At 49.8% G+C, this 223,970-nt stretch carries 195 protein-coding genes and 2 tRNA genes (1 of these 197 only partly in view); 96 read left to right on the top strand and 101 right to left on the bottom strand.

The genetic code is table 11. The features are described 5' to 3' along the window. Window positions 1–3,078: ESPR-type extended signal peptide-containing protein (locus tag OSH01_RS11265; RefSeq protein ID WP_266124197.1), on the bottom strand; the 3,078-nt coding region annotated here is incomplete at its 3' end. Next, window positions 3,062–4,372, bottom strand: a complete 1,311-nt coding sequence (locus OSH01_RS11260) for an EAL domain-containing protein (RefSeq protein ID WP_266124196.1) — start codon at window positions 4,370–4,372, stop codon at window positions 3,062–3,064. The genes OSH01_RS11265 and OSH01_RS11260, both read right to left, overlap by 17 nt. Before the next feature lie 565 nt (window positions 4,373–4,937). Here OSH01_RS11260 and OSH01_RS11255 point away from each other — a divergent pair. From OSH01_RS11255 to OSH01_RS11240, 5 genes are all read left to right on the top strand, one after another. Continuing rightward, window positions 4,938–5,531, top strand: a complete 594-nt coding sequence (locus OSH01_RS11255; protein WP_266124195.1) for a recombinase family protein — start codon at window positions 4,938–4,940, stop codon at window positions 5,529–5,531. Window positions 5,532–6,112: 581 nt separating this feature from the next. Continuing rightward, window positions 6,113–6,898 carry an HpcH/HpaI aldolase family protein gene (locus OSH01_RS11250; protein ID WP_266124194.1) on the top strand — a complete coding sequence of 262 codons (786 nt, stop codon included), beginning with the start codon at window positions 6,113–6,115 and terminating at the stop codon, window positions 6,896–6,898. A gap of 3 nt (window positions 6,899–6,901) precedes the next feature. After that, on the top strand, window positions 6,902–7,912 hold the full coding sequence (locus OSH01_RS11245) for a DctP family TRAP transporter solute-binding subunit (protein ID WP_266124193.1): 1,011 nt from the start codon (window positions 6,902–6,904) through the stop codon (window positions 7,910–7,912). A gap of 40 nt (window positions 7,913–7,952) precedes the next feature. Then, window positions 7,953–8,438 carry a TRAP transporter small permease gene (locus tag OSH01_RS16530; RefSeq protein ID WP_354270631.1) on the top strand — a complete coding sequence of 162 codons (486 nt, stop codon included), beginning with the start codon at window positions 7,953–7,955 and terminating at the stop codon, window positions 8,436–8,438. Further along, entirely contained in the window at window positions 8,435–9,709 is a 1,275-nt protein-coding gene (locus OSH01_RS11240) for a TRAP transporter large permease (protein WP_266124192.1), read from the top strand. The genes OSH01_RS16530 and OSH01_RS11240 overlap by 4 nt, the downstream gene beginning before the upstream one ends. 75 nt (window positions 9,710–9,784) lie before the next feature. Here OSH01_RS11240 and OSH01_RS11235 read toward each other — a convergent pair whose 3' ends face one another. After that, complete coding sequence (locus tag OSH01_RS11235; RefSeq protein ID WP_266124191.1) at window positions 9,785–10,678, bottom strand: LysR substrate-binding domain-containing protein; 894 nt, start codon at window positions 10,676–10,678, stop codon at window positions 9,785–9,787. A gap of 157 nt (window positions 10,679–10,835) precedes the next feature. On the opposite strand from OSH01_RS11235, the gene OSH01_RS11230 reads away from it, so the two are divergent. Both OSH01_RS11230 and OSH01_RS11225 read left to right on the top strand, forming a co-directional pair. Further along, window positions 10,836–12,014 carry a CaiB/BaiF CoA transferase family protein gene (locus tag OSH01_RS11230; RefSeq protein WP_266124190.1) on the top strand — a complete coding sequence of 393 codons (1,179 nt, stop codon included), beginning with the start codon at window positions 10,836–10,838 and terminating at the stop codon, window positions 12,012–12,014. 94 nt (window positions 12,015–12,108) lie between these two features. Further along, entirely contained in the window at window positions 12,109–13,056 is a 948-nt protein-coding gene (locus OSH01_RS11225) for a serine hydrolase domain-containing protein (protein ID WP_266124189.1), read from the top strand. Window positions 13,057–14,025: 969 nt separating this feature from the next. On the opposite strand, the gene OSH01_RS11220 is transcribed toward OSH01_RS11225, so the two are convergent. Then, a complete protein-coding gene (locus tag OSH01_RS11220) occupies window positions 14,026–15,489 on the bottom strand; it encodes an N-acyl-D-amino-acid deacylase family protein (protein WP_266124188.1) in 1,464 nt (487 codons plus the stop codon). Window positions 15,490–15,495: 6 nt separating this feature from the next. After that, a complete protein-coding gene (locus tag OSH01_RS11215) occupies window positions 15,496–16,482 on the bottom strand; it encodes a Bug family tripartite tricarboxylate transporter substrate binding protein (RefSeq protein WP_266124187.1) in 987 nt (328 codons plus the stop codon). 147 nt (window positions 16,483–16,629) lie between these two features. Between OSH01_RS11215 and OSH01_RS11210 the strand changes: the two genes are divergently transcribed. Together OSH01_RS11210 and OSH01_RS11205 are read left to right on the top strand one after the other, a co-directional pair. After that, window positions 16,630–17,577, top strand: coding sequence for a LysR family transcriptional regulator (locus OSH01_RS11210; RefSeq protein ID WP_266124186.1), 948 nt, complete (start codon window positions 16,630–16,632; stop codon window positions 17,575–17,577). A gap of 206 nt (window positions 17,578–17,783) precedes the next feature. Further along, on the top strand, window positions 17,784–18,716 hold the full coding sequence (locus OSH01_RS11205; RefSeq protein WP_266124185.1) for an N-carbamoyl-D-amino-acid hydrolase: 933 nt from the start codon (window positions 17,784–17,786) through the stop codon (window positions 18,714–18,716). A 13-nt stretch (window positions 18,717–18,729) separates the two neighbouring features. Here OSH01_RS11205 and OSH01_RS11200 read toward each other — a convergent pair whose 3' ends face one another. The 3 genes from OSH01_RS11200 to OSH01_RS11190 form a co-directional block, all read right to left on the bottom strand. Beyond that, window positions 18,730–19,647, bottom strand: a complete 918-nt coding sequence (locus OSH01_RS11200; RefSeq protein ID WP_266124184.1) for a LysR substrate-binding domain-containing protein — start codon at window positions 19,645–19,647, stop codon at window positions 18,730–18,732. Between the two features lie 45 nt (window positions 19,648–19,692). Further along, window positions 19,693–20,418, bottom strand: a complete 726-nt coding sequence (gene cuyB, locus OSH01_RS11195) for a cysteate racemase (RefSeq protein WP_266124183.1) — start codon at window positions 20,416–20,418, stop codon at window positions 19,693–19,695. 452 nt (window positions 20,419–20,870) lie between these two features. After that, window positions 20,871–21,797 (bottom strand): YicC/YloC family endoribonuclease, encoded by a 927-nt coding sequence (locus tag OSH01_RS11190; RefSeq protein WP_266124182.1) that lies wholly within the window; start codon window positions 21,795–21,797, stop codon window positions 20,871–20,873. Window positions 21,798–21,904: 107 nt separating this feature from the next. On the opposite strand from OSH01_RS11190, the gene OSH01_RS11185 reads away from it, so the two are divergent. From OSH01_RS11185 to glnA, 6 genes are all read left to right on the top strand, one after another. Further along, window positions 21,905–23,026 (top strand): metallophosphoesterase family protein, encoded by a 1,122-nt coding sequence (locus OSH01_RS11185; RefSeq protein WP_266124181.1) that lies wholly within the window; start codon window positions 21,905–21,907, stop codon window positions 23,024–23,026. Continuing rightward, a complete protein-coding gene (locus tag OSH01_RS11180; RefSeq protein ID WP_266124180.1) occupies window positions 23,026–25,671 on the top strand; it encodes an AAA family ATPase in 2,646 nt (881 codons plus the stop codon). Before OSH01_RS11185 ends, OSH01_RS11180 begins: the two co-directional genes overlap by 1 nt. A 31-nt stretch (window positions 25,672–25,702) precedes the next feature. Then, on the top strand, window positions 25,703–26,446 hold the full coding sequence (gene rph / locus OSH01_RS11175) for a ribonuclease PH (RefSeq protein WP_266124179.1): 744 nt from the start codon (window positions 25,703–25,705) through the stop codon (window positions 26,444–26,446). A 21-nt stretch (window positions 26,447–26,467) separates the two neighbouring features. Further along, window positions 26,468–27,079 carry an RdgB/HAM1 family non-canonical purine NTP pyrophosphatase gene (gene rdgB / locus OSH01_RS11170; RefSeq protein WP_266124178.1) on the top strand — a complete coding sequence of 204 codons (612 nt, stop codon included), beginning with the start codon at window positions 26,468–26,470 and terminating at the stop codon, window positions 27,077–27,079. Window positions 27,080–27,082: 3 nt separating this feature from the next. Continuing rightward, a complete protein-coding gene (gene hemW / locus OSH01_RS11165; RefSeq protein ID WP_266124177.1) occupies window positions 27,083–28,291 on the top strand; it encodes a radical SAM family heme chaperone HemW in 1,209 nt (402 codons plus the stop codon). 167 nt (window positions 28,292–28,458) lie between these two features. Beyond that, on the top strand, window positions 28,459–29,871 hold the full coding sequence (gene glnA / locus OSH01_RS11160; RefSeq protein WP_266124176.1) for a type I glutamate--ammonia ligase: 1,413 nt from the start codon (window positions 28,459–28,461) through the stop codon (window positions 29,869–29,871). Window positions 29,872–29,983: 112 nt separating this feature from the next. Here the strand turns inward: glnA and OSH01_RS11155 are convergent, their stop codons facing one another. From OSH01_RS11155 to OSH01_RS11145, 3 genes are all read right to left on the bottom strand, one after another. Then, window positions 29,984–30,784 carry an ABC transporter ATP-binding protein gene (locus OSH01_RS11155; protein WP_266124175.1) on the bottom strand — a complete coding sequence of 267 codons (801 nt, stop codon included), beginning with the start codon at window positions 30,782–30,784 and terminating at the stop codon, window positions 29,984–29,986. Next, complete coding sequence (locus OSH01_RS11150) at window positions 30,781–32,445, bottom strand: ABC transporter permease (protein WP_266124174.1); 1,665 nt, start codon at window positions 32,443–32,445, stop codon at window positions 30,781–30,783. Before OSH01_RS11150 ends, OSH01_RS11155 begins: the two co-directional genes overlap by 4 nt. Window positions 32,446–32,532: 87 nt before the next feature. Further along, window positions 32,533–33,564 carry a Fe(3+) ABC transporter substrate-binding protein gene (locus tag OSH01_RS11145; RefSeq protein ID WP_266124208.1) on the bottom strand — a complete coding sequence of 344 codons (1,032 nt, stop codon included), beginning with the start codon at window positions 33,562–33,564 and terminating at the stop codon, window positions 32,533–32,535. 358 nt (window positions 33,565–33,922) lie between these two features. Between OSH01_RS11145 and OSH01_RS11140 the strand changes: the two genes are divergently transcribed. From OSH01_RS11140 to OSH01_RS11115, 6 genes are all read left to right on the top strand, one after another. Further along, the gene (locus OSH01_RS11140) at window positions 33,923–34,699 is read left to right on the top strand and encodes a ferredoxin--NADP reductase (RefSeq protein WP_266124173.1); all 777 of its coding nucleotides are present in this window, start codon (window positions 33,923–33,925) and stop codon (window positions 34,697–34,699) included. Between the two features lie 140 nt (window positions 34,700–34,839). Further along, window positions 34,840–35,226: a Rid family detoxifying hydrolase gene (locus OSH01_RS11135; protein WP_266124172.1), complete on the top strand. Its 387-nt coding sequence runs from the start codon at window positions 34,840–34,842 to the stop codon at window positions 35,224–35,226. Window positions 35,227–35,240: 14 nt separating this feature from the next. Beyond that, window positions 35,241–37,310 carry an ATP-dependent DNA helicase RecG gene (recG, locus tag OSH01_RS11130; protein ID WP_266124171.1) on the top strand — a complete coding sequence of 690 codons (2,070 nt, stop codon included), beginning with the start codon at window positions 35,241–35,243 and terminating at the stop codon, window positions 37,308–37,310. A gap of 45 nt (window positions 37,311–37,355) precedes the next feature. Next, window positions 37,356–38,321 (top strand): LysR substrate-binding domain-containing protein, encoded by a 966-nt coding sequence (locus OSH01_RS11125; RefSeq protein WP_266124170.1) that lies wholly within the window; start codon window positions 37,356–37,358, stop codon window positions 38,319–38,321. A 283-nt stretch (window positions 38,322–38,604) separates the two neighbouring features. Continuing rightward, window positions 38,605–39,087, top strand: coding sequence for a Dps family protein (locus OSH01_RS11120; protein ID WP_266124207.1), 483 nt, complete (start codon window positions 38,605–38,607; stop codon window positions 39,085–39,087). Between the two features lie 91 nt (window positions 39,088–39,178). Then, window positions 39,179–40,303, top strand: a complete 1,125-nt coding sequence (locus tag OSH01_RS11115; RefSeq protein WP_266124169.1) for a branched-chain amino acid ABC transporter substrate-binding protein — start codon at window positions 39,179–39,181, stop codon at window positions 40,301–40,303. Between the two features lie 60 nt (window positions 40,304–40,363). On the opposite strand, the gene OSH01_RS11110 is transcribed toward OSH01_RS11115, so the two are convergent. The 4 genes from OSH01_RS11110 to ugpB form a co-directional block, all read right to left on the bottom strand. After that, the gene (locus OSH01_RS11110; protein WP_266124168.1) at window positions 40,364–41,449 is read right to left on the bottom strand and encodes a sn-glycerol-3-phosphate import ATP-binding protein UgpC; all 1,086 of its coding nucleotides are present in this window, start codon (window positions 41,447–41,449) and stop codon (window positions 40,364–40,366) included. A 23-nt stretch (window positions 41,450–41,472) separates the two neighbouring features. Next, on the bottom strand, window positions 41,473–42,315 hold the full coding sequence (gene ugpE / locus OSH01_RS11105) for a sn-glycerol-3-phosphate ABC transporter permease UgpE (RefSeq protein WP_266124167.1): 843 nt from the start codon (window positions 42,313–42,315) through the stop codon (window positions 41,473–41,475). A gap of 18 nt (window positions 42,316–42,333) precedes the next feature. Next, window positions 42,334–43,218 (bottom strand): sn-glycerol-3-phosphate ABC transporter permease UgpA, encoded by an 885-nt coding sequence (gene ugpA, locus OSH01_RS11100; RefSeq protein WP_266124166.1) that lies wholly within the window; start codon window positions 43,216–43,218, stop codon window positions 42,334–42,336. Between the two features lie 136 nt (window positions 43,219–43,354). Continuing rightward, window positions 43,355–44,662: a sn-glycerol-3-phosphate ABC transporter substrate-binding protein UgpB gene (gene ugpB / locus OSH01_RS11095; RefSeq protein ID WP_266124165.1), complete on the bottom strand. Its 1,308-nt coding sequence runs from the start codon at window positions 44,660–44,662 to the stop codon at window positions 43,355–43,357. Between the two features lie 168 nt (window positions 44,663–44,830). Between ugpB and proC the strand changes: the two genes are divergently transcribed. Further along, window positions 44,831–45,670, top strand: a complete 840-nt coding sequence (gene proC / locus OSH01_RS11090; RefSeq protein ID WP_266124164.1) for a pyrroline-5-carboxylate reductase — start codon at window positions 44,831–44,833, stop codon at window positions 45,668–45,670. A 2-nt stretch (window positions 45,671–45,672) separates the two neighbouring features. On the opposite strand, the gene OSH01_RS11085 is transcribed toward proC, so the two are convergent. Next, the gene (locus OSH01_RS11085; RefSeq protein ID WP_266124163.1) at window positions 45,673–46,677 is read right to left on the bottom strand and encodes a GlxA family transcriptional regulator; all 1,005 of its coding nucleotides are present in this window, start codon (window positions 46,675–46,677) and stop codon (window positions 45,673–45,675) included. A 131-nt stretch (window positions 46,678–46,808) separates the two neighbouring features. On the opposite strand from OSH01_RS11085, the gene OSH01_RS11080 reads away from it, so the two are divergent. The 10 genes from OSH01_RS11080 to OSH01_RS11035 all read left to right on the top strand — a co-directional run bounded on the left by OSH01_RS11080 (window position 46,809) and on the right by OSH01_RS11035 (window position 56,877). Continuing rightward, on the top strand, window positions 46,809–47,837 hold the full coding sequence (locus OSH01_RS11080; RefSeq protein ID WP_266124162.1) for an ABC transporter substrate-binding protein: 1,029 nt from the start codon (window positions 46,809–46,811) through the stop codon (window positions 47,835–47,837). Window positions 47,838–47,934: 97 nt separating this feature from the next. Continuing rightward, window positions 47,935–48,966, top strand: coding sequence for an ABC transporter ATP-binding protein (locus tag OSH01_RS11075; RefSeq protein ID WP_266124161.1), 1,032 nt, complete (start codon window positions 47,935–47,937; stop codon window positions 48,964–48,966). A 2-nt stretch (window positions 48,967–48,968) separates the two neighbouring features. Then, window positions 48,969–49,799, top strand: a complete 831-nt coding sequence (locus OSH01_RS11070; protein ID WP_266124160.1) for an ABC transporter permease — start codon at window positions 48,969–48,971, stop codon at window positions 49,797–49,799. Continuing rightward, window positions 49,799–50,587, top strand: coding sequence for an ABC transporter permease (locus OSH01_RS11065; protein WP_266124159.1), 789 nt, complete (start codon window positions 49,799–49,801; stop codon window positions 50,585–50,587). Before OSH01_RS11070 ends, OSH01_RS11065 begins: the two co-directional genes overlap by 1 nt. A 26-nt stretch (window positions 50,588–50,613) precedes the next feature. Continuing rightward, on the top strand, window positions 50,614–51,627 hold the full coding sequence (locus OSH01_RS11060) for a proline racemase family protein (RefSeq protein WP_266124158.1): 1,014 nt from the start codon (window positions 50,614–50,616) through the stop codon (window positions 51,625–51,627). A 386-nt stretch (window positions 51,628–52,013) separates the two neighbouring features. After that, window positions 52,014–53,138: a high-affinity branched-chain amino acid ABC transporter substrate-binding protein gene (locus OSH01_RS11055; RefSeq protein WP_266124157.1), complete on the top strand. Its 1,125-nt coding sequence runs from the start codon at window positions 52,014–52,016 to the stop codon at window positions 53,136–53,138. A 100-nt stretch (window positions 53,139–53,238) separates the two neighbouring features. After that, complete coding sequence (livH, locus tag OSH01_RS11050; protein WP_266124156.1) at window positions 53,239–54,165, top strand: high-affinity branched-chain amino acid ABC transporter permease LivH; 927 nt, start codon at window positions 53,239–53,241, stop codon at window positions 54,163–54,165. Next, window positions 54,165–55,394, top strand: coding sequence for a high-affinity branched-chain amino acid ABC transporter permease LivM (livM, locus tag OSH01_RS11045; RefSeq protein ID WP_266124155.1), 1,230 nt, complete (start codon window positions 54,165–54,167; stop codon window positions 55,392–55,394). The genes livH and livM overlap by 1 nt, the downstream gene beginning before the upstream one ends. Further along, the gene (gene livG / locus OSH01_RS11040) at window positions 55,391–56,176 is read left to right on the top strand and encodes a high-affinity branched-chain amino acid ABC transporter ATP-binding protein LivG (protein ID WP_266124154.1); all 786 of its coding nucleotides are present in this window, start codon (window positions 55,391–55,393) and stop codon (window positions 56,174–56,176) included. Before livM ends, livG begins: the two co-directional genes overlap by 4 nt. After that, window positions 56,176–56,877, top strand: a complete 702-nt coding sequence (locus OSH01_RS11035; protein WP_266124153.1) for an ABC transporter ATP-binding protein — start codon at window positions 56,176–56,178, stop codon at window positions 56,875–56,877. The genes livG and OSH01_RS11035 overlap by 1 nt, the downstream gene beginning before the upstream one ends. 55 nt (window positions 56,878–56,932) lie before the next feature. Here OSH01_RS11035 and OSH01_RS11030 read toward each other — a convergent pair whose 3' ends face one another. The 4 genes from OSH01_RS11030 to OSH01_RS11015 all read right to left on the bottom strand — a co-directional run bounded on the left by OSH01_RS11030 (window position 56,933) and on the right by OSH01_RS11015 (window position 61,305). After that, window positions 56,933–57,808, bottom strand: coding sequence for a c-type cytochrome (locus OSH01_RS11030; RefSeq protein WP_266124206.1), 876 nt, complete (start codon window positions 57,806–57,808; stop codon window positions 56,933–56,935). A gap of 56 nt (window positions 57,809–57,864) precedes the next feature. Next, complete coding sequence (locus OSH01_RS11025) at window positions 57,865–58,575, bottom strand: c-type cytochrome (RefSeq protein WP_266124152.1); 711 nt, start codon at window positions 58,573–58,575, stop codon at window positions 57,865–57,867. Between the two features lie 188 nt (window positions 58,576–58,763). Further along, window positions 58,764–59,372, bottom strand: coding sequence for a glutathione S-transferase family protein (locus OSH01_RS11020; RefSeq protein ID WP_266124151.1), 609 nt, complete (start codon window positions 59,370–59,372; stop codon window positions 58,764–58,766). Between the two features lie 64 nt (window positions 59,373–59,436). Then, on the bottom strand, window positions 59,437–61,305 hold the full coding sequence (locus OSH01_RS11015; RefSeq protein WP_266124205.1) for a S9 family peptidase: 1,869 nt from the start codon (window positions 61,303–61,305) through the stop codon (window positions 59,437–59,439). Between the two features lie 221 nt (window positions 61,306–61,526). Between OSH01_RS11015 and OSH01_RS11010 the strand changes: the two genes are divergently transcribed. The 7 genes from OSH01_RS11010 to OSH01_RS10980 are packed head-to-tail and all read left to right on the top strand — an operon-like array spanning window position 61,527 to window position 68,314. Further along, window positions 61,527–62,501 carry a D-2-hydroxyacid dehydrogenase gene (locus OSH01_RS11010; RefSeq protein ID WP_266124150.1) on the top strand — a complete coding sequence of 325 codons (975 nt, stop codon included), beginning with the start codon at window positions 61,527–61,529 and terminating at the stop codon, window positions 62,499–62,501. Next, complete coding sequence (locus OSH01_RS11005) at window positions 62,498–63,292, top strand: SDR family oxidoreductase (protein ID WP_266124149.1); 795 nt, start codon at window positions 62,498–62,500, stop codon at window positions 63,290–63,292. The genes OSH01_RS11010 and OSH01_RS11005 overlap by 4 nt, the downstream gene beginning before the upstream one ends. An 11-nt stretch (window positions 63,293–63,303) precedes the next feature. Further along, window positions 63,304–64,338, top strand: a complete 1,035-nt coding sequence (locus tag OSH01_RS11000; RefSeq protein WP_266124148.1) for a type I glyceraldehyde-3-phosphate dehydrogenase — start codon at window positions 63,304–63,306, stop codon at window positions 64,336–64,338. Window positions 64,339–64,386: 48 nt separating this feature from the next. Next, window positions 64,387–65,790, top strand: a complete 1,404-nt coding sequence (gene fumC, locus OSH01_RS10995; RefSeq protein ID WP_266124147.1) for a class II fumarate hydratase — start codon at window positions 64,387–64,389, stop codon at window positions 65,788–65,790. A 45-nt stretch (window positions 65,791–65,835) separates the two neighbouring features. Next, window positions 65,836–66,285 (top strand): NfeD family protein, encoded by a 450-nt coding sequence (locus OSH01_RS10990; RefSeq protein WP_266124146.1) that lies wholly within the window; start codon window positions 65,836–65,838, stop codon window positions 66,283–66,285. Between the two features lie 22 nt (window positions 66,286–66,307). After that, the gene (locus tag OSH01_RS10985) at window positions 66,308–67,135 is read left to right on the top strand and encodes a slipin family protein (protein ID WP_266124145.1); all 828 of its coding nucleotides are present in this window, start codon (window positions 66,308–66,310) and stop codon (window positions 67,133–67,135) included. Between the two features lie 12 nt (window positions 67,136–67,147). Then, entirely contained in the window at window positions 67,148–68,314 is a 1,167-nt protein-coding gene (locus OSH01_RS10980) for a PQQ-dependent sugar dehydrogenase (protein ID WP_266124144.1), read from the top strand. A gap of 66 nt (window positions 68,315–68,380) precedes the next feature. On the opposite strand, the gene OSH01_RS10975 is transcribed toward OSH01_RS10980, so the two are convergent. Continuing rightward, the gene (locus OSH01_RS10975) at window positions 68,381–68,806 is read right to left on the bottom strand and encodes a universal stress protein (RefSeq protein ID WP_266124143.1); all 426 of its coding nucleotides are present in this window, start codon (window positions 68,804–68,806) and stop codon (window positions 68,381–68,383) included. Between the two features lie 235 nt (window positions 68,807–69,041). Between OSH01_RS10975 and OSH01_RS10970 the strand changes: the two genes are divergently transcribed. Further along, entirely contained in the window at window positions 69,042–69,377 is a 336-nt protein-coding gene (locus OSH01_RS10970; RefSeq protein ID WP_266124142.1) for a c-type cytochrome, read from the top strand. A gap of 234 nt (window positions 69,378–69,611) precedes the next feature. Then, complete coding sequence (locus OSH01_RS10965) at window positions 69,612–71,066, top strand: sensor domain-containing diguanylate cyclase (protein WP_266124141.1); 1,455 nt, start codon at window positions 69,612–69,614, stop codon at window positions 71,064–71,066. Window positions 71,067–71,087: 21 nt separating this feature from the next. On the opposite strand, the gene OSH01_RS10960 is transcribed toward OSH01_RS10965, so the two are convergent. The 3 genes from OSH01_RS10960 to OSH01_RS10950 form a co-directional block, all read right to left on the bottom strand. Beyond that, entirely contained in the window at window positions 71,088–72,311 is a 1,224-nt protein-coding gene (locus OSH01_RS10960; protein ID WP_266124140.1) for an MFS transporter, read from the bottom strand. A gap of 11 nt (window positions 72,312–72,322) precedes the next feature. Continuing rightward, a complete protein-coding gene (locus tag OSH01_RS10955; protein ID WP_266124139.1) occupies window positions 72,323–72,949 on the bottom strand; it encodes an ankyrin repeat domain-containing protein in 627 nt (208 codons plus the stop codon). 173 nt (window positions 72,950–73,122) lie between these two features. After that, window positions 73,123–74,076 carry a LysR family transcriptional regulator gene (locus tag OSH01_RS10950; RefSeq protein WP_266124138.1) on the bottom strand — a complete coding sequence of 318 codons (954 nt, stop codon included), beginning with the start codon at window positions 74,074–74,076 and terminating at the stop codon, window positions 73,123–73,125. Window positions 74,077–74,525: 449 nt separating this feature from the next. Between OSH01_RS10950 and OSH01_RS10945 the strand changes: the two genes are divergently transcribed. The 3 genes from OSH01_RS10945 (at window position 74,526) to OSH01_RS10935 (ending at window position 77,914) form a co-directional block, all read left to right on the top strand. Beyond that, a complete protein-coding gene (locus OSH01_RS10945; protein ID WP_266124137.1) occupies window positions 74,526–74,825 on the top strand; it encodes a hypothetical protein in 300 nt (99 codons plus the stop codon). 154 nt (window positions 74,826–74,979) lie between these two features. Next, window positions 74,980–77,439 carry a heavy metal translocating P-type ATPase gene (locus OSH01_RS10940; RefSeq protein ID WP_266124136.1) on the top strand — a complete coding sequence of 820 codons (2,460 nt, stop codon included), beginning with the start codon at window positions 74,980–74,982 and terminating at the stop codon, window positions 77,437–77,439. A gap of 166 nt (window positions 77,440–77,605) precedes the next feature. Next, window positions 77,606–77,914 carry a helix-turn-helix domain-containing transcriptional regulator gene (locus OSH01_RS10935; protein WP_266124135.1) on the top strand — a complete coding sequence of 103 codons (309 nt, stop codon included), beginning with the start codon at window positions 77,606–77,608 and terminating at the stop codon, window positions 77,912–77,914. 10 nt (window positions 77,915–77,924) lie between these two features. Here OSH01_RS10935 and OSH01_RS10930 read toward each other — a convergent pair whose 3' ends face one another. Both OSH01_RS10930 and OSH01_RS10925 read right to left on the bottom strand, forming a co-directional pair. Then, window positions 77,925–78,125 carry a YtoQ family protein gene (locus OSH01_RS10930; RefSeq protein ID WP_266124134.1) on the bottom strand — a complete coding sequence of 67 codons (201 nt, stop codon included), beginning with the start codon at window positions 78,123–78,125 and terminating at the stop codon, window positions 77,925–77,927. 12 nt (window positions 78,126–78,137) lie between these two features. After that, complete coding sequence (locus tag OSH01_RS10925; RefSeq protein ID WP_266124133.1) at window positions 78,138–79,313, bottom strand: tyrosine-type recombinase/integrase; 1,176 nt, start codon at window positions 79,311–79,313, stop codon at window positions 78,138–78,140. A 149-nt stretch (window positions 79,314–79,462) separates the two neighbouring features. On the opposite strand from OSH01_RS10925, the gene OSH01_RS10920 reads away from it, so the two are divergent. The 5 genes from OSH01_RS10920 (at window position 79,463) to OSH01_RS10900 (ending at window position 95,760) form a co-directional block, all read left to right on the top strand. Next, window positions 79,463–80,503: a DNA-binding protein gene (locus tag OSH01_RS10920; protein WP_266124132.1), complete on the top strand. Its 1,041-nt coding sequence runs from the start codon at window positions 79,463–79,465 to the stop codon at window positions 80,501–80,503. An 88-nt stretch (window positions 80,504–80,591) separates the two neighbouring features. After that, window positions 80,592–81,257: an STN domain-containing protein gene (locus tag OSH01_RS10915; RefSeq protein WP_266124131.1), complete on the top strand. Its 666-nt coding sequence runs from the start codon at window positions 80,592–80,594 to the stop codon at window positions 81,255–81,257. Beyond that, window positions 81,254–81,802 carry an RNA polymerase sigma factor gene (locus OSH01_RS10910; protein ID WP_266124130.1) on the top strand — a complete coding sequence of 183 codons (549 nt, stop codon included), beginning with the start codon at window positions 81,254–81,256 and terminating at the stop codon, window positions 81,800–81,802. Before OSH01_RS10915 ends, OSH01_RS10910 begins: the two co-directional genes overlap by 4 nt. A gap of 69 nt (window positions 81,803–81,871) precedes the next feature. Beyond that, a complete protein-coding gene (locus tag OSH01_RS10905; RefSeq protein WP_266124129.1) occupies window positions 81,872–82,834 on the top strand; it encodes a FecR family protein in 963 nt (320 codons plus the stop codon). A gap of 128 nt (window positions 82,835–82,962) precedes the next feature. Beyond that, entirely contained in the window at window positions 82,963–95,760 is a 12,798-nt protein-coding gene (locus OSH01_RS10900) for a filamentous haemagglutinin family protein (RefSeq protein ID WP_266124128.1), read from the top strand. Window positions 95,761–95,806: 46 nt separating this feature from the next. Here the strand turns inward: OSH01_RS10900 and OSH01_RS10895 are convergent, their stop codons facing one another. The 9 genes from OSH01_RS10895 to OSH01_RS10855 form a co-directional block, all read right to left on the bottom strand. Next, on the bottom strand, window positions 95,807–96,997 hold the full coding sequence (locus OSH01_RS10895; RefSeq protein ID WP_266124127.1) for a thiolase family protein: 1,191 nt from the start codon (window positions 96,995–96,997) through the stop codon (window positions 95,807–95,809). 10 nt (window positions 96,998–97,007) lie between these two features. Next, the gene (locus tag OSH01_RS10890) at window positions 97,008–98,138 is read right to left on the bottom strand and encodes an acyl-CoA dehydrogenase family protein (RefSeq protein WP_266124126.1); all 1,131 of its coding nucleotides are present in this window, start codon (window positions 98,136–98,138) and stop codon (window positions 97,008–97,010) included. Window positions 98,139–98,233: 95 nt separating this feature from the next. After that, window positions 98,234–99,031: an enoyl-CoA hydratase/isomerase family protein gene (locus tag OSH01_RS10885; RefSeq protein WP_266124125.1), complete on the bottom strand. Its 798-nt coding sequence runs from the start codon at window positions 99,029–99,031 to the stop codon at window positions 98,234–98,236. Between the two features lie 47 nt (window positions 99,032–99,078). Further along, entirely contained in the window at window positions 99,079–100,890 is a 1,812-nt protein-coding gene (locus tag OSH01_RS10880; protein WP_266124204.1) for an AMP-dependent synthetase/ligase, read from the bottom strand. An 8-nt stretch (window positions 100,891–100,898) separates the two neighbouring features. Continuing rightward, complete coding sequence (locus OSH01_RS10875; protein ID WP_266124124.1) at window positions 100,899–101,711, bottom strand: ABC transporter ATP-binding protein; 813 nt, start codon at window positions 101,709–101,711, stop codon at window positions 100,899–100,901. Window positions 101,712–101,714: 3 nt separating this feature from the next. Further along, entirely contained in the window at window positions 101,715–102,887 is a 1,173-nt protein-coding gene (locus tag OSH01_RS10870) for an ABC transporter substrate-binding protein (RefSeq protein WP_266124123.1), read from the bottom strand. Window positions 102,888–102,912: 25 nt separating this feature from the next. Then, on the bottom strand, window positions 102,913–103,953 hold the full coding sequence (locus tag OSH01_RS10865; protein ID WP_266124122.1) for a branched-chain amino acid ABC transporter permease: 1,041 nt from the start codon (window positions 103,951–103,953) through the stop codon (window positions 102,913–102,915). Between the two features lie 4 nt (window positions 103,954–103,957). Then, window positions 103,958–104,836, bottom strand: coding sequence for a branched-chain amino acid ABC transporter permease (locus OSH01_RS10860; RefSeq protein WP_266124121.1), 879 nt, complete (start codon window positions 104,834–104,836; stop codon window positions 103,958–103,960). After that, on the bottom strand, window positions 104,836–105,630 hold the full coding sequence (locus OSH01_RS10855; protein WP_266124203.1) for an ABC transporter ATP-binding protein: 795 nt from the start codon (window positions 105,628–105,630) through the stop codon (window positions 104,836–104,838). Before OSH01_RS10855 ends, OSH01_RS10860 begins: the two co-directional genes overlap by 1 nt. Window positions 105,631–105,912: 282 nt before the next feature. On the opposite strand from OSH01_RS10855, the gene OSH01_RS10850 reads away from it, so the two are divergent. Together OSH01_RS10850 and purT are read left to right on the top strand one after the other, a co-directional pair. Further along, window positions 105,913–106,923, top strand: a complete 1,011-nt coding sequence (locus OSH01_RS10850; protein WP_266124120.1) for an AraC family transcriptional regulator — start codon at window positions 105,913–105,915, stop codon at window positions 106,921–106,923. Window positions 106,924–106,986: 63 nt separating this feature from the next. Continuing rightward, window positions 106,987–108,192, top strand: coding sequence for a formate-dependent phosphoribosylglycinamide formyltransferase (purT, locus tag OSH01_RS10845; RefSeq protein WP_266124119.1), 1,206 nt, complete (start codon window positions 106,987–106,989; stop codon window positions 108,190–108,192). A 132-nt stretch (window positions 108,193–108,324) separates the two neighbouring features. Here purT and OSH01_RS10840 read toward each other — a convergent pair whose 3' ends face one another. The 4 genes from OSH01_RS10840 to OSH01_RS10825 form a co-directional block, all read right to left on the bottom strand. Further along, window positions 108,325–109,671 (bottom strand): alanine/glycine:cation symporter family protein, encoded by a 1,347-nt coding sequence (locus tag OSH01_RS10840; RefSeq protein ID WP_323177992.1) that lies wholly within the window; start codon window positions 109,669–109,671, stop codon window positions 108,325–108,327. A 250-nt stretch (window positions 109,672–109,921) separates the two neighbouring features. Then, window positions 109,922–111,349, bottom strand: coding sequence for an amidase (locus OSH01_RS10835; RefSeq protein WP_266124118.1), 1,428 nt, complete (start codon window positions 111,347–111,349; stop codon window positions 109,922–109,924). After that, a complete protein-coding gene (locus tag OSH01_RS10830) occupies window positions 111,346–111,576 on the bottom strand; it encodes a hypothetical protein (protein WP_266124117.1) in 231 nt (76 codons plus the stop codon). Before OSH01_RS10830 ends, OSH01_RS10835 begins: the two co-directional genes overlap by 4 nt. Window positions 111,577–111,580: 4 nt before the next feature. Next, window positions 111,581–112,549, bottom strand: coding sequence for a Bug family tripartite tricarboxylate transporter substrate binding protein (locus tag OSH01_RS10825; protein ID WP_266124116.1), 969 nt, complete (start codon window positions 112,547–112,549; stop codon window positions 111,581–111,583). Between the two features lie 105 nt (window positions 112,550–112,654). On the opposite strand from OSH01_RS10825, the gene OSH01_RS10820 reads away from it, so the two are divergent. Continuing rightward, complete coding sequence (locus OSH01_RS10820) at window positions 112,655–113,563, top strand: LysR substrate-binding domain-containing protein (RefSeq protein WP_266124115.1); 909 nt, start codon at window positions 112,655–112,657, stop codon at window positions 113,561–113,563. Here the strand turns inward: OSH01_RS10820 and OSH01_RS10815 are convergent. After that, on the bottom strand, window positions 113,560–114,312 hold the full coding sequence (locus tag OSH01_RS10815; protein ID WP_266124114.1) for a GntR family transcriptional regulator: 753 nt from the start codon (window positions 114,310–114,312) through the stop codon (window positions 113,560–113,562). The two genes, OSH01_RS10820 and OSH01_RS10815, sit on opposite strands and share 4 nt — an antisense overlap. Window positions 114,313–114,552: 240 nt before the next feature. Between OSH01_RS10815 and OSH01_RS10810 the strand changes: the two genes are divergently transcribed. From OSH01_RS10810 to OSH01_RS10780, 7 genes are read left to right on the top strand one after another with little or no spacing between them, the layout of a single operon-like run. Further along, window positions 114,553–115,521, top strand: a complete 969-nt coding sequence (locus OSH01_RS10810; RefSeq protein WP_266124113.1) for a tripartite tricarboxylate transporter substrate binding protein — start codon at window positions 114,553–114,555, stop codon at window positions 115,519–115,521. Next, window positions 115,518–116,681 (top strand): acyl-CoA dehydrogenase family protein, encoded by a 1,164-nt coding sequence (locus OSH01_RS10805; protein ID WP_266124112.1) that lies wholly within the window; start codon window positions 115,518–115,520, stop codon window positions 116,679–116,681. Before OSH01_RS10810 ends, OSH01_RS10805 begins: the two co-directional genes overlap by 4 nt. Continuing rightward, window positions 116,678–117,898: an acyl-CoA dehydrogenase family protein gene (locus tag OSH01_RS10800; protein ID WP_266124111.1), complete on the top strand. Its 1,221-nt coding sequence runs from the start codon at window positions 116,678–116,680 to the stop codon at window positions 117,896–117,898. The genes OSH01_RS10805 and OSH01_RS10800 overlap by 4 nt, the downstream gene beginning before the upstream one ends. Beyond that, the gene (locus OSH01_RS10795) at window positions 117,895–119,010 is read left to right on the top strand and encodes an acyl-CoA dehydrogenase family protein (RefSeq protein ID WP_266124110.1); all 1,116 of its coding nucleotides are present in this window, start codon (window positions 117,895–117,897) and stop codon (window positions 119,008–119,010) included. Before OSH01_RS10800 ends, OSH01_RS10795 begins: the two co-directional genes overlap by 4 nt. Next, window positions 119,007–119,798, top strand: a complete 792-nt coding sequence (locus OSH01_RS10790) for an enoyl-CoA hydratase/isomerase family protein (protein ID WP_266124109.1) — start codon at window positions 119,007–119,009, stop codon at window positions 119,796–119,798. Before OSH01_RS10795 ends, OSH01_RS10790 begins: the two co-directional genes overlap by 4 nt. Next, a complete protein-coding gene (locus tag OSH01_RS10785; RefSeq protein WP_266124108.1) occupies window positions 119,795–120,964 on the top strand; it encodes a CaiB/BaiF CoA transferase family protein in 1,170 nt (389 codons plus the stop codon). Before OSH01_RS10790 ends, OSH01_RS10785 begins: the two co-directional genes overlap by 4 nt. A gap of 4 nt (window positions 120,965–120,968) precedes the next feature. Continuing rightward, window positions 120,969–121,946: an NAD(P)H-dependent flavin oxidoreductase gene (locus OSH01_RS10780; protein WP_266124107.1), complete on the top strand. Its 978-nt coding sequence runs from the start codon at window positions 120,969–120,971 to the stop codon at window positions 121,944–121,946. Between the two features lie 109 nt (window positions 121,947–122,055). Here OSH01_RS10780 and pap read toward each other — a convergent pair whose 3' ends face one another. The 6 genes from pap to OSH01_RS10750 all read right to left on the bottom strand — a co-directional run bounded on the left by pap (window position 122,056) and on the right by OSH01_RS10750 (window position 128,074). Beyond that, window positions 122,056–123,606 (bottom strand): polyphosphate:AMP phosphotransferase, encoded by a 1,551-nt coding sequence (gene pap, locus OSH01_RS10775; protein WP_266124106.1) that lies wholly within the window; start codon window positions 123,604–123,606, stop codon window positions 122,056–122,058. An 82-nt stretch (window positions 123,607–123,688) separates the two neighbouring features. After that, window positions 123,689–124,708 carry a zinc-binding alcohol dehydrogenase family protein gene (locus OSH01_RS10770; protein ID WP_266124105.1) on the bottom strand — a complete coding sequence of 340 codons (1,020 nt, stop codon included), beginning with the start codon at window positions 124,706–124,708 and terminating at the stop codon, window positions 123,689–123,691. Between the two features lie 270 nt (window positions 124,709–124,978). After that, the gene (locus tag OSH01_RS10765; protein ID WP_266124104.1) at window positions 124,979–125,893 is read right to left on the bottom strand and encodes a c-type cytochrome; all 915 of its coding nucleotides are present in this window, start codon (window positions 125,891–125,893) and stop codon (window positions 124,979–124,981) included. Beyond that, window positions 125,893–127,242, bottom strand: coding sequence for a cytochrome c (locus OSH01_RS10760; RefSeq protein WP_266124103.1), 1,350 nt, complete (start codon window positions 127,240–127,242; stop codon window positions 125,893–125,895). Before OSH01_RS10760 ends, OSH01_RS10765 begins: the two co-directional genes overlap by 1 nt. A 290-nt stretch (window positions 127,243–127,532) precedes the next feature. Then, the gene (locus OSH01_RS10755; RefSeq protein ID WP_266124102.1) at window positions 127,533–127,859 is read right to left on the bottom strand and encodes a type II toxin-antitoxin system PemK/MazF family toxin; all 327 of its coding nucleotides are present in this window, start codon (window positions 127,857–127,859) and stop codon (window positions 127,533–127,535) included. Continuing rightward, entirely contained in the window at window positions 127,856–128,074 is a 219-nt protein-coding gene (locus OSH01_RS10750; RefSeq protein ID WP_266124101.1) for an antitoxin MazE family protein, read from the bottom strand. The genes OSH01_RS10755 and OSH01_RS10750 overlap by 4 nt, the downstream gene beginning before the upstream one ends. Before the next feature lie 252 nt (window positions 128,075–128,326). Here OSH01_RS10750 and OSH01_RS10745 point away from each other — a divergent pair, with 252 nt between their 5' ends. The 5 genes from OSH01_RS10745 to OSH01_RS10725 all read left to right on the top strand — a co-directional run bounded on the left by OSH01_RS10745 (window position 128,327) and on the right by OSH01_RS10725 (window position 134,352). Then, window positions 128,327–128,647 carry a hypothetical protein gene (locus tag OSH01_RS10745; protein WP_266124100.1) on the top strand — a complete coding sequence of 107 codons (321 nt, stop codon included), beginning with the start codon at window positions 128,327–128,329 and terminating at the stop codon, window positions 128,645–128,647. Between the two features lie 121 nt (window positions 128,648–128,768). Beyond that, complete coding sequence (locus OSH01_RS10740; protein WP_266124099.1) at window positions 128,769–130,709, top strand: TonB-dependent receptor plug domain-containing protein; 1,941 nt, start codon at window positions 128,769–128,771, stop codon at window positions 130,707–130,709. Then, on the top strand, window positions 130,699–131,610 hold the full coding sequence (locus OSH01_RS10735) for a ChuX/HutX family heme-like substrate-binding protein (RefSeq protein WP_266124098.1): 912 nt from the start codon (window positions 130,699–130,701) through the stop codon (window positions 131,608–131,610). Before OSH01_RS10740 ends, OSH01_RS10735 begins: the two co-directional genes overlap by 11 nt. Further along, window positions 131,597–132,466 (top strand): heme/hemin ABC transporter substrate-binding protein, encoded by an 870-nt coding sequence (locus OSH01_RS10730; RefSeq protein ID WP_266124097.1) that lies wholly within the window; start codon window positions 131,597–131,599, stop codon window positions 132,464–132,466. The genes OSH01_RS10735 and OSH01_RS10730 overlap by 14 nt, the downstream gene beginning before the upstream one ends. Continuing rightward, window positions 132,463–134,352, top strand: coding sequence for an iron chelate uptake ABC transporter family permease subunit (locus OSH01_RS10725; protein WP_266124096.1), 1,890 nt, complete (start codon window positions 132,463–132,465; stop codon window positions 134,350–134,352). The genes OSH01_RS10730 and OSH01_RS10725 overlap by 4 nt, the downstream gene beginning before the upstream one ends. 29 nt (window positions 134,353–134,381) lie before the next feature. Here the strand turns inward: OSH01_RS10725 and OSH01_RS10720 are convergent, their stop codons facing one another. After that, window positions 134,382–135,428 (bottom strand): tyrosine-type recombinase/integrase, encoded by a 1,047-nt coding sequence (locus tag OSH01_RS10720; protein ID WP_266124095.1) that lies wholly within the window; start codon window positions 135,426–135,428, stop codon window positions 134,382–134,384. 138 nt (window positions 135,429–135,566) lie between these two features. After that, window positions 135,567–136,190, bottom strand: coding sequence for a hypothetical protein (locus OSH01_RS10715; RefSeq protein ID WP_266124094.1), 624 nt, complete (start codon window positions 136,188–136,190; stop codon window positions 135,567–135,569). A 242-nt stretch (window positions 136,191–136,432) separates the two neighbouring features. Here OSH01_RS10715 and OSH01_RS10710 point away from each other — a divergent pair, with 242 nt between their 5' ends. From OSH01_RS10710 to OSH01_RS10700, 3 genes are read left to right on the top strand one after another with little or no spacing between them, the layout of a single operon-like run. Next, on the top strand, window positions 136,433–136,993 hold the full coding sequence (locus OSH01_RS10710; protein WP_266124093.1) for a cytochrome b: 561 nt from the start codon (window positions 136,433–136,435) through the stop codon (window positions 136,991–136,993). Next, complete coding sequence (locus OSH01_RS10705) at window positions 136,990–137,547, top strand: YceI family protein (protein WP_266124092.1); 558 nt, start codon at window positions 136,990–136,992, stop codon at window positions 137,545–137,547. The genes OSH01_RS10710 and OSH01_RS10705 overlap by 4 nt, the downstream gene beginning before the upstream one ends. Before the next feature lie 25 nt (window positions 137,548–137,572). After that, window positions 137,573–138,142: a YceI family protein gene (locus OSH01_RS10700; protein WP_266124091.1), complete on the top strand. Its 570-nt coding sequence runs from the start codon at window positions 137,573–137,575 to the stop codon at window positions 138,140–138,142. Window positions 138,143–138,172: 30 nt separating this feature from the next. Here OSH01_RS10700 and arsC (OSH01_RS10695) read toward each other — a convergent pair whose 3' ends face one another. Further along, a complete protein-coding gene (arsC, locus tag OSH01_RS10695; RefSeq protein ID WP_266124090.1) occupies window positions 138,173–138,517 on the bottom strand; it encodes an arsenate reductase (glutaredoxin) in 345 nt (114 codons plus the stop codon). Window positions 138,518–138,630: 113 nt separating this feature from the next. On the opposite strand from arsC (OSH01_RS10695), the gene OSH01_RS10690 reads away from it, so the two are divergent. Continuing rightward, on the top strand, window positions 138,631–139,329 hold the full coding sequence (locus OSH01_RS10690; RefSeq protein ID WP_266124089.1) for a glutathione S-transferase N-terminal domain-containing protein: 699 nt from the start codon (window positions 138,631–138,633) through the stop codon (window positions 139,327–139,329). 9 nt (window positions 139,330–139,338) lie between these two features. Beyond that, window positions 139,339–140,148, top strand: coding sequence for an RsiV family protein (locus OSH01_RS10685; protein WP_266124088.1), 810 nt, complete (start codon window positions 139,339–139,341; stop codon window positions 140,146–140,148). A 50-nt stretch (window positions 140,149–140,198) separates the two neighbouring features. Here the strand turns inward: OSH01_RS10685 and OSH01_RS10680 are convergent, their stop codons facing one another. The 3 genes from OSH01_RS10680 to holB form a co-directional block, all read right to left on the bottom strand. After that, a complete protein-coding gene (locus OSH01_RS10680) occupies window positions 140,199–140,999 on the bottom strand; it encodes an ankyrin repeat domain-containing protein (RefSeq protein ID WP_266124087.1) in 801 nt (266 codons plus the stop codon). Window positions 141,000–141,109: 110 nt separating this feature from the next. Further along, window positions 141,110–141,892: a TatD family hydrolase gene (locus tag OSH01_RS10675; protein WP_266124086.1), complete on the bottom strand. Its 783-nt coding sequence runs from the start codon at window positions 141,890–141,892 to the stop codon at window positions 141,110–141,112. Between the two features lie 10 nt (window positions 141,893–141,902). Beyond that, window positions 141,903–142,943 (bottom strand): DNA polymerase III subunit delta', encoded by a 1,041-nt coding sequence (gene holB, locus OSH01_RS10670; protein WP_266124085.1) that lies wholly within the window; start codon window positions 142,941–142,943, stop codon window positions 141,903–141,905. Between the two features lie 113 nt (window positions 142,944–143,056). Here holB and OSH01_RS10665 point away from each other — a divergent pair, with 113 nt between their 5' ends. Continuing rightward, a complete protein-coding gene (locus OSH01_RS10665) occupies window positions 143,057–143,824 on the top strand; it encodes a deoxynucleotide monophosphate kinase family protein (RefSeq protein WP_266124084.1) in 768 nt (255 codons plus the stop codon). Here the strand turns inward: OSH01_RS10665 and mltG are convergent. Next, a complete protein-coding gene (gene mltG, locus OSH01_RS10660) occupies window positions 143,821–144,828 on the bottom strand; it encodes an endolytic transglycosylase MltG (RefSeq protein ID WP_266124083.1) in 1,008 nt (335 codons plus the stop codon). The genes OSH01_RS10665 and mltG overlap by 4 nt on opposite strands. Before the next feature lie 151 nt (window positions 144,829–144,979). Between mltG and ygfZ the strand changes: the two genes are divergently transcribed. Next, window positions 144,980–145,909 (top strand): CAF17-like 4Fe-4S cluster assembly/insertion protein YgfZ, encoded by a 930-nt coding sequence (ygfZ, locus tag OSH01_RS10655; protein ID WP_266124082.1) that lies wholly within the window; start codon window positions 144,980–144,982, stop codon window positions 145,907–145,909. Window positions 145,910–145,913: 4 nt separating this feature from the next. Here the strand turns inward: ygfZ and mmsB are convergent, their stop codons facing one another. The 6 genes from mmsB to OSH01_RS10625 form a co-directional block, all read right to left on the bottom strand. Continuing rightward, window positions 145,914–146,804: a 3-hydroxyisobutyrate dehydrogenase gene (mmsB, locus tag OSH01_RS10650; protein ID WP_266124081.1), complete on the bottom strand. Its 891-nt coding sequence runs from the start codon at window positions 146,802–146,804 to the stop codon at window positions 145,914–145,916. Between the two features lie 55 nt (window positions 146,805–146,859). Then, window positions 146,860–147,990 carry an enoyl-CoA hydratase/isomerase family protein gene (locus OSH01_RS10645; protein WP_266124080.1) on the bottom strand — a complete coding sequence of 377 codons (1,131 nt, stop codon included), beginning with the start codon at window positions 147,988–147,990 and terminating at the stop codon, window positions 146,860–146,862. Next, window positions 147,987–149,135 (bottom strand): acyl-CoA dehydrogenase family protein, encoded by a 1,149-nt coding sequence (locus OSH01_RS10640; protein WP_266124079.1) that lies wholly within the window; start codon window positions 149,133–149,135, stop codon window positions 147,987–147,989. Before OSH01_RS10640 ends, OSH01_RS10645 begins: the two co-directional genes overlap by 4 nt. Window positions 149,136–149,241: 106 nt before the next feature. Next, complete coding sequence (locus tag OSH01_RS10635; RefSeq protein WP_266124078.1) at window positions 149,242–150,093, bottom strand: methylated-DNA--[protein]-cysteine S-methyltransferase; 852 nt, start codon at window positions 150,091–150,093, stop codon at window positions 149,242–149,244. 70 nt (window positions 150,094–150,163) lie between these two features. Next, window positions 150,164–150,517: an RnfH family protein gene (locus tag OSH01_RS10630; protein WP_266124077.1), complete on the bottom strand. Its 354-nt coding sequence runs from the start codon at window positions 150,515–150,517 to the stop codon at window positions 150,164–150,166. Beyond that, on the bottom strand, window positions 150,510–150,944 hold the full coding sequence (locus tag OSH01_RS10625; protein ID WP_266124076.1) for a type II toxin-antitoxin system RatA family toxin: 435 nt from the start codon (window positions 150,942–150,944) through the stop codon (window positions 150,510–150,512). Before OSH01_RS10625 ends, OSH01_RS10630 begins: the two co-directional genes overlap by 8 nt. 60 nt (window positions 150,945–151,004) lie before the next feature. Between OSH01_RS10625 and smpB the strand changes: the two genes are divergently transcribed. Then, window positions 151,005–151,463 carry an SsrA-binding protein SmpB gene (smpB, locus tag OSH01_RS10620; protein WP_266124075.1) on the top strand — a complete coding sequence of 153 codons (459 nt, stop codon included), beginning with the start codon at window positions 151,005–151,007 and terminating at the stop codon, window positions 151,461–151,463. A 32-nt stretch (window positions 151,464–151,495) separates the two neighbouring features. On the opposite strand, the gene OSH01_RS10615 is transcribed toward smpB, so the two are convergent. After that, window positions 151,496–152,398, bottom strand: coding sequence for a LysR family transcriptional regulator (locus OSH01_RS10615; RefSeq protein WP_266124074.1), 903 nt, complete (start codon window positions 152,396–152,398; stop codon window positions 151,496–151,498). 101 nt (window positions 152,399–152,499) lie between these two features. Here OSH01_RS10615 and OSH01_RS10610 point away from each other — a divergent pair, with 101 nt between their 5' ends. The 3 genes from OSH01_RS10610 to OSH01_RS10600 are packed head-to-tail and all read left to right on the top strand — an operon-like array spanning window position 152,500 to window position 155,217. After that, window positions 152,500–153,114, top strand: coding sequence for a Bug family tripartite tricarboxylate transporter substrate binding protein (locus OSH01_RS10610; protein ID WP_266124073.1), 615 nt, complete (start codon window positions 152,500–152,502; stop codon window positions 153,112–153,114). Between the two features lie 45 nt (window positions 153,115–153,159). Beyond that, window positions 153,160–154,332, top strand: a complete 1,173-nt coding sequence (locus OSH01_RS10605; RefSeq protein ID WP_266124072.1) for a CaiB/BaiF CoA transferase family protein — start codon at window positions 153,160–153,162, stop codon at window positions 154,330–154,332. Window positions 154,333–154,335: 3 nt separating this feature from the next. Then, on the top strand, window positions 154,336–155,217 hold the full coding sequence (locus tag OSH01_RS10600) for an HpcH/HpaI aldolase/citrate lyase family protein (RefSeq protein ID WP_266124071.1): 882 nt from the start codon (window positions 154,336–154,338) through the stop codon (window positions 155,215–155,217). Window positions 155,218–155,262: 45 nt separating this feature from the next. Here the strand turns inward: OSH01_RS10600 and OSH01_RS10595 are convergent, their stop codons facing one another. Then, a complete protein-coding gene (locus OSH01_RS10595; protein ID WP_266124070.1) occupies window positions 155,263–156,579 on the bottom strand; it encodes an NAD(P)/FAD-dependent oxidoreductase in 1,317 nt (438 codons plus the stop codon). Window positions 156,580–156,775: 196 nt separating this feature from the next. On the opposite strand from OSH01_RS10595, the gene OSH01_RS10590 reads away from it, so the two are divergent. Beyond that, complete coding sequence (locus OSH01_RS10590) at window positions 156,776–157,423, top strand: TetR/AcrR family transcriptional regulator (protein WP_266124069.1); 648 nt, start codon at window positions 156,776–156,778, stop codon at window positions 157,421–157,423. A gap of 97 nt (window positions 157,424–157,520) precedes the next feature. Here OSH01_RS10590 and ppsA read toward each other — a convergent pair whose 3' ends face one another. Then, on the bottom strand, window positions 157,521–159,890 hold the full coding sequence (gene ppsA / locus OSH01_RS10585) for a phosphoenolpyruvate synthase (RefSeq protein ID WP_266124068.1): 2,370 nt from the start codon (window positions 159,888–159,890) through the stop codon (window positions 157,521–157,523). Between the two features lie 164 nt (window positions 159,891–160,054). Here ppsA and ppsR point away from each other — a divergent pair, with 164 nt between their 5' ends. Then, window positions 160,055–160,891 carry a posphoenolpyruvate synthetase regulatory kinase/phosphorylase PpsR gene (gene ppsR / locus OSH01_RS10580; protein WP_266124067.1) on the top strand — a complete coding sequence of 279 codons (837 nt, stop codon included), beginning with the start codon at window positions 160,055–160,057 and terminating at the stop codon, window positions 160,889–160,891. A gap of 29 nt (window positions 160,892–160,920) precedes the next feature. On the opposite strand, the gene OSH01_RS10575 is transcribed toward ppsR, so the two are convergent. The 16 genes from OSH01_RS10575 to rpsB form a co-directional block, all read right to left on the bottom strand. Next, window positions 160,921–161,709 carry a TrmH family RNA methyltransferase gene (locus OSH01_RS10575; protein WP_266124066.1) on the bottom strand — a complete coding sequence of 263 codons (789 nt, stop codon included), beginning with the start codon at window positions 161,707–161,709 and terminating at the stop codon, window positions 160,921–160,923. Continuing rightward, on the bottom strand, window positions 161,706–162,311 hold the full coding sequence (gene rnhB / locus OSH01_RS10570) for a ribonuclease HII (protein WP_266124065.1): 606 nt from the start codon (window positions 162,309–162,311) through the stop codon (window positions 161,706–161,708). The genes OSH01_RS10575 and rnhB overlap by 4 nt, the downstream gene beginning before the upstream one ends. Further along, complete coding sequence (lpxB, locus tag OSH01_RS10565) at window positions 162,301–163,509, bottom strand: lipid-A-disaccharide synthase (protein WP_266124064.1); 1,209 nt, start codon at window positions 163,507–163,509, stop codon at window positions 162,301–162,303. Before lpxB ends, rnhB begins: the two co-directional genes overlap by 11 nt. After that, on the bottom strand, window positions 163,506–164,294 hold the full coding sequence (gene lpxA, locus OSH01_RS10560) for an acyl-ACP--UDP-N-acetylglucosamine O-acyltransferase (RefSeq protein WP_266124063.1): 789 nt from the start codon (window positions 164,292–164,294) through the stop codon (window positions 163,506–163,508). The genes lpxB and lpxA overlap by 4 nt, the downstream gene beginning before the upstream one ends. 4 nt (window positions 164,295–164,298) lie before the next feature. Continuing rightward, on the bottom strand, window positions 164,299–164,754 hold the full coding sequence (gene fabZ, locus OSH01_RS10555; protein WP_266124062.1) for a 3-hydroxyacyl-ACP dehydratase FabZ: 456 nt from the start codon (window positions 164,752–164,754) through the stop codon (window positions 164,299–164,301). A gap of 36 nt (window positions 164,755–164,790) precedes the next feature. Continuing rightward, complete coding sequence (lpxD, locus tag OSH01_RS10550) at window positions 164,791–165,888, bottom strand: UDP-3-O-(3-hydroxymyristoyl)glucosamine N-acyltransferase (protein WP_266124061.1); 1,098 nt, start codon at window positions 165,886–165,888, stop codon at window positions 164,791–164,793. 6 nt (window positions 165,889–165,894) lie between these two features. Then, window positions 165,895–166,452 carry an OmpH family outer membrane protein gene (locus tag OSH01_RS10545; RefSeq protein WP_266124060.1) on the bottom strand — a complete coding sequence of 186 codons (558 nt, stop codon included), beginning with the start codon at window positions 166,450–166,452 and terminating at the stop codon, window positions 165,895–165,897. 61 nt (window positions 166,453–166,513) lie between these two features. Then, on the bottom strand, window positions 166,514–168,853 hold the full coding sequence (gene bamA / locus OSH01_RS10540) for an outer membrane protein assembly factor BamA (protein WP_266124059.1): 2,340 nt from the start codon (window positions 168,851–168,853) through the stop codon (window positions 166,514–166,516). A 52-nt stretch (window positions 168,854–168,905) separates the two neighbouring features. Then, entirely contained in the window at window positions 168,906–170,180 is a 1,275-nt protein-coding gene (rseP, locus tag OSH01_RS10535; protein WP_266124201.1) for an RIP metalloprotease RseP, read from the bottom strand. A gap of 81 nt (window positions 170,181–170,261) precedes the next feature. After that, window positions 170,262–171,461, bottom strand: coding sequence for a 1-deoxy-D-xylulose-5-phosphate reductoisomerase (locus OSH01_RS10530; RefSeq protein ID WP_266124058.1), 1,200 nt, complete (start codon window positions 171,459–171,461; stop codon window positions 170,262–170,264). A gap of 33 nt (window positions 171,462–171,494) precedes the next feature. After that, window positions 171,495–172,358: a phosphatidate cytidylyltransferase gene (locus OSH01_RS10525; protein ID WP_266124057.1), complete on the bottom strand. Its 864-nt coding sequence runs from the start codon at window positions 172,356–172,358 to the stop codon at window positions 171,495–171,497. 18 nt (window positions 172,359–172,376) lie between these two features. Continuing rightward, window positions 172,377–173,132 (bottom strand): polyprenyl diphosphate synthase, encoded by a 756-nt coding sequence (uppS, locus tag OSH01_RS10520; RefSeq protein WP_266124056.1) that lies wholly within the window; start codon window positions 173,130–173,132, stop codon window positions 172,377–172,379. Window positions 173,133–173,160: 28 nt separating this feature from the next. Further along, window positions 173,161–173,721, bottom strand: coding sequence for a ribosome recycling factor (frr, locus tag OSH01_RS10515; protein WP_266124055.1), 561 nt, complete (start codon window positions 173,719–173,721; stop codon window positions 173,161–173,163). Window positions 173,722–173,739: 18 nt separating this feature from the next. Continuing rightward, window positions 173,740–174,456 carry a UMP kinase gene (gene pyrH, locus OSH01_RS10510; RefSeq protein ID WP_266124054.1) on the bottom strand — a complete coding sequence of 239 codons (717 nt, stop codon included), beginning with the start codon at window positions 174,454–174,456 and terminating at the stop codon, window positions 173,740–173,742. Window positions 174,457–174,551: 95 nt separating this feature from the next. Continuing rightward, window positions 174,552–175,430, bottom strand: a complete 879-nt coding sequence (gene tsf / locus OSH01_RS10505; protein WP_266124053.1) for a translation elongation factor Ts — start codon at window positions 175,428–175,430, stop codon at window positions 174,552–174,554. Window positions 175,431–175,531: 101 nt separating this feature from the next. Continuing rightward, window positions 175,532–176,281 (bottom strand): 30S ribosomal protein S2, encoded by a 750-nt coding sequence (rpsB, locus tag OSH01_RS10500; protein WP_266124052.1) that lies wholly within the window; start codon window positions 176,279–176,281, stop codon window positions 175,532–175,534. 555 nt (window positions 176,282–176,836) lie between these two features. Between rpsB and map the strand changes: the two genes are divergently transcribed. The 4 genes from map to OSH01_RS10480 are packed head-to-tail and all read left to right on the top strand — an operon-like array spanning window position 176,837 to window position 181,438. Next, window positions 176,837–177,646 carry a type I methionyl aminopeptidase gene (map, locus tag OSH01_RS10495; RefSeq protein ID WP_266124051.1) on the top strand — a complete coding sequence of 270 codons (810 nt, stop codon included), beginning with the start codon at window positions 176,837–176,839 and terminating at the stop codon, window positions 177,644–177,646. Next, entirely contained in the window at window positions 177,646–180,231 is a 2,586-nt protein-coding gene (locus tag OSH01_RS10490; protein WP_266124050.1) for a [protein-PII] uridylyltransferase, read from the top strand. Before map ends, OSH01_RS10490 begins: the two co-directional genes overlap by 1 nt. 18 nt (window positions 180,232–180,249) lie before the next feature. Beyond that, a complete protein-coding gene (locus OSH01_RS10485) occupies window positions 180,250–180,942 on the top strand; it encodes a MarC family protein (protein ID WP_266124049.1) in 693 nt (230 codons plus the stop codon). Window positions 180,943–180,946: 4 nt separating this feature from the next. After that, window positions 180,947–181,438, top strand: a complete 492-nt coding sequence (locus OSH01_RS10480) for a disulfide bond formation protein B (RefSeq protein WP_266124048.1) — start codon at window positions 180,947–180,949, stop codon at window positions 181,436–181,438. Between the two features lie 115 nt (window positions 181,439–181,553). On the opposite strand, the gene purF is transcribed toward OSH01_RS10480, so the two are convergent. The 7 genes from purF to aceE all read right to left on the bottom strand — a co-directional run bounded on the left by purF (window position 181,554) and on the right by aceE (window position 192,037). Then, complete coding sequence (gene purF / locus OSH01_RS10475) at window positions 181,554–183,008, bottom strand: amidophosphoribosyltransferase (RefSeq protein ID WP_266124047.1); 1,455 nt, start codon at window positions 183,006–183,008, stop codon at window positions 181,554–181,556. A gap of 21 nt (window positions 183,009–183,029) precedes the next feature. Beyond that, a complete protein-coding gene (locus OSH01_RS10470) occupies window positions 183,030–183,518 on the bottom strand; it encodes a CvpA family protein (protein WP_266124046.1) in 489 nt (162 codons plus the stop codon). Continuing rightward, window positions 183,515–184,327, bottom strand: a complete 813-nt coding sequence (locus OSH01_RS10465) for an SPOR domain-containing protein (protein WP_266124045.1) — start codon at window positions 184,325–184,327, stop codon at window positions 183,515–183,517. Before OSH01_RS10465 ends, OSH01_RS10470 begins: the two co-directional genes overlap by 4 nt. A gap of 42 nt (window positions 184,328–184,369) precedes the next feature. Continuing rightward, window positions 184,370–185,752 carry a bifunctional tetrahydrofolate synthase/dihydrofolate synthase gene (folC, locus tag OSH01_RS10460; protein ID WP_266124044.1) on the bottom strand — a complete coding sequence of 461 codons (1,383 nt, stop codon included), beginning with the start codon at window positions 185,750–185,752 and terminating at the stop codon, window positions 184,370–184,372. Between the two features lie 89 nt (window positions 185,753–185,841). After that, window positions 185,842–187,605: a dihydrolipoyl dehydrogenase gene (gene lpdA / locus OSH01_RS10455; protein ID WP_266124043.1), complete on the bottom strand. Its 1,764-nt coding sequence runs from the start codon at window positions 187,603–187,605 to the stop codon at window positions 185,842–185,844. A gap of 9 nt (window positions 187,606–187,614) precedes the next feature. Further along, complete coding sequence (aceF, locus tag OSH01_RS10450; protein ID WP_266124042.1) at window positions 187,615–189,318, bottom strand: dihydrolipoyllysine-residue acetyltransferase; 1,704 nt, start codon at window positions 189,316–189,318, stop codon at window positions 187,615–187,617. A gap of 10 nt (window positions 189,319–189,328) precedes the next feature. Beyond that, the gene (gene aceE / locus OSH01_RS10445; protein WP_266124041.1) at window positions 189,329–192,037 is read right to left on the bottom strand and encodes a pyruvate dehydrogenase (acetyl-transferring), homodimeric type; all 2,709 of its coding nucleotides are present in this window, start codon (window positions 192,035–192,037) and stop codon (window positions 189,329–189,331) included. 253 nt (window positions 192,038–192,290) lie between these two features. Between aceE and OSH01_RS10440 the strand changes: the two genes are divergently transcribed. The 5 genes from OSH01_RS10440 to OSH01_RS10420 are packed head-to-tail and all read left to right on the top strand — an operon-like array spanning window position 192,291 to window position 198,222. Next, complete coding sequence (locus OSH01_RS10440) at window positions 192,291–194,045, top strand: PAS domain-containing sensor histidine kinase (RefSeq protein WP_266124040.1); 1,755 nt, start codon at window positions 192,291–192,293, stop codon at window positions 194,043–194,045. After that, window positions 194,046–194,669: a response regulator transcription factor gene (locus OSH01_RS10435; RefSeq protein ID WP_266124039.1), complete on the top strand. Its 624-nt coding sequence runs from the start codon at window positions 194,046–194,048 to the stop codon at window positions 194,667–194,669. Then, window positions 194,670–195,527: a bifunctional methylenetetrahydrofolate dehydrogenase/methenyltetrahydrofolate cyclohydrolase FolD gene (folD, locus tag OSH01_RS10430; protein ID WP_266124038.1), complete on the top strand. Its 858-nt coding sequence runs from the start codon at window positions 194,670–194,672 to the stop codon at window positions 195,525–195,527. It begins immediately after the preceding gene. Window positions 195,528–195,540: 13 nt separating this feature from the next. Next, window positions 195,541–197,619 carry a M3 family metallopeptidase gene (locus OSH01_RS10425; protein WP_266124037.1) on the top strand — a complete coding sequence of 693 codons (2,079 nt, stop codon included), beginning with the start codon at window positions 195,541–195,543 and terminating at the stop codon, window positions 197,617–197,619. Window positions 197,620–197,634: 15 nt separating this feature from the next. Next, window positions 197,635–198,222 (top strand): SCO family protein, encoded by a 588-nt coding sequence (locus tag OSH01_RS10420; RefSeq protein WP_266124036.1) that lies wholly within the window; start codon window positions 197,635–197,637, stop codon window positions 198,220–198,222. Between the two features lie 59 nt (window positions 198,223–198,281). Here the strand turns inward: OSH01_RS10420 and OSH01_RS10415 are convergent, their stop codons facing one another. Further along, entirely contained in the window at window positions 198,282–199,673 is a 1,392-nt protein-coding gene (locus OSH01_RS10415) for a dihydrolipoyl dehydrogenase (RefSeq protein ID WP_266124035.1), read from the bottom strand. Between the two features lie 53 nt (window positions 199,674–199,726). Further along, window positions 199,727–199,927, bottom strand: a complete 201-nt coding sequence (locus OSH01_RS10410) for a heavy-metal-associated domain-containing protein (protein WP_266124034.1) — start codon at window positions 199,925–199,927, stop codon at window positions 199,727–199,729. A gap of 87 nt (window positions 199,928–200,014) precedes the next feature. Between OSH01_RS10410 and OSH01_RS10405 the strand changes: the two genes are divergently transcribed. Continuing rightward, on the top strand, window positions 200,015–200,407 hold the full coding sequence (locus tag OSH01_RS10405; protein WP_266124033.1) for a MerR family transcriptional regulator: 393 nt from the start codon (window positions 200,015–200,017) through the stop codon (window positions 200,405–200,407). A 139-nt stretch (window positions 200,408–200,546) separates the two neighbouring features. Further along, window positions 200,547–200,620: transfer RNA gene (locus OSH01_RS10400), tRNA-Gly, on the top strand. A 23-nt stretch (window positions 200,621–200,643) separates the two neighbouring features. Here OSH01_RS10400 and OSH01_RS10395 read toward each other — a convergent pair. Continuing rightward, entirely contained in the window at window positions 200,644–201,096 is a 453-nt protein-coding gene (locus OSH01_RS10395) for a DUF7832 domain-containing protein (protein WP_266124032.1), read from the bottom strand. A gap of 330 nt (window positions 201,097–201,426) precedes the next feature. Between OSH01_RS10395 and OSH01_RS10390 the strand changes: the two genes are divergently transcribed. Continuing rightward, window positions 201,427–203,409 carry an FUSC family protein gene (locus tag OSH01_RS10390; RefSeq protein ID WP_266124031.1) on the top strand — a complete coding sequence of 661 codons (1,983 nt, stop codon included), beginning with the start codon at window positions 201,427–201,429 and terminating at the stop codon, window positions 203,407–203,409. Between the two features lie 73 nt (window positions 203,410–203,482). Here the strand turns inward: OSH01_RS10390 and OSH01_RS10385 are convergent, their stop codons facing one another. The 10 genes from OSH01_RS10385 to OSH01_RS10340 form a co-directional block, all read right to left on the bottom strand. Next, window positions 203,483–204,052, bottom strand: coding sequence for a nitroreductase family protein (locus tag OSH01_RS10385; RefSeq protein WP_266124030.1), 570 nt, complete (start codon window positions 204,050–204,052; stop codon window positions 203,483–203,485). Window positions 204,053–204,135: 83 nt separating this feature from the next. Next, a complete protein-coding gene (gene pdxJ / locus OSH01_RS10380) occupies window positions 204,136–204,870 on the bottom strand; it encodes a pyridoxine 5'-phosphate synthase (RefSeq protein ID WP_266124029.1) in 735 nt (244 codons plus the stop codon). A gap of 76 nt (window positions 204,871–204,946) precedes the next feature. Next, window positions 204,947–206,386, bottom strand: coding sequence for an efflux transporter outer membrane subunit (locus OSH01_RS10375; protein ID WP_266124028.1), 1,440 nt, complete (start codon window positions 206,384–206,386; stop codon window positions 204,947–204,949). After that, window positions 206,386–209,577 carry an efflux RND transporter permease subunit gene (locus OSH01_RS10370; protein WP_266124027.1) on the bottom strand — a complete coding sequence of 1,064 codons (3,192 nt, stop codon included), beginning with the start codon at window positions 209,575–209,577 and terminating at the stop codon, window positions 206,386–206,388. Before OSH01_RS10370 ends, OSH01_RS10375 begins: the two co-directional genes overlap by 1 nt. A gap of 5 nt (window positions 209,578–209,582) precedes the next feature. Then, window positions 209,583–210,815 (bottom strand): efflux RND transporter periplasmic adaptor subunit, encoded by a 1,233-nt coding sequence (locus tag OSH01_RS10365; protein ID WP_266124026.1) that lies wholly within the window; start codon window positions 210,813–210,815, stop codon window positions 209,583–209,585. A 385-nt stretch (window positions 210,816–211,200) separates the two neighbouring features. Next, window positions 211,201–211,995, bottom strand: coding sequence for an ABC transporter ATP-binding protein (locus OSH01_RS10360; RefSeq protein WP_266124025.1), 795 nt, complete (start codon window positions 211,993–211,995; stop codon window positions 211,201–211,203). Continuing rightward, window positions 211,995–212,891 (bottom strand): ABC transporter permease, encoded by an 897-nt coding sequence (locus OSH01_RS10355; RefSeq protein ID WP_266124024.1) that lies wholly within the window; start codon window positions 212,889–212,891, stop codon window positions 211,995–211,997. Before OSH01_RS10355 ends, OSH01_RS10360 begins: the two co-directional genes overlap by 1 nt. Before the next feature lie 72 nt (window positions 212,892–212,963). Next, window positions 212,964–213,935, bottom strand: a complete 972-nt coding sequence (locus tag OSH01_RS10350) for an ABC transporter substrate-binding protein (protein ID WP_376918141.1) — start codon at window positions 213,933–213,935, stop codon at window positions 212,964–212,966. A 95-nt stretch (window positions 213,936–214,030) separates the two neighbouring features. Then, complete coding sequence (locus tag OSH01_RS10345) at window positions 214,031–214,795, bottom strand: class I SAM-dependent methyltransferase (RefSeq protein WP_266124023.1); 765 nt, start codon at window positions 214,793–214,795, stop codon at window positions 214,031–214,033. 92 nt (window positions 214,796–214,887) lie between these two features. After that, window positions 214,888–216,069 (bottom strand): acetyl-CoA C-acyltransferase family protein, encoded by a 1,182-nt coding sequence (locus tag OSH01_RS10340; RefSeq protein WP_266124022.1) that lies wholly within the window; start codon window positions 216,067–216,069, stop codon window positions 214,888–214,890. 365 nt (window positions 216,070–216,434) lie between these two features. On the opposite strand from OSH01_RS10340, the gene OSH01_RS10335 reads away from it, so the two are divergent. Then, window positions 216,435–216,511: transfer RNA gene (locus tag OSH01_RS10335), tRNA-Ile, on the top strand. Between the two features lie 244 nt (window positions 216,512–216,755). Here the strand turns inward: OSH01_RS10335 and OSH01_RS10330 are convergent. Continuing rightward, a complete protein-coding gene (locus OSH01_RS10330) occupies window positions 216,756–217,043 on the bottom strand; it encodes a hypothetical protein (protein ID WP_266124021.1) in 288 nt (95 codons plus the stop codon). Between the two features lie 569 nt (window positions 217,044–217,612). On the opposite strand from OSH01_RS10330, the gene OSH01_RS10325 reads away from it, so the two are divergent. From OSH01_RS10325 to OSH01_RS10315, 3 genes are all read left to right on the top strand, one after another. Beyond that, the gene (locus OSH01_RS10325; protein WP_266124020.1) at window positions 217,613–217,765 is read left to right on the top strand and encodes a hypothetical protein; all 153 of its coding nucleotides are present in this window, start codon (window positions 217,613–217,615) and stop codon (window positions 217,763–217,765) included. A 491-nt stretch (window positions 217,766–218,256) separates the two neighbouring features. Beyond that, window positions 218,257–218,496 (top strand): hypothetical protein, encoded by a 240-nt coding sequence (locus tag OSH01_RS10320; protein ID WP_266124019.1) that lies wholly within the window; start codon window positions 218,257–218,259, stop codon window positions 218,494–218,496. A 45-nt stretch (window positions 218,497–218,541) separates the two neighbouring features. Continuing rightward, window positions 218,542–218,670 carry a hypothetical protein gene (locus OSH01_RS10315; RefSeq protein ID WP_266124018.1) on the top strand — a complete coding sequence of 43 codons (129 nt, stop codon included), beginning with the start codon at window positions 218,542–218,544 and terminating at the stop codon, window positions 218,668–218,670. Window positions 218,671–219,545: 875 nt separating this feature from the next. Here OSH01_RS10315 and OSH01_RS10310 read toward each other — a convergent pair. Then, entirely contained in the window at window positions 219,546–219,755 is a 210-nt protein-coding gene (locus OSH01_RS10310) for a cold-shock protein (protein WP_266124017.1), read from the bottom strand. A gap of 313 nt (window positions 219,756–220,068) precedes the next feature. On the opposite strand from OSH01_RS10310, the gene OSH01_RS10305 reads away from it, so the two are divergent. Genes OSH01_RS10305 through arsC (OSH01_RS10295) form a run of 3 tightly spaced genes read left to right on the top strand, consistent with a single transcriptional unit; the run spans window position 220,069 to window position 222,143 of the window. After that, the gene (locus OSH01_RS10305; RefSeq protein ID WP_266124016.1) at window positions 220,069–220,392 is read left to right on the top strand and encodes an ArsR/SmtB family transcription factor; all 324 of its coding nucleotides are present in this window, start codon (window positions 220,069–220,071) and stop codon (window positions 220,390–220,392) included. Window positions 220,393–220,409: 17 nt separating this feature from the next. After that, window positions 220,410–221,693, top strand: a complete 1,284-nt coding sequence (locus OSH01_RS10300; protein ID WP_266124015.1) for an arsenic transporter — start codon at window positions 220,410–220,412, stop codon at window positions 221,691–221,693. Beyond that, complete coding sequence (arsC, locus tag OSH01_RS10295; protein WP_266124014.1) at window positions 221,694–222,143, top strand: arsenate reductase (glutaredoxin); 450 nt, start codon at window positions 221,694–221,696, stop codon at window positions 222,141–222,143. A 111-nt stretch (window positions 222,144–222,254) separates the two neighbouring features. On the opposite strand, the gene OSH01_RS10290 is transcribed toward arsC (OSH01_RS10295), so the two are convergent. Next, window positions 222,255–223,970: the 3' portion of a choice-of-anchor I family protein gene (locus OSH01_RS10290; RefSeq protein ID WP_266124013.1), read on the bottom strand. 246 nt of this gene lie beyond the right edge of the window; only the last 1,716 of its 1,962 coding nucleotides appear in the window; its start codon lies off the right edge, out of view; the stop codon is at window positions 222,255–222,257.

Genomic DNA, 223,970 nt, shown 5'->3' with positions numbered 1-223,970 from the left:
CGCTAGATTGAAGGCCAAATCGGTGCCATCTTGAGTGATGGTAATGTTGCCATCGTCATTACTGAAGTCTACTGAACCACCCGGCTTTACGTTCTCGGTAGGGTCACCATTGGCGCTAATGTGCCAACCTTGAGCAGCGTATTTAATCGCATCGTGCACCGTGTTTTCTCCGGTATCACCAATATTGCTCATGCTTAGATTGCCGTCAGAGGCTAGGTTAGCATTCCCCCCCAAGATATTTTTCGTGGTGTTGGCGACGTTACCTAGTACCGAATTGGTGGCATACAACTGGCTGCCGTTGATCGCATCCGTGCTGCTCGCGCTTATCCGGCCCGCGGCCACATTGGTCAGCGTACGTTTTTCCTGCTCTGTGCCCACGCTGACCGTCCCGATCGGATTACTCCCGGCAAAGTTGCCGTATTGCAGGTTATTCAAAGAGGCGCTCGAGGTGCCAACCTCAGTTGCTGTCGCAGCACCATCACCCAACGCTACCGAGCGAGCGTTGACCGCACGTGCGCCTTGACCAATAGCGACAGCGCGATTAGCCGTGCTGCGGGAACCATCACCCAGAGCGATCGCCTGTCGGTCAAGAGCCCAAGCGTCACGGCCTTGTGCAATTGAAGCTTCGCCAAATGCGTGAGCGCCCTTGCCCTGAGCTAGGGCGTAGTCAGCCGTTGCTTGAGCTTCCCGGCCCATAGCGATACTGCTATTGAGCTCTGCTACCGATTCTGTGCCTAGTGCAATAGAGTCGCGGTTCTTATCACGATTTTCGACATCAGGATTTGCTTGTCCAGAGCGTGCATTATTGCCCATTGCTATACCACGCGCAGCAAAGGCTTTCGCGTCGGTGCCGCTCGCTTGCGAGTTGCCAGCCGTGGCTCTAGATCTTGTACCGAGGGCAATGGCATCATTGGCTGTTGCCTCTGCATTACTACCCTGAGCGATACCGCGATCGGCATTTACTACCGATTTTTTCCCGATCACAATCCCTTCTACGGCTGTGGAGCTGGATTCGGTACCAATTACAATGGAGTTTTCGACAGAGGGGCCGTTAGCTTGGCGGTCCGTATAGGAATCTCGACCAATAACGATGGAGTTCTTGTCACGGCTAATGACGTGCGTACCAATCGCTACGCCGCTTTCGTCGCGTGCTTCGGATTGTGAGTTACCAATAGTAGTTGAGTTGAGCCCTAGCCCTTTGATGTTGTGCCCTAACACAACGGCGGAGGCTCCTTCTGCTCCAGCCATATGCCCAATGGCAATCGAATCTTTCTCTTTAGCAGTAGCTTCCGGTCCGATTGCGATGGAGTCGATAGCTGTGGCAGCGGCACCATTATTATTCTTGTTGCCCTTGCCTACGCCACCATCATTGATGCTAAGGTACTGTGGTTTGTTGTCAGCAATCTGCTGACCCCAGTCGTCACCGATCTTTTCAGCTAGTTTATCGTACTCTATTGTAGCTCCCAGCGTCACTTGATCCACTGCTGATTGCAACTGACGTACGTTGACTGCATCGGTATCATTGGCGCCATCTTCCACGTTAACGATGCGACGCGTAAATTCACTACCTGCTTGGCTGCTACCAACAGAAACTGCGCTTCCTGTGAAAGTTCTATTAGTGAAACGGCCCAATCCGGAAACATCGTTCTGAGCGGCGTGAGAACTCAATCCCAAGGCGACGAAATCGCTGTCAGCATGAGCATTGGGGCCAATAGCAGTACCCGTCCCCACAGCCGTCGTTTGTCGACCTACTGCAACCCCAGTATTCCCGGCAATCGCTTTATATCCAATCGCTACGCCTTCTGTTTCAGCGCCGGAGTCCTCACCTATACCGATCGCACGGTTTGATGACCGCCCTCGATTCGAGTTTTTGCCCAAACTGACATTGCTATCGCCAATGACATTCTGGCCAGCATCTCGGCCAAGCGCCACGTTCTCGTTGCCATCCACGTCATTGCCAGTGCCATCCCCCAACGCTACGTTGAACTGACCTTTAACGTTTTGACCACTAGCCTGACCGATCGCAATGTTGTGCGAACGGTCGCCTGGTAGATGATTACCAGTCGCTTTGCCGGCATCATTACCAATAGAGATATTATTTTCAGCATCCGCCTGAGCATCCAGTCCCAACGCGATACCGTTGGCGCCACTGGCTTGTGCTTGTGTGCCCAGAGCGAGTGCATTATTTCCACCCGCCGCAGCTTCGCGGCCTACTGCAATACTGGCCAAACCGCTGCTTAAACTGTTCTGGCCAATGGCAATAGCCGCGTTGGGTTTGGACATAGCTGGTCCAGACATAGCACGGGCTCCGTCGCCCAGTGCAATGGCACTCTCGGCATCCGCTATGGCCCCTTGGCCTGCAGAGATGCTGCGCTCGCCCTCAGCTTGGGACTTTAGTCCGATAGCAATTGACTCGTTGCCATTTGCTTTGGAATCGGGACCAATAGCCATAGAGTCTGTGCCATTAGCCTGAGAGTCAGGCAACTGAGAATTGGCGCGAAAATACTGCACACCGGGAGTGTCCTCGTCGACGCCCAAGGCGGCGAGACGATCGCTGATCGTACTTAATTCTGTTTCCGCCGTGCCAATTCTGTTACCGTGGGCCGTGATGGTGGTTTCGTTGTTCCCAATCCGACTAGCATGGTCTGCAATATCAGATTCGTTGATTCCTACCCGATTGTCGAGTGCGTCAATTTTGTCCGTGTTTGTCTGCACTTCACTCCGGGTCGCTAAGATTTCGCCTCCCATCGTAATCTGTTCGGCACTCAAGGCACCGTCTATGGTTAGGCCACTTAGGCCCACAATGCTGCCACCACCCGAAAAATTAATGCTGCCACCAGAACTGGTGAAATTGATGACATTGTCGCCAACGGGGATTTCGACTGTCGCCCAAGCACTTCCCAGCATCATTGTATTGGCTGCCAAGGCAAAGGCCCATTTCATGCGAGAACTAAAGGACGGACGCTTGGTTCCGTTTACGCAAGAGGAACTGCGCTTGCCTTTCGCTGTTTTGTTTTCTGAAACGGCAACAAATGTCCCTGTGTGCTCATTCCATATGGCTTTATAGATGTGATTCATATGCTTCTTCCTTTGTGAGGAGTCCTTTAAAAAGTTGCGTAGGTGTTAGTGGGGGGGGGGCAAAACGGTCCTGAATATAGAAAGGCGTAGCGTCTGACCATGGAGGCAGGAGGGAAGGAGGGCGTATGATGTGACCTTGTGCGGCATTGGCGCCTGCTTCGATGCTTACCTGGAGGTCTTCATCTGTCTCAACTCCGACAGCGATGAGGTGTTGGCTTAGGTTGTGCGAAACCTTAGATACATATTCGGAAATGCTGTTAACGCCGTGGTTCCGAGTTTTATGTAATACGTTTTTGTTGATTTTGATGATCTTAGGATTGCATTCTTGGGCTAGCCGAAGAGAGTTGAGTCCAGCTTTACCCATTGCTATCGCCACGGTGCAACCTAGTTGCCGTAAAGAGTTGAGCACCCGCACTGCGGCCTGTAGATCAAAAGTGGAAGTGGTTTCAGTAATCTCTAAAGTCAGGCGGGCCGCCAGCGTAGGGGCATTTTTTAAAGCGGAGATGATCGGTCGCCACCAAGCCTCGTCATGCAGTGATAACGGAGAAATATTGCAAGCTAATTGAATGTCCGAGTGTTGATGCAGCATGTGCAGAACAGACCATAGGACACTGGCATCCAATCTTTCCGTGTGATGCAGTCTTTCTAACGCTTGGACAATGGGCTCACAGGAGGTTGGAGAGCTGAGAGAACTCTCAGAGATACTTCTACGTAGTAAAACCTCGTAATACAGTATCCTTTGGCCATCCGTGGTGCAGACGACAGGTTGAAAGGCCAGCGAAATTTTGCCGCTTTGCATCTCCGTGTAAAAGAGGGTCGCTGCAAGCATATCTTCACGAGTGGTCTCGCACTCACGCGGCTCTATATTTGAAAATGCAATCGCATTTGCTAATGAGCGTAAGGAAGGGGAGGGTGTGGCTTCGCGAGTAGATAATTCTAATGGGGATACAAATACATTAATTTGAATTTGTGTAAACCCACATTTGATGGGCTCGTAGCAAAGTGCTGCCTTGATATGTTCTAGGTATGATTCTTTTCCATCTGCTGAAGAAAGATGAGAATTATTGCAGCCGACTAACAGCAGCAAGTCATTCACTACAGCAACGTCATTAGTTGAAACGCCAAAGGGGCGCAGACGCTCTTGTACTGCAGTTAAAAAAGCGTGTTGAAAATAATGTAAGCCATACGCGTTACAGAGTGCTTTGCCATTGGCTACACCAATCAGGAAGCAGTTCTGATTCTCGGCAGCCACACGTAACGAGTTGGGTAAGTACTGTATTAAAGGGGCATTCATACGTAGCCCCATTTTTGTTGTTGGTTGTAATAATAAAGAGACTCTGCAAAGAACGGGCTTTTAAACTTAAAACGAAGAAATAAGTTTCCCTTAGTTCCTTGTAAGTAACGCATTGGAATTACCCTTTTTATCAAACAGTTTGAATAAAAAATCATCTTTTTATTACAAACGTGATATTGACATAAAGGGTCCTTATTGTCCAACTTTTGGACCGATGATAAGTCGTTTTTGACTATTGTTGACAGTCTGTGCCTGTTAGGGAAGAAGTATTCAGACAGTCTTAGTGGCTACCCGCTCGAAGGTATTGATTGATACATGTGTGACAATTATTAATATTAAAATGCCAAATGTATTGACTGGTATCACATTAGTGGCATAAGGTTGTTGCCATTGTCTGTTGTGGTGTGAGCTATCGTCAGTATTTAGGCGAATCCTAGCGTTTTATATCTACTTGTAAATCCTGATGTGGTGGTGCCGCAAATTCGTTATAAGTTAAATTTATTAGTGTCAATCACCCCAAAAATGGGCGGAGGTAGAGCTGCATGTTGCGCAAGAAAGGTGTGTGATGGGTAAAAAATATGGGTACGCAAGGGTATCGACGCAAGATCAAAATGCAGATATACAAATTGCTGCCTTAAAAAAAGCAAAATGTGATCATATTTACACCGATACCGGAATATCAGGGGCTAAGGCGACATGGCCCAGCCTAAGTTCACTGAAGGGGGAACTACAACCCGGTGATACTCTTGTCGTTTGGCGTTTGGATCGCCTAGGGCACTCTTTACGTTACTTGGTAGAAACAATAGATAAGTTAGGCCAAGAGGGGATTCATTTTATTTCACTGACGGAAAATGTAGATACCACCACTTCAGGGGGTAGGCTGTTATTTCAGATGATGACTGCTCTCGCCGATTTTGAGAGATCTCTGACAAGTGAACAAACAAGGGCAGGCATGGCAGTTGCACGAGCCAACGGAAGGCAACTTGGTAGACGACCTGCTTTATCTCCTGCCCAACAGGAGGAGGTGATGTTGGCGTTGTCTAATAACGTACCCTTAGAGATTGTGGCGCAACAATACTCGGTGCATCCTAGAACGATACGTCGAATCAAAGCTATGATGTATGACGACACCCGCACGCAGGGAACAAACTTAACATAGTTTCTGAGTCTTCATTACCAAGGGTGTACCGTTACTTGACCGACGCATTGAATTGTATTGGGCGCAGTACGATGAATAAAAAAATTACCACATCCTATCGTTTTTCAACAAAGACATTTGAACCTCGGTAGGGGGTTATTACGCGCCTAGCTGAAGTCTAATCGCCATGATTAAAGAGGACTGGTGTAGTGCAATAAGATTGAAGCGTCTAGATTTCCATTATTGGCTTACGTGGGCGATGTTTTTTTGCTCGAAATTATTTAACGCGCAAATTGCGCTATCGGCTGCATATAGCAATTATTGTACAAAAAGAACCTGAGTGAACGCTATGGCGTACGCTAGATGGGCAGAATCTTGTTGCACTGATATTCAGCACTAGTTGGTCTACTAGATGCGCCTGAAGGTGCACTTCGGGTCAACCGAAGCATCCCTTAGAAAAATAGCGATTGTCTGTGGCTCAAATTTACACGACACTTTCTGATTGGTTTCGCGTCTGCCGGTCAAAGTGAGGTATTGCTTTTTCCCACGATTATAAAAGCACGTGAAACTAAGGTCTTTTTTGACCCTATATGGAGGAAGGCATGCCTAAACAAACGTTCAAAGAAAAGCTTGATTCTGGCCAGTTTCTCTTAGGAACTTGGTCCCAAAGTGCAAGTCCGGAAAACCTGGAAATTATCGGGTATGCGGGTTTCGACTATACAATCATCGATACCGAACACGGTTATTTTGGCTTGGAGACTGCTGAAAACCTGGTTCGTGCAGCAGAGGCGGCGAACATTTCACCGCTAGTGCGTGTGGAGCTAAACGCCGCGAATTTGGTTTTGAAAGCTTTAGATATTGGAGCTGAAGGGGTTGTAGTACCTCAAATAACCAACGAGCAGGAGGCTGCACAAGCCATCTCTTATGCTCGTTATTACCCCGATGGTAGCCGGGGAGCTTGCCCCTGCATCAGAGCTGGTAAGCATTATGTTCAAGATTGGAGTCACTACGCTACGAAAGCCAATAGAGAGGCGATCATTGTTTTGCTGATTGAGGGTCGGGAAGGTATCGCTAATATAGAACCTATCCTTAACACGCCTGGCGTCAATGCCATCATGATTGGACCATTTGATTTATCCGTGTCACTCGGGGTGGGTGGACAGCTGGATCATCCGCTAGTCATCGATTTCATGCGCGACACGATTGCCTTATGCAAAAGTCGCAATATTCATATATTTGTTCCTAATTTTGATTTGGACTTAGAGCAAGCTCGCGCAGCGATCGACGCCTGGGCAGATTTAGGAGCGACACTATTTACCGTGGGCACAGACAAACTGTTTTTTGCACACCATATGCAACACATCAAACAAAGCATTCGAGGAGATTAATTCGTGGTCAATTTTTTTTCAAAACTTCTTCCTTTAGTCCTACTGGCGTTCGCTGCTGGTTGTACGGACGGAGGCAAGCCCGAGATCGAAGCTAATAAAGCGGTAAGTACAACTAAACCGGTAAAACTTACTGTTGCTCACGTTTTAGCTGACACTCACTCAGAGCACGTAGGTTTAGTAGGCTTAGCGGATGAGCTAAAAGAAAAAACCAATGGCTCAGTTACGTTGAGCATTATTTCTGGAGGTGCATTAGGCAGCGAAAACGAGCAAGTTAATCAAGTCCAGACAGGTGCGTTAGATATGTCTTTGATTCAAGCAATCTCGTTATTTCAAGGCTTAGATAGCCGCCTTGCTGTTGAGGAGGTCCCCTTTCTGTTTGACTCCCGTGAGGCTGCTTATAAAGCAGTAGACGGCCCCTTTGGCGATAAAGTATCTGAGATTTTGGGCGAAAAGGGGCTTCACGTCATTGCCTATTGGGAAAATGGCTATCGTCACTTCACGAATAATAAGCGTGCTATTGTCAACCCTGAGGATATGGAAGGCATTAAGTTTCGTAGCGCAGCGTCAGAGATCCGTTTACAGATGTTTAATGAATTAGGCGCTAGTGCAATCCCCATGGCATTTACCGAGTTATTTACAGCCCTTCAACAAGGAACGGTGGATGGACAAGAAAACCCTTTGTCTATCATCTCAAGTTCAAAGTTTAACGAGGTGCAAAAACACTTGTCGCTGTCTGGGCATATTTGGAACGCTTCAGTTCTTATCATTAATCCCAAAGTGTGGAACAAGCTTGATAGCGAACAACAGGAGGTTCTGCAAGAGCTGGCGTTTAAGTATCGTGACTCCGTTCGCTTACAAATTGCTGACGATGACAGCAAAATTATAGAAGAGCTTAAAGCGAAAGGTATGCAAGTCAATGAGGTTGATACGGCAGCTTTCCAAGAGGCAGTTAAAAACGTGAGGCAGCTCTACATTGATAAAAATGGTGATGAGCTTTTAACGCTTATAGATTAAGATCTGCTGTTTTTTGTAACAGCATGGCAAAGGGCATAACATGGTCTCGGTACTAAATAGATTACTCTCCAAACTCGTAGAATTTCTGATTTTCGTGATTTTTCTTATCATGGTTCTTATGGTGTTTGGTCAAGTTCTACTACGCTACCTTTTCGGTATATCCATATCATGGAGCGCAGAAGTTTCCCAATTCGGTATGGTTTGGTTGTGCTTCCTGGGCGCCGCTCTTGCTGTGAAAGAGCGCGACCACATGCGAGTCGATTACTTTATCAATCTTCTACCCGCAACGTTCTTGCCCTTTGTTCACATAATATTGAATATTATTCTTTTTATATTCGTAGCTTATCTATCTTACAGTAGCATCCCAATTACTCTGGCATTTATGCAGGATATCACTCCTGGATTGGGAGTTCCGTATGGGCTAGTAAGTCTAGCTATGCCAGTTGGCGGAATTTTGATGCTGTTTTATTTAATCACTGATTCCATTAATTGGTTTGTAAGCGACAAAAAAGAGATAACGCTATGAATGCTTTGTTTTTTGCTATCTTAGGTGTCACCATCATCATGGGTCTACCTATTGGCTTTGCTATCATCATTACCTCATTTGTTTTTTTGATGATGAACGACTTTCCAACCTTAGGTATCGTCGCTCAGCGCATGGTTGGTGGTGTGGACTCTTTTCCTTTATTGGCCTTACCGTTCTTTATTTTGGCTGGCGATTTAATGGCATATGGCACAACGCCTCGTTTGATGGCCGTTGCTAACACTTTTTTTGGTCATATCCGTGGCGGAATGGCGGTCTCCGGTGTGACAGCCTCAGCATTTTTCGGAGCGATCTCGGGGTCAGGCGTAGCTACAACAGCTGCAGTGGGCTCCTTGATGGAGCCGGAAATGGTAAAAAAAGGTTATAGCAAGGGGTTTACTGCCTCTATTTTTGCCGGAGCTGGAGCTCTTGGGGTGGTGATACCACCGAGTTTAGCGATGGTCGTCTATGGGGTAGCTGCTAATGCATCTATTGGGGATTTGTTTTTAGCCGGTATTGTGCCCGGAATATTTGCAGCCGTCGCTCTTATGGTGTATTCCATTTGGGCTTCTCATCAATACGGTTATCCTAAAAATGAGAACAAAAGCACCTGGTTTGAAAAGGGGCGAGCAATCAAAGTCGGTATTCTACCTTTGGTAATGCCGGTCATTATTTTGGGTGGCGTCATCTCGGGAGTTTTTACTCCTACAGAGTCCGGTGTCGTCGCGGTTGTCTACGCTTTTATTTTAGCGACCTTCGTTTATAAAGAGCTGCCTCTTAAGCAACTGCCCGCTGTGATGGTACGTTCAGCGAAAAACAGTGCTGTGATTCTATTTGTCATTGCAGCGGCCACGCCTTTTGGCTGGGTTATGGCCACACAACAGATTCCTCAAGAAGTCGCCTCTTGGATGCTCTCTTTAACCTCCAGTTTTGTACTTCTGAGTTTAATGTTGCTGTTGCTGTTGTTGATTTTAGGCACATTCATGGAAACTATCGCTATTATTGTAATTGCGACACCTATCCTGATGCCTGTTGTTCACCAAATAGGGCTTAATCCTATTCACTTTGGTGTAGTCATGATGTTGGCTCTGGCTATTGGCGGGGCAACGCCACCATTAGCTGTGAATCTATTTGTCTCGACAAAAATTATCGATATACGTATGGAAGATACCTTTCCCCATATTTTGCAAGTCGTAGGGGTATTAGTTGCTGCTTCTGTTATCGTACTTCTTGTGCCCTCTATGTCGCTATGGATACCATCCCTAGGAAAGTGAGCTCAAACTCCAATTAAAACGACGCCCCATGAGTGGGGCGAGGTATTATTGAATGCTTTATAGGTTATCAAACACTCAATAGCTGGGTAGACCACAAATACAATCCATTAAATCATGCATATATTTAGGCACAATAGTGTCTTTTTGATAGATAATGCTGCGCTCACGTACAGCCCAAGGGTCTCCTAAAGCAACGAGCTCAATTCGCATTGATTTTTGATATCTTTCAGCTGCAGATTTAGGGAGTATGCCAATTCCAATCTCGGATTCAATCATTCTGCACATTGCTTCAAAACTACGTACTTGTATACGCAAATTTAGCTTCTGGCCACTTTCCTCGACAATACGATCAAGAAAGTGTTGTAAAGTGCTGCCCTCATGCAAACCAATATGTTCGTATTGAAGCGTGTCAGAAAACATGACAGTTTTTTGATTTGCTAATGGATGATCTGCAGAAGTAGCTAAAGTTAGCTGATCAGTAGAAAAGTTAATCATTTCTAAACCCTGCGCCTGCACTGTGCCTGCGACAATACCTATGTCTGCGGCACCATCTTGAATACCCCTAACTATATCGTAGTTAAGTCTTTCTTCTAAAGAGACATTAACATTAGGATGACTACGCAAAAAAGTAGCTAAGGCCGCGGGCATAAATTCGGTGACAGCGGTAGTGTTCGCAAAAATCCGTATGTGACCTTTAATTTCATCACTATACTGCTGCATATCACTTTTTAGTAAACTGAACTGTTGCATCATGGTTAACGCATGATGCAGCAACGTTTCCCCAGCTGGGGTTAATTTTACGCCTTTTGCTTCACGGTATAGCAAACGCATTCCAAAACGTGCCTCTAGCCCTTTAATGCGGCTACTTGTCGCCGCTAAAGATAAATGCATTCGTTCCGCACTGCGAGTTAAGCTTTTGAGCTCTGCTACATATATAAACAAGCGTAAATCATTTAAGTCAAACAGCATCAGCACAGCCTTAAATTAGTAAGTCATCGCTATTTCAGCAACAGCTTAGTAGAGATCATATAAAACAAGAGGGGCCCTTAGAAATTTCGCGATTGTAGGTCATTGAAGCACTACCTACACTTGTAGTCATTATAAATTACTATGTGGAAATAGGCAGATGCGTCCTTTAGATGGCATTACCATTGTTACGCTCGAACATGCAATCGCCGCACCTTTTTGCACTAGGCAGCTAGCAGAGCTAGGGGCACGTGTTATTAAAGTTGAACGGCCAAGTTCTGGAGACTTTGCACGTTCTTATGATGAACGCGTACGTGGTTTGGCTTCGCATTTTGTTTGGGCTAATCGCTCCAAAGAAAGTATAACTTTAGATTTAAAGCACCCAAAAGCTCAGGATGTTTTGTCAGCTCTCATAAAAGAAGCGGATGTTTTTATCCAAAACTTAGCGCCCGGCTCAGCGGGAAGGTTGGGGCTATCTTACGAGGCTCTTAAAGAGGAGCACCCTAGCCTGATAGTATGCGATATTTCCGGTTACGGCTCTGATGGCCCCTACCGAGATAAAAAAGCTTATGATTTACTGATTCAAAGTGAATCTGGTTTTCTTTCCATTACAGGAACTCCAGAGCAACCAGCCAAGGCGGGCTGTTCTATCGTTGATATTGCGGCAGGCATGTACGCCTACAGTAGTATCCTTGCAGCTCTCATCCAAAGGGGTAAGACGGGTAAAGGAAGTCATATCGATGTGTCGATGTTAGAAAGTATGGTTGAATGGATGGGCTTCCCACTTTACTATGCCTTTGATAATGCAGCAGCCCCTGAGCGATGTGGTGCTTCTCATGCTTCTATTGCACCTTATGGCCCTTTCGTAACTGGGGATGGCTCTACGGTGATGCTTGGTATTCAAAATGAGCGGGAATGGGCTCTGTTTTGCGAGCACATCTTAGTACTGCCGGAGTTGCGTGATGACAGTCGCTTTTCGTCTGTCTCGGCTCGCAGCCAAAATAGGGAAGAACTTGAGCGCATCATCGTTAAAGCGTTACGCCAATATACTAGTGAGCAGGTCATAGATCGATTGGATGAGGCGCGTATAGCTAGTGCTCGTGTCAATGACATGCATCAAGTCTGGCAGCATGCCCAACTACAGGCACGCAATCGTTGGACAGAGGTGGGTAGCCCCGTAGGCAAAATTCCGGCTTTGCTACCGCCAGCTACGTCGAACGCTTTTGCTGCTCGCATGGATCCTATTCCCGCATTAGGTGAGCATACGGAAAAAATTTTGAACTCGTTAGGCTATGACGATGCCACTATCTCCACGTTGCGTACTGAGGGCGTTATTTAATACGCCTCAGAATTACCCCATTTGAATCTGTACTTATAATCTATCAGTAACGTAGGCACTTATTGAGCCTCCAATTGTAAACAGGACTTCCATCATGCAAAAACAATTTGACCGTTTCATGAACAGCATGAAAGAGGGCGGATATTATCTACTGGGCGTTCAAATCAGACGTGATGGAGAAGTGGTTCATGACTGGTCACGTTTTGCCGCAAAACCTCGGTTTGAGTCTTATTCGAGCTCCAAAACTTTCGCTGCGGTAGGGGTGGGTATTGCTATTGATGAAGGATTAATCCATTTGGACGAATGTATCAGTGATAGTTTTCGCGAAGAGACTTACGACGTCGTTAATCCGAATGCCCTGAGTATGACAGTACGGGACTTGCTGACAATGAGCTCAGGAATGAGTCAAGCGATGTTTTTTCGTGACGGTTACGAAAGAGCTCATACAAGAGATTGGGTGCGCCATATCTATAAAGAAGGCCAGTTTGAACATACGCCTGGTACGCAATTTCTTTACAACAATGTTAATACCTATTTGCTCAGCTGTTTGGTCGAAAAAAAATCTGGGAAGAATCTCTGTGAGTATCTGCGTTATCGCCTGTTCGAACCCTTAGAAATTCATAATCCCGACTGGACTATTTGCCCACTTGGGCACACAGTAGCCGCCAATGGCATGGCCATTAATACAGATGAAATGGGCCGGTTTGGACAACTGCTTTTAAATGGTGGGGTTTTTAAGGGGAAAAGATTAGTTTCAGAGAAATTTGTCCAAGATATGATGTCTCACCACATGACAAGTACTGACTTTATCCCAGGCGACGTGCCAACCCCTGCTGGTTACGGCTATCAAATTTGGATAGACCAACAGAACGACTGCGCCTATTTGTGGGGTGTTTTTGGGCAATACTGTATCATCCTGCCCAATAGAAATACGGTTATCACCATTACAGCTTTACAAGAAGATGATGGTGGGTCCAATGGCTTGTATAACCCCTCACCTTTACGCGCCAAGATATGGGAGGAGCTGGTTATTCAGCGCTAAGTTTACCCGCTAGGTAATCATGTAGTGAGCTGTGCGTTTTTCTGGCTTCATATATTGATATGGCCATCTGGAGCATTAATAAAGACTATATTAGCAAAGTCTGCTTGTAGAGTAGGGCGTCGTTTGCTGTAGCGGATCACTTGCTTTCGGCTATATTTTGCAGTGTCTATCTTATGTCTCGCTCAATGACTGTTGCCGGTTGCTTTTCGCAGATCACAGGGAAGATATCTTGGGTGTAAGGACGGAAGGTGATGTAACGGTGTTTTAGTCGTTTTATGTTGCCTTCACGCCAGTCGGCAAGAAACTCATCGATTGTATCCATTGATCCGTATATGTTCTCTTTTCACTATCAGCGGAACCAAGCGATTATGCTTCAGCTTCATCTTTCGAGCAGCCTCTGTTCGGGCTTCGGCAAGTGATAGTTTATTCACTCTGCTTAGCGGCATCTGGATTTGCTTAAGCGTGAGGACATTGAGGCAGTGCCATGGTGCGGCGGTGGTGGAAGAAAACGCCTAATTTCTGGACTTAACGCTATGCAGTGAAAAGCCGATTATTGTTATAGGTGCTCAGCGCATTAGGTCTGATTACGATACGAACTCCATGCATAATCTGTAAAATCCTTGTTGTTGGTTGAGTCCTCAGATACGCGTCGAAAGGAGGTTCTGCTTCCCCTGAATATAGACATTACTACGTCGCGCTCAATTAGCAAGTGTCTTACGGCCTATGGGGATATTTTCAGTCCGAGGAGTAGGGCTATCTGGGTAGTATCAATTAGTACTACGGAGCGTTTCTGTCTGTTCCTGTTGCGTTGTTTGGATGTTCCGTTCAAGCTGGGACGGGCTTTGCAAAATAATTAAGGATATAGCGTAAACAGCTTCTTTGATTGAGGGCAGGTAGGGGAAACAATTAAGGGCAAGATTTTCTTGCCCTTAATTTGTGCGTCAGCGCTGCTTGTACCCGCGGGCCTGCTTAGCTTGCGCGCAGATGTGCGGGAGTCAGTACCTGACCTGGTCGCTTACCGGTGACCTGCTGGCCGTCCCAGACTTGTTCACCAGCTACCCACACGCTTTGTATGCCACGGCTGCTTTGCACAGGTTTTTCAAAGGTTGCTTGGTCCGTCACCGTATCAGGATTGAAAATCACGAGGTCAGCGTGGTAGTTCTCCTGAATGAGTCCTCGTTCGTGTAAGCGGTATTGGCGGGCGGGCAAGCCTGTCATTTTATGTATGGCCTGTTGCCAGTTCAGTAAGGACTGTTCCCGTACCATGGTGCGCAGTACGCGGGTAAAAGTCCCCCATTGGCGTGGGTGTGGATGCGGGTCAAAGGGCAGTCCGTCCGATCCGACCATGGTCAGTGGGTAGGCGAATATGCGTTTGATATCCTGTTCATGCATGAGGAAATAAATGGCTCCTGCCGGAGACAGGTAAGCTAGTAACTCCTCATCCCCCATGCCTAGCTCTTTCTCCAGTGTGGCAAAGTCTTTGCCTGCATACTGCGGATGGGCAGTAGACCAGGTGACAATCGTACGGCTGGCAAGTCGTACTCTATCTAGGCGCAACATGGTAGATGTTGCCGGATAGGGATGACAGTCTAAACACACATTCTGTAATGCTGATGCTTGGTCTATACGTGCCAGCGTTTGCCGGGAGCGGCCGTGATTGTGCTCGCCTGCCAGTTTATGATGCGAGAAAACGATGGTGCTGCGTGCGGCTGCACCGATCTCTAAGGCTTCATCAATAGCCGGCAGGATAAAGTCAGCTTCATCCCTAAGGTGCGTTGCGTAAATAGTGGTACCTAACGCCGCCATGGGCTGCACCACCTCAAGCAATTCAGTGGTGGTAGCCGCCGCCGCAGGTGGGTAGAACAGGCCAGATGACAGGCCAAACGCTCCACTGGCCAAGGCCTCGTCTACACCGCGTTGCATCGCGGTAATTTCCTGCGCATTGGCAGTGCGCTGTAAGTCTTGCATAAAGGCGACGCGTAGGCTGGTGTGCCCTAACAGTGGTATGACATTGACGGCAGCAGGTTGAGCCTTTAGCTCGTTTAGCCAGGCGGAAAAGCTGGAAAATCTAAATAGTTCAGCAGGTCCCAGCAAGTCTAAGGGTTGAGGCGGTGAGCTTGTGATGACGGGCGCTAGACTGATTCCACAGTTGCCGGTAACCACTGTGGTGATGCCCTGAGATACTTTAGGCATCATATCTGGGTGAGTCAGTAAGTAGCCATCATCGTGTGTGTGGGAGTCGATAAAACCGGGTGTAATCATGCACCCCTGACAGTCTATACGCTCATTACTGAGTGCTTGGCTCAGGTCACCGATGGCGCTAATACGTCCTTGGCGTATTCCGACATCAGCGTGGTAGGGAGGGGCACCGGAACCATCCACAATGGTTCCAGCCGTGAAAATAGTATCAAAGGACAGGGTGTGTGCTTTCATGCGAGCTTAGTCCAGCTTTTCAATACCAGCACTGGCGATAATTTCTGCCCATTTATCAGTTTCTACTTGAATAAACTGCTGAAAGTCTGCGGCACTTCCACCCGCTGGCTCAGCGCCTAGCGCAGCCAGTCCTTCAATCACTTTCGGTTTTTTTAGTGTGTTATTAACAGCTTGGTTAAGTGTGTCAATAACGCTGTCAGGAGTTTGTTTCGGGGCGACCATACCACCCCAGGCAATAGTTTCGTAACCGGTAACGCCTGCCTCATCCAGTGACGGTACATCGGGGAGCAGGTCAAGACGTTTTTTACTTGACACGCCCAGTGCACGTAAACGCCCGCTGGCTATCAGAGGTGCTACCTCTGAGCTATTGGAAAACATGAAATCCAGACGGCCTCCAACTAAGTCCTGCAGGGCAGCAGGCCCGCTGTTGTAGGGCACGTACAAGACGTCAATATCCGTCATGTGTTTAAAAAGCTCGCCACCCATATGACCAGTAGTGCCCACGCCCGCAGCCCCATAAGACAGCTGGCCTGGATCTGACTTAGCGGCCTGAATAAGATCTTTAACCGAAGTAATAGGTGATTCGGCCGACACGACTAGCACATTGTAGATATTGAATAAATGTGCAACGGGTCTTAAGTCTTTGTCTACATCGTAGGGCAGAGAATTAAACAGGCTATTATTGACCGCTAAGGTGTTGATATTGCCATATCCCAAGGTATAGCCGTCGGGACGCGCTTTTTTAACTTGTAAAATACCAATGTTGCCGGCGGCACCTGGTCGGTTTTCTACTATAAAAGAAGCGTCCAGGCTTTGTGCCAAATCGTTCATGATTAAGCGTGATAGCACATCGGGTGAGCCGCCAGCGGCAGAAGGTACGATAAAGCTAACGGACTTTTGTGGCCATTTTTCTGTGGCGTGTGTGTTTCCTACCAGAGCGCAGCTGATGATGATCCCCAGAGCACAGGCTCGTTTGAACGGTTGGCTAAGCATATGGTTTATCTCCTAATTATTATTAAACTAAATTAACGTAAGATAAGCAGACTATGAAAAGTCCATACAAGAAGAGTAGCACTGGCCCTGCCAAAACCATGAATCAGGATGTGTGCGTACACCATAATTTGGAGTTATGACTCAGCCATGACGAATGTAGACATGAATGCTGCTTGGGCGAGCAATATTGAGACCCAGACAGATGCTCGCCCTTTAAGTTTGCGACAAATTGAAGTGTTTCACGCCATTATGCAGGCCGGTTCTATTAGTGGTGCTGGCCGTTCTTTACATGTATCCCAGCCAGCTATTAGTCGGGTCTTAGCGCTGGCCGAATATCGTTTAGGTTATCAGTTATTTGAGCGTAGCAAGAATCGTTTACTGCCCACACCAGAGGCCCGTCGTTTATATGCTGAGGTGCAATCACTGTATACGGCGATAGGCCGTTTGAATGCTCTGGCTTTGCAATTGGGCAGTGGTAGCGCCAGTACCTTGAATATTATTTCTAGTGCCAGTTTAAGTCAGCGTTTGATCCCGCAGGGGTTAACGCAGTTACGTCTCAGCTCACCCCGAGCGCGAGTGGACTACCGCACCACCAGTTTCGATGAAATAGTGGCGTATTTCTTGAGCGGGCAGGCAGATGTGGCAGTTTCACTGGCTGATCCTGTCCACCCTCTATTGCAATCGCGAAAATTAGCGGATTCGGAGATTGTGTGTGCAGTGCCCACTACCCATGCTTTAGCCAAGCAGACTGAAGTAAAGGCGGCTGATTTTGCCTCGCACCCCTGGATCAGTTACCCAGAGGACGCGCCCTTGGGTAAGGTGCTATACCAGTTTTTAAGCTCTAGTGCGACTAAACCAACACGTCCCGCCTTAACCGTGCGCTCCCCCTTGGCGGCGTATGCTCTGGCTCAGCAAGGTTTCGGCGCTGCTTTGATGGAGCGTTGGGCTTTGCCGTCTGTATTAGACCCCACCGTGGTGATAAAACCCGTTAGCCCGGCACAATCAATTGGCATCTGGTTGACCGTGTGCGAACTAAATTCTTTATCTCTTGCAGGTAAACGCTTTATCACTAGCCTAGAGCAGTTACTCAGTTAGTCGAGCATTCTCTTATCAAATCTTGTCGGGCTGCCATGCAGAAGAGTTATCGCTCTATGGTGGGTGCTTCATGTAGAGGATTGATTTTGTATGGATTTTTCTTTTTTTTTGGGGTGGCGTTTGTTTTTTTCCCAACTTTACGCTGGCTAAATTCCCATGCATGCTTAGGTTATGACAAGTTTTTACACATTACAGGAGACGAAGGTATGAGTCAGCGACGTTTAGGGGTGGCTGTGGCGCAGGTAGGGGCAGTACATGTGAGCGATAGCCGCCAGCGTACCTTAGATAGATTAATCGCTTTGCTGCAAGAGGCGAAATCTAGGGGGGCTGATTTTGTGGTTTTTCCCGAGTTGACCTTAGCGACCTTTTTTCCTCGTTACTGGATGAGTCAGCAAGAGGCAGAAGAGCGTTATTTCGAGCATTCAATGCCTAATCCTAACGTACAGGCATTGTTTGACGAGGCACGTCGTTTAGAGGTTGGCTTTTATCTTGGGTACGCAGAGCTTTGTCCTAAGGAAGGCCCTTTTAATACCTCTATATTAGTTAATAAAAAAGGACAAATTATTGGCAAATATAGAAAGGTGCACCTACCAGGGCATAGTGACCATAAACTAGATGCGCCATTTCAGCACTTAGAAAAAAAATACTTTCAGGTGGGAAATGATACGTTCAAGGTGTGGGGGGTTGATGAGGTGCAGATGGGAATGTGCCTATGTAACGATAGGCGATGGCCTGAGACTTGGCGTGTGATGGGTTTACAGGGGGCAGAGTTTGTGGCCTTAGGCTATAACACGCCGTCCATTAATATTCATTGGCCTGAGCCGGTTCATTTGCGTATGCACCATCATTTAATTACCTTGCAGGCCAGTGCTTATCAAAATGCCGTTTGGATAGGCGCTGCGGCCAAGTGTGGCGTAGAGGACGGGCACCACATGATAGGTGGATCGGTGATTGTTGCGCCTACCGGAGAAATTGTGGCGCAAGCTAGCACCGAAGAAGATGAATTGATTTATTTCAATGCAGATCTGAATTTAGGACAGCCGTTTCGTGATCACGTATTTAATTTTGCTAAGCATCGTCGTCCTGAACACTATCAATTAATTGTTGAACGTACAGGTGTAGGCGCATCACTGGCTTAACTGTTAGTCGCAGCTAAGCAGGTACCTCGTACAAGCTGCTTAGTCTGCGCCATAAGCGTTGTAAAGCGGGGCTTGGATTGTGTTTATCGCGATATGCCATGACGGCTAAGGACAGCTCCCATGCCGGGTCTGAGCTCACACACATCAAGGCGCCATGGCGTTCAGCACTGTGAGCGACGCAGTCTGGTAACCAGGCCACACCATGACCATTGAGCGCTAGTTCTCGCAATACATCCGCCATATCACTTTCTGCATGCGGTACTAGATAAGGTGGCTTGTTGGCACGCTCCATCATCAGATTAACCATTCGGCCTAAGTAAGCGCCTTGAGAATACGCGAGGTGTGGGATAGGATGCTCGACGGTTCCCGGAAATGACCAGCGTACTTTTTTGTGCAGGCTGGTGGACATATATGGACGCAGCATTTGTACACCCAAAGTTAAGCGTTGGTATTGCTCTGGATCCAAGTGTATGGGTTGCTGAGGGTTATGAAAGCAAACGAGCAGATCCGCGTTGCCGCTAATAAAGGTAGTGACGGCGTCGTGCACATTGGCCGGATTAATAACGCAGTTAAGGGCTGCCAAGCCGCGCACCCATTCTTGCCATCGTCTGGGCAAAAAACCGGTGGCTAGAGCGTGCGGGGCGGCGATGCGAATGCGGCTAAGCCAAGCGGAAGGGCGACCACTAAAGTCAGCGCGTAAATCTGAGACTCGCTGCGAAATATCAAGGGCGTATTCCAGAAAGCGGCTGCCCTCGTCGGTCAGGCGAGTCGGGAATACGCTGCGGTCTATCAATTCTGCCCCTACCCATGCTTCAAGGGCTTGAATGCGGCGGCTAAAGGCAGCTTGCGAGCTATGCCTAATTTGAGCGGCGCGAGTAAAGTTGTTGACTTCAGCAAGTGTCACAAAGTCCAGTAGCCAGGCGGTGTCCATACCTTATCTCTGTTGTGGGCGTAACATATATACGCAGGCTATGTATTAAACCACAGTGCCCGTTTGTTGTTGCAAAGCAAAGTGGACAGCAGACTGGGCGAGCGCTAGGGTGGCATTGATGAAGTAATCGGGGTGCTGAGTAGGTTCCATAGCAAGAGGCAGCTCAGTGCAAGCCAAGACGACGCGTTGTACGCCTTTTTGACGTAGAGTGTTGATCAGTGCTGCACCACTCTGTTGTGCAAGGGAGAGCTTACCCTGTTTGACGAAGTGAATCATGTTATCTACCTGTGCTTGCTCGGCTTCGTTCGGAAGTTGAAAACCGGAGCACATAGCGTTATTAGCTCGTTGGTAGATACCGGCTTGACGTGTGCCTCGAGTGGCTAGGAGCATGCATGCTGCAGGTGTTATCTGTTGTTGCGCTAGTGCATGGGTAACCGCATCCACAATATGTAAAATAGGCAGGTGTGTGGCCTGACTTAGGCGTTCATGCCAGAAGTGCGCCGTATTGCAGGGAATGAGCACAGCCTCCACGCCACAACGCTCCAATTGTCGTAATCCCTCCAGCATAGGTAAAAATGGGGCATCGGTGTTAGCGATGATCGCTGAGCTGCGATCTGGAATTTGGGGCACGCTATGCACAATTAACGGAATATGCTGCTGATCTTCCTCAGCAGGCGTGAGGGCAATAATTTTTTGCATGAAATCGACGGTAGCCAAAGGCCCCATGCCGCCCAATATGCCCAAGGTTCGAAGAGAGTTTGGTGTATTCATCTGCCCATCATAAAAACTCTGGGCGCTAATGAGTAATGCATATATTGCATAATGCAAAGTATGCATTAGGTTTTATGGGGTGATCGGGCGCAGCACTATACAATCCCTAGCCGCTCCTCCGGCTCTGTTTGGCTTGCCTGGTAGACACCAAACCTTTGCTCCCAGATCAATGTCTTCCCACACCGCCTTGGTCCATTTGCCTTTTCAAAAAATAGGAAAAACTCAAAGCGCACAAGTTAAGTGGTCGCTACGTGGGAAGCTTTCTATGCCTCTAGGATCTGCTACATCAAAAGCATAGCTGGATTTGAATGACAAGACATAGGCGATTATGGGCAGAGCATCCCAACAATCTTTGACTATAGACGGCCAATGTCGATGCTGGGGTAGGCCATGTAGTATTCTAGAAATACCCACCATTTACTGCTGAGTAAAATAGTGGGTATTGGTAAGTGTCACTCAATATTCTGCGCCTGTTCGCGGAGTTGTTCGATGAGTAGTTTTAGGCTGATAGAGGCATTGGTAACATCTAGGTTGCTGGCTTTGGAGCCTAGGGTGTTGGCTTCGCGGTTCATTTCTTGGAAGAGGAAGTCGAGGCGTTTGCCGGTGCTGCCTTGGCGGGCGCGTTTGTTGTTGCTGTGGCTGTGGTCGCCTTGTAGGATCAGTTGTAGTTCGCTGATGTGTGAGCGTAGGCGGGCGAGTTCTTCGGCGACGTCGATGCGTAGCGCAAAGAGTGAGGATTCTTGTGCTATGCGGGCGGAAAGTTCTTCGCCGCTGATGTGCGCAAAACCGTCGGGGCTAACGCTTAGTAGGGTGTCACTTAAACGTTTACTGATTTTTGCTTGTTGTTCGACGAGCAGGGCAGGGAGGTTGTTTTCTAGCTCTTGGACGAGCTGGCTCATGTCTTGACTGACGGCTAGCATCATGTCGGCCAGTCGTTGGCCTTCGCGCAAACGTGTAGATTGTAGGTCGGAAAGGGCAAGATCTAAGGCTTCTAAGCACAAGGGCAGCCAAACGTCAGCATCTAATCCATGATTGGCGTTGGCTTGTTGTACTAGCTCAGTCAAGCCTGGTGGAGGCATATCAGGGATAAGGTGGCGAGCTTGTTGCAGAAGATGAGCCCAGTGGCTAATGACTTCAGGCGGAAGCGTTTTTTGCTGTTGCTCTTGTTGCAACTGATAACTTAGGCGTATATCTAGTTTGCCGCGCTGTAATTGTTGCGCTAGACGTTCTCGTATAGGGCCTTCGGCATAACGTAGGTCATCGGGCAGGCGCAGGTTGATATCCAGAAAGCGATTGTTGACGCTACGCATTTCTACGCTAAGTGTGCCTTGCGGGGATTCAGCCTTGGCATTGCCATAAGCAGTCATGCTACGGATCATAAGAGAATATCGAGTAAGGAAATAATCTTCTATTGTAGCCTTGGCACACGCCTATGCGGGAGCTTGTATCCGCTACACTTAGGTCTATCTCTTTAGGCGGGGACATTATGCTCACGTTTTTACACACGGCTGACTGGCAAATTGGACGTCAATATGGCCGCTTTTTACCCGAGGATGCGGCGTTGCTTTTTGAGGCTCGCTTCGATGCAGTGAAGGCGATTGCTGCGTTGGCCATTGAAAAGAAAGTGGATTTCGTGGTGGTAGCGGGGGATGTGTTTGACAGTCAAACCTTAAGCGATAGACAGATTTTGCGCTGCTTCATGGCGCTGCGTACCTACACAGGGCCTTGGTTATTATTACCAGGGAATCACGACGCAGCGTTAAGTGAAAGTGTTTGGACGCGAGCGCAACGCTTGGGGGCGATTCCAGATCATGTGCATGTGCTGCTGCGACCGGAACCATTGGTGCTGCCCGAGCTAAATTTGACGGTATTGCCGGGGGTGTTAACGCAGCGTCAAAGCTACCAAGATTTAAGCGCTTGGTTTGATCACGTGCCGGTAGAGCAGGGCATGTTTCGTATAGGGGTGGCACATGGTAGCGTGCAAGGCATTCTGGCTGAACATATTGACTCTCATAATCCCTTGGCGGCGGATCGTGCCGAGCGAGCCCAGCTGGACTATTTAGCCTTGGGCGATTGGCACGGTATGCGTCAAATTAATGCTCGTACATGGTATAGCGGCACGCCCGAACCAGATCGTTTTAAGGATAATCAGCCGGGTCATGTACTGCATGTCAGTGTGTCTGCTCCAAGGGCCTTGCCAGAGGTTACAGCCATGCCTATTGCCCGTTATCAATGGCATAGTGTGGCGGTGGAGTTCACCCACGATGAGCAGGTGCAGGATTTTGAGCAAAGTACACTGCAATACGATTTATACAGTGTGATTGAGCTTGAGTTGACCGGTCACTTAAGTTTAGCCGCCACGCAAGCGTTAGATGCGGTTCTGCTAAGGCTTGAGTCGCGTGTGCGCAGTGTGGATGTGCAGCGTGAGGCATTGCTATTGAGCGCTACCGAGGAGGATATACAAGCCCTACAGGTGGATGGTTATGTGCAAGCCGCGCTCGTAGCGCTACAGGCACAACAGAAAGCGGGTGGCGAGGCAGCACAAACGGCGGGTGACGCCTTGTTGCTTATGGCACAAATTCTTAATCAGGCAAGGCAGCAACTCTAATGCAGATACTGTCACTGACACTACAACAGTTTCGTCGTTTTGAGCAGGCGGTAGAACTGCGTGATTTGCATGCCGGACTCAATATTATTGCCGGGCCTAATGAGGCCGGTAAAAGCACCTTGGCGCAAGCGATTCGCGTGGCGTTTTTTGAGCGTCACAGCACGGGTAGTGGCCCGTTAAAAAGCTTATTGCCTTGGGGAGACAGCACGGCAGCCCCCGAAGTAACAGTGCGGTTTTGCATTGCGGATAAACAATACACGCTGCAGAAACGCTTTTTCAAAGCGCGCCGTTGTTTTCTGGATTTTGCAGGACAACGCTTGGAAGGTGAGCAGGCAGAACAGCACTTAGCCGAACTGTTGGGCTATGAATACGCTAATCGCGGGGCAAGCGATAAAAAAAACTGGGGCGTGCCCGGCTTACTATGGATTGAACAAGGTCAAGGGCAAGATCTGCGCGAGGCCGTATTGGCTGCCGGTGCCACCTTGCAGCAGGCCTTGGGTCAACATGTGGCCGAATTAGGCAGTAGTGATGGCGAGGAACTGATTGAACGGGTCAAACGTGAGCTGTTTAGTCTGCGTACCGAGGTGCAAGGCAGTCCTAAAGGTGACTGGTTGGCGAGCTTGCGTCAGCAAGAAGAACTGCAAACCCAACTGAAAGAGTGGCGCGCCCAGCTACAGCAGTATCAGCAAGGGGTAGATGAACTGAGTCGTCTGAAGACGCTATTGCAACGCCATGAAAAAGAGCAGCCTTGGCAGGCGATGTTGCAGCAACAGCAAGCGGCTGAAGCAAAGCTGGCGCAAGCGCAGGCTTTTGTGAAGCAAGAGGAAAGCTTATGCCAGCAGCTAGAGTTATTAAGGCTAAATCTGGGGCGTTTGCAGGATGGTTTGTTGGCCCAACAAGAAAAACAGGTGGCTTTTAACGCCAAACAAGAGCAGTTACATAGCCTGTTGCAAAGCTTGCCAGGAATAGAGCAACAACGCGACCATTTACACTCACGTTTCCAGCAGGCCTGCCAAGATCGAGATCAATACGAAACCTATCGAGAGCAAGCGCGTCAGTGGCAGCTATGGCAGGCCCAAAAAGCCAGCCACCAAGCAGCCATGCAAGAGCACGAACGTTTAGGTCGACGCTTGCTTGAGGCTACGAAGCTGGACCAGCAAATCGCCACATTAAGTGCTTTAATTCACCAAGAGCCGGTACAAGCGGACGCCATTAAACAGGCGAAGGCGTTGCAAACACAACTACAGCGTTGGCAGTTGCAGCTAGAGGCGCAAGCGCCTGAGCTATGGTTTGATTTACAGGCGCAAGCTGAACTCCAGTTGGGGCAAGAGCGTTTGCAAGGGCAGGGCAAGCGCTTATTAAGTCAGACAGCAATTATTGATTTAGGCGCTGCGGGCACGGTGCGTATTGTTCCCGCCGCCGCTTCCAACACCGAGGCCTTGCATAGCGATATACAGCACTGTCGCCAACAATTAAACAGTTTGCTGGAAAGCCTTGCTGCGCAAAGCATCGAGGAGTTGGAGCGCCGCTGGGAAATCAAACAAGAGCGCGTACGCGACTTACAGCATGATCAAAACACGTTGATGCGGCATGCTCCGCATGGGGTATCGGCTTTGCAACAGCAAGCCCAGGCGTTGATTTTACAACTGACTGAGGCTCCTAGGCAGCCGGAAATCACGGTGCCTGATGGTATAGAGCTCTCTCAAGCCGATATGCTGGAGCAGGAGTTTCAAGCGCGTAAAAATAGGGCGCAGGCGTTGGAGGAGGAGTGGCGCCCCTTACGTGAACAGGTGCAGCAGCATGTCTTGCGCATACAGGCATTAGAGTCGGACATCGCTGCGCAGAAAGAATTGCTAAGTGACCCCAGCTATTTGTTGCAGCAGCAAGACCGGCGCATGCAAGCTCAGGCCTTACAAGAGCAAGAGCGTGTGTTGATTGAGCAAATTGCTCAGGCTAAACAGCACTATAACGATGCCGGAGCAGACCTATTACGGCAAGACATTACGCGTTATGCGCGCAGCGCTATACAGTTCAAGCAAGATTATGAACAAGCTAGGGAAGACCTATTAGTACTGCAAACCAAGCTGGAAAGCCAAGGAGTGCAGGGTTTGGATGAAAAAATTGCTGATCACCAAGGGCAACTTGAGTTAGTCCAAAAACGTAACGCAAATTATGCGCGCCGAGCGGCGGCGTTGCAATTGCTATTGGATACCTTGCAAAGTAAGCGACGAGACTTAACCGAACGCTTATTGCAGCCGTTGCAATCACGTATGTTGCATTATCTACGCTTTTTACCGCAAGCCAAGGCAGTGATACTCGATCAACACTTTGCGCCCACAGGTTTACAACGGGACGCTGGGGTCGGGTTAGCGGATGTGGTGGAGGATCTAAGCTTTGGCACACGCGAGCAACTGGGTTTGATGGCCCGTTTAGCGTATGCCGATTTATTACAAGAGGCTGGTCATCCCACGTTCCTGATGCTGGATGACGTTCTGGTGCACAGCGATGAGCAGCGCCTAGAACAAATGAAGCGCATGCTGACGGATGCGGCTCTGCGACACCAAATCGTGCTATTCACATGCCAAGAAGAAAAATGGCAGGATATGGGGGTACGCATACAACGTTTGCCACAAGCCTTACAATAAGACTTTTCCCTTGTTTACGCGGAGTACCGTTTTGTCAGATTCCCAAGCACAAATTACCCGTCACGCCGGACGTCTCGCCGATCAATTGCGTGATGTGCGCATAGAAACCGCGTATACCCGTCATGCGGAAGGGTCCGTGTTGATTCGTATGGGCGATACCCATGTGCTGTGTAATGCCAGTGTGCTCGAGCGCGTGCCTCCGTTCTTGAAAGGTAAAGAGCAAGGTTGGGTCACCGCAGAATATGGCATGTTGCCGCGCTCTACCCATACCCGTTCCGATCGTGAAGCCGCGCGTGGCAAGCAAAGTGGTCGTACGCAGGAGATTCAGCGTTTGATTGGACGCAGCTTGCGTGCTGTGTTTGATTTGTCCGCTTTGGGCGAACGCACCCTGCATATAGACTGTGATGTCTTGCAAGCCGATGGCGGCACTCGGTGTGCCAGTATTACGGGGGCGTGGATAGCGGCCGCCTTAGCTGTGAAGCATTTACAGAAAAACGGTACCTTAACGACGCAGCCTTTAGTCCAGTCGTTGGCGGCGGTGTCAGTAGGGCTGGTACAGGGCTCTCCAGTGCTGGACTTGGACTATATCGAGGACTCCGGCTGTGGCGCTGACATGAATATTGTGATGACGGGAGCCGGACAGTTCGTTGAAGTGCAGGGCACGGCAGAAGGGCAAACCTTCGATCGCGCTACCTTTAATCAGCTATTGGATTTGGCCGACAAAGGAATACGCGAACTGATGGTGTTGCAACAGCAAGCCGTAGACTGCGCCTAATTGATGAGTTTTTGGTGATTTATGACACGAACACGTGTAGTGCTGGCTTCGAATAATGCCGGTAAATTAAAAGAGTTCAATGCTATTTTGTCCGCGGCAGGCATCCACATGGTGCCGCAGGCTGAGCTCGGGATTTCTGAAGCCGATGAGCCGTTTGGCACTTTTGTTGAAAATGCTTTGCAAAAGGCACGCCACGCCAGTCGCCAAAGTGGCTTACCTGCGTTGGCGGATGACTCGGGCCTGTGTGTAGACGCCCTAGATGGGGCGCCTGGGGTTTACTCGGCCCGGTATGCTCAGCGGGAAACGGGGGCTGAAAAGTCCGACGCGGCGAATAACCAGTTACTGGTTGCGCGTTTACAAGGTCAGGCAAAGCGTGACGCTAGCTACATTGCTTTATTGGTGTATGTGCGCAGCGCGGACGATCCTCGACCCATTATTGTGGAAGGTAACTGGCGCGGCCAAATTGTTGATCAACCGGCGGGTGAACATGGCTTCGGTTATGACCCACATTTTTATATTCCCGAACACCAACAAACTGCTGCCCAAATGAGTCCAGAGCTGAAAAATAGCATTAGTCACCGTGGCATGGCGTTGCAAGCCTTGCTGGCGCGCTTACAGGCGGAGCAAAGTTAGTTCATGTTGGACACTCCACGCGTTCGTATTAGCCCAGGTTCCCAATCACGTAACCTGCTAAGCAGTTTGCCCCCCTTATCGGTATATGTACATGTGCCCTGGTGCATACGCAAGTGCCCCTATTGCGACTTCAACTCGCATAAAGCACCCGCGGAGCTGCCCGAGCAAGCGTACCTCGCTGCACTCCAAGCTGACTTAGAACAAAACCTACCCTTAATTTGGGGTAGGCAAGTGATTTCTGTATTTATTGGTGGGGGAACGCCCAGTCTGCTTTCTGCTGCCGCCATCGAGCAAATGCTGACTATGCTGCGCTCTCATTTGAATTTACTGCCCGATGCCGAGATTACGCTTGAAGCCAATCCTGGTACTGTCGAGGCACAACGCTTTAAGGCATACGCGGCCAGCGGTATCAATCGCGTGTCGTTAGGGGTACAAAGCTTTGACGATCAGGCCCTACTGGCTTTAGGGCGAGTGCATAATGCGGTGCAAGCAAAGGCGGCGATTGACGTGGCGCAGTCCTGTTTTCCGCGTGTGAATCTAGATATTATGTATGCCTTGCCCGGCCAAACCTTACAGCAGGCAGAGCACGATATACGTACGGCTTTATCCTTTGGCACTGAGCATTTGTCGTTGTATCACTTAACACTGGAGCCCAATACCGTCTTTGCTAAGTATCCGCCTGTGTTGCCCGACGATGATTTGAGTGCAATGATGCAGGATCAGTTGATCGAACTGAGCCAAGCGGCGGGGTTAGCACAATATGAGATCTCAGCCTATGCCAAACCTGGCGCCCATAGTCGGCATAATTTGAATTACTGGGAGTTTGGCGATTACGTGGGGATAGGGCCGGGCGCGCACGGTAAGTTGTCTTTTCATGATCGTATCCTACGCACGGCCACGGTGCGTAGCCCGCAAAGCTGGATGGAGCAAGCAGTATTGCGTGATGGGAGTCATTATGCGCATCATGCTCGCGTGCAAGAGGCCGATTTACCCTTTGAGTTCATGCTGAATGTACTGCGTTTACGTGACGGTGTACCGGCTGCTTATTTTCAAGAACGCACCGGGCAGTCTTTGGCGCAAGTACTGCCGACGATACGTGAACTGATTGATAAAAAGTTGCTCGCGCCTGATCCGGTTAGAATTAAAACCACGGATATGGGCTGGCGTTTCTTAAATGATGTGCAGTCCGCCTTCCTGAACGATACAGAATGAGGCAATAAGACGGTTTCACTACATTTTTTTGCCATCTGCGCAGGCACAATGCACTACAATTTATCTTGTGTCACATTGCTGTGCATTAACATTTATGTGGTGCGAATCACCTCTTAAGCAGCACGACTGTTTATGTGTTTTTTTCTATTCTCTATGCCGGAGTCATCATGTCTAGCCCCGAAGACGTCCTAACACTGTTAAGTGAGCGTGAAATCGCTTTTGTGGATTTCCGTTTTACCGACACCCTGGGTCGCGAGCACCATTTAACCGTGCCTGCCCATACTGTGGATGAGGACCGTCTGGAATCTGGTTTACCTTTCGACGGTTCCTCTTTGCCTGGTTGGAAAGGTATCGAAGCCTCGGATATGTTGCTGGTGCCCGACACGAGCAGCATGCGCATGGACCCTTTCCGTGAAGAGTCTACCTTGGTGTTGAGCTGCGATGTCGTCGACCCCGCCGATTTAAAAGGGTATGACCGCGACCCCCGCTCCATCGCCAAGCGTGCAGAGGCCTACCTTCGTGCTACCGGCTTAGGTGATACGGCTTACTTTGGCCCCGAGCCCGAGTTTTTTGTGTTTGATGGCATTAGCTGGAATGACGAAATGTCTGGCAGCTTTGTCAAAATTCAGTCCGAATCGGCCCCTTGGTCACGTGGCGCCGATTTAAACGGACGCAACTTGGGGCATCGCCCGGCAGTTAAGGGCGGCTATGTCCCCGTGCCTCCGGTTGATGCTTATGCCGACTTGCGTGCTGAGATGTGCTTATTGCTGGAACAGCAAGGCGTACCGGTCGAGATTCATCACCACGAAGTGGGTGGCGCAGGGCAATTAGAAATTGGTACTCGTTTCTCGACGTTAGTACAGCGGGCCGACTGGAACCAAATTATGAAGTACACCGTGCATAATGTTGCCCATGTGTACGGAAAAACAGCCACTTTTATGCCTAAGCCTATTGTGGGCGATAACGGCTCGGGTATGCACGTGCATCAGTCCATTTGGAAAGATGGTCAAAATATGTTTGCGGGCAATGAGTACGCTGGTTTGTCTGAAATGGCCTTGTTCTTTATTGGTGGCATCATCAAGCACGCACGCGCACTAAATGCCATTACGAATCCGTCCACGAACTCGTACAAGCGTTTGGTGCCGCATTACGAAGCACCAGTGAAACTGGCTTATTCGGCCCGGAACCGCTCAGCCTCCATTCGTATTCCTTACGTCAGCAATCCCAAAGCGCGTCGTGTCGAGTCACGCTTCCCAGATCCTATGGCCAATCCTTACTTGGCGTTCTCGGCTTTGCTAATGGCCGGCTTAGACGGGGTACAAAATCGCATTCATCCTGGTGATCCTGCAGATAAAAATCTGTACGATTTGCCACCTGAAGAAGATGCAAAAATCCCCACCGTTTGCTCATCGCTCGAGCAGGCGTTAGATGCGCTAGAGCAAGATCGCGAGTTCTTGACTCGTGGCGGTGTGTTTAGTAACGATATGCTGGATGCCTACATCGAACTCAAACGTCAAGAAGTTACGCGCTTGCGCATGACGCCTCATCCGGTAGAATTCGATATGTACTACAGCCTATAAATAGGTCTGTATAGCAGGGCAATAAAAAGCCGAGTAGTGCCACGCTACTCGGCTTTTACGTTCTTTACGCCTGCATTGTTATTCTTTATCGTGGTTTGCAGGTGAGGACGTACTACGCCACCGCCTCGGCTTGCTGTTCACCGCGTAAATAGGCCTGGGCACGTTGTGCCATAATGGCTTCTTTGCGGATAAAGTCAGCGACAAAGTCGTTCACCGGCTGATGGTGCAAGCCATAGGGGGTATCCCATTGCAAGATTTTCCCTGTTTGCATGACGCCGATGCGGTCGGCGATGGCAAAGGCTTCGGCTTGGTTGTGGGTAACTAAAATAGCGGTGGTGCAGGTGGCTTTTAAAATGTCCCGTACTTCAAACGCTAGGCGCTCACGCGAGTCCACATCTAAATTGGAAAACGGTTCATCCAGTAATAACAGGGCAGGGCGTGGGGCTAGGGCTCGCACCAATGCTACACGCTGTTGTTGGCCACCAGACAGTTCGTGCGGATAGCGATTGCACAGGTTGTGTAAATCAACCAGTTTTAGCATTTCGTCGACGCGAGCCTCACGGTCGGCTTTGTCCCAGCGACGTAAACCAAAGGCTACATTTTTTGCCACGGTTAAATGGGGAAACAAGGCATAGTCTTGAAACATCATGCCTACATTGCGCTGTTCGGGGGCGAGCTGTTGGTTCGGTAAAGATAAGATTTGTTCGCCTAGACTGATACGTCCGCTGCGCAACGGCTCAAAGCCTGCGATCGATCGTAATACTGTCGTCTTACCACAGCCTGAAGCGCCTAACAGGCAACCAATTTCTCCTTTGCGCAACGACAGGCTGAGCCCTTGCACCACTGGCTTAAGGCCCTTGGAGGTCTCGTAGGAAAGGGTAATATCTTGCAGGCTTAAAAAGGCGGAATTCATGATGATTTTCCTGTGTTCATTAGCTGTGTGCGAGCTAATAAAATAACGGGTACCAAACCGACGGCGACGATCGCTAGAGCCGCTACGGCCCCTTCTTCGTAGGTGCCCCGTGCAGCTTCGGCATAGAGCCAGGTCGCCAAGGTTTCGAAGTTGCTGGGACGCAATAAAAGGGTGGCCGGCAGCTCTTTCATGGCATCCACAAATACTAATAATGCTGCTGCACCGATGGCAGGTCTAAGCAAGGGTAGATGCACTCGATACAAAGTACTGGCGGGCGTCTCTCCGAGTAAGCGCGATGCCTGCTCTAACGAGGGGGGGATTCGTTGCAAGCCCGCTTCGGTACCACCCACTGAAATGGCTAAAAAGCGCATCGTATACGCTAAGACTAAGGCGGCACTGGAGCCCATTAGCAATAAGCCGCTGCTGGGTATGCCTAACCATGATGCGATGCGATTATAAAAATCATCAAAAAGCACAAGTGGCGTTAATAAACCTAGAGCAAGCACGGTGCCGGGAATGGCGTAGCCCAAAGAGCTAATACGCGCCATCGTCAAACCATAAACAGGACGGTCGGCATTACGAATACGTCTACCCGCCCAGGCCACCACCAGGCCACAAACGACGGTGAGCAGGGTGGCAAACAGGGCGATGCTGACGGTGTTAATGGCGCTAGCGACTAACTGTGCGGATAAGGCTCCGGCGCGATCTAGGTATTTATGAGTTTCTTGAATTAAATATAGGGCGGGAATAAAAAAGCCCAGGGTAATAGGCGCCCATCCCAAGCCTATGGCAAGTAACATTGGGGCACCGCGTAAGCGCTGCGCTTGAATAGGACGCGAGCGAATTTGGCTGGTATAAGCTTGTTTACGACGGCCATAGCGCTCGAGCGTAATCAAACTTGCCACAATCACTAGCATGGCGATAGCTATTTGCGCTGCACCCGCCATGTTAGAGCGCGTGACCCACGTCGTGTAGATGGATACCGTTAGCGTTTGCACACCCAGAAATTCCGAGGCGCCAATATCGTTCAGGGTTTCTAATAGCGCTAGGCTAATGCCTACGGCAATGGCGGGTCTGGCCAGTGGCAGAGCAACACGGAAAAATACGCTACGACCAGACTCTCCCATTACGCGTGCTGCTTCAAGCAAATTGGCCGACTGAGTGGCGAACATGGCGCGCGTACTCAGGTACACGTACGGATACAGCACAAAGCCCAGTAAAAATATAGCGCCGCCTAATGAGCGCAAATCGGGCAGTCTAAATTCGCGTGGGCTGCTGTAGCCCATTACGTCACGGATGAGCCCTTGCACCGGGCCAATGGGGTGCAAGATATCAAGGTAGGCAAAGGCCACAATATAGGTGGGTACGGCTAAGGGCAGCAGTAATGCCCACGATAAAGCTTTACGGCTGGGGAAGTCGTAAGCGGTGACTAACCAAGCAGCACCTACACCCAGTAGGGTCACCACAATCCCCACGCCCAATAAAAGAATGAGGGTGTTTTTCATGGCGTTAGGCAAGACGAACTGGGCTAAGTGCGCCCAGTGTCCTACGTCTCCGCCAAAAGCATAAAAAACCAAGGTGATAATAGGGGCCGCTACGCATAACGCGATGAGACTGGCAATGCCTTGCCACCAAGGTAAACGACGAAAAAACTGAGTCATGCGTAGAAAAAAAGCGGTGCTGCTGATGTGCGAAAACCGCAGTCCCCAATAAGGGGCACTGCGGTTTCTTGGTTAGCCTGGGAATTACTAATTATCAAAACCAACTTTGTCGACCAATTCGCTGGCTTGTTTACGATGCTTGGCGATCTCGGTTAATGGCAGGGGATCAATAATGAGCTCGCCAAAACTTGCCACAACTGGGTCAAGCTCTACGCCTTTTTTAACGGGATACTCGTAATTAGCTTTTGCGTACATACTTTGTGCCTTATCGGACACCAAGTATTCTAGCAATTGAATAGCTTGTTCCTTGTTAGGGGAGTGAGCAGCTAAGGCGGCGCCAGAAATATTCACGTGAGTGCCTTTGCTATTCTCGCTACTGAATGTAGGGCGTAAGACTTTGATGCCTTCCCCCCATTTGTAGGCATCTGAACCGGGTTCCGCGTTTTTCATGCGGCCTACATAGTAGGCGTTGGCAATACCAACATCACAAATGGCACCCAAGATGTCACGGGCAACATCGCGGTCACCGCCGGCAGCTTTACGTCCCAGGTTTGCCTTAACGCCTTGTAGCCAAGCTTCCGTCGCTTCGACACCATCGTGAGCAATTTTGGCGGCAATCAGCGCGGTGTTGTAAGGATGCTGACCAGAGCGAATACATACTTTGCCTTTGTATTTAGGGTCGGCAAAGTCTTCGTAGGTAATTGATGTGATGTCTAAGTCTTTATCTACATAGGCAACGCGATCACGTAAGGAAAGCGAAAACCAGTCGCCATCGGTGCCACGCAGGTTAGCGGGAATGGCAGTTTCTAGGGCTTCGGACTTAACTGGTTGAGTCACCCCTGCCTCGACTAAGTCGAGCAAATTACCAATATCAACGGTCATTAACACGTCGGCGGGCGATTTATCGCCTTCCGTTTTTACGCGCTCAATCAAACCGTCTTTCACAAAAACAGTATTAACCTTAACGCCTGTGTCTTGTTGGAACGCTTCCAGCAGTGGGGTAATCAAGCCTGGTTCACGGGTAGTGTACAAATTAACTTCATTTGCTGCTTGAGCGGCGCTAATGCTTGCTAATCCGGCTAAGCCTGCAAAGCAAAGTTGTTGGAATAGCTTTGTCATGGTTATGTTGACATGCATGGATGGTGCTCCTTACCCGCAATAAATAAGATAATAGGAATGATTATCAAAGAGATCAGCAAAGGTAACAGCAAATTTGGGTCTGCACAAGTGTTTTAGATCAAAAATACGGGAGTGAATTGCTGTGTATCAACAATGATTGCGATTTCCATTTAAACCCTCTTAAAGCAGTTAAATTGCGCTAAACACTGATTGTGATCAATAGGTTTGGCAGGGTTATCCCTGCTTAATTGGCCGCAGGCAGGGTAGAATACATGCTGTAGTGTGCTAAAAGTTCTTCGTCTCAGCCCTTTTAGCCCTCTTTTTCACTAACTTCTTTCGGTCCTAACTCCTACTCGCAATGGCAGCTTTTAACTCCGAACGTGTGCTTAGCGTTCATCACTGGAACGACACTTTATTCTCCTTTACTACCACGCGTGACAAAGCCTTACGTTTTCACAATGGCCACTTTGTTATGTTGGGATTAGAGGTAGACGGCAAGCCTTTGATGCGTGCTTACAGCATTGCTAGCGCTAACTACGAAGAAAATTTGGAGTTTCTCAGCATCAAAGTGCCAGACGGCCCCTTGACTTCACGTTTGCAACACCTGAAAGAGGGCGACACCGTGTTGGTGAGCCGCAAGCCGGTGGGAACCTTGGTGATTGACGACCTGAAGGCCGGGCGAAATTTATTCTTGCTAGGTACCGGTACTGGTCTCGCTCCCTTCATGAGCATTATTAAAGACCCCGAGACCTACGAGCGTTTCGAAAAAGTGGTACTGGTACACGGAGTGCGCTTTGTGAGTGAGCTCGCGTATGCGGATTTCATCCAGAATGAACTGCCCAATAACGAGTTCTTCGGTGAATTAGTACGTGAAAAGTTGCTGTATTACCCCACAGTCACGCGTGAGCCGTTCCGTAACGAAGGCCGTATTACTCAAGCGCTGGAAAGTGGTAAGCTATGCCAAGACTTAGGGTTGCCCGCTATAGATCCTGCCCAGGATCGCGCCATGCTATGTGGTAGCCCTTCCATGTTGGCTGATTTAAGCGCCATGCTCGATAGTTTTGGCTTTGTCGTCTCTGCAGGTGTGGGCCAGCCAGGCGACTACGTCATTGAACGGGCTTTTGTCGAAAAATAAGCATAATAGGGCACGAGGCGTGTCTATTTGCTCAGTCCCTATCAAGGTTACTCAGGAAAATGTGCATTTTTCTTGTTAAATTTTCCTATAGAAGTTTAAACTCTGATAGACCTTCTTTTATTCACTTTTGATGGTTTTTTATGGCTAAGCAAATTATTTTTACAGACAGCGCTCCTGCTGCAGTAGGCCCTTATTCTCAGGCTGTGGTTGCTCCTAGCGGCAAGACCGTCTATTTATCTGGCCAAATTGGTCTAGAGCCAAGTACTGGCGAATTAGTATCAGAAAATTTTGAAGCTCAAGTCAGGCAGTCTTTCGCCAATCTGGAAGCGGTGATTAAGGCGGCAGGCGGCGAAATGAGCAACATAGTACGGTTAGGTTTATTCCTAACTGATTTAAGTAAATTCGCTAGTGCTAACGCCATTATGGCCGAGCTAGTGCCTCAACCTTTCCCTGCTCGCTCCACCATAGGTGTTAGTAGTTTGCCGAAAGGGGCACAGTTCGAGGTCGAGGCGATCATCGTTATTTAAGTTCTGTTTGGGAAATGGCCACCCAGCCAACTGCTGCACCTAGCAAAAAAAAGACTAGCACGATGGCCCAGCGCTTAGAGCGCTTGGGCCTGGTTGCGCCAGCCGATTTCGTCGTGCATTTGCCTATACGCTACGAAGATGAAACTCATGTGCAAGCTATTGCCGAGGTTCACCCTGGTTTATCGGTCCAAGTGGAAGGTACGATTTTAAGCGTTGACGTGCAGCAGCGCCCAAGAAGGCAGTTACACGCGGTCATTGAAGACGAGTCGGGCCGCTTGTCTTTGCGTTGGATACATTTTTATCCCAGCCAAATTAAAGCCTTAGCTGTTGGACGTCAGATTCGCGTCCGGGGCGAGATTCGACAAGGCTTTAATGGCTTAGAAATGGTGCATCCTAAGTTAAGCAATGCGGGGGCTGCGCTAGCCCGCGCTTTAACGCCCGTATACCCCACCACTGATGGCCTCACTCAGCCTAGTTTACGTAAGTGTATTGCGCAGGCGCTTGAACAGGCGGATCTTCGCGATACGCTACCAACGGCATTACGCGATGAGCTACAGCTCATGCCTTTCCAAGAGGCCATCCGTCTGTTGCATTACCCCCCCCCAGACTTAAGTTACGAGCGCTTATTCCACGAGGGCCATCCGGCTTGGAATCGGATTAAATTTGATGAGTTGTTAGCGCAGCAGTTATCACTGGCAGCAGCGAGACAAGCACGTCGTGCGCAGAAGGCGCAGCCGCTAGCAGCACGGCACTCCGCTCTTGAACAGCAGTTACGCGCCAGTTTACCGTTTCAATTAACCTCCGCTCAAGAACGCGTGGTGAATGAAATTGCGCATGATATGGCACGTGACTTTCCCATGCACAGGCTGCTACAAGGCGATGTGGGTAGTGGTAAGACAATTGTGGCTACGTTAGCCGCCACGCAGGCGATTGCTAGCGGATATCAGGTTGCTATCATGGCGCCCACCGAAATCTTGGCGGAGCAGCACTATGTGAAAATTAAAGCTTGGTTAGACCCGTTAGGAGTGCCTCTGGTTTGGCTGACGGGAAGTTTGAGCGCCAAGAAAAAACATGAAGCGTATGAGGCTTTACGGACCGGAGCGGCCACACTCGCCGTTGGTACACAAGCTCTTATCCAAGAGCACGTTCAATTCCAGCGCTTAGGCTTAGTGATTTTGGATGAGCAACATAGGTTTGGAGTGGGCCAACGGCTTGAGTTGAGCCGTAAAGGTGATAAGGCCAATCGCAGCGGCAACACCTTGATTCCACACCAATTAAATATGAGTGCTACACCTATACCACGCACTTTAGCCATGAGTTACTTTGCGGATCTTGATGTATCGGCTATCGATGAGCTTCCCCCTGGCCGTAGCCCCGTTATCACCAAGTTAGCATCGGATGCCCGCCGGCCAGAAATCATGGACCGTGTCAGGGCAGAGGTCGCCCAGGGACGGCAAGCGTATTGGGTCTGCCCCTTAGTGGAAGAAAGTGAGGCACTACAGTTGCAAACCGCCATTGATACCCATTTGGTGCTTACCCAAGCTTTGCCAGAGGTGCGTATAGGCCTGATTCATGGGCGCCAGTCTGCCACCGAGAAGGCGCAAATAATGGACGCTTTTCGGGCCCATGAGTTAGACGTGTTAGTAGCGACGACAGTCATTGAGGTTGGGGTCGATGTGGCCAATGCGTCACTCATGATTATTGAACATGCGGAGCGCTTTGGCTTAGCACAACTGCATCAACTGCGTGGTCGAGTAGGGCGGGGCCATATACAGTCTGTATGTGTTTTACTGTACCAAACGCCTTTATCGCATATTGCTCGCGCACGTCTGCAAGCCATGTATGAAACTACCGATGGTTTTGAAATTGCTCGACGCGATTTAGCACAGCGAGGGCCCGGTGAGTTCATGGGCATGCGTCAATCGGGCCAAGCAGTATTGCGTTTTGCCAGTTTAGATACGGATGCCGCTTTAATTGAACAGGCGCAAGAAGTAGCGGTTGTGTTGCGCGATCAATACCCTAATGCGGCAGCGGCGCATATGCAGCGCTGGATGAAAGGACGTGAAGAGCTACTGAGAAGTTAGTACTTAGCGCTGGACAAAAACGTCTTCCACTACGAGAATTTACTTATGACTTTGACCGAACTTAAATACATAGTGGCCGTCGCTCGCGAGCGTCACTTTGGACGCGCAGCAGAAGCGTGCTTTGTCAGTCAGCCCACTTTATCGGTAGCGGTTAAGAAGCTGGAGGACGAGTTGGGAGTCACTATTTTTGAGCGTGGAGGCTCAGAGATAGGTATCACTCCTATAGGCCTGCGCTTGATTACACAAGCCCAAAAAGTGTTAGAAGAAGGGGCTAATATGCGCGAGATCGCGCGCCAAGGGCAAGACCCATTAAGCGGCTCCTTGCGAGTGGGGGTGATTTATACGATAGCCCCCTACTTATTGCCTAAGTTAGTACCTAAGCAAATTGAGCTGATGCCGCAGATGCCTTTGCTGTTGCAAGAAAACTTTACCGTACGGTTAGTAGAGTTGCTTCGTCAAGGCGAGATAGACTGCGCGATCGTCGCCTTGCCTTTACCCGAGAGCGGTTTTGCGGTGCGGGAATTATATGATGAGCCGTTTATGGTCGCGGTGCCGCATGAGCATCCTTGGGCGCAACGCACAGAAGTGTGCCCAGACGAGCTGAAAGAGCAAACCATGTTGCTGCTTGGGGCGGGTCATTGCTTCCGCGATCAGGTATTGGGCGTGTGCCCTGAGTTATCCCGTTTTTCTGCCTCCAGTGAAGGAATACAGCGTACCTTTGAGGGCTCCTCGCTGGAAACTATACGTCATATGGTCGCCGCGGGGATTGGGGTCACGGTGCTGCCTGCAAGCTCGATCAGCGCCTTGGGCCAGTTTAATGACTTATTAACTTATATCCCCTTTACCGACCCTGTGCCCGACAGACGTGTAGCACTGATTTGGCGTAAAAGCTTTCCGCGTCAAGCAGCCATTGATGCCTTAACTCAAGCAGTCATGGAGTGCGGCGTCGAGGGAATCCATTATTTACCTGTGGAATACGGTAATAATCAACAATTTCATGAATTGGTCTGATTGTAGGCCTTTGTTTGCGTGGTATGCTGCGCAAAAGCACTTTTAGTCCTTTGATTTTCAGGAGCTTATTATGGCAAAAGCAGTCAAGGCAGTTAAAAAAGCAGTTAACACCCCGACCAGTAATGTGGCAAGTGGTAGCCCCGAAGCAAAAGCGGCGGTTAAAACTGCTAGCCCAGCAACACCTGCAGCGCCCGCTAAGAAAGCTGCGGTAAAAAAAGTAGCAAAAACCAAAACAGTGGCTGCTAAGGCTCCCGCAAAAAGTCAGCCAGAAGGTACACCTGTCGTGTCTCCTAGTGCTTTGAATATCGATATTGGTATCAGCGCGACGGATCGCAGCGCGGTGGCTCTAGAACTATCCAGGGTACTGGCTGATTCTTATACTTTGTATTTGATGACGCATAACTTTCATTGGAACGTTACGGGTCCCATGTTTAAGACCTTGCATGAACTGTTCATGACCCAATACACAGAAATGTGGCAGGCGTTAGATGATATTGCCGAGCGTATTCGTGCACTAGGCTATTATGCCCCGGGCACGTATGCCGAGTTCGAAAAGCTGGCTACGATTAAACAGCCCAGCAAAGTGCCTAATGCTACTGAAATGGTAGAGCTATTGGTAAAAGGCAATGAAGCCTTAGCGCGTGTTGCCCGTACAGCCTTTGACCGAGCCGACAAAGCGGATGATCAGCCTACAGCCGATTTGCTGACACAACGCCTAGACATACACGAGAAAAATGCTTGGATGTTGCGCAGTTTGTTGGCATAAGCTAATAGATTACCCTTAAATTTACTTGCAAACTGAAGCATTCACTGTACAGACAGTGTATGCTTCTTGCACCAATCTGGAGGTGTATTCTATGAAGATTCGTTTCACTCCGCTCGCAGCGGCATTGACCTTTTCTAGCGGTTTGTTGTTTGCCGGCGCTGCCATGGCTGATGATATCCGTATTGCTATTGCAGGCCCGTTCACCGGCCCTGTTACCCAGTATGGCGATATGGTTAAACAAGGCGTGGACACCGCCGTTGAGCAGATCAACGCGGCCGGCGGCGTGTTAGGTAAAAACCTAGTAGTCGTTACGATGGATGACGCTTGTGAGCCTAAACAAGGGCCTGTAGTAGCCAATCGCATTGTTAACGAAAAGATTAATTATGTTGTCGGGCATGTATGCTCTGGTGCTACGGTAGCCGCCACTGACATCTACGATAATGAAGGCGTCGTTATGGTGACTCCTTCGGCGACTGCGCCTATCGTCACTGATGGCAAAGGCTATGAAACTATCTTTCGAACCATAGGCCGAGATGATCAGCAAGGCCCTGCCGCGGCGAAATTTATTGTTGAACAAATTAAGCCTGCTAAGGTAGCAGTCTTGCACGATAAGCAGTCTTATGGTCAAGGTATTGCCTCTGCTGTGCGTGATGATTTGCAAAAAGCAGGCATAGAAGTAGCCTTTTTTGAAGGCATCAATGCAGGCGATAGCGATTACTCTGCTGTGATTACTCGTTTACGCAGCTCGGGTGCCGACTTCGTTTACTTTGGTGGTTATCATCCGGAAATGGGTTTGTTGCTGCGTCAGGCCGCTGAGCAAGGCGTAAACGCAGGTTTTATGGGCCCTGAGGGCGTGGGTAATCCCGATATTAACGCCATCGCGGGTAAGGCTGTAGAAGGCATGCTGCTAACTCTACCTGCCGATTTTACCCAAAACCCAGATAACGTAGCCGTAGTAGAGGCCTTTAAGGCCAAGGGCCGCGATGCTGGTGGCGCGTTTCAAATGACTGCCTATGCAGCCACTAAGGCGATTGCTGATGCGATTCAGGCTGTGGGTGCTGATGATCCGGCAAAAGTGGCCGAGTACTTGCACGCAAACAGTGTGAATACACCAATTGGTGAGATCAACTGGAACAAGCAAGGTGACTTGAACGAGTTTAAGTTCGATGTGTTCTCGTGGCACGAAGATGGCAGCAAAACCGTGTACGGTAAATAAACCAGCGGTTTAACGACTATTGCTTACCCCCAGTTGCTGTATAGCACTGGGGGTTTTTTGTTAGGCATCTATACGTAAGCCGGTAGCGCGGTCGAACCAGTGCAGGGCGTAGTCAGGGTCACGCCCGACTTGTATCGTTTCGCCTACTTGTATGGGGTAGTTCGCTGTGGCTTTCATAGGGCAGCGCACCACTAGACCGTGATCTTTATGCACCCCATGAATAAGCTGTTCAGAACCTAAAATTTCAATCATTTCCACTTGTAGTGAAATACCGCTGGCATGCAATTTACTATGTTCAGGACGAAGCCCTAAGTAAAGTTCACGTCCGTGGGTATAGGAAGGTACATCAATGGCTTGAAAGTGCAACGCTTGCCCCATGGTGTCCCATACAACGCCATGCCGGTCCACCGAGACGGGGAGTAAATTCATGGGCGGGGAGCCTATGAAACTGGCCACGAAGGTGCTGGCAGGGCGTTCAAAAACGTCGCTAGGGGTGCCTATTTGCTCGGCAATGCCTTTATTCATCACAACCATGCGTGTGGCTAGCGTCATGGCTTCGACCTGGTCATGCGTGACGTACAGGCTGGTCGTGCGTAAACGTTGATGTAATCGTTGAATCTCCAAACGCATTTGAACCCGCAGCTTGGCATCTAAGTTAGATAGGGGCTCATCAAATAGGAAAACTTTGGGCTCACGCACGATGGCACGGCCCATCGCGACACGTTGGCGCTGACCGCCTGATAATTGCGAGGGGCGGCGATCAAGTAGGCCGGTGAGTTCAAGGATGCCTGCGGCACGCTCAACCAATGTACGAATTTCTGCTTTGGGTACACGACGTATTTTTAGACCATAGGCCATGTTGTCGTAGACAGTCATGTGCGGATATAGCGCATAGTTTTGAAAAACCATCGCAATATCCCGCTCTGCGGGTTCTAGGTTATTAACGATTCGACCATCAATGGAGATCTCGCCTTCGGTAATGCTTTCTAGGCCAGCCACCATACGCATTAAGGTAGATTTCCCACAGCCGGAGGGGCCCACGATGACCAGAAACTCGCCATCTTGTACATCAATATTGATGCCGTGTATGACTTGGGTGCCGTTGGGGTAAGTTTTCTTAATATTGGAAAATTTTAAGGTGGCCATATAACAATCCAGTCTTGGTATGACTATTTTTCAGAGTCTATCAAGCCCTTCACAAACCAGCGCTGCATTACAAGCACAACGATAGCTGGAGGGGCCATGGCGAGCATGGCCGTGGCCATCACGATGTTCCACTGAGTGACACTGTCACCGCCGGCGATGAGCCTGCGTATGCCCACCACGATAGGATACATATTTTCGCTAGTAGTGCTAATTAACGGCCATAGATATTGATTCCAGCCATAAATAAACTGGATAACAAAAAGAGCGGCTATAGTGGTTTTGGAAAGGGGCAGTAAGATATCCCAGAAAAATCGCATGGGACTGGCCCCATCGATACGGGCCGCTTCCATTAACTCGTCGGGTACGGTTAAAAAAAACTGGCGAAATAGGAAGGTAGCGGTGGCCGAGGCAATCAGGGGCAAAATTAAACCGGTATAACTATTTAGCATTCCTAGTTCTGCGACGACTTGATAGGTAGGCATAATACGTACTTCGACGGGCAGCATCAGAGTGATGAAAATCATCCAAAAAAACAGCAGTCGAAAACGAAAACGAAAATACACGACGGCAAATGCTGACAGCATAGAAATCGCAATTTTTCCTATGGCGATGCCTAACGCCATCACCGTACTTACCCATAACATTTGAATAACGGGCGGATCATTGCGCTTGGTACCGAATAGGGCGGCGCTGTAGTTATCCCAAAAGTGTGCACCCGGTAGTAGGGACATGGGTGCACGAGCCACTTCTACGGCGCTTTGAGTGGAGGCGACAAAGGTTACGTAAAGTGGAAAGGCGATGGTCAGCACCCCAAGAAGTAAAATGAGGTGGCTGAATAAATCAAGCAAGGGGCGGCGTTCAATCATAGTGGGATTAACAGTATCTTATTGATAACTGACTTTACGATCTATGTAACGAAATTGAATCACGGTCAGGATCCCCACTAGCAGCATTAAAATAACGGATTGTGCAGCGGACGAGCCTAAGTCAAGGTTTACAAAACCGGTGGTGAATACACGGTAGACCAATATAGCAGTGCTTTCTCCCGGCCCGCCGCGTGTGACCGTGTCGATAATAGCGAAGGTGTCGAAGAAGGCATAAATGATATTAACTACGAATAAAAAGAACGTAGTAGGAGAGAGCAGAGGAAATACGATAGACCAGAAGCGACGTAAGGGGCTGGCTCCATCAATAGCAGCGGCTTCAATCAAAGAGCGTGGAATCGCTTGTAAGCCGGCCAGGAAAAATAAAAAATTGTAGGAAATTTGCTTCCAGACTGAGGCTAGCACCACCAGAAACATGGCGTCGTTGCTATTAAGACGGGGATTCCATGCGATTCCCCACTTAAACAGATAAACGGCAATAATGCCCACCGAGGGGGAGAATAAAAATAGCCACAAAACCCCCGCTACGGCAGTGGCCACGGCATACGGCCAAATAAGCAGGCCACGGTAAAGCAGGGCGCCACGTACTACGCGATTGGCCATGACAGCTAACAACAAGGCAACACTTAACCCTGATACAGCAACCAAGACAGAAAATAGGGCGGTGGTTTTGAATGATTCCAGGTAGCTACTTTGCGCAAATAGCTCACGGAAATTGTCTAAGCCTACAAACTGACTGGAGAGCCCAAAGGGGTCCTCTAGATGGAAAGCCTGCCAAATTCCTTGGGCAGCGGGCCAAAAAAAGAACACCAAAGTAACCAAAAGCTGAGGGGCTAGGAGCAAGTAGGGCAGCAGCTTATGGTTGAATACGGCACGTTTTTCCATAGGTACGAAGAAAACCGAAGGCTAGACTTGAAAACTAATGGGCGATGGACGAAAAAATAGGGCTATGCGTAGTAACACAACAGGCTCGTATGAGCCTGTTGTGTTTAAATTGTAATGCAGCTTAGCGAATCAAGCCCTACTTCTGGCTTTTCTCAAAACGCTGCAATAGCTCATCACCACGAGTTTGCATCGCTTTCAGACCTTCCTCTACACTGACCTTGCCTGCAAAGATCTGCTCCATCAAGCCTTCCTCGATATCACGAATTTGAGGCAAGAAGCCCAGGCGTATACCGCGGGAGTTTTCGGTGGTGTCTGCGGACAATTGCTGAATGGCAACATCAGTGCCAGGGTTTTTGTCGTAGTAGCCAGACTCTTTCGTTTTCTCGTAGCCCCCTTTCGTCACGGGGACGTAACCGGTTTCTTGGTGCCAGACCGCGGCTTGTTCGGGACTCACTAGAAAATTGAAGAACTCAACAATCCCTTTTTCGACTTCCGCTGGGCGTTTTGCAAACACCCATAATGATGCCCCACCAATAATTGAGTTCTGTGGTGCGCCTTTCACGTCGTCGTAATAAGGTAGGGATGACATTCCTAGATCGAATTCGCCGGTAGCCACAATGTTGGCACGACTGGCGCTTGAGCCCGTAAACATTCCACATTTTCCAGTGGTGAATAAGGAGTTGGCTGTATCGCCACGGCCGCCGTAGGTAAAGGTGCCATCTTTAGCCATGTCAGTTAAGAAGCCTACGTGCTTGGTAAAGAGGGGGTCGTCCAGTTTTAAGCGCGCTTGAGGGCCGCCAAAACCGTTGTCATCACTAGCGTAGGGGATGTTGTGCCAAGCAGCAAAGTTCTCTAATAAGATCCAGCTAGGCCAAGAAGTGGTATAGCCGCACTCGTAGCCGGCTTCACGCAATTTCGCCCCCGCAGCCGCCACTTCAGCCCATGTTTTTGGTGGATTGTTGACATCTAAACCCGCTTTTTTGAATGCATCTTTGTTGTAATAAAAAATAGCGGTGGAACTGTTAAAGGGCATGGAGATAAGCTGGCCGTCGGTAGACGAGTAGTAACCTGCCACAGCCCCTAGAAAATCACTGGCTTTAATAGGCTTGCCGACTTTCTCAGACAAGGCTTCAATGGGTTCTATCGCACCCTTAGCGCCCATCATGGTGGCGGTGCCTACTTCAAAAACTTGTAAGATATCAGGTGCATTGCCAGAGCGGAAAGCGGCGATACCCGCATTCATCGATTCGCCATAGGTACCTTTGTAAGAGGGCACCACCACATAATCTGACTGGGTTTGGTTAAAGTTTTCGACCAGGTCATTGACTCGATCGCCTAAAGCACCTTCCATAGAGTGCCAGAATTGAATTTCTGTGGCAGCATGGGCGGTACCCAGTGTGGCCATTAAAGCAGTGAGTGTTAAAGCAAGTTTATGTTTACGCACGAAAGCTCTCCGGTTAAGTGCTGCCAATCGGAAGGCAGCTTTAAGCCTTACCAGTTTATGACTGGTTTGTGTCTAATGTATGACCAACAAGCTGATTGATTTACTTTACACTTAAAGCCCTGGATTTTGTTAGCCTCAAGTTCAACTATTAAAACATACACTATTACTATGATTAACACTCAACAGACCCCTTTTAAGCTGGCTTTTATAGGCGCGGGTAATATGGCGTGGGCCTTAGCGTCGGGCCTACTTGGTAAACGATTCGGAGGCTCTGACGTGCTTGCCATCGATCCTTATCCAGCCTCGCTAGAGAATTGGAAAGAGCATGGTGTGCGCACTCAAGCCGAGGTCGGACCAGAGTTAAGTCAGCAAAGAGTGTGGGTACTGGCGGTAAAACCGCAAGTGATGCAAGAGGTCGTTACAGCCTGTGCGCCCTATTTGCGCGAGGATACCTTGGTCATCAGTGTGGCGGCTGGTATTCCAGCGGAAACAATCGCCTCTTGGCTAAGTGTGGATAAGCCTTTTAATCGCGTGATACGCTGTATGCCCAATACTCCAGCCTTTATAGGTTGTGGCATTACCGGGCTGATGGCTTTACCGGGTGTCGACGAGGCCGATCGCGAGATTGCACGGCAATTGCTCAAGTCTGTGGGTGAAGTGGTTTGGGTGGAAAACGATGCCGCTATTGATGCCGTGACGAGTCTGTCGGGTAGCGGGCCTGCCTATGTGTTTTTGTTCCTAGAGGCGTTAATTAAAGGTGGCATCGAACAAGGCTTAAGCCCCGAGCAAGCGCGCCAACTTGCCTTGGCAACCTTAAATGGCGCCACACAGTTAGCCACCTTGTCTCCCGAGGAGCCTTCCGTACTGCGTGAGCGAGTGACTTCTAAAGGTGGAACGACCGCCGCCGCCCTAGACGTACTCAACCAGGCCGGTTTCGTCACAACCGTGACCCAAGCGATGGCCGCTGCACGTCAGCGTGCGGCGGACATGGCGCGTGAGTTTTCTTGAATTCAGGGAACGTGTAAGGGTGATGTTTGGCTGTTATTGAGCTGGTGTTCTTGGCGTACTTGGTTGGGGCTTTGGGCAAAATAACGTTTAAATTCACGCGAAAAATGAGGTGTGTCAGCAAAGCCGCAATTCATGGCTATTTGGGTAATGCTGTCAGAGGTGTTTGTAAGCCACCACTTACCGTACTCTAAGCGCAGCTCGCGAAAAAAGCGGGTAGGGCTAGTGGCTAGCTCACTTTTAAATAAACGCTCGAGTTGACGCACGCTCATCCCTACATACTGTGCTATATCTTGGGCTCGTAACTTATCATCAATGCGCTGTTCAATATAGGCAACGGCCTTATGGACTCGTTCATCTTGCACGTGTTCAAGGCTAGCTATAAAGTGTGCCTGCGGTAAGCGCGCCGGGCGAATGTTGTGCAACATCATATGTCGTAAAACCTGTTGCGCCTTTTCGCGGCCGAAGTGGCGTTTCAGTATGTGTAAGGCTAAGTCTATGGCTGCCGTAGAGCCTGCACAGGTGATAATTTTCCCTGTATCGATGAATAGGCTGTCTACCCTAGCGTGGACGTCAGGATAGCGACGTATAAACTCATCGAGCACATTCCAATGAACGCATACCGGTTGCGCACCAAGAAGCTGTGCTTGTGCTAAGGCAAAGGTACCCGTGCAAATACCTAAAAGGTTTATTTTCTTTTCCCAGGCCGCTTGCAACCAGTCAATCAAAGGAGTGGACGGATTGCGTTCGATATAACTATTTCCGCCACAAATGGCAATGTAATCAAATTGCTTAGGATCTAGTAACGGTTGTAGCTCGGTCATTAAGGTGCCTGCACTGGAACGCCTGTCTTTGCCATCCATACTCATGACTGTCCACTTAATGTGTATTTGCCTGCTTTGTCCGCCATAATCGGCCCCCAATCTAAGCACATCTAAAAAGCCGGCGAAGGCAGTTAGGGTGAATTGATCGAGAATCACGATGCCAACACGCAATGGAACAGGAGTCATATGTTTTTTAAAAAGATTAACCTATCTAAGTTTGTCGTAATAATACATTTTATTGGCTAAATTATTCAATGTTAATTTTGTGTTTCGTTTCATGATAGAGACTCAAAACTCTAACGACAGCAGGAGACAAGATGAAGACCAAATTGTTTGGAGTATTAGCGGCCAGTATGCTCTGGAGCTCTATAGCTCAAGCCGACGAGGTACGCGTTGCGTGGTATGGAGGAAATTGGGGAGATGCTTTTGACGTCTGCATTGCCCAGCCTTTTACCCAGGCAAGCGGCATCAAGGTAATCCCCGAAATTGGTACCTCAACAACCAGTCTTGCAAAATTACGTCAACAAGCCACCAAGCCTGTGATCGATGTGGTGTTTTTGGACGGGGGTATCAGTGAGTTAGCTTATGCGGAGGGCTTAATACAACCCTTAGACTTGGCTAAGTTAAGCAATAGTGAGCTCATGCTAGCACAAGGCATTTACCGTATGGGCGACGTCCCCTTTGCAGTAAGCGTCGGGTACTACTCTTTAGGCATCGCCTACGACACTCGTGAAGTAAAAACCCCACCCAGCAGCTGGAACGCCTTGTGGGATAAGGCTTATGAGGGGGCTGTAGTGATTCCTGCGCCAGCAAACTCGGCAGGTATTCCTTTTCTGTTTTACCTTAATCAGGTTTTTGGTGGCAATAACGAAAACTTAACACCTGTTTGGGATAAGTTGAAAACCTTAGATGTCGCCGCCTATTACGATAGTTCCGGCGCGGCGAGCAATGCGTTTCAAGCAGGTGAAGCGGTTATCGGAGCTCACTTTAACGTAGGTGCGTGGGATTTAGCAGATAAAGGCTTGCCTATTGCCTTCGCTGTGCCGAAAGAGGGCGTATGGGCTACGGATGCCCGTGTGCATCAAGTGAAAAATGGTCCTAATGCGACTGCAGCAGAGCAATTCATCAACGCAGCAATGACCAAGGAAAGCGCTGCGTGCCTAACTGAAAAGCTTTATTTGGGTCCAGCAGTTAAGCAGGTAGAACTAACGCCAGAGGTTCAAAAGAAGATGCCCTGGGGAGTAGGTGGTTCAGTGGAGCAGTTAACTCTCTCTAACTGGGAACTAGTCAACGCTGAGCGAGCCTCTGTAACGGATACTTGGAATCGCGAGTTAGGCCGCCGTTAATCCAGTAAAACATGTAGAACGAAGATAGTAAGCCTGAGCTCTCGTTGAGCTTAGGCCGCGGATTGCTGCGCACAAAATATGTAGTAAGGAACCTAAGATGACGCCTCTTTTATCAATCCAGGGTATAGATAAGACCTTTAAGAATCAATACAGGGCACTACAAAATATTGAGCTGGACGTGATGCCGGGCGAGTTTCTGGCCCTGCTGGGCCCGAGCGGCTGCGGCAAAACCACATTACTCACCACCATCGCTGGATTTTTACAACCTGATAAAGGGCGCTTGATCTATGACGGTGCCGACATCACGGAAAAACCGGCTCACCAGCGAAAACTGAATACCGTGTTTCAAAGCTATGCGTTGTTTCCTCACATGAGCATTCTTAAAAATGTGATGTATGGACCTGAACGGGCAGGAGTCAAAGTAGGCATAGCGCGCGAACAGGCTCTAGAAGCACTTGCTCTTGTAGGTTTAGAGGGTTTTGATTCCCGTATGCCCTCCGAACTATCGGGAGGCCAAAGACAACGCGTTGCTTTAGCGCGAGCTATTGTTAATAAACCGAAGTTACTGCTACTCGATGAGCCCCTGTCAGCACTGGATTTAAAACTTCGTAAACGGATGCAAATTGAGTTGAAAGCCTTACAGGAAAAGTTGGCTATTTCTTTTATTTTCGTCACGCATGATCAAGAAGAAGCCCTAGCAATGGCTGATCGCATAGTAGTGATGAATCAAGGCAGGATAGAGCAAATAGGGACTGGCCATGAGATATATAGCCACCCACAAAGTCGGTTTGTAGGCGAATTTATCGGCGATGCCAATTTATTGGAAATTTCCCGTGCAGGTAGCGGCTCCAGCCTAGCGTTAACGGGGCAAATAGTTGATGTGGCCAACGATGCAGAGGTGATGTTGGTCCGACCTGAAAACGTCCAACTGAGTCAATCCAGTGCCCATGGCTTGGCGGGTCACGTGTTAGACGTGATTAACCTAGGCGGGCAAACTACCATTTACGTACAAATTGGCCAGTCTGTTTTACAAGCCAATCAGCAAGGTGGCAACATCATGGCCTTGCGGCGCGGCGATGCCGTATACGTAACCCTGGACCTTAGTAAAGCCAGTGCCTTAGGAGCCTAACCATGAGGCTCAGTGTTATAGCCAAAGTGCTTGCCTTACCCGTCGTTTTTTTCGTGTGTTTTTTCTTAGTGCCTCTAAGCGTGGTGTTGATGTCTAGCTTATGGGTTCAGAATCAGCTCTCGTTTGAGCACTATCTCACGATACTACTAGACCAGTACCACTGGAGCGTCATTTGGGTGACCATCAAGCTAGGCATTTATTCCACCTTGATTTGTGCCTTATTAGGTTACCCCTTGGCATGGTTCATGATTCGCATCGTGAGTACGCCACTGTGGCGCAGACTACTGGTGATTTTGCTTATCGTGCCCTTATTTACCAGCAATATTGTGCGCTCGTTTGGATGGATGGTGCTATTGGGCCGCACTGGTTTTATCAACGAAACGCTCCAGAACATGGGACTGATCGAACGACCCATCCGATTTTTGGGGACTGAGCTAGGCATACTCATCGGCTTAGTTTATATCTTGCTGCCTTTTATGGTGATCTCTGTGGGGGCCTCCATTAGTCGCATTGATCGTTCACTAGAATATGCATCGCGCGACTTGGGGGCAGGTCATTGGGAAACCTTCCGCTACATTAGTTTGCCGCTGACCTTACCTGGTTTGGCCGCTGGTTCCATTATGGTATTCGCTTTGTCAGTCAGTGCTTATGTGACGCCGGCCTTATTGTCGGGTGGACGTGTCACCGTTTTGCCTATGCTGATCTACCAGCAATACAGCACTGTTTTTAACTTTAGTTACGGTGGGGCACTCAGTATTGTGCTGTTGTTGGCCACCTTGTTTTTAGTCGCGTTTGCTAATCGGCTAGGTTCCACAAAAGGAGGTGACAAATAATGGGCCGCTTCATTATTGCCTGCATCGCCTATGTGGTGATCCTGTTCTTGGTACTGCCATTAGTTGTCATTATTGGTTCTTCATTGACAAGCAGCAGCTACCTAAGCTTCCCGCCTGAAGGGCTTAGCCTGAAGTGGTACGCCTTGGTATTCGAAGACAAAACGTATACCCATGCTTTTCTGATCAGTACGGGGCTGGCCTTATCAGCCACGTTAGTCGCTATTGTGCTGGCTATTCCTGTGGCCTTGGTCACTGCACAACAACGCTTCCCCGGCAGGGAGCTACTGTCAACCCTTTTTAACGCGCCGTTAATTGTGCCCTACCTAGTGATTGGCTCCGCGCTTTTGCAGTTCACCGCTCAGCTAGGTTTTGCGCAGACATTCTGGTCATTGCTGTTAGGGCATATACTGATTATTACGCCCTTTGTCATTCGCTCTGTCTACGCCTTGTTGGATAGTGATCACGAATTGTTGGAACGCGCTTCGGCAGACTTGGGTGCCTCAGCTTGGGAAACTTTCCGCCATATCACCTTGCCACTTATTCGTCCTGGCATTGTGTCAGGAGCTTTCTTTGCTTTTATTACGTCGTGGATCAACGTAGAGCTATCGATGTTTCATACCAATGCGGTGCTCAACACCACCCCCGTACAACTGTTTAATTATGTTCAATATTCGGTTGATCCGATGATTTCGGCGGTCTCTGCAATAACAATTTTTATATCGTTGCTTGTTATTGTTATTTTGGATTTAACGATAGGTTTAGATGTGTTTGCGAGTGATAAAAAATGAATATGCGTGCTCCTGAAATAATTGGAATGCAAACAAAAAATGTATTCGATGTTATTTATACCCATACAGAAGGCGAGCCTTTGTGTATCATACACAGCGGCATTCCTTACCCCGTTAACTCGACTGTGCTGGAAAAGCGGCAGTTTTTGACTGAGCACTACGATTGGGTGAGAATGGCCCTGATGCGTGAGCCGCGCGGCCATAATGATATGTTTGGTGTCTTCTTAACACCACCTTCCAGCCCAGAATATGATGCTGGTCTCATTTACATTGATGGTAAAACCTATTCTCACATGTGCGGGCATGGCACTATTGCCGTAGCGATGGCAATGGTAGCTTATGGTTTAGTGGCGCGAGATCCGAGCGGCACCACTACCATACGTTTTGAGACAACAGCAGGGCTGGTAGTGGCCGAGGTTAGCAGCGACGGCGAACAGGTTTTACATACAAAGTTTGAAAACGTGCCCGCTTACGTAGAAGCACAAGACATAGAAATTGAACTGCCTAAGTACGGTAAGCTGAAAGCAGATATAGTTTGGGGAGGAAACTACTTTGGAATTATTGATTTGTGCGAAAGCGAATTACGCATTTCGCCAGAAAATGGTCGTGAGTTGATTGAAATGGGCTTATTGGCGCGTGATCAAATCAATGCCCAATACAAGATTCAGCACCCCACTCAGGCACACATTACTGACCTGAACTTTATCACTTTTTGGCATCAGCCCAGCATTGAAGGGGCTATGTATAAAAATGTGCACGTATTTAGTGCCGGACAGCTAGATCGCTCGCCTGGCGGGACCGGTACTAGTGCCATGATGGCAATGTTCGAAGCTCGCGGGAAAATGGGCTTACACCAGCCCATTCGCTCAGAGGGGCTATTAGGCAGCGGAACCTTTGAGGGATGCTTGCTGGGCGAAGTGGATTTGAACGGTAAGCGCGGTGTTCGTCCTACCGTGAAAGGCACGGCTAGCGTTCTAGGCACAGCACGTTGGGAAATTAATCGGGATGATCCCGTAGGCGCAGGTTTTATCGTACGTTAAGGTAATGTGGAGCGGTAGGGCGCGTGCTAACCGCTCCGCAAAGTCTTATAGGTAAATAATTTGGAATTTGTGTAACGTTATAAAAAACTCGTCAACTTTACTCAAACAACGGCATGTCTGTCTACGTGCCAGCAAGTTAGATATTGCGAAACGTTGAGGCCAACGTTTTTTAGCGATAATAAAATAAATAAGAATATTTAATCATTATTTTTTAATTGCAAGTGTAATGTGCAGCTACTCCTAAAGTTTGCGCTAGGGCTTATCCGTAGTGACAGGTTGCCACAGCGAAGACAGAATAAACAGACCTTCAGACATGAAGCTCAAAACAACAATATTTTTCTTTATCCTGGCGACCCCAGGTATGGAATTTTTGGGAGATAGCTGTAATGAATATTAAACAATGCTTCACCCCGGTGGCTGCTGCTCTTTTGGCCGCGGCCTGCTTTAGCGGCAATGTTCTGGCCGCGGAAACGATCAAAATAGGTATTCCACAGCCCATGACGGGCCCAGCAACCCAATATGGTGATCAAATACAGGCAGGAGCATTAACGGCCATTGACGCCATCAATGCTGCAGGAGGGATAAAAGGCAAGCAACTAGAGGCGGTATTGATTGATGATGCGTGCGAACCTAAACAGGCCGTGCCGTCCGCTAACCGCGTAGTCAACTCTGGGGCCAAATTTGCGGTGGCTCATGCCTGCTCCGGCACGACAGTACCAGCAGTGAACGTGTACGAGCAAGAGGCCATTGTTGCCATTACCCCCGGAGCGACCGCTCCGGCCGTGACGGATACGATTAAGCCGCATTACTTTTTCCGCACCATAGGCAGGGACGATCAGCAGGGGCCTTTTGCTGCCGACTATATTGTGGATGTGCTGAAGCCAAAAACTATCGCTATCTTGCACGACAAACAAACTTACGGCTCTGGAGTGGCCTCGCAAGTTCGTACGGCACTGAAAGATAAAGACGTCAATATCGTCATGGATGAGGGTATTAACGTTGGCGATAGCGATTATTCAGCCGTGATTACCAAATTACGTAGTTTGAATCCAGACTTAGTTTACTTTGGAGGCTACCATGCTGAATTGGGCCTATTGCTACGCCAAGCACGTGAGCAAGGCTTAAATAATACGTTCATGGGTCCAGAGGGTGTGGCCAACAATGACTTGTTCGCCATTGCAGGCCCAGCCGTAGAAGGTTTGTTAGTGACGCTGCCCACCGACTTCACCAAAATGCCTAGCAACGCAGAGGTGATGGAAAACTTTAAAAAGTATAAGCGTAATCCTAACGGGGCCTTTACCTTCCCCGCCTATGCGGCAATACAGGTAATTAGCGATAGTATCAATGCCGTAGGCGAAGATTCGACTAAGGTGGCGGACTATATGCACGACAACACTTTCGATACTGCCATTGGTAAAGTAGAATACGACTCCAAGGGCGATCTCAAGCAGTTTGAGTTCGCTGTATTCAAGTGGAATAAAGACGGAACCTTTGATCTGATCACTGACTAAAGTCGCACATCAGGCCTCCGCTCATTGATCTGGGCGGGGGCATTGTTATTTAATGCGATGATCAAAAATTAAAGGGTTAGTTAACCCAATGGAATTAAGTATGTCAGAACTATTACCCCAAATAGTGCAGCAGCTTTTCAATGGTCTTTCATTAGGCGCCATTTATGCACTGATCGCTATAGGCTACACCATGGTCTACGGCATTATAGGAATGATTAATTTCGCGCACGGCGAAATTTATATGATAGGCGCCTATGTGGGCCTAGTCACCTTAACGGCCATAGGGGTGGGCAGCGGCCTGCCTATCTGGCTGATTATCTTGATTATGCTGTTGATTGCCATGGCGGTAACTGCCGTATATGGCTATGCAGTAGAAAAGGTCGCTTATGCTCCGCTACGGGGCAGTCCACGCCTAGTACCTTTAATCTCAGCTATCGGGATGTCAATTTTCCTGCAGAACTGGGTGGCTTTGGGGCAGGGCGCACGCGATATGGCCGTGCCCACTTTGGTCACTGGTTCTTTGCAGTTTACGATGGGTTCTGATTTTGTCGTGACGGCTCCGTACTCACGGATTATGATTATTTTAGTCACGATCGTGCTTATGATCATGCTCAGTATTTACATTAAATACTCGCGCTTAGGTCGCGCCTCAAGGGCTTGCTCGCAAGACTTGCGCATGGCTAACCTATTGGGCATTGATACGAATAAAATTATTTCTTTCACTTTCATCATTGGTGCCATGCTGGCAGCAGTGGGAGGGGTGTTGATTGCTCTGGCTATTGGGAAACTGAACCCATTTATTGGCTTTGTGGCCGGGATTAAAGCGTTTACCGCCGCTGTGCTGGGAGGGATAGGTAGCATACCCGGAGCCATGCTGGGTGGGGTGTTATTAGGTTTGGCAGAAACATTTGCCGCCGCTTTTATCTCTTCTCAGTACAAAGACATTGTGGCCTTTAGTTTGTTGGTATTGATTTTGCTGTTCCGTCCAACAGGGCTATTGGGTAAACCGGAAGTGGAAAAAGTCTAATGGCAAATCGTCTCACTCACGCATTAATTGCCGCCTTCATGGCGGGGGTAATCGTCGCACCCATCTTTGGTTTTCAAATTTTACGTGTAGGGGTTAAAACAGAGTTGCAACCCGATTGGCCCATGATCTTCACCGGCATGGCGCTCGTTTTTATTGTTCAGTTACTCAAGCCTTTATTGCATCGCACTCGCCAGTTGAGTGCCGGCAGTAGCTTTACCTTGCCCAAGCCATCTGCTCGAGTGCGGCAGTTGTTAATGCTGCTAGTCGTACTGGTAGCACTAATTTGGCCATTTACCACTGGGCGAGCTCAGGTGGATATTGCCACTTTGGTGCTGATTTACGTCATGCTGGGTTTGGGGCTTAATATTGTAGTGGGCTTTGCTGGCTTGCTGGATCTAGGCTTTGTGGGTTTTTATGCTGTAGGGGCCTACACCTATGCTTTGCTGTACCAGTACTTAGGATGGGGATTCTGGGAGGCTTTACCCGCGGCTGGCGCCATGGCGGCGCTGTTTGGCTACTTACTAGGCTTTCCTGTGCTGCGTTTGCGTGGCGATTATCTCGCAATCGTTACTTTAGGCTTTGGTGAAATCATACGGTTATTGCTTATTAACTTATACGATTTTACCGGCGGCCCAGATGGAATTTCCGGTATTCCTAAGCCCACTTTTTTTGGTTATGTGATGGCGCGTCGTGCTCCTGAAGGCGAGGTAACCTTTCATGACATGATGGGCTGGTCTTTCAGTAACCAAGACGTGGTCATTTATCTGTATTTGATGGCGTTGGTGCTTGCCTTAGTCACCTTGTACGTATCGAATCGATTGATACGCATGCCTATAGGGCGCGCTTGGGAAGCGTTACGGGAAGATGAAATTGCCTGCCGCTCATTGGGTATGAACCCCACTAATATCAAACTCTCCGCCTTTACTATTGGCGCCATGTTCGCTGGTTTCGGTGGAGCTTTCTTTGCTGCACGTCAAGGCTTGGTGAATCCTGAATCCTTTACCTTTATTGAATCAGCGTTGATCTTAGCGATTGTCGTGTTGGGTGGAATGGGCTCTCAGCTAGGGGTGATCTTAGCGGCGGTGGTATTGACGGTCGTGCCCGAGTTGGCACGCGAATTTCAAGAGTATCGCATGCTGATATTCGGTTTGGTGATGGTATTTATGATGGCATGGCGCCCACAAGGCCTCCTTCCGGTTAGCCGTCCTCACGTGGAGTTGCGTACATGAGTCAACGTCAAAATCAGGCTAAGCCTTTATTACAGGTGAGCGACTTGTGCATGCGTTTTGGCGGATTATTAGCCGTCGATAACGTGAAATTCGAGCTGGGTAGCGATGAAGTGTTCGCTATCATTGGGCCGAACGGAGCGGGGAAAACCACCGTCTTCAATTGTATTAGTGGTTTTTATCGGCCTACAGAAGGCAGCATCACCTTAGACGGTAAGTCCATACATGGCTTAAGTAGCCACCAAGTGGCTCAGTTGGGTTTGGTGCGCACGTTTCAAAACGTACGTTTATTTAAGAAACTGACCGTCCTAGAAAACCTGCTTGTCGCTCAGCACAGTTTGATAAAAAGTGGCTTATTGTCCGGGTTGCTAAAAACTAGTGCATACCGCCGATCGGAGGAAGAGGCACTTGATCGTGCCGCCCAATGGTTGGACTTCATGGATATCCGTGAGTACGCTAACCGTGAGGCTGGTAACTTAGCGTACGGGCATCAGCGACGCTTAGAGATCGCTCGCTGCATGATTACCAACCCGCGCTTATTATTGCTCGACGAGCCCGCTGCTGGGTTGAATCCACAAGAAAAACGTGACTTACAAGGGCTGATTGATCATTTACGGCGCGAATTTAACGTGGCGGTGCTGCTGATTGAACATGATATGAGTCTGGTTATGGGGGTTTCTGATCGTATCTTGGTGATGGAGTACGGTAAACCTATTGCCATGGGACTGCCTGAAGAGGTGCGTAATGATCCTCGCGTTATTAAAGCTTACCTGGGAGAAGAGTAGTGTTAAAACTTGAACAGGTATCGACTTATTACGGTGCCATACAGGCGTTGAATCAGGTTAGCGTAGAGGTAAATCAAGGCGAAATCGTTACCTTAATTGGCGCTAATGGTGCGGGTAAAACGACACTGCTAATGACAGTTTGTGGCTCGCCGCGGGCCTCATCTGGCACTATAACGTTCCAGGGCACGGATATTACCCATATGGATACGCACCGCATTATGCGTCAAGGTATCGCGATTTCTCCCGAAGGACGGCGCGTGTTTCCTGACCTTACCGTATCGGAAAATCTCAAGATGGGCGGTTTTTTCATGAGTCGTCACGAGATCGATGAGGGGGAAGATCATGTCTATACGCTTTTCCCACGCCTAAAAGAGCGAGCCACGCAACGGGCAGGAACCATGTCGGGTGGTGAGCAGCAAATGTTGGCTATAGGTAGGGCATTAATGTCTAAACCTAGCTTGCTGTTATTGGACGAGCCTACTTTGGGTTTGGCACCGTTGATTATTGCGCAAATTTTTGACATTATCCGTACTATTCGAGACGAAGGTGTGACGGTATTTTTAGTGGAGCAAAATGCAAACAAAGCCTTGCAGGTTGCTGACCGTGGCTATGTGCTAGAAACCGGTAAGCTAGTGATGCAAGACACAGGCGCGAATTTACTGGCCAATCCAGATATTCGGAAAGCGTATTTAGGTAGTTAATGGAGTGAAAAAAAGGGTGTTCTTAGTGAACACCCTTTTTCATTACACAAAGGCCTTAACTGGCATCTTTACGTAGACGACCACCATGTGGTACAGAGTCGGCACCTAGCACTTTGCCATTAATCTTTTGTCCATAAAGATCGGTTTTGGCATCGTGATATTTTTTCTGTGTTTCTTCAACGGATCCATTAAAACGTGGATCTTGCGGCCTATCGTGCCCATTCATGTAATAGGCCACATCCCAAGCATCTTGATCAGACAGCGTGTTGCCATGACCTAACGGCATATTGGCTTTGATAAAAGCGGCGGCGGTAGGAATGCTTTGCATCCCAGCCCCCCAGTTATAGGATTGATCGCCCCACAAGGCTGGGAACACCATGTGTCCATTCACGCTTTGTCCTTGCCCGTCTGCGCCGTGGCACAGCACACAATTTTGCGCATAGACTTTCTCACCACGTACGTAGTCCGGTTTTTGTGCTGGTTCTGGTAAGCGCTTGAATCCTTGCCCTTCCAGTACGACGCCCGTGGGGGCCCCGCGAGCGAGCCAATACATATAGCTTTCCAGGTCGACAATGACTTGATCTTCAGCAGGAGGCTTTTGACCATTCATGCTATAGGTAAAGCAGCCTTGTAAGCGTTCTGCTAGGGTGTTCACGTGCTCGTTTTTAGCACGGTAAGCGGGGTACAGTACATAAGCGGCCCATAGAGGCGAGGCGTCTTTACGACGTCCTGCGTCCATGTGACAGCTCACACAATTCATGTTGTTACCAACGAAATTTGGGGCGTTCTGAGGCGTTTTAAGAAAAATAGCTTGGCCCCGTTTCACCGCCTCGCCAAACGGAGTGTCTGGAATGCTGTGGGCATCAGGCGGATCAAATTTTGGTCGATACTCGCCTAAGTCGACCCCTTGGGCGCTGACCACACTACTCATTGCCAATAAACAGGCGCCACTGAATAAAGAAATATGTTGTGTCCACAATGGTTTCATTATTTGGCTCCCTGAGTTGCTGCTTTACTTAGCTCTGTGGGCAGAGCTGCAAAGTAGTCTGCTGTCGCTTGAATCTGCTGTTCATTCATGCGCTTAGCAATATCGCCCATAATAGATTGCGGTCCGGGGTCACGACTGTTGGTTTGCCATGCTTTGAATTGAGCCGTAATGTAGGCGGCCGATAATCCGGCAATGGCGGGGAAAGAGGTGCCTACGCCCACTCCTCCTGGCCCATGACACTGTATACAGGCGGGAATATTGTTATCCCAGTCTCCGCGATTGGCAATCCATGCTCCGAGCTGGGATTGTGCAGGGTAGAGATCCTGAACGTTGCTGAGTTTTTGCTTATCCCATGGTGGGCTTAGCTGCGAGTAGTAAGCGGCCACCGCTTTCATTTGATCTGCAGACATCGCCTTTGCAATAGGCTCCATGATGGGGTTTTGGCGCTTCCCGTCGTGAAAGTGGGTGAGCTGCTCGGTCAGGTAGCTAGTACCTTGTCCGGCTAAAAAAGGAAAACCAGCCGCAGCATTACCTTCACCTTGAGCGCCGTGACAGGTGACACAGGCTAACACTGCGCCGCTGCCAGAGGTGGCGATAGTTTTACCCTGGTCAGTGAGTTCATCCGCGGATCCACTGGCGCAGACAAGCAGAGCTGAAAGTAACCACCATTTCTTGCTGGGTGCTGGCCGAGATGAGCTTGGTTTTTGCATGATATATGTTTCCCCATGTCTTAACAGGATTAGTTTAACGCTGTTAGATCAAATGGGCATATAAAAACTACTTATTTGCCTAAACTGTCATTGTTCGCTTGTTAGCGCTGTGCAGATTGAGTTTGCCCCTTGCTGCTGGCTGGTGTAGGGAAGCAGTGCGGCCTATGGTAAGCATAGGCCGCAAGAGGTTACAGTAGACCTTCCGCTTTCAGCGCTGCTTGAACGGCGGGATCCTGTTCAAGCTTTTGGCTTACTCGGGTAAGGTTAGTAAGGCTGGATAGATCTAAACCTAAACGTCCCGCCCAACGTAGCACCACATAGAGATAAGCATCGGCGACGGAGCGCTGGGCGCCTAAGAAATCACGACCATTTAAGTGTTGGTTAATATGAGCAAATTGCTTCAACAGCAACTCACACGTAAGAGATTTGACTTCGGCTTGGGCGGCCTCTGAGTGGGCATAACGTTGCACACCAAAGACCACGCCAAAGTTGCGGTGTATGTCAGCATTCAGAAATGCTAACCAACGACGAACCTCGGCACGCTCCTGAAGTGTTTCACCCAATAAGTTAGCGCTGGGGTACAGTTCAGCCAAGTATTCTAAAATTGCAATGCTTTGTGTTAGAACAAAATCACCATCTTGTAGTACTGGCGCCGCCCCAAGGGGATTTAGAGCCAAGAAAGCAGGCTCTTTCAGGGCCTCACGACTCACTGCTTCCGCCTCGTAAGGTGTACCTATCCATTCCAATGCAATGTGCGTGACTAAGGGACACGCTCCGGCTAAATAATAGAGTTTCATGCCTAGCCCTTATAAGGGTAATAAATTGGTAGGTCGCTGCTCACAACGAGCAGTGGCGAAGTCATCAAGGTCGTAAGTGAGTGTGCAGAAATGCTTCCATGCGCTCATAGAATTCAAATTTATTTTCCTCATTCGCAAAGCCATGTCCTTCGTTCTCTTTCACCATATATTCGACATCGATAGAACGTTTCTTTAATGCCTCAACGATTTGATCGCTTTCCGCTATGTTAACGCGCGGGTCTTGAGCGCCTTGGGCGACAAACAAAGGCGTTATAATTTTATCAGCTTGTAGGGCAGGGGAGTTGGCTTCGAGCTTGGCTTTGTCCTTCACAGGATCGCCCACCATGGCATGCATTTTTGTCAGTAACGGTTTCCAGTATGGGGGAATAGTTCCCATAAAGGTCAGCAGGTTTGACACGCCTACGTAGTCCACTGCTGCGGCATAGAGTTCTGGCGTTTTAGTGATGCCCGACAATACTGCATAGCCGCCATAGCTAGCCCCGTAGATACCGATACGCTTGGGGTCAGCGATGCCTTGGTCGATGAGCCATTGCACACCGTCGGTGATATCGTCTTGCATGCTAAGGCCCCATTGCCCAAAGCTAGCTTCCCAAAACTTACGGCCATAGCCGGTTGAGCCCCTAAAGTTCATTTGCAGCACCGCGTAGCCGCGATTGGCTAAGAATTGTGCTTCCGGATTAAAGCCCCACGAGTCACGTAACCATGGTCCACCATGTGGATTGACGATGACCGGAAGGTTCTTAGGCTCTTTGCCAACGGGTAGGGTCAGGTAGCCATTAATAGTCAGTCCGTCACGGGCTTGATATTGTATTGGCTGTACTGGTGCCATATCTTGCTCGCTTAGAGTCGGATTGATGTCAGCCAGTTTATGCAGGGTGTTAGTCTTGGCATCGTAGATATACCTAACACCGGGAGTACGGTCATTGTAGGCAGCGACAATAAACTTTTGCTCGTCAGGGGTAGAGTCTTGAAGGCTTAACTGATAGTTGGGTAAGTGCTGTTGGAGCTTTTCATAACGGGCTTTATCTTCGGCGTCAAAATAAGTACGTTGAGGCTTATCCGTTTCGTAATAAGCGGCGGTTAGTACCTTTCGTAGACGTGAAAAGCTAGCGGTATCGATGTCGTGACCGTCAACGCTTAGCACGACCTCTTCGACATCGGGTGCAGCAGGATCAATCAGAACTAAGGATGCGGTGTCACGCCCACGATTGCTCAAGGCATAAAAACGTTGATTATCCTCGTGAAAGAATAAAGGGGTGACGGAAGTGCGAAAATCCGTTTTGATCAAAGGGCTAAAATCTTGTTTTTCATCGGCGCGGTACAACAGCTCGCTATCTAAGCCGTCTGAGGTCATGGCAAATCGAACTTTGCCTTCTAGGTCAGTGCTCCAGCCCATGATATTGCCAGGGTTTTCGGCCACTAAGGTGCTTTCACCCGTATTGACATTAATTTTATAGACATCAAAAACTTCAGGGTTACGGCCGTTGTGACTGACTAAAATATGGTCTGGATCATCAGGAAGATCATCCTGCAGCCTTGCTCGTACACCACTTAAGGGAGTCAGGTCGCGGGTTTCTCCGCTGTGAACATTGACCGCAACCACATGGTAGTTTTCATCACCACCTACATCCTTACCGTAAACAATGGTGTCATTACCTTTCCAGAAGAATGTCGCCAGATCACGATCAGTAACCGCGCTCAAGCGCTTGACCTCGCCCACAGGGGTGCTACCGTCTAGGGCTTGAATATGGATGTTATTACGCGCAGGTTGTCCTTCTATGGATACCGGCTCCATAAAGCCAAGCATTTTGCCATTATCAGAAAGACGGAATTGGCTGCGCTGTGGGGTGCGGAAAAAGTCGCGTATATCGTATTGCTTAACCGAGTCCAGAACTGGGGTGGGGGCCACCATGGCTTGTCCGGTAATGGACAAAAGCAAAGATAAAAGCATATAAAACTACCTTATTCCAGTGTTGATTGAGTAGGATGGATCATTCACGACGACATCACTATGTGGTCAGTGGTGTAAAACACCTTTACAGGGTAGTGTGTTACGCCCACGTATGTCACTATAAACAATTATTCAGTATTCTTTTTCTGAGTCACTTATCTTAATCAGGAGTTCCCGTTTCCATGAGTACGAACCCGCAGCACATTGTTTTTCTTGATGGCGACACGATGGCAGAGAGCGTTAGTCTTCCTGCTTTTGGCTTCACACATACCTTAACTGTGTATCCACGCACACGTCCAGAACAACTTGCAGAACGTATTGCCGAAGCGGATATCGTTATCACGAACAAAGTGGCTATAGGCGCCGATGCACTTACTCAGGCTAAACAGCTCAAATTAATCGCAATCGCCGCCACGGGAAGTGACATGATCGATTTGGCCAGTTGCAAAGAACACGGGGTAGCAGTTTGCAACATTCGTAATTATGCGACCAATACGGTGCCCGAGCATGTGTTGGCGTTAATGTTTGCATTGCGCCGCAGCCTAGTGCCGTATCGCCAGTCCGTACAAAATGGGCGTTGGCAAGAAGCCGATCAGTTTTGTTATTTTGATTACCCCATTTACGATTTAGCAGGTAGTACGCTGGGTATTGTCGGCGCGGGCTCCTTAGGGCAGTCGGTGGCAAAACTGGCTCAGGCTTTAGGCATGAAAACCGTATTTGCCGAACAAAAAGGCGTGTCTGCCGACCAAGTACGGTCAGGGCGGGTGCCGTTTGAAGACATGCTTAGGCAAGCCGATGTCATTAGTTTGCATTGCCCTTTAACGCCCCAAACCGAGCATTTGCTTTCCACGGCCGAGTTCAACTTAATGAAACCAGGCCGTACTGTGTTGATCAATACGGCTCGTGGTGGCTTAGTCGATAACGAGGCATTAGAGCAGGCTTTGCGTAGCGGTCAATTGGGCGGAGCCGGCATAGACGTCTGCACCCCCGAGCCTCCTCCCGCGGATCATATTTTGATGCGCTTGCTTGATTTACCCAACTTTATTTTGACACCGCATGTGGCCTGGGCGAGCCAAGAAGCCATGCAAGCGCTGGCAAATCAACTGGTCGATAACATCAATGCTTTTGTCGCAGGCCAAGCACAGAACCTGTTATGAAGGAAACCTGCTCTGATTGCTTCAAGCCCAGCTTTTCATTAGCTGGACGTATTGCCTTAGTGACTGGCTCTGGGGCTGGGCTGGGTCTTGTCGTAGCCAAGGCTTACGCTGCTAGCGGTGCAAGCGTCATACTGAACGGACGTAACCTGCTACGTTTGCAAAGCCTGCAAGCGGAGTTGGCCGAGCAAGGTCTAGCGGTGCAGTACTGGCACCAAGACTTAGCCGCGTTAGATGAGTTGCCCGAGTCATTCCAAGCGCTGCAGGACCGCGTAGGAACGCCTGACATTTTGTTCAATAATGTCGGGCAAAGGCTGCGTAGCCGTTTGCAGGATGCCAACTGGAGCGATATTGAACACTTGTTGCAGGTCGACTTGCTGGCGCCGTTACGGCTATCGCAGCTTGTGGCTCAAGCCATGTTAGCAAAGGCTGACTCAAGCGGCAGGATTATTACGGTGACCTCTATTGCTGGGGAGCTAGCTCGTTATGGCGATGCCATTTATCCCGTTGCCAAACAAGGCTTGAGTGCGATGGTGCGTGCTTTGGCGGTGGAGTTCGGTCCCAAGGGCATTACCAGTAACGGCATAGCGCCGGGCACTTTTGCTACTGAGTCGAATGCGGAACTGGCTAAGGATCCTATAAAAGGTCCCTTGGTAGTGGGGCGTAATCCGTTAGGGCGTTGGGCCCAACCAAATGAAATTGCAGGCGCTGCGGTGTTTCTCGCCTCCCCATCAGCCTCTTATGTGAATGGGCATATACTGGTAGTAGATGGTGGTTTTTCGATAACCTTTTGACGTAAAAACAGATGACAAATCAGCGTGCTTTGAGGGTAGGGATTAATGGTTATGGCCGTATTGGGCGTTGTGTTTTAAGGGCTATTTATGAGCGCTATCCCCAGTTGAACTTCGAGCTAGTGGCGATTAACGAATTGGCGAATATCGAAACCATGGCTTACCTGACCCAGTACGACTCAACGCATGGGGTTTTTCCTGGCGAGGTCAGCTTCGATCAGGAACATCTCATTGTTCGCGGACAAAGCATTAAAGTGTTACATCAAGCCGACCCACGGCTTACCCCGTGGGGGGATTTGCAACTGGATTTACTACTAGAGTGTAGTGGGGCATTTTCCGAGCGCGAGCAACTAAATCGTTTTATTGCTGCTGGTTGTCCCCGTTTATTGGTGTCTCAACCTACTCGTAGTGCCGCGGACGTCGACTATACCGTGGTGGCAAGCATCAACGAAGATGGTCTCCAAGCAGAACATACCGTGGTTTCCAATGCCTCCTGCACAACCAATGCCATCGTCCCTGTTTTGGCGCACTTAGACCGTCATATAGGCATACGGCACGCATTCTTAACCACCTTGCACTCGGTCATGAATGACCAACCTATGCTAGATGGTTATCACGCCCAGGATTTGGCCCGCACGCGTTCTGCCTTGCAGTCCATGATTCCGGTGGCTACCGGGTTGGCACAAGGGGTAGAGCGTTTATTGCCACAGTTAAGCGGTAAGGTACAAGCTAAATCTATACGCGTTCCCATTTTAAATGTCTCGGCGATTGATTTAATGGTCAACCTAGAGCGCGACTCCTCTCCAACTGAAATTAACGCCTTATTTCAGCAGGCCGCTCAGCGCTGGCCAGATGTTTTAGCGTTTAGTCATCGCGCGCACGCCTCGATAGACTTCAATCACAATCCGCACTCAGCCATTATCGATGGAACACAAACGCGTACCAATGGCGATGGTTTACTTAATATGCTGGTGTGGTTTGATAACGAGTGGGGTTTCGCCAACCGTATGTTGGATACTGCCTGTGCTTGGGCTAAGCGCTTTGTGTAAGGCTCAAAACGCTTATCCTTACTATTAGCTTATTTTCAGGAATTGATCATGACCTCTGAAGTACGTATGGAACAAGACTCGATGGGCCCCATAGAGGTGCCCGCCGACCGCTACTGGGGCGCCCAAACTCAACGCTCAATTCAAAACTTTCCCATAGGCGTAGACCGCTTTAAATGGGGCCGTAGCATGATACAAGCCATGGGCTTGCTGAAAAAGTCAGCGGCTTTGGCTAACACAGAGCTAGGACAAATAACTCCCGAGGTAGGGGCGTTAATTGTGCAGGCGGCCAATGAGGTCATTGATGGAAAACTAGATGCTGAGTTTCCCTTGGTCGTTTTTCAGACCGGCTCGGGGACACAAAGTAATATGAACAGCAACGAGGTGATTTCTAATCGGGCCATTGAAATTGCTGGTGGTGTCAAGGGGAGCAAAACTCCCGTTCATCCCAACGATCACGTGAACCGCGGTCAGTCTTCTAATGATACGTTTCCTACAGCCATGTACGTAGCGGTAGCCCTAGAGGTAAAGCGCCGTTTACTGCAAGATGTCGGGCAACTTCGGGACACCCTAGATACAAAAGCGAAGCGCTATGAAGGTATTGTTAAAACGGGCAGAACCCATTTGCAAGATGCTACGCCTGTAACCTTAGGCCAAGAAATCGGCGCCTGGGTAGCCCAAATAGACTTTGCTCTAGCCACCGTAGAGCAAGCCTTAGGTGGTGTGTACCAGTTGGCCATTGGGGGCACGGCGGTGGGTACGGGTTTGAATGCGCACCCCGACTTTGGACGTTTGTGCGCCCGTAAAATCGCTGAGTTGACCGACCTGCCGTTTGAATCGGCCGATAATAAGTTTTTTGCTTTATCTGCCCACGACGCCTTGGCCAATGTATCGGCCGCATTGCGTACGTTAGCCGGTGCCCTCATGAAGATGGCCAATGACGTGCGTTGGTTGGCCAGCGGCCCGCGTTGCGGTATTGGAGAGCTTAGCATTCCTGAGAACGAGCCAGGTTCTTCGATTATGCCTGGTAAGGTTAACCCTACTCAGTGTGAGGCTTTAACCATGGTGGCGGTGCAGGTCTATGGTAACGATGCCGCCGTGGGGTTTGCTGCCAGTCAAGGAAATTTCCAACTTAACGTGTACAAACCAGTAATGGTGCATAATGTACTAGAGAGCATCACTTTGCTGAGTGATGCCTGCTTAGCTTTTGACGAGCATTGCGCACGGGGTATAGAGCCCGTGCTTGAGGTGATACAAGGAAACTTGGATAAAAACCTCATGTTAGTGACAGCCCTAAATCGTCATATCGGCTACGACAACGCCGCTGCCATCGCCAAACATGCACATTATGATGGTTTAACGCTGCGCGAGGCAGCTCTACAATCTGGTCATCTTACCGCCGAGCAGTACGATGAATGGATTGTACCGTTGCATATGACTTATCCTAGTCTGTAACAGCTACGGCCCTACGGCCGTAGGCATCAAATCAAGGAGGCTGCTATGGATTGGCTAACATACTTGGCTTTTTTTCTGGCAGCCTTAGCGCTGGCCGGTGAGTTTATCGTGGGTGCGGGCGGATTACTGCTTCTGCTTAGCGTATTGGCGGGGTTAAGCGGTGCTTCGCTGGTATGGTGGGGCTCTCCTATGCTTCATGCCTGGAGCACGGCCACGATATTAGTCCTGTCAGTCAGCGCTGTAGCAATACTGGGATTGATTATTTATCTTGCCAAACATCTTTATCGTAAACGTAGTGATACGGGTATGGATGCTTTACTGCATGCGAAAGGTCGCGTGTTAAGCACCGAAGATCCTTTCAACAGTTATGCCGAAATTCAGGGCGAGCGGTGGAAAATTGAATCTGACGCTCACCTAGAGGTAGGGCAGATCGTCCAGGTAATAAGCAAGCAGGGTTTAGTGCTGACCGTGCGTCCTGTTACACAGCAAGCCTAGCAACACCCAACGGAGCTACTTTATGTCTTATTTTTACGAAATAAATTTGTTTGTCATTATTTTGCTGTTCGTCGCTCTGGTTATTATTCTTAAGTCGGTCAGAATATTACGTGAGTATGAGCGGGCGGTTATCTTCACTCTAGGACGCTTCACCGGAGTAAGGGGCCCAGGGATAATCCTTGTTATTCCGTTCATTCAACAGATAGTAAAAACCGATTTGCGCGTCATCACTATGGATGTGCCTAGTCAAGATGTGATTTCCCGCGATAACATCTCGGTGAAAGTCAGTGCTGTGTTGTATTTTAAAGTGGTCGCCCCTGAAAAAGCAGTGATTCAAGTAGAACAAGTCTTCAGCGCAACCAGTGAACTGGCTCAGACCACCTTGCGTGCGGTATTAGGGCGGCATGAGTTGGACGAAATGCTATCGGAACGAGACAAACTTAACGTAGACATACAACAAATCTTAGATGAGCAGACAGCAAGCTGGGGCGTCAAAGTTACTAACGTTGAAATTAAGCATATTGATATTGCAGAAAATATGGTGCGGGCTATTGCACGCCAAGCCGAAGCAGAACGAGAACGCAGAGCGAAGGTTATTCTTGCCGAAGGTGAACTACAAGCTGCAGAAGCACTTAGGGAGGCAGCGCATATCCTCGATACACAACCTGCAGCCATGCAACTTCGTTACTTACAAACCTTGACGCAGGTAGCCAGTGATAGATCCTCCACCATTGTGTTTCCTGTACCCGTCGACTTGATGAGTAGCATCATGAAAAACTCCCTTAGCTCTTTAGTAAAAAACGAGCAGACTGATGACGATCCATCACGTAGTAGGCCAGAATCGACTTAATTATTGATACTTATGTTTGTTAAAAAGTTTATTTTTACGGGCTGTTTGGCTGCGTCACTTTTATCCGCTGGATCTTTCTCATGGGCCCAAGAAAAAGCGAATCCAGCGACTACTTTATCAAGCTCAGCGATAGAAGTCAGTGAACTAGCCCAAGGTTTGGAGCACCCTTGGGGCATGGCCTTCCTGCCTAACAACGCCGGCATACTGATCACTGAACGGCCCGGACGATTACGCCTGTGGACACCAGAGCAAGGGCTATCCGCTCCCCTAGCTGGTCTACCCAAAGTGCATGCTGTGGGGCAGGGAGGCTTACTCGATATAGCCTTAGCCCCTGATTTCTTCCGTAGTCGTCGGGTATATATAGCGTATGCTGAAACACGAGGTGGTACACAGTCTGCCACCACCGTGGGTTATGGCGTGTTAAGTAACGATCATCAGCGCATTGAAGCTTTCAGACCTATTTTTCGTCAGGAACCAGCCCTATCCAATGGTTTGCATTATGGGGCACGTTTAGTGTTTGACCCCGCAGGCCGCTACTTGTACATAGCCTTGGGTGAGAACAACGCGAGATCCACCGCACAAGACTTAGATAAGCTACAAGGCAAAGTCGTGCGCATTACCCCCGACGGCCGCATCCCTCGAGATAATCCTTATTATGGCCGCCGCGACGCCCGTACCGAGATCTGGTCTTATGGGCATAGAAACCCTCAAGGGGCTGCATGGAATCCTTGGACTCAAGAGCTTTGGGTTCACGAGCACGGCCCTCAGGGGGGAGACGAGATAAATCGCATTTTCCCTACCAATAATTATGGCTGGCCCTTAGTTAGCTACGGAGTAAATTATGACGGCCAAGCTATTCCGGAAGCGGTGGGCCAAGCGGGACCTCAGTTTACTCAACCCTTGTATTATTGGGAAAAGTCACCCGCTATTAGTGGTATGGCTTTTTATGACCACGAGCGTTTTCCCCAGTGGCAGCACAGCTTATTTATAGGCGCTCTGAAAGACCAAGCCTTGCTACGTTTAGAGTTAGATGGTGAGCGTATATTACGAGAAGAGCGATTGCTGAGTGATTTGGGTAACCGTATACGTGATGTACGAGTCGGGCCTGATGGCTATGTGTATGTGCTAACCGACGAGGCGAACGGCAAGTTGTTACGTATACATCCCGTCGAGCCATGAGCCGTAGCAGCTGCCCTTACAAAAGGACAGCGTCGCAGGGAAGTAACAGTAGTATTGTTATGAGTCTTATTTGATCAAAGTCACAGGCACGTCTACAAGATGTAGTACTTTAGTTGTAACTGAGCCCAATACCAAGCTAGGCAAGGCACTTAAGCCACGCGTACCCATTACGATATGATTGCATTGATGGTCTAGAACATACTGTTTAATCACTTCTGCCGCATTGCCTGGCACAATGGCTTCGTGTACGGTGACACCTGACTCATGTAATACGGCACGGGCAGAGTTTAAGGCATTGTTACCTTCGTCTTGGTAATAGGCATGCAAGACATCTTCTGAGAAAAAACGACGCACATTGCCAGACACGATAGGCGTAGGTGCCGTTAAAATATGTAGTACAGCTTGTGGGTCGTGCTGAGCTAATGAGATGGCAGCTTGTACAGCGCGGGTAGAGGCTTCCGAACCATCAACGGGAACGAGTATATTTAGCATAAATGCTCCATGCATAAAAGTTGGTATAGTTAATGTCGATTACAACACTAGCCTAATGCGTGTACAGTGCCAAGTCTTAAAATGATTTGAGTTACGTCAAGCCGAACTCTAATTTTTAGTGTTATGCCCTGAGTTGGCCCTTACTATCCAGTGTTGGTTGCCACGACGTGCTAATTCTAACCGCTACTGTTCAGCAGTAGCCCCTCACCTTACCGCTCTATCAACGGAGATTTAGATGAAATTAACGCATTTGTTAGCCTGTATTCCCTTAGCCTGCTTGGGCTTTGCAGCGCAAGCTGAAGAAGTAGATTTTGCCAAAGTAAACGAAATTTTGAAGGCCAATGCTTGCTTGGCATGTCATACCGTTGATAATAAAGTGGTAGGTCCCGCCTATAAAGATGTCGCAGCAAAATACAAAGGTGATCCGGCCAATGCAGAGCTGCTTGCCAAACATATCCGTGAAGGTAGCAGTGGCGTTTGGGGTCCTGTACCCATGCCTCCCCAAGCACATCTGTCTGACGAAAACTTGAAAACAGTAGTCAGCTGGATCATGGCTGGTGCGCCAAATTAATCGTCGCCTGCTTATATAGTAAGCAGCTGCAGCGTCCTCATTCCGATCGCTGCAGCTTTTTTTTGTCTGTTTGTTTTTTACATTCTCGGGCACGAAGGGTAAGTGTCGGATAAACAATGAGTTTTATTCATAACTGGCATAAAATATATAGAAATAAATGTTATGTCTTTGTTGCATTTTTATTAGCTTGCGCTGCGCAGCGCTTCTCATTACTGTTTTTTAAAGATGTCTGAAATGTCTGGTGCATTGCCCATTGCTGATCTGTTTGATATTTCGCCTAACTCAATGTGGCTGGAAGACTACAGTTTATTGCAACAATTATTTAATAAGTGGCGTCAGCATGGCGTGGAAGACCTTGGGGAGTTTTTGCGAGAAGACACCCAGCGTATACAGCAATGTGCCGAGTGCATACGTTTAATACAGGTGAATCAAAGCACCCTCAACCTTTTCGCGGCCCAGTCCTTTGAGGATTTATCTAGCCGCTTAACCGAGGTTATACGTGACGATGCCTATCATTTTTATGCGCACGAATTAGAACAGCTTTGGCAAGGCCAGACGCGTTTTGAGAATCAGACGATTAATTACAGTCTGCATGGACAGCGTATGGATATTTTGCTCAAAGGTGTCATTTTGCGAGGCCATGAGCATGACTGGAGTCGTGTGCTAGTGGTCATTGAAGACATTACCGAGCATGAGCAAGCGCGCCTGCAAGCTAAGCAAAGCGCACAGTACGCCCGCAGTTTATTTCAGCACGCGCCTATATCGTTATGGGTGGAAGACTTCAGCGCTATTAAGCTTACGTTAGAAGAATTACGTGGTCACGGCATCACAGACCTACGTACCTTTACCGATGTGCATCCCGAGTTCATTGATCGATGTATGACACAAATACGGGTGCTTGATGTCAATAATTACACCTTAGACCTTTTTCAGGCCCGTACCAAAGCCGACTTATTGGCGGGCTTGCCCAACATTTTTCGCCGTGAAATGCGGGACAGTTTCAGAGAGCAGTTAATTGATCTCTGGGATGGCAAACTGTTTCAACAGCGTGAAGTTAAAAACCACGATTTAGAAGGCAATTTGCTTCACATACATATGCAGTTTTCCGTCTTTACCGGTTACGAAAACGATTGGAGTTTAGTGCTACTGGCCTTGACCGACATTACTGCGCGTAAAAAGGCCGAGTCTTATCTGGAGTATCTTGGACAGCACGATGTGCTGACTAAATTAAAAAACCGAGCTTTTTACACAGACGAATTACATCGATTGAACCGATTGGGTATATTGCCTGTTTCGTTTATGGTGGTGGATTTAAATTGCTTAAAAGAAGTCAACGATACCTTAGGGCACATCAGTGGAGACGCCTTGCTGCAGCGTACGGGGGAAATCTTACTGCAAGTGGTAGAGGAGCCGTATCAAGTTGCCCGTGTAGGAGGCGATGAATTCGTGATTATTATGCCTAAAGCAGCAGAACAGGAGTGCGAAGTACTGCAAGAGAGCCTGAACTCGTTGGTCGAGTTGAATAATCAATTTTACTCTGGGCCAAAACTTGATCTTTCCACCGGCTATGCAACCTGCCGTGAACTGGGCAAACTGGATAAAGCTTTGCGCTTGGCGGATGAGCGTATGTACGAGCATAAACGCGCCTACTATAAGCTGATGGCTGAGAAGGGTCAGCCATCAGCCTAATAGTATCGACTAGCCGTTGCGCTATTCGTACCGCATCACTTTGGCATAATGCTTAGGCTGAAAGCTATACGTTAATAGCGCTATAAATGCGATGAAACACAGGTGCATTAACCACAGACTGTGGAAACTACCTGTGTGTTGATAAATTACCGAACCTATTATGGGCGCAAGCGCTGCGATGGGGAAACCACCGCCTTGCATCAGGGCAGACAACACCCCCGCGCGCTGCGAGTCAGGGTAATGATCCAGTGCGACCACCATGACCATGGCGAAACAGCCACCTAAACCCACACCCAGAATAATCGCCCACAAGTATGGAGCCGTGTCAGGGATATAGCTAACTGCTAAAAACCCTAAAAACTGACAAAACAGCACCAACCATAGCCATGGGCGCCTGTCTTTGTTTTTAGCGGCTAAACTAGGAATAGCCAACGCCGCAGCAGCTTGCGCAATTGATAATACGGCCACTAGGCTTCCACTGGCGGGCGCTGACCAGCCGTGACCTTGATAATAAACCGCTAGCCAAGTAATTAGGGTGGCATAGCCCGCATTAACCAAGCCAAAAGAGGCAATTAAGGCCCACGTTCTTGGTAGTGCCAGGTAACTGCGCAAAGACAGTGATGAGTTGGTTTTTACGGCTTTATTGACGGGTAGAACTCGATAGGCAACCCATACCGCAAGCAGCACAGGCAGCGCCCAAAAGGCTAGGCCCCAACGCCAACTATCGGTCAAGTCGCTGAGCAAAGGGGTAAACTGAGCCCCGAAAGCTCCGCCTCCCATGAGAGTGGCCGAATAGAGCCCCGTTACGGGAGCCACATGCCTAGGGAAGTTTTGCTTGATAATCCCCGGTAAGAACGTTTGTAAAACAGCTACGCCCACCCCGCACAGCACGGCGGTCATGATTAGCTCAATATTACTGTCTACTTTTAAGCGTAATGCAGAGCCTAAAAACAAACACACTAAGGCCATTAAGGTTAAGCGACGCGTGTCTACCCAATTACGTAAACTGGGTAAAGAAAATGCGCCTATCCCCATAATCATCATGGGGATAAATGTTAACCAAGCCATCTGCCCAAGAGGCATCTGCAAACTTTGTGCGATTTCTTGCGCTAATGTACCACTAGCAGTTAGAAAAGGGCGCAGGTTAAGCCCCACAAGTATCACGAAAACAAGCCACAACCGGGTGGTGGCTTGCTGAGTAACGCTATTTACGGGAGTAGACGATGTGGAAATAGTACGGCTCATTAATAAGATGTTTAAGGTTGAGCGCCTGCGGATTCTAAAATATCCGCAGAAGCCTTATGACCACGTTGGCGGGCCAGTGCCAGTGGCTTCACCCCATTGCCGTCAGCTAAGTTGGGGTTCGCACCTGCTGCTAACAGTGCACGAATGATTTCTTGGTGAGTTGGTCCGCCATCCGACAGCACAATAGCTTCATGTAAGGCTGTCCAACCTAAGCGGTTAATGTGATCGGGATCCACCCCCGCTTGGAGCAATATCTTTACCGCTTCTAAATGGCCTTTTTCTGCAGCGGGGATCAGTGCAGTCCCCCCGTAGCGATTCGTGCTTTGCAAGTCTGCCCCGTTGGCTAGAGTCATCATTAGAATTTCATTACGTCCTTGGGCGCCAGCTAGTAGATACGGCGAGTCTTGCTGGTGATCTTTTTGATTCACATCGGCTCCGGCCTCAATCAGCAAGCGCGCAATGTCTACGGAATTGTCCCAGGTGGCTAACAGCAAGGGTGACTGTCCCCGTGCATCAGCTACGTTTAATAGGGCCGTGTTCTGGGGATTATCTAAAAGCTGTTGAACCGAGGCTATGTCTTTAGCTTTAACGGCTTGCAATAAGGCGTTGCTTTGCGCATAACTTACAGAACTAGCCATTATGCAACAGCAGGCTGAATAAAAAAAGCGGCGGCAAAACGACGTCATGTAGCTCATCATAGAATGACCTTTGTTTGTTGAATAGTAGGTGCTGATTAAGCAACTTATATGAATTGTTGTATAACACTTCACATAAGGATAAATATTCGAGACGCGAATTGCTTAGAAGTTCCTTAGTAACCGCTATGGACAGCAGGAATAGGCAACACCTGCCCACTTAACAATTGGCCCAACGCCTCTTGAAGGTAGTCAAGAAAGACGCGCGTTTTTAGCGGGAGCATGCGTGAGGGCATCAGGGCATAAATAGGGTAGGGCTCAAATGCCCAGTCGGGCAGTACTGGCTCTAATGGAATGCCGTGGAACTCAAGCAGGCTTTCTATTTGTGAAGAAATAACTATGCCCGCATGGCAAGCCGCGACCTTATGCATCATTAGTGCATTATTGATGCGTAAGGAGCCGCGCACCTCAACAGTAACGACTTCATTGGTTTTGCTGTTTGATAGCGTCCAGTGGGTATCTTCGGGTTGATTGCTCGCTAAGATACATTGATGTTGAGTCAGTTCACGTGGGTCTTGGGGCCGACCATGCTGATTCAAATACTGTGACGAAGCATACAGGCCCAGTTGCAGGTCGCCCAAACGACGAGCAACCAAATTAGAGCTGTTTTGTGCGCCCAAGCGAATCGTACAATCAAAGTTTTCAGCCAGTAAATCGATAGGTCGGACACTGAGGTCTAAATCAAACTCAATGTCAGGGTATTTTTGTGCAAATCGTGTGAGTATGGTTGGCATGAAAATGACGCTCAGACTACTGGGCATAGACACCCGCAGCACCCCTTTGACTTGTTGAGTCATATCGAGCAGTTGCTCGTGGGCCAAACGCGCCTGATTCACTATTTCTAAGCAACGTTCATAATACAAAGCACCGGCCTCGGTCATATCAACGCTACGCGTACTGCGTTTAAGCAATGCCGTGCCTATTTCTTGTTCTAGCAAGCGTATACGCCTAGAGACCGTCGATACGGGCATGCCTAAGGCCTCGGCCGCTCGCGTGAAATGCCGTTGCTTGGCGACCTCAACATAAATCGCCATATCGTTTAACAAAGGAGTAGCTGGACTAACAGTCATTAGATAATTCCTAGTTCATTATTTCACTAGTAAAAAATAAGCGTTCTATTCTACGGGATTATCGTCAACGTAACACGATCACAACTGTTTGTTCCGACTCAGCAGAGTGTGAACCTGATTGAAGGTTTGAACATGTTTGCTAGTAAGGCTTTAGAGGCTTAAAGCAGTTTTTTAACGAAGATCAGAAAAATCACTCAAAATTTATATTAGCTTAGATGGTTTTTACATAAATGATTGAAATACAAGGAAAAAACAAAATTCGTTTATAAAGCACGGGAGCTTTAAATGTTCCCGAGTGTAAATAAAGTTCCCTTTTTATTATCCCAAAAATGGAATTCTGAATGCCGATTTAAGGGTTTTTCCTCATACGATAGAGACTCATAATCCATGCATTGATGCTTTTAACCCAAAGGCATAACACGCTAACTTTTCTTACTCATTGAGTCACCATGAAAAACGTAACCCTTACTATTGCTACTATTAGTCTACTTGCCGGTTTGTTTGGCGCAGCCAGCGCACAGGCCGCCTCGGTCAATTATGAAATAGACGCACCCGCTGTTAGCACTACCGCTCGCCTTAACGTGGCTCCCTTCCCATCACAACAGCAAATCACCGGTCATGCCGGAGACAGCCAAGGTGAGTATTTATCCTATCCAGCTGTTTCCACTACGTCTAGCCTGAGCAGCGCAGACGTACAAGCACAGCAGCAACAATGGGCTGCTACTCATAACACTTTCGTGCCGTTCTAACTGTCGTCAAACTCTCCCTTAAGCCGTACGTCAGTTGTTTCGCCGCCCTAAGCATTATGCTTAGGGTTTTTTGTTGCCCCGTAGCGCACGCTCTTGACCTTGCCCCCAGGGTAAGCCTTACGCTACAAGTCTATTGATTGACTCAGGAGCCAACATGACAAGCGCTACCAACAATACGAAATCGGTCTTAATTTTGCCCGTAGAGGGGATGAGCTGCGCATCTTGTGTAGGCCGAGTAGAAAAAATCATATTAAAGCAGCCCAATGTGCTGAACGCTCATGCCAATTTGGCCAATGCCACTGTTCATCTTGACATAAATGGGCCTATTGATACAAAGCAGTTAGCGCAAGCTCTGCAAAAGGGGGGGTATCCAGTAGTTAGGCACACGCAAGTGCTTGATATCGATGGTATGAGCTGTGCCTCTTGTGTGGGTAGGGTGGAAAAGCTACTCAATACGATCCCTTTTGTCGAACAGGTACAGGTAAATTTAGCGACTCAGCAGGCTACTTTTACTGCACCCATTAATCAAGACTTAAATCTTATTTACAGTAAGTTAAATAAAGGCGGCTACCAAGCGCGCCTACACGAGGCGCAAGCGCAAGGGCCGACTCCTGCTGAGCGTGATGTGCAACGCTTTTATCCGCGCATGATCTGGGCACTAGTACTAGCAGTACCTGTATTTATTATGGAGATGGGCTCGCACTTAATTCCAGGCTTTCATGCACTTGTTCAGGCGGTGTTGCCAACACCGTACAACATTTATCTGCAGTTTTTGCTTACTACGGCAGTGCTGATAGGGCCCGGACGGTATTTTTACACGCAAGGTTTACCTGCTTTGTGGCGCGGAGCACCCGACATGAACTCCTTGGTAGCCGTAGGTAGCTTAGCGGCTTATTTGTACTCATTGGTGGCTACCTTTACCCCTCAACTACTACCTGAAGGCTCAGTGCATGTTTATTATGAAGCTGCCGCAGTTATTGTTGCGCTAGTTTTGGTGGGGCGATACATGGAGGCGCGCGCTAAAGGGCGCACCTCTGCGGCTATTCAAAATTTGTTAGGGCTACAGCCCAAACACGCGAATGTTTGGCGAGATGGGCAATTTGTAGCGCTAGATTTAGCTCAAATCCAAGTTGGTGACAAAGTTCAGTTAAGACCAGGCGAACGCGTAGCCATGGATGGCGTGGTGACTGAAGGCAACAGTTATGTCGATGAGTCTATGATTAGCGGTGAACCAGTACCGGTAGCTAAACAGATAGGCAGCAAACTGGTAGGTGGTACCGTCAACCAACAAGGAGGGCTGGTGTATGAGGTTCATGCTGTAGGCGGCGACACGGTGTTGGCCCATATTATTCAAATGGTTGAGCAGGCTCAAGCAAGCAAACTGCCAGTGCAAGCGTTGGTCGACCGAGTCACCCTGTGGTTTGTTCCAGCGGTTATGCTAATAGCCGTGCTAACGGGCTTGGCTTGGTGGTATTTTTATCCTGACGCAGGCCTATCCATGGCATTAAGTAATGCCGTGGCAGTTCTTATTATTGCTTGTCCTTGCGCGATGGGGCTAGCCACACCCACTTCGATCATGGTCAGTACAGGTAGGGCGGCTCAAATGGGTATCTTGTTTCGTCAAGGAGATGCCTTGCAAAGCTTGCGCGACGTCAAAGTGGTAGCGGTAGACAAAACGGGGACCTTAACAAAAGGAAAACCTGAACTTACGGACTTGATTGTAAGCGAGGGCTTCGAACGTGAACAACTGCTCGCTTGGGTGGCTGCTATCGAATTGCGTTCGGAGCATCCTATTGCGCAAGCCATTGTTGAGTCGGCAAAAAAACAAGCACTACAGTTGCCTGCATTGGAGAGTTTTCAGTCACTAACGGGTTTGGGGGTTGAGGCCATTATCCATGGTAGGCACGTGTGGGTGGGGGCAGATCGCTTAATGAGCAGAAGGAACATCAATATGGATTCGCTTGCCCTAGCCGCCGAAAAACTTGCTAAAGAAGGTAAAACTCCGCTGTATGTGGCGGTGGATCAAAAATTGGCGGCCTTGATTGCTGTCGCGGACCCTATAAAAGAAAGCAGTCGTGAAGCCATAAAGGCCTTACACAAACGAGACATACCTGTAATAATGTTGACAGGCGATAACCGTCATACTGCTGATGCGGTTTCGCAACAATTGGGAATATTTCAAACTATTGCAGAGCTAATGCCCAGTGATAAAGTAGAGGCTATAAAACGCTTACAAAAACAATATGGAAAGATTGCTTTTGTAGGGGATGGGATCAATGATGCTCCCGCTTTAGCCCACGCAGATGTTGGTATTGCTATAGGAACCGGAACGGATATAGCTGTAGAGTCTGCCGATGTTGTGTTAATGTCGGATGACCTAAAGGCCGTAGTAAGCGCAATAGATTTGTCTATATATTGCTTGAGAAATATCAAACAAAACTTATTTTGGGCATTTTTCTATAATATAGCCCTAATACCCATTGCGGCTGGTTTGTTGTATATTTTCAAAGGGCCGTTGTTATCGCCTATGCTAGCAGCAGCGGCAATGACGTTCTCTAGTACATTCGTATTGGTGAATGCATTACGTTTACGTGTCGTGAAACTCAACCATTAAGGCCCAATGGTTTATTCTCGAACAGGGTGCAATCTTGTTTGAAGCTGATACATTATCTTGCTTTTCAATGATTTACGCGCATTTAAACAGATTTACACTAATAGATAGCTACCTTAGTTCGAGTAATCTATAAGGTTTGTATCCTTATTTGGCCGGAACCCTCATTATGGCAAAAAACATTTACGATAAGTCCAAAATTGAGCTATACAGAACACATCCTGAATTAGCCCATGCAGCCATAAATTCTTATTTAAACGAGAATGATCAAGCAGGTGCTTTGATTACATTACGCTATTTAGCCCAGTCGCAAGGAGGGATGCTGCAGCTGGCTCAAGACGCGAAGTTAAATGCAACGCAAATTTATCGCACTCTGTCAGAAAATGGCAATCCCTCGCTTAGTAATTGGTGCGCTATTTTGCAGGCCTTAGGCCTGCAAATGGCTATCAAAAAGCTTCCGACTAGGGAAGATAGATAAGTAATCGCTTCTACGCTTTCCAGATGTAGCGCAGTATTTCAACCACGTGCTCGGGTGTGGTGGCCCACGCCTGAGCGCTTGCATCGACTTCTTTTAAGGGGTGGATGATGTTCTCTGCGTGCAGACTTATATAGGGCTTGCCCAACGCGGCACAGAAACCAGCGTCGAGCGCAGCATTCCATTGTTTGTGTTGATCACCCAGAAACACCACGACTAGGGCGGTCTAGTTCCAATCCAGCCTGTGATATTGCTCTAGTGCTTGATGGCGTTGCTCTGCCTCGGTATGCAGGTAAATATTGCTGGTGCTGATCGAGGCGTGCCCAAGGGTATCGCGAATAATGCGTATATCGACACCTTGATTCGCCATATGGGATCCTGCGGTATGACGCAGCCAATGAGCGGACATCTGCTCTAGTTGGTGTGCTTGAGCTTCCTGGTTAGGGTCTTGCTGCCGTAATGCGTGGGCGGCTGCCTTGGCCAACTGTTTGATAGACGTGTGTACGGCCGCCCGCGTGATGGGCTTAATGCCTCCGCCTACGGGCATCAGCAAGGGTCTGTTTTCCATTGGTAAGGGCAGTGGAGGAAGCTGATGCGTCAGTCGATAGTGTTGCAGCTCGCTTAATAGCTCTGTACTGACAGGTACCTGACGTAATTTATTCCCTTTACCTGTGACGCGTAGCCACCACTGTGTCTGCCCTTGGCTGTTGATACGGCTATACACATCCGACATTTGGGCTTGGATGAGTTCAGAGACGCGTAAGCCACAGCCATACAAGACAGATAGTAACCACCGAGCCCGGCTTTGTGCTCGCAGCTGGGAGGGCGTTTGGGTAGACATACTTAATACATAACGTTGTAAGTGATGCCATAAGTCAGGGCTGAGGTAGCGTTCGGTTGGCCCGGTTACGCGTAGACGCTTTGGTGCCAAGGCCAGAGGATTAGAGACCAAGTACCCAGCCTGTACTAGCCATGCAAACAATGCATTGACGATCAACATGGCTTGCCGCTGGCTGCTGCTTGATAGGGGGCCAACGAAAGGACGCCACGCAGGGCTGTTGCGTGCGGGGCGCTTGCCTGCCTGGGTTACCCAGCGCTGCGCTGGTTGGGGGTTTGCTAAAAAATGCTGGTAAGCCTGTAAGTCTTCATGTTGCAACGAGGACAGAGGAGTGCGGCGTTCCATGATGGCCCATAACAATAAACGTTCGACCTCTTTGCTATAGCTGGCGTAAGTCCGAGGGCTATGGGTATAGCGATTCAGCCAAGCTTGCACTGCTTGCACATCAGTTTGAGCGCCAATTTGCTTGATGCTGCTGGTGGCGCGATTACGCCCCGTGCTGCCGTCTAGGTTTGGTGATAATTCGAAGGAGGCGTCCCAAGAAGGAAGCAAAGCAGACGACATACGTTTCCCCGTGATTGAATGGTCCATTATATTTGACATTATTACAGTAATGTCAAATATAGCTAAATATAGATAAAATACTCAACATAATATGTTGTATTATTTATTGATAAATAAAAAATATGGGGTTTTAACGGAGTTTTATGGATATGAACCAAGAAAAAGAGCTTTTTAGCCAAGTGGAGAGCCTGCGAGAACAGTTTCCTGCCACGCAAGAGTTATATCGTGAAGTCGCCGCCTTACTGTTTTTTCGGCATGGCATTACCCCTACCGCGAACCGGTTGTATCAATTAGTGCGCAAGGGAAGCATGAGCGCGCCAGCCGATGCTTTGCGCCAATTCTGGGCTGATTTACGCGAAAAAAGTCAGGTACGTATGGATCATGCCGATATACCTGATGGCCTGAAAGAACAGTTAGGTCAATTGGTCAGCACGCTATGGCAAGAGGCACAAAAAGAAGCCAAAAGAAGTTTTCAGGCTTATCAAGATGACTGCGACGCCGCCGTGCAGCAAGCACAAGCTCAGTTATTGCAAGCACAAGAAGAAGTTGCTCAACAGCACGACCACAACAAGGCCTTGGCAAAAGAAAAACTCCATGCTGAACAAACCGTGCAGCAGCAGCTTCAACACCAAGCAGCTTTACAGGCCACGTTGGACAGCCAGCAGAGCAGGGCAGAGGAGTTAGAAAAGCAGAATGGCGAATTGCAAGCTCAACTCAGCGCCCAAGCTGATCGTTTTACGCAAGATTTAGCTCAGTTACGACACAGCATCGAACTCTCAGAGGAACGTAGCCGTCAAAGCGAAAAGCGCGCTCTGTTGGAAATTGATCGGGAACGCCAAGCACAGCAAGAACTTAAAAAACAATTACTGGTGGCACAAAAGAAAGCGGAGCAACACAGTCATGCTGCGCAGCTTCAATTGGATAGCAAAGATCACGATATCGGGCAGTTGCGACAGCAATTGGGGCAACTACAGGGGCAAGAAAAAGCCAACCAAGCCGCTTTAACCATGAGTCAAGCGCTCATGCGAGAAATGCAAACCGAACTGCAACTACTGCGTACTCGCCAAGCCTTAATGGAACAAGAGTCTACGCAACAAAAACAACGCATTCACCAGTTACAGTCCGAGCTTGAACAAGCGCAACAAACCCCTAAGCGAATCCACTTACAACGCAGGTTAATTAGCGACTAAACCCAGTTGTCATCACCTCGTCATGTGCATTTTCTACCATGCGTAAGAGCACTTGTCCTTGATATGAAGACAGTGTCAGGGAGAAAACATGACGTCTTGGTATGGCTCTATGCTTTATGCTTATTGTTGTTTGCAATTGCTCTTAGGGGCCCAACAGGTATGGGCCAGCAAGCTAAACAGTGCCGTCTCTGAAAACGACAATATCCAAGAATACCATCTTGAACGCATGCCCCTAGAGGCCGCGCTAGCACAATTTGTAGAGCAAACAGGCTTATCGCTACTGTACGAAAGCAGCATAGTGAAGCAGCGTTTTTCGCATGCGGTGCATGGGCGCATGCCTGCCATTGTAGCTTTACAGCGTCTGCTTACCGGCACCCCCATACATGTCCATAGCTTGCGTAATCGCTCTTATTTACTAAGCACCGAGGCAGTAATAGCATCTCCATTGCCTGTTCCGCCGCCCAGCCACAGCCCCCAGCATAATCTGCAGGTGCAACAGGCCCTTTTGCAGCAACTTTGCAAGCATGCCGCCGCCTTGTTGCACGAGCACCGCATCGCACTACGAATTGTTATCGACAGGCAAGGACGCATTGCCGCCGCTAAAGTCAGTATGGCGACGCAGGTTGATCAAGAGCCCTATGTGCAAAGCCTGTTGCACGGCTTATATGTAGGCATTGTGCCCTACGGCATAGACCCCAGTACCGTCTGGCTGATTGATCAAAGTCAGTCGCCGCGGGCACCTGTGTGCCCATGAGCTCCTTACAACAACTAAAGCGCTTACTTAGCGAGCGCTACGATACCTTAAAGGCTCAGGTGGCGTACAAACTAGGCGGCGCTTCAGATATGGCTGGGGACGCCTTACATGATGCTTTTGTGCAGCTATCCAGCCACAACAACCTAGATCAAGTACAGCACCCGCACAGTTACTTGCTCACAAGTGCCTTGCATACGGCGATTGATCAACTCCGTAACGACGCACGCTGGGTCAGCACAGCAGAAATTGATGCTCTGTTTGAGTTACCTGATCACCACCCGGGCCCAGAAGAACAGCTTGAGGCCAAGCAGCAATTGCAGCAGCTCATGCAAGCGCTCGAAGCGCTGCCAGCCAGGCAGTGCGCCTTACTGATCGACGCCAGAGTGCATGGCTTATCCAGCGCAGAGTTAGCTCAAAAATGGAATATTTCGGCTAGTATGGTCAGACGAGAAATTCGTCAAGCGCATCAATTTTGTTTACAGGCCTTGCCCCAGGCTGAACAGAAATATGTAGTCAAGAAAAACACCGCATGTCGCTATGAGTAAAAACAGATCTTTCTTGCGAATGCGGCCAAAGCGTATGCGCACTCCGTTTACCATAGGGATTTATACCCTATGACGCCACCGAACAAGGCTGCGCCGCAGGCGCACTTGCTGGAAGAAGCCAGACGATGGGCCTATCAACTCAAGACCACGAAAGTGCGTCGCGGCCAGCTTGAGCAATTTCGTCTTTGGCAAGGTCAAAGCCCCGCCCATGAACAAGCCTGGGAGCAAGCCGTGCGGGAATGGCAGTTGTTGCAACAAGCTAGTGCGCGCAAAGCCCAGCAGGGCGACTTACCAGCGCCGCCCCTGGGCTCGGCTAAGCGTAGGCACTTTTTAAAAGGGCTAGGCGCTGCGGGGTTGAGCGCGGTGGCCGGCGGCGTAGTCTTATATCCTCCTTTTCGTCTATGGCCTAGTTGGAAAGAATGGGGCGCCGATTTCCGTACAAGCACAGGCGAGCAAAAAGAAATTCAACTGCGAGACGACCTGGCGGTGTTACTCAATACGCAAAGTAGTATTGCGGTAACTCAGCACCTTCAAACTACCGATATTCATTTATTGTTAGGCGAAGCGGCGTTCTTTTCGCAGGGGCAAGCTTGCACGGTGTTTGCCTCAAAGAGTGCTATTTTGCTGGAGCACGGCAATATGGATGTGCGTTTGTATGCTAGAGACCAAGCCCGAGTGCGTTGTCTGAGTGGTGAAGTACGAGTCAAGCATGCTCAAGGTGAGTATGTGTTGCGGGCATCAGAGCAATTGAGCCTTACCCCAGACAGCATTGACGCGGTACAGCAATTTGACACTGGCCAAGGAGATTGGCAACAAGGGGTATTGCGTTTTGACAAACAAAGCTTGGAACTGGTATTGGCAGAGATTAATCGCTACAGGCCCGGCAAAGTCATACTGATGAATAGTGACTTAGCCCAACGTCCGTTTAGCGGCGAATTTCGCTTACATGATCTAGACGATGCCTTACTGTTATTGCAGCAATCGTATCAACTGCAAGCGCGTCAGGTAGGGGCACTGCTCATGCTCAGCTAAGTCCTATGACAAGTCATAAAAGCTTCATGTCAATTTGGTTCCGAATTTCAGCGCTCATACGCCTATAAGTAAGCTCAGCCGTGTTACCGCGGCCCATCACTTATTTTTAGTTTCGGATTCCTGCCACCATGAGATCACCGACTGCGCCAGCCCTATTGTTGCCATCTAGCAAGCTTGCACTCAAGCCCTTAGCTTGTGCTATTGCATTATTGGGGCTCAGTCTCTCGCACCCCAGCCACGCGCAACTACGCGGCGCTTGGTTTACACAAAGCAATGCCGCCCAGCAACACCAAAACGCCAACAACAACCATGCTATACGCGCCGCCCAGCAGGCGGCTAACATGCAGCAACAACAGGCCGCGGCCCGCGCGCAACTATCGCATTCGCTGGATAACCTAAACCGCACCGCCAGTGCTATCGCCGCCCAGCAAGCTGCTCAAAACGCTGCACGCTTAGCCGCACAACAACAAGCCAGCAACGTAGCCGAAGGCTTGGCGCAGGGTGGGCTAGAAGTAGCCGTAGGCGATAAAGCACAGTGGCTAGGCGCTGAAGCGCCCGTGCACACCCAACAAAACGGCCAGCACCACGTAGGCATTAAACAAACCGAATCTAAAGCCATCCTGAACTGGAACCGCTTTGATGTAGGCCGTAATACGACAGTCGAGTTCCAACAAAAAAATACCGATGCGGTGTTGAACCGAGTCGTCGGTGATCAAGTCGCCCCTAGCCAAATACAAGGAAGAATCAAAGGCGACGGCACAGTTATGGTGGTGAACCAGAACGGGGTGGTGTTCAGCGGTACTAGTCAGGTGAATGTGCGTAATCTGGTGGCGGCGGCAGTGCCAGGAGACATCGAACTTGAGCAACAGTTTTTGAGTCGCGGTATCTACTCAGATGCTAATAGCCCAGTATTTAAAAAGGCAACCGGCAAGATCACTATTGAGGCAGGCGCACGTCTGCAAACTCACTCCCCTGACAGTGCCACCCGTGGTGGTGGCTATGTGTTGATTGTTGCAAAAGAGGTGGAAAACGCAGGATTAATCAGTAGCCCGAAAGGTCAGGCCCTGTTGGCGGCGGGTGACAGCTTTGTGATACGTCGCGGCCAAGGTACCGAAGGCAATCAACACTCTACAACTAAAGGTAACGAGGTCATCTCCCAAGGTCTTGGGCACGTCGATCAGAAAGGCCTTATCTTGGCGCCTTTAGGCGATATTAGTTTGAGTGGGCAAAAGATTGATCAACGCGGTGTGTTGGCAAGCAGTACTTCTGTGGATAGTCGCGGGACCATACACATGCAAGCGAAGGGACCGCATGCGAACATTACGCTGCATGAAAATGCAGTGACGTCCATATTGCCTGACGAGGACAAAGCGAAAGCGCTAGATGGGCAGCGTGACAGTTTACTAGAACCTATTCTTAGTGCTTCTTCAGCTTGGCAAACGGCTGATTCTTATCGTCGTGATTTGTCTCTCGTTCATATTGACAGCGAAGGCACTATCGATTTTCGGACGCAATCCCTTACTTTAGCTACAGGCGGACAAATTGCAATACGTGCACAACAGCGTAGTTTAGTTCGTGAAGGAGCTAGGTTAGATGTGTCAGGCGCCGTCGGCGTGGCAGTGGCTATGGAGGCCAACAATCTGCAGGTTAACGTGCAAGGTAACGAGTTGCGTGATGCATACGTAAATCGAGATCAGGGAGGACTAAAAAGCAATGATGTTTGGTTGGATATTCGAGAATTAATTTATGTCCCTGCAGGAGTCGGTGGTGCAGACACTGATCGTTGGTATACAGCGGGTGGGCTGCTGGAAGTAGGGGGTTATTTAGGCACGCGAGCATTACCTGTTAGCCATTGGCTAGCTCAAGGCGGGACGGTCACATTTACTGGCAATGAATTAATCAGTGAGGCAGGTTCTTTAATTAATTTATCAGGCGGGACACTTGATGTTCAATCGGGTTATCTGCGGCAGAGCTGGCTGCTTAGCCAAAATGGACGCATATACAATGCGAATCGTGCTCCAAACGATTTGTTTTATTCGGGAATCTTTAAAGGATACGAAGTTGCTTCCAAACGGTGGGGGCACACACGCACCTTCACTAGCCCTTTAATGGCGCCTGCTGTTCGCCACGAGTCAGGATATGTGTTGGGTCGAGATGCAGGAACACTCGTTGTTTCTACACGCAGTGCCGTTCTGGAAGGCGAGGTGGTAGGACACACCTATGAGGGCCTACTACAAACGTTAGCGCCTCTGCACGGACGGGACGGCTACCAGCAATCGCATCGGGCCCAAGCTCGTGGAGCAGCTCTTGTGGTGGGCTCATACAGCGCTTACTTTAGCCATGCCACCAAAACGTTAAAGAACGTGCTAGGTAGTAACGAACAAACCGCAGCACAGGTCGTTATCCAATCGTCTGTAGAGACGATAGCGTCCCAACTGGGCTTGGACGCTCCCTTAGACCCCGAGCGCCTAGGGACGGTATGGCTGGATGCTGAACAGCTAAATAGCTTTGATCTAGGTGCGTTTCGTATTGCAGCACGAGACTCTGTAAGGGTGGAATCTGCCTTATCTACGCGTGCAGGTGGCGAGATTCATATATTCAGTCCACAGACTCATGTCTTAGCTGATCTTCGCAGCGCGGGCGGTCGAATTCAACTTGGTAATGTGCAAAATCAGCCTAATAATGGCCGCTCTGAAGAGGTAGCGTTGGCGCCGCGTAGTGGAAAGACGGCTGAAATATTTGTGGGCGCAAATGTTTCGCTGGACACTCGAGGTACGTGGACTAATTTATCCTTGCATCAAGCATGGCAATCTCAGCTAGCTTATAAGCACGGCGGGGACATTATTTTAGCCAGCACAGGCAATGTGACGCTGGCGACAGGAAGTACAATCGACGTTTCGGCCGGTGCTGTGCTGACAAAAGAAGGTGCTTTAGTTGGAGGCAAGGCCGGGAATGTATCCGTGGCCGCAGACGCAGAAAATGTGAGTTTGCCAGCGCAGCAAGGTTTGCTGCATTGGGGAGCTCAAGTGCGTGCTTACGGAGTGACCGAATCAGGAACTTTGAGTCTCAACCATGGTGGCATTATCAATATCGGTGAGGGGTGTACCGGTAATGTGTTATGCCTAGAACCTAGTCTTTTGCAGTCTGGTTTTTCCCATTATCAGTTAAATGGTCATGCTGGATTAAGGATCCACGAGAACGTCGATGTGGATGTACTTGTGCCGGTCTTGCAGCTTCGCAGTGGAGTGTTAGAGCAAACTCCCTCTTCAACTGGGTTAGATACCCTATTAGAGGTTTGGACGCCCCCTTTATACCAGGGAAATGCTATCACTAGCACTGTGCAACAGCGTCGCGGTGCTAGTGTGTCTTTACTCAGTGATCGTAATAGTGTTGGTGGTGAAATCTATCTTGCCCCATCGTCCCGGTTGCGCGTAGACCCCGGACAGGCCATTCAGGTCAGAGGAGGGGGGCAAGTCACGCTCATGGGGCATATAGCGGCTCCAGGAGGTCGTATTTCCATCGGCGATACACGTGGAGCAAAGGGTTACACTGGGGTCTACAACCCACAAGCCAATGCGCTATCGGTATGGATAGGTGAACACGCTGTTTTAAGCGTGGCGGGTGAGAGCTATACAGCTATTAATCGCCACGGACAGCGTTACGGTGTTATCCGCGCAGGCGGAGAAATTGAAATTGGCGGTCAGTTCAACTGGGAGCGGGGTGAATACCTAGAACTTCACGAGCGTTATATGGACAGGCATTTGATTATCCGTCCTGGCGCGCTTTTAGATGCTTCGGGTACGCAAACCACTTGGGACCTGCCCTCTGGGGGGGCTACCCAGGTGGACAGTCATGGTGGAACTCTTGTTTTAGCCTCTGCCAATAGCCTTTATTTAGATGGTCGGTTACAAGCCATGGCAGGTGGCCATCGCGCTGAAGGTGGAACCTTGGCTATTGCTTTAAACGGAGCCTATTACTATAAGCATGCGGCCAGCGAGGCGGTAGTGACTACGCGCGTGCTTAACGTGATGCAGGAGCAAGCAGCAAGTCCTCTGGCTGATTCGTTGCTGGCAGGGCAAGAGCACACAAGCCTGCAATACGGCAGGGCTTATTTGGGGGTTGACCGTATTCAAGCCGGTGGGTTTGGCTCTTTATCTGTGTTTGCACAAACACAGATGGCTGATGATGTAAGTTTACGCTTACCATTTAGCCTGCGCTTGTCATCCATTCCGGTACTAGGTGAAGCCGTAACGGCAGGTAAAGCTCTACATCTAGAGGCGCCTTATATTTATTTGCATAATAGTCGTTTCCGCCCGTTAGACGGAGGAGACTCATTTGTGCTGCCCTTTACTCAGATAGCTGGGGTCAGTCAGCAATGGCAAGCAAAAGATCATCATTTAAGTCTGAACGCCGACTTGCTGGATGCACAAGGAATAGTGGATTTTCGTTATTTTGATCGCACTGTCTTAGACGTTAAGGGCGATTTTCGGCTACTTCCTAACATCGACAGCTCTTTTGGAGGCACTCAAGTCCTAGCTCCGCATTATTTCGATATTCGAGCGGCTCAAGTTTATTCAGTCACCGGAGCACAGGGAGCAATTATTGCCGGAGATTACCACGCCCAATTTGGAGGCTTGCGTAACCCTGACGCAAAATTAATTCTCCGCCGAGCTACCGCTGATCTGCCTTCTGTGCCGTTGGCGGCGTTCTCCAATCTCAGCCTGAGTGCTCCTTTTATTGAGCAAGGTGGCATAGTAAGGGCCCCTCTGGGTGTGCTCTCTATCCGCACCTCTGACTTCGGCCCTCAAGTTTTGCGTCTTTTGCCGGATAGCATTAGTTCAGTAAGCGCTGATAGTGTAGTACTTCCTTACGGTGGTACCGCTGACGGCATTCATTATTTGTATCAAGGAAAACCGATAACACCTACTCCCATAGGGGGCGCAGGTGGCTTGCCTCTATACGACAGGCGTTTGACCTTATCAGCTGTTGAAGTCGATATTCAGGCGGGAGCGGTTTTGGATTTGCGGGGAGGAGGGGAGATATTCGGAGCTGGGTTTGTGAGTGGTCGTGGTGGCTCAATTGACGTACTGCTTCACCCGTTGGCGGATAGTAATCCTCGTACAGGATTTAGTCGGAGTGGCAACAATGTGTACGCGGTAGTGCCTGGTGTTCAAGCACCATACTCCCCCATAGCAGGATTGGGACAGTCGGGGATAGCTACGGTAGGTCAACAACTCAATATTCGTCACAGTTTGCCAGGCCTAGAAGCCGGCACGTACACTTTACTACCTGCCTCGTTTGCCCTCTTGCCGGGAGCCTTTAGGGTAGAAATAGAAGCTGGTCCACAACGCGCAGTAAGTTCCCCCGTACAGACTCGCACGGGATCTTGGGTCTCAGCAGGACACCTTAGTTCGATACACACAGGTCGAGTAGAAGTATTACCGCATAGAGTGCTCATTACTCCTGCTAATGTGGTGCGTAAACACTCACAGTATAACGAGCAGTCCTACGCGGATTTTTTGTTGGCTGATGCAGCTCGTCGTGGTATTGCGCGTGCGATGTTGCCCCAAGACGCTAGCATGTTGGACATTCGTCTAGGAGCTGGCGCGGGACATAACGGACGTGTGGGCCTGTCTATCAAAGGAGATGCCATGTTTGAAGCCGCCGTAGGCTCTACAGGCTTTGGTGGAGTGTTGGCTATTTCAGGGGCGCCCGAAGGTCTTGAGGTGTTAACGCGAGAACAAAGGCCTGTTTTAACGGCTAAATCGGCTGCTATTTACGACTCCGAATTGAGGGGGTTGCGACCCGGTCGTTTAGTGTTGGGTGGCTTAATTAGTGGTTCTTACGGAGAGGGTTATCAGCAAACGTCGGCGTCAAGTGAACACTTGCTGATTCGATCTGGAGTCACTATTGCGGCGCCTGATATTTTGCTCTTAGGGTCGGGTTCAGGAGCGATAACTGTTGAACAGGGCGCTACACTGAGCACGTTAGGGCAGGGCGCTGCATTGCAAGATATTCATCAGGGGTTTTATATCTCTCCTTTCTCGACAGGCTTGCTGGCGGTAACCAATGGTGAGGTACGAGTTCAAGCGCCCGAGTATGCGAATGCCACGAAAATTACTTTAGGCGCTTGCCTAAGCCTGTGTACTGGGATGACACGCGTAGTTTCAGAAGGGACGATTGCGGTCGCTACTAATGGGGCACTAGAAATCGGTGATGCCGTTGAGTATGGTACACGTCACCTGAGTCTGAGCGTAGCTACTATTAACTTGGGAACTCAGGAAGCCTTGCAGGCGGCTCAAAAGAAAGATTTTCTACCTCCTGGTATGGTATTAAATCAGCATGTTTTAGGTCAGTTGCTGCGAGGTAACACAGCCTTAGGTACGCCAGCTTTAGAGAGTCTAATTTTGACGGCTGGTGAAGCAGTAAATGTGTTCGGTTCAGTGCTTATTGACACGCGCTTTCGACAAGACCAAGCTGCATTACAGCGCTTAGTATTGGGTGCGCCTGCTATTTATGGCTACGGAGCTAGCGATGATGTAGCTACAATTATGGCCAACGAGTTCATATGGGCTGGCTCTACCGCGGCAGACCCAACCACTAAAGTCCCTGGCTATGCTCAGTTTGCACCTCCCGGAGGGGCGATGACCCCGCATCTAGGCGATGGCCAATTCAACGTACATGCCAGCAAGATACGTTTTGAGCCTCTGCCTTACAGCACTGGGTCCTTATTAGTGCCGGCACAGCGCTTGATGCTGGGCTTCAGCCAGTTCAATTTACTAGCCGATGAGTTTATTAGCGCCACGGCTAAAGGTTCTCTACACGTTTATCACCATGTCGGGCAATACCAAACAAATAAAGGATGGGACTATCAGGGCGGCCACGTGATGATTCAAACGCCCGTCGTGGTTGGCGAAGGCGGGGCAGTGTTTGAGTTGCGGGCGGGAGGCACGCTGAAACTGCTGAGTAACGGGCAAGGACATGGTCAGTCGCAAAACCTAGGGGCTAGCTGGTCGATTGAAGCGGATACTATTGAGCTAAATACTGCTTTCTCATTGCCATCTGGCTACCTAAGCTTAAAAGCGGAAGGAGATATCCGCTTGGGTGCACAAGCCCAACTAGATTTAGCGGGACGAGCTCTGAGCTTGCTTGATGTTACCCGCTATAGCTGGGGAGGTGATCTTGAACTATTGAGTCGTAACGGCAATATAGAGCAAATGGCAGGCTCACTGTTTAATGTGTCAGCACAAAACCATCGTGCAGGCACCTTAAGCTTCATTGCGGATAGCTCCCACGCCGGCCAAGTGCACCTAGCTGGCGAATTTTTAGCCGCAGCAACGGGATTCTATGATGCTGGCGGCACCTATGTCCCTTACGAAGCTGGCGCAATCACCATCCGAGCACAGCGTATAGAAAATTTTCAATCGTTAAATCAAGGCTTGAACCGTGCCTCGCTGACTGGTGCCCGTCGTTTTCAAATACTTTCGGGTGACGTGCATGTGGGGGAGGAACTGCAGGCACGCCATATAGAATTGGTTGTTGATGGGGGAAGCTTATGGGTAAACGGTGTTCTAGATGCTAGCGGTGTCCAGGTAGGCAGCATTCATTTGGCGGCACAGCAAGATCTGCATATTAACGCCTTGCTTGACGCGCATAGTTCACATTGGCGTCGCGATAGCTATGGCAAAATCATTGATAGCCCAAACCGCGCCGTCATTGAGTTAACCTCACGGCAGGGTGAAGTGTTTCTTCATGAGCACGCCAGTTTTGATTTGCGTGCTGGTACCTTGGCCCCCCATTTTAACGATGGTTTGGCTCGCGGCACTTTAACGATCAACGTGCGTAGAACGGGCGGGGGTAGTGAACGGGGGGCCTTATTAGGCTCGGGCGATGGTGCGCACGATGTGGCGCTGCAGGTACAGTCCACTCCAATTATACGGGGTGCGAAAACGGTGAACATTACTGCATTCAGACGCTACACCGATGCTCCTTTTGCACAAATTGAGGATGTGAACGGCAACTTGCCGCAAGTGCTATCCCAATCTTACTTTGAGGGCAACAACGGCCTACATGCCGATAATCAGGCTTTTATGCAAGCGGTCTTGTCCAACTCAACGCTAGCCACACGTTTGAAAGGGTTAGGTACCTACCAAATTAGACCGGGTGTGGAAGTGAGTACTGCGACACCGAACGGCGACCTGTTATTACAGGGTGACATAGATTTGTCAGGCTATCGTTACGGGCCTGAGGCTAATCCTGCACGACGCGGTTATGGTATTCCGGGTGTGATATGGCTGCGTGCAGGGGGAAACCTATCGATTTACGGCAGCATTAATGATGGTTTTGCGCCGCCCCCTGATTCGCCCGACGACAACGGCTGGTTATTGCGCGAAGGCTTGTACTCGAAAGGGGTTGGGCAAACGGCTTTTGGGCAAGATCTTCTTGTGCCCATTGAGCAATTGACCTTGGACGCAGGAACCCGCTTTCCAGAGGCTAGCGTGTTGAATTACGATGTGCCCATTCAAGCTGTCACATTGCCGGCTGGCGTGGAAACACCTGTGGCCGTTACATTATCAGCACCTTTGACGTTACCCCAAGGGCTGGTATTAACGGCTGATATTCAATTGGCTGATGGCGGACAGTATGTGGCCGGAACTGTATTAACTAGCGAAGTTATTCTGCCGGTCGGCACGCGTCTAGCGGCCGGTTTCCGCTTACGCACACCGACTGCAGTGCAGTCCATGATATGGCCCAAAGGTGTGCCGCTGGCCGCTGAATTTATCACTTCGGTACCGCTAGTCTTAGCCCGAGGCTCACTAATTCCATCTAATACTTTAGTGCGCTTACCCGACCGTCAGGCCGTCAGCTTGCGTCCGGTTGGGCAGGATGGAAAACAGGGTAAGAACTGGGCTTTGGCACCGATGCTTGGCGAAAAGGCGAGTTCTTGGGATTTGGCTCTCACTGCAGGTTCTCAGCTAGAGTCTAGCCATATACGTAGCACCAACAGCGCCCGGGTGGGAGATTTATTGTTGGCGGATGCGCACCAAGGCTTAGTCGCCAAGGCCAGTCATAGAATAGAGAGAGAAGGCGGGGGAGACTTGGTGTTAAGCGAGGCGGGGGCACTAGATATCATCGGTGATCCCGCCGTGGCTGGAATGACTCAAGCCGAAATCAGCGATTGGCTGTTAGCTAACTGGGGCATGGATTGGGAGGGTGTATACGGGCATCTTACCTTGCAAGAGACTTGCTCATGGAGCTCAACATATTGTGTTAATAAACCCGGTGAACCGCGTCTAACCGAAGACGGTGCCCTAGGGCTTTTTGATGATCTGGCCGTAGTCGGGATGACACAAACCGAAATCGATCAATGGATGCTGAATGTGTGGGGGTTGGGTTGGGAAGGTGTTTTTGGCAACAGCACCTTAGAGCAAGTGTGTAGCTGGAGCAGCAATTATTGCCTCGTAGAAAGTGCTATTGAAGTCGATGTCTTTGAACATGAGTATGTGTACGGTACTCCTTTGTTCAGCGTATTGCGCACGGGTACGGGGGATTTGTCCCTCAGCGCTGCTCGTGATGTAGGAATGAGTTCAGTATATGGCGTCTATACAGCAGGTGCACAGACTAGTCTTGGGCAAGCTGATACCCTGTTTAACCGCCCCAGAGCGCTGCTCAATGAGTTTGGAGAGCTGGGTTTAGCGGGGCGTGATGGAGGGTATGACGCAGCACTACATGCATATCAGGCTTGGTATCCCGACCAAGGTGGCAACGTCTGGGTGCAAGCGGGTCGGGATATTTATGGGGACAACTGGGGGCATGGGGCCCAGAATGGCGGGGAAGATCCCAACGTGACAGCCGAGAAAAGTGGTTTTTCCAGTGCATCGGTGGGAAATTGGCTGTGGCGTCAAGGTATTGTTGACAGTGCTCAGGTTCAAGATATTGTACCAAGCTGGTGGATTAATTTTGGTACTTACGCCAACTCTAAAGAGGGAGCTAGTGGGTCAGGGATGACGGTCGACTCAGGTATGACACGCCTATACGGGTTCTCCGGGTTTGGAACATTAGGCGGTGGCAATTTGAGCTTGCAAGCTGGCCGGCATATGGGGGTCATTCGTGCTCGGGGCGACGCATTAGCGAATAGGAATGAGACATCAGGGAGATCTCAGGGCGTTGTGGCGGTAGTAGCCAGCACAGGAAGAGTCTTAGGAGGGGAATTACTGTTTACGGGTGGAGGTGACCTGACTCTGCGTATGGCAGGTGGTTTCAATCCTAATGTTCGAGCCACCCAACAAGGTGATGGGCTGTATGGTAATAGTGGACGCCATTACAGTTACGGGGGATCTTTAGACAATCTTGACTTAAACGGAGTATTAGTTAATTTACGCGGCGCTGTAAACGTTCAGGCCGCCCACATGGGCGCAATCAGCGTGGCGTATGGTGATGGAGGTGGAATTCGAGCACGCAATCCTTTTGCTATTGAAGGAGGGCTATCTATGGGCGGGCCGCGCTTAGTACTGGGTGACGCTACAGCTTGGTTGGAGACGCGGGGCGATTTAGTACTAGGTAATGTGAATGATCCGACGCGCGTGAGTTTACCGATTACTCACCGCTATGAGCTTATAGAAGATGGACAAACTCAAGTAAAAGGGGGGGACAGTTGGTTTAGTTTATGGAGTTCCGCAACGGCCGTAAACTTAACTTCGGCCGGAGGTAATTTAACGCCTTTAACCGCTAATAACAGTTTTTACATGGGATCAGACACGATACAAGAGCTTACGCATCCAAGCGGCTCTCCAAATACCTCGACCCTGTTTGTTTATCCCTCAGTGCTAAAAGCTTTGGCTCCCAAAGGTAATATTATGTTGGCCTCTTCGGTTGACACCTATATTCAACGTAACGATAGCCTCATGCTAGCACCTTCGTCTGGCTCAGAACTGGAGCTGATAGCAGGGCAGTCTATTTTGGCCGCTCCGAACTCTCACCGCATTTCCGTATCAGGAGCAGATGTACAGTTGCCTAGCCCATGGATGCCTGCTTTTACTGGTAGTACACAAGCAGGCCTGTTTCCCGTGGGCAATATTTCTCCCGAGGGCATACTGAGCGCGAAAGGTGGCCATAGTTTATTTGCCTTTGGTCCCAATATACCTCTAGAGCGGAGCCTTAAAGATCAAGCCAGCGCAGCGCGCTTTTATGCTGTTGGTGGCGATATCGTCGGTTTGAAAACGGGCGGAATCGTTAATATGACCGATAGTGAGTACAATAAGCGCCAGCGTCAACTGGATAGTTGGGTAGAGGCAGCTATGCCGGTTAGGTTATGGGCAGCCCAAGATATTTTGGGGCCGTCAGCGGTACTGGTCCATAACACCGATAACGATATATCGTTACTACGGTCGGGGCGCGACATGATATACAGCCAAGTGCAAATCTACGGCCCGGGTTCACTTATACTGGAAGCAGGTCGCCATTTCCGACAAGATGATAAAGCAAGTATACACAGCTTGGGTGGGCTGGTTCGGGGTGATACACGGCCGGGGGCAGATATTGCACTGATCGCCGGCGCTGCCCACATCGACTATCAGAATCTATTAAAAATCTATCTTGACCCGAAACGCCAGTTGTCGTCAGGGCAGGGATTGGATACGCAGCTTGATAAAGTGGTACAGGCTTATAGTGGGCAGCTGACGCTTGCGGACTGGTTAGCTCAGGAGTTTTCCTACACGGGCAGTGAGGAAGATGCTCCGTTGGCTCTACAGCAAGCATACCTTCGAAGCCGGTCAGAGGCCCCCCAACGCGACTTAGCCCAAGACTATCGTCACGAAAGCGATTTGTATCTAGTAAATTGGTTACAGCGCCATCATGCTTATGATGGGCCGACTGAACTGGCCACAGCAACCTTTCTTGCTTTATCTCCTGAACAACAGGGGATTTATGCGCGCCAACTGTTTTTCGCGGAATTGAAAAAGAGCGGGCGCGAATATAACGATATGAACGGGCCCCGTTATGGTAGTTATCTACGCGGTCGTCGAGCTATCGCTGCCTTAACGCCTCAGTCTTATGTACATGAATCAGGAACAAACGTAACAGGCGAAGTTATTTTATATGGTGGTGCAGGATTGCGCACCCATTTCGGTGGCGATATTCAAATACTTACACCTTTTGGCCAACAAGTACTGGGAATTGAGGGTGAGGCACCGCCAGCCTCTGCAGGTATTGTTACACAAGGAAAAGGACAGATTCAGTTGTATTCCTCGGGGAGCATACTGTTAGGGCAAAGTAGAATTATGAGTACCTTTGGGGGACATATTATGGCTTGGTCCGCGCAAGGTGACATTAACGCGGGCCGAGGCACAAAAACGACCATTGTGTATACTCCGCCCCGACGAGTTTACGATAGTGTAGGAAATGTAAGCTTAGCGCCTACAGTACCCAGCACCGGTGCAGGTATCGCTACGTTAGCACCCATTGCCGAAGTACCTGCAGGTGATGTTGACCTGATCGCTCCGCTTGGTACGATCGACGCAGGCGAAGCGGGTATACGTGTGTCGGGGAACGTTAACTTAGCCGCACTGCATGTGGTGAACGCCGATAATATTCAAGTCCAAGGCGAATCTAAAGGCATGCCGATTGCGGTGTCTGTAAACGTAGGGGCACTGACTAGCGCCAGCAGTGCGGCGTCGTCGGCGGCTACCGCTGCCCAAGAAACCTTAAGTCGTGCCCGCGATGCTGCCCGTAGCAATCAGCCGTCGCAGATTCAGGTGCAGGTGTTAGGGTTTGGGGCGGGCCCGGTGTCACAGGGCCCAGAGGGGCAGGGCAGGCAGCAGGTGGCGCGTCCCGTTTCACAAGCAGTAAGCTTGGTGGGGCGTGGGCCATTGAATCCAACCCAAGCGTCGATGCTTACCCAGGATGAGCGTCGTCAGTTAGGCTTGTAGTTGTCACTCAGGGCGTCGCCGCTAAGCGGCGCCCTGATTTTGATACCTACGGGTTCAGGCGTTCAATAATGGTGGCTGTGGCCATGCCATGACCAATACACATCACTTGCAAGCCAAACTGTCCATTTGTGTCACGCAAGCCGGCTAACATTTTCGCCATTAAACCCGCGCCAGTTGCACCTAGCGGGTGTCCATGCGCAATGGCACCACCCCAGGGGTTAAACTTATCCATATCTGGCGAAAATTCGCGTATAAAACATAAGGCGACACTGGCAAAGGCTTCGTTGACTTCAATCCAGTCCATGTCTTGCAGACTCAGGCCTGCTTTGGCCAACGCCTGTTGGGTAGCAGGAATAATGCCGGTTAACTGCAGGATCGGGTCAGACCCTGTTACCACGCGAGCGCGGAACCGCGCTTGCGGACGCATTCCATAATCTTGGGCAATGGCTCGCTGGCCAATTAACACTGCAGCGGCGCCGTCTGACATTTGGCTGGCATTAGCTGCGGTGATTTGCCCGCCTTGCTCGGGCCGACGAAACACGGGTTGCATCGCGGCCATTCGTTCTGGGTCAATATGGGCGCGTATTCCTTCGTCGTAATCCAGTATGAGAGATTGTCCTTCTTTGTCTAAGCCAGTGCGCGGCACTAATTCGGTATGTTTAGCCGCCACTTTAGCGGCCTGCGCACGCTGATGACTCAACATGGCATAGCTATCAAGATCGTGTCGACTCAAACCCCACTGCTCAGCAATACGCTCTGCGCTTTCCACTTGATGAGGGATGGCAAAGCGCTTTAGCAGTGAGGGATGTAAATTATCAAAGCCTGCAAACTCATGGCGCCCTAAGGTGAGGTCCGTGAACATGGGCACTCGAGTCATGCTTTCGACTCCGCAGGCAATAGCAAACGGCATGTCGCCCGCGGCCACGGCTTGTGCGGCGGCGTGTATGGCGTACTGACTGGAGCCGCACATACGGTTCATACTGACGCCTGGCACCTGTTCAGGTAGGCCAGCCAATAAAGCAGCCTGGCGGGCAATATTCCCCCCTTGTTCCCCCGCTTGGCTCACACAACCCGCCAGCACATCACCCACGCATTCCACCGGGGCTCCTGTGCGTGTTAACAAGGCTTGAAGGGTGTCGGCCAGAAGGGTGTCGGGACGTTGTTCTCGCAACGCCCCTGCACGGCGCCCAAACGGGCTACGCACGGCATCAATAATGACGGCTTCATTTTGCTGCAAGTCTCTCTCCTTAACGCATGGCGCGTGCAATAATGTTTTTTTGAATTTCGGATGTGCCTTCATAAATTTGCAGCACTTTGGCATCGCGAAACAGTTTTTCTGCTGGATATTCAGTGGAGTAGCCCATGCCACCCATGACCTGTATCGTTTCACTGGCCGCCCACATCGCGCTATCAGAGGCATGCAACTTGGCCATGGCGGCCTCTAGGGTGTTGCTTTTGCCTGCGTCTAGTAAGCTCGCCGACTGATAACACAGCAGGCGAGAGCTTTCTAGGCGTACGCGCATTTCCGCGAGCTTATGTGCGATTGCCTGATGTTCTAGGATAGGGCTTCCCATACTGTGGCGCTGACGGGCGTAGCCAAGTGCCTCGTCCAGACAGCGCTGAGTTAAGCCCACACCAAAAGCGGCCACCATGGGTCGAGAGCGATCAAACACTTGCATTGCCAGCTTAAACCCACTGCCTTCTGCCCCGAGTCGTTGGGCATCGGGCACAAACACCTGATCCATAAACACTTCATTCGTTGGGGCTGCTTTTTGTCCTAGTTTGGATAAAGGTAAGCCTATACTCAGACCGGGTGCATTCGCTGGGACGATAAAAGCGGTCATGCCTTTGTGCCCCTGATCGGGGTCAGTCTTGGCAAAAATAATTAAAAACTCGGCTAATGAGGCGTTAGAAATCCAGATTTTGCTACCACTCAAGCTATAGCCACCGCTTACTCGTTGAGCGCGGCTACGAATTCCTGCTACGTCAGAGCCTGCTGCGGGCTCAGTCAGAGCGAAACTGGCCATGGCGCCGTCAGTCAAGCGTCCTAGGTATTTTTTTTGTTGCTCAGGGGTGCCTGCCAACAGCAAGGGCTCACTGGCCAGGGCGTTAATGCATAATGCCGTGCCTATGCCAAGACAGGCATGACAGAGCGCTTCGGTAATCAAGACCAACTCCAATGCTCCTAAGCCTGGGCCGCCAAGATGGCTGGGCAAGCTGGTGTTCAATAAACCCAGCTCCAGAGCCTGACGGTGGATCTGGAGGGGAAACTGAGCGGTGCGATCGGCTTGCACCGCAAGGGGCAGTATTTCATCGCGGGCAAATTCTTGAGCGAGTGCTTGAATCTGACTTTGTTCTGAGGTCAACGCAAAGTGCATAGCATTCCTTGGGCCGCGAAGCGGCAACAGTAAATCCTGCCCGTTGGAGCAGGGCAAAAAATAAACAGAAAAATCAGGGCTTTAGAAAAAGAGTCTTAAAGCTTAAAAAGGGGAGGTCGTTTGCTCAGGAACGCATCCACTCCTTCTTTGAAATCAGACTGTTGTGCCAACTGGAGAAATTGTTGTTTCTCGTTAGTCAACGCTTGCTCAAGCTTCAGTGTGGCGGATTGCCGAAGTAAAGCTTTGCCGGCATTTTGTGCTTGCCGTGAGCCTGACGCTAGTTGTCGTGCCATGGTCTGCCATTGCTGGTCCAATTCGTCTGCTTTGCACACCTGCACCACTAACCCACAGTCAAGTGCCTGCTGAGCCGATAGCGCTTGATTAAACAAGAGCATATGTAGGGCGCGCCCAAATCCAACCCGCTCGGGCAAGGTAAATGAGGCCCCGCCATCGGGTGTGGCGCCCAGTGCGTTATAGGCCATTACAAAGCGGGCATTGTCAGCGGCCACGATCATGTCGCAAGCCAACGCTAATGACAGACCAGCGCCGGCCACCGCGCCTTGGGTAAAAGCGATAACAGGGAAGGGCAGATTCCGCAGCCGTAAACAGACGTTTTCTACGGTGGTAATCAGTGCTTCTAACTCAGCCCAACGCCCCTCGTCGGGCTCAGGTTGTTGGGACAACAGTTGATCAAAAAACTGAATATCGCCCCCCACCATAAAGTGATCCCCTGAGGCGCGTAAAAATAGCCCTTTGAGCGTAGGAATCTGGGGCTCAAGCGCCTCAATGTGATCTAGCAGCGCGGTCGCCATAGCCGGGTTCAGACTATTGCGGCTTTGAGGCCGTTGCAAGGTCAAGATAGCGACCTGATTATGGATAGCAAGATCAATCATGTTAATGACTCCTTGCGGCACTGGCATGGGCAGGGCTGGTTGCGGGCTTAGGCATATAAAGCCTCGATTTCATGTTGATAGGTTTGATAGATGCTGCTGCGTTTCACTTTCATGGTGGCGGTCACTTCGCCGTCATCGTGATCCAGTTCTTTACTCAGTAAATGAAAGCGACGAATATGGGCTACTGGGGCCAATTGGGCATTGCCCTGGTCAATTTCTGCCTGAATCAGTGCTTGCACCTCTACGGTTTCCACTAAAGAGCGGAAGTGTGTGTAAGCAATTGAGCGACTCTCGGCCCATTTCCCCACTGTTTCAAGATCAATTTGAATCAGCGCACCGACAAACCGACGTCCATCCGCTACCACAATACATTCTTTAATGTACGGGCTGCCTTTCATGGTGTTTTCAATTTCTGACGGGGTAATGTTCTTGCCTCCGGCAGTAATCATAATGTCTTTCATACGATCAACGATGTACAACTGGCCGTCTCGGACAGCCACTACGTCGCCGGTATGCAGCCACCCATCACGTATACTTTGTGCGGTGGCGTCGGGGTTTTTATAATATCCCATGAACACCATAGGCCCGCGGAGTAAAAGCTCTTGGGTATCGGCCGCTAATTGGTACTCCGCTTGTAGGATCGCTGTCCCCACCGATGCCGGATGCGGATTCTGCACCGATTGTCCTGTCACCATTCCGGTCGACTCGGTCAAACCGTATACCTCGATCAGCGGAACGCCTATGCTACGAAAAAAGCGCACCACGGCGGGCGGCACGGGCGCAGCACCCGTTAAGGCTGCCTTGCAGCGGCGTAGCCCTATGTAGTTTTGCAAAGCCCGCAAGATAATCCAATACCACCACGCATAGGTCAATTTTTGCGTAAGCGTGCGTTTGGCTGGACTAACATAAGCCAACGGCGCGCAGGCGGCCAAAGCACGATTAAACAGCCAGCGCCGGAAGGGCCCGGTGTCAGCGATTTTGATCATGATGGACGAGTGCAGTTTCTCCCAGATACGCGGTACGCCCAAGAACAAACTTGGGGCCAGTTCACGTAAATCCTCCTGCACAGTGCGGATCGACTCGCCAAAGTTAACCATTGAGCCTAAGTAAATAGGCGTAAAAGTAGTCAGCATTTGCTCTGCCACATGACAAAGCGGCAGATACGACAGGTGGCTAGAGTCGGGGCTTAAGTCCAGCCGGTCGATAATACCCGGGGCAACGCCGTGAATATTACGGTAACTGATCATCGCCCCTTTGGGCTTGCCCGTTGACCCCGAGGTGTAAATCATTAAGGCTAAATCATCTAGCTGCTGCTGTGCCAGCACCTCTTCAATTAGACGCGGATGGCTGCTTTCGTGTTGTTTACCCGCTTGCTCGATAGCTTTGAAGGTATGCGACTTCCCCGCAATGCGAGGATCGGTATTACGAAAGCCATCGGGCTCGATAATGACGACCAATTTTAAATGAGGTAGTTGGTCTATACACTCGGCCACCTTGTCGGCTTGTTCTTGGTCCTCACACACCACTACTTGCACATCGGCATGCTCCAGCACGTAGGCCACTTCGTTTGCTGGGCTGGTGGGGTATACGCCGACGGTAATCAGTCCACTGAGTCCACACCCCATCTGGGCCAACACCCATTCTTGGCGGTTTTCAGAGATGATGCCCACATGAGAACCAGGCTCTATGCCCATCGACAATAAGCCTAATCCAAACCAGCCAGAGCGCTGGTAATACTCTTTCCAGCTTAAGGACTGCCAGATTCCATAGTCTTTTTGATTCAAGGCGACTTTATCGGGGTGTTGACGGGCACGCTCGCGCAGCATTTGCGGCAGGGTCAACAGGGGTAAGGGTTGCATGCTCATCATCAGGATAACCAACGTTTACGACGTTTATAATGTTTAATATGGCGAAAACTCTTGGCTTCTCCGCTTCCGCCTATCCCTAGGTAAAACTCCTGCACATCCGGATCCGAGGATAAAAACTCCGCGCTACCGTCGGTGACGATTTTGCCCATTTCCATGATGTAACCGTAGTGAGCTACCGCCAGAGCAACGGAGGCATTTTGTTCGACGAGCAGCATAGCTACTCCTTGCTCGGCATTGATACGAGCAATAATCTGAAATATATTCTCGACCAATAAGGGGGCTAAACCTAAGGATGGTTCATCCAGCAATATCAACTTGGGGCGAGCAATGAGCGCCCGCCCAATGGCCAGCATTTGCTGCTCACCGCCCGACAAATAGCCCGCTAAGTGATGACGTCTTTCGTGTAAACGCGGAAAATACTCGTACACCAAGTCGAAATCGGGCTTAAGACCTGGCCGGCCATACAGGGCATACGTCGCCGACACCAGATTTTCTTCTACAGTCAGGTCTTCGAAAACCCGACGCCCCTCCATAATATGAAATAGGCCTTGGCGAACCAGTTCATGAGGCTTGAGCGTCTTGATGTCTTGCTCTTGGAAGCGAATCGAACCACTATTTAACTCTCCGTTCTCAAGCGCTAAAAGAGCTGATATCGCTTTCAGGGTGGTGCTTTTTCCGGCCCCATTAGAGCCTAATAAAGCAACTATTTGCCCTTGTTTCACCTGTAACGACAAGCCTCGGAGTACTTGTACGCTTTTATTGTAGAAAACCTCAATATTGTTGAGGGCCAATACGGTATCGGCGAGTGCCATGGCTTACTCCAGAACAATCCAGTCAGACACCGGCACCATTTGCTCTTTGCTGACGTCCGCGCGATAAATACGCCCTACAGGGATAGAGTTGCCACGAATGGTGACGGGCACGCCAATCAAGCCTCCAGTATCAAAGTTTTCTAGTGAGTTAAGGGCTGCTTTGAGGTTATCTGCCGTCATGGGCTTACCCTCTGCCAAGGTGCGTTTGGCGGCCTCGGTGTAAAGCATGGCTGACAAAAACCCTTGTATATAAGGAATGTTTTGATAGTCGGGGCGCATTTCACGAATTTTTTCCAGCATCGGGGCGGGGCTACTCTCGTCGTAGTAGTAGCGGTAGGGCATAACGCCCATAAAGCCATCCGCCACGTCCTTCATTTGCATCACCGTTGAATTGTCCATCGTCCAGAAGGTGCCCATAAACTGGGTGTCCAAGCCCATTTTTCGGGCTTGACCGATAAATTCAGGAATAGGGCCTAGGATATAACCATGAAAAATAGCGAAGTCGGGACGCGCACGGCGCAATTTAGCAATTTCAGTGGATACATCTACGCTAGCGGGCGGCGTCATGAGTTCGGCGCTGACGGTTAGTCCTAGTTCCTCTGCCGTCTTTTTACTGGCTTGAATAGGGTCACGACCAAACTCGGTATCCGAATAGATAAAAGCCACTTTAGCCCCAGGCTTTTCATTGGCAATATGGCGCAACATAATGCCAAACATCTCGGTGTAATCAGGGCCTGGAATAAACTGATAAGGGAATTTGGCTGGGTCGTTTAGCTCTGTGGCAAATGACGCTCCAGACATTAATATAGAGTTACTTCGATTGAGCTCCTCATTGATGGTTTTGCTAAAACCGGTGGAGTCGCCGTAGTAGAAATTAACATCATTTTGGCCCGTGATTTTCTTGAATGCCGCTACCGAAACATCCACCTTGTAGCCGCTGTCTTCCGGCACGTAGCGCAACTTGTAGCCCTCTACGCCACCGGCATCATTGATTATCTTGACGTAATCCTGAATGCCCGCATGAATCCCGATTCCCGCAAAGGCAAAGACACCACTCATGGGAATAGAGCCCCCAATGACAATTTCTTTTTCTGCCGCTTGTACCACGATCGCACTGCCCAGCAAGGCAGCAACTAGCGAGCCTTTGAGCCAGTGTTTTATACGTTTTGTACTCATGGACTTGTCTCCTGATTGTTATGTGTTATGACCGAAATGGCCATAGGTGGAAAAAGCGCTGTATGCGGCGCCATATTTCTTGTAAACCTAAGGGTTCAAAAATAAGAAAGCCGATAATGAGCAGGCCCAGAACAATGGTGCGAACTGGTGAAAGAATCAGCGTGGCATCGGCGCTCAAGGGCAGTATGCTAACGATAATTTTCAGTGCCTCCGGTACCATCGTGATAAAAGCGGCCCCTAAAATACTGCCAAGTAAGGTACCCATTCCGCCGACAATAATTGCCGTTAAGAAAAAGATGGACATGGACAAGGGGAAACTTTCAGGTGTAATGATTCTAAAAAAGTACGCCCACATGCCACCTGCTAAGCCGGCATAAAAGGAAGAGATGGCGAAAGAAAGCAATTTATAACGAAGCAAAGGGATGCCCAGCACCTCGGCCGAAATATCGCGGTCTCGAATCGCAATAAAGGCTCGCCCTATACGCGTTCTAAAAAGATTAGCCGCACCCAGCAACATCAGCACAGTAATAGGCACTACCATCCAATAAAACTTGAATGACGTGTCCAGCTGCACACCTAGGATGCGGGCTGGAGGCACTGTTAGACCTGCTGTTCCTCCGGTTACTGAGGTCCAATTAGAAAAGATGAAATGTAAAATCATCGATGCTGCAATGGTGGCAATGGCCAGGTATAAGCCTTTGACTCGTAAGGAAGGAATACCCACCACTATGCCGCCCAGCATGGCGACTCCTCCTGCCGCGAGCAGGTTAATCATCACGGGCAAGCCAAAGGTTGGCTCCATCAAGGCAACGGTGTAGGCCCCTAAGCCCATGAAGGCTGCTTGGCCCAAGCTGACCAATCCCGTATAGCCAGTCAATATGTTCAAGCCCGTGGCACTAGCTATATTGATAGCAACCAAGCAGGCTAAATAAAGCCAATACTCGTTGGCGAAAAAAGGAAATGCACATAAAGCGCAGGCCAGAATAATCAGCCACGCGTACTGTGTGCGGCTATCAAATAAAGCCTCGTCTTGGCCATAAGTATATTTGGCGGTACCGATACGCATGGTGTTAAAGCCTCTCGATTTCACGTGTACCGAACAACCCGTAGGGGCGTATCATCAGTACGACGATCAGAACCAAAAAAGTAGCGACTATTTTGTATTCGCCACCTAGAAAACCACTGGCCCACGCTTCTAGAAGGCCAATCATGATACCCGCGACCAGGGCGCCCAATACGCTATCTAGGCCACCCACAATCACGACTACCAATACCGACAAGCCAAAGACGCCCATGGCTGGCGAGATTCCGCCTATGGCGCCGACAATCATGCCCGATACAGCGGCAATCATGGCTGCGACCATCCACGATAAAGAAAACACGCGCGGCACATTGATGCCCATGGAGTAGGCAGCGGCTTGGTCGGAGGCCGTCGCCCTTAGGGCAACCCCGCCACGCCAAAAGCGGAATACCACCAACACCAAAGCAATCAGTACGAGGGTCACAAAAAAGCCGTAATACACTTTTGAGGGAACAAAAGCTTCGCCGATGAATACAGGCTCGTCGGGCATAAAAGGAGGCATACGGCGTGGATCAGCGGTCCATACCAGCTCTACTAAGCCAATTAATACGGCGGACAAGCCCACAGTAACCATAAATACCGATATCGGTGATTCACCTAACATAGGGCGAATGGCTAAGCGCTCAATCACTCCGCCGGCTAAACCGCTGCTGAGTATGGCGCCGATAATAGCCAGCCAAATAGGCAAACCTAGGCCGCTCGCCAAGCCGTAACACAAATAGGCACCCAGCATTAGCATTTCACCAATAGCCAGATTAACCACCCCTGTGCTTTTGTAGATAATCACGAAAGCCAGTCCGGTCAGAGCATATAAACCGCCGGTGCCTAAGCCCGCCAGAGTTACTTCTGCAAAAAATAGCCAGTCCATTAATTTGCCTCCCGACGAGCACCGGGTCGTAGGCGTTCACGTAAATCCGCAATATCGCCCGAGCCCAAATAGGCTTTGATTACCTCGGGGTTGCGCTGAACATGTTCAGCCGTACCGTCGGCAATCACTTGCCCGAAATTGAGCACCACAACGTGATCGGATAAATCCATCACCATGCCCATGTCGTGTTCCACCATCAATACGGTGATCCCCCATTCCTGACGCACATCCAGTATGAATCGCGCCATGTCTTCAGTTTCTTCGCGGTTCATGCCGGCAACTGGCTCATCCAGCATCAAGACCTTAGGTTGAATGGCCAACGCACGAGCCATTTCTACCCGTTTTTGTAATCCGTAAGGTAGGGCGGCGACCGGATGATGGCGAATATGGTCAATTTCAAGAAAGTCGATGATGCGCTCTTCAATGTCTCGACGTAGCTCTTGCTCTTCCCGTCGTGCACGACCAAGATAGAACAGAGAATCGAGGATGTTGCTGCGTAAATGGACATGGCGCCCTAGTTTGATATTGTCTAAAACCGTCATGCCACGGAACAGGGCGATGTTTTGAAAACTCCGTGCCAATCCGATCTTGGCTCGCGACGGCGGCGAGCTCTGGGTGATATCTTTGCCCTCAAAAAAGAGGGTGCCGGATTGGGGCTTGTAGAAACCCGAAATAGTGTTGAACAAAGACGTTTTTCCGGCGCCATTGGGGCCGATAACGGTCGTGATGGTGTTGGGCTGCACAGCAAAGCTCACACCAGAAAGGGCGCGTACACCCCCGAACGCCAGCGTCATCTCGCTGAGCGCCAGAATGGGTGTGGAAACCTGAGTATCCACTTTGTCTCCTTGGGGCAATCAATACTTGCCCATTTATATTTTGCCAAGCACGCCATTTTTATGACGTCTGACTTTTTATGTTTTTTGATCGTGTGTTTGCGTACTGCATTGTAAAACACCGATCTGTTTAGTTATTCTATGTCACTAGCGCCCGTACATGAATGACAGAGCAAGACTAAAACTTTGCAATTTCTGCCACTGGTTTGGGGCTTTCTCCCATTGATTTTTTGGTGCATTTCCATGAAATTCGAGACTCAAACTATTTCAGTGCGTTTTGTTCAGGCGCTATTGAGCAATGTGGTGACACGCACCGACTATGACCCATCCTGGTTAAGCAACACTGGATTCGCTCCAGAACTCCTTAATTTGCAGGGCGCTCGTATTACGATGGAAAAATTTGCAGAGCTTTATAGAACCTTAGCAATACATACGGACGACGAAACGCTAGGCATGTTTTCTTTGCCTTTACGCAACGGCACGCTCAAATATTTGTGCCTGTGCATGCTCAGTGCACCAGTACTCAGTGTGGCATTAAACCGATTTTGTAATTTTTACCGCTTAATCAATGTCGACGTGCAATTCGAGGTGAGTCACACGCCTGAAGGTCTGGTGAGAATCGCTCTGCATGAGGTAGGCCACTTGGGTAGCTCGCGTGTCTTGGCGCTAGAGTTGATGTTGATGTTGGTACAAGGGGTATCGTCATGGATGATTGCCAAAAAAATACCTTTCGTTCGCATCTGCTTTCCTTTTCCTAAGCCGGAGCATGCGGCCGAATATAAGCATTTGTACCCGGGGCCCGTCTATTTTAACGAACCGACCACAGCCTTATATATGGACCCTGCTTATATGAACGAGCCCATTCGACAAGACCAAAACTCGTTACGAAAATTCTTGCGTAATGCTCCCATGAACTGGTTCTATTTTTTAGAAACCGAGCGGCCCAACACTTATCGCGTCCGCAGCTATCTTACAGAACGTATGGGCCAACCGCTTGGCTTAGAGCAGGTCGCCAGCGCCTTACATGTTTCCACGCGTACCCTTGCTCGCCGTTTGGCGGATGAAGGCAGCAGCTTTCAACGCATTAAAGATACTCTGCGACGCGACCTTGCGGTGGAATTGCTGAATAAAACACGCATACCGGTCGCTGACATTGCTCATAAGCTGGGTTTTGAGGATGCCACGGCGTTTAACCGAGCCTTTCGTCAATGGACAGGCAGCGCACCAGGAGCCTATCGAAAGCGCTTACAATAAAAGGGCAGGGCAGAGTGCTAAAAAACCCGTCTTGCTTTTACTCTTTTTATCAGGATTATTCTTATGAGTCTGCTGGGTACCCCTTTATTACCAACGTCAAAAAAAATCATGTTTCTAGGTGCCGGCGAACTGGGCAAAGAAGTGCTGATTGCCTTACAACGTTTGGGGGTAGAGACCATAGCGGTCGACCGCTACGATAATGCTCCGGGTCATCAAGTGGCTCATCATGCGCGCACCATTAGCATGAGCGACCCACAACAATTGCGGCAATTGATCGAACAAGAGCAGCCCACTCTTATCGTGCCTGAAATTGAGGCAATTGCCACCCAAGTACTCGAGGAGTTAGAGGCCGAGGGTAAGGTGCAAGTCATTCCTACGGCTCGTGCAGCTCGCCTCACCATGGACAGAGAAGGCATACGTCGTTTAGCAGCCGAAACCCTAGGTGTGGCCACTAGCCCGTATCAGTTTTGTGATAGCTTAGAGCAGCTACAGGCAGCCATTGATGGGGGAATTGGCTATCCGTGTGTGGTCAAGCCCTTAATGAGCAGTTCAGGCAAAGGGCAAAGCAAAATTAGCACACCCGCCGATGTAGAAAAAGCCTGGAATTACGCGATGGAAGGAGGGCGGGTTAGCCAAGCACGAGTCATCGTTGAAGGCTTTATTGATTTTGACTTCGAAATTACCTTGCTAACCGTTAGAGCACGCAACGCGCAAGGCGAGACTCAAACGCACTTTTGCGAAGCGATTGGTCATAAGCAGGTGGACGGAGACTATGTAGAAAGCTGGCAACCGCAAGCCATGAGCAGCAAAGCACTAGAGCAAGCTCAACATATCGCTAAAGTCGTTACCGACAACTTAGGTGGCTTAGGATTATTTGGGGTAGAGCTTTTTGTGAAAGGTGATCAGGTATGGTTTAGCGAAGTAAGCCCGCGTCCACATGACACCGGCATGGTAACGATGATTACGCAATGGCAGTCCGAGTTCGAGCTACATGCCCGCGCCATCTTAGGTTTGCCCGTCGATACACGTCTAAAAAGTCCGGGCGCCAGTGCCGTCATTTATGGTGGTGTGCAGGCTCAGGGCGTAGATTTTTTACAGGTAGAGCAAGCCTTAAGTATCCCCCAAACAGACATCCGACTATTTGGAAAGCCCGAAAGCTTTGAGAAGCGTCGTATGGGGGTAGCCTTAGCTTACGATGCTAACGTGGACAACGCACGCACTACGGCCAAGAAAGCAGCCAACCTTGTGCAGGTGGTCAAGCGCGACTGATAGCGAGTTGTTTAAGGTGGATCAGCGCAGTTCGCGTTAGCGGACTCATTTTTATCATTGGTGTTTTACCGGCGTTTAGCATTTATGCGGTCACTGACCTTAAGTCGTGACCGCATGCGTTTGAATTATGTATTAACGCGGTAACTCGCCGGTATCCAACTTATTGAAGAAGTCTTTGGTTTGGCGAACCACTACACCCGACAGTAGTAATAGGGCTATCAGGTTAGGAACGGCCATTAAACCGTTGAAGGTATCGGAAGCTGCCCATACCAAGTCCAGGCTAGCAACCGTGCCCAGCATAACCGAGGCCACATAGACAATGCGATAGGGAATAATCATTTTGTCGCCTAACAAATAGGCTGCGCATTTTTCACCGTAGTAGCACCATCCCAAAATGGTGGAGTAAGCAAAAAACACTAAGCCAAAGGTGACCAAATACCCCCCCCAGCCGGGGAGCAAGGCATTAAAAGTGTGCGTGGTTAATGCCGCGCCCGTTTGTCCACTGGTGTACATGTTACCCATGACCAGCACCAAACCAGTAATCGAACATACCACGATGGTGTCCAGAAAGGTTCCTGTCATGGAGACTAGCGCCTGACGTCCGGGATGGTCGGTTTTAGCCGCTGCGGCTGCAATCGGTGCGGAACCCATACCGGCCTCATTGGAAAACACCCCGCGCGCGACACCATATCGTATGGCCGCACCGACGGCACCACCAGCAACAGCTTCACCGGTAAAGGCATCAACAAAAATGAGTTTGATTGCCGGACCGAGTAGCTCCAGATTCAAGCCAATAATAATCAAGCCGCCTAGCACGTAGATTACAGCCATGACAGGCACAATAACAGAGGCAACACGAGCAATACTTTTAATACCGCCTAGAATAACCAGGGCCGTTAATACGGTTAGCACGACACCCGTTAGCATAGGTGCTACGCCAAAACTGGCCTCGATCGATTGAGCAACAGAGTTCGACTGTACCGAGCTACCTATACCAAACGATGCCAGTACAGCAAACAGAGCGAACAGTACTGCCAACCATTTCAGCTTTAAGCCTCGCTCGATGTAATACATGGGGCCGCCTGCCATTTCCCCTTTACTATTTACAACGCGATAATGCACCGCCAAAATACCTTCCGCGTACTTGGTGGCCATACCAAAAATAGCGGTTATCCACATCCAGAATACGGCGCCCGGGCCACCTAGCACGACGGCTGTGGCCACACCAGCAATATTGCCGGTACCAATCGTGGCAGAGAGTGCTGTCATAAGCGCAGCAAAGTGAGATACATCCCCGGGTTTGTTATCTTGCCCCGGGGGCTTACCAAAGGCCTGCCGCAGAGCAAATGGCAATTTACTGAACTGTATTCCTCGTAACAAAACAGTCAGCCATACGCCTGTACCGACCAACAAAATAAGCATGGCGGGTCCCCAGACCCAGTTTCCTAAAGTATTGAATAACGCTTGTAAGGTATCCAAGCTCGTCTCCTAGTTATACCCTGTGTGTTGCCTTGAGTTGTATAGGCAAAATCGTAAATATACCCTGATCAAACGGGAGAGTCGAAAGATTCTTAGCGCACCAAGGGGAAGCACTACTAAATGATGATGATTGGCGAGATTAAGTCACTCATTTCCTCAAAAAGGGAACGCTAAATACCAGGTTAAAAAAAATGCCCCCGCGGCCTGAAGGCACGGGGGCAGGGATATTTTTCTTACAACGTCTGTTGTATCAGGGCGAAGCGTGTGCACTCTCTTTCAACTGACGCATTAGTTGGGATGGTTTGAACGACCAGTCAAGCAAGAGGCTTAGATGATGAGCGACGGAAAGCAGACGGGACTCAGCATAGGGGCGTCCAACTAATTGAACTCCCACAGGCATGCCACGACTGTCTAGCCCCATAGGCATAGATACCACCGGTAAGCCTAGGTAGCTGAAAGGACGTGTCAGGCGTGTCAAACGAGGAACCAGATGGTGCACCTGGCCCTGTGCCTCCATATCGATATCCTTTATCAAGGGAGTGCAGATGGGTAGAGTGGGGAGCAATAGTACATCTACTTGTGCAAATGCTTGCTGTACAAAGCGTTGCATCAGTAAAGGACGCAACTGTTGAGTTTCGATATAACGAGTGGCTGGCAATAACAAACCGGGCTCGGTACGCGTAAATACCCCTTTGGAGTACTGCTCAGGCTGGTCAGCCATGCTGGCTGAATGCACTTGCGCGGCCTCGACTTTGGAGAGCACATCGCCTAAAGCATAAAGCTGTTGCCAGTCATCGGAATGGCGATTGACTAACTGCCCCCATTTGCTTGAAGCTAGGCTAAGTAAATGCTCAAAGCAGGTCTGCACATCCTCATCAATATCAGTACCGGTCTGAAAAACACCGAGACGGCTGCCTTCATGAGCCTGCTCCAGTCCAGCTACGTAGTCCGGTTTGGGTATCCCCATAGTGTCTGAGTCATAGGGATCTGGGCCTGCAATCGTATCTAAAACAATGGCGCAGTCTTTAGCGCTGCGCGCCAACGGTCCGAGTACGTCGCTAGATGCTGAACGGGGGAAAGCGCCATAGCGAGATACCCGTCCGAACGTAGGCTTGACACCAAACAGCCCATTTAACGCCGCAGGAATGCGTACTGAACCGCCTGTGTCAGTACCTAAGGCGGCGTAAACGCTTCCTGTTGCGACCGCGACCGCGGAGCCACTGGACGAGCCGCCCGAGATATACGCTGCATTCCACGCGTTGTGGCAATCACCTAAAAACACGTTGTTGCCTGATGGGCCAGCAATCACTTCGCTCAGATGAAGCGTACCAATTTCGATAGCGCCTTGTTCTTGCAAGCGACTGATGGCGGTGGAGTCTATATGTGCCGGCTGACGCTGTAGCGGCGAACCCACCCCCATAGTCTGCCCGGCATGGGCAAGGCAGTCTTTATGGGCCAAGGGGATACCCTGCAAGCGCGTAGTAACAGGCTGGTTTTTTAATGCTTGCGCTCGAGCCATCGCAGGGAAACTATGGATTTGTACGAACGCATTAGTGTAATGGCGTACCTCGTGCGCGCGCTCTAGAGCATGTTCGACCAGCTCCACCGTATTCACTTTTCCCTGCTGTAAGGCCTGATGGGCTTGGTGCAGATGCAGGTCTAAGACGGAATCACTCATGCTTTTTCCTCTTGGTTACTGCTGTCTTGCTCGCTAAGTAAAGCGGCCTGAAAACTGATTAAAGGCTGTATAGGGTTAAGGTGCGTGGCCGCCATGGTTTGTACGGCCTGGTTGATGCGTAGGATCTCTGCTTGTATGTCCTCAGCCTGGGCGCGGCTGGTTATTCCATATAGGCGCTCAAGCTGGTAGGACAAAGACTGCAGATATCCTTCCTGTGTAATGGACATAGTGTTAATGGCTAACATCTGCTTGTTGCACAATGGCAGGCCAACGGGCTACGTCCGTCTCTACTATTGTGCGCAAAGCATCGCGTGAATCAGGTTTAACCATCAAGCCTTGCGCGCCAAGTAATTTAACGATTTCAGGGTCATTCAAGGCATTATTTAAGGCTTGATGCAAGGTTTCAAGTTTTTCGGCATCCACACCGCTGGGGGCGAATAGGCCATACCACACATCAATATTGACATTGGGATAGCCTAGCTCGGCCACGGTAGGCGTATCGGGCAAGGCAGCACTGCGCTGAGCGCCGGTAACGGCTAAGGGGGTCACGTTTTTGGACTGCACCTGCGGCATGGCGGCAGCAATCGAGGCAGCATAGAGCGAAACCCGATTTCCCAGCAGATCAGTCATAGCGGGACCGGCACCTTTGTACGGAATATGCTGCATCTTGGTGCCACTTTCTTGTTCAAGTAGTGCGACTGCCAAGTGTGAAATACTGCCTACACCGGGTGAGGCATAATCAATTTTTTCAGGTTGAGCCTTGGCCGCTGCCAGGGCGTCAGGCAAATTCTGATAGGGGCCCGTAGCATTAGATACGATCAGCAAAGGAGTTGTCGCCATCAAGCCGATGGGCTCAAAGTTTTTAATCGGGTCCCAGGTCACATTAGGATAGATGGCGGGGGCGATGGCTAAGGTATCGAGCTGACCGATAATTAACTCATGACCGCTGGGCGTAGAGCGCGCTACGTGGCTCATCGCAATGGTGCCAGCGGCGCCAGGACGGTTTTCTACAATAATGGTCCACCCCGTTTGCTCGGCCATTTTATTAGCGATGCTGCGAGACAAAAAGTCTGTCCCGCCTCCCGGAGCAAAGGGTACGTTGATACGAATAGGCTCGGACGGAAAACTGCTCGCCCAGCTAGAGCCAAAAGTCATCACGCCGCACAGAGCGGTCGCTAATAGGGTAGGTTTGTTCAACATGTGTCAAGTCTCCAGGGGTTTTATGTCTATAACTTCATTCTAGATAGCATTATTTATAGCGTCCAATATAATATTATTTAGCTATTTATATCCTGTGAGCTAACAATGTTAATTGATCCACGTCTTGCCCACATGTTTTGTGTTCTGGCGGAAGAGTTGCACTTTGGTCGTGCGGCCAAGCGTTTATTTATCAGTCAACCCCCCTTAAGTCAGGCTATACGGCAGCTAGAAGAGGAGTTGGGGGCAGAGCTGTTCATACGTACTACCCGTTCCGTCAGCCTCAGCCGGGCCGGTCAGGCTTTATACCCTGAGCTACGGGATCTAGAGGCAAAAACGATGCAATTAAGGCAGAAAATCCGCGCCTTGGGGGAGGGCAAGCAAGGGGTGGTTAATATGGGTATCACCCCCTCTGGCATGTATTCCAATTTTTCTGGTCTATTGCGCCATTTGCGGCATCATTTTCCGGCAGTCGAATTTAATATTGTTGAGTCCAGCACACACCTGATTCATGAACAAATCAGAAATGGCAGTCTAGATATAGGCTTGATCCGTTTACTCTCGCCTATCCCTGATTTGGCCAGTTGCTTGTTGTACCGAGAGCCTTTATGTATCGCAGTGCCCGCCGATCATCCTTTTGCTCAGCGGCACAGTCTGAGCCCTCATGAACTGAACCAAGCCGATATGATTATGTATGATCCGCGCCTGTCGCCCTATTTTTTTAATTTGGTGAATCGTTGTCTGGCGCAGCATCAGATAAGCGTCAACCCGGTGCAACAAGGCATGTTGCCAACGATTTTATCCTTAGTAGAAGGCGGAATAGGAGTAGCGTTAGTGCCGTCTGTCTTTTCTCGTTATCGCCTGATGCATTTGCATTATCTACCTTTGGAGGGCCCCCAAGAACACTTGGCCGAGCTCAGTATGGCGTGGCGTCAAGATGAAAGCGATCACTTACTCAAACAAGTGATCGCTACGTTAGGCCAGTACCCTTATGCCGATGGCTTGTCGGCTGCCTAGCGACGGATAATAGCTCGATAGGAAAACTGATCGGGCCGAAAATACATTTCTGCAAAAATAAGCGCTTTGCCAGACAAATCATGTGGAACAAAGCGTATGCGTAGTAAGGGGCTACCGCTAGCAATTTCTAGTTGACGAGCGCGCACTTCGCCGGCTGTCACGGCGCTGGCTTCGATATGAGTACTTTCCAAACGAATATGACAATCGGACTCTAGCAGGGTCATCACGTCTTCATTGTCTAGGTCTGCTTGTAGTAATTGTTCGGCTAAGGCACAGGGCGCTACGATCCGCCCTACGGTAACCGGCGTGTCGTTTACTAGCCGTAATGATTGAATCGTAGTCAAGACTGTCCCCGCAGGTACCTTTAAAGCATCGCTGATTAGCTTAGAGGATGGCGCTTTGCGGACGGATAACACTCTACCTTGGGCGACTTTACCTCGGCTACGCATGTAATCGAAAAAGCCGCTTAGCATGCCAAGCCTAGGGGCATTGGCTGGGCGCGTCACGAAACTGCCTTTTCCGTTAATGGTCTCAATCAGTCCATCGCTTTGCAATGCCGATAAAGCCTGACGAACAGTGATCCGGCTAACGCCAAACTGCTGTTGCATTTTCTGCTCTGAAGGTAACTTCTGCCCAGGAGCCAAACGTAGCTTCAAGATATCCTGCCGCAAACATTCTTTAAGCTGCTCAAACAAAGGGATATGAGCAGTAGGGTCTAAGGGTCGAGAGGGAGAAATTGATAAGCGCATAGTTGTTTAGTTTTAAGCACAAGCTTATATGATAGCTCTTTATTCTGTTTTTTAGTTTTATTTTCAAGAAGAAAATTAATTAGCTATATATCAGATGCTTATCAGAAACAAATTAAGTAACAAACAAACCTGTCATAACAGGTATTGACAGTCTTTTTGAGTCAAACCTATCATGACAGCAATGCCACATAATTAAAACTAATGGCAGTTAAATTGACGATAATATTGGGAGACAAGACAATGCTAGGTGCTTTATTTTTCTGGCGCACGGCAGGGTGCGCGTTGGCTTTAGGGGTCAGCGCCGGTTCTGTATTGGCTTCGGGAACTTATCCTAATAAGCCAATACGAGTGATTGTGCCCTACGCAGCAGGAGGGGTAGTAGATGTTCAGACCAGAGCTTTAACAGAAGCCTTACACGAGGTGTTGGGACAAGTAGTGGTGGTTGAGGCTAGGCCAGGAGCCAGTGGCAATATCGCCGCCAGACAAATAGCGGCAGCTGAGCCAGACGGGTATACCTTAATGGTGTCGGCAAGTTTCTTAATCAACAATCCTTTACTGGAAAAAAACTTGCCGTGGAAGCCTGACGATTTTACCCCTATCGCCCGGTTCGCTTTATCAGCGAGTTATTTTGTCGTGCCCGCTAACTCTCCTGCAAATAACGTAAAAGAGTTTGCTGATCTCGCTCGTCAGGCTGTTCCTAGTTGGCAGTATGGCAACGGTGGCACCGGTACCCCTCAGACAATGTCTAATGAGTTGTTTCGGGTCGTAGCAGACATCCCTTTAGAGTCGGTAATGTATAAAGGGGCCCCTCCTATCGTTCCTGATCTGGTTAATGGCTTGGTTTCCATGGCCGTGCTGCCTTCTAGTGTCGCGATTCCCCACGTGCAGTCAGGCACTATTAGGGCTTTAGCCAATGTCAGTAATCACCGCTCAATCCAATTACCGGATGTGCCAACTATCGCCGAAGCGGGCTTTCCTGAGGTCACTACGCTTTCCTGGTATGGCTTACATGCTCCGGCAGGTACTCCCGAGACTATACTGCGAGCCCTGTCTGATGCTGTGAATAAAGCCTGCCAGACTGTTGGGTTTCAGCAGCGCATCGTTAATGCTGGCGGCGAAGCCGCTTGTATGAATACCAATGAATTCCAACAGTTCTTAGATGCCGACGCGAAGCGATGGAGCGAACTAGTCAAGGTGATACAGCCATGACAAAAAGTAGCGCAACTCCTTTTGATACGTTTAAGCAGCAATTGCGTCGTTTTATCGATGAAGTGGTGATTCCGCGTGAAACATGGCGCAGTGAAACTCACGAGCAAGCGCAAACCACAGCTCGATATTTGCAACAGCAGGCTTTAGCTATCGGCCTTGGAGCACCACAGGCCGAAAAAGCGATAGGAGGCCTAGGCCTTAACTGGGAACAAAGCTGCGAAATAATGGAAATCGCTGGGCGTAGCTATTTGGGGCCGGTAGCTTTGCAATGTGCCCCTCCCATACAGCCAGATAGTTTTGTATTAGAAAAACTAGTTAATTCAGGGCAACGACGTCTATATCTTCAGCCTTTATTGGAAGGTAAACGCCTGTCTTGTTTTGCGATGACAGAGCCGGCACCAGGGGCAGGATCTGACCCTCAAATGTTAGCCAGCCGTGCCAGACGTGCTGGCAATGAATGGGTATTGGACGGACACAAATGGTTCATCACCGGTGCTGGGCAAGCCGACTTTGCTATCGTCGTCGCCCGAACAGAGGAAGGCGTCTCTTGGTTCTTAGTCGATACGGATAATCCAGGCTTCAAATTGATTCGGGATATTCCGACTATGGAGCCCTTTGATATGGGCGGGCATGGCGAAATTATATTGGAAAACTGTCATGTGCCAGCTCAGGCACTGCTGGGTGAACCAGGGAAAGGGCTAGATTATGCGCAGTGGCGATTGGAAGGTGCGCGCTTATTCCATTGCATGCGTTTTATCGGGCTAGCGTCTCGAGCGATGGATTTGGCCCAACATTATGTCATGCACCGTGAAGCGCAGGGGCGTCTACTCGGAGAACATCAACTCGTACAGGGCATAATTGCCGATGCGCATATTAAGTTATATGCCGCCCGTATGATGACCCGTGACGTATCCAAGCGCTTGGATCAGGGCCTCTCCATACGTCATCATTCCTCTATGGCAAAGGTCTACGTGGCCGAGGCTGTTTATCAGGTGGCTGACTCTGCTGTTCAACTTTGCGGAGCCTTAGGGGTGTCTGAAGACCTTCCGCTATCCAGTATTTTACGTATGTTGCGGCCATTTAGGATTTATGACGGCGCTTCCGAGGTGCATCGTGCGGCGATTGGTCGTCGTGTTTTACATAAAGGCTTATCGGCATGAACAAGATGTTTTTTTCAGGTGATGTCTTTCAGGCAAGCGACAATCTGGACGCCTTTCGACAATCCGTGCGTCGTTTTGTACAACAGGCTCTGCCTGATGATATACGTGTTAGCAGCGAAAACGGCCAACAACTAACTGTAGAACAAAGTCGTCGCTGGAACCGTATTTTAGCCGAACAGGGATTACTGGTACCTCATTGGCCTGAGCGCTGGGGCGGGCGAGCTTGGAGTGTCGCGCAGCAAATGGTGTTTGATGAGGAAATGTCCCTTGCCGACGCTCCAGAACTGAATAGCGTTACCTTTGATATGATTGGCCCTATCCTTATTCAACAAGGAACACCCGAACAACAGGCGCGTTTTCTACCCGCCATTGCTAGCGGAGAACAATGGTGGTGTCAGGGTTATTCTGAACCCAATTCGGGCTCAGACTTAGCTTCCATAGGAACTCGTGCGATACGTGATAAGCAAGAATACGTTGTGACGGGTTCAAAAATCTGGACCTCTTATGCGCAGTATGCGGACTGGATGTTTTGCCTTGTACGTAGTCGCTTAGATGGAAAACCCCAAGAAGGTATTACATTTTTGCTGATCGATATGCAAAGCTCGGGCATAGAAGTGCGTCCTATCGAAGGAATTCACGGATGGGTGGTATTTAATGAGGTTTTCCTAGATCAAGTTCGGGTTCCCGTCCAGTTACGCGTCGGACCGGAGCATCAAGGGTGGGCTATCGCTAAGTCTTTATTGCAATTCGAGCGCCTGAAATTAGCTCGTGTAGGCGAGAACAAACGGCGTATGGCAAGAGCCCGCCTTGCCGGCTCAACACGCAAGCAAGGGGGCCAGGCAGTGTCACAACAGCCATGGTTCCGCCATCGTTATGCTGAACTGGTCGCGAGATTGATGGCTTTAGAGGCCAATGCCGCACGTTTTATTGCCCGCCAGCAAGCGGGTGAGCAGCTAGGCGAAGAGGTTTCGATGCTGAAAATGCGAGGCAGTCAACTCATCCAGTCTTGGGAAGAACTGATTGTGGAATCACTGGGCATAGAGGGGCAATTAAAGGACTCGGCGTGGATACAAGCACAGGCGCCCGCCAGCCTACCTATCGATGCCCTATCAGGCACCGCTTCAGCGCGTCGTTTCCTCGCTCGGGGATACACCATGGCGGGCGGATCTTCGGAAATTCTCCATAACATTCTGGCAAAAAAGGTATTGCAGCTATGAGTCACTTGGATGTGGATGTCCAGCAGATGCTGGCAGATAGCGTGACGCGTTGGGCCGAAGGCGTGTACACCAATGAACGTAGAGGTTTAGCCACTGCGCACGCTCATGGTTGCCCTCCAGCTGGTTGGCAGGAGCTAGGAGAAATGGGGTGGTTAGGTCTAGCTTTGAGCGAGGATTGGGGTGGCGTGGGGGGCAGCACGGAAGAAATGGGCCTGCTCGCTGAAGGCTTCGGCCGAGTACTCTTGCAGGAGCCCTACGTTTCTTGTGGGGTCATGGCATTGAGCTTGCTGAACAAGCTTGGCACAAAGGCCCTAGCTTACGTAGATAAGGAGCAAATACTAACGGGTCAATTACGCCTCTGCTTACCTATCTGGGATCCGGGTTTAGTCGGCACCGTAGGCTTGCCTCAGATGCAGGCCCACCTACAAGAAGGACAGCACTACGTACTGTATGGCAGTAAAGAGTGGATGATAGGTGTGGGGGGGGCCGATTATTATCTGCTGGTGGCCCATATAGCGAACAATTCCGATCTAGGAATTTTTTTAGTAGCCCAGAATGCTGAGGGCTTACGGTGTGAACAGGCTATTTTCTACGATGATAGGCACGCAGGACGTCTGTCGCTAGACGGCTCACCTGCTGTCTTGCTATTGCAAGATAATCCAGCCGTTGTCCTAGAGCTTTTAAACCAGGCATTACACTCAGGCATAGTCGCGTATTGCGCTGAATTAGCCGGGGTTGCCTACACAGCCTTTGAACTGACTCGGGAGTATGTGTGCGAACGTCGCCAGTTTGGACGTGCTATCGGGAGTAATCAAGTAATTCAGCATCGGTTGGTGGATTTATACGTGCTGATTGAAGAAGTACGAGCATTCTGGCGTGCTGTAGCCGGTCAACCAGATGAACGACAAGTCACTGCCTTGTTGGTTCAAACGCAGAAAATGGCTGATAAGCTTTGGCAAGAAGCATTGCAATTGCACGGGGCTATTGGTATGACCGAGGAGTATAAATTGGGGGCTTACCTGCGCCGCTTGGCGGTCGCTAGCACTTTGTTTGGTAATCGGGCGCAGCACTTAGATAGGCTAGCAGCCCTAGAACTAGAGGTGGTGGCATGAATGAGCAAGTTGTATTAACTGAGCGCCGTAATCAGGTTTTGCTCATTACCTTAAATGCGCCGCAAAAACGCAACTCCTTGCAAGCCCCTGGCTTGGTCCAAAGCCTGTTGGCGGCTCTAGAGCAATTAGAACATGATGATAGCCTAGGGGCTGCGGTCTTGACCGGGGCCGGTGGAGCCTTTTGTTCAGGGGGCGATTTACAGCAATTGTCTGCTAATACTGAACAGCAAACCCGAAAGGCTATGCAGCAGAATGCTGCTGTATACCGGCGTCTTGCCTTGAGCGATAAGTTGATCGTGGCTGCTGTGGATGGACCAGCCTATGGAGCTGGCCTAGGGCTGGCTTTAGCGTGCGACTGGGTAGTCGCGGGGAAGAAAAGTGTGTTTTGCAGCGCATTTACCCGCGTGGGAGCCATGCCAGATGCTGCATTATTCTGGTCGTTACCGGCGAGGGTGGGTATTGCCCAGGCCCGCCGCATGATGTTAGGTGCAACAGAGTTAACTGCCAAACAAGCAGGCCAATGCGGTTTAGCTGATGAGTGGAGCGACGAACGCAGCGGTTTGGAGTTAGCACTGCCTGCTGCTGCACGTTTTGCCGCAGGCCCCCGACGTGCTTTAGGTCGGATAAAAACCGGCTTGAGACGGGCACCCATGTCGATCGAACAGGCCTTAGACTTTCAATTGGATAATGCCCCTGCTTTATTTGCTGGACCTGAGTTTCAAGAGGGAGCTAAAGCATTTTTGGAAAAACGCACCCCGGTATTTAATAATGGGCAAAACAAATCATGAATCATCACGCCACTCTTGAACGAGAACAGCTCCCTTTGCATGGAAAGCGGGTAATTGAATTCGGGCAGTATATTGCTGCTCCTGCTGCCGGACAGACCTTGGCAGATCTTGGAGCTGATGTTATCAAGATAGAGCCACCAGGTGGGGATACCGCTCGGCGTCTCGGATGGGAAAAAGATGATTTTGGCCCGATGTTCTCAGCCTATAACCGTGGTAAAAGATCCGTGGTGCTCGATTTACGACAGAAACAAGATCTGCAACAGGCTTTAACCCTCATCGCTCAAAGTGACGTGTTATTACAAAATGCGCGACCAGGAACAATGGAAAAATTTGCTTTAGACAGCGTCACCGTAAGAAAAACCTTTCCTGCTTTAATTTATGGCCAAGTCAGCGCCTTTGGGCAAAATGGTGAGTACAGCCAACGCCCTGGTTTCGATATTGCCGCGCAAGCGGAAAGCGGCATGATGAGCCTGAATGGTTTCGCCGATCGTGATCCGGTACGAATCGGCTTTACTGTCGTTGACTTGTTAGCTTCTCAAGCCTTGGTCACAGGTGTTTTGGCCGCTTTGTTACGACGCTACGAACACGCCAAAGGAGCATTGGTTGATGTGTCTTTAATTGACGTTGCTGTATCAGCCTTAGCCAATGCCTGGGCCGAATATGGTCTGAATCAACGAATGCCCTTGCGGCGAGGAAATGGTCAGGCTACCGTGGCCCCAGCGGCGGAAGTATTGCAAGCCCAAGACGGCCTAATCGTGCTATCAGCCTATACAGATGCTCATTTTTCCGTGTTGTGTCGTACCATTGAGCGCATGGACTTATTGCAAGACAATCGTTTTGCCAATAACCAAGCCAGAGTCGCTAATCGCTCTGAACTTAATGCAACGCTAAGCGATAGTTTTGGCTCCATGTCCGTCGACGCTTTGGCTGCATTACTCAATAAAGCAGGCTTGGTATTTGGGGTTATACGCACTATGGATCAGGTTAAAGCAGGGCAGGGGGGAGTGTCGAACGATCTGTTCGTATCGATCACTTCTAGTCAAGGCACAAATCTAAGTTTACCAGGTCTGCCTTTTAGCTTGGATGGACAAGCGCGTAACGCCGCTCACCTCCCAGCGTTAGGTGAACACACTGATGAAGTATTAGCCCAGCTAGCCAAAGGATAAAGCAATGAGAACTCGAATTACAGAATTGTTTGATATACAGTACCCCATTATTCAGGGTGGCATGCATCACGTAGGTCTGGCTCCTTTGGTGGCAGCAGTGGCCAATGCGGGTGGATTGGGCATGATTACTGCGTTAACCCAACCCAACCCCGATGCATTAGCTAAAGAAATTGAGCGCTGCAAGAGCCTGACCAAGCGCAATTTTGGCGTAAATTTGACTTTTTTGCCTGCCCGTACCCCTCCCGATTATCCCGGCTACATAGACGTAATAATCCAGTCTGGTATTAAGGTGGTTGAAACGGCGGGAAATAATCCCGAGCCTTGGATGGAGCGTCTACAAAATGCAAACATTAAAGTTATTCATAAGTGCACCTCTGTGCGTCATGCACTAAAGGCCCAAAAAATCGGCTGTGATGCCGTTAGTGTTGATGGCTTTGAGTGCGCAGGTCATCCTGGCGAAGACGATGTGCCTAATTTCATCCTATTACCGCGAGCGGCAGATGAGTTGAAAATTCCTTTCGTGGCTTCGGGGGGGATGGCAGATGGTCGCTCTCTGGTGGCTGCCTTAGCTTTGGGAGCTGATGGGATCAATATGGGGACCCGTTTTTTAATGACTCAGGAAGCCCCTGTGCACGAGAATGTTAAACAAGCTATTTTGGCCGCCAGTGAACTGGACACTCGTCTGGTCATGCGGCCTTTGCGAAATACCGAGCGTGTGCTAAACAATGACAGTGCTAAGCGCTTGTTAGCCAAGGAGAAAGCGTTAGGAGAGCAGCTACGGTTCGAGGATATTATTCCTGAGGTAGCTGGTGTTTATCCTAAAGTGATGCAGCAGGGGCAAATGGATGCTGGTGTCTGGTCTTGCGGTATGGTGGCAGGGCTGATCAATGATGTCCCTACCGTACAAGAATTGATGGATCGCATTATGCAGCAGGCGCACCACCTCCTCCAGCAACGTTTGGCGGCGATGCTTGTAAAATAGCCCCCACTCAGGATTGCGGGAGTGTCGAAACACTTTACGTGTAATTAATCCATTTACCACCATCCCAAAATGTCGCTCGGCTAGTTGCATTTACCGGGCGACATAGCCCTTAGACCTGCTCATTAATCAATTGCGTGGGCTCGGGTTCGGTAAGTCGTAGGTAGGTGTCGCTGTGTGCATGCTGTAAAGATTCCAGCACCTCACAAACTTGTTTCAGTATTTGTATTCTTGCGGTTCGTTTATCGTTGCTGGCCACGAGATGCCAAGGCGCATAGCCGGTGTGGGTGTGATCCAACATGTCTTGGGCGGCTGTACGGTAAGCGTTCCATTTGCCGCGGTTGCGCCAATCCTCTTCGGTAATTTTATATGTCTTTAGGGGGGAGGTCTCGCGCTCCTGAAAGCGGCGCAGTTGTTCGTCTTTGCTGACGGACAACCAAAACTTAAGGACCAAGGTCGAGTTCGCCACCAATTGAGCTTCAAAGTTATTGATTTCCGCATAGGAGCGTTTCCAAGCAGCAACGGGAGCGAGTTTTTCCACACGCTCTACCAGCACTCGTCCGTACCAAGAGCGATCGAATATCGCTATTTTTTTATGTCGCGGCAGACGTGTCCAAAAGCGCCATAAGTACGGTCTCGCTAACTCGTAGGCGGCAGGAGCTGCAATCGGGTGAACATCATAGTCACGTACATCCAGCGCAGCAGTTAAACGTTTAATAGCACCGCCTTTACCCGCGGCATCCTCGCCCTCAAACAGAATAATCAAAGAATGACTCTGAAACGCTTTGCCGCGTACTGCTTTGGAGATCCGAGCCTGCCAATGTAGAAGCTCTTTTTCATAGTGCTCCTTAGACATAGGCGATTTTACTTGTTTCAAAGCACGTAGTTCCAAAGGCGGCTTTGCGAGTGGCCAGTCCAGATACTCCGGTGCCTCCACTTCTTGCGATTGCACGGGTTTCTGCATGGCGTTCAGAACGGCTTGTGCCACGGTTAGGTCGCGCGTGAAGGGATCAGCGCTAGGCACCATTACCCAAGGCGCATGAGAAGTGTGCGTCAGCGTGATGGTTTCCATCGCTGCGCGGCGTATTTGCTTGAATTTTTTCTGTACTTTTAAGTCTTTTTTGGTCACTCGCCAAGCAGTATCAGGATTAGCGAGCAAATCTTGGCAACGTTGGGCTTGTGCTTGTTGGGACGAGTGGAACCAAAGCTTAAGTATTTTTACGCCTTGGTACGCCAGCTCTGCCTCGAATTGCTTGATGACGCGCACGTAGCGATCTAGTTTAATTGGGTCGCCGTGCTTACTTTGCAACTCATTCATGAGTGCGCCATACCAAGAACCAAAAACAAGGCCTGTCTGCCCCTTGGCGGGTAGACTATTCCAGTAACGCCACATAGCAGGGCGCATGATTTCTTCTTCGGTAGGCTCGGAAAAAGCCAAGGTATGTACATGGCGAGGATCAAGCCATGTGTTCAAGGTATTAACGGCGGAACCTTTACCCACACCGTCCATCCCCGCTACGACGATCAGTAAGGCCTGATCAGCCTTTTCTAATCGTTCTTGCTGCCAATGCAATAGCAGAGGGCGCAGCTCGTTGAGCTTTTCTTGCGCCCATGCATGATCGGTGTGTGGATCTTGCTCCGCCAGTTCAAATGATCGCTTCATAATGCTGCCCGTCGTATTAAAATATGCTTACTATAACGGGCAACTGCAGAATCGAGGCAGAAAAACTAAACGGCGCAGGCGCTTACTCTCGCCAGCCTTCCAGCACCAGCTTGCCCTGAGTAGTGCCGCTTTCTAATAATGTATGGGCATGACGCAGATTGTTGGCATTAATGCTACCCAAATGTTGGCCCAAAGTGGTCTTTAGCACGCCTTTATCCACCAGCTCAGCCAACTCTGTTAGCAGTTCGTGTTGCGCCTGCATGTCGGCGGTTTGATACATGGAACGGGTGTACATAAACTCCCAGTGAATCGACACTGATTTGCTTTTAAATAGCTTAATGTCGAATGTGGTGGGGTCGTCAATTAAAGCTAGTTTTCCTTGTGGGGCGATACTAACCGCCAGTTCGCTTACGTGCTGATCGGTTTGAGTCAGGCTGGCGACCAAGTCTACACTCGGATAGCCTAGAGCTTTGAGCTCTTGTGATAAAGGCTTGCTGTGATCAATAACATGATGCGCACCTAATTGTTTTACCCACGCTTGTGTTTCAGGGCGTGATGCTGTGGCAATGACCGTTAACGAGGTTAATTTAGCGGCTAATTGCACGAGAATTGACCCTACACCACCTGCGGCTCCCACAATTAATAAGGTTTTGGCGGGCGCATCGGCAGATCGGCTCACTTGCAAACGATCAAATAACAGTTCCCACGCGGTAATTCCGGTCAAGGGCAGGGCAGCGGCTTGGGGATCACTGAGGCTGGTAGGCGCTAATGCAACGATACGTTCATCAACCGCATGCCATTGGCTATTCGCACCAGGGCGATCGATAGCGCCTGCATACCAAACCCTATCACCTGGCTTAAATAAGCTCACCGCGGGGCCAATTTCCTGCACGATGCCACAAACGTCCCATCCCAGCACCTGATATTCACCGGCGGTTACCGGCCTATTGCGACGTATTTTTGTGTCAACTGGATTAACGGATATGGCCTGCACCTGAACTAATAGATCTCGATCACGCAAGACAGGCCGTGGTAAATCCAAATCAAGTAAAGACAGGGGGTCAGAAATGGGAAGATTTTGAGTAAAACCTACGGCTTTCATCGGCAACTCCATACACAGGCCCTTTGAGCCTAAGATAAACAAGATATGCCCTGAGTGTACAGGACAGCCATGGCAGCAGAAATGCCCGATCTACTGTAGCGCTTGTAAGGTGCTATGTAAAATAGGGGGGGAGTGCTACTTGTTTATGCTTTATACGATACAGAGCAGCCTTGGATAAATGGCCGTTTAACGCTAGGCTGGCGCGGGAAAGAGCGGGGGAGTCTATACTGGCCGCTTTGCAAAGCGGCCAGTGATCAGGCGACAGCTAAACTAGTAGCGCGCATCCTTGGGTTTTTTCCCGTTAGGCCAGTCGTTAACTTTGGCTGGGAAGTCTGGTCTGGGCATGTGGGTGAAGAACTCGGCAATATCTACCGCGTCTTGGTCGTTCAGTACGCCGCCCTGGCCCCACGCACCGTGCGTGCTGACGCTCATGGGCATATTGTATTTGATGAAAGCGGCTGCTTTATAGGTTCGGGCCATTCCTGCGCCGATATTAAAGGACTCATCGCCCCAAAGCGGTGGGAAAACGATATGACCGCGCTCGTCCTTGATACCTTCACCCTCAGTGCCGTGACAAGTGGCACACTGCGCTGCATACAGTCGTTTACCGCGCTCAGGATTGGGTACTAGGCTCTCGTCTATGTCTCCCGCAATGGGAATGTCCACATATTGCCCCGCCTCAACTCCGGTGGCTAACCATTTCATATACGCCAGCATAGCCGTCATTTCTGCCGAATCCACAGGTAATGGTTTCCCATTCATTGAGCGCTGGAAACAGCCGTTGATACGTCCAGCCAGATTGATTTCTTTGCCTGCTCGAGGCATAACTTTAGGATAGCTGTAATAACTATTGATATAGTGCGCCCCAAACTCGGCTTTACCTTGTGAGACATGACAACTATTACAGTTCATCATGGAGCCCACATTATTAGGCAATAAACGCCTTGTTTCATTGAGCAAGCGCTTACCATACAGAATTTGCTCGGCATTCGCTTCATTCGAAATATCCGTGTCCCGCGGGATTTGGTAGTGACCCACGACAGCCTTGCTCGCCTTGTCGATAATTGGATAACTTTTCAAGTTTTCCCCTGTTCGAGCGGGTTTAGACACGACGGCATAGGCGACTACTGCGGTTAAGGCTAGCACCAAGGCCGAAATACCCAGAACTTTTATAGACTTAGGCATTATTGGGCTCCTGCGGGTAGAATATTAGGTGCTTTCTGATTCACGAATTGGCGGATATGTGCCACCTCAGACGCATCGACAGCGGGCGCTTGGTTAGTCCAATTGCTGCGTATATACGTCACCAGTTCGGCGATATCCTCATCACTAAGATGACGGAAAGCGGGCATAGTAAAAGCCATCGCATCCGCTTCATTGTGAGGCATTTTCCCACCTTCCAACGTAACCTGAATGACGGACTGGGGATTATTAGCGAACACGGCTGAGTTACCTGCTAGCGCAGGGAATATACGAGCAACGCCTTTACCATCAGCACGGTGGCAACTTACGCAATGCTCCATATACAACCAAGCACCGCGCGATACATACTGCCCGTCGAGCAGGGCTGCAGTCGTTTTGTCTTCTTGTTTAGGGATAACAGGATCACGCCCTTGCACCGGTGGCAACGATTTCAGGTAGGCGGCCATAGCGTGTTGGTCGGCGGAAGTCATGTGCTGCGTGCTGTGCTCGACTACATCAGACATGGCGCCAAAGGCAGCTACTTTGTCGGTGCGGCCGGTAGCGAAGAAATCGACTAACTCGGCCTCGCTCCAACTGGCCAGGCCACGGCCTTCACCGCGTAAGCTTTTAGCACGCCAGCCATCAATAACAGCACCGGATAAATAATCGTCACCCTGACGCAAACTTAGCGCCAACTCTTGATAACCTACGCCTCGGGGAGTATGGCAGGCGCCACAATGCCCAGGGCCTTCCACTAAGTATGCGCCGCGGTTTAACACAGCATCTTTATCATCATAATTAACAAACTGCTGATGAGTGGGGGCAAACAAGAACTGCCAAAAAGCCACGGTCCATCGCATTTGGAAGGGCTTAGGCAAAGTAGGTGGGCTATTTTCCTGCTTAACTGGCTCGACACCTTTCATGAAGTAGGCGTACAAAGCTTCCATCTCAGCGTCAGTCATGATTGCATAAGACGGGTAGGGCATGGCCGGATAGAGTGGAGCGCCGTCAGGGCGTACTCCGTGTTGCACTGCCGTTTTAAAGTCACGCAGAGTGTATTTTCCGATACCGGTCTCGGTGTCGGGCGTGATATTAGTGGAATAAATAGCTCCCAACGGGGTTTGCATTGCCAAACCGCCTGCATAGGGTTTGCCGCCAGGCGTCGTATGACAGGCTACACAATCAGCCGTTCTGGAAACATAGGCTCCTTGGCTGATTAAGGTTTGGTCATTCAGATCAGTGGCATCGGCTGTTTGGTCAGCCTGTCGTGCCGACACTATCCACTGCGAACCACCATAGGCAACCCCCAGTGCCGCACAGGCAAAAACAAGGGCTTTAGGCCAGAATTTCATAGCAAAGTTCTCATCGCTAAAACATCGGGAACAGAAAAAACGCTTACGCCTCATGATAAAGAACTCCATGACTTAGAAGCTTTATGTCTTTGAAGTAGGTTTGATATACCTCAAGCGTTATATAGATAAGTATATAGCTGAATTATTCTGTAGATCTATAACCGATGGAGGAGACGCATATTACTCAGTCATTATTCGACTTTACATAATATACATTATGCGATTTTTCGCAGCCGTCCTCGAGGGAGGAAAACGAGCCTGTTCAGCAGTCTTGTGCATGACTGTCCGTATTACTTAGCGATTCCCAAGAAAACAGCGAGGCACCGTTCAATTTCCACCAACGTATCAGCGTTAACAGATCCAAAGGCTTGGCCAAGCTTATCCCGTTTAACCGTCAATGCCTTATCGATCATGACTTGTGATGGTTTTTGTAAACCATTCTCGGAGTCTGGCTGAATGCTAATACGCAATAAGGGTGCGTTCACCATTGTGCTGCTCACGGGAAGTACCGTCACTGACGAATGCGCAGCGAATAAATCCGCTTGAATAACTAACGCAGGCCGAGGCTTTCCAAAATCCCCTTGCATCGCAACAGTAACTAGATCTCCACGCCTCATTCTGTCCAGCCATCAAGGTCAGCCAGAGTCTCATCCATCAAAAGCTCTGTATCCACGTCAGTTTTATCTGCCTTTGCTACCCGCAGCGCCTGACGGCGGCATTCCGCCGCAAAATCCGGCCGACGTGTGTCAGGTACCCAAAGCTGTACCGGGCGCAACCCTGCCTGCCGAAGCGAATCCCTGTGTTTCTGAACTCTTGCGTTTACGTTTGCCATCCGTACCTCCGTCACTATGCACTTATAGTACGACCATCATCCGTTACATGCAACGTGCAGCTTGGCATATACTTGTGCAGTGGAATTAAGGTATCCTAAGCGCTTTTCGTTTAGCCTACTAGTACTCTTTCAAACGCAGGCATGAATCGTTTCCTTCTCGTTACGGCACGCAAATCAGATAGACTTTGGCAGCTATTATTCTGCTTCAGTCTGCTGGCTTTTTGTTTGCGGGCGCTGATACCGAACGGCTACATGCCTACTCAAAGCGCGCAGTCTGAAACGAGCCCGTTATCGCTGAGCTTTTGCCTTCCTGCTGGAACACAATCCGTCGCTTTCGAGCAGTTTTTGCAGTCTTTGCAAGACGACACCTCGCACTCTACTGAGCAGGCCGGAAGTATACATACCTGCCCTTTTCAGCTAGCGAATGTGGACGCTATTCTGGCTGTCCCCATCGAGCTTAGCGATCTACGCTTGCCCGATGTACGCTTCGTCTTACCTGAATCACAAGCCCCACCCGTTGATACCTTACATGCAGGCCCCCCTCTAGGCCCTCGTGCCCCTCCCCTCGTGTAGTTCACACACCCCTTCCCTATTCTATATTTAATTGCGCACGCGCCTGCTAAGGCATTGTCGCGTCTACTCGCGTGTTTTGGATACGCCTAGACCGCATGCGCACTAGTGAACTTACGAGCGAATGAAAACAGTTAATTTCTTTACGTGGCGGGTACACCTGTATCTCGCCATGGGTACTCTATGCGTTGCGCCGAACGGTGCGCAGGCAAGCAGTGATACCTTACCTACCATTGTCGTGAATGCCAGAGGTTCGTCAGCTAAGGTTCAAGACGTTATCGCGTCGACTCAAGTGTTGACGCAAGAGCAAATACAGTCTTTTAGTGGTACAGGCTTGCCACAAATTCTGACTCAAGCAAGCGGAGTTGATGCCCGTGCCCAAGGGTCTAATAATAGTGTGGTGATACGCGGGTTTAGTGTGCGGCCAGGGGCTTTGCTGATTAATGGCTTAAGGCGCCCAGGCAAGTACGCTGGCATTAACCCTGGTTTGTTAGAACTCAACAATATTCGCCAAGTAGACATTGTAAGAGGCCCGATGTCAGCCCTTTACGGCGCTGACGCAACCGGCGGCGCCATCAACATTTGGACCCGCTCAGCACTCGACTATCAAGACCAAGGCGGACATGTCGAGGCCTTATATGGAGCGCTGCCCGCCGATGGCCAGCGAGGCACGTTTATTGGTCGAGCTGGGCTACATTTTGGCTCGGAGCGTGTACGTCATCAACTAAGCTTGGAAAGTAAAAATCGACGCCGTTTTTCGTACGAAAAAGATGCTGTACCCGCTGATCTTGGTGACCTTAAACAGCAGTTTTTTACGTATGACGGTGGGGTGCATGTGGATGATACCCAAGCTTTGCTATGGACCCTTGAGTACATGGATCAGCACGACCGTTACCCTAGTCGTACTGCGGCCGCAAACCCAAGAAGTTCACCACAGTCTTTCAAGGCTTATGAAAAAGAAACGCGCTGGTTTACGAATCTGGCGTGGGAAAAACGACTACAAACGACTGAGTTACGAGCGGATATCGCTTATGGACATAGCAAAGGCTCTACCACACGCAGTTTTCCGTTGATTGAGGATACCTTGTATCACCAATGGCAAGCCCAGCTACGGGGTATAAGCGATATTGACCAACATCAATTAGCGTACGGCGCCGGGTGGATTAACGACAAGATTGATATCACCACCATTACACGTCAGGCGACACGCGATAACTTTTATCTTTACGCTCAAGACGAGTGGCATTGGCACCGAAACTGGACCTTACTCACTGGTTTGCGTTATGACCAGTTTACCGATTTTGGTCAGCAAGTGACACCCCGCACCGCCCTGCAATTTCAACAAGGCTCTTATCTGGTACGGCTGGGTTACGGTCAGGCGTACCGAGCACCGACCGTGCTAGAGCAATACTCTACCTTTACCCGCGGACCTAGCCTGATTGTGGGCAATCCGAACCTCAAGGCAGAGAAAAACCGTGCTTGGGAGTTGTCGTTTCAGTATGAGCATGCGTGGGGTGAGGTTGGATTGAGCGTGTTCGATAACCGTGTCAATGATCTGGTCGCCACCGTAGCTGGCCCTCCTCTATCAGGCGACGCGCCTAGCGTCCGCAGCCGCCATGTTTACACCAATATAGACAAGGCCGTCTTGCGTGGAGGCGAGCTACGCACCGAGTGGCGGTTAGGCGAGCATTGGAACATTCAAGCAGGCTGGGACTATCTCGATGCACGGGATGCAGAAACGAAAGAACGCTTAAGCGGCTTAGCAAGGCAAATTGCCCGCCTTAGTGTGCAATATCAATATGGCCCCTGGACAGCCAATCTTCATCATAGGCATTATTTTGACTTCTATGCTGCGGACCCCAGCTTACGCAATGCCACCCCCTTCAATAGCCGCTACGGTAGCACGGACCTGAAACTACGTTATCAGTTGACACGACAGTGGCAACTTTATATGGGCATCGACAATCTATTTAACCAACGTCAGCCCATCAACTTTGGGGCCCGTGGCGTCACTATGGACCCACCAGCACGCTTTGCCTACGCGGGAGTACGTTATGAATTTTAAATTATGCTCAACGTTGAGCGATCCACTTGAGCTCTGGGCGGCGTTCCAAACTTTGCTGCAACAGCAGCCACATTTGCATCACACTCAGGCAGCACAGTTATTGGGTGTGCCTGAGGCGGCTCTTTATTATGCTATGCATCAAGCGCAGCCAGAGAACTGTTTGATCCCCCATCCCTCCATGCAGATGCTTCTGCAACCCATACATGATTGGCGCCGTTTATTCGCCGTACAGAGAAATATACTTGGCGTTAGCATTCATGTGATGCATGCACAAAGCATGATAGAAACAGACTACATTCGACTATTTGATGAATCTCAAACCGTCAGCTATCACACGGATCGTTGCAGTTACGTCTTTGCAGCAAGAGAAACCACGCACCGCGGCCATTCGGTTAGCATTAATTTCTTCGATAACGAGGGCAAGGTTTTAGCGAAGCTATTTTTACGCTCAAAAAAAGGACAGGAACTCGCTTGGCCTTATTGGCAAAAGCAACAAATCGTCTTGCCTACAGAGCAACTGAATAAACTGATCACCCAGCGTCCCTGCAAACCCAAGCCCTACTACAACGGCCCAGCACAACGTGCACTTGCGCTGGGGATCGCCGGCCTTACAGGCTTGTCAGCCTGCTCTCTACACCTGGCGGGCGCGGCCGGACAAGGCGATTTTCACGGCGAAATACGTCATTGCAAGACCGATGAGCACTGGTGCCACATCTCAGAGCCCCAGTTTCGCGCTCACTTTGCGACACGATACATTGCCAAAGTCACACTGGAAGCCTCTAGTACGACAAGTCTCACTGCGTGGGATGGTCTAGGCGGTCGGTTACGTATACAGGTGGGTGGTGCTGGTGCCGATCAGTGGCACGACCAGATCGCTGAGGTGCTGAATGCAAAAACTTAAATTTTATTATGCGCTGTTATGCTGTGTGGCTTGCTTTATTGCACCCGCCAGCGCCTTGGCATCCTTGCGATTGATCGTATTGGATAGCACCACAGCGGAAATTATTATTGCCTTAGGCGCGCAAGATCAAATTATTGCTACCAGTAGCAGTGCTGACTTTCTGCCAGAGCTTACTCATAGCGTTAAATTACCGGGCTTTAAACAAGGGTCTAGCGAGACCCTCTTTGCCTTAAAGCCTACACATATTGTGCAAACCTCAGAACGTCTTCAACCCCAAACTCGTGCACAACTAGTACGTTTAGGCATCAACATTATTGATCTTAATGACGAGTCTACGCTAAGTGGTGCGGTAAAACGCATTCACTTAGTAGGAGAGCTTTTGGGGCGCACTGCTGAAGCGACGGAATTAGCGGCACGCTTCTCCCAGCAAATGGCTGAACTAAAACAAGAGGTGCAAGCAGAACCATTAAACGTTAAAGGAGTATTCATTTTAGCGGGCGGCGGGCGCCCAACGGTAGCCGGCGGACGGGATACTCACGCTGCTGCGTTATTAGGGTTCGCAGGAGTGGAAAACATCGCTGATGTTATGCAAGGCTATAAAATCATGAGCCAAGAGGCATTAGTCGCTGCTTCGCCTGACTTTATTCTCACCAATCAAGAAGGGCTTCATACAGATCAGCATGGCTTGGCTGCTGTGCTTAAAGCACCCGGCGTCCAGCATACTACTGCCTATACAAAGCACGCGTTGTTCAGTTTACCGGGCCGTTACTTGCAAGGAGTCGGGCTTTCCACACCTACTGGAGTTCGTCTTTTACGCACACAGATTAAGCAAGTGCTTCAGGAGCACACGCCATGAGGTGGATAGCTTTATCTGCACGTGCTTACGGTGTTATGGCCATCATGGCGTTACTGTTCATCGGCGTCTTATCACTTAGCCAAGGTGCTGTGGCCATAGAGCCTCAACAAATTTGGAGATTGCTATTCTGGGATAGTAGCGAGCCAAACCAACAAACGGCCGCGATCATTCTACAACAGGTGCGCTTGCCTAGAGTGGTGCTAGGTATCGCTGTTGGCGCGGGTTTGGCGGGAGCAGGCACATTAATGCAAGCATTATTTAAGAACCCTCTGGCTGATCCCGGCCTAATCGGATTGTCCGCCGGAGGCGCTTTAGGCGCCGTTGGTGCGATCGTTTTGGGGGGATTCTGGATCACCCAAAGTGCTTTGCTCAGTGTATGGCTGACGCCTTTAGCAGCATTTTTCGGTGCTGCCATCAGCGCGGCCTTGATCTTTATGCTGTCAATGAAAAATGGACAAATTCAAGCACAAACTTTGCTCTTATGCGGTATAGCTATGAATGCCATTGCGGGGGCGTGCGTAGGATTGTTAAGTTATGTCGCTACTGACGATCAACTGCGCAATCTTACTTTCTGGAGTCTAGGGAGCTTAGGCAGTGCCACCTGGACTTCTGCTGGGTTGATGGCCGTCATTAGTACCATTGTATTTTTCTTTGCTTATCATCAACGGCACGCTTTAGATGCGCTATTGCTGGGTGACAACAACGCCAAACAATTAGGGGTGCCTGTAGAGCAACTCAAACGACATATAGTAATGAGCACGGCGGCTTGTGCCGGTGTAGCGGTAGCTTTTACGGGAATGATAGGCTTTATTGGCTTAGTAGCCCCACATCTGGCTCGTTTAGTATCCGGCCCTAAACATCAGCGTGTGGTTCCCCTGTCCATGTTAATTGGCGCGTGTTTGCTATGCAGTGCCGACTTGTTAGCACGCGTATTGATTCCGCCTAGCGAGCTTCCTATCGGAGTCTTAACTGCTTTGCTAGGCGCTCCTTTTTTCCTCTATTTACTCAGACGTCCATGGTCAGTGAGCAGCGGTGCGAAAAAAACAAGTAGTGAGCATGTGACACGGCAAGCAGCACCGTTTTTAGCACCTAAGGCATGTACAGATCTTGAACAATCCGTGCTCGATGTCAGTGATCTCCATCTGACACTCCAAGGCACGCTCATACTAAGAGACATTCATGCTGAGATAAAAATGGGTCAACGTATTGCCCTAGTGGGGCCAAACGGCAGCGGCAAGTCCTCCCTATTACGCTGTCTGGTAGCAGAGCACGCGTATACCGGTCAGATACACCTTAATAAAGCCAATATACGCCACTCCAATATTCGAGAGTTAGCCAAACAGCTGGCTTACATGCCACAAAGCACACATCTACCTTTTTCCTTCACGGTGGAAGAGTTTATTTTACTCGGGCGTCTGCCGCATCAAGAGGATACGAGTTTGCACAGAATGAACTGCTTAGAGCAGGTTCTAACGTTGCTAGAGCTGAGAACATTGCGCCATGATGATTATTTACGTTTATCGGGTGGTCAACAACAGCGAGTGCAATTTGCGCGGGCATTAATTCAAATCGTGGACCGCCCCTGTGGCGCCTTGTTACTGCTGGATGAGCCTACTTCCGCCCTAGATCTTGCACAACAAAACTTGATTAGCACTGTGCTAGAAAAAATGAGTCTTCAAGGCTTAACAGTCGTTGCTGTTATTCATGACTTACACTTTGCCCAGCGCTACGCGACTCATCTATGGCTAATGCACGACAGCACTTTGTTTGCCCAAGGCCCCGCAGCACAAATGCTAGATCCTGATTTATTAGGAATGGCGTTTGGGATAGAGTTTACTGTTTTACAGCATGAAAAGACGCGGCAACGCTTCTTAATTCCCCGATAAAGCGTGGTGTAGCAATAATAAGTTGCGTTCTATTTAATCTTTGCGGGTGCTGGGTCATTTTCACGCTGGCACCATTGCAACCATGCGGCTTGTAACCGCCATGCACTGGCTGCACCAGGGGCGTAGCCCATAAGGGCCTCTACCTCGGCTAGACTGCTATCCTGTGCAAATAGTTGCGCCCCATATACATTTCTTAATCGTTGCGGGGTAAGCATCATGTCCGCATATTTATTACCCCACTTAGTGACGATACGAGCCAACGTAGCTGGATTCATGCTGACCGCAGGACGCGCGGCACTGAGTTGACGGCTACTAGGAAACATAAGCTCATGCGCATCGAGCGTAGCGCGCCGGTCCCATAACTGTAATAGAGGCTCCAACCATTTGGGCACAGGTATGTGTCGTTGAGCCTCGCCGGTAATGTGAATGAAAGAAGCATGCTCCCCCTTATCTGCTGCGCTATGCCACTGATATCGTTGTAACTGAGTGAGTTCTTGTGGGCGTAAGCCGCAGCCCAATAAAAGCCCAACAATAGCCAAGTCTCTGGTATTGCGCCATAAACCCGCTTGGGTATAGTCGCTTGATCGCTGCAGGGCCAGCAACTGAACATTTAAGCGAAGTTTTAGCGCTTGCGTTTGAGGCTCAGTTAAAAATTGCGTCGCGTCGTTGTCAGGCGCTTGCCGCCAATTCTCATGGTAAGGATCATTGATAGCGGTAGAGACGGCGGGATTAGGGTGTAGGGGATCATGGCGCAACATTTCTGTATAGGCGCGAGCTATTACTTGCTGATAACGCTCTCGTTGAGGTCGTTTCACTCCCTCTAAGGTCGCTAAAAAACCTTGTATATCGGTAGAGTCAATTTGATGCAGGTCTTTTTGCCGGATCTTCATATCCTCGATAAACCGTCGCCATAACGTACGATAAACATTCTGTGTACTCAGCAAAAAACGAGGTTGCTGGCGATTTAACCACGTGTCAAATAGCGCCATGGCATCTATGGAACGGGCGTTTTGCCCCAGTAAGGGCAATTCTTGCTGCTCCCTGCCCTCTGTTGCTTGCTGAACTGATCTTTTCATGTTTGGATTATCTTTTCCGTTAATTGCATTTTTAGAGTAACGTAAAATGGTTTTATGGGTACATTGGCTTACCGACGATCTGCATTATCTAAACAAAAACTGGCATGCCAACACGTAATGGGTCGCTCATAACGGTGTTTATGGCTTCAATAAACGCTCATGTACCCAGCCTTTATTGGTTAATACCAGCACAGCCCGACCCTCTATTAAGGTATCGATCTGTTCAACGGATTCAGGAAACTCGCGCTGCACTGCTTCGTTGTGCAGCCATTTATGCGCGTCTTTTAACTTGTAGGTATAGGCAACACGAGAAATTTTCAGCCCCATGGCATCCGCCGGTTCGGTAAACGACTCAATGTCTTGCACGATGTAATCTCCCGTACAAAACGCATCGTGGTTGCCTAGCCCACCAGCCCCTGCCTTCACTAAGTGTTTTTGCCCTAAGCTGCTAAGGCTATATTCTAAAGCCGGTGTTTGGGCTTGGCTAAACCTAGATTTTATTTGGATATCACTGCTGTTCAATAAACCTGCGCTCACAAAGGCATCCGCGCGACGCTTATTACTTTCTACAAAAACCTCTTCGGTGGCTAAAGTAAAGGGATAGTGATTGGCAGGAATGCCCGCACAAAATCCGGTTTGACTGGCGAGATAATCCTGTATGGCTTGCGAAAAATTATCCTGGTTAGCGTCTTTCGCGCTACCGCATGCCGCTAAGGCAAGCAAGGCTATCAGTACTGTCACTTTTCTATGCATATAACGCATAAAGCATTCCTTTACAATGCAATTTTTCTAGGCATGGGGATGACCTCATGGTAACCAAAAATCAGCATCACCATAAACAAGAATTAAGCCCTACTTGTACCCTTTGACTATTTAATGGGCCTTCAAGTGAACCTTTCCTGATTATGCACATCTACGCAATAGTCTCTTGCACTGCAGCATCTGTATCCAAACTGACATTCAGGTTAAAGTAGAACCAATGTTAAATGAAAGGCATTATCAATATGAGCACTCCCCCACCCACGCGTTATCCCTTATTTAGCCGTTTTTTACATTGGCTGATGGCGATATTACTACTGGGCATGGTGATACTGGGCTATTACATGAAGTCTTTGCCTATGTCGCCCGTCAAGTTCCAATTGTATTCATGGCACAAATGGACGGGGATATCTGTGTTAACACTGGTGGTGGTGCGCCTGCTATGGCGCTACACGCATCGCTTGCCTTCGTTACCTCACAGTATGAGTGTTATCAGCATATGGGCAGCAAAAATAGGGCATCTATTTTTATACGGCCTAATGCTGGCTATTCCTATCACTGGCTGGTTAATGAGTTCGGCCAAAGGGATTCCTACCGTTATGTTTGGTCTGTATCCCTTACCTGACTTGATCAGCAAAAACAAAGAGCTCGGTAATACCTTAGTCACTGTGCATATCTGGCTTAACTACGCCTTGATAACTATGGTGATTGCGCATGTGATGGCTGCCCTGAAGCATCAGTTTATTGATCGTGACCGTATTTTCAGCCGTATTACCTTACGCTTTACCCCGGAGAAAAAAACATGAAACTGCGCCTTAGCGTCGCCGCCTTAGTCTTAGCACCCTTAGCCGCACATGCCACTGTTTACCAACAAATTTTGCCCGAACAAAGCCGCATACGCTTCAACTACCAACAAATGGGGGTTGATATGGACGGTGCGTTTACGTCGTTCAACGGTGATTTCTATTTCGATACGGATGCCCCCGAGCAAAGCAAGGTTGAGCTCCAACTGGCGCTTAGTAGTGTAGACACTGGGCTGGCTGAAGCCGATGCAGAGCTAGAGAAAAGTGAATGGTTTAATAGTGCTGCCTATCCGCAAGCCATTTTCCGCGCAGAAACCATCACTTCTAACGGGCCAAGTCGCTATCAGGTGCAAGGACAGCTGGAAATTAAAGGTCAGCAACAAGCTGTTAATTTTGACGCCGTTCTTAATACAGACGGGGAACACGCTACGTTAGTCGGCCAGCTTCCGATAAAACGTGGTGATTTCCATATTGGAGAAGGCCCTTGGGCTAACTTTGATGTGGTCGCTAACGAGGTCACCATAGACTTTTCTATCGCCGTTGCCCCGGCCAACTAAACCTATTATTCAGAAAGGAAATTTAATGTTTAAACCGTTATTAGCCCTAAGTATTGCCGCCTTATTTACCGCGTCTGTAAGCGCCGCACCGATCACCTACAAAATTGAGCCTACGCATACCTACGTGCAAGCACGCTATCAACACCTAGGCTTTAGCACCCAATCAATTCGTTTTGATCATATTGAAGGCACAATTACTTTGGATCTTGAAGCCAAGACTGGTGCCATTGATGTCAGTGTTGACAGTGCGTCGTTAAGTTCAGGTTTAGCCACCTTTGATGGACATTTAAACGGTAAAGACCACTTAGACACCACCGCTTTCCCCAAAGCAAGCTTTGTGTCAAATAAAATTAAATTCGAGGGCGATACCCCCGTATCCGCCGAAGGGGAGCTCACGATTAAAGGTATCAGCAAGCCTGTAACCTTAGAAATAACCCACTTTAAAGCCCAGCCTCACCCCATGTTAGGCAAGCAGGCTATTGGGGCTGACGGCCTCATTCGCATTCATCGGAGCGAATTTAACGCTGGCAAAAACGCCCCAGCGGTGAGTGATGCCACGGACATCTCGATCGCTCTAGAGGCCATCGCGCAATAAGTATTCACATGCCTGTTTAGCTTGCGTGTACTAGAGTATGTCGTTTAAGGCTTCTAGTGGCCGAGCTAAACGGGTACCTTTATCTGTCACGACAAAAGGCCGATTCAATAAAATGGGATGCTCTGCGATAGCTTGTAATAGCTGCGCATCCTGTAAACCAGGGTCGTCTAGACCTAGCTCGGCGTAAACGTTTTCTTTACTTCGCATAGCCTCGCGTACGCTTAACCCAGCGGCCTGAATCAAGACCTGCAATTGTTCTACCGTTAACGGTGTTTTCAAGTACTCGATAATCTCCGGCGTGTATGCATGCTCTACCAGCAAAGCCAAGGCCTTACGAGAGGTCCTACAGCGCGGGTTATGGTAAATTTTGGACATGAACAAATTTCTCGCAATCAAATAACGACAACAACACAAATATAGTCGCCTGGAACAAATGCCTCAAGTGCTGAGCATTAGCCAGGCTTACTCTTCTAGCAACGAGGCCCTATATGTTAGACCTGTATTACTGGACCACCCCCAACGGACATAAGATCACCCTATTTCTTGAGGAGACCGGCCTACCCTATTCAATACATCCTATCAATATAGGCAACGGCGAACAGTTTTCGCCAGAGTTTCTGGCTATAGCACCCAATAACCGTATCCCGGCTTTGGTCGACCATGCCCCAACTGATGGCGGAGCGCCGATTTCCATTTTTGAATCAGGCGCCATCTTGCAGTACTTAGCCGAAAAAACAGGTCAGTTTTTGGCGCATGATCTTCGTCAACGAACAGAGACCTTGCAGTGGTTGTACTGGCAAATGGGTGGCTTAGGGCCCATGGCTGGCCAAAACCACCACTTTTCAGTCTATGCGCCACAAAAAATCGACTACGCGATAGACCGCTACGTACGCGAAACGGGTCGATTGTATAGTGTATTAAACAAACAGTTACAAGATCGTGACTACATCGCTGGCGATTACTCTATTGCCGACATGGCTTGCTACCCCTGGATCGTTCCGCATGAGCGTCAACAGCAAGACTTAGCCCAATTTCCTCATTTACAGCGATGGTTCGAACGCATACGCGCCCGTACGGCTACCACACGCGCATATGCCTTAGCAGAGCGTTACAATACTCAAGCTGGTACACATAGTGAAGAGGCCAAAAAAATACTTTTTGGCCAAGACGCCAGCACCGTCAAATAAGGACGTTACATGCGTACACTCTTAACTGAACAGCGTCGCGGCCTACCTATGGTGGCAGCTTGGGCCATCCTGTCGTTAGGGCTAAGCGCTTGTAGCACTACCCCTAGCCCTGAAAGCTCACTGATTCCTGCCCAAACTGATCAAATCAGCAGTCGGGATGGGGCCTTTACTCAGGCGCAAAAATATTTACGTAGTAAACCCGGATGCCATGGAACCTGCCCTCGTTTAGGTATGGACGCCTTAGTATTTCCAGGCAAACAGGCTTTAACAAACACTGTGCAAGCACTGCTTATTAAACAAGCCAGCGCCGACTTGGATCTACATGGTATACAAAGCTTGGAACAGTTAGAGCAAGCCTATTGGCAAAAAGCCGGTAGCCGTGATGAACTCATTCTGGCCGCGCGTACCCCTTACCGTAACGCAGCCATTACCGTGGTCGAGCTCAGTTCCTACTATTATCCCACTAGTGCGGCACATGGAATGACCCACGTACAGTATCTAAACTGGGACAACCAAGCAAACCGCCGTATTACCCTAGCAGACATGCTGGCCCCCAATCAACAGGCCAACTTCGAGGCCTTGCTGCGTCAAGCCCATCAGCAATGGTTAAAGTCGAACCAAGACGCCATTGACGATCCCGCTAATTACTTACGCATGTGGCCATTTCAAGCCACTGACAATGTGGGCTTGAGCGACCAAGGCTTGGTAATTAAATACAACTCGTATGATATTGCACCGTATTCCGCGGGCCAACCCAGCTTGCTTATACCGTACAGTCAATTACGAACCGTTTTACGTCCCGCTTACTTACCCTCCTGAGGCCCTAGGAACGCTGCCGTTTGAGTAAAAGTCAAACGGCAGCCTCCAAATTAGGGGGTACTCGGCTCATCAAAGCGGTCTAAATCAAAATAACGGGCACTACCTTGGCTAGCGTCAGGCTTCACGGCTGAGCGCTTATTTTGCGACTGAGCAGGCGCGGGTTTATTGGCTGATGAGTTGACAGAAGAGCTAGGAGTTTGACGGCCTTGCTCCACCTCTTCGAGATAGCTGGCCAACTGCTCATGCCCAGCCGAGCGTGCCCAATCGCTGGCTTTTAGATGCTCGGCATTTTGCATGCGGCTATCGGCCCCCGCCGCTAATAAAGCATCGACCACATCACGTTTACCCGAAAAAGCCGCCATCATGAGTGGACTGGTGCCATTCGGTGCCGGAGCATTCACTATCGCCTTTTGAGTTAATAAATAACGCACGGTATCCAGATGGCCTTTAGAGGCCGCATAATGTAATGGCGTCCAACCTAAGCGATTCACCTGCCCACCACGTTGCTGCAAGGCTTGTAAACGCTTCGTTTCACCCAGCAAAGCCAGATACATCATAGGGGTTTCTTGACGACCATTGGCCAGTTCTATGTCGGTGTTTCGATTCGCCAATAACACATCGTAAGCCCCCCACGACTGGTTTCTAATAGCCACCATTAACGCTGGATTAAGTTCTGAATCACGGCTATTAGGATCCATGCCTTGCGCTAGTTCACGCATCACCTCCTGAGACCTGTCTTGCTCAATGGCTACACGCCAAGCACTATCATCGGCCCAAGCATGGCTAAAAAAAGCGCTAGCACATAGAGCAACAAAAAAAACAGAAAAAGAAAAAAGTCGTTTTATAACCATTACTTAGCGCACTTATCTGATGTTAGTCATCAACTATAAACCCATCTAGAAATGGCTTTATATATTTGACATAAGCTATTGATTTTAAATAAATTTAATAAAAAAGAAAGTTAAAGCATTAGATCCGATTTATTCTTTATCTTATTGAAAAGATTGAAAAAATTCCGAGTACTTACATCAGCGACTTGTTGAGCCGTCATGCCTCGCAGTTCTGCAATTTTCTCAGCCACATGCACAACATAAGACGGCTGATTGAGTTTGCCTCGATAAGGCACCGGCGCCAAAAAGGGGGAGTCAGTTTCAATTAAGAGCCTATCCAAAGGTACTTTTTTAGCTACTTCTTGTAAATCCTGGGCGCTCTTAAAAGTGACTATGCCAGAAAAAGAAATATAAAAGTTCAAATCCAGTGCAGCCTGAGCGACCTCCCAGCTTTCCGTAAAGCAATGCATCACGCCTTGCTCGGCGCGCTCTTCCTGCATAATACGGATGGTGTCTGCACTTGCGTTTCTTGTATGGATAATCAAGGGCAGATTACTCGCTTTACTGGCCCGAATATGAACCCGAAAACGTTCTCGCTGCCAATCCAAGGGCTCAGGTTTACGAAAATAATCTAAGCCTGTTTCGCCTATCGCAATGACCTTTTCATCTTGAGTACGTGACAACAAATCTTCGACGCTAGGTTCGGTAATTTTCTCATAATCAGGATGCACACCCACCGAAGCATATAACTGCGGATGAGGCTGCACCAACTTCATCAGGCCTGGCCAATCGTCTAAGTCGACGCTGACCACTAAGGCACAGCCCACACGATTTTGCTTCATCTGAAGCAGGATTTCATCCAGATTTTCGGCCAATTGTGGAAAATCTAAATGGCAATGAGAGTCTACATACATAAATATTGACTTAATAAGATGGGACGTTAGCACTACAGGCTAGAGCTAAGCGATCTAAGCTATGGTGCACAAACACTTTATTATTTAGTGGGTGACGCGCAATATGGTATTGCTCATTCAACCAACGCAAGGCTTCAGCCAAAGCTTGAGGACGACTTTGACGCGCTACGCGCCCACTGCGCTCGGCTAAACTGGGATAGTAACGTGGCCCTTGCCCGAAAGCTTGCAATTGCAGATCGGTGAACAAGCGTTGAAACGCAGGTATCCAGTCTACGGGGCTGACATTTTCCAGACTCGCATACAAATCATCCGCACCGCCCTCCCCTAAGCGTTGCTCTAACCAGCTCAATAACCACTGAGGATAGGCCTGAGTATGCGCTCGACTGTTTTCTAATGCTATTACGGGCGCCCCACCACAGGCTGCCAACCAGTCGTCTGCCTGAGCTACACCTTGTTGCATCAACCATTGCTTGGCCACCGCGGGGGCAGGCACAGCCAAAGGTAGACGACGGCAACGTGACACCAAGGTCGGTAATAAACGATCGGGCGCATCCGCCACCATTAAAAACACCGTATGTGCCGGAGGCTCTTCCAGCACTTTCAATAAGGCATTCGCCGCGACGTGCCCCATTGACTCGGCCGGGTAAAGTACGGCGACGCGCCACCCCCCGCGATGAGTCGCGGTGTTAAACCACGTATGCAACTGGCGCAACTGCTCAATTCGTATTTCTTTGGAGGGCGCTTTTTTCACCGACTCGCTGAGACTTTCTGTCTGTGGGTCTTCCGCAACGGTGATGGCGTCTGGGCGTAAAAACCGTAAATCAGGGTGGGTTCCACTGCGTATCCATTGACACGAGGTGCATTGCCCACACGCCATATGTTGTTCTGCTTGCTCGCACAGCAAGCAAGCGGCGGCGGCCTTAGCAAACTCGCGCTTACCTATACCAGGCAAGCCGTGAAGCAACCAAGCATGGGCGAAACGTTCTTGCTGCCCCAACCACTGCTGAGCACTATTAAGGTGCCAAGGTAAAAATGTGGGAAAATCCGACACCGATGTCATCCTGTAATGAACCACCAATCCACCATTGTAATACTAGCGTCGTCTGCTACAACTGCAAGGTATAAGCACGGTAAACTATCCCCTTGTTTTTTGAGGACGATGCTGTGTTTCATCTTATCGGCTTGGCAGCCCGAGCACGCTCAGGCAAAGATACCGTTGCCAACTACTTACTCCAACACGCTGACATTAGCTCGTATGCTTTGGCTGATCCGGTCAAAATGGCCTGCCAAGCTTTGTTTGGGCTAAACGACGAAGAAACTTGGACTGATCACTATAAAGAGCAGCTTATTCCCTTGTGGAACACTTCTCCACGGCAGTTTTTTCAGTTAGTGGGCACAGAATGGATGCGTCAAGAACGCCCGGACCACTGGATACGGAGAGCAGAGCAACTACTCAACACCCCTGCGCCCTGCGCATCACCACAGCTTCCCGCACTGAACATGGCCATGTTGGCCATTTACGGCATGTTACCCGAGCAAGCGGAAAGCCAATTTTGGCAAATCAGCTATGCGCAGGCCTACACACGTTTGGAACAGCTGTGCCTAGCACGTTTTCCCGACTACGCATGGCGACGTGCTCAACGCCCCGTGTGGCCCAACACCTATGTGTATCCCGATGCTAGGCAAGCAGACTGTGTAGTGATTCGCGATATTCGCTACGAAAATGAAGCCGATTTTATCCGTAAGTCCGGTGGGCAAGTTTGGCATATTCAACGTGAGCAACGCCAAGTCGTCAACCCGCATTCATCGGAGTGGGGAGTTGCTATACACGCCGATGATGCGGTGATTAACAACAACGGCACATTGGCTGAGCTACAAGCACGCGTAGAGCAACAGTGGCAGGCTTATCGCCTGCTTCACCCTAAAGCTTAACGGCCCCGTATGTACTTGTTGACCGCATTGTTATGAGCGCGCAAGTCTTTGGAAAACTCGCTCGTACCATCGCCTCTGGAAACAAAATAATAATACTCGTGCTTTTCTGGATGCAAGGTGGCTAATAAAGCGGCTTTACCAGGACTTGCTATGGGTGTAGGTGGCAAACCCGGACGCGTATAAGTATTCCACGGAGTATCGGTGTTCAAATCCACCTTGCGAATACGCCCTGTGTAGTTCTCTCCCATGCCGTAAATAACGGTGGGGTCTGTTTGCAACAGCATATTGGCACGTAAGCGATTAATAAACACGCCAGCCACACGAGCGCGGTCTTGGCTATGGCCTGTTTCCCGCTCTACGATAGACGCTAAGATTAACGCTTCATAGGGTGTTTTTAAGGGTAGATCAGGGTCACGATCCTCCCATAGTTGTTGGAGCAATTGCGACTGTGCTTCAAACGCTCGTCGTAACAGGTTTACATCTGTAGTACCCGGTACAAATACATAGGTATCTGGGGCAAACCACCCTTCGGGATGCCCTGTCTCTACACCCACGGAGGCTAAAAGTGCGGCTTCGGTCACTGGTGTGAGGGTATTGCGTACTGCTGGATCCGTGTGCAAGACATCACGAATGCGTTGATAGGTCCAGCCTTCGGGCACAGTTAACCGAGTTTGCAACATATTGCCGCTGGACATACGTATCAACAAATCCCAAAGGGTGTCGCCTTGCGTCGCCTCGTAGGCACCTGCTTGCAATAAGGTGTCTTGCTCGCTTAAGCGCGCGAGCCAGGCAAATTGACGCTCATCGAGCTCAATCCCTGCATCACGCATCACGCGCGCGATGGCACGTGGCCCGGATCCACTTTCAACCACGTAGTCAATACGCTCGGCTTGCATGGGCACGGCTCGTTGAGTCACCCAATACCAAGCGCCAGCCGTCAAGGCCGCACCGACCACTACCACGGCTAGAAGCAGCCAAAGAATATTTCTATAGATTTTTTTCATGCGCTTTGCATTGTAATGGCGTTTTTATCCATAAGACACGTCTGACCTTAACTAATTCCCACAGCATGCAAGCCTACTACTACCAATATGCACCAAGGGCGCTATTATAAAGAGATATACCACTTCAACTTGCTGTTAACTGTGCTTGCTTATGTCTTCTTCCGCTGCCCTTTTTACGCTGTCTGATTTAGCCGTCCTTGAGTTCCAAGGAGCTGACGCGATTAGTTTTTTACATGCTCAACTTACCCAAGACGTACAGCATTTAGCTCCTCATCAGGCTAAGCTGGGCGCCTACTGCAATGCCAAAGGGCGAGTGCAGGCTACCTTGGTGTTCTGGCGTACTCCTGATGACACTGGCATTCAAGCTTTGGTCAAAGCGGATATCGCAGACGCCTTAATGAATCGTCTACGTATGTTTGTGCTGCGTAGTAAAGTTAGCATTGAGCGCCTACCCGTTCATGTGTATGGCTACACTGGCCCCTCCTCGCTAAATGGCTTGACGCCACCGCAGGACACGCCCCCCTACACGTTGAGCCGTATGCCCAGCCAACACCTGACATGGATAAGCGCCCCACAAGTCGCCCAAGAAAAGCGTTGGTGGCTGATTAGCCCGACGCAAATCGATGGTGCCCAAGAAGACAGTGCCCCGTGGCAAATTGCCGACATGCAAGCCGGTCTACCTTGGGTCGATCAGTCCGCCTACGAAGGCTACATTCCGCAAACTTTAAACCTTGATTTGATTGATGGGATCAACTTCCAGAAAGGTTGCTACCCAGGTCAGGAAGTTGTGGCGCGTAGCCATTATCGTGGCACCATTAAGCGTCGCATGGCCTACGCCTGTACAAAGGCTCAGTACGATCTAGGTTTGGCCTCAGCGTGGGCGGGTCAAGATATTGTGCAGGCGGCTGATCCTGACGCCCCTTGTGGCCGCATCATCAATGCAGCCATTCATGAAGGGCTATTACACGTATTGCTAGAGGTGCAGTTAGTCGATCTGGAGAGCGCTGAGTTTTATGCTCGTGATGCTCAGGGGCCGCGCCTGTATATACAGGCGCTACCCTATCGATTAACAAAAGAATAATCGCTTACTGGGCTTGCTGGTAAAGCTTCAAAATACTGGAGAAGTCTTCGCCGCCATGCCCTTTTCCACTATGCAGTGCGTATAAGTTGCGTGCTAGCTCACCTAGTGGGGTGGCTGCTTTTACAGAGACTGCACTTTCTGTTGCCAAGCCTAAGTCTTTCAGCATTAGGTCCACCCCAAAGCCTCCCGCATAATTGTTGGAGGCTGGCGCGTGCTCCATCACACCAGGCCACGGATTGTATAACTCAGTGGCCCAATTGCGTCCCGAGCTTTGCGCAATAATTCCTGACAAAACGCTTGGGTCTAGCCCCTGCGACACGCCTAAAGCCAAGGCCTCGGCCGTACCAGCCATTAAAATTCCCAACAGCATGTTATTACACGCTTTAGCAACCTGCCCTGCACCCGCGTCACCAGCATGGAATATCGCTTTACCCATTTTTTCTAGGTAAGGACGTGCTTGCTCTAGTCCTTCGGCAGAACCTCCGACAATAAATGTTAAGGTACCTGCTTTGGCCCCACCGGTGCCCCCTGACACAGGCGCATCCACCATAACCAAGCCACGTGCCTGAGCTTGTGCACTTAATTGGCGCGATGTCGCCGCATCAATGGTGCTGCAATCAATCAGTAACGCGCTTTGATCAACCTGCGTGATAATGCCATTAGGCCCCGTATAGACCTTATTCACGTGCTTGCCTGCGGGCAACATAGTAATCACGACTGAGGCGCCTTGAATCGCTTCTAAAACGCTTTCACACGCTACTGCTCCACCTGCTGCTAACTCGTCCATGGCTGCTTGTTGCAGGTCATAGACTCGTAAGGCATGCCCTGCTTTTTGCAAGTTTAACGCCATGGGTTTACCCATATGCCCTAAACCAATGAATGCGATTGTTTTCATCTTGTCTCCGGTTTAAAGGCTTGGAGTCAGTTCCAAGCCCTTTGTATTGTGCCGTTTAGGCATCTATGTCTGCTAAAGGATGCTCTGTATCGGCGGGCCATGCGGCCACAAAAAAACGTTTCACCCATTCGTCGGTGGCGTCGCTCAACGTGGCGGGTTGCCACTTGGGCTGCTTATCTTTATCAATCAACAAAGCCCGAATACCCTCTTGGAAATCACCTTGAACACCACATTGCAAAGAAACAATGTATTCAAGCCTGAATACCTCGGCCAAGGATAAATACCGCGCTTGGCGTAAAAGGCTGTAGCTTAAACGTGCGGAGCCGGGAGCACCCGCCTGAAAAGTCTTGGCCGCACGTGCTAGCCAAGCATCATCGGATTGTGCCCAAGCTGTAATTTGTGCGCACATGCGGTCGAAATTCAAGCCTGCAAAGGCCGCGCTAATAGCTTGATAGTGTTGTTGCAACGGGCCGGTTGGCAAAGACTGCGGAGTAAACTGGGCCAAGAGCGCATCCAGTAAAGCCGCGTTATCTTGCGCGCATGCCGTCCAATTCTGCTGCAGCAAAGCGGCTTGTAGTTGCGCATACTGTTGCTGTTCAACGTAGTAATTCGCCAAGCCTAAATGCAAACAATCGCTGGCGCCTAACTGGGCACCAGTCAGGGCCAGAAAATACCCCATTCCAGCGGGCAAATGCGAAAGCATCCAGGTTCCCCCCACATCAGGGAACAAACCAATGGATATTTCTGGCATGGCCCAACGAGTCGTATCGCTACATACACGGTGGCTACAAGCCATGAAAAGACCTACCCCTCCGCCCATAACGATGCCGCTACCCCAGCCCAGCACAGGCTTAGCATAGCGATGCAACAAGTAATCCAGCCGATACTCAACATCGAAAAACTCACGCGCATAGTGGTTATCCCAAGCTTGACCACTCGTGTTCGCTTGCATCCCTGCATACAGACCGTGCAAGTCGCCCCCGGCACAAAATGCCCGCTCGCCGCTCGCTTCCAACAGCACCATGGCAATGCTGTCATCATCTTGCCACTGCAGCAACTGCTGGTACAGCGCCGAGCACATCTCTAAATTAAGACTATTTAGGCTATCGGGGCGATTCAAGCGCGCTACCCCAAGGTTGAGTCCGCCCGCGGTGGGACGCACTTCAAATACAACAGATTCACTCATCGGATGTCAGCTCCCTGATCGATAATTTGACGAGCTATGATAACGCGCATAATCTCATTAGTGCCCTCTAAAATTTGATGCACTCGGGTATCGCGCACCAAGCGCTCAACCGGGTAATCCTTCAAATAGCCATAGCCACCAAATAACTGTTGCGCATCTAGGCACACTTGGAAACCAAGATCGGTCGCCAAACGTTTAGCCATAGCGCAATAAGTGCTGGCCTGAGGATCTCCGTGATCTAACTTATGCGCGGCCAAGCGTACCATTTGCCGCGAGGCAACAATATGGGTGAGCATATCCGCCAGTTTGAATTGCAGTGCCTGAAACTGGTCTAGTTTCTGACCGAATTGATTGCGATCAGACATATGTAAACGTGCTGCGTCGTAAGCGCCTTGCGCCGCCCCCACTGAACACGTAGCAATGTTAATGCGACCACCATCCAAACCTTTCATCGCAAAGCGAAAACCTTGTCCTTCTTCGCCCAACAACATCCACGGCTCTAGCTCAACATTATCAAAATTGATCGGACGCGTAGACTGACTATTCCAGCCCATTTTTTGCTCTTTGCGCCCGTACACAATGCCGGGCAAATCGGCAGGGATTGCGAATGCGGAAATACCGCGCGCTGAGTCATCCCCTGTTCTGGCCATAACAATCAGCACGTCCGTGTCGCCAGCACCTGAGATAAACGCCTTACTGCCGTTTAAGACGTACTTGTCGCCTTGACGCTGAGCACGCGTGCGTAGTGATGCGGCATCTGAGCCTGAGCCAGGCTCGGTAAGGCAATACGAACCCAGTAACTGTCCTTGACTTAAGGCCTCGCCCCAACGTTCTTGAGCGGTAGGCGTACCCCACTCGCCTAACATCCAGGTCACCATGTTGTGGATCGTCAAAAAAGCCGTTGTGGAGGGGTCAGCAGCTGCCATTTCCTCAAATACTAACGCGGCATCTAAACGGCCCAAGCCCAATCCGCCTATCGCCGGATTCGCGTATAAACCACAAAAGCCTAAATCGCCCGCTTGACGAAAGACCTCTTTGGGAAAAATTTCTTCGGCATCCCATTGGGCCGCCTGTGGTGCCAATTCATTTTGTGCAAATTCACGCGCGGCTTGCGCAAAAGCCAGTTGTTCTTCAGTTAGTTGCATGCTTGTCTCCTTTTTTAAAGTACCTTAATACTCGCTTAGGAATGAGGCTGTCATTTCTACGACAATTCAACCCTCAAGCATAAGCCAAGCTAGGCTGTCTTGCCGCTTAGGTTAGGGAATTCTCTACGTCTAATAAATACTGCTTGCGCGCTAAACCCCACGCGTATCCCCCTAAACCACCATCTTGGCGAACCACACGGTGACAGGGCACAATAACGGCCAGATGATTGGCTGCACACGCGCTGGCAACGGCTCGCACAGCGGCAGGTCGCCCTATACGTTGCGCCAGCTCGCTATACGTGAGCACAGTACCAACGGGAATCCGCTGCAAAGCCTGCCAAACTTGGCACTGAAACACGGTACCGCGCAAATCGAGTGGAAAGGCTGGGATCTGATCAGGCTGATCCAAGAAACTTAATACCTGAGAGGCTAATTGATCGTAGCTGGGGTGCCCACCCTGCCAGTGCGCATGCGGAAAACGTGCTTGGGCTAACTCCAAAAGAGTTTGAGCATCTTCCCCTAGCAACAAGGCCACCAGCCCCTTCTCACTACTGGCAATGAGCACCTCGCCCAAACTGCAAGAGCCTAAAGCAAAATACAAGACTTCTTTATGTCCGCCCTGACGATACTGTTTAACACTCATCCCTAAGGCTTTTTCGCTGTGTGCATAAAATCGACTGCTAGAACCATAACCAGCAGCGTACATCGCGTCTGTCACGCTATCAGCCTCAATCAATCCCGAGCGTAACGACTTTGCGCGACACGCATCGGCATAAGCCTTAGGGCTCATCCCTACATGTTGGCAAAATACACGGTGCAAATGCGCGGGACTGATCTGTACCCGGTGCGCCAATTGAGTCAACGTGGGCGCTGGTTCTTCCTGTGCTAATAAGCGGCAGGCTTGCAGCACAAAATTTGGCACGGCTAGAGGTTGATTATTTGGATGTGTGGCAGTCATTGCTAGGCCCTCAACACGGATGACACAAAAATAGTAACCTAGACTTTGCTACCCCACACTCCGTTTCTTATCATAGACTGACTGTCGCGCGCGGCTGCCGTCGGGGCCGCGGGGGTTTTTGGCTACGCTTATGTGCATAACGACGACGGCGCGATTCCATCGGATCAAACGTTAAGGGTCGATAAACCTCGACCCTATCCTTATCTTGCAAAATAAGCTCAGGCGTGCTGATCTGGCCCCATACACCAACTTGTAACTCGTCCAGTGCACCTTCGTCTGCAAGTTCAGTGCGTAATGCCGTATACAGCCCTGATTGCTCTAAGGCCTGCCCTAAAGTAACGCCCTGAGGTAAGCTGTACCATTGGTCCCAGGAAGTGTGCGAGCTTATATACACCACTCGTATTCGCAGTAAAGGATCAGTCACCGTAAATATCATCCGCTCGTCGGGTAAAGGAATCAATAAAGCTATTGGCCACTCGATTAAAAATAGGTCCTACGACCATTTCCAAGGCGCGACTAGAAAATTGATAATCCATGACAAACACGATTTTGCATCCATCTTCACCTAATGCGGTAAACTGCCAGTCCCCTTTGAGTTGCGAGAAAGGGCCGTCTACTAGGCGTAAAATGATTTGCTTAGGATAGTCATGTTCGTTACTGGTAGTAAAAGTTTGGCGTACACCGGCAATACTAATCGTGACTGATGCCTCCATGCCTTTATCGGTGTGTTCGTTTACCTTGGCGCCACCGCACCAAGGCATGAATTCAGGGTATTTTTCCACGTCTGCCACTAAGTCGAACATTTGCTCGCAGCTATAGGGAACAAGAACGGAACGTTTTACTGTATGCATCGGCTCTACTTACTAGATAGAATGTATTGATTTTACAACTTTAAGACAATTGATGAATTCATGAGCATTGTTGACAACCGCAAAGCAAGACACGAGTACTTTATCGAAGATCGATTCGAGGCGGGTCTGGTGCTGGAAGGCTGGGAAGTCAAAGCTATTCGGGCTGGTCATGTACAGCTACAGGAAAGTTATATTATCGTGCGAGATAGCGAAATTTTCGTCATTGGCATGCATATTAGCGCTTTACCTACTGCCTCTACCCACATACGCCCTGACGCTACCCGCACTCGCAAGCTATTATTACGCGCCGAAGAAATTCGTAAACTCATCGGTAAAGTTGAACAGCGTGGCTACACCTTAGTACCGTTAAACCTGCATTATAAGAAAGGTAGGATAAAAATGGACTTTGGTTTGGGCCGTGGTAAAAAACTACACGATAAACGCGACAGCTCCAAAGACAAAGACTGGAAACGTGAACAAGAGCGCTTACTCAAACACGACACGCGCAAACGAGACTAGTATACTGCGCCAGAGGAGCCTGTATGGCTCTTCTACCCTGCCGCTATTTGCTGCCAAACCTCCTGCACCACGCCCCGCACAGCACGTACGACGACTTCGGCCGCTTGATCCTTACGGCTAACCACGTTAATCGAGCGTTGAAACAAACCAGAAGCAAAGGGTATTATCTGCAGCTCTTTACGCATCAACTCGTCTTGAAGGCTGTGTTTGGATAAAATACTATATCCCTTAGAGGCTATAACGAGTTTTTTGATCGCATACGTAGAATCAACATCTTGGACATCGCTCGGGATTTGACCTAATTGGCTTTGGAAAGTTTGCTCTATCATGACGCGCAAAGTCTGCGGGAAAGCAGGCAAGATCAAGGGTAAGCCAAGCACTTGTTCTAAATCCAGCGGCATCGTTAACTGCTTAAGCTGTTGTGCAGATGTTACCAAATACAAACACTCACTTCCCAGCCGTATTACCTCCAGCCCAGCCTCAACGGGCACATCGTACACCACCGCCACATCTACACGCCCCTCTTGAACCCACTCCAATAATGTTCCGCTCATACTCTCGCTTAGACTGAGCTCCACATTGGGGTATAGCGCTGCACAACGCTCTATTAACGGCACACATAAACGCGTGTTGACCGCCGTGGATAAACCAACTCGCACCCGTCCAAAAGGGTTGTCCTGAGAAGAACGAAACGTTTGCCCTAGGGTGTCCACTCGTTGCACGATTTCCTGCGCTTGCCCATACAAGTACTCACCTGCTTGAGTTAGCGCCACCCCACGAGAGTGGCGCACAAATAAAGATTCACCCAACTCGTCTTCCAATTGTTTAAGCCGTTGCGATAAGGCAGGTTGGGCCACATGAATATGCTGTGCGGCCGCAGAGATGCTTCCATAGCGCACAGCAGCTAAAAAATAACGTAATTGGGTCAAAGTCATATGTTTTTATATATAGCTTTCATTGTTCAATAGTATTTTACATATAGCGGTGCGACGGCAACAATAAAAAAACACTTATAAATTGCCGGAGACAACCCATCATGTTCAAACGTCAATGCGCACTCATAGTCTTTAGTTTGGGACTTACCTTGGCTCACAGCGCTTACGCCTCTACCTCTTATCCACAACAAACCGTCAACGTTATCGTTCCCCAAGCCCCAGGGGGTACCAACGACATCGTGGCACGCATCATGTCAGAGGAATTCAGCAAAGACTTTAAACAAAGCTTTATCGTGCTTAACAAGGCTGGTGCGGGCGGCAATATTGGCACCGCTATTGCCTCTCGCGAAGCGGCAGACGGCCATACCATTTTATTTACCATCAGTAGTTCACAAGCCATCAACCCCGCCTTGTACAGTAACCCAGGCTTTGACCCTATTGCTGACTTCGAGCCAGTAGCGGCAGTGGGCGCTGTTCCTAATGTGCTTTGCGTCAATGCAGACTTCCCTGCGCAGGACTTGGAAGAGTTTATTGCGCTCATTAAGGATCAGCCCGATCACTACCAATATGCTTCGGCCGGCAATGGCTCATTGAACCATTTACTGGGGAGCATGCTAGACCAAAAGGGCGGCCTAAAAATGCAGCATATTCCTTACCGTGGAGTATCTGCTGGGATGACTGATGTAATGGGAGGCTTGGTGCCGGCCATTTTCTAGAGGCCTCTGGCGCCCAAGTCAATTAACTTCTCTAAGGATACTTTTATGCAGCAGTTCAATCCAGAGCTCAATGGTCCGTTAGCCGACGTGCGCGTGATCGATATGTCTCGTTTGGTTGCTGGCAATATGCTCAGTGTGTACCTAGCCGACTTTGGCGCGGATGTTATCAAGGTTGAGCGGCCTGGGCACGGAGATGATCTGCGCCATTGGCGTGAAGGCGGCCACGATGTGTACTGGAAAGTATATGGACGTAATAAGCGCTCTATTGCCTTGGATTTAAAAACGCCAGAAGGCAAAGAGCATCTGCACACGCTCATTAGTCGTAGCCAAGTACTGATTGAAAACTTTGTTCCCGGTGGTTTAGAAAAGATGGGGTTGAGTCCTGAAAGGCTACATCAGATCAACCCAGCCCTAGTCATCGCTCGCGTATCTGGGTGGGGCCAAGATGGTCCCTATCAACACAAGCCCGGCTTTGGCACCTTAGTAGAAGCCATGTCAGGCTACGCTCACTTGAACGGTTTTGCCGATAAGCCTCCTGCCCTCCCCCCATTGGCGATGGCTGATATGGTAGCAGGCATGTACGGCGCTGCTGGCGTGCTGACCGCCTTACGGCACGCCGAAAAAACTGGGCAGGGACAAGTGGTGGACCTTTCTTTGTTTGAACCTATTTTGTCATTGATTTCATCGGAGGCAGCCAAGGTAAAGGCGACCGGCCTCACCACCATGCGCTCTGGAAACCAATCGGCGCATACCGCGCCGCGCAACTTATACCTATGCTCCGATGGCCGTTATATCGCCGTGTCCGGCTCTATGCAATCGATGGCGGAGCGAATTTTTGACACAATAGGAAGGCCGGAACTGAAAACTCATCCTCGTTTCGTAGATAATGATGCTCGGGTAGAAAACAAGGACGAATTAGATACTATTTTGCAGGCCTTTATTGGGCAGCGAGACCAAGCGAGTAACCTCGCCTTATTTGAGCAAGCCGCCGTCACTGCTGGACCTGTTTGCAGCATGGACGAGCTTCTAGACCATCCCTATGTACTAGGACGTCAAGCCTTGGTGGAGCTACCCGATGAACAATTGGGCCAAGTCCCCATGCATAATATTACCCCTAGACTATCGGCCAGTCCGGGTGGCTTTCGTCGCCCTGCCCCACGTTTAGGCGAACATACTGAACAAATACTGGCCGAACTGGCCACCCTTAAGCAGGAGTAATTCATGGCTACACCCGTTTTCCCTTGGCGCTCCATGTTATTTGTGCCAGTCACTAACCCACGCTTTGTGCATAGCGCAAAAAAACCAAACCAAGCCGATGCGATACAGCTGGATTTAGAAGACAGCGTGGCGCTGAGCGATAAACAACTGGCCCGAGAACAAGTGTGTACGCTGGCAGAAGATTTTCAATCCTTAGGCAAAGACGTCATTGTGCGCATCAATCGCCCTTGGCGCCATCTCGTACGTGACCTAGAGGCTTGCTGCTGGCCTAGCATAAAAGCCTTAACCCTTCCTAAAGTACCCAATGCAGGCTTTGTTCAAGCCGTCGCCGAGGTGCTTGATGAGCTAGAGCTAGAACGAAACATGCCGGCTGGACATATGCGTCTTATTCTTATGATTGAAGATGCGCAAGCTCTGCTCGACATCGAAGCTATTGCCAAGTCTCATCCTAGGGTCATAGGCCTGATCGTAGGGGCAGAAGACTTAGCCGTTTCCATGCAAATGCAGGTCACCAGCGACAGCTTGTACCTGCCCAATATGTTGGCTTTAGCCGCCTGTCGCGCGGCAGGTATTGCCCCCATTGGATTTATTGGCTCGGTAGCCGATTACGCTGACCAAGAGGCTTATAAGCAAACCGTAGAACGCGCCGCAGCGTTAGGGTTTGCTGGAGCATTTTGTATACACCCCAGTCAAATTGAGCCCGCTAACCAAGCCTACTCACCTGCTCCCGCAGCGCTTGCTCGCGCTCGCGCCTTACTGGAACAGGACCAACAAGCGCGTGCTCAAGGTTTAATGACATTTAGCTTTGAAGGCCGGATGGTTGACGCGCCCGTGGTGAGCCAAGCCCAGCAGTTGGTCCAACGCGCCCAGCATTGGGGCTTATAAACCTAACTTATTGACGCTGGGCGCAGACCGCTACAGACGCCCATCTTAATGCAGCTTAACCCTAGGTGCGGCGCGCTTGCTCAGCAAACGCCCTAGGGCCAAGGTAAACGTGCGTACCCAGCCCAATACGGCCATATGATGCATTAAATGCAGGCTCATATACATGCCTCGGGCCAACACGCCCTTAACGAACCAGCTCCGCCCCACTAGCACTCCCATTAAGCTGCCTACGCCACGGCTTTGTCCTACAGAGACCAGCGAGCCATAATCTTTAAATTGAAAAGGGTGTTGCTGCGGTGGGCGCCCTCGCAATTCTTGACTAAAGCGTCGATATAAATAACTTGCCTGTTGATGCGCTACTTGCGCTCGCGCCGGTAAATACGTACCGCTATCGCCCCACGGCGCTTGCGCGCAGTCTCCTATCGCCCAGATATTAGGATCTTCTGTACGCAGGTAAGCGTCCACTATGAGTTGATTGAGGCGGTTAACAGGTAACCCTACATGACATAAAAACGCTGGCGCTTTGATACCCGCTGCCCACACACATAGGTCACTAGGATACTCCTTACCTTCGGCATCGATAATCACGTGCTTGCCAATTTCCGCCACACGAACCCCCGTTTGTACACGCACACCACGTTGTACTAACAAAGCATGGGCGGAGGCGGATACTTTCTCGGGTAATGCCGATAGAATACGATCGGCCCCTTCCATTAAGGTAATACGCACAGCGCGCTGTTGAGTATGGCCGGGCGTGTTAACCCCATAAAAATGCAAATCAGCACTTGCCTCTAATAGTTCTGCAGCCAATTCTACGCCTGTAGCGCCCCCGCCTACGATACTGATACACAAGTCATCGTCCAGCCCCTTTTGCGCACGTTTATGCGTGCTGATGAGTTCATTGAGCAGCTTAAGCCTAAAGCGCTCAGCCTGCGCAGTAGAGTCTAAGGCCACGGCATACTCGTCCGCCCCTTTGGTACCGAAAAAGTTAGTTTGACTACCTACACAGAGCACAAGGTAGTCGTACTCCACGCTGCGCGCCGGAAACACTTCCTCGTGATCAGGGCCGACTACCGGCGCCAAGGAGATTTCTCGCTTATCACGATCCAAGGCCAACATCTCACCTGGCAAAAAGGTAAAATGACAGTCGCGCGCAAGCATAAAGTAAGACAAGCCTTCACGGTGAATGTCTAAGGTACCTGCTGCTACTTCATGCAAAGACGGCTTCCAAATATGATCGTGCTCCTTGTCGATCAAAAATACAGTCTCACGTCCAAAGCGCCTTCCTAACTTTGCGGCAAGCTCTAGCCCCCCCGCCCCTCCACCAACAATAATAATTTTTTTTGATAGTGTGTTGGCCATACCGAACTCCATCTTTTATAAGTATTTACAGTAGCAGAAAGTACACGATATAACTTGTACAAAAAACAAATAAACTCTATACAAAAGTACCAATCCGAACGATGAGGCTAAAATAGCCTTGAATACGGCGATAATACACAGTAGCACCGCTTACAAAATCCTCTTTTAATTTATAGCTTGTCCTATCAGTACAACAATGCAACACGACGTCCCCAGAAAATCTGCTCGCTACACCCGCAAAGGACGAGAGCGCCGCACTAAAATACTTGAAGTTGCTGCTGCCACATTTAGGGAGCATGGCTTTGAGGCGGCTTCTATGTCCCAAATTGCTGCCTTGGCGGGCGGCTCTAAAGGTACGCTCTATAACTACTTTCCCTCCAAAGAGGATCTGTTGCTAGCTACTATGCTAGCAGGTGCGCAAGACTATACGGATAAGTTACTCATAGCGCTGGATCCCGAAGGCGATACACGTGAGCAATTGGCCTTATTTCTGGCCCCCCTGCTCACCACTTTATATTCCCACAAGACCGCTCAGTTACTACGCGTGGCCATTTCTGTAGGGGGTAAAACTGATATCGGTCGGCGGTTTTTTGATGTTTTGGACGATGATATCTGGTCTAACGTGGCGCAGTTCTTTAAAGCTCAAGGAGAACGCGGCCGTCTATGTCAACAAGACCCTCAATTGATGTGTCTACACCTACGCTGCCTATGCGAAAGTGAACTCATTCCCTTGCTGATGGGGGCAGTAGATCCTTGGGACAGCGCTCGGGTCGATCAAGAAGTAAAACATATCAGCGACATTTTCATGCTTGCCTACGGTCGGACACCGCCAAAGCAAAGCTAGTTAGCCTTCTCTCATGACCTATCACTGCACGTAAAAAAGGCTGAACCCTGGTAGGGACTCAGCCTTTTAGCTCAACGCTTCGAGACAGCCTTAATGCTTAACCTTGATCGGCTAGGCGCTGCCAAGTGTCTACCACCGTATCAGGGTTCAGGGACAAGGACAGGATACCCTCATCACGCAGCCATAATGCCAAATCCAGATGGTCGCTAGGCCCTTGTCCACAAATACCGACGTATTTGTTTTGTGCCAAACATGCCTTGATTGCACGGCTCAGCATAAACTTCACCGCTTCATCGCGTTCGTCAAAATCAGCCGCTAGCAACTCCATACCGGAATCACGATCCAGACCTAACGTAAGTTGCGTCATGTCGTTCGAGCCGATTGAAAAACCATCGAAGTGCTGTAAGAACTCATCCGCTAAAATAGCGTTGGAGGGCACTTCACACATCATGATTAAACGCAGGCCGTTTTCACCTCGTGCCAGACCATGCTTGGCCAGTAGCGCCACCACGCGCTCAGCTTGTGACACGGTACGTACAAACGGGACCATGATCTCGACGTTGGTCAGACCCATCTCATCACGCACTTTTTTCAGCGCTTCACACTCCATCTTGAAGCACTCTTCAAAGTCTTCAGATAAATAACGTACGGCACCACGGAAGCCCAGCATTGGGTTTTCTTCCTCGGGCTCGTAGCGTGAACCGCCCACCAATTTACGGTATTCGTTAGATTTAAAATCAGACAAACGTACGATGACTGGTTTGGGATAAAACGCAGCCGCCAATGTCGCCACCCCTTCGGCCAACTTCTCGACAAAGAACGCACGTGGGCTTGCATAGCCCCGCGCCGCAGATTCAACCGCTTTTTTCAGTTCACCATCCACATTGGGGTAATCCAATACTGCTTTGGGGTGCACCGCAATATTGTTATTAATAATGAACTCAAGACGAGCTAAACCGATTCCCGCGTTAGGAATTTGTGAAAAATCATAGGCTAGTTGAGGATTACCTACGTTCATCATCACTTTAAGACCAATTTCTGGCATTTGGCCCCAGCGCACTTCCTCAATTTCAGTTTCAAGTAAACCGTCGTAAATGCGGCCCTCGTCACCTTCAGCACACGATACGGTTACTTCTTGATCCGCTTTCAATACGTCGGTGGCATCATGGCAACCCACTACCGCCGGAATTCCAAGCTCACGCGCGATAATCGCGGCGTGGCAAGTGCGGCCGCCACGGTTGGTCACAATAGCAGAGGCCAGCTTCATGATAGGCTCCCAGTTGGGGTCTGTCATGTCGGTAACCAAAATGTCACCGGCTTTTACTTTGTCCATTTCTGAGGCATCAGCAACGATACGCACTTTGCCCGAACCAATTTTTTGACCAATGGCGCGACCAGTTACCAAGACTTCGCCCGTTGCTTTGAGACGATAGCGCTCTTGCACATCGCTAGCAGACTGTTGCGACTTCACGGTTTCGGGACGAGCTTGCAAAATGTATAGTTTGCCATCGATACCATCACGACCCCACTCAATGTCCATAGGACGCTGGTAGTGTTCTTCGATAATGGTGGCGTAACGAGCCAACTCGATGATTTCATCGTCAGTTAAGGAATAACGATTACGTTCTGAAACGGGTACGTCTACGGTGCGCACCGCGTGGCTCGTGTTACCGCTATCGTCGAATTCCATTTTTATTAGCTTGGAGCCAATACGACGGCTAACGATAGGATAGTGTCCGGATGCCAAAGTGGGTTTAAATACATAAAACTCATCTGGATTCACGGAACCTTGTACCACTGTCTCGCCCAAACCGTAAGACGACGTGATAAACACCACATCTTTAAAGCCAGACTCGGTATCCAGGGTAAACATTACTCCAGCACTGCCTTTGTCGGAGCGTACCATGCGCTGCACGCCCGCCGACAAGGCCACTTCAGCATGTGCGTAGCCTTTGTGCACACGATAAGAGATAGCGCGATCGTTGTACAAGGAGGCAAAGACGTGGTGCATTTTTTCTAGCACTTCGTCAATTCCCACAACGTTCAGGTAAGTTTCCTGCTGTCCGGCAAACGAGGCGTCGGGTAAGTCTTCAGCGGTAGCTGATGAACGCACCGCAAACGAGCCTTTACCATCAGCGTCCAGTTCCGCGAACTCAGCACGTACTGCTTGCTCAAGCTCAGCAGGAAATGGGGTGTCGATGATCCACTGACGAATTTCAGCGCCGGCTTGGGCCAACTCACGCACATCATCAGCATCTAGGGTCGAGAGGCGATCAGCAATGCGCTGATCTAAGCTGTCGTGACGCAAAAAGATGCGGAATGCTTCGGCGGTCGTCGCAAAGCCACCTGGCACACGTACCCCCGCATCAGCCAATTGGCTGATCATTTCACCCAGAGAGGCATTTTTGCCTCCGACCGTATCGACATCCGTCATGCGGAGCTGGTCGAACTTCACTACATAAGACATAACGTCACCTTAATAGAAAAAAAAGCGTGTTTGCTTAAGACATAAAACGCATGAAACCGCGCTTTTAGGCTTATGCGTTAAGCAAACCTGCCTTGCCTGCCTTTAACGTGACTGTTAACCTTGCAAATTGTACCGTTTCCCTAGCAATCTGCACCACTTATTCCATGTCCCTATCGCCAATTGAACGTACTGTGTTCGTCGTATCTGACAGCACCGGCATTACCGCCGAAACATTCAGTCACTCTGTGCTGTCTCAGTTTGCACAGTTTGAATTTGAAGCCATACGCATTCCTTTTATCGACACGATCGAAAAAGCGGAGTCGGTCGCCGCCCGCATTAACCGCTGCGCCCAAGAGCAAGGTCAACCACCGTTGGTCTTTAGCACCTTGGTAGACCCCAAGATGGCGCACATTATAGGCAAAGCCAACTGCACCTTCCTAGATTTATTCGGTGCTTTTGTACGTCATATTGAACGCGCACTGGGCGTCAAATCAAGTCGTTCTGTAGGCCGCTCGCATTCAGCAGGCACCTCGAACAAACGCTATAACAACAGAATTGAAGCTATTAATTTCAGTTTGGCACACGATGATGGTCAATATGTAAACGGTTTAGAACAGGCCGATGTCATCTTAGTGGGTGTCTCTCGTTGTGGTAAAACCCCAACGAGTTTGTACCTAGCGATGCAATATGCGGTCAAAGCAGCGAATTATCCGCTGACCCCAGACGACTTCGAACGCGATACCTTACCGGCTACTTTACTGCCCTATCGTAAAAAGCTTTTTGGTTTGTCTATACAGCCAGAACGTTTGGCTGAGGTGCGTAATGAACGCCGCCCTAATAGTCGCTACGCCTCGTTAAGCCAGTGTTTAAACGAAGTAGCGGACGCAGAGCGCCTAATGCGAATGGAGAACATTCCTTGGCTGTCGACTACAACGAAGTCTATCGAAGAAATTTCCACCAAAATACTCGACGAAATCGGCTTAGACAGGCGCTTGTACTAAGCTCTACCCATCAAACAGGCTTAAACCCGCTAGCTAGCCCGATGCTGGCGGTATTGCTCATACAAACACAATGCCGCAGCAATAGATACATTTAACGACTCCACGCCGGCTGCTTGCGGTATAAACAAACGTAGAGCTGCTGCCTGTTGCAGCTCTACACTGACTCCTTGGCCCTCATTGCCGACCACCCACAACGCTTGCTTAGGAAGCGGTGAAGCGTACAGGTCTTGAGCATCGGGGGCCAAACTAGTTACCAACAACGGCACCTGACAAGCCTGTATGACTTCCTCTACCTTTAGTTGCTCGTAAAGCCGCAAAGAAAAATGCGCGCCTTGGGCACTACGCAGTACTTTTTGTGACCATACTGACGCGCATCCCTTACTTAAGTAGACCGCTTGAATGCCACACGCGGCCGCCGTTCTAAGTAAGGTGCCTACATTGCCTGGATCTTGCACTTGGTCTAACAACAATGCATTGGCCTGAATGGTTACCGGTGCAAGGCTAGGTTCGACACGCACCACAAACCCCACCCCCTGCCCCTTACCCACCACTTGACGCAGAGTGCTCATTAACTGCGCGCTAAAGTGCACACAAAGCCGATCTGGAATATAGCGCAATAGCTCGACTAACTCATCGCCCACACGTTCGTGCTCGAACACCGCCAGTTCAGGAAGGCCTTTATGCTCTAGCCACATTTGGCATAAATGAATGCCTTCTAACCAAATATACTGGGCCGTATCGACCTGTTCACGCTTATCACGTACTAATTTGAGTACACGTTTATACATCGCATTATCGCGCGACTCTATAAGCTTCATACGTTCTCCAGCATTTTGCGTATCGGCGCAAAACTACGCCTGTGTTCCACGCAGGGTCCATGCTCTCGTAACCGCTCTTGGTGCAAAGCCGTACCATACCCTTTGTGTTGATCAAAACCATACATGGGATAGGCCTCGTGCATTTGCTGACAGAGTGCATCTCTCGCTGTTTTAGCTAAAATAGATGCTGCTGATATAGCCGGCACTTGCGCATCCCCTTTTACCAGGGTGCGCGCCTGGCAATGTAACCCTGCAGGCAAGCGATTGCCGTCAATCAACGCTAGCTGTGCCGCAGGCTGCAAAGCATTGCAGGCACGCTGCATGGCTAGCATAGTGGCTTGCAGAATATTAATGTGATCAATCTCTGCTACGCTAGCGCTAGCAATATGCCAAGCGAGCGCGCGTTCTTTAATCGCCATAGCTAACTGATCGCGCTTTTTTGCGCTTAGTTTCTTTGAGTCCCCCAAGCCCTCGATGGGTTTAGTAGGGTCGAGGATAACGGCTGCAGCAAACACTGGGCCTGCCCAAGGGCCTCTGCCAGCCTCATCAACACCGGCCAGTAATAGAGGCCACTGCGCTTGGTTCAATACATCAAATTGCATGCTGTCGTGCTAATTTCAAAATAACGTCTGCCGCCAAGGCTGGAGTATCTCGATGTAAGCTTTGGTGCAACGCGAGAAAAGTGTTTTTTACCTTGGCAATATGCGCTGGATCACGCAGAGCTTGCCAACAGGCTTGAGCAAGCTTTTCGGGCTGTGCATCGTCTTGCAATAACTCAGGCACAACAAAATCACGAGCTAAAACATTAGGCAGCCCCACCCACGGCAAGTAAGGACGAGCCTGGCCTGACTTCCAGCGCATGATACGCTCCATGGCAGGGCTCAGAACATACGAAATGACCATAGGCTTTTTGAATAAAGCTGCCTCTAGGGTGGCCGTACCGCTGGCCAATAACACCGCATCCGCCGCTTGCAAAGCCGTCCAGCTTGCTGGACGCACTATTCCTTGCTCATCCACATAAATCGCACCGGGGGTCTGCGCATCCAATATATGCAAATTTTTAATTGGGTACTGCGCCAAAATAGCTTCGAACTCTGCTCGTCTGCTTGCGTTCACCATAGGCACCAAAACATGTAAGTCCAGAGCTTCTCGCTGCAATATCTGTACTGCTTGCAAAAAACGCGGCGATAACAACTTCACTTCCGAGGAACGGCTGCCTGGCAGTAGGCTGAGTACCTGAGCCCCCGCGGGCAATTCCATGCCTAAGCGCTCTCTAGCCTCGTTAGTGTCGGGCTTAAAAGCAATATTCTGCGCTAAGGGATGACCTACATAGGTAACCGGCACCCCCTCTTTTTCGTAAATTTCGGTTTCGAAGGGAAACAGCACCAACATGTGCGATACCGCGGCGCGGATTTTATGGATACGCTCGTAACGCCACGCCCAGATAGAAGGGCCCACAAACTGCACTGTAGGTACGCCAGCCTGCCGCAGTTGATGCTCCATACGCAGATTAAAATCGGGAGCGTCGATGCCTACATAGACGCTGGGGGGCTGGCGCAAATAATACTTTTTCATGCCTAGGTAGGTGCGAAGCAACACTGGGATTTGCTTTAGTGCCTCTACGTACCCAAACACTGTTAAGGCATCCATAGGGTAGTGGCTATGAAAGCCCCGTGCCAGCATTTCGGGACCGCCTATCCCTTCTATCAACGCTTGCTGTTGGCTTTGTATGCCCTGAATAATGCGCGCTGCTAGTAGATCGCCAGAGGGTTCCCCGGCTACCATGCCTATACGCATCATGGTCGCACGATACCGCGCGTGGACGTTTGTAAAAACTCGAGCATCAGCCCTACTGCCTTTGCGGACTCAGGATGCTGCTCTTGCAAGTGCTGCATCTGCGTAAGTGCTTGCTCTACACTTAGGTTACGACGATACAACAGCTTATAGGCCTCTTTAACTTGCGCGATTTGTTCAGGAGAAAAACCACGCCGCCCTAACCCCTCGGAGTTAATGCCCACTGGCCGAAACGGATCGCCTGCGCCGATCACATAAGGCGGAATATCTTGGCGAATGGAGCTCGTGCCGCCTATCATGCTATGGGCGCCGATACGCACAAACTGGTGCACTGCCGACAGCCCGCCGATTATAGCCCAATCACCAATATGAATATGCCCGGCTAACTGAACGCTATTGGCCATAATGATGTGACTGCCCAACTGACAATCATGAGCGATATGTACATACGCCATGATCCAGTTATCGTTACCCAAGCGGGTGACGCCAATATCTTGCACGGTACCGGTATTTATCGTCACGTACTCACGTATGGTGTTACAGTCGCCAATTTCAAGCTTAGTGGGCTCACCCGCATATTTTTTATCTTGGGGTACCCCACCTATAGAGCAAAAACGATAAAAATTATTGTTTTTACCAATACGGGTATGGCCGTCTATCACGCAATGCGGTCCAACAACCGTACCGCTATCTATACTGACATTAGCCCCAATAATACTGTAGGGGCCCACTTGCACATCACTGGCCAATTGCGCGTCGGGATGGACAATCGCCGTCTGGTGAATACCCATGAATTTACTCTTCTAGTTGACGAATGGCACACATTAGCTTTGCTTCGGCGACCACTTGCCCATCTACCAAAGCACGTGCTGTATATTTACACAAAGCACGGCTGATACGATCGGCACTGACTTCCATCCGTAATTGATCGCCTGGCACTACAGGTTTACGGAAACGAGCACCATCAACACCCACCAAATAATACGCTAACTTACTATCCACTTTAGCGTAAGGGTCGTCGGGATCAGCAAATGAGAAGATCGCGGCGGCTTGCGCCATAGCTTCGATAATTAGCACACCAGGCATAACTGGATGATGTGGGAAATGCCCTGTAAAGAACGGTTCGTTCATAGAGACATTTTTCAGTGCCACGATGCTTTTCCCCGGGACCATTTCCAGAACACGATCAACTAATAGCATCGGGTAACGATGCGGTAAGCGATCCATGATTTGTCGTATATCCAGTTCCATTAGGTATCCTGCTTTTGTATTTTTATAAGTTAAAAACTATTTTTCGTCTCGTTGCTGACGCTCTAGGCTACGCAAACGACGTCTAAGAGGGCTCAATTGTGACAGTACAGCGGCATTTTTTTGCCAATCAGTATGCGCCGCGAAAGGATAGACCCCCGTATAACGGCCCGCTTGGTTAATGCTAGAAGTAATCGCCGTACCGCCAGAAACATGTACATCGTCAACTAGTTCCAAATGCCCTGCCAACATAGCGGCACCAGCTATCGTGCAGCGTTTCCCTATCCGAGTAGAACCTGCTATCCCTACACAAGCGGCCATCGCCGTATGATCACCCACCTGTACGTTATGACCAATCATGATTTGGTTATCGAGCTTTACCCCATTACCGATGATCGTGTTGTCTAAGGCTCCACGATCAATTGTAGTGTTAGCGCCGATTTCTACATCGTCGCCTATCTGAACCTGACCAATCTGAGCAATCTTAGCCCAGGCTCCTTGGTGCTTGGGGTCGGGGGCAAAACCAAAACCATCAGCACCGAGAACCACGCCGCTATGCAAGATGGCTCGCGCACCGATATGCACACCGTGATAGAGGGTTACCCGAGCATGAAGCAAACAATCAGCCCCTAGGCTGCTGTTAGCACCGACGACGCAATGAGCACCTAAGCGAGAACCGCGAGCGATCTGCACACCCGGTTCAATAACACAAAATGCGCCAATACTCACCCCTTCAGCAATCACTGCGCTAGGGTCGATCACGGCCGTAGGGTGTATGCCTTGAGGCAATTGATCCATGCGTACTTGATCAAAACGTTGCGCTAACAACGCATACATCAAGTAAGGCTGCGAACACAGCACCGGTACAAAATTTGGTTGAAAATCAAGCTGCTCGAAGACCTCGGGGGTCAGAATAACCGCTGCTGCTTGAGTACTGGCCAAACTAGCTTGTAAGCGTGGGTTGGATAAAAAGCTGATTTCCTCGGGGCCTGCAGAAAGCAAGGAGCCTAGGCCCCGCAAACGGGGCATAGGCTCAGAGGTATTATTGATCAGCTTACAGTCCAGACCGGCTTTGTTGATCTGTAGGACGAGATCAGACAGAGAAAACGCCTGATCCGGTGTCAGCAATACCGGCATAATACATTAACCGCCCAAGGCTTTTAGCACTTCTTCGGTGATATCTACACGAGGACTGACCGTCACAGCATCTTGAATGATGATGTCGTAGCCTTGTGACTCAGCAATCTGCTTAATCACCGCGTCAGCTTTTTCAACTAGGGCAGCAAACTCTTCGTTACGGCGACGATTGAAATCTTCTTGAAATTCGCGACGTTTACGCTGCAAATCGGAGTCGAGGTCGGCCAGTTGACGCTGACGCTTAATACGATCTGTTTCAGACAAAACAGGGGCATCTTTGTCGAACTTTTGCACTTGACTGCGCAACGTATCGTCAAGGTTGCTCAACTCTTGGTCGCGACGTTTGAATTCCGACTCAATTTTTGCCTGCGCGGCCTGAGCAGGTTTAGAGTCGCGCAGTATACGTTCGGTGCTCACAAAGCCAATTTTAGTTGATTGCGCTTGAACCACTGGAGACGCTGCCATGGCGCTCACTCCAAGTGCAGCAGCCAAAACCAAAGCTCTATTGCCACGGTTCAAACCACGAACAATCGCGTTAAGTTGTGAGGTGATGTTTAACTTCATGAAAAATATACCTTGCAAATTAGGCTGCATAATAAATCAATTGTGCCATTAAACCATGACATCAGAAAGCGGTACCAATTTGAAATTGGAAGGCTTGCTTATCATCTCCCTCTTTGGCGTTCATGGCTCGACCATAAGAGAGTTGTAGTGGTCCTAATGGGGAATCCCACGATAGCCCCACACCGGCTGAATACTTCCAACCGCATGGATCCGTGACCCGATTGTTACGGCCTTGTGCGCAGGTGCCATTGCTGTTGTCTACCTTACCCGCATCTGAGAACAAGAACCAGCGTAAAGTGCGGTCGCGCGATGCACCCGGGAAAGGCAAGTATAACTGCGCGTTAGCAATCATGCGTCGGGAGCCACCTAAGTAGTCACCGGTAAGTGTATCGCGAGGCCCAAGCGAAGCCCCTTCGAAGCCCCTTACCGACCCAATACCCCCTGCGTAAACGTTTTTAATGACTGGAAAGTTTTTACTGCCATACGTTTTACCCCAATCGACCGCACCGTTCACCGCGAAAGTAATTGAGCGTGTGACGGGGAAATAATGCTGGTGGCTCGCATGCAACATATAGTAGCGCAAATCCATGGTCGATAAGTCACCTGACAAGTTTGTCATGTAACCACGATTTGGAGCAATGGCGCTGTCTCGAGTATCTTTAGACCAGCCTAAATTAAAAATGACGGAATTGGTCGTTTTACCGTATTCAGCAACATAGTCTTGGTAGGCTTTCGGAGTATACAAGGTGCTTAACTTAGAGAGTTCGTTACGCTCTACGTTAACGCCCATGAAAACACGGTCATACTCAGAAATTGGCACACCAAAATTAAAGCCCCCACCAATTGCAGTATTACGATAGTCACCGTAAGTATCTTCCCCTTCGTAGGGTGTAGTGCGGCGATAATATATTGAGGTGGTTTTGCTAATGCCGTCTTGAGTCCAGAACGGATTAGTGTGACTTAATACTGCGGTACGATTAATTTTACTGGTGTTAAGTTGCAAAGATAGGCTATTACCACTACCAAAAATATTATCTTGGCTTAAGCCCGCCGACAAAATAAGCTTATCGGTAGAACCATAACCCACACCTAGGTTAATCATACCCGTAGGTTTTTCAGAGACATTAACGTTCACGTCTACCTGATCCGGAGACCCTGGGACGGGAGAGGTGCTGACGTCAACCTCGTTAAAGTAGCCTAAGCGATCAATGCGGTCACGCGACATGCGGATATTATCGGCATCGTACCAAGCAGCTTCTTGCTGGCGCATTTCGCGACGTACGACTTCATCACGCGTGCGCACGTTACCACCCACTTCAATGCGGCGCACATACACACGTCGACCTGGATCGACATAAAAAGTTAAGTCAGCAGTGTGATTTTCACGATCCAGCACTGGGTTAGGATTCACGTTGGCAAAGGCATAGCCTAAGGTACCCAGATACTCGGTAATAGCTTTTACTGTCTCAGTGGTCGCATCCGAGGAAAACGTTTCGCCTGCCTTTTGTTTTAACAAAGGCTCTATTTGCTCGTTCAAGCCCAACAAGTCACCGGCTAACTTAACACCACTTAAGGTATAGGGCTCGCCCTCGTGTATGGTCATGGTGATAAATATATCTTTCCGATCGGGCGAAATCGATACTTGAGGCGCTTCAGAGGAAAACTCTAAATAACCACGATTAAGGTAAAACGAGCGAATACGCTCCATATCACCTTCTAGTTTTTCTCGTGAGTATTTATTTGTACCGGTATACCAAGTCATGAAACCAGAAGTCGTTAGCTCCATTTCATCTTGGAGACGGCCCTCTGAGAAACTTTCATTCCCAATAATTCGAATTTCTTTAATCTTCGCTAAGTCACCTTCGAAGATGTCGAAGCTTACCCCTACGCGGTTCCGCGGCAAGGGCGTAATGACCGAGGTAATCTCGACCCCATACTTACCTTTAGATAGGTATTGCTGTTTGAGTTCGAACTCGGCACGCTCTAGCATGGCACGATCAAACACCCGCCCCTCGCCAAAGCCCACTTGCGACAGCGAGTTAATAATGGCCTTCGAGTCAAACTCGCGCATACCATTAAAACTAACCGATGCGATAGTAGGACGCTCGACCACATTCACCACCAAAACATTATCAGCGGTGTCGATTTGAACGTCGCTAAAAAAACCGGTGGAATATAAACGCTGAATTGCGGCGGCTGCCTGTTCTTCGGAGAATTCTTCGCCCACCTTAACGGGTAAGGAGGTGAATACGGCACCGGGGTCTACCCGCTGTATCCCGTTTACTTGGATGTCGCGCACAACAAAAGGCGAAAAAGCACTTGCTAAGGCAGGCGCTAACAGACTTGCCAGCAAAAAAGGCAAGGTACGCAATGCAAACTTGGGTTTCCGGCTTAACGACATCCTGGAGAATCCTTGGTCGGTCAAAAGTTTGTAGATTTTACGGCACTCGCTCTTAACTGAAAAGGCGTGTGACATCATTAAATAGAGCAAATACGGTTAAAGCAGCTAGTATAACGAATCCTAGCCGGCGTGTAGCCATCTGCCACGCTAGGGAAAGTGGTCGACCACGCACTGCTTCGATGGCATAGTACAGCAGATGACCGCCATCTAACATAGGTATAGGTAATAAATTCAATATACCCATACTAACGTTAATCATAGCAATAAAACTTAAATAGGCGACCAAACCAATTTTTGCTGTTTGGCCAGCTTGGTCCGCTATACCGATGGGGCCCGACAAATTTTTTGTTGAAACATCGCCGCTCACCAAGTAGAACATCATTTTAGCTAAAAGCTTGACTGTTTCGTAGGTGCGTTGTATTCCATATTTTACGCTACCTACTAAACCGTAATTGACTTGTCGCAACTCATAGTCGGGCCGCACCACCACGGCAATCTTTCCCATTGCCTGCGATTGATCATTAAGGACTGCATCAGGCTGAATCTGCAAAGATAATATTTGCCCCCCTCTTAATACCTGAAGCATAAATGGCTGATCGGCAGATTGTTGCACTAATTGAATAAAACTATTAGCGCTGGGATGATGCAACTCGCCAGCCTGAACAATCACATCTCCGGCCTGCAAGCCTGCTCGCTCACCGGCTCCGCTCAATACCTTTTCAACCACTGTTTTAGGCTGCGCCAGTGTTAGGCCTGTACTCTCTAGAGGGTCAGTAGTATGGTCAGGGTTCAGTGCATTAGGAGGCAAATACAAGTTGCGCTCGACTCGATCACCTTGTGCGGTCTCTATCTGTAACGATATATCTCCACCTTTGGGCAACACCTCGAGCAACTGCCAGCGTACATCGCCCCAACTATCTATTCCCTTACCGTCGATAGCCAAGAGACGGTCGCCCTGCTGCACACCCGCCAGCGCGGCAGGGCTTTGGGCGTCGGGGGTACCCAGTAGCGCTGCGGGCATGGTAATACCCAGCATACCTATCCAGGCGAAAAAGAAAACAGCCAGTAAGAAATTAGCTAGAGGACCGGCAAAAACGATAAAAGCGCGTTGTAGCAACGATTTATTCTCAAAGCAGCTGGCTTGCTCTGCTTGAGAAGCCCCCGGCCAAGCCGTGTCGCGCATGCGTACATAGCCGCCTAAGGGAATGGCAGAAATCGCCCATTCAGTGCCTCGCTTATCATAGCGTCGCAATAAAGATTGCCCAAAACCAAAGGAGAATTTCTCCACGTGCACTCCGCAAGCGCGAGCGGCGAGGTAATGCCCCAATTCATGCAGGGTGACAACGACCCCAATAGCTACTATGAAAGCGAGCAAGCTGATGAGCATTTATAGGTAATATCCAAAAAACTAGCGGCAGAAATCCGCGGCCACACGACGCGCGTCTTGATCGAGAGCTAAAATAGCGTCGAGGCTATTTAATGCCGCGTCGCTGCACCGTTGTAGCCTGTCGAGGGTATGTTCTATGATTTGCGGTATTTGAGTATAGCTAACCTGACGATTTAGGAAACGCTCTACAGCAATTTCATTGGCGGCATTTAAGCTAACACAAGCTGCCTGCCCTGATCGCAACGCATCAAAGGCCAAGCGCAAACACGGAAAACGTTGTAAATCGGGAGCCTCGAAATCTAAGCGTCCCATACTAGCCAAATCCAACAGCCCCACACCGCTGTCTATACGCTCGGGAAAACCTAATCCGTAAGCGATAGCAGTGCGCATGTCTGGCTGTCCCAATTGCGCCATCACGGAGCCGTCTATGTATTCCACCATAGAATGAATAACGCTTTGAGGGTGTACCACTACGTCTATTTTTTCTATAGGCACCGAGAAAAGCCAGTACGCTTCGATGACCTCTAAGCCCTTATTCAACATCGTGGCTGAATCAACAGAAATTTTACGGCCCATGGACCAGTTAGGATGAGCACAAGCTTGCTCAGGACTGACCTGCGGCAATTCAAGCAACGGTGTTTGGCGAAAAGGGCCACCGGAAGCGGTAATTATCAAACGGCGTACATCGTTGGCTAACGGATTACCTGGCACGGATTTATGATGCTGGTCTAAGCACTGAAAAATAGCACTATGCTCGGAGTCGATGGGTAGTAGTTCCGCCCCACCCTGTTTGGCCACCTCAATAAATAAGCTACCCGCTGCCACCAGAGCCTCTTTATTGGCCAACAAAATACGCTTGCCTGCCCGCGCCGCAGCGAGTGCTGCGGGCATACCGGCGGCACCAATAATGGCGGCCATCACCGTAGTCACTTGGGCGTCGGCAACGGTTTCCTCTAGGGCTTTTGCCCCCACACGCACTTCAGGCATGGCACACGGCGCACTGGATGACCAAGCTTGGACAAAACGCTCACGTGCAGCGGAATCTGGCACCACCACCACTTTAGGCGCACAAGCCATGGCCTGTTCAGCAAGCTTTTGCATACGACTGTATGCCGACAGTGCGTAAACGGCCATACGGTCTGGGTGCCGAGCAATGACATCCAGAGTGCTTACCCCTATGGAGCCGGTAGAACCTAGCACGCAAACTTGTTGAAAACTCATTTCTGACACCCTAAGCAATAGACCCAGCCCACACTACAAGCCAACTTGACCACCCAGCAACATGGCTAAGGGAGCGACCGGCAATAAAGCGTCAATGCGATCATAGACACCACCGTGCCCAGGCAATAACTGACTTGAGTCTTTGACTCCAGCACGGCGTTTTAATAAGGACTCAAACAGGTCACCCATGATAGACAAAGCGGCTAATACCGCAGCAATTAGCACCATTCCTACCGCAGACCATTGTTGATATAGAACAGTTCCTAGGGTGTTAGGCCAGATAGTACTCAGAGCCACCCACAAACACGCTCCCAGCACCCCGCCCAATGCCCCCGCCCACGTTTTACCCGGACTAACACGAGGGGCCAACTTAGCTTTGCCAAAAGCGCGCCCAACAAAATAGGCGGTGATATCAGCCACCCAAATAAGTACCAACACGCTTAACACATATAACAAGCCGCGACTTAGCCACATCTGCACTAATGCCGCCCAGGTAACTAAGGGAGCCAGTATGCCCATGGCACTTAGGACAACACTTTGCTGAATTTGTTGAACTTGCGCTTGGCGAATCAGATGTGGAACGTAGAGCAACCAAAAAAGAATAACCAGCGGACTGATATAAACATATATCAGTTGCAAGATAGCTTGCGACTCAGAGGACGGTGTAGCACTAAAACTTGCGTAACTGAGCCAGAGCAACAGCGCCGCTAACACAACCGCTAGATAGGGCGCCAAAGCACGTTGGCTTGCTGGTAATGTTAAGCGCAGCCACTCCCAACTGGCCAAGCTACTGGCTAACAGTAATATCAGCAACAAGGGCCAACTTGAGGGGGCTAGCATGGCTGCACCCAGAACCAACAACAGCACGACAGCAGTAATAATGCGCTGTTTTAGCATAACAACCCCCTAACAGATTCAAGCCTGTTTAAGTTGCGCACTGGTGCGCCCGAATCGACGTTCACGGCCCTTGTACCACTCAAAAGCTTGCTCCAACGCCGCAGAGTCGAAGTCTGGCCAATACGTATCAGTAAAATACAATTCGGTATACGCCATTTGCCAGATTAAAAAATTGGAAATGCGTTGCTCTCCGCCTGTACGAATAAACAAATCTGGCTCGGGCGCATACGCCATGGCTAAATAAGGAGCTAAACTAGCTTCGTTAATAAGATCAGGCTGCGCCGATAACTCTGGATGCGCCGCAAGCATGCGGCGAGTCGCCTGCAAAATATCCCAGCGCCCGCCATAATTGGCCGCAATGGTAAGCGTCAAGACTTTATTTCCAGCCGTATGCGCCTCTGCTTCAGCTATTAGTTCTTGCAGCTCCGCATTAAACGCCGTCAGTTCACCCACTACGCGCAAACATACTCCGCGTTCGCTTAGGTTTTTCATCTCTTTGCGCAACGACTTCATAAACAGTCGCATCAACATCGAGACTTCGTCTGCTGGTCTGCGCCAATTTTCCGAGCTAAATGCAAACAAAGTCAGGTAAGAAACCCCTAGCTCAGCGCAGGCCTCGATAATACGGCGCACAGACTGTACGCCGCGCAAATGGCCCGCTGTACGCGGCAAATGACGTTTGGTGGCCCATCTGCCATTGCCGTCCATTACGATGGCCAGGTGAGTAGGTACTGAACCCGATGTTGGAATTATTTGTGTCGAACTGCTTTGCATTACCTGCCCACCTGTGTATGCCAAGTGATCAAACCGTCATGACCTCGGCTTCTTTCTGTGCAACCAGCTTATCGATCTCGGCGACATATTTATCGGTTAGCTTTTGCACTTCATCTTGACTACGGCGATCATCGTCTTCGGAGATTTCCTTGTCTTTCAAGAGCCGCTTCGCGGTGTCGTTCGCGTCTCGACGCAAGTTCCGAATGGCCACCTTAGCGTCTTCACCCTCTACGCGCACTACTTTCGTAAGGTCGCGACGACGCTCTTCGGTTAACGCAGGCATCGGTACGCGAATGCTTTCACCCATCGCAATAGGGTTCAAGCCTAAGTCACTATCACGAATTGCTTTCTCTACCGTACTAGCTAAGTTTTTTTCCCACACTTGTACGTTTAATGTACGGGCATCTAGAACGGATATATTGGCTACCTGAGCAATAGGAACTGGTGAACCGTAGTACTCCACCTGTATATGATCAAGCAAGCCCGCGTTCGCGCGTCCCGTACGGATTTTCGACAGGTTTAGTTTCAATGCCTCAATCGTTTTCTGCATACGAGTGTCAGTCGATTGTTTTATTTCAGACAAACTCATGATACTAGATTCCTTTTATCAAACGTGGACTAAGGTGCCTTCGTCTTCGCCGGTAATTGCACGTGCTAAAGCACCGGGCTTATTGATAGAGAACACTTTAATCGGTAATTTTTGATCACGGCACAAGGCAAACGCTGTGGCATCCATCACTTCTAGACGACGCACGATGGCTTCATCAAAGCTAATGCGCGAGTAACGCGTTGCACCAGGATCTTTATTCGGATCGGCACTGTAAATGCCGTCGACTTTAGTTGCTTTTAAGACAATTTCCGCGCCCACTTCAGCACCACGTAAAGCAGCGGCTGTATCGGTGGTAAAGAAAGGGTTGCCCGTACCAGCAGCAAATATCACCACTTTACTCTCTTCCAAGTAGCGCAGGGCTTTAGGACGAATATAGGGCTCAACAACTTGTTCTATGTTCAAGGCTGACTGTACACGCGCATCTAAGCCACGATGCTTAAGAGCATCTTGTAGCGCCAAGGCGTTCATTACCGTCGCCATCATACCCATGTAGTCGGCCGTAGCGCGATCCATCCCTTGTGCACCAGGTGCAATGCCACGAAATATATTGCCGCCCCCGATCACTATGGCTAACTGGACACCCAATTCAGCGACTTGGGCAATTTCTTCGGTCATACGCAAGATTGTATTGCGATTAATACCGAACGAGTCTTCGCCCATCAGCGCCTCGCCGGATAGTTTGAGCAAAACACGCTTATATAAAGGGGTGGTCATGGCAGAATAATTCCGAGAACTGATACAGAATGAGAGTGTAAAGCAGCAGGGCAGGTACCGCTAGTACGGCACCTGCCCTGTTTATAAAAAAGCGATTATGCCTGACCGGAAACGGCGGCGGCAACTTCAGCAGCGAAGTCGTCAGTGCGTTTCTCGATACCTTCACCTACCACAAACAAGGTGAAAGCTGTGATATCAGCTTTATTTTCTGTCAACATTTGCTGTACCGTTTGCTTATCGTTTTTAACGAAAGGCTGAGACAGCAAGGTTACTTCTTTCAAAAATTTGCTTACTGCACCTTCAACCATTTTGGTGACGATATCAGCAGGCTTACCCGACTCAGCGGCTTTCTGTGCAGCAACGGAGCGCTCGGTTTCGATATCCGCGGCATCCACGCCATCAGCATCCAGTGCCTTAGGACGAGTTGCAGCAATGTGCATAGCCAAATCCTTACCCACTTCGTCGGCACCGTTAAAGTCAACGATGACACCCATTTTGCCGCCGTGTACGTAGCTGGCCAGGTTATTGTCTGTGCTGTAACGTTGAAAACGACGTACGGTGATGTTTTCACCAATTTTACCTACCAACGCAGTGCGTACTGACTCAACCGTGCCGTCAGCCAACGGCAAGTCAGCCAAAGCCGCCACATCCGCAGGATTGTGCTCGGTAATCAGCCTAGCAACGTCGTTCAAGAAACCAATGAAGTCTTCGTTTTTTGCAACGAAGTCAGTTTCGCAGTTCACTTCAACAACCGTACCGGTTTTAGCATCTTCGCTGATGTAAACAGTAACTAGGCCCTCAGCGGTTACACGACTAGCGGCCTTGCTGGCTTTACTACCCAGCTTGACGCGTAACAGCTCTTCTGCACGAGCCATATCGCCGTCAGCTTCTGTCAATGCTTTTTTGCATTCCATCATGGGCGCGTCAGTTTTCTCGCGCAGTTCCTTAACCATAGATGCGGTGATTTGAGCCACGGTTTTCTCCAAATCTGTAGAATTTACCCCGGCGCAAACCGGGGCTTTCAAAATACCAGTATAGAGTCTACGTATGACATACATACGTAGACGCGCCGAACTTACTCTTGTACTTCAGCGTTTACTTCGATGAACTCTTCATCAGCAGCGATTTCTTCCACCAAACCGTTCAAGTTCTGCTCACGTCCAGCCAATACTGCATCCGCGACGCCGCGGGCGTACAGTGCGATAGCCTTAGCCGAGTCATCGTTACCAGGAATAACGTAGTCCAAACCTTCTGGAGAGTGGTTAGTATCCACCACTGCCACCACTGGGATACCCAGCGTACGTGCTTCGGCCACAGCAATTTTGTGGTAACCCACGTCAATAATGAACAATGCGTCAGGCAAATTGTTCATATCCTTGATACCGCCGATGGATTTATTCAGTTTCTCCAGCTCACGTTCGAACATCAAAGCTTCTTTTTTAGTCATGGTCTCGGTGCGGCCTTCGGCTGCTTGAGCTTCCATTTCTTTCAAACGCTTGATGGAGCTTTTGACTGTTTTGAAGTTGGTCATCATACCGCCCAACCAACGGCTGTCGACGTAAGGCATACCGCAACGCTCGGCTTCAGCAGCCACTAGTTCGCGAGCAGCGCGCTTAGTACCAACGAATAAAATCTTGCCACCACGAGCCGCCAATTGACGTACGAACTTCATGGACTCTTCGTACTGAACAACTGTTTTTTCGAGGTTGATAATATGAATATTGTTACGCTGACCAAAAATGAAAGGAGCCATTTTTGGATTCCAGTAACGAGTCTGGTGACCGAAGTGCACACCAGCTTCCAGCATTTCACGCATTAAAGACATAAGATTCTCCAAGGGTTTGGTCTTGCATTCACCCAGTATCCGGCAAGGACGCAAACTAAAATTGCTTTCCAGACACCCCGAGACGGGCAAATACGCGATTTACTACCTACTAAATTAAGGTTCAGCCACATGGCTTACCCACTTCATGCACAACCAAGCTTTATTTGCGAGGCCATTGCATTAGCAAAACGACTCATATCAATCGGCTTACTAATTCAATCCACGCAACGTCGGCATTCCACCCATACTAAAAAGCGACGACAAACGTCAATATTGACCGCCCTATTTCACCACTGTTTTCAAAGCACTAAAACCCTGCTACTGGCTCTAGCCTACAAGTAGGTTTAAAATAGCCTTAAAACAAGCTTCGCTAAGCGGCTATTATCCAGTAACTAGCACCACTTTGGGGCCCTCTAAATACACGGGCCGCAATCATTTCCAAAAGCTTTTCTTTCTAGACGCCTACTTTACATAGATGCCTTACAGGCTCTTTAAAAGCAAAAATCAAGAAAGCCTATTATTCTACTATTTTTTTACCCAACACATCAAGTAACTATGAGTATTCTTGTCACAGACCCCAGCGATCTCGCCAAAATGCGTGCTGCCTGCCAAGCAGCGGCCTCCGTTCTCGATTACCTGACGCCTTTTGTAAAAGCGGGGGTCACCACGGGCGAGCTCGATAAACTGTGCCTAGACTACATCACCGATGTACTACAGGTAAAATCGGCCACCGTTGGCTATGCCCCCCCAGGTTACCCACCCTTCCCCGGGTCCATCTGCACCTCGGTTAACCACGTTATTTGCCACGGCATTCCAGGCCCCAAAGTTTTAAAAAATGGCGATATTCTTAATATTGATGTCACCGTTATCAAAGATGGCTGGTTTGGCGACACCAGTCGGATGTATTTTGTTGGCGAACCCAGTATTTTGGGACGTCGCTTATGCGAGACCACCTATGACTGCATGTGGCTGGGCATACAACAAGTCAAACCCGGGGCAACGCTTGGAGACATTGGGCACGCGATTCAAAAATACGCAGAAGGCCGCGGCTACTCAGTGGTGCGTGAATACTGCGGTCATGGTATTGGGCAGCAGTTTCACCAAGACCCTCAAATCTTGCATTACGGCCGTCCCGGCACCGGGCAGCGTTTAGAGCCCGGCATGATTTTCACTATAGAGCCCATGATTAACGCTGGACGACGCGACCTTCGCACCCTGCCCGACCAATGGACAGTAGTCACCCGTGACCGTAGCCTATCTGCCCAGTGGGAACACACGGTACTGGTCACTGACAGCGGTTACGAAGTGCTTACGGTTTCGCCCGAAATGCCGGCACCGCCCTCTTTTATAGGTACATCTGCTTAATGGCTTCCGGCACACTGCCTACGCTTAAACGCTTACTGCACAAGCGTAGACAGGCCGCCGTAGCCGCTTACCGGCAAAACCTACAAAGCGACGCATTACTCAAGGCTTTACGCCGCATCTGCGATCAGGTGGTGCGTAAACTCTTGCTGCTCTACCCCCTTCCGGAAGGCGCTAGCTTAGCCGCACTAGGCGGGTATGGACGAGGTGAGCTCTACCCACACTCTGATCTTGACCTACTCGTGCTTTTACCCGATGCGCCAGATCAAGAGGCTAGGCAGCGTATCGAGCAGTTGTTGGCCGCCATGTGGGATATTGGGCTAGCACCTAGCCATCACGTAGCACAAACTCATCAATGCTTAGAGCAGGTTAAACACGACAGCAGCCTGCAAACATCTTTGCTCGAATCACGCTACTTGCACGGCTCTCGTCCCTTGCTCAAGCAACTACAAAAGCAGCTCAAACAGCAATTAAATCCCCGCTCCTTTTTCCTTGCTAAGCGTGCCGAACAACAAGCACGGCATGCTCATTACCAAGACACCCCCTACGCCTTAGAACCTAACTGCAAAGAGTCACCCGGTGCTCTGCGTGACTTACAGATGCTGTTGTGGTTAGCCAAAGCCGCTGGCCTAGGTAATTCATGGCGTGATATCGCCCACTCGGGCGAACTAACGTTTGCTGAACAACGCGCTATTGTCCGTGTTGACCAAGCCTTCAAGCGTTTGCGCATTGAATTGCACTTACTGAGCGGACGCGCGGAAGACCGTGTGCTATTTGATTTGCAACCCGCCTTAGCCGACATTTATGGCTTTAAAGCCAGCCACAATCGTCGTCCAAGCGAAATACTCATGCAACGTTACTACTGGGCAGCTCGAGTGGTGAGTCAGCTCAATATGATACTGATGCAAAGCATAGAGGAACGCTTGTTTCCGTGTCATGAGGCGCCCCGCATACTGAGCCCGCATTTCCAAAGCCGCCAAGCATTGTTGGAGTTACGCCCCGAGCAAGATTTTGCACGCTCACCGGAACTGATTTTCGCCGCTTTCCTAACCTTACAACAAAACCCTTCACTGCATGGCATGTCAGCCCATACTTTGCGGTCTCTTTGGCATGCAAGGCGTTTGGTAGATGAGGGTTTTCGTCTAGATCGCCAAAACCGCTTACAGTTCATCCAAATTTTTCAGCAGCAACGCGGCATTGTGCGTGCGTTACGCTTGATGAATCTGATGAATATTTTGCCTCGCTACCTGCCTGTGTTTCGACGCATTGTAGGGCAAATGCAGCATGATCTATTTCATGCCTATACGGTCGATGAGCACACCTTAAAAGTAGTGCGTAATCTGCGTCGCTTTACGATGCCAGAGCATAGCCATGAGTTTTCCCTTGCACACCAAGTAATTAACCATTACCCCCGCCATTGGTTGCTTTATATCGCCGCTATTTTTCATGATATTGCCAAAGGACGAGGCGGTAATCATTCAGACTTGGGCGCCCAGGATGCGCAACAGTTTTGTTTTGATCATGAGCTTGAGGCCGAGGACGCTGAACTAGTGGTGTTTTTAGTGCGTGAACACCTTAGCATGTCAATGTATGCTCAAAAGCACGACTTAAGCGACCCTAAGGTCATTTTCGACTTTGTCCGCATTGTGGGCACCGAGCGCCGTCTTAATGCCTTGTATCTTTTAACCATTGCCGATATTTGTGCTACCAACCCCACCATTTGGAACTCGTGGAAAGCTAAATTACTGGAAGACCTATACCAGCTAAGCCTGTCAGTGCTGCAACACCAGCACACCGACAGCCTGTCCGTACTAGAGCAACGCCGATTAGACGCTAGCAGCGAAATTCGCCTTCTTGGCCTGTTGGACGAGGCACGTGAAAAATTTTGGCAGTTGCTAGATGAGGATTACTTTCTACGCCATGAAGCCCATGACATTGCCTGGCATACTCAACAACTCTATTTTCAAGCCAACGCCAGTGAACCCATTGTAAAAATTCGCGCTGCCGGACATAGCGATGCTATCCAGGTCTTGGTGTACACCCCCGACACTCAGGGGCTGTTTTTACGCATATGCCGCTACTTTGATGCACAGGGTTTGAGCATTCAAGATGCTCGCATTTACACAACGCGTCATGGGTGGGCCTTAGACAGCTTTATCGTTTTGTTGCCCAACTATGAGCATATGCTTGCCCTAGATCCGCACTTAATCGAACATGAGTTAAGCAAAAATCTACGTAAAGGGCACAACACTCTTGGAGCCCAATCCCGTCAGTACCGCTCCGCTCACTCTCGACGCGCGCAGGTGTTCCCTGTTCCATCAAGCGTAGAACTGACGCCGCTAGCCGACAACGAAAATACGTGGGAGCTGTCTCTTACCACCACCGACAAGCCCGGTTTACTGTATAGTCTGGCACAAGTTTTTGAGCGTCACAAAATTAGTCTACAATCGGCCAAAGTGCTCACCTTAGGCGATCGAGTAGAAGACGTTTTTCGTTTATTGAGCCCAAGCCTACATCGACAAACAGCGCAACAACAATTCTTAAAAGATATTTTACACGCCATTGCCCCGGCCACACCTCACCTCTAAACCATGAACTCAGTTCCCATGCTTTCGCTGCTCATGCACAGCTTTTTGTTTACGCTGGCCACCTTATTGCCTATGCTCAATCCGCCAGCGGCAGCGCCTATTTACTTAACCTTAACAGACGGTGCTTCCGCAGAAGACCGTACTCGGCTGGCTAAAACCGTTTCCATTAATATTTTTATTATGCTGTCGGTGGCGATGATAGCCGGCAATATAGTATTGAATTTATTTGGTATCTCCTTGCCTATCGTGCGCTTAGGCGGAGGACTGCTGGTTATTTCAGCAGCTTGGCGCTTAGTCAATGCTACGGATAGCGACACAGCTCAAGCGCAAAAAATGGCAAGTACATATACCTGGGAGCAAGTCAGATCAAAAGCTTTCTATCCGCTAACTTTTCCTATGCTATGCGGGCCGGGCTCTATCTCTGCCGCCCTGACTGTAGGCGCTACCTTACACGTACCACGTATCGTAGACACCGGTACTAATTTGCTAGGTTCCTTGGCTGGCATGGCCTGCGCGTCATTAGTAGTCTATTTCTGTTTGCGCTTTGCTTCACAGTTTTTATATAAAATTGGCGCCAACGGCACAGCAGTACTGATGCGTTTATCTGCCTTCATTTTGCTTTGCCTAGGCGTACAAATTGTCTGGGCTGGTTTTCAGGAACTATTTCTCAGCTTATTACACCAAGCTTCTTTACAAACCGCCACACACTAACGCTATGCTTCACTCGACCCTGCCCGCACGCCTTCTATTCCTAGTCAGTGTTTTTTGCGTGGCTGCGCTAGCCATAGCCCTATACTCACAGCATTACTTGGGCATGCGACCGTGCGCATGGTGTGTGTTTCAACGGCTCATTTTACTGCTGCTCGCCCTTAGTGCAGGTATAGGCGGGCTAATACTACTGACAAGCCCGCAACACCTTCTGGGCCGTTTATTAGCAGCGTTAAGCGCCATATTGAGCCTTGGCGGCATATTGTCAGCCTGGTATCAATACAGCGTTGCGGCGCAGCAATTTTCGTGCGACATGACCTTCGCCGATCAAGTCATGACACAAAGCGGCCTAGAGTCGGCGGTGCCTTGGTTATTCGGTATTTATGCTACTTGCATGGACGCCCGCGTAGAGCTACTTGGCCTAGAATATGCCTTATGGGGAATGGGTTTGTTTACCATAACGCTTGCGCTATCTGCCTATGCAGCTTTACGCAAATAAGTAGTGCTCTAGTGAATTAACCAAAAGCTGAACAAAGCATTGCCATCATAAAAAATAGGGCCAACCGCTAAACGTGGTTGGCCCTGCTTGTACCTGCGCAGCCTGCTTTAGGCTATTACGCTCGAGAGGCGGCAAGCTTAGCCAAGTAAGCCTGATCCACGTCACCCGTTACATACTGACCGTTAAAACACGAGGCCTCAAAGCCGTTAATGGCAGGGTTAAGATCTAACAAAGAGCGCTCCATGTCTTCAAGGCTTTGGAATACCAAGCCGTCGGCACCGATTTCGTGGGCAATCTGATCCACATCGCGCCCCGTAGCAATCAACTCTGATTGAGTAGGCATATCGATCCCATACACATTCGGGAAGCGTACAGGAGGTGCAGCAGAAGCAAAAAAGACCTTATTTGCCCCCGCCGCACGTGCCATCTCAACGATTTGTCGACTGGTAGTGCCGCGCACGATAGAGTCATCCACCAAAAGTACGTTTTTCCCACGGAACTCCATGGGTATCGCACTTAACTTTTGACGCACGGATTTTTTACGCACCTCTTGGCCGGGCATAATAAAGGTTCGACCAATATAGCGATTTTTAATAAAGCCTTCTCGATAGGTCAAGTTCAAACGAGCCGCCAATTGCATCGCAGAGGGACGCGCTGAATCAGGAATAGGCATCACCACGTCAATTTCCGCTAAACGCAAGCTCTTGGCAACGTTATCGGCCAGATACTCACCCATGTGCAGGCGTGCATCATAAATTGAAATGCCATCTAAGGTAGAGTCGGGTCGAGCAAAATACACATACTCGAAAACACATGGATTCAAACGCGCAAGCTCAGCACACTGACGGCTGTGTAAATTTCCGTCTAAGTCAATAATGATGGCCTCGCCAGGCTCTACGTCGCGCACAAGTTCAAACCCGCAACCTGTTAACGCTACGGACTCAGACGCTAACATCCATTCCGTGCCTAATTCGCTGTCGTTTCTTCCCAAGCATAGGGGGCGAATACCATTGGGATCACGAAAGGCGACCATACCGAAATTAGCAATTTGGGAAATGACTGCATATGCTCCCCGCGCACGACGGTGCACATTACTTACGGCCGTAAACACCTCATCAAGGCTTAGCTCCGCGCCCGTGGCAGCTTCTTGTAACTCATGCGCATACACATTCAACAGTACCTCAGAGTCAGAGTTAGTGTTGATATGACGACGATCGACCGTAAAAAGCTCTGCTCGAAGCTCTTGCCAATTGGTTAAATTACCATTGTGGACAAAGCTTATACCAAAAGGCGCGTTGGCATAAAAAGGCTGGGCCTCGTCAGGATTATCACTCGCTCCTGCCGTTGGATATCTTACGTGCCCAATACCGCTATTGCCCTGTAAGGTACGCATATTACGAGTACGAAACACGTCCCTTACTAAGCCTGGCCCTTTGTACATGCTAAAAAACTGATCATGCCAGGTGGCCAAACCCGCAGCATCTTGACCTCGATGCTGCAACAATAAAAGACTATCGTAAATCAACTGATTTACAGGGCCGCGCGCAACGACCCCTACAACTCCACACATGATATGTTCCTGTCAGTGTACTCAGTAAGGCAACCACTCTGCCACGGGATGAGGCAAATTGGTTTTAAGGGTTTGAATAACTCGTATTGCAGGAGCGGCAAACTGGGCCTGCTCAAACCAGGGCTCGGCGGTTAGCTCGGTATAACCCGCCAAGGTCACTAGCGCTAACACAAAAACCAAACCGCGAATAATACCGAACACAGCCCCCAAGCCGTGATCAGCCGGAGTCAATCCGGTGCGTGCTATTAAACTGCTCAACAACATATTAAACAGCCCTATGCTCAATAGCACAACAAAAAAAACAGTCGCATACGCAGCACCTGCACGCAGCATATCGTTCTCTAGCCAGCCAGCGATCCAGCCAGAAACCTTGGGCCCCCACCAGATAGCGGCTAGAAAAGCCAAAAGAAAGGCTAACAAAGAAAGCACTTCCTTGATCAGGCCGCGAATCAGACCAAGCAGGCCTGATCCGCCTACTATGGCCATCACAAGATAATCAAAGTTGCTCACTGGGCGGAGATAAAGCTATCCTGATAACCTAAGGAGCGCAGTCGTGTCTGCGCCGCCACCGCTGCTTCACGGGAGGAAAACGGCCCTACCCGTAGACGAAAGGTGGAACGTCCACCCGCACTCGCTGATTCCACATAGGCATTAGTCACCCCAGACGAAATGAGTTGTTGGCGTCTACCTTGGGCATCTTTCTCAGAGGAGTAGGCGGCGGCTTGCAAAATAAAATTACCACGCTGCGGCGCGGCTGCAGGTTTGGAGGCTGCACTGCCGGCGGGAATACGCCCCTCGAGCATGGCTAATGCTACCGAGCCATCATCCGTGCGATTATTGTCTGGCTTGGTAGGAGCAGGCTTAGGCTTAGGTTCGGGCTTTTTCTCAACAGCGGGTTTAGGCTGGGGTTTGGGCGCTTCAAGAGGCACCTGCACCACCGTTTCCTCGGTACTTGGTGGAGTCACTGGCGGCTGGTCTATGGTGGTTGTAACACCCTGCGCATCTAGGTCTGGCTGAATTAAGACGGGGGGCTGAACCACGACCTCCTCCACTTGCAAGCTAGGCGCTTGAGGAGGCTGAGAGATAGAACCCGGTACCACTAAGGGAGCATTACCTAATGCTAAGGTGGGCTCGGGGTCGGACTCTACACCGTTGTCGATCAATAAAGGCACCACCACGATTACCGCCAGCACGAGCACGACTGCTCCGATCAAGCGTCGTCTAGCACGACTGCGCATCTCGGCTATCTGAGCGTCACTAGAGCCTGCACCTGCTCGACGAGCAGTTGAGGATGAATCATTACGTGAGAAAAATCCCATCTAGAGTAACCCGTGTATAAAAATCGGTAAAACAATGCCAGACTAGTTTTGCACCTGCTTCAAAACAGGGGCAACCGTAGCAAATGAGCCAAATATGACAATTCTATCATTGTCCCCTACCTCTGCACGTGCCGCGTGATACGCCTCTGTGGGGCAATTGTAACTAGATACTAACACTGGCCCATGACTGACAGCTCGGCTCATTGGACGCACGGCTGGTCGTAAGCGCGTTCCCTCGGGATGATACTGCTCGGGTTCGACCTCGGGCACTCCTAAATCAGGGTCATCAAGCACCGCTCGGACTTGCGTTGCCAGCTCTTGGCCGCTTAACCCCCGAGGCTCATCTAAGGAGGCACAAAACCAATGATCTACGCGCCCCACCAACTTGCGCAGGACCCCGGCTACATCCTTGTCTTTATACATACCCACCACTGCGACTGTTTTGGGGTAAGAAGGCATGCTGTCTAAATTTTGTGCTAATACTCCAGCAGCATGCGGATTATGGGCCACATCAAAAATAACACAGGGCATACCTGGCATAATCTGGAAACGCCCTGGTAAGGTAGCACGCGCCAAACCTAAGCGTAGAGCCTGAGCCGGTACCGGTAAACGTAAGCGCAATGATTCCAAAGCAGCCATGGCGGCGGACGCATTTAATAGCTGATTCGCCCCTCGTAAGGCAGGGTAAGCCAAGCCCGGACGACGCTGTTCTCGCCCTCCGTAGGCCCATTGCTGTTGATCACCCGAATAGTTAAAGTCTTGACCAAACTGCCATAAATCGGCTCCTATTTCTTGGGCATAACGGGCAATACTGGGCGGGGGGACGGGATCCGCACAAATGGCAGGACGACCCGCACGGAAAATATGTGCCTTCTCCCAGCCTATATGTTCTCTGTCTGAACCCAGATACTCAGCATGATCGATGTCCACACTGGTAATAATGGCACAGTCCGGATCTATCATATTCACCGCATCTAAACGCCCACCCAGCCCGACCTCCAGCACAGCAACATCCACTTGTTGATCTTGAAACAAGAGCAGACCAGCCAGAGTCGCAAACTCAAAATAGGTCAAGGAGATGTCTGCTCGAGCACGGTCAATCCGATCAAATTGCGCCACAATTTGCACATCGCTAGCCAGCTCGCCATTTAAACGGATGCGCTCGTTGTAAGTCTGCAAATGGGGGGACGAATACACACCCACTTTATAACCTGCAGCAATCAACATGGCCTCAAGCATGGCACAGGTTGAACCTTTGCCATTTGTGCCAGCAACAGTAATGATGACGCTATCCAGCTTTAGCTGCAATCGCTCAGCAACCGCTTGGATACGTTGCAGCCCCATATCTATTCCGACTGGATGGAGTTTTTCCAGATAGGATAACCATTGTTCAAGATCAGATTGGGCAGTTAATGTGGTAGACATAAAACGATGAAAAAAATAAAACGGCAGGCGCTGATGATAGCACCTGCCGCTGTTTCTGAGCGTAGACTCAGCTAAATAGACGCGTCAGCTTAGCGTTTGCGTGCCGCAGGCAAGTCGGTACATGTGCCTTCTGCCACGGCTGCTGCCTTACCTACCGATTCGCATAAAGTGGGATGTGGATGAATGGTTTTTGCCATATCAACCGCATCAGCACCCATTTCTATAGCAAGGCACAATTCGCCGATTAACTCACCGGCGTTCGTGCCTACTATACCCCCACCCACAATCCGTTTAGTATCAGCATCGAACAATACCTTACTGAAACCTTCATCACGATTGTTAGCGATCGCTCGTCCGGAAGCAGCCCAAGGGAAGACCCCTTTCTCTACCTTGATACCGTCTTTCTTGGCTTGGTCCTCGGTCAGACCCACCCAAGCAATTTCCGGATCAGTGTAAGCCACTGAAGGAATCACGCGAGCGTCGAAATAAGCCTTTTCGCCAGCGATGACCTCGGCTGCCACATGTGCCTCATGCTCGGCCTTGTGTGCCAGCATAGGCTGGCCCACAATGTCGCCAATGGCATAAATATGCGGCACATTGGTACGTTGCTGAGCATCAACGTCGATAAAGCCGCGCTCGGTCACCTGCACACCGGCATTTTCAGCGCCTAGCTTCTTGCCGTTAGGTGAGCGCCCTACGGCCTGCAAGACCAAGTCATAACACTGTGGTTCGGCTGGCGCATTTTTCCCTTCAAAAGTCACCCAAATACCATCTTCCCGCGCCTCCGCGCCCACAGTACGGGTATCAAGCATCATGTGGTCAAACCGATGCTTGTTCTGTTTTTCCCATACTTTGACCAAGTCGCGGTCGGCACCGGGCATCAGACCCGATTGCATTTCAACCACGTCTAGCCGGGCACCCAGAGCAGAGTACACCGTGCCCATTTCTAGGCCGATAATACCGCCGCCCACAATCAACATACGCTTAGGCACTGATTTCAATTCGAGTGCGCCGGTGGAGTCAACCACACGGGGATCTTCGGGTAGAAAAGGAAGTTTTACCGATTGGCTACCGGCTGCAATAATGGCTGAGCCAAACTTTACCACCTGCTTTTTACCCTCGGCAGCGGTCACTTCCAGATGGTTAGGATCAAGAAAATAACCATTTCCTTGAATAACCGTCACTTTACGACCTTTAGCCATACCCGCCAAGCCGCCCGTAAGTTTGCCAATCACCTTGTCCTTATAGGCACGCAAAGCATCTATATCAAGTTCAGGTTCTGCAAACTTAATGCCATGAGTGGCCAGACTTTTGGCTTCTTCCAACACAGCCACGGTGTGCAGCAAGGCTTTGGATGGGATACACCCAACGTTCAAACACACGCCGCCCAATGTACTGTAACGCTCGACCAGGGCTACCTTCAAACCTAAGTCTGCAGCACGGAAAGCTGCGTTATAGCCGCCTGGGCCAGCGCCTAACACCACCACATCATAACTGTCGTCGGCGGCACCGCTGTGTGTCGCAGCAACAGGCGCCGGCGCGGCGGCGGGTGCAGCGACAGGCGCAGCAGCTGCGACCGGTGCAGCCGCCTTCTTGGTTGCAGGAGCTGCCGAGGCGGCTTCCTCTAGTTTAAGGATGGGTGTGCCTTGGGAAACTTTGTCGCCCAGTTTAACCAACAGCTCTTTGACCACACCCGCTTTTTCGGCGGGGATTTCCATGGAAGCTTTATCGGACTCTACGGTAATCAGGCTTTGCTCGGCAGAGATGGTATCGCCCACCTGCACCAGCACCTCGATGACCTCTACGTCAGTGATATCACCAATATCAGGTACGCTCAGTTCTATCAAACTCATCTTGCCCCCTTACAGTATGATGCGACGGAAGTCAGCGAGCGTCGACGCCAAGAAAGCATTGAAGCGAGCGGCGGCTGCACCATCAATGACACGATGGTCATACGATAACGACAAGGGCAACATCAAGCGAGGCTCGAACTCTTTGCCGTCCCATACAGGCTGAATAGAAGAGCGAGACACACCTAGGATAGCTACCTCAGGCGCATTGATGATAGGGGTAAAGTCGGTACCACCAATACCACCTAAGGACGAGATGGTAAAACACCCACCTTGCATCTGCGCCGCAGACAATTTGCCATCTCGTGCTGCGGCCGCCAGTTCACCTGTTTCGCGTGCAATTTCCAACACACCTTTTTTGTCTGCGTCACGGATGACCGGGACCACCAGACCATTAGGTGTATCCGCAGCAAAACCTACGTTGTAGTATTGCTTCAAGACTAAGTTATCGCCATCCAAAGAGGCGTTGAACTCAGGAAACTTCTTCAACGCAGCAACTACCGCTTTAATCAAGAAGGCCAGCATCGTCATGCGCACGCCCTCTTTTTTTCCCTCTTCGTTAATTTGCTTGCGGAAAGCCTCTAGAGAAGTGATGTCAGCCAGATCGTTATTGGTAACATGAGGGATCATGACCCAATTGCGATGTAAGTTAGCCCCAGATATCTTCTTGATGCGTGACAAGGCTTGAGTTTCAACAGGCCCAAACTTACTAAAGTCTACTTTAGGCCAAGCCAATACATCTAGGCCACCCACTTGCGCGGCTGTACCTGCAGCCGTTATGGGCGCCGCACCACCTGCTAGAGCTTGCTTAACAAAGCCACGCACGTCATCCGCGGTAATACGTCCTTTGTTGCCCGACCCATGGACTTTTTCTAGATCCACACCTAATTCGCGCGCGAACTTACGCACACTGGGAGAGGCATGCGGCAGGTTACGCAAAGCTACTTCGCTGTCAGCATAGGCTGCCGTAGGCGAAACGCGATTCGCCACGCCGGGCACCGTTGCCGGAGCAGACTCTGCGCGCGCAGTTGGGGCTGGAGCCGGAGCGGCTGCTGGCTGACTGGCTGCTGGCTGACTGACTGCAGGCTGCTGATTGGCGGCAGCTGGAGCTGCCGCCGTGCGCACTTCTAGTATGGCTGAGCCTTGGCTTACTTTATCGCCAACTTTCACGTTAATGGCGGTTACTACCCCAGCATGTGAGGAAGGCACTTCCATCGACGCTTTGTCTGTTTCCAAGGTAATGAGGCTTTGGTCGACATCGATCGTGTCGCCAACCGCCACCATCACTTCAATCACATCTACATCCGCTGCATCGCCGATATCCGGTACATGAACGGTTTGCACGGACTCAGAGACCGGCGTTTGAGGCGCTGCCGCTGGAGGTTGTGCTTCGCCCTTAGCGTCGTCTTTAGATGCCGCCACGGGCTCATCGGCCGTAGTCTCGGCCTTAGGTTGAGCGGCGGGGGCAGCTTGCTCGGCGGCCTCCAACTCTAGAACCAGAGAGCCTTCTTTGACCTTATCGCCCAACTTAACCTTGATACTTTTTACAACGCCTGCATGCGATGAAGGGATTTCCATAGAGGCCTTATCGGACTCTACGGTGATGAGACTTTGCTCAACCTCAATGGTATCGCCTTCACTGACCAGAATTTCAATTACGTCGACCTCGTCGTCCGCGCCGATATCTGGAATATTGACTTCAATAATATTACTCATGATCAGTCCCTTACGCGTACTGCGGGTTAGCTTTATTCGGGTTGATACCGTACTTGGCGATTGCCTCAGACACTTTACTCATGGGCAGCTTGCCTTCCTCAGCCAGACCGCGCAACGCAGCCAAGACGACGAAATGACGATTCACCTCAAAGTGCTCACGCAGCTTGGAACGGAAGTCAGAACGGCCAAAGCCATCTGTGCCTAACACTTTTAATGTACGGCCTGCGGGTACAAACGGACGAATTTGGTCACCGAAGGACTTCACGTAGTCAGTGGAGACGACGATTGGGCCCTGTGTGCCGTTGAGTTTTTCAGTAACGTATGCCACGGGCGCATCGCTAGCTTCTGGGTTCAACAGCGCAAAACGCTCACAATCCAAGCCGTTACGACGTAATTCGGTAAAGCTGGTGACGCTCCACACATCAGAGCCGATGTTCCAGTCTTTTTCCAGCAGTTCCTGTGCCGCAATCACTTCACGCAAAATGGTTCCAGAGCCCATCAGTTGAACGCGCAAGTCATTGCCTTCGCCCACTGATTTGAACTTATACATCCCACGTAAGATACCCTCTTGATCACCATCCACCAAACCAGGCTGAGCATAGTTTTCGTTCATCAGTGTGACGTAGAAATATACATCTTCCTGATTTTCCACCATGCGTTTCAAGCCGCTTTGCAAAATCACCGCCACTTCATGAGCAAAAGTAGGATCATATGAAATGCAATTAGGAATTAAGGAGGATTGAATATGACTATGACCATCCTCGTGCTGCAAACCTTCACCGTTTAAGGTTGTACGGCCAGCCGTACCACCCAACACGAATCCACGTGCCTTCATATCACCCGCTGCCCACGCCAAGTCGCCAAAGCGCTGGAAGCCAAACATAGAGTAATAAATAAAGAATGGAATCATGATGCGGTTGCTATTGGAGTATGACGTAGCAGCAGCAATCCAAGAGCTAAATGCGCCTTGCTCGTTAATACCTTCTTGCAACAATTGACCATCGGCGGTTTCGCGGTAATACATGACCTGGTCTTTATCAACCGGCGTGTATTTTTGGCCTTCAGGTGCGTAGATACCAATCTGACGGAACAAGCCTTCCATACCAAAAGTGCGGGACTCATCAGCCAAAATAGGCACGACACGTGGGCCTACTTGCTTATCACGCAACAATTGATTCAAGAAACGTACGAACGCCTGAGTAGTAGATATTTCACGACCTTCGGCGGTAGGCTCTAGGATAGCTTTAAAAGCCTCTAGGCTAGGCACCACCAACTGCTCATCAGCACGCTGTCTGCGCTTAGGCAGGTAACCGCCCAATGCCTTACGACGCTCGTGTAGGTACTTCATGACCGGCGAGTCTTCTGCCGGCACATAGTAAGGCAACTCTTCCAGCTTATCATCCGCCACGGGGATGTTAAAACGATCACGGAATTCTCGCACTGCATCCAAGTCTAGGCTTTTTTGCTGATGCGACGGGTTTTTCGCTTGGCCTACATGGCCCATGCCGTACCCTTTAATCGTTTTTGCCAGAATAACGGTAGGCTGACCCTCGTGCTTGCTCGCAGCATCAAAGGCAGCAAATACTTTATTGGGATCGTGGCCACCACGATTCAAACGCCAGATATCGTCATCGCTCATGCGGCTGACCATTTCCAGCAGTTTCGGGTGCTTGCCAAAGAAGTGTTCGCGCACATAAGCACCATCGTTCGCTTTATAAGCTTGGTACTCACCGTCGATGGTTTCTTCCATCACGCGGCGCAAGATACCTTCTTTATCGCGGGCCAACAACGGATCCCAGTATCCGCCCCAAATCAATTTTAGAACGTTCCAGCCCGCACCACGGAAGGTGCCTTCCAGTTCTTGAATAATTTTGCCGTTACCCCGTACTGGGCCATCCAGACGTTGTAAGTTGCAGTTAACAATAAAAATCAGATTATCGAGTTTCTCTCGAGCCGCTAAACCAATCGCCCCTAAAGACTCAGGTTCGTCCATTTCACCGTCGCCCAGGAATACCCAGACTTTACGGCCGGAGGTGTCGGCAATACCACGAGCATGCAAGTATTTTAGAAAACGCGCCTGATAAATAGCCATCAGCGGCCCCAGTCCCATGGATACCGTCGGGAACTGCCAGAACTCGGGCATCAACTTAGGATGCGGGTAGGAAGGTAAACCGTGACCATCGACTTCCTGACGGAAGTTATCCATTTGATCTTCAGTTAAACGACCTTCCATGAAAGCACGAGCGTACACACCAGGAGATGAGTGACCTTGGAAAAACACCATGTCACCACCGTGATCCTCGGTTTCTGCGTGCCAGAAATGGTTCTGCCCGCAACCTATCATGGTTGCCAAGGAAGCAAATGAGGCGATGTGCCCACCCAAACCGCCCCCATCAGGAGGCGTCTCACGGTTAGCACGAACAACCATCGCCATGGCATTCCAGCGAATGAAGGAACGAATACGTTCTTCGATTTCGAGATTGCCAGGATGGGGGGGTTCTAGGCCGGGAGGAATGGTGTTGACATAAGCCGTATTCGGCGAGAAAGGGATATGAGCGCCTGAGCGACGAGCTAGATCCACTAACTTTTCGAGAATCTCATGGGCGCGATCTGGACCTTCGCGATCAACAACGGCCTCTAGGGCCTCTAGCCATTCTTGTGTTTCTAAGGCTTGGTCTTGATCGACTTGGGCCGAACTACTGTCTTGTTGTGAGGACATATAGTGTCTCCGTGTATAGGAAATGAGTCCGGACTTCTCTGCTCGGCAACCTTGTTTTATAAGGCTATCCTTGGAAGCTCCTAACTACGAACCGAGTACGTGCTGGGCGGGTTATGCCTGCTACAGCCCCATTCTAGGTAAGAACGGCAAAACGCTCAAGTAAAATTTCATTTTATGGTAAAGCTTTTTATAATGTGGAATTTCGCACCCCAAAATAACGCTTACAATGCCAACTCTATACGAGTTTGCAGCTATGGCTAACCATTCTAAAAAGTCCCTGATTCCTACTACCTTTTACGAACAAGCAACACATAATAAACGTGGCTTGTATTGGCTCACCCCAGTGCTGGTACTGTTTTTGTACCTCTGCGTGATGGGCGTGTTTATCTGGTTGCAACGGTTGCAAAACGACAGCGTCATGTTTGTAACGATCGACCAAGAAACACGTCAACAACGCCTGATGATGGTGATCATCGCATTATCGTTAGTCATTGTGGTCAGTTTGCTGGCCTTATGGCGCTACACACGCTTTCGCACCCGTGCTGAAGCGGCCCTGATCGCCGAGACAGGTTTTAGACGTGCCATGGAAAACTCCATGTCTACCGGCATGCGTGTTTTTGATATGCATGGTCGGATTGCCTATGTGAACCCGGCCTTCTGCCGCATGATAGGCTGGAACGAGGCCGATCTTGTTGGTCGGACGGCGCCCTTTCCTTATTGGCTGCCGGGACGCCATCAACAACATCAAGACACTCTAGATCTGCTGCTATCGGGCCGCACACCCAGTAGCGGGCTTGAAGTAGAAGCGCAACGACGCGATGGATCGCGCTTTACTTCACGTATGTATGTCTCCCCCCTGCGTGACCCCAACGGGGTTCAAATTGGCTGGATGACCTCAATGACGGACATTACTGAGCCTAAGCGCATTCGTGAAGCCTTAACGGCCGCACACGAGCGCTTCATGACCGTCCTTGAGGGGCTAGACGATGCCATTTCTGTCGTCGCCGATACCAGTGACGGGCTTGAGCTACTGTTTGCCAATCGCACGTACAGACGATTTTTCGGGGCTCAATCGAATGGCCACGAAGAACTACAGGGAGGGCGCTTAGGGCGTTTTACGGACGAAACGGTAGAGATTTTCGCCGAATCCGCGCAGCGTTGGTTTGAAGTCCATCATCGCATGCTGGCCTGGACCGATGGTCGCCGAGTTCGTTTGCAAGTGGCACGCGACATTACAGAACGTCGCAAACATGAAGAACTGTCTCGTGTACAACAGGAAAAAGTTCAACTGACTAGCCGTTTAACCACCATGGGTGAGATGGCGTCTTCTCTGGCGCACGAACTAAACCAACCCCTAACAGCTATTAGCAACTACAGCATGGGCGCCGTTGCCATGCTTAAGTCAGGGCGCTATAACCCAGAATCCCTTTTATCCGCCCTTGAGAAAGCCTCTCAACAGGCCGAGCGAGCAGGAAAAATCATCAGTCGCATCCGTGAATTCGTCAAACGCAGCGAACCCCGACGCCAGCAAGTCAAGATGATGGGCATCATAGAGAACGCCGTCAGCTTTGCCGATATCGATGCCCGCAAACGCCAAATTGACATTGATCTTGTACTGCCTGATCCACTACCGGACGTAATTGCTGACCCGATACTCATAGAGCAGGTATTATTGAACCTGCTTAAAAATGGGGTAGAAGCCATGGAGGCAAGCCAGTATCATGTATTACATGTAGTAGTCACTCGGCAAGACAACCTGCTCGAACTGGCTGTCATCGACCGCGGTCACGGTTTACAAAACCCTGAACGCTTATTTGAACCGTTTTATAGTACGAAGTCAGAAGGTTTAGGCATGGGTCTGAACATCTGTCGCACCATTATAGAGTCCCATCATGGGAGACTCTGGGCCACTGAAAACCCCGAAGGTGGAACGATTTTCCGCTTTACTCTACCCTGTGCAGTAAGTGAAAACTCAGAGACACCCGATAACAATCTGGAGATGCTTTAAATGACCAGCCAACAATTGCCGTGCATTATTTATGTTGTAGACGACGATGAAGCAGTACGCGACTCACTGCGCTGGCTACTTGAGGCCAATGGCTACCGAGTACGCTGTTTTGCATCGGGCGAAGAGTTCTTAGGTGTCTATGACCCCACCCAATTAGCAGTACTGATTGTCGATGTACGTATGCCTGGCATGAGCGGCCTAGAGCTGCAAGAGGCACTCATTGCCCGTAAAGCCCCTATTCCTATTGTCTTCATAACTGGTCATGGTGATGTGCCAATGGCAGTTACCACGATGAAAAAAGGGGCTATCGATTTCCTCGAAAAGCCGTTTAACGAAGCGGACCTGCGTACGATTGTGGCACGCATGATGGAACATGCCCAAGAACGCGCCAGCCATGCTCAGGCACAAAAAGATCAACAAGAAATCCTCGCCCGCCTCACCGCACGAGAACAACAAGTCCTAGAGCGCATCGTCGCGGGTCGTCTGAACAAACAGATCGCTGGTGATCTAAACATCAGTATTAAAACCGTCGAAGCACACCGTGCCAATATCATGGAAAAACTTGAAGTCACTACCGTCGCAGATCTAATGAAAATCGCGCTAGTAAAAGGCGAGGAAGCATAAATGACTGCTCGCATTATCGATGGCAAGGCACTCGCCACAAAAATCCGTCACGAGGTCGCACAGCGAGTCCTAGCCTTACAAGCACAAAGCATACAGCCTGGGCTCACCGTGGTATTGGTGGGCGACGATCCTGCATCCCATGTTTATGTGCGAAACAAAGCCCTAGCGTGCGAGGCTGCTGGCTTCAAATCCGATGTCCTACGATTGAGCAGCGACACCTCTGAGACCGATCTGCTGGCACTGATCCATCAACTGAACCAGGATGACACGGTGCATGGCATTTTGGTGCAATTACCGTTGCCCGCCCATCTTGATCAGCACAAAGTCATTGAAACCATTGCTGCCGATAAAGACGTAGACGGTTTTCACGTTAGCAATGCAGGCCTACTCATGACAGGCCAACCCTTATTCCGTCCGTGCACACCTTATGGTGTCATGAAAATGCTGGAATCCGAACAGGTTGAGTTACGTGGTGCCGAGGCGGTGGTCGTAGGAGCCAGCAATATAGTGGGCAAGCCTATGGCCATGTTGTTACTTGCCGCAGGTGCCACCGTCACCTTGTGCAACTCTAAAACACGTGATCTTGCCGCCCAAACACGCCGAGCCGATGTACTCGTGGTGGCCACAGGCCGCCCTGGCATCGTGACCGGCGACATGATTAAACCAGGTGCGGTGGTGATCGACGTAGGCATTAACCGCAATAGCGACGGCAAACTATGTGGTGATGTCGAGTTCGACAGCGCGGCGGCGGTCGCGGGCGCCATCACTCCGGTACCCGGTGGCGTAGGCCCCATGACTATTGCTATGCTATTGGTCAACACCCTAGAGGCCGCAGAACGCCGTCTCCAACAGCCCTGAATTTATTGAGTTTATGACGAATCCTTTATTGGTACCCATTGACGCGCCTATTGCCTACGATCAAGTGCAAGCTGCACACATACAAGCGGCCATTCCAGAACTACTTGCGCAAGCAAGGCAGGCTCTTGAAGGCATCAGCTCGGCCAACAACAGCCCTAATTGGCTTAACCTTGTAGATCCCTTATTGGATGCCACAGAGGTTTTATATCGCGCTTGGTCTGTCGCAGGCCATCTGAACTCGGTGGTGAACACCCCCGAGCTACGTGAGGCCTATAACGCTTGCTTGCCACAAGTCAGTGAATTTTCTACTTGGGTGGGGCTCAATCGCGACCTATTCGCCCGGTACCAAGCGTTTGCTAACAGCCCCGCCTACCAAGAGCTAAGCCCATCCAGACAACGCATTATTGATACCGCGTTACGCGACTTCAGGCTTAGCGGCGTAGAACTAGAAGGCCAAGACCGTGAGCGTTATGCCCAAATATCCGAGCAACTAGCGCAAAGCTCGCAACGCTTTTCCGAGCATGTATTAGATGCTATTGATGCTTGGTCACTTTATGTAGAAGATGCTAACCAGTTAGACGGCTTGCCTGCGGACAGCCTAGAGGCTGCCGCAGAAGCCGCCAAAGCTGATGGTAAAACGGGTTATAAACTCACCCTGAAAATGCCCTGCTACATCCCTGTGATGCAGTATGTGAAAAGCTCAGAAATCCGTGCACAACTGTATCGCGCTTATGCCACCGTGGCATCAGAGCAAGGCGCGCCGGAATTTGATAATTCAAGCGAAATTGAAACCTTATTGGATTTACGCGCGCAGCAATCTGCCCTGCTGGGATACCCCAGCTTTGCGCATATGCGTTTGCAAACTCGTATGGCCGATGAGCCCGAGCAAGTGCAGGCCTTCTTGCGCGAACTGGCGGCCAAGTCCAAACCCTATGCTGAAAAAGATTTAGTTCAATTACGCCAATTTGCAGCACAAGAACTAGGCCTAGAAACCTTACAACCTTGGGATATCGCCTACGCCTCGGAGCGTCTACGTGAACAGCGCTATGCCTATTCAGAAGACGAAGTAAAGCAATACTTTACCGAACCCACCGTAATGGAGGGCTTGTTTAAAGTAGTGCAACGCCTATTTGACGTGCGCCTACGCCCTCATGAGCAAAAGTTATGGCACGCCGATGCCCGCGCCTATGAAGTCTGCGCCTCTGACGGCACCGTGCTAGGTTTACTGTACACCGACTTGTACGCCCGCCAAGGCAAGCAAGGCGGGGCTTGGGTAGACAGTGAACGCACACGCCGACGCACAGATCATGGCCTAACCTTGCCCATTGCCTACCTAATCTGCAACTTTGCGGCTCCGCAAGGGGGCAAACCTGCTCTGTTTAGCCACGACGATGTCATCACGCTATTTCATGAGTCGGGCCATGCTCTGCACACGCTGCTCTCTCGCGTGGACGATCCTGATGCCTCCGCATTTTCAGCTGTTGAATGGGATGCGATTGAACTTCCTTCTCAATTTATGGAGAACTTCTGCTGGGAATGGCCGGTCGTGCAAATGCTCAGCAGTCACGTCGAAACCGGTGCCAGCTTGCCACGTGATCTGTATCAAAAACTATGGTCAGCGCGCAACTTTCAAAGCGGTATGCAAATGGTACGTCAAATCGAGTTTTCTCTTTTTGACATGCTGATTCATGCGCAAGAAACGGGCTTAACGATCACACAGGTCATGGAAAACCTACAGCAAGTGCGCGCTGAAGTAGCCGTCATTATCCCACCTGACTGGCATCGCTTTCCACACCAGTTCTCTCATCTGTTTGCAGGCGGCTACGGCGCAGGATACTATAGCTATAAGTGGGCCGAAGTACTGTCTGCTGATGCCTATGCAGCGTTTGAGGAAAACGCTTATCAGCATCCAGATGGTGCACGCGACACGCTAGACAGCAACACAGGACACCGTTTCTGGAAAGAAATCCTGGCTGTAGGCGGTGAGCGTCCGGCGGCCGATTCTTTCCGCGCGTTCCGTGGACGTGATCCGTCTATTAACGCACTCTTGCAGCACAGTGGCTTGGGGGAGGCACTGGCTAGCACTCACTAATTTGCGAGCATTACTATGTCCTGGTTTGTCACCCTTAGACGCCCCCTACTGGCCCTACTTTTTTTCGCGTTCAGCTCGGCGACGGTCGCGCAATCATTAAATCCAGTACGCGGCTTCTTGCCTGATCTGCGTTTTACCTTAAAAGGTCCGCAAGATAAGGTGGTGACTCAGGACGATTTCAAAGGCAAAGTAGTACTGCTTTTTTTTGGTTATGCCAGTTGCCCCGACATCTGCCCCACCACCATGGCGCAGTTATCGCAGGTAATGGACCAACTCGGGGAACAAGACAGCGCGCAAGTACGCATTTTGTTTATCAGCGTCGACCCACACCGCGATACCCCTGAACTTTTAGAGCAATATGTCAATGCCTTTGACGCTCACGCCATAGGCCTAACAGGAACGGAACAACAAATTGCTGATTTCGCCCGCCGTTATCGTGTGGCCTACCAAATAGAAAAACCCCGTGGCGATAACCCTAACAGCTACGAAGTTGCCCATAGTCGTGGCGTGTATTTTTTTGACCGTAACGGTAAAGCCCGATTTTTGGCCCCCGATTCCGAAGCTGTCGACGTGCTAGCCGATGGGGTACGCAAACTACTCTAACTCAATGCTTCAAACGTAAAAAAACAGCTAGGCTTATTCACAGGCCTAGCTGTTTGCTTTTAAGAAGCCAATTGCCGCAGTTGCTGCTGCGCATCACGTAAAGCCGTCCGCAACCCCTCTTCCAAAACGGGATGATAAAACGGCATAGCCAGCATTTGCTCTACCGTCAAACCTTGTTGATGCGCCCAAGCTAGCAAGTGGGCTAAATGCTCCACCTGCGGACCCAACATTTCAGCCCCTACAAAACGCCCATCTGCGAGCGCATACACATGCACGCGCCCCTTATTTTTTGCCATAACCCGTGCTCTACCTTGACGGCTAAAATCCATGCGTCCACATACAATGTCTTGAGGTACATCTTTATACACAGTACCTACCTGGGCCACTTGTGGATCACTAAACACGATAGCGATAGGGCTGCGGCGACTAAGCAAGCTAGGATTGGCCTGACCTTCTACGGCATGTCGCACACTCATACGTCCATCGTCAGCTGCTTCGTGCTGTAAGGCTCGCGTAGGGCTTACATCGCCTGCTAAATAAATAGGCGTGCCCACCACCTGCAAGGTTTTTGGATCAACCACTGGACGGCCACGCTCATCGAGCTGAGCCGTGGTTTGCTCCCATTGCAAACCTTCCAATTGCGGCGCACGCCCCGCAGCAGCCAACACAAAGTCGTAAGACTCGCTTAGCTCTTGGTCTTGATAGCGTAAGCTCACCCACGCTTGCCCGTCACGAAGCTCTGCCCCTAGGACATCCGCACCGTAGCGAATATCCAGCTCAGTGGCGAAGGTACGGTGGCCCAAGGCCAATAAATCAGGATGCTGAAGACCCGCTAAGCTCGTGCTGCGCGACACCATGCTTACCTGAACCCCCAAGCGACACAATGCCTGCCCAAGCTCCAGCCCGATGGCGCCCGCACCCACCACCAACACGCGTTGAGGTAAGTCTTGCCAATCAAACACATCATCATTGCTAATTAAACGCTCGCCCAAAGCCAGCAAAGGCTTTGGTCTTACTGGCAACGAACCAGTAGCCACAATAATATGTTGGGCCTGTATTTGGGTGTGCTCGCCTACCTGCAAGCGATGGTTGCTTAAAAATCGTGCGTAACCTTGCACTTTATCGGCTGCATCATAGGCATCCACATCATCAATCACACTTTGCACGAAACGATCACGCTCGTGGCGCAAACGTTGCATCACTGCCTGACCATCTATTGACCAGCTGGGCACGTTCACCCCAAACACGCCAGCCTCACTTACTGCATGAGCGGCTTCTGCCGCCGCTATCAACAACTTAGAGGGCATGCACCCTACCCGAGCGCACATGGTACCGTACGGGCCACCTTCTACCAACACCACGCGCTGACCTGCCCTTTTAGCGCTTGCGTAGGCAGTCATCCCCGCTGTCCCAGCACCGATAATAGCTACATCACAACTTATTTGTTGCATGCCGACTCCTTAATGTTTGATCGATAAAAATGACTTAACCCATTCAAGTCGGCCTACAGGCTTTCGGGTGTAAAACCAGCATCGCCAATCGCCTGTAAGACCGCTGCCTGATCCACTTCACCATGAATTTGTACCCGATGTGTGGCGACATCTGCCTGCACTTGCGCAGAAGGGTAGATACTTTGCACGGCATGCGTAATGGTTTGCACACAATGACCACAGGTCATATCCTTAACTTGAATTTCGAATGACATCACTCTCACCTCACAAAAAATCATCTAAAAGAATAAAACACTCACCCCTATAATAACGTTTATCAACCACCCCCGAGGCAAAACACGATGCTAATCAGCGAAGCCGCCAAGCTCAGTGGATTGAGCGCTAAAATGATACGCCGCTATGAAGAAATGGGATTGCTCAGCAGTCATCGCCAGGCGAACGGCTACCGGCATTACGGCCAACAAGACATTGACACCTTACGCTTTATCGCGCAGGCGAGAAAACTGGGATTTAGCCTACAAGACATACAAGAGCTCACTTTGCTCTGGAGCAACCCCCAACGCAGTAGTGCGCAGGTCAAGGCGCTTGCTATAAAACACATACAACAGTTGGAGGCCAACGCCCAAGAGCTACTGAATATGGCGACACAGTTGAAACAACTAGCCGAGCAGTGTAGAGGTGACGCCGACCCTGAGTGCGCCATACTTAATGGGCTAGACGGCGCACAAGCTTAGTGAGTTGCCCACAGCAGCCCACTAACTAAATCCCGCTATTTAGGCGCATTCACCACCACAAGACACACGCATTATTATCAAAAAAGAAAAAATTCTGGACAAGTAAATAGGACTGCGTTACTGTTTATGTCTTGCTACAGCGGGTGTAGTTTAATGGCAAAACTTGTGCTTCCCAAGCATACGTCGTGGGTTCGATTCCCATCACCCGCTCCACGTACACCTAAGGCAAGCACAAACTAGCCGTCCAGCCCTTGCTCGCCGCGCCAATGCTCGTAGCGTTGCTCTAGAACCGGGTGCAAGGTCTCATACGTATCCCAATTGTCTGGTACATGGTAGATAGACGGGAATATCTCGTCGTCTAAAGTGTCCACGTAATCATCCAGATAAAGGTCGTCATAATAAAAATCGCTGAAGGCCTTGCCGATCGGCGTCATATCTTCGCTGACCAGCACATCGTCGCAACAGTCTTGTAGCAATTGCGAGCCTGTCAGTAGATGATCTTTGCACTGGCGAACCTGCTCGGGATAGCGCTCAGTAAAGGTATTGGCTAACAGGCCTTTTTCTACCAACCAGGCCAAATATAGGCCAATATGGGTACGTCCGCCTTGCCGGCCTAGGTCGCCAGGGTAGTCCCCACCCAAGTGCCAGTCGACAGCGTCATATTTAACGGAATCAGTTTGCGTGGTCAATGTGGTACCTCAATAGGGATACGTTTGAGTAAAAGTGCTGGGACATGTTGTAGCCCATTAAGCGTGCACTCTTAAATACTATGGTGCGGGTACATGTCTACGCAATGACAACAACAAAACGTTACCTTTTTCTTATTAAACTACTGGTACAGCCTGAGCATTTGCTTGTTGCCCAATGCCTGCACTCTATCACTCCTAGCGTCAGTCCTATTCAACGGCGTCACAGACTGCTATAAACAGGTTATAAGAATAAGAGTTATCGTTCTAAGCCTAAAACATGCGCGGTAGTCTGTCTTACCTTTACTTTACCCAAACTCGGACCTACTGATAGTGAAAAATATAGCAAGCACTCCCACTCAGTCTGCGTCCTTTGCGCACCCTGTCACGTGGCTCAAGCAACTGACGCATCTGCAACCGGCCGCTTGGAACTGGCCGCGCTCCTTGCGCTCGGCGCTTGGCATTAGCTTACCGTTAATCATTGGCTTGCTAACGAATCAACTCGACCTTTACCTGTGGGTATCATTAGGTTTCATGCTTCAGATCAGTTCCGAGCGGGATAATCCGTATCAGGTCATTTTTCTGCGCATGCTTATTATTACTCCCCTAGCCATGTTAGGAATGATGCTTGGTTACCTAAGCAGCCTCCCTTGGGAGGTCGTTACTCTCTGCATGACTTTACTCGCTTTTTTGTCTGCGATTTTAAGTAGCTACACCTCCGCCTTGTCGATTGGGACCATGCAGATGATTATGCTAGGGACCATTTCTGTCAGCACCTCATCTGGAGGTCATTACTACCAGTCAGCGCTCCTATTGTTAGCCAGTAGCCTTTTTTATGCGTTCATGTTGGCGATAGAAGCCCTGCTTTCACGACGCTCACAAGAGGCAGAATACTCCCATCAAATATTACTTAGCTTGGCCACACTAGCCGATGCCAAAGCAAAAGGCCAAGACACAGAGCTCATGGCGCAAAAGTTCAGTAATTTGATGAGCTCGCTGTACACGCTGATGTTTCATACTCGTTCCTTGTCTCCAGGACGCAGTATTAGTTCTGAACATATCGCTGCCACGCTGCAGCATTGCGATAACTTGTTTGCGGCGATTATTGGCTCTGAGGACTCGAACGCCCTACACGCCCTATCACAGCGCTTAACACTGTGTGCCCAAGCGTATTATCGAACTCCCCAAGCATTGCCCTCAGGGCTGATCAGCCAAACTCAAGACGGACTGGAAGGCTACCTTAATACGCTGATTACCACCTTATGGGAAAAGCCAGGCAGTCGTTTGCTCACACAATTACACATTACGCTGTTTAACCCACGAACCACGACACGAAAACGATTTTGGGCGTTTGTAGGAGAGCTTAGCCCTGGAAAAGAGGTGCTACTCACTGCGAGCGCCTTAGCGCTTTGTACGTTCATTGCCTACAACTTGCGTTGGAAAGACAATTACGACCACTGGTATTGGATACCTATGACCGTCATACTTGTAATGAAGCCTGACATGGGATCAGTTTTTGCCCGCACTGCCTTACGCTGCATAGGCACTAGTGCAGGAGTAGTAATAGGTGGACTCATTCTTTACTTCGTACCCTCGGGCCCCGTCTTCATACTGTTTATGGCCGTATTGGCTGCCTTGCTCCCTTGGGCTGCACAGCGTAACTATGCTTTCATGTGCTTGTTTCTCACGCCGTTAGTTTTGGTATTGCTAGAATATGTAATACCGTTGCACATCAGCATTGACTATGCCGTACTACGGTTGATCGACACATTCATCGGCAGCGCCATCGCCCTGTTTTTTGGTTATATCATCTGGCCTAATAAATCTAGGCACAAACATTTCTCTGATTCTTTTCAAGCACTACGCAGCACACTGGCCAACTACCTTCGCACTTTATTAGAAGAACCAGAAGGTAAGGACGAGAGTGCAATCCATCGTGCTCGCCACGCTGCCTACGCTCAATTGGCCGATCTACGTAGCAGTTTGCAAAAACAACTCTCCGACCCTCCTGCGGCTAGTCAAGAAGCGCTATCTTGGTTTCCTCTCATCGCTGGCGCTGCTCGCATTAACAATGCCATCACTACGTACTCCATTCAACCCCACACACCTTGTAGCCCCCATGACAAGCAGCTTTTACAGCTTTTAGCCGACCTCATCGAGCACGGGCACCCAGAGCAAATACCCAACGAAAACTGGAGCAGTGATCAGCCTGGGTCTAGACAAGAACAACTGATAAACACCGCTTTGAACGAACTGCGCCATGCGGGCGGTTTAGTGGCTATACATCCCAGCCCAACCCTAACCACAGGCGCTTAAGAGCCGCAGAACATAGTCGTAAAAAAGGACCTGCTAAGCAAGTCCTTCATATGGAGCAGCGCTGCACGGTGTATTAGCTTGCGTGCCATTGCTGAACAAACTCGGCCGGGTCTGGACGTTCTGGCGCACCCAGCTTGTGTATAGGTGTACCAATGGAGACAAAACCCATAAAACGATAATCTAAGGCATCAAAACCCAAGGCCTCAGGCACTTCATCGGTATAGGTGCCTAACCCTGTGCTCCAGAAAGCCCCAAAACCTAAAGCATGGGCCACGTTCAAAATATTAGTGACGGCTGCGCCGCAAGCCAGTAAGCGTTCCTCTTCAGGGATTTTTTCATTGCTATGATCCAAGTGGCACGCCACGGCAATCAGCAAAGGCACTTTCGCTAACCAAGCCCGGGTAGAGGCCGCTTTCTGCTCGGTAAGGGGTGTCCCTGCACGCTCATTGGCAGCAATCGCTAATTCACCCAACGCTACCACATCAGCATCACAAATCAACTTAAAACGCCAAGGCCGCAAACGCCCATGATCAGGGGCACACATAGCCGCCCGCAACAAAGTATCTAACTGTTCTGCATTGGGGCCTGGCCCCTGAACCATTTTCATGGAGCGTCGCTGCAAAATGGAATCGATGATAGTCATGTAATAACCTAAAAACAATCTTTCTAAGAAACTCGGAATACACTCATTAGCCTAGACCACTATTTAGCATGGTAGTAAGCGGATTAAGGACGACTTTGCTGGGCCGTGACCAATATCGCTTTCATATCACGCACCGCTTTATCCCACCCATCAAAAATGGCTTGCGCAACGATGGCGTGACCAATATTGAGTTCAGCTATGCCGGGTAATGCTGCGACCGCTTGAGCGTTGTCATAGTGCAAGCCGTGGCCAGCATTTACACGCAAGCCCAACGCTACCCCTTGACGGGCCCCCGCTGCGATACGAGCTAGCTCTTGGTGCTGGGTTAAGTCGTCTTGTGCATCCGCAAAACAGCCTGTGTGCAACTCTATAACGGTCGCGCCTGTCTCATGGGCTGCTTGAATTTGCTCAGCCACCGCATCGATAAATAGCGAGACTCGTATACCCGTTTGCTGCAACTGTTTTACGGCTGCCGACACTTGCTGAAAGTGAGTGCATACATCTAAGCCCCCTTCTGTGGTTAATTCCTCGCGGCGTTCAGGCACCAAACACACATCTTGAGGTGCCACCTGACAAGCGATATCCAGCATCTCAGAGGTAATCGCACACTCTAGATTCATGCGCGTTTGTAATAACGGGCGGATAGCAAAAAGATCGGCATCTTGAATGTGACGCCGATCTTCACGCAAATGCACGGTAATAAGGTCTGCACCCGCTTGCTCAGCCCGTATCGCTGCTTGCACAGGATCGGGATAGCGCGTGAAGCGCTGCTGACGCAATGTGGCTACGTGGTCAATATTTACACCCAGTTCTATCATTCCCGTTTACCCTCCAAGTCATGTAAAGGGAGATTTCAGCAGGGTGTATTATCGCCTTTTATCACCTTAATGTCGCCTAAGCCTTATCATCTTGGGGAGTAATGGTGTCAGCGTTCCATCCTCCGCCTAAGGCCTTATACAGTTCAACCCGATTCAGTAAAGAAGCCAAACCCGTTTGTATATATGCCTGACGCGTGCCGTACAAACTTATCTCCGCTGTTTGCACCTGAAGAAAGCTATCTACCCCTACCTCGTAACGTAGATTAGCCAAGCGTACAGTTTCGCTGGCAGCTTTCTCTACGTCGCTCAGAGCGTCGATCTGCCCTGAGTACGTAGCCTCACCTGCCAAGGAGTCGGCGACCTCACGAAATGCCGTCTGAATCGTTTTCTCGTACTGAGTCACGGCCATATCACGTTGGGCTTCTGCTACCTGCAAACGGCCACGAGTTCCACCTGAAAACAGCGGCATCACGATTTGCGGTTGAAACTGCCAATAACGATTATCGCTACTAAATAATCCACCAAGCTGTGGGCTTAAAAAGCCTAATAAACCAGTTAGCGTAACGTTAGGAAAAAAAGCGGCACGAGCTGCGCCAATATTGGCATTAGCCGCTTTAAGTTGCATCTCGGCGGCAATAATATCAGGCCTACGCTCCAAGAGTTCGGAAGGCAAACCTACCGGCAAATGAGGCAATAACTGAGCCCGAGTAAAATCTGCTGCTGCAGGCATATCATCGGGGATTTCGGTTCCCAGCATGAGGCGCAAAGCATTTTCCGCCTGTTTTTCACTACGTTCCGCTGCCGCCATGTCAGATAGCACCGTACTGTACTGCACCTTAGCCTGATTCAAGTCTAAGCTTGAAGCCACACCATTATCGTAAGAGGTTTGCACTAAGCGCAAGCTCTCGGTACGGCTTTTTAGGGTATGCCGCATCAGCTTTTGCATCTCTTGGGCTGCACGCAAGCGAAAGTAGGATTCGGCGGTCATTGCCACGACCGTTAAATGAGCCGTACGTTGTGCTTGTTCAGTTGCTAAATACTGCTGATAAGCTGCTTCAGAGAGGTTCTTAACGCGTCCCCAGAAGTCCAGTTCAAACGACGAAATTCCGACTCCAGCCTGAAAACTACGCGATACGGAAGGAGATCCAGGCCCCGCTGGACGAGCGGCTTCGGGATACCTTGTAGCCTGTTCTGCTGCCATAACCCCAATAGTGGGTAAGCGGTCGCTACTGACCACACCATATTGCGCTCTGGCTTCCTCAATACGCTGCGTGGCTAAACGCAAATCGCGATTATTTTCTAGAGCCAAGGCGATCAGAGCCTGTAGACGCTGATCGGTAAAGAACTCGCGCCAACCCAAATCAACCGCTGCAACTTGACCGTTGCCGGCCGCCTCGGCCTGAGGGTACTGAGCCGAAACTGGCATTTGCGGGCGCTCATATTTAGGGGTGAAGGAGCATGCCGACAGTGCCAACAGGCCTACTAAGGCTGAGCTACTAAGTATGAAACGAGCCATTAGTGTTGTCCTCCTTGAGCCTGTTCCTGAGCTGCCTTCGCGGCCAATTCGCGCTCGTGCTCACGTAAAGCCTCGCCAAACAGACGCGGTTTAGTTTTGAAAATCTTCATCACAACTAAGAAGAAAGCAGGCACCATCAGCACTGATAACGGCGTGGCAGCCAACATTCCACCCATTACGCCCAGGCCAACTGCATTCTGACTAGCAGCTCCTGCCCCCGTGGAGAATGCCAAGGGCGTAACACCTAAGATAAAGGCAAACGAAGTCATTAAAATGGGTCGGAAACGCAACCTTGCAGCAGTCAGCGTCGCCTCATACAGCGAATCGCCGCGTGCGTAAGCATCTTTAGCAAACTCCACAATCAAAATCGCGTTTTTGGCTGACAACCCAATCACTGTCACCATCCCTACTTGGAAATACACATCGTTTGCCATTCCCATGCCGTTCACCAACAACACAGCGCCGAGCATACCCAGCGGTACTGCCAACATCACAGACAGCGGGATAGCCCAACTTTCGTACAAAGCAGCCAGCACCATAAAGACTACTAATACCGCTAGCCCCATGAGTATGGTGGACTGACCTGATGCCTCAATTTCTTGGTAGGACAAACCCGTCCATTCAATACCAAAACCCGGCTGCAACTGGGTATAAAGACGCTCTATTTCAGCCATTGCTTGACCGGAGGAGTACCCCTCGGCCGCGCCACCACCGATACGGATGGATTCATAACTGTTATAGCGTACGACCTGAACAGGACCTTGGGTATCAGACACCTTCACTAATGAAGACAATGGCACCATCTGACCTTGATTGTTGCGCGCGTTAAGTTGCAACAAATCATCCACGGTCATACGAGCCTCAGCATCTGCTTGTACCCAGATATTTTGCACTCTGCCCTGATTGGTAAACTTACCAATGTAGCTTGAGCCAATACCAGTAGAAATCAGGCTGGCAATCTCATTGAAATCCACACCCAGCGCAGCGGCTTTATCACGATCCACATCTAGTTTGATCTGCCGGCCTGGGCCTAACCCTGTGATTCGGACCGACTGCGCATCGATAATGGGACTTTGACGAGCCAGCCCCATTAACTGTTGAGCTGCGGCCTGTAAGGCAGCCCCACCCTTACCACCACGGTCTTCTAAGCGTAAGTCAAACCCAGAGGAGTTACCCAAAGACGCAATCGCAGGCGGTACGATAGAAAACACGGCAGCGTCAGGCAAGCCAAAATATAAGGCACCAATGGCTTTGCCGGCCAACGTTTGTGCGGAATTTTCTTGCCCTTTACGTTGATCAAAACCTTTTAAAGGTACAAAAGCAATGGCTGAATTCAAGCCGTTACCATTGAAGCTAAACCCTTGCACAGTAACGATATTTGCCACCTGTGGCTGCTTTTTAAAATACTCTTCAACCTCTTCGATAATTTCTACAGTGCGGTTAGCAGATGCCCCAGCCGGCAGCTCAATGTTGGCAATGATGTAGCCTTGGTCCTCTTCGGGTAAGAAGCCTGTAGGCATACGCACGTACATGAAAACCAATACGCCCAACAACATGGCATAAATCAACATCATCCGACCGCCACGACGCAAGGACATGCCCACTAAGCCACTATAACCGGAGGTGGTTTTGTCAAAACCACGGTTAAACCAACCAAAAAACCCACGCTTTTGTTCGTGCTGACCTTTAGGAATAGCCTTCAAAATAGTCGCACACAAAGCGGGGGTGAACGACAAAGCCAAAAAAGCCGAGAATGCGATGGACACGGCCATTGCGACAGAGAACTGACGATAAATAACGCCCACAGAACCTGACATGAACGCCAAGGGTAAAAACACCGTGGTCAAAACCAATGTAATCCCCACGATCGCACCAGTAATCTGAGGCATTGCTTTCTTGGTCGCTTCTTTCGGGCCAATACCCTCTTCGACCATAATTCGCTCGACGTTCTCAACGACTACAATCGCATCATCCACCAAAATACCAATGGCCAACACCATCGCAAACATGGTGAGCACGTTCACCGACATGCCTAGCAAAAGCATCACGCTAAAGGCACCTAAGATAGCGACTGGAACCACTAGTGCGGGAATAACGGTATAGCGCACGTTCTGCAAAAACACGAACATTACAATAAACACCAATACCATTGCTTCCAACAAGGTATGCACTACCTGTGTAATGGATGCATCAATGTACGGTGAAGTATCGTAAGGAATGTCGTAGCGTATCCCTTCAGGAAAGTATTTCGACAGCTCTTCCATTTGCTGCTTAATACCTTTGGCAGTTTCCAAAGCATTCGCATCGGGAGAGAGTGAAATCGCAAAGGCCGCTGTAGGCTGGCCATTTAAACGAGCCCCAAATTGATAGTTATCTGCCCCCACTTCAACCCTTGCCACATCACGAATGCGCACGGTAGAGCCGTCTGGGTTAGAACGCAGGATCAAATTACCGAACTCTTCAGCCGTCGCCATCTGGCCATTGACAACAATAGGTGCGGTGACACGTTGGCTAGCAGGGTTAGGGGGAGCGCCCAACACACCAGCTGACACTAAAACACTTTGGTTAGCAATCGCTGCGTTCACCTCGCTCATGCTGATTTGATAGCCCACCAGTTTGGCTGGGTCTACCCAAATACGCATGGCACGGGGGGCTGCAAACAACTGGAATTTACCCACACCAGGTACGCGCGATATGGTGTTTTGTACGTTACGCTGGATATAGTCAGCCAATGCGGTTTGATCCATCGAACCATCTGTCGACGACAAGGTGACCACCAGCAAAAAGCCCGTATTAGATTGCTCTACTTTCAGACCTTGCTGCATTACGGCTGCCGGCAGGGCAGCGGTAATATTATTTACCTTGTTTTGTACATCCACCTGAGCCATATCAGCATCAGTACCAGGGCGAAAGGTAGCAGTGATTTGAGTTTGGCCGTTGGAGTCACTGACCGACTCGTAATACAGCAAACCCTTCGCACCGTTGAGCTCATCCTCGATCACGCTGGCCACGTTACTCGCGACGTCTTCAGCCGTTGCACCTGGATAGGTTGCAGAGATAGTAATGGCGGGAGGAGCAACCTCGGGGTACTGGGCTACCGGCATATTGGGCAAAGCCAGTAAGCCCAATAAGGTGATCGCTAAGGCAATCACCCAGGCAAAAATCGGCCTATCGATAAAAAACTGTGGCATGACGATTACTCGCTTGTCTTAGCGTCTTGTGTGGCTGGTTCCCCTGACTGGGATGGCGCTGCTTGAGTGTTTGGCTCTGCTTCGGGGTTATTAGGGTCCCAGGGTATGGGTTGCAAGGTAGCACCCGGCATCAGTTTCTGGAATCCTGCAACTAACACCTGGTCACCCGGCTGTAGGCCATCTTGCACGATATAACGGCCGTCCTTCTCAGCACCTAAGGTAACCGCGGTGTTAATCGGTTTGCCTTCACGCACCACAACCACCGAAGCAAGACCGTCACCGCCATACTGAATAGCTTGCGCCGGCACCAGTAAGGCATTTTGGGCTACGCCTTGCTCAAGCACTACACGTACATACATGCCCGGCAGTAATATTTGCTCAGGATTATCAAATTCAGCACGCAGACTCACTTGTGCGGTGCTGGGGTCAACGCTTACCCCTTCAAAGAGCACTCGTCCAGAAGGCTCATAAAAGCTATTGTCATCCAAGCGAATCCTTGCCTTAGCCTGCCCTTCCTTAGCCAAGACGAACTTCCCTTGGGCCGCGGCACGGCGCAACTGAGACATTTCATTGGTCGAACGCGTAATGTCGACATATACCTTATCAAGCTGCTGCACTACCGCCAGCGGCGTCGCAGCATTAGCGGAAACTAAAGCACCTTCGGTTACTAACGATTTACCGATACGCCCCGAAATAGGAGCTACCACTTTGGTATAACCTAGATTAATGTCGGCATTGGCCAACGCCGCTTTAGCTGCTGCAATGGCGGCTTGAGCCTGCGCTGCCCCTGCTTTTGCGGTGTCATAATCTTGACGTGACACAGCGTTTTCTTTAATAAGGCGATCATACCGTTGGGCTAAGGCTACCGCACTTTGCGCATTGGCCTGTGCACGCTGTAGCTCTGCAGCGGCTTGATCCCGAGCCGCTTTGTACGGGGCAGGGTCAATGGTGTAGAGCAATTGCCCTTCCTCAACTAAGCTACCTTGCTCAAAATTGCGCGCTAATACGATGCCGTTCACTCTAGCACGAACTTCTGCATCTTTAATTGCCTCTATACGGCCAGGCAAATCTGAAAATAACTCTGTCGCCTCAGGCTGAACGGTGACCACATTCACAGGTATTTTCATGCCCGCCATGCCCTGCTGTGGCTCATCTTTGCCGCACGCGGCTAACAACACAAGCGAGGTGAATGCGGCTACGCGCAAGGGCTGCCAAGCTAGCAGACGAGAAAAAGACATGAATAGCTCCTGTGTCATGCGGGTTACAGTTTCCCCAAAAACTGACTGCCCAGTATGGTTTGGGCAAGCATGAAGTATATGTCAAAAAAAATGATTTTGGCACACTACGAAACAACATTTTTTAAAAACAATAACGACAAGACAACTAAATGCTAAGTTTTACGCACTGTTGATGCCACAGTATAGAGTCAAGGTTGTGAAAAATTCGTGTCAACCCGTCATGTTTTCCGTGTATTGACGACAATCATTCCTGCCTTGCTCAAGCTAGCCTACCGCTAAAAGAAAAAGCACTCAAGCAGTATCCTGGGGCTGTAGAGGCCCCACAAAAAAACCGCGCTAACGTCAGTTCGTCAGCACGGTTCCTAAGCAAACAACGGAATCTAGATTAAGTAAGCAATAAGCTATCATCAGAGAGAGTTTCACCGCGTACTTTCTCGAACATTTCAAGCAAGTCACGGATCTCCAAGCCTTGACGCTCGGGACCACTGACATCAAGAACCACTTGCCCTTGATGCAGCATCACTGTTCTATCGCCTACGTCTAGGGCCTGACGCATACTATGAGTGACCATCATCGTGGTCAGTTTATCCTCTCGCACGATTTTATCGGTTAACTGCAACACAAAATCAGCGGTACGCGGATCTAGGGCAGCGGTATGTTCGTCCAGCAATAAAATACGTGATGGTCTCAGTGCTGCCATTAACAGGCTGACTGCTTGCCGCTGGCCGCCAGACAAGAGCCCGATGCGATCATTCAAACGATGCTCCAAGCCTAAACCTAATATTGCCAGACGCTCTTGGAACAAGGCGCGCTGTTCTCTTTTTACCGAAGCGCCTAAGCCACGGCGCAAACCTCGCACCGAGGCCAATGCCATATTTTCTTCTATCGTTAAGTCTTCGCAGGTGCCTGCCATTGGATCTTGAAAGACACGTGCCACCATGTGCGCGCGGCCCCATACGGGGACTCGGCTCACGTCTTCACCGTCGATCAAAACTTGACCAGAGTCAACATATTGCTCACCGGAAATAGCATTCAAAAAGGTCGATTTACCCGCCCCATTTGACCCAATTACCGTCACAAACTGACCTTCCGGTATTTGCAGTGTCAAACCACGCAAAGCCCTAGTTTCAATGGGCGTGCCGGGATTAAAGGTAAGCTGTAAATTTTGTGCTTTCAACATCACTTGCCCCCCTGTGAAGTGCTAGCGCGCTTTTTCTTGAGCAAGGGAATCACCAACGCCACAGTAACCAATACGGCAGTCACCAAATTCAGATCTTGCGCTTTCAACCCTATGGCATCCACGTTCAGAGCCATGGCAATAAAGAAGCGATAAAGTATGGCCCCTAAAATCACCGCTAAGGTTGCCCACACTAACTTACGGCTGGGCAATATGCTTTCACCCACAATAACGGCCGCCAATCCGATGACAATAGTACCAATACCCATAGAAATATCGGCACCACCTTGGGATTGAGCAAATAAAGCTCCCGCTAAGGCAACCAAGCCATTTGAAATAGCCATCCCTAACAATATAGCTCCACCCGTGGCGACACCTTGAGCCCGTGCCATACGTGCATTGGAACCGGTTGCGCGCAACGCCAAACCTGTTTGCGTGGAAAAAAACCAATCGAGCAAAACTTTGGCCATAACTACCAATATTAACAACATGACTGGGCGAGCAATATAATCCACTCCCCCTTCAGGCAGTAAAGCTGTAAATACAGTAGGCTCCATAATAAGGGGCACATTGGGGCGCCCCATAATGCGTAAATTAATGGAATACAGAGCTATCATCATCAAAATGCTCGCCAGCAAATCCATAATTTTCAAACGTACATTCAGCCAACCGGTGATCATACCGGCCAACGCGCCACTAAGGATTGCGGCGATGGTTGCACTAAAGGGATTCCATCCCATACTGATTAGGGTGGCTGCAACGGCGCCGCCTAAGGGAAAACTGCCGTCTACGGTTAAATCCGGAAAACGCAGTATGCGGAAAGAAATAAAAACACCTAGGGCCACCAGAGCAAAAATCAAACCTAGCTCAAGCGCACCCCACATAGAATAAATAGACATAGCTCTTGGTCTAAAGCAAAAACAGGTGGCGGGCTTGTAGCCGCCACCTGCTAAAAAAAGTGGGAAAGCGTATTATTCCACAACTTTTTGGGCCGATTTAATAAACTCCTCGGAAAGCTCTACACCTTGTTGCTTAGCCGCCTTAGGATTAACAAACAATTCCAACTCGGAACTGGTTTCGGAAGCAATATCGCCCGGTTTCTCTCCGTTCAATATGCGAATGACCATTTTTCCGGTTTGGACGCCTAGGTCATAGTAGTTCACCCCTAACGCCGCAATAGCGCCACGTCCAACGCTGTCAGTATCTGAAGCGACCAAGGGTATTTTGGCATCCATGCCCACTTTCACCAAGGCCTCGTAGGCGGATACCACGTTATTGTCAGTATTGGTGTAGATCACATCTACTTTCCCAACCAAGCTGCGGGCGGCTGCACCAACGTCCACCGTACGCGCGGCCGTTGCTTCCACTAATTCCATTCCCTGTTGATTAAGCAGCTTTTTCATTTCCGCTACCACCACAGCGGAGTTCGCCTCGCCGGGGTTGTAAACCATCCCTACTTTTTTGGCATGAGGTACCACCTTCTTGATCAACTCTACTTGAGCCTCTAAAGCCAAAGCGTCCGATACACCCGTCACATTCGTTCCCGACGGATCTAAGGAAGGCACCAAATGAGCAGCAACAGGATCAGTGACGGCCGAGTACACAATAGGGATATTCTTTGTTGCAGCAACCGCGGATTGTGCTGAAGGGGTAGAGATAGCCACGATAACATCGGAGTCATCGCCCACAAACTTGCGCGCAATCTGCGCCGCAATGGCAGGGTTACCTTGCGCTGTTTGGAACTGCCATTTGAAATCTTTTTTATCGGTATACCCAGCATCACTTAAAGCTTTATGCACACCGTCTTTAATAGAATCTAGAGCGGGATGCTCAACAATCGAGGAAACAGAGACCGTCTGCGCTTGCACGCCTACGGTTGTTCCCATCAAGCCTGCGCAAGCCAGCGCAGCAGCCAAACTATGTACGGACCTGATTAACTTCATGCGAAGCTCCTTAAACACCAATCACTAATTGAGTAAAACTTGCACCAGAGTCTAGCGCGAAACACGTCGCCAGGCTTTGCAGGTATTCCCTGCTATTACACATCTAACTGCTCAACACTGCGCTGAGAAAGTAGTTCGCGTGCCCAGCGTACAGCGGGCAGGCCTTCGTACTTTACCTGCACATGCTCCGCTCTATCGAGCAGCTCTTGTGTAGTCAGTGACAATACCGATCCTTTAAAAGCAATCACAATCTGATTGCCCTCATCCATTTCTGGCAGTAATAATACTCGCCCCTTAAAAGCCTGGCGTATATGTTCGATATTATGCTCAAAGCTGTGGTGTGATCCGAACAGGTTCACCGTCATAATGCCTTGATCTGCCAAACTGCGATAACAACCTTGATAAAACTCAAGGCTATCCCGCACGGGGCCTTGTGCTTCGCCGTCATACAAGTCCACCATAAGGGCTAGGTACTGACCGCGCTGCTGCGGATCACACACCCACAACCCTGCGTCAGCATGGGTAATGTGCGAGCGCACATTACCCGGCAAGCGAAAATAAGCCTGACAAATACTGGTGACAGCAGGATTCCACTCTACCGTGTCAATTTGACACGGTGTGTGTTTAAGGCTGTAACGCAGCAAAGAACCCGCTCCCAAGCCCAGTATCGCCAGCTTATCCTCTTTGCTTGGCGTTAAAAACAATAGCCACGCCATCATTTGCTGGGTATAAGCCAAAAACAATTCGGAAGGCTTACGTATACGCATCGCACCCTGAATCCACTCAGTACCAAAATGCAAATAACGCACGCCACCACTTTCCGACAAAGTCGGGTGATCTAGCTCTTGGGTTCGGATCATCGACATCCTTTACATTAACAAGCAGTAATACTTAAAGTATCAAATCATAGCAGGGCAACGCCCTACCGTGAAACCCGCCCTAAAGATGACGACTAAACTCGTTCAAAAATAGCCGCGATTCCCTGCCCGCCACCGATACACATGGTGACTAAAGCGTAACGGCCTTGTATACGCTGCAACTCATATAAAGCCTTGGTGGTAATAATGGCTCCTGTGGCTCCGATAGGGTGTCCCAAACTGATGCCACTGCCGTTCGGGTTGACTTTGGCCGGATCAAACTGCAACTCGCGACTGACTGCGCATGCCTGCGCAGCAAACGCCTCGTTAGCTTCAATCACATCCATATCAGCCACTGTTAAACCGGCTTTTTTGAGCGCAATTTGTACCGCTGGAACGGGGCCAATTCCCATATGTAATGGATCAACCCCAGCGTGACCCCATGCCACTAGACGAGCTAAAGGCTTTTGCCCATGGGCCTTCACCGCCTCACCCGAAGCCAACAACAAAGCACCTGCGCCATCATTCAAGCCCGATGCATTCCCAGCCGTAACCGTACCATTTTCCTTTTGAAACACCGGGCGTAAGCCTGACAGCGCTGCTTCATCAATGTCACCACGAACATGCTCGTCGGTATCAAACACCACCTCGCCTTTCCGTGTTTTCATCACCACAGGCACGATTTGCTCGGCAAAGTAACCCTGAGCAATAGCATTAGCGGCGCGACGATGTGACGTCATTGCCAACTGGTCTTGATCGGCACGAGTAATGTTATATTTTTTAGCAACGTTTTCTGCGGTGACCCCCATGTGTATCCGGTCAAATGGATCACTGAGGGCACCCGTCATCATATCCAGAAGCGCGCTATCTCCCATGCGCGCTCCCCAACGGTGAGTAGTGCTGATATAAGGCGCACGGCTCATGCTTTCCGCCCCCGCCCCTACAGCCCAATCTGTATCACCCAATTGTATTACTTGCGCCGCGGAAATAATGGCTTGCAAGCCTGAACCACATAAGCGGTTTACGTTCATCGCCACGCTGGCCTGATTCATACCTGAGTTCAATGCCATGACGCGTGACAAATACATATCACGGGGCTCAGTGTTAATAACATGTCCGACAAAGACTTGCTGCACTTGCTCTGGATCGACTTGAGCACGTTCCCATAAGCTTTTTAATACCGTAGTTCCCAACTCAGCAGGCGTCTGCGTTTTCAAAGAACCACCAAAATCACCAATTGCCGTACGACATGCTGCCATTACAAATACGTCTTTCATCGTAACTCCTCCTGAAAATATATACGAACTGCTTGATTTGATAAACCTCTTAGATAGTAGTGAGCCCACTGCCTCACCACACCGCCAACACGGACAACTTATAACCCGAAAAAGCCTATTACACAGCCTTGCACCCCAAACAGAGCCAAGCCGAGCGCGGCTACACACCTACTCTTCTTAGCAGCACATCCAAGCGAAAAATTACTCAAGAAAACCCACCCCCACGCCCAAGGCTACCTAGCATGGAGCAAGTAGTGCTTTTTTTTAAAACTTGTGTCATAATTTCATACTTGATCGAAAGATCAGTTGGTTTTTGTTTTATACACCATGGGTTTAACTCTATAAGTTTATAAAACATAAAACGTGGGCCTATAGCTCAGTTGGTTAGAGCAGCGGACTCATAATCCGTTGGTCGCTGGTTCAAGTCCAGCTGGGCCCACCAAAAATACCGTTTGGTTTCAAGCACTTAAAGCCGACCGCAACTCGGCTTTTTTGCTTTCTAAAAACTGGTGTGACCTAAACGTGACGTGAAAACTGTACTTCTCTAAGTGCTCCGCATTCAAATGAGCGTATTTTGCGACTTTCTTCTTACCACTTGCCTTCCTCATCTTGCGTATACAGGGTTACTCGTAATAACGGGTGGTGTTGACGACGACGAAAGCAGCAGTAGGCAGCGAAATGCTGACCTAGCTACTCCCTAAGATAGGTTTTAAGTGCTCTTCCAGCCGCTCTAGGCGACTTTTTATTTCGGCCTTATCAAAAGCATCTCGGATAGCCTCGGTATTCAAAATCTTTTTCTGCTGCTCAGCAGGTAAATCATCCCACAAGCTAATCACCGACATCCCTAAAAAAGCAAGAATAACTCTATCTTCTTCGTCAATTTTTTCTACTGCTGAGCTTACCGCCATAGAACGCAGTTGAGAGCCACCATCATCATTCCATTGAGACATGGCCTCAGTAATTTTTGTATTCATCAGTTTCCCAAAAAAAGATTGCCGAGTTTTTAGCATAAGCGTTTAAAGCGAAGAGAATCAAATTCGTTTAAACCATGAAAAAACAATAAATACAATGACTTACAAAGTAAATTGAGGTATTACGGAGAAATAGGCCTAGTATGAATACAGCCCTTCAAGGTATTACCCTGAAAAGGCTACTAGCACTACCACTCAGCACCCTGAATGGTATTGCGCTAGTCCAGCAAGGAATATCATGTCCTATCGCTCCTCTATTTTTAAGAAAATATCTAATTGGTTTCGGATTCCGATGAGCTTATCCTATAAACCAATACTCGTCCCTTCCGGACCTCTGAACAGCCCTCATCCGCTAAGTAATTTTGAGTCAGATAAAAATGTGTTGCCAACCCCTCAATGGCACACCAATTATGACCAAATAAACAATCTATCACTTAGCAGCAACAAATACCCAAAATGATCGGTCGTGCCTAAAGCGCGCTGACCATTACTTCTAGCACCTAACATTACCGCAGGGGCAAACAGCCCATAGGGTAAGGTGCTATCACTCTCGTCTTAAACGGAGTACTACCATGACTCAACAGTCTACGAACAAACCAGGCCAACCTTCTAATCCAACCTCGCCTGCTGGCCAAACGCCAACACCTCAAAAACGCGACGATGAAAAGAAAGGCAGTAAGCCGCATGACAACAAGCCTGAAGACAATAAACCTACCAATAAATAGGTGAATTGAGGTGGTCCTGTTTATACGGGACTGCCCGGGGACGGAGAACGCAAACACAGCGTTCTCCTAACCCTGGACTCGTTAACACAATAGTTATGTGCAGTTCATCGGAGAATTCCAATGGCTATACTCAAACATGAAGCACTATGCTCGCAATGCACCTCGTTGCCCTTGTCGGTAGCACACGCCGTAAAACATGCTGATATGCAGGCTGTCTTTAAAACCAAGGATTTAGGCACACACGGATCTCAGACCTTGTATCGCTGCACCGTCTGCTCTACGCACTGGCTTCATCAAACGGATAAATGGCGTTCTTGTTTAGGATTTAAATTATGGCCTGGAAACCCTGAACGATTTCACTCATATGCCTCATATCAATTAGTTCCCCTGCCTCGTCTATGGGGATCGGACATCACAAATCCGATCGCAGAAAAAGTATCCCATTAGTTTGAATGACTTATACAGTGTCCACCCTCATCCGGAGCATCTAAATGACTAATTTCTTTCCAAATCACCCTAAACAAGAAAACACTAATAACTTGCCGAATAAATTAGGGGAAAGTACGGCCATACCGGAAAAAGAAGACCCAAGAGACAAAAGGCCCATAGAAATTGAAAAAATCGACGACGAAGACAGTGATAACCAACAGAAAATACCTCCGATAGGAGATAAGCCAACAGAACAACCCTTGCCTCAACCTCAGGCAAAAACCACATTCATGTTTCGCTAAGATCACTGTCTACATTCAACTTGGACTTTCCTCAAAGGAAAATACATGATGAAGAAAAAACCAAATAAACCCGAAAAGGCGCAAGATTCCACAACAACGGAAATACCAGCACCCGAATCTAAAAAACAAAAAAGGAAAAAAGACGAAGAAATAACATTACCATGTCCATTGTAAAAACGGACATGGCGCCGAACGGCGATCCTCATAAAACTTCGATAATAAGTAAAATTAATTATTAAAGACGATCAGAATATCGTTACAAAATAATCCTGTACTTCATTACCATCAAGCCTCATAGTGCCTGCATGAGTTCACACTCATAGAAAAAGCTAGCAATCTCGCTAGCTAATAAACTCAATGCGCTGGCTATTTCCTACATCACGCCTCTGGCAGACCATGCTTGCTGCCGTTCTGTATGGGTAAATAGTTTAAGCGTGAAGGCCTTGATGATTCACGAAAAGTTTAACTTGGGCAGTCGCAGCCCGACATCTTCTTTGCTCGAAGCGGAACAACATCATACTGAAGACAATGAACGTTTCGCCCTACGAATGGTAAAAACACGCCAAGAGGTCGTTCAACAATTGAAAGATCGTTTTCCAGGGCTACCTTTCTAGCACTGTAGGCTTCCACTTTCAAAGCCCACCAGCGGACTGGGTTTGGCTTATAAAAGGTAGCGAGTGCAGCTATCTCTTAACGCCCTCTTGCGGCCCCTCTGCCAGTGGGCATACGTCCATGAATAGACTTAGCACTTTTAACCCCAGACTGGGAACCCTGATTAGGCCAGCGTGGCTGCTTAATGGCAGGTTTAGTACTAACCGTTTCTGTTTTAACTGGGTCTTTATCTTTCTTTTCCACGTCATTCTCACTTAATACGGAACACTAGTGCAGACTTGCTCTAGTAACCCCTCCAGCATAGGCTACTTCTAACGATAAGGCCCGTCTTATCTGGATGATGTACCTTATAAAACCAAAAAGCCGAATCCAATGCTTCAAAGGACTCGGCTTTAATAATTCGCTGCTATGCTTACCTGAACAGGTAAGCATAGGAATCAAATAACTTGGATTTTGGTAGCGGTAAGGCCTTTTTGACCGTTAGCCGCTACAAAAGAGACCCGTTGGTTTTCGTCAAGCGATTTATACCCAGCGCCTTGAATTTCACTATGGTGTGCGAAGAGGTCTTTACCACCGCTCTCCGGCATGATGAAGCCGAAGCCTTTTTCGCTGTTAAACCATTTCACAATACCAGTTTCTGTTTTCAATGTTAGTCCTAAGTCACACGGGAAAAATTACCCTGCTCCACTATCACCCTTATCCCAACATATAGATAGCACTGTTACAAACTAACGATCGCTGATTTTTTCCCAAACCCAAGCCACAAAGCAATACCATGGATGAGCTCGGACCGTGGCTATGACACCATCAAACCCCTATATAACTTTGCTAGGATAAACGGTAAATAAGTCGTTGATAGGCTAGAAACTGCTGACCCAAGCGCAGAGGCGGGCACGGCAGTCTGAATATAAAAACAAACCATAACAAACAATAGTTCAACAATTGATGTATTATTACACCATGAAAGAACTCAATGCTGTTCAAGCCCTCGCCGCCCTCGCTCACGAAACCCGACTACAGGTTTTCCGCACACTCGTCGTGGCAGGAAAGGACGGCCTGACTCCCAGTTTGTTGGCGCACCAATTAGGGATCGCTCCTAACGCTCTATCCTTTCACCTTAAAGAGCTCACGTATGCGCAACTTATCGTCGCCGAGCGCCAGGGCCGTAATGTGCTGTACCGAGCACACTTTTCCACCATGAACGACTTGCTGGCTTATCTCACTGAAAACTGCTGCCAAGGTAGCCCCTGCCTACCCACCATCATGCCTTCTAGCGCCAATTAAATGCGCGCCATATCGATATGCTGATAGCCATCCTTATTTTCGTCTTCACCCTTACCCTTGTTATTTGGCAACCCTATGGATTGGGCATTGGATGGAGCGCCTCGATAGGTGGTGCGCTGGCCTTGTTGTTAGGAGTCGTACAACCTAGCGATATCCCGATTGTATGGAGTATTGTGTGGAATGCTACGGCTACGTTCATTGCCATTATTATCATCAGCTTACTGCTTGATGAAGCGGGTTTTTTTGAATGGGCTGCACTACATTGCGCTCGCTGGGGGGGCGGTAGTGGACTGAAGCTATTTATCTTAGTGATACTACTCGGGGCAGCCGTGGCCGCTTTATTCGCTAATGATGGCGCTGCATTAATTCTAACGCCCATCGTCATGGCAATACTGCTTACGCTAGGCTTTTCCCCTGGGGCCACATTGGCTTTTGTTATGGCAGCGGGCTTTATCGCTGACACCGCCAGCCTTCCCTTAATTGTCTCTAACTTAGTGAATATCGTTTCTGCCGATTATTTTAAAATTAGTTTCATTGATTATGCTGCGGTGATGGTACCGGTCAATCTAGTTTCTGTGTTGGCCAGCCTAGCAGTGCTCATTTTGCTGTTTCGCCGCCTTATTCCCGCTACTTATTCATTGGAACGAGTTCAACTCCCCTCGTCAGCCATCAAAGATCTTGCCACGTTTCGCGCAGGATGGTTGGTACTGATTGCACTGTTACTCGGCTTTTTTGCTCTTGAGCCGCTGGGAGTTCCTGTCAGCGCGGTAGCAGCCACCTGCGCCACATTGCTCTGGGCTGTCGCGGCGCGCAGCAGCACCATCAACACACGTAAGGTGCTGCTGGAAGCACCATGGCAGATTGTTATATTTTCATTAGGGATGTATCTGGTCGTTTATGGGCTGCGTAACGCTGGCTTAACGGTTCATATCGCTGAATTGCTCAACTACCTCGCACAGGGTGGCATCTGGAGTGCCACACTAGGTACTGGCGTGCTGTCTGCGTTATTGTCGTCCGTGATGAACAATCTGCCAGCCGTTTTAGCGGTGTCCCTGTCTATTGAAGCCTCGACGGCAACGGGCCTAGCCAAAGAAGCGATGGTTTACGCCAATATCATTGGTAGCGACTTAGGCCCCAAATTCACCCCTATAGGTAGCCTAGCCACACTACTATGGCTGCACGTACTGGCTAAAAAAGGCACCACTATCAGTTGGGCTTACTATTTTAAAGTAGGCGCTTTATTAACTACGCCTGTGCTACTGATTACCTTAGCAGCGTTGGCCTTACGCTTAAGTATCTAAATGCATACTCTTACCCAACACCTGAATGTCACTAGCCCTGTCACTATCTATCACAACCCCGACTGCGGCACATCACGCAATGCCTTAGCCATGATTCGCAATGCAGGGATAGAACCTACTATCATTGAATACTTAAAGACGCCCCCAGACCGCCCTACTCTGTTGAGCCTGATCATCGCTATGGGCCAGCCTGCTCGTTCTCTATTAAGGGAAAAAGGCACTCCTTATGCGCAGCTTAAGCTAGACGACCCAAAATGGAGCGATGAAGCTCTCATCGATTTCATGTTGCAGTACCCTATCCTGATTAATCGCCCTATTGTGGTCACCACCTTAGGGGTTCGTTTATGCCGTCCCTCAGAAATAGTATTAGAAATTCTTACGCAACCGCAAAGAGCTGCTTTTACAAAAGAGGACGGGCAAGCCGTTATTCAGCCCTACACAAAATCATAAACAAAGCATTAAACAGCCTTTATGGCTGTACACGCTTGGCTTAGTGGCAATATATAAAAACAATAGCTGGGGCGATAGGCACAACTATCCTCCCCAGCTCACGCGCAAGTCTTAGAACTGCTGCTCGATTTCAAAAATAGACGTGGTCCCGCTTACCTCAAAGCCCACGATCAACAAAGGCTGGCCCGTAGGCGAATCTTTAGCTGGAACAAACTTCAAACCTTCTGGGCCCAGATCGCCTACTTGAGCCAACTCAGTTTCAGGATTCAACTCCCAGTTTTGACGAGTATTGAGATAGTCCTGAAAAACAGGCTGTTTAGGGTTGGTTATGTCGTAGACCATCACCCCGCCCATGCGCTCTAGACCAATAAACGCAAAAGTCTTGTCGCCTAAACGGCCAAGCTCTACGCCTTCTGGCTCAGGGCCTTTGTCATCACTGCGATTTTTCAACTGCCCTACGGCGCTATGCTGGCTATTGAAAAAGTCGGCGCAAAGCAAGTCGCGCTCCGCACGCAGTTTGCACTGATCCGAACTGAGGAACTGCTCAAACTGATCTCCTGAGTCCCACACTAGCGCGCCATCTTGGTCCCAAATGGCAAACGAACGTGCTCCGAAAGCATAAAGCTTATCGTACATTAACCAACGCCCTGTGGGATTCTCTTTACCTGTCACATCGTGATAAAGAGGGGTGCCGTCGGGCTTAGTTTTGTATCCTAAGGTCCAGCTAACTTTCAAACGTCCTAATTGCTCATCAGCACGACAATCGCCCGGTTTGTTGCCTGGTTTAGCACCACAGTAAGCAAAGACATTAGGGTCTAACATGGCACCATCGGCTAAAGCATACAAATGTGCCGGCATATCGTCTCCTAGACGTCGCGCAAAACCATCTTTATGCACCAAGTGCTTAAGGCGTATTTCTTCTACAAAACCTTGCGATAAATCGCCTTCAAAATAGGCGACATTTCCTTCCCCCCAAGCACGCGCATCGCCCTCGTTAGCCGATACAACATAGGTTTTCCCGTCAGCCTCATAGGCCGCGATCGCATCCGGCATGTACATACCGTGTAAGCCGACCCAAGGACGGATATCTATTTGCTTAGTTTCATCGGTGACATCTAAGCCTTGCCCATCAAGGCCGTGGTCTTTAAAGCCTAAGGGGAGTATGTCGATCACTTTAGCGGCGTCTATGTCCACTTTAGCCAAAGCATTGTTTTCTTGCAGGCTTACCCATGCCAGCTTGCCATCGGAAGATATAGCAATGTATTCCGGCTCTAAGTCTTGGGCGACAGAAGCACGGGGGTAATCACCGACACGCCCCGGGTGTTTTTTAGTTTGATCAGGGCCAAACAAACGCACCCCGCTAGCGACTAGGGCTGCGCGCTGATCGTTGAAGGCGGTAAAATCGGCGGTACGTACCGTTGGTGCCATCACTTTACTGATATCGATAATGCTTATGCTGCCTTCAGGGTCGATTTGATAATCATCACTGGGCTCACCTTCGTTGGCCACCAACACCTTTTTACCATCAGGGGTAAATACCAGCATATCGGGCAGAGCACCTACCTGCACATGACTAAGATAACGGCTATCCGCTGCTTGATAAAAGGCGACATAACCTGGCGCTGTTTTTGGAGAGGACTCAATTGCCACCGCAACAATACCATCATGGACGGCTACACTATTGACGGTTGCCCCCACAGCGATACCACTAACTTCGATCTCTCCAATATGCGTTGGTGCAGCAGCATCGGTCAAATCGAGAATATCCAACGTGCCTTTTTGTGCGTTAACGGTAAAAACACGTTTGCTTTGTGCGTCAAACGCGGT

This window comes from Alcaligenes endophyticus (assembly GCF_026344035.1).
Classification (GTDB): domain Bacteria; phylum Pseudomonadota; class Gammaproteobacteria; order Burkholderiales; family Burkholderiaceae_B; genus Alcaligenes; species Alcaligenes endophyticus.
This window is presented reverse-complemented; position numbering and strand designations above follow the sequence as displayed.

What these genes read in the sequence shown, in the direction of transcription:
- OSH01_RS11260 (WP_266124196.1), bottom strand. Translation starts at nt 4,372, where the DNA reads ATGAATGCCCCTTTAATACAGTACTTACCCAACTCGTTACGTGTGGCT.
- OSH01_RS11255 (WP_266124195.1), top strand. Translation starts at nt 4,938, where the DNA reads ATGGGTAAAAAATATGGGTACGCAAGGGTATCGACGCAAGATCAAAAT.
- OSH01_RS11250 (WP_266124194.1), top strand. Translation starts at nt 6,113, where the DNA reads ATGCCTAAACAAACGTTCAAAGAAAAGCTTGATTCTGGCCAGTTTCTC.
- OSH01_RS16530 (WP_354270631.1), top strand. Translation starts at nt 7,953, where the DNA reads ATGGTCTCGGTACTAAATAGATTACTCTCCAAACTCGTAGAATTTCTG.
- OSH01_RS11240 (WP_266124192.1), top strand. Translation starts at nt 8,435, where the DNA reads ATGAATGCTTTGTTTTTTGCTATCTTAGGTGTCACCATCATCATGGGT.
- OSH01_RS11235 (WP_266124191.1), bottom strand. Translation starts at nt 10,678, where the DNA reads ATGCTGTTTGACTTAAATGATTTACGCTTGTTTATATATGTAGCAGAG.
- OSH01_RS11230 (WP_266124190.1), top strand. Translation starts at nt 10,836, where the DNA reads ATGCGTCCTTTAGATGGCATTACCATTGTTACGCTCGAACATGCAATC.
- OSH01_RS11225 (WP_266124189.1), top strand. Translation starts at nt 12,109, where the DNA reads ATGCAAAAACAATTTGACCGTTTCATGAACAGCATGAAAGAGGGCGGA.
- OSH01_RS11220 (WP_266124188.1), bottom strand. Translation starts at nt 15,489, where the DNA reads ATGAAAGCACACACCCTGTCCTTTGATACTATTTTCACGGCTGGAACC.
- OSH01_RS11215 (WP_266124187.1), bottom strand. Translation starts at nt 16,482, where the DNA reads ATGCTTAGCCAACCGTTCAAACGAGCCTGTGCTCTGGGGATCATCATC.
- OSH01_RS11210 (WP_266124186.1), top strand. Translation starts at nt 16,630, where the DNA reads ATGACGAATGTAGACATGAATGCTGCTTGGGCGAGCAATATTGAGACC.
- OSH01_RS11205 (WP_266124185.1), top strand. Translation starts at nt 17,784, where the DNA reads ATGAGTCAGCGACGTTTAGGGGTGGCTGTGGCGCAGGTAGGGGCAGTA.
- OSH01_RS11200 (WP_266124184.1), bottom strand. Translation starts at nt 19,647, where the DNA reads ATGGACACCGCCTGGCTACTGGACTTTGTGACACTTGCTGAAGTCAAC.
- cuyB (WP_266124183.1), bottom strand. Translation starts at nt 20,418, where the DNA reads ATGAATACACCAAACTCTCTTCGAACCTTGGGCATATTGGGCGGCATG.
- OSH01_RS11190 (WP_266124182.1), bottom strand. Translation starts at nt 21,797, where the DNA reads ATGATCCGTAGCATGACTGCTTATGGCAATGCCAAGGCTGAATCCCCG.
- OSH01_RS11185 (WP_266124181.1), top strand. Translation starts at nt 21,905, where the DNA reads ATGCTCACGTTTTTACACACGGCTGACTGGCAAATTGGACGTCAATAT.
- OSH01_RS11180 (WP_266124180.1), top strand. Translation starts at nt 23,026, where the DNA reads ATGCAGATACTGTCACTGACACTACAACAGTTTCGTCGTTTTGAGCAG.
- rdgB (WP_266124178.1), top strand. Translation starts at nt 26,468, where the DNA reads ATGACACGAACACGTGTAGTGCTGGCTTCGAATAATGCCGGTAAATTA.
- hemW (WP_266124177.1), top strand. Translation starts at nt 27,083, where the DNA reads ATGTTGGACACTCCACGCGTTCGTATTAGCCCAGGTTCCCAATCACGT.
- glnA (WP_266124176.1), top strand. Translation starts at nt 28,459, where the DNA reads ATGTCTAGCCCCGAAGACGTCCTAACACTGTTAAGTGAGCGTGAAATC.
- OSH01_RS11155 (WP_266124175.1), bottom strand. Translation starts at nt 30,784, where the DNA reads ATGAATTCCGCCTTTTTAAGCCTGCAAGATATTACCCTTTCCTACGAG.
- OSH01_RS11150 (WP_266124174.1), bottom strand. Translation starts at nt 32,445, where the DNA reads ATGACTCAGTTTTTTCGTCGTTTACCTTGGTGGCAAGGCATTGCCAGT.
- OSH01_RS11145 (WP_266124208.1), bottom strand. Translation starts at nt 33,564, where the DNA reads ATGACAAAGCTATTCCAACAACTTTGCTTTGCAGGCTTAGCCGGATTA.
- OSH01_RS11140 (WP_266124173.1), top strand. Translation starts at nt 33,923, where the DNA reads ATGGCAGCTTTTAACTCCGAACGTGTGCTTAGCGTTCATCACTGGAAC.
- OSH01_RS11135 (WP_266124172.1), top strand. Translation starts at nt 34,840, where the DNA reads ATGGCTAAGCAAATTATTTTTACAGACAGCGCTCCTGCTGCAGTAGGC.
- recG (WP_266124171.1), top strand. Translation starts at nt 35,241, where the DNA reads ATGGCCACCCAGCCAACTGCTGCACCTAGCAAAAAAAAGACTAGCACG.
- OSH01_RS11125 (WP_266124170.1), top strand. Translation starts at nt 37,356, where the DNA reads ATGACTTTGACCGAACTTAAATACATAGTGGCCGTCGCTCGCGAGCGT.
- OSH01_RS11115 (WP_266124169.1), top strand. Translation starts at nt 39,179, where the DNA reads ATGAAGATTCGTTTCACTCCGCTCGCAGCGGCATTGACCTTTTCTAGC.
- OSH01_RS11110 (WP_266124168.1), bottom strand. Translation starts at nt 41,449, where the DNA reads ATGGCCACCTTAAAATTTTCCAATATTAAGAAAACTTACCCCAACGGC.
- ugpE (WP_266124167.1), bottom strand. Translation starts at nt 42,315, where the DNA reads ATGATTGAACGCCGCCCCTTGCTTGATTTATTCAGCCACCTCATTTTA.
- ugpA (WP_266124166.1), bottom strand. Translation starts at nt 43,218, where the DNA reads ATGGAAAAACGTGCCGTATTCAACCATAAGCTGCTGCCCTACTTGCTC.
- proC (WP_266124164.1), top strand. Translation starts at nt 44,831, where the DNA reads ATGATTAACACTCAACAGACCCCTTTTAAGCTGGCTTTTATAGGCGCG.
- OSH01_RS11085 (WP_266124163.1), bottom strand. Translation starts at nt 46,677, where the DNA reads ATGACTCCTGTTCCATTGCGTGTTGGCATCGTGATTCTCGATCAATTC.
- OSH01_RS11080 (WP_266124162.1), top strand. Translation starts at nt 46,809, where the DNA reads ATGAAGACCAAATTGTTTGGAGTATTAGCGGCCAGTATGCTCTGGAGC.
- OSH01_RS11075 (WP_266124161.1), top strand. Translation starts at nt 47,935, where the DNA reads ATGACGCCTCTTTTATCAATCCAGGGTATAGATAAGACCTTTAAGAAT.
- OSH01_RS11070 (WP_266124160.1), top strand. Translation starts at nt 48,969, where the DNA reads ATGAGGCTCAGTGTTATAGCCAAAGTGCTTGCCTTACCCGTCGTTTTT.
- OSH01_RS11065 (WP_266124159.1), top strand. Translation starts at nt 49,799, where the DNA reads ATGGGCCGCTTCATTATTGCCTGCATCGCCTATGTGGTGATCCTGTTC.
- OSH01_RS11060 (WP_266124158.1), top strand. Translation starts at nt 50,614, where the DNA reads ATGCAAACAAAAAATGTATTCGATGTTATTTATACCCATACAGAAGGC.
- OSH01_RS11055 (WP_266124157.1), top strand. Translation starts at nt 52,014, where the DNA reads ATGAATATTAAACAATGCTTCACCCCGGTGGCTGCTGCTCTTTTGGCC.
- livH (WP_266124156.1), top strand. Translation starts at nt 53,239, where the DNA reads ATGTCAGAACTATTACCCCAAATAGTGCAGCAGCTTTTCAATGGTCTT.
- livM (WP_266124155.1), top strand. Translation starts at nt 54,165, where the DNA reads ATGGCAAATCGTCTCACTCACGCATTAATTGCCGCCTTCATGGCGGGG.
- livG (WP_266124154.1), top strand. Translation starts at nt 55,391, where the DNA reads ATGAGTCAACGTCAAAATCAGGCTAAGCCTTTATTACAGGTGAGCGAC.
- OSH01_RS11030 (WP_266124206.1), bottom strand. Translation starts at nt 57,808, where the DNA reads ATGAGTAGTGTGGTCAGCGCCCAAGGGGTCGACTTAGGCGAGTATCGA.
- OSH01_RS11025 (WP_266124152.1), bottom strand. Translation starts at nt 58,575, where the DNA reads ATGCAAAAACCAAGCTCATCTCGGCCAGCACCCAGCAAGAAATGGTGG.
- OSH01_RS11020 (WP_266124151.1), bottom strand. Translation starts at nt 59,372, where the DNA reads ATGAAACTCTATTATTTAGCCGGAGCGTGTCCCTTAGTCACGCACATT.
- OSH01_RS11015 (WP_266124205.1), bottom strand. Translation starts at nt 61,305, where the DNA reads ATGGTGGCCCCCACCCCAGTTCTGGACTCGGTTAAGCAATACGATATA.
- OSH01_RS11010 (WP_266124150.1), top strand. Translation starts at nt 61,527, where the DNA reads ATGAGTACGAACCCGCAGCACATTGTTTTTCTTGATGGCGACACGATG.
- OSH01_RS11005 (WP_266124149.1), top strand. Translation starts at nt 62,498, where the DNA reads ATGAAGGAAACCTGCTCTGATTGCTTCAAGCCCAGCTTTTCATTAGCT.
- OSH01_RS11000 (WP_266124148.1), top strand. Translation starts at nt 63,304, where the DNA reads ATGACAAATCAGCGTGCTTTGAGGGTAGGGATTAATGGTTATGGCCGT.
- fumC (WP_266124147.1), top strand. Translation starts at nt 64,387, where the DNA reads ATGACCTCTGAAGTACGTATGGAACAAGACTCGATGGGCCCCATAGAG.
- OSH01_RS10990 (WP_266124146.1), top strand. Translation starts at nt 65,836, where the DNA reads ATGGATTGGCTAACATACTTGGCTTTTTTTCTGGCAGCCTTAGCGCTG.
- OSH01_RS10985 (WP_266124145.1), top strand. Translation starts at nt 66,308, where the DNA reads ATGTCTTATTTTTACGAAATAAATTTGTTTGTCATTATTTTGCTGTTC.
- OSH01_RS10980 (WP_266124144.1), top strand. Translation starts at nt 67,148, where the DNA reads ATGTTTGTTAAAAAGTTTATTTTTACGGGCTGTTTGGCTGCGTCACTT.
- OSH01_RS10975 (WP_266124143.1), bottom strand. Translation starts at nt 68,806, where the DNA reads ATGCTAAATATACTCGTTCCCGTTGATGGTTCGGAAGCCTCTACCCGC.
- OSH01_RS10970 (WP_266124142.1), top strand. Translation starts at nt 69,042, where the DNA reads ATGAAATTAACGCATTTGTTAGCCTGTATTCCCTTAGCCTGCTTGGGC.
- OSH01_RS10965 (WP_266124141.1), top strand. Translation starts at nt 69,612, where the DNA reads ATGTCTGGTGCATTGCCCATTGCTGATCTGTTTGATATTTCGCCTAAC.
- OSH01_RS10960 (WP_266124140.1), bottom strand. Translation starts at nt 72,311, where the DNA reads ATGAGCCGTACTATTTCCACATCGTCTACTCCCGTAAATAGCGTTACT.
- OSH01_RS10955 (WP_266124139.1), bottom strand. Translation starts at nt 72,949, where the DNA reads ATGGCTAGTTCTGTAAGTTATGCGCAAAGCAACGCCTTATTGCAAGCC.
- OSH01_RS10950 (WP_266124138.1), bottom strand. Translation starts at nt 74,076, where the DNA reads ATGACTGTTAGTCCAGCTACTCCTTTGTTAAACGATATGGCGATTTAT.
- OSH01_RS10945 (WP_266124137.1), top strand. Translation starts at nt 74,526, where the DNA reads ATGAAAAACGTAACCCTTACTATTGCTACTATTAGTCTACTTGCCGGT.
- OSH01_RS10940 (WP_266124136.1), top strand. Translation starts at nt 74,980, where the DNA reads ATGACAAGCGCTACCAACAATACGAAATCGGTCTTAATTTTGCCCGTA.
- OSH01_RS10935 (WP_266124135.1), top strand. Translation starts at nt 77,606, where the DNA reads ATGGCAAAAAACATTTACGATAAGTCCAAAATTGAGCTATACAGAACA.
- OSH01_RS10925 (WP_266124133.1), bottom strand. Translation starts at nt 79,313, where the DNA reads ATGTCGTCTGCTTTGCTTCCTTCTTGGGACGCCTCCTTCGAATTATCA.
- OSH01_RS10920 (WP_266124132.1), top strand. Translation starts at nt 79,463, where the DNA reads ATGAACCAAGAAAAAGAGCTTTTTAGCCAAGTGGAGAGCCTGCGAGAA.
- OSH01_RS10915 (WP_266124131.1), top strand. Translation starts at nt 80,592, where the DNA reads ATGACGTCTTGGTATGGCTCTATGCTTTATGCTTATTGTTGTTTGCAA.
- OSH01_RS10910 (WP_266124130.1), top strand. Translation starts at nt 81,254, where the DNA reads ATGAGCTCCTTACAACAACTAAAGCGCTTACTTAGCGAGCGCTACGAT.
- OSH01_RS10905 (WP_266124129.1), top strand. Translation starts at nt 81,872, where the DNA reads ATGACGCCACCGAACAAGGCTGCGCCGCAGGCGCACTTGCTGGAAGAA.
- OSH01_RS10900 (WP_266124128.1), top strand. Translation starts at nt 82,963, where the DNA reads ATGAGATCACCGACTGCGCCAGCCCTATTGTTGCCATCTAGCAAGCTT.
- OSH01_RS10890 (WP_266124126.1), bottom strand. Translation starts at nt 98,138, where the DNA reads ATGCACTTTGCGTTGACCTCAGAACAAAGTCAGATTCAAGCACTCGCT.
- OSH01_RS10885 (WP_266124125.1), bottom strand. Translation starts at nt 99,031, where the DNA reads ATGATTGATCTTGCTATCCATAATCAGGTCGCTATCTTGACCTTGCAA.
- OSH01_RS10880 (WP_266124204.1), bottom strand. Translation starts at nt 100,890, where the DNA reads ATGCAACCCTTACCCCTGTTGACCCTGCCGCAAATGCTGCGCGAGCGT.
- OSH01_RS10875 (WP_266124124.1), bottom strand. Translation starts at nt 101,711, where the DNA reads ATGGCACTCGCCGATACCGTATTGGCCCTCAACAATATTGAGGTTTTC.
- OSH01_RS10870 (WP_266124123.1), bottom strand. Translation starts at nt 102,887, where the DNA reads ATGAGTACAAAACGTATAAAACACTGGCTCAAAGGCTCGCTAGTTGCT.
- OSH01_RS10865 (WP_266124122.1), bottom strand. Translation starts at nt 103,953, where the DNA reads ATGCGTATCGGTACCGCCAAATATACTTATGGCCAAGACGAGGCTTTA.
- OSH01_RS10860 (WP_266124121.1), bottom strand. Translation starts at nt 104,836, where the DNA reads ATGGACTGGCTATTTTTTGCAGAAGTAACTCTGGCGGGCTTAGGCACC.
- OSH01_RS10855 (WP_266124203.1), bottom strand. Translation starts at nt 105,630, where the DNA reads ATGACGCTGGCGTTCGGGGGTGTACGCGCCCTTTCTGGTGTGAGCTTT.
- OSH01_RS10850 (WP_266124120.1), top strand. Translation starts at nt 105,913, where the DNA reads ATGAAATTCGAGACTCAAACTATTTCAGTGCGTTTTGTTCAGGCGCTA.
- purT (WP_266124119.1), top strand. Translation starts at nt 106,987, where the DNA reads ATGAGTCTGCTGGGTACCCCTTTATTACCAACGTCAAAAAAAATCATG.
- OSH01_RS10835 (WP_266124118.1), bottom strand. Translation starts at nt 111,349, where the DNA reads ATGAGTGATTCCGTCTTAGACCTGCATCTGCACCAAGCCCATCAGGCC.
- OSH01_RS10830 (WP_266124117.1), bottom strand. Translation starts at nt 111,576, where the DNA reads ATGTCCATTACACAGGAAGGATATCTGCAGTCTTTGTCCTACCAGCTT.
- OSH01_RS10825 (WP_266124116.1), bottom strand. Translation starts at nt 112,549, where the DNA reads ATGTTGAACAAACCTACCCTATTAGCGACCGCTCTGTGCGGCGTGATG.
- OSH01_RS10820 (WP_266124115.1), top strand. Translation starts at nt 112,655, where the DNA reads ATGTTAATTGATCCACGTCTTGCCCACATGTTTTGTGTTCTGGCGGAA.
- OSH01_RS10815 (WP_266124114.1), bottom strand. Translation starts at nt 114,312, where the DNA reads ATGCGCTTATCAATTTCTCCCTCTCGACCCTTAGACCCTACTGCTCAT.
- OSH01_RS10810 (WP_266124113.1), top strand. Translation starts at nt 114,553, where the DNA reads ATGCTAGGTGCTTTATTTTTCTGGCGCACGGCAGGGTGCGCGTTGGCT.
- OSH01_RS10805 (WP_266124112.1), top strand. Translation starts at nt 115,518, where the DNA reads ATGACAAAAAGTAGCGCAACTCCTTTTGATACGTTTAAGCAGCAATTG.
- OSH01_RS10800 (WP_266124111.1), top strand. Translation starts at nt 116,678, where the DNA reads ATGAACAAGATGTTTTTTTCAGGTGATGTCTTTCAGGCAAGCGACAAT.
- OSH01_RS10795 (WP_266124110.1), top strand. Translation starts at nt 117,895, where the DNA reads ATGAGTCACTTGGATGTGGATGTCCAGCAGATGCTGGCAGATAGCGTG.
- OSH01_RS10790 (WP_266124109.1), top strand. Translation starts at nt 119,007, where the DNA reads ATGAATGAGCAAGTTGTATTAACTGAGCGCCGTAATCAGGTTTTGCTC.
- OSH01_RS10785 (WP_266124108.1), top strand. Translation starts at nt 119,795, where the DNA reads ATGAATCATCACGCCACTCTTGAACGAGAACAGCTCCCTTTGCATGGA.
- OSH01_RS10780 (WP_266124107.1), top strand. Translation starts at nt 120,969, where the DNA reads ATGAGAACTCGAATTACAGAATTGTTTGATATACAGTACCCCATTATT.
- pap (WP_266124106.1), bottom strand. Translation starts at nt 123,606, where the DNA reads ATGAAGCGATCATTTGAACTGGCGGAGCAAGATCCACACACCGATCAT.
- OSH01_RS10770 (WP_266124105.1), bottom strand. Translation starts at nt 124,708, where the DNA reads ATGAAAGCCGTAGGTTTTACTCAAAATCTTCCCATTTCTGACCCCCTG.
- OSH01_RS10765 (WP_266124104.1), bottom strand. Translation starts at nt 125,893, where the DNA reads ATGCCTAAGTCTATAAAAGTTCTGGGTATTTCGGCCTTGGTGCTAGCC.
- OSH01_RS10760 (WP_266124103.1), bottom strand. Translation starts at nt 127,242, where the DNA reads ATGAAATTCTGGCCTAAAGCCCTTGTTTTTGCCTGTGCGGCACTGGGG.
- OSH01_RS10755 (WP_266124102.1), bottom strand. Translation starts at nt 127,859, where the DNA reads ATGAGGCGTGGAGATCTAGTTACTGTTGCGATGCAAGGGGATTTTGGA.
- OSH01_RS10750 (WP_266124101.1), bottom strand. Translation starts at nt 128,074, where the DNA reads ATGGCAAACGTAAACGCAAGAGTTCAGAAACACAGGGATTCGCTTCGG.
- OSH01_RS10745 (WP_266124100.1), top strand. Translation starts at nt 128,327, where the DNA reads ATGCCTACTCAAAGCGCGCAGTCTGAAACGAGCCCGTTATCGCTGAGC.
- OSH01_RS10740 (WP_266124099.1), top strand. Translation starts at nt 128,769, where the DNA reads ATGAAAACAGTTAATTTCTTTACGTGGCGGGTACACCTGTATCTCGCC.
- OSH01_RS10735 (WP_266124098.1), top strand. Translation starts at nt 130,699, where the DNA reads ATGAATTTTAAATTATGCTCAACGTTGAGCGATCCACTTGAGCTCTGG.
- OSH01_RS10730 (WP_266124097.1), top strand. Translation starts at nt 131,597, where the DNA reads ATGCAAAAACTTAAATTTTATTATGCGCTGTTATGCTGTGTGGCTTGC.
- OSH01_RS10725 (WP_266124096.1), top strand. Translation starts at nt 132,463, where the DNA reads ATGAGGTGGATAGCTTTATCTGCACGTGCTTACGGTGTTATGGCCATC.
- OSH01_RS10720 (WP_266124095.1), bottom strand. Translation starts at nt 135,428, where the DNA reads ATGAAAAGATCAGTTCAGCAAGCAACAGAGGGCAGGGAGCAGCAAGAA.
- OSH01_RS10715 (WP_266124094.1), bottom strand. Translation starts at nt 136,190, where the DNA reads ATGCGTTATATGCATAGAAAAGTGACAGTACTGATAGCCTTGCTTGCC.
- OSH01_RS10710 (WP_266124093.1), top strand. Translation starts at nt 136,433, where the DNA reads ATGAGCACTCCCCCACCCACGCGTTATCCCTTATTTAGCCGTTTTTTA.
- OSH01_RS10705 (WP_266124092.1), top strand. Translation starts at nt 136,990, where the DNA reads ATGAAACTGCGCCTTAGCGTCGCCGCCTTAGTCTTAGCACCCTTAGCC.
- OSH01_RS10700 (WP_266124091.1), top strand. Translation starts at nt 137,573, where the DNA reads ATGTTTAAACCGTTATTAGCCCTAAGTATTGCCGCCTTATTTACCGCG.
- arsC (WP_266124090.1), bottom strand. Translation starts at nt 138,517, where the DNA reads ATGTCCAAAATTTACCATAACCCGCGCTGTAGGACCTCTCGTAAGGCC.
- OSH01_RS10690 (WP_266124089.1), top strand. Translation starts at nt 138,631, where the DNA reads ATGTTAGACCTGTATTACTGGACCACCCCCAACGGACATAAGATCACC.
- OSH01_RS10685 (WP_266124088.1), top strand. Translation starts at nt 139,339, where the DNA reads ATGCGTACACTCTTAACTGAACAGCGTCGCGGCCTACCTATGGTGGCA.
- OSH01_RS10680 (WP_266124087.1), bottom strand. Translation starts at nt 140,999, where the DNA reads ATGGTTATAAAACGACTTTTTTCTTTTTCTGTTTTTTTTGTTGCTCTA.
- OSH01_RS10675 (WP_266124086.1), bottom strand. Translation starts at nt 141,892, where the DNA reads ATGTATGTAGACTCTCATTGCCATTTAGATTTTCCACAATTGGCCGAA.
- mltG (WP_266124083.1), bottom strand. Translation starts at nt 144,828, where the DNA reads ATGAAAAAAATCTATAGAAATATTCTTTGGCTGCTTCTAGCCGTGGTA.
- ygfZ (WP_266124082.1), top strand. Translation starts at nt 144,980, where the DNA reads ATGTCTTCTTCCGCTGCCCTTTTTACGCTGTCTGATTTAGCCGTCCTT.
- mmsB (WP_266124081.1), bottom strand. Translation starts at nt 146,804, where the DNA reads ATGAAAACAATCGCATTCATTGGTTTAGGGCATATGGGTAAACCCATG.
- OSH01_RS10645 (WP_266124080.1), bottom strand. Translation starts at nt 147,990, where the DNA reads ATGAGTGAATCTGTTGTATTTGAAGTGCGTCCCACCGCGGGCGGACTC.
- OSH01_RS10640 (WP_266124079.1), bottom strand. Translation starts at nt 149,135, where the DNA reads ATGCAACTAACTGAAGAACAACTGGCTTTTGCGCAAGCCGCGCGTGAA.
- OSH01_RS10635 (WP_266124078.1), bottom strand. Translation starts at nt 150,093, where the DNA reads ATGACTGCCACACATCCAAATAATCAACCTCTAGCCGTGCCAAATTTT.
- OSH01_RS10625 (WP_266124076.1), bottom strand. Translation starts at nt 150,944, where the DNA reads ATGCATACAGTAAAACGTTCCGTTCTTGTTCCCTATAGCTGCGAGCAA.
- smpB (WP_266124075.1), top strand. Translation starts at nt 151,005, where the DNA reads ATGAGCATTGTTGACAACCGCAAAGCAAGACACGAGTACTTTATCGAA.
- OSH01_RS10615 (WP_266124074.1), bottom strand. Translation starts at nt 152,398, where the DNA reads ATGACTTTGACCCAATTACGTTATTTTTTAGCTGCTGTGCGCTATGGA.
- OSH01_RS10610 (WP_266124073.1), top strand. Translation starts at nt 152,500, where the DNA reads ATGTTCAAACGTCAATGCGCACTCATAGTCTTTAGTTTGGGACTTACC.
- OSH01_RS10605 (WP_266124072.1), top strand. Translation starts at nt 153,160, where the DNA reads ATGCAGCAGTTCAATCCAGAGCTCAATGGTCCGTTAGCCGACGTGCGC.
- OSH01_RS10600 (WP_266124071.1), top strand. Translation starts at nt 154,336, where the DNA reads ATGGCTACACCCGTTTTCCCTTGGCGCTCCATGTTATTTGTGCCAGTC.
- OSH01_RS10595 (WP_266124070.1), bottom strand. Translation starts at nt 156,579, where the DNA reads ATGGCCAACACACTATCAAAAAAAATTATTATTGTTGGTGGAGGGGCG.
- OSH01_RS10590 (WP_266124069.1), top strand. Translation starts at nt 156,776, where the DNA reads ATGCAACACGACGTCCCCAGAAAATCTGCTCGCTACACCCGCAAAGGA.
- ppsA (WP_266124068.1), bottom strand. Translation starts at nt 159,890, where the DNA reads ATGTCTTATGTAGTGAAGTTCGACCAGCTCCGCATGACGGATGTCGAT.
- ppsR (WP_266124067.1), top strand. Translation starts at nt 160,055, where the DNA reads ATGTCCCTATCGCCAATTGAACGTACTGTGTTCGTCGTATCTGACAGC.
- OSH01_RS10575 (WP_266124066.1), bottom strand. Translation starts at nt 161,709, where the DNA reads ATGAAGCTTATAGAGTCGCGCGATAATGCGATGTATAAACGTGTACTC.
- rnhB (WP_266124065.1), bottom strand. Translation starts at nt 162,311, where the DNA reads ATGCAATTTGATGTATTGAACCAAGCGCAGTGGCCTCTATTACTGGCC.
- lpxB (WP_266124064.1), bottom strand. Translation starts at nt 163,509, where the DNA reads ATGATGCGTATAGGCATGGTAGCCGGGGAACCCTCTGGCGATCTACTA.
- lpxA (WP_266124063.1), bottom strand. Translation starts at nt 164,294, where the DNA reads ATGGGTATTCACCAGACGGCGATTGTCCATCCCGACGCGCAATTGGCC.
- fabZ (WP_266124062.1), bottom strand. Translation starts at nt 164,754, where the DNA reads ATGGAACTGGATATACGACAAATCATGGATCGCTTACCGCATCGTTAC.
- lpxD (WP_266124061.1), bottom strand. Translation starts at nt 165,888, where the DNA reads ATGCCGGTATTGCTGACACCGGATCAGGCGTTTTCTCTGTCTGATCTC.
- OSH01_RS10545 (WP_266124060.1), bottom strand. Translation starts at nt 166,452, where the DNA reads ATGAAGTTAAACATCACCTCACAACTTAACGCGATTGTTCGTGGTTTG.
- bamA (WP_266124059.1), bottom strand. Translation starts at nt 168,853, where the DNA reads ATGTCGTTAAGCCGGAAACCCAAGTTTGCATTGCGTACCTTGCCTTTT.
- OSH01_RS10530 (WP_266124058.1), bottom strand. Translation starts at nt 171,461, where the DNA reads ATGAGTTTTCAACAAGTTTGCGTGCTAGGTTCTACCGGCTCCATAGGG.
- OSH01_RS10525 (WP_266124057.1), bottom strand. Translation starts at nt 172,358, where the DNA reads ATGCTAAAACAGCGCATTATTACTGCTGTCGTGCTGTTGTTGGTTCTG.
- uppS (WP_266124056.1), bottom strand. Translation starts at nt 173,132, where the DNA reads ATGCAAAGCAGTTCGACACAAATAATTCCAACATCGGGTTCAGTACCT.
- frr (WP_266124055.1), bottom strand. Translation starts at nt 173,721, where the DNA reads ATGAGTTTGTCTGAAATAAAACAATCGACTGACACTCGTATGCAGAAA.
- pyrH (WP_266124054.1), bottom strand. Translation starts at nt 174,456, where the DNA reads ATGACCACCCCTTTATATAAGCGTGTTTTGCTCAAACTATCCGGCGAG.
- rpsB (WP_266124052.1), bottom strand. Translation starts at nt 176,281, where the DNA reads ATGTCTTTAATGCGTGAAATGCTGGAAGCTGGTGTGCACTTCGGTCAC.
- map (WP_266124051.1), top strand. Translation starts at nt 176,837, where the DNA reads ATGAGTATTCTTGTCACAGACCCCAGCGATCTCGCCAAAATGCGTGCT.
- OSH01_RS10490 (WP_266124050.1), top strand. Translation starts at nt 177,646, where the DNA reads ATGGCTTCCGGCACACTGCCTACGCTTAAACGCTTACTGCACAAGCGT.
- OSH01_RS10485 (WP_266124049.1), top strand. Translation starts at nt 180,250, where the DNA reads ATGCTTTCGCTGCTCATGCACAGCTTTTTGTTTACGCTGGCCACCTTA.
- OSH01_RS10480 (WP_266124048.1), top strand. Translation starts at nt 180,947, where the DNA reads ATGCTTCACTCGACCCTGCCCGCACGCCTTCTATTCCTAGTCAGTGTT.
- purF (WP_266124047.1), bottom strand. Translation starts at nt 183,008, where the DNA reads ATGTGTGGAGTTGTAGGGGTCGTTGCGCGCGGCCCTGTAAATCAGTTG.
- OSH01_RS10465 (WP_266124045.1), bottom strand. Translation starts at nt 184,327, where the DNA reads ATGGGATTTTTCTCACGTAATGATTCATCCTCAACTGCTCGTCGAGCA.
- folC (WP_266124044.1), bottom strand. Translation starts at nt 185,752, where the DNA reads ATGTCTACCACATTAACTGCCCAATCTGATCTTGAACAATGGTTATCC.
- lpdA (WP_266124043.1), bottom strand. Translation starts at nt 187,605, where the DNA reads ATGAGTTTGATAGAACTGAGCGTACCTGATATTGGTGATATCACTGAC.
- aceF (WP_266124042.1), bottom strand. Translation starts at nt 189,318, where the DNA reads ATGAGTAATATTATTGAAGTCAATATTCCAGATATCGGCGCGGACGAC.
- aceE (WP_266124041.1), bottom strand. Translation starts at nt 192,037, where the DNA reads ATGTCCTCACAACAAGACAGTAGTTCGGCCCAAGTCGATCAAGACCAA.
- OSH01_RS10440 (WP_266124040.1), top strand. Translation starts at nt 192,291, where the DNA reads ATGGCTAACCATTCTAAAAAGTCCCTGATTCCTACTACCTTTTACGAA.
- OSH01_RS10435 (WP_266124039.1), top strand. Translation starts at nt 194,046, where the DNA reads ATGACCAGCCAACAATTGCCGTGCATTATTTATGTTGTAGACGACGAT.
- folD (WP_266124038.1), top strand. Translation starts at nt 194,670, where the DNA reads ATGACTGCTCGCATTATCGATGGCAAGGCACTCGCCACAAAAATCCGT.
- OSH01_RS10425 (WP_266124037.1), top strand. Translation starts at nt 195,541, where the DNA reads ATGACGAATCCTTTATTGGTACCCATTGACGCGCCTATTGCCTACGAT.
- OSH01_RS10420 (WP_266124036.1), top strand. Translation starts at nt 197,635, where the DNA reads ATGTCCTGGTTTGTCACCCTTAGACGCCCCCTACTGGCCCTACTTTTT.
- OSH01_RS10415 (WP_266124035.1), bottom strand. Translation starts at nt 199,673, where the DNA reads ATGCAACAAATAAGTTGTGATGTAGCTATTATCGGTGCTGGGACAGCG.
- OSH01_RS10410 (WP_266124034.1), bottom strand. Translation starts at nt 199,927, where the DNA reads ATGTCATTCGAAATTCAAGTTAAGGATATGACCTGTGGTCATTGTGTG.
- OSH01_RS10405 (WP_266124033.1), top strand. Translation starts at nt 200,015, where the DNA reads ATGCTAATCAGCGAAGCCGCCAAGCTCAGTGGATTGAGCGCTAAAATG.
- OSH01_RS10385 (WP_266124030.1), bottom strand. Translation starts at nt 204,052, where the DNA reads ATGACTATCATCGATTCCATTTTGCAGCGACGCTCCATGAAAATGGTT.
- pdxJ (WP_266124029.1), bottom strand. Translation starts at nt 204,870, where the DNA reads ATGATAGAACTGGGTGTAAATATTGACCACGTAGCCACATTGCGTCAG.
- OSH01_RS10375 (WP_266124028.1), bottom strand. Translation starts at nt 206,386, where the DNA reads ATGGCTCGTTTCATACTTAGTAGCTCAGCCTTAGTAGGCCTGTTGGCA.
- OSH01_RS10370 (WP_266124027.1), bottom strand. Translation starts at nt 209,577, where the DNA reads ATGCCACAGTTTTTTATCGATAGGCCGATTTTTGCCTGGGTGATTGCC.
- OSH01_RS10365 (WP_266124026.1), bottom strand. Translation starts at nt 210,815, where the DNA reads ATGTCTTTTTCTCGTCTGCTAGCTTGGCAGCCCTTGCGCGTAGCCGCA.
- OSH01_RS10360 (WP_266124025.1), bottom strand. Translation starts at nt 211,995, where the DNA reads ATGTTGAAAGCACAAAATTTACAGCTTACCTTTAATCCCGGCACGCCC.
- OSH01_RS10355 (WP_266124024.1), bottom strand. Translation starts at nt 212,891, where the DNA reads ATGTCTATTTATTCTATGTGGGGTGCGCTTGAGCTAGGTTTGATTTTT.
- OSH01_RS10350 (WP_376918141.1), bottom strand. Translation starts at nt 213,935, where the DNA reads ATGAAGTTAATCAGGTCCGTACATAGTTTGGCTGCTGCGCTGGCTTGC.
- OSH01_RS10345 (WP_266124023.1), bottom strand. Translation starts at nt 214,795, where the DNA reads ATGATCCGAACCCAAGAGCTAGATCACCCGACTTTGTCGGAAAGTGGT.
- OSH01_RS10340 (WP_266124022.1), bottom strand. Translation starts at nt 216,069, where the DNA reads ATGAAAGACGTATTTGTAATGGCAGCATGTCGTACGGCAATTGGTGAT.
- OSH01_RS10330 (WP_266124021.1), bottom strand. Translation starts at nt 217,043, where the DNA reads ATGAATACAAAAATTACTGAGGCCATGTCTCAATGGAATGATGATGGT.
- OSH01_RS10325 (WP_266124020.1), top strand. Translation starts at nt 217,613, where the DNA reads ATGACTCAACAGTCTACGAACAAACCAGGCCAACCTTCTAATCCAACC.
- OSH01_RS10320 (WP_266124019.1), top strand. Translation starts at nt 218,257, where the DNA reads ATGACTAATTTCTTTCCAAATCACCCTAAACAAGAAAACACTAATAAC.
- OSH01_RS10315 (WP_266124018.1), top strand. Translation starts at nt 218,542, where the DNA reads ATGATGAAGAAAAAACCAAATAAACCCGAAAAGGCGCAAGATTCCACA.
- OSH01_RS10305 (WP_266124016.1), top strand. Translation starts at nt 220,069, where the DNA reads ATGAAAGAACTCAATGCTGTTCAAGCCCTCGCCGCCCTCGCTCACGAA.
- OSH01_RS10300 (WP_266124015.1), top strand. Translation starts at nt 220,410, where the DNA reads ATGCTGATAGCCATCCTTATTTTCGTCTTCACCCTTACCCTTGTTATT.
- arsC (WP_266124014.1), top strand. Translation starts at nt 221,694, where the DNA reads ATGCATACTCTTACCCAACACCTGAATGTCACTAGCCCTGTCACTATC.